A 226,415-nucleotide genomic window follows, 5' to 3' on the forward strand; every position below is an offset into this window, starting at 1 on the left:
GGGCACGCCACGGAGCGCGGCAGCGTGATCTCGCCGGCCACCCGCAGGGCGGCCGGCGTGCGTCAGTAACGCTGGCGGAGGAGCTGGGCGGCCTCGACGGCCCAGTAGGTGAGGATGATCTGCGCGCCGGCCCGCCGGATCGACGTGAGCGTCTCCAGGATCACCCGCTCCCGGTCGATCCAGCCGTTCGCGGCGGCCGCCTCGACCATCGCGTACTCGCCGGAGACCTGGTAGGCGGCGACCGGGACGTCGACCGCGGCCCGGACCGCCGACACCACGTCGAGGTAGGGCAGGGCCGGCTTGACCATCACCATGTCGGCGCCCTCGGCCACGTCCAGCTCGACCTCGCGCAGCGACTCCCGCAGGTTCGCCGGGTCTGCTGGTAGCTGCGCCGGTCGCCCTCCAGGCACGACTCCACCGCGTCCGGAACGGCCGAAGAACGCGGAGGCGTACTTCACGGCGTACGCCAGCACGGCGACGTCCTGGTGGCCCGCGGCGTCCAGGCCGGCGGACCACGCCCACCTGACGTCCATCATCCGGACGGCCCGACCACGTGGACCCGGCGTTGGCCTGGGCCACGCCATCTCGGCGTACGCGGTCAGCGTGGCGTCGTTGTCACCTCGCCGCCGGGGTGAGCACCCGCAGTGCCCGTGCGAGGTGAACTCGTCCAGGCAGAGGTCGCTCATCACGACGGTGGCGTCACCCACCTCGGCGACGACGTCGCGGATGCGACGTTGAGGATGCCCGCGGGTCGATCCCGCCGAGCGGTCTCGTCCCGGACTCCGGCACGCCGAAGAGCATGATCCCGCGACCCGGCCTGGACCGCCTCCGCGGCGGCCTTGCGCAGGGAGTCCGGGAGTGCTGGAGCACCCCGGGAGCGACGCGATCTGCCGTGGCTCGGTCAGCCCTCTTGACGAACATCGGCACGACCAGCTCGGCCGGGTCGACGCGGGTCTCGGCGACCAGCCGCCGCACGCCGCGTTGCGACGCAGCCGGCGGGGCCGGATCTCGGGGTACGGCATGACAGGCTCCGGCAACGATCAGCGAACCACGATCAGCGGAAGCGGAGGGCGGTCGGCCCTGCACCTTCGAACCACGGCGCTGCTTGGCGGCATGGCGGCAGCTTCTCGCGCAGCTGACGGCGTAGGCGGCGAGCGCCTCCACCAGGTCGGGCACGAGGCGTGCTGAGGCTGGACGTCGACCCGCAGGCCGAACTCCGTCGCGGTCTCCGCCGTCTTGGCCCGATGACTGCAACAACGGTGCGGGCGTGCGGCTTCCCGGCGATGCCGACCAGGTTCCGGACCGTGGAGGACGAGGTGAAGAGCACGGCGTCGAACCCGCCCGACTTGATCGCGTCGCGGATCTCGGCGGCGCGGGGCGCCCGGACGGTCCGGTACGCGGTCACGTCGTCGACCTCCCAGCCGCGCTCGGTGAGCCCGGCGGCCAGGGTCTCGGTGGCGATGTCGGCGCGCGGCAGCAGCACCCGGCCCACCGGGTCGAGGATCTCGTCGTGCGGCGAGAACTCGGCCAGCAGGCCCTCGGAGACTGCTCGCCCGCCGGCACCAGCTCCGGCTGGATGCCGAAGGCGCGCACCGCGTCGGCGGTGGCCTCGCCGATGCAGGCGATCTTGACGCCGCCGAAGTGCCGGGCGTCGAGGCCGTGCTCGGCGAACTTCTCCCAGACCGCGCGGACCGCGTTCACCGAGGTGAAGATCACCAGGCGTACCGGCCGTCGACCAGGCCCTTGACCGCCCGCTCCATCTGGCGGGGTACGCGGCGGCTCCACCGCGATGGTCGGCACCTCGCACGGGATCGCCCCGTACGCGCGCAGCCGCGCGCTCATCGCCCGGCCTGCTCCTTGGTGCGGGCACCAGCACCTTCCAGCCGTACAGCGGGCGGTTCTCCACCAGCTCAGCTTGTCCCGCTCGCCGACGCCCGCGCCGACGGTGAGCACCACCGGCCGGTGAAGCCGAGCGCCGCCGCGACGAAGGAGTCCACGGTCGACGTGGTGGTGTACTGCGTCTCGCCGGTGCCGTCGCCGGTCACCCCGACGCCCGTGCCGCCGTCGACCCCGGCGGCCAGCAGGCCGTCCGGACCGCGGCCAGGTCACCGGCGTCGATGGCCAGCGCCAGCGAGCCCCGGCCGACCGCGGCGGCGAGCGCGTCGAAGTCGAGCGTGCTGACGTCCTCGACGTCGGCGGCGGTGCGTACGCCGGCAGCGGGACACCCGCGTAGGTGGCCACCCTCGGCCTGCCCGACACCGGCACCACCTCGAAGTGCGCGGCGGTACGCGCGACCGCCTGCACCTCCTTGACCACCGAGTCGTGGCCGAACGGGTCACCGGCGACCAGGTGCACCGCGTTCAGGCCGGACCGGGCGGCGGAGATGAGCACCTTCGCCACGTCACCGGGCGCCCTCGGCCGGCGTGAACTGGGCGTCCTCGCGGGCCTCGGCGCGTACGGCGTCGAGCAGCGTCTCCGGTACCCCCCGGTCGTAGACCACCTGGTCGGCGTCGACCAGGGCGTCGTGCGCCCGGCGGGTCAGCAGGCCCGGGTCGCCGGGGCCGGCCCGACGAACGCGATGCGGCCTACGGGCTTACGGGTGCGGGTCATTCTGTGCTCCCAAATTGCTGGGTCCCCGGGCCGGCGTGTCCTTCTTGGCCGAGGATCGAGTCGGCGCCGAGTTCGAGGAGTTCGGCGGCGAGTGCCTTGCCGATCTCCGCCGCGTCGGCGGGCGTACCGGTGCGGGACAGCCGGAGGTCTCGGGTGCCGTCCGGGCTGATCACCGCCCGCGCAGGTAGATCTCTTCGACAACGTCGCCTTCGGCGGCCGAGCTGGCTGGCTCGCCTTCGGCGATGATGGCGTAGGCGGCGACGGGCGCGGAGCACCCGGCCTCCAGGGTGGCCAGCAGCGCCCGTTCCGCGACGACCGCGGCCCGGGACGGTGCATGGTCGAGCACCGCGAGCAGTTCGACCAGGTCGTGGTCGTCGCTGCGACATTCCACCGCCAGCGCGCCCTGGGCGGGCGCGGGCAGCATGAGCATCGGGTCGAGCGTCTCGGTGATCACGTCGGCCGACCGATCCGGACCAGACCGGCCCGGGCCAGGACGACCGCGTCCAGGTCGGCGTCCGGGCCGACGACCCGCCGAGGCGGGTGTCGATGTTGCCCCGGATCGGCGTCACCTCCAGTTGGAGGCCGAGGGCGTGCAGCTGGGCGATGCGGCGCAGCGCGCCGGTGCCGATCCGCGAGCCGGGGGCAGCTCGGCCAGCGTTCGGCCGTCGCGGGCGATCAGCGCGTCCCGCGGGTCCTGCCGGGGCGGCACCGCGGCGATGTGCAGGCCGGGCGCGTCCGCCGTGGGCAGGTCCTTGTAGGAGTGCACCGCGAGGTCGATGGTGCCGGCGGTCAGCGCGTCACGCAGGGCCGACACGAAGACGCCGACGCCGAGCCGGTGCACCGGGGCCGAGGAACGGTCCCCGGCGGTCACCACCTCGACCAGCTCGACGGGACGCCCGGTGGCGGCGGTCAGCGCGTCGGCGACCTGACCGGACTGGGCCATCGCCAGGGTGCTGCCCCGGGTGCCCAGGCGCAGGGGGTGCTCATCGCTCACCTCCGGTGGACGGGACGACGGTGCCGCTGACCGGCGTGGCGGCCGGGACCTCGGCCACCGGAAAGGACGGCCGGCCGGTGGCCTCGGACCCGGCGACACCCTCGGCCTCGACGACGTCGGGGACGGTGTCGACCGGGGAGGTCTGCGGAACCTGAAGGTCGAACAGCTCGCGCAGCAGCGCGGCGTACTGGTCGCCGCCGGGCTCGGCGGCGAGCTGGCGGACCCGCACGGTGGGCTGGTGCAGCAGCCGCTGCACCACCCGGTGGACCGTGCGGGCGACGTCGGCGCGCTGCTCGTCGGTGAAGTCGGGGCGGCGCTGGGCGAGCCGGCGCAGCTCGGCGGTGACCACGTCGTCGGCGCGTCCGCGCAGGGCGGCCACGGTGGGGGCCACGTCGGCGCCGCGCAGCCAGGACAGGAACGCCTCGACCTCGGCCGTGACGATCCGGGTGACCTCGGCGGCGTCGGCGGCGGCCGGCCCGCCGGCGAGGACGGTGGCCATCCGGTCGATGTCGATCACCTCGACGCCGGGCAGTTCGGCCACACCCTCCTCGACGTCGCGCGGCACGGCCAGGTCGAGCAGGACCAGCGGGCCCCGGTCGGCGGCGCGCCGGGCCAGCGCCCGGGTCACCACGTCGAGGCTGAGGACCGGTTCGGTGGCCGCGGTGGCGGCCACTACGATGTCCACTGTGGCGAGTGCGTCGACGAGTTCGGCCATCGGCACGGCGTTCGCACCGTACGACTCGGCGAGGCGTACCGCCCGATCGGCGCCACGGTTGGTGACGGTGAGCGGCCCGGCGCCGAGCCGGGAGAGCGTCGCCACACCGAGGGAGCCCATCGCGCCGGCACCGACGACCATGGCCGGGCGGCCGGCGAGGTCGCCGTCGAGGTGCCCCGCGGCCAGGTCGAGCGCGGCGCTGACCACGCTCTGGCCGGCGCGGTCGATGTTGGTCTCGGCGTGTGCCCGCTTGCCGACCCGCAGGGCCTGCTGCATCAGCTCGTGGACCAGCCGGCCGGCCGAGTCGGCCCCGGCGGCCCAGTGGTACGCGTCGCGCAGCTGGCCGAGGATCTGCGCCTCGCCGACCACCATCGAGTCCAGGCCGGCGGCGACCCGGAAGACGTGGTCGACCGCGGCGGCGTCGTAGTGCACGTAGAGGTGGTTGGCCAGGGCGGCGGGCGGGGCGCCGGCCTGCTCGGCGAGGACGGCGCAGATGTCGCCGAGGCCGCCGTGGAAGCCGGAGACGGCGGCGTAGACCTCCACCCGGTTGCAGGTGGAGACGAGCACGGCCTCGGCGACGTACGGCTGGGCGACCAGGCGGTCCAGGGTGCGGGTGAGTTCGGCGGGGGCCACCGCCAGCCGCTCCAGGGTGGCGACCGGGGCGGTGCGGTAGGACGCGCCGACGACGAGCAGTTTCACGTGCCGATCGCCTCCTGGGTGTCGGTGGCCGCGAGCCGACCGGGCAGGGCGGTCAGGCCGGACCCGCCGGCGGCGGGCAGCGCGGTCAGCGACGCCTTGCGGTGCTCGTGGAAGGACAGGATCTGCAACTCGATGGCGAGGTCGACCTTGCGCACGTCGACCCCTTCCGGAACCGAGAGTACGCACGGCGCGAAGTTGAGGATGCTCGTCACACCGACGGCGACGAGCTGGTCGGCGACGCCCTGGGCGGCGGCGGCCGGGGTGGCGATCACGCCGATCGCGATCGACTCCTCGGCGGCGACCCGGGGCAGTTCGTCGACATGGCGTACGACCAGCCCGTTGATGATCTCGCCGATCCGGGATCGGTCGGCGTCGAGCAGCGCGGCGATCCGGAAGCCACGGCTGGCGAAGCCGTCGTAGCCGGCCAGGGCGTGACCGAGATTACCCACGCCGACGAGGGCCACGGCGCGGCGCTGGGTCAGGCCGAGGACGTACTCGATCTGCTCGATCAGCAGCGTGACGTCGTAGCCGACGCCCCGGGTGCCGTACGAGCCGAGCTGGGAGAGGTCCTTGCGGAGCTTGGCGGAGTTCACCCCGGCGGCACCGGCCAGCCCTTCGCTGGAGACCGTCTCGTGCCCGGCCTCGGCGAGGTTGTGCAGGGCTCGGAGGTATTCCGGGAGCCGCGCGACGGTCGCCTCCGGCAGGTCCGGAAGCGCCGGTACGGCACCGGCGCGGCCGGGCGCGCCAGGGTGACGGTGCTGACTCATGAGACTCCGTGCGGTGCGATCCTCGGCCAGCTCCGGTGCCCGGCCGTTTCGGGACCCCCGCTCGCGACCGAGGTTGTCGGTCGTGCTAGCGGGGCGCGTCGGAACTACAGAGTAGGCGCTTGTGAAGACGTGCACAAATCGCGATCTTGCTGATCCGCGACGCCCCTCCACCAGCTCCTCCATTCCACAAGATCGATCCGGCGGCCTCCGCCGGCGCCGCTCGGCGATTATTGCTCAATTACGACTTCTCTGACCAATCGCGCGCGCGCCGTCGCGCAGAGTGACCGGAGCCCGGAAGCCGACCGACCACCGACGCCGACGAGGCAGGTAGGGACAACCCCACCCCCGATACACCGGCCCACAGGATGGGCCGAAACGGACAACCCTCCTAGCCTGAGCACATGACCGCCGTACCCCTGTCCGCTCCGACGCCGCTGCGCGGCACCGCCCGCCAACTCCTCCGGGACTCCGGGTACGTGCTGCTCGGCCTGCCGCTCGCGATCGCTGGCTTCGCCGCCGCCGTGGTGGGAATCTCACTCAGCGCCGGCCTTCTGGTCACCACGCTAGGCCTGCCCGTCCTCGCCGGCACCCTCTACGTTGCGCGTGCGCTGGCCGACGTCGAACGCTTCCGGCTCCCCGCCGTGCTGCGCCAGCCCCGGGTACGCCCCGACTACCTGGCCCCACCGGCCGGGGGCGGCTACTGGCGCCGCGTCTTCATCCCGATGCGCGACGCGCAGTCCTGGCTCGATCTCGCCCACGGGCTGTTCAAGCTGCCCGTGGCGCTGCTCACCCTCGTACCCCTGGTGGTCTGGTGGGCGCTCGCGCTCACCGGCACGCTCTACTGGGCGTACGACTGGGCCATCCCCCGGGGCCCCGACGACCAGGACCTCAGTCAGCTGCTCGGGATGGGCGACGGCGCCACCGCGCGTATCGCGCTGAACACCGCGATCGGGCTGTTCGCCCTGCTCACCCTGCCGCTGATGGCCCGCGGCTGCGCGCTGCTCCAGGCATCCTTCGCCCGGGCCCTGCTCACCGGCGTGGCCGAGGTACGCAACCGGATCAGCACCCTGGAGGAGCAGAAGCGGGCCGCCGCCTCCGCCGAGGCGACCGCCCTGCGCCGGCTGGAACGCGACATCCACGACGGCCCGCAGCAGCGGCTGGTCCGCCTCGCCATGGACCTGAGCCGGGCCCGGCACCAGCTCGCCGCCGACCCGGAGGCGGCCGGCCGCACCCTCGACGAGGCCGTCACCCAGGCCCGGGAGACCCTCGACGAGCTGCGCGCCCTGTCCCGGGGCATCGCCCCGCCGATCCTCGTCGACCGCGGCCTGCCCAGCGCACTGGCCGCCCTGGCCGGCCGCTCCCTGGCCCCGGTGGAGCTGGCCGTCGACCCGGAACTCTGCACGCCCACCGGGCGGCTCGACCCGGCGGTGGAGAACACCGCCTACTTCGTGGTCGCCGAGGCGCTCACCAACGTCGCCAAGCACAGCGGGGCGACCACCAGCCGGGTCACCGTCACCCGTCGGTTGGGCCGGCTGGAGGTCGAGGTCACCGACGACGGGATGGGCGGCGCGCACCTGGCCAAGGGGCACGGCCTGGCCGGGCTCGCCGACCGGGTCCGGGCGGTCGGGGGCACGCTCGACCTGACCAGCCCGGCCGGAGGCCCGACCGCGCTGCACGTCGAACTGCCCCGGTGAGCGGGCTCCGGCCGGCCGGCCCCCGGGCGCGGCGGCGCCGGCCCGACCCGGGCTGCGGCGGGCCCGGCGGCGCGAGGTGGTAGACACCGTGGGCATGCGGGTGGTGATCGCGGACGACGCCGTACTGCTCCGGGAGGGGCTGGTCCGGCTGCTGACCGAGTTCGGGCACCAGGTGGTGGCCGCGGTCGGCGACGGTGACGCCCTGGTGGCGGCGGTGGTGGAACACCGGCCGGACGTGTCGCTGGTGGACGTCCGGATGCCCCCCACGCACACCGACGAGGGGCTGCGGGCGGCGGTCACGGCCCGCCGGCTGGTCCCGCGTACGCCGGTCCTGGTGCTCTCCCAGTACGTCGAGGTGTCGTACGCCGACGACCTGCTGGCCACCACCGGCGGCGCCGGCGGCGGCGGGATCGGCTACCTGCTCAAGGACCGGGTGGCCGCGATAGACGAGTTCCTGGACGCGCTGGCCCGGGTGGCCGCCGGCGGCACCGTGCTGGACCCGGAGGTGGTCGCCCAGCTGCTGGTCCGCCGCCGCCGCGACGACCCGCTGGCCGCGCTGACCCCCCGCGAGCGCGAGGTGCTGGCCCTGATGGCCGAGGGCCGCTCGAACACCAGCATCGCGCGGACCCTGGTCGTCAGCGACGGTGCGGTGGAGAAGCACGTCCGCAACATCTTCACCAAGCTCGGCCTCTCCCCCGACCCCACCACCCACCACCGCCGCGTCCAGGCCGTCCTCACCTACCTCCACCCCTGACCCACCCGGCACCGCGGGCTGCCGAGGGGGTCAGGGGAGGGTTCGGGCGAGGGTCACCGCCTGGGTGAGGGTGTCGGCGACGGGGTGGGGGGTGGTGCGGAGGGTTTCCGGGTGGGTCAGGCCGCCGGTGTAGAGAACGCAGCGGGCGCCGACCGAGAGCGCCGCGTCGGCGTCGTCGACCGAGTCCCCGATCAGCACCACCTCGCTGCCGGACAGGCCCAGCTCGGCGAGGTGCTTCGCCAGCCACTCCGCCTTCGGGCCACCGCCGACCGCCGAGCGCAGCCCGTCGACCCGGGCGAAGTGCGGAGTCAGCCCGTACGTGTGCACGGTCGGCACCAGCTCGTCGTGGAACCACATGGACAGCAGCGACTGGCTGCCCGGCCAGGCAGCGATCGCCGCCGTCGCGTCGTCGGCCAGCGCGCAACTGGTCAGCCCCGCCCGGTACGCGTCGTGGAAGATCCGGTCCAGCGTGCCGAACGCCTCGGCGTCGACCGCCCGACCGAGCATCTCGGCGTAGTAGTCGGCGATCGGCCGGCGGAACCGGATCCGGTGCTCGTCGGCGGTCACGGCCGGGCCGCCGGCGCTGGCGAACGCCGTGTTGGTCGCCCGGACCACCAGGTCCAGGTCGTTGAGCAGGGTGCCGTTCCAGTCCCACACCAGGTGGTGGCGCGCAGGGGTCATCCGTGCACGGTAACCGGCCGGTCAGAGCTGCGGGGTGGTGAGGTCACGCAGCAGCCGGTCCTCCTCCACCCGCCAGTAGCCGTGCTCCTTGCCGTCGAGCAGCACCACGGGCAGCCGGTCGCCGTACTCGCGTTCCAGCTCGACGTCGTCGGTGACGTCCTTCTCCACCCACCGGTCACCGGTGACCGCCACCACCCGGTCCATCGCCGCGCGGGCGTCCTCGCAGAGGTGGCAGCCGGGCCGGGTGATCAGGGCGAGCCGGGCGTCAGTGGACATCGGGTACCTCCGTGGAGCGGTCGGCCTCAGCCGGCGGGCGGGCGCCGGCCGGGGCCGGACGCAGCTGGGTCTTGCGTACCTTGCCGATCGCGGAGTACGGCAGCGTGTCGACGAACTCGACGCCGGTCGGGCACTTGAAGCGGGCCAGGTTGCGGGCGCAGTGGGCGAGCAGCTCCGCCTCGGTCACCGGCCGGTCCGCCGCCGCCACCACGTACGCCCGCACAGTCTCGCCGGTCCGCGGGTGCGGCACGCCCAGGACGGCCGACTCGGCCACCGCCGGATGCGCCTGGAGCACCAGCTCCACCTCGTGCGGATAGACGTTGAAGCCGTTGACCAGGATCAGCTCGCCGAGCCGGTCGACCAGGAACAGGTCGCCGTCGGAGTCGGCGTAGGCCACGTCCCGGGTGGCCCACCAGCCGTCGGCGTCCGGGCCACCCCGACCGTCCGGCCAGTAGCCGGAGAAGAGGTTCGCCCCGCGTACCACGATCTCGCCCGGGTCGGTGCCCGGCGAGTCGTCGGTCAGGTCCAGCTCGTCGGCGTCCTCGTCCGGCTCCGGCACGCCGTCCCGCCACAGGTCCGCCCCGTCCGGGCCGACCAGGCGCAGCTCCACCCCCGGCAGCGGCCGGCCGATCGAACCGGGCTTCGGCTCGCCGTCGACCAGGGTGGAGGTGAGCACCGGCGCGGTCTCGGTGAGGCCGTACCCGACGTGCACCGGATGGCCGGTGGCCTCGGTGAACCGGGCCGCGACCGCCGGGTCCAGCGGCGCCGCGCCGCAGACCGCGACCCGCACCGACCGCATCGCCGCGTCGAGCGCGCCGGCGTCCGCGGTGGACCAGGCCAGGAACATCGGCGGTACGCCGACCAGCACGCTGACCGGGTGCCGGGCGAGCAGGTCCAGCGCCCCGGCCGCACCCGGCTCGTCGACGAGCACCCCGGTCGCCCCGTGGTGCAGCACCGCCCCGAGCCCCGAGTTCAACCCGTACGCGTGGAACAGCGGCAGGGCAAGCAGCACGGTGTCGTCCGGCCCGACCACCGGCGGGTCGATCCGGGCGATCTGCCCGTGGTTGGCGGTCAGCGCCCGGTGCGACAGCATCGCGCCCTTGGGATGACCCTCGGTGCCGGAGGTGTAGAGCAGCACCGCCAGGTCTTCGCCGCCCCGGACGGGGAGGCGCAGCGGACCGGCGGGCGCGGCGGTCGGCGGCGCGGTGTGCACGGCGGTCAGCGCCGGCAGTCCGGCGGCGATCCCGGCGACCCGGTCCCGCACCGCCGGCGTGCAGATCAGGGTGGCCGCGCCGGAGTCGGCCAGTACGTGCCGCAGCTCGGGGGCGGTGAGCCCCGGGTTGACCGGCACCGCCACCAGCCCGGCCCGCAGCGCGCCGAGGTGGCCGAGGACGAAGTCGATCGAGTTGGGCAGCGCGATGGCGACCCGGTCCGGCGTGTCGGTGGGGCCGGTGGGGGCCAGCGCGGCGGCCACGGCGTCCACCGCCGCGTCCAGTTCGGACCAGGTGAGGGTGCGCTCACGTCCGATCAGGGCGGGATGGTCGCCGCGCTCGGCGGCCACCCGGCGGAGCCGGTCGGCGAGGTTCGGCGCGGAGCCGTCTGCTGCGTCCTGCACGGTGGCTGAGTCTGGCACAGCGGACGGCGGCCGGGCCACGCCCCGCGTACGACGATCCCCCGCCCAACCCGTCCCACCAGGAGTTTCCTTCACGAACCGGTCCGGTTCGGAAAGTCAACCGCACACGACGGACAACCGGTCCGCCATGTGTGCGTCGCCGGGGGAAATACTTCCGCTCTGTGTAACGGACTTGCCACGCGTGGGTGACGTTGGCCCTATCATCACTCGGGTCGGCTCACCCCATTTGCCGTGAGTCGACACCCCTCAGCCCGAGGAGGCCCCCGTGCCCGTGAGCGCATTGGACCAGCACCTCAAGGGGATCTGCCGCCCGCCGGCACGTCCCGGACCGGCGCTGCCCCACGGCAGCCCCGCTCCCGCCCCGGCGGTGCCGTGGCGCGCGGTGCGACCGACAGCCCACCGCAGCGGGGAGGCACGGTGACCACCTTCGGTTACGCCGACAAGCCGGCTGGCCTGACCGGCCCGGCACCCCGGACGCCGGTGAACGAGCGGTTGACCTCCACCGAGGACAGGTGGGGCCTGGCCGTGCAGGGCGACGGCGCGGCCCGCCGGCCCCGCAGCCGGCCGCACCCGAACGAGGCGCCGACCCGCCCGGCGGTGCCCGGGGGCAACGCCCGGCCGGCCGGCGGGGTGGCCGTACCGGCCCGGCCGACGATGCCGTCGCAGGGGCGGCGGTCCGCCGAGGCCCCGGCGCCCGACCCGGCGGCCGCCGAGACGGCGGTGATCCCGGCGGTACGCCCGGAGGCGCCGGCCACCACGGCCACCGGTTACCCGAGCCGCCCCGACCCGTCCGACCCGGCGACCGAGGTGTGGACGCTCGTCGAGCGGGCCCAGGCCGGCGAGGCCGAGGCGTTCGGCCTGATCTACGACCGGTACGTCGACACCGTCTTCCGCTTCGTCTACTTCCGGGTCGGCAACCGGCAGCTCGCCGAGGACCTCACCTCCGACACCTTCCTGCGGGCGCTCAAGCGGATCGGCAGCTTCACCTGGCAGGGCCGCGACCTCGGCGCCTGGCTGGTGACGATCGCCCGGAACCTGGTCGCCGACCACTTCAAGTCCGGCCGCTACCGGCTGGAGGTGACCACCGGCGACGTGCTCGACGCCGACCGGGAGGACCGGGGGCCGGAGGGCAGCCCGGAGGCGGCGGTGGTCGAGCACATCACCAACGTCGCCCTGCTCACCGCGGTCACCCAGCTGAACCCGGAGCAGCAGGAGTGCATCGTGCTGCGGTTCCTCCAGGGCTTCTCGGTGGCCGAGACGGCCCGCGCGATGGGCAAGAACGAGGGCGCCATCAAGGCTCTGCAGTACCGGGCGGTGCGTGCGCTGGCCCGGCTGCTCCCGGACGGCTTCCAGCCCTGACCAGGTCCCGCCGCCCGACCCGCCCCGACTCCGGGCTCCGCGGGTCGGGCCCCCGCCGACCCGCCACCCGCCGCCCGCGTACCGGCCGGCCCGGGCCGCGCGGCCCCGGCCACCGCCGCCCCGGCCCCCGGCCGCCGTCCCGGCCGGCCCCGGGCGCCGGCCGCACGCCGCCCCGGCGGTGACCACCGTCCGGCCGCACCCGCCCGACCGGCATCCGGGGTACGACCGGCAGCCCGCACGTGCCGGCCGGTCAGGCCCGCCGGGGACCGGGCCGTCCGGACCAGCGTCGGGCATCCGACCGGCCGCCGTGGCCGCCGGTGACGGCGATCACTCTTCGTGATTTCGGCCCTGAACGCCCCGTAACTTGTGCCCGGCGCGGTCCGTTTCTCCGGGTGCGACCGGTGGTTGCCCGGCGTCCCCCGGCCCACCCGGTCCGGAAACGCGGTCGAGGCGGCCCAGGCCGTCGGCGTCCCGCCTCGCCGGTCGCTGGTGATCGACACGGCTCCTGCCGTGCCCAGCGAGAGGAGGTGCCTGCGGTGGACAGCGACCTCTTCTCCCGTCGGCGCGCCGAGCGCTTCGCGCAGCTTCTCGACGAAGCCGACGGAGGCCGGCGACACCACGTCCGGTCCCGGGCGGACGACCGGCTCGCCGCGCTCGTCGCGGTCGGCCAGCAGCTCCGGACGAGTCGCCCGGCCGCGCCGGTCGACCCGGAGTTCCGGACCGGCCTGCGCGCGATGCTCGTGGCGACCGCCGAGCGGGAGGGCATCGGCACCGCGCCGACCGAACGCCCGGCGACGACGACCGGCCGCACCCCGGCCGCCACCGCGGGGCGTACCTTCCTCCCGGCGGTGACCGCGCGGCGGGCAAGGGCCCGGGGCGCCATCCTGGTCGGCGTCGCGGCCGGCGCGATCGCCGTCTCCGGCATCTCCGCCGCCAGCGAGAACGCGGTGCCCGGTGACGCCCTGTACGGGATGAAGCGCTCCACCGAACGCGCCCAGCTCGCCCTGGCCAGCTCCGACATCAGCCGCGGGCAGCTCTTCCTGGACTTCGCCCGGACCCGCCTCGACGAGGCCGGCACCCTTGGTGGCGACCGGGCCGGGTTCACCGCCGTCCTGGACGACATGGACGCCGACACCCGCCAGGGCGTACGCCTGCTCACCACGACCGCCGCGCGGCGGGCCGAGCCGGCCGGCCTGGACGCCGTCAACGCCTTCCTCACCGGGCAGCGACGGGAGGTCGCCGCCCTGCTCGGCACGGTGACCCGGGCCGAACGGGACCGGACCCGCCGCTCGCTGGCGCTGTTGGACGCGATCCGTAAGCGGTCCGACGGCCTGCGCGCGGCGATCGCCTGCGACCTCGCCACACCCTCCACGACCGACGCCCTCGGCCCGGTGCCGGGCAGCTGCCCCGGGGACCGCTGAGGCCGGTGACGGCCGGCGCGACAGAGTAGCCAGGCACGCCACACTTGCCCGTTGGACCCGTCCGACGCCCCCTTCGTCCGGCTACGCTCGGCGGGAGGAAGGCGTCACGGTCGACGAGCGGAGGAGGTCGCGTGGCCCGCACCAGGAAGGTCACGGTCGCCACCGACCGTCAGGGCCACACCACCGGCTGGGCGGAGACCGAGCAGGCGCCACCGGCGCCGGTCGTGACCGACCCGACGGCGGCGGCCTTCTTCGACGTCGACAACACGATGATGCAGGGCGCCTCCATCTACTGGTTCGCCCGCGGGCTGGCCGCCCGCAAGTACTTCACCACCGGTGACCTGGCCCGGTTCGCCTGGCAGCAGGCGCGGTTCCGGCTGCTGGCCACCGAGCACGCCGGCGACATGTCGCAGGCCAGGGAGGCCGCGCTGGCCTTCGTCGAGGGCTGGCGGGTGGACGAGGTGGAGCGGCTCGCCGAGGAGATCTTCGACGAGCTGATGGCACCACGGATCTGGGCCGGCACCCGCCGGCTGGCGCAGCGCCACCTGGACGCCGGTGAACGGGTCTGGCTGGTCAGCGCCGCGCCGGTGGAGATCGGCCGGGTGATCGCCGACCGGCTCGGGCTGACCGGTGCGATCGGCACGGTGGCCGAGGTGGTCGACGGGGCGTACACCGGCCGGCTGGTCGGCGAGCTGATGCACGGGCCGGCCAAGGCGGACGCGGTCACCCAGCTGGCGGCGGTCGAGGGCCTGGACCTGAGCCGGTGCGTGGCCTACAGCGACTCGGCCAACGACCTGCCGATGCTCTCCACGGTCGGTCGGGCGGTGGCGATCAATCCGGACGGCGCGCTGCTGCGCCAGGCCCGGGAACGGGGCTGGGAGGTCCGCGACTTCCGGACCGGAAGGCGGGCGTTCAAGATCGCCGTACCGTCGACCGCCGCGGCCGGGCTGCTGGCCGGAGCGGTCACCGCCGGCCTGGCGATGCAGCGCCGCCGCCGCACCACCTGACCGCCCGGGCGGGTCAGGGGCCGAACGGGTCGGGGCGGCGTTCGAGCAGCTCGTGCAGGGTGTGCTGGATGGTCTCCCGGACCTGGTCGGCCAGGTTGAACACGACCAGCGGGTCGTCGGCCGAGTCGGTGAGGTGGGCCGTCGGGATCGGCGGGCAGAACTGGATCAGCCACTTGCTCGGCAGCGGCACCATGCCCAGCGGCCCGAGCCAGGGGAAGGTCGGCGTGACCGGGAAATACGGGAGCTTGAGCAGCCGGGCGAGCGGCTTGATGTCGGCGAGCATCGGATAGATCTCCTCGCCGCCGACGATGGCGACCGGGACGATCGGGGTGCCGGTACGCAGCGCCGCCGAGACGAAGCCGCCCCGGCCGAACCGCTGGAGTTTGTACCGGTCCGAGTAGAGCTTGCCGACGCCCTTGAAGCCCTCGGGGAAGACGCCGACCAGCTCACCGGAGCTGAGCAGGCGTTCGGCGTCCGGGTTGCAGGCCACCGTCCCGCCGGTCTTGCGGGCGATCTCGGAGACCACCGGCATCCGGAAGACCAGGTCCGCGCCGAGCAGCCGCAGGTAGCGGCGGGCCGGGTGCTGGTCGTGCAGGGCGGTGGAGAGGACTAGCGCGTCCAGCGCCACCGTGCCGGAGTGGTTGCCCACCACCAGGCCGGCGCCGTCGGCGGGCACGTGTTCCAGCCCGGCCACCTCGGTGCGGAACCAGTCCCGGTAGAGCAGCCGCAGCAGCGGGTGGAAGACCGCCCCGGTCAGCTCCGGGTCGAAGCCGAACTCGTCGACCTCGTAGTCGCCGGAGAGCCGCCGCCGCAGGAACGCCAGTCCGGAGGCGACCCGCCGGTCCCAGACGTCACCGGGCCGGTCGGCCACCGCCGGCCCGCCCGGGGCCCCGGCCCGACCGCCGTTCACCGCCGGGCCGCCGTTCGCCGCCGGCTCGTCGGCCGGCACCGGCACGTCGGTCGCCTCGCGCTCCGGCCCGTCGGCCAGCACCGGCGCGTCGGCGACGCCCTCGGCCGGCAACACCGGCTCGTCGGTGGCCGAGGTGTCCGGCTCGTCGGCCGGCACCGGATCCGGGGCGACGGCCGGTTGGGCGGACCGTCGGTGCCCGTTTCGCCGGGCCGGCTCCGCGCCCGGCCCGGCCACGTCCAGGGGTACGTCGTACCGGCCGGCGTCCCGCCGCTCGTTCGAGTCGCTCACTGCCGTTCCTCCACGGCCGAGCGCACCTGTCGGATGCCCTCCAGCACCAACTGCTCGGCGGCGGCCAGCTGGCCCCGGGTCACCAGCGATCCACCGTGGTGGGCGCGGATGAAGTCGTCGAACGCGGCGGCGGTCGAGCGGGGCGTGAAGCCGTACTCGCGCTCCAGCCGGCCGGTGTCGACGACCCGGCCGTGCACGAAGAGGTCGACCTGGTCCAGGCCGTAGCGGCCGAAGCCCAGGTTGCGGGCCAGCGCGGCGGCCCCGGAGAGCCCCGGTTCGAGCACCGGCACGGCGACCCGGCCGGCCCGGCGGATCGCCTGGGACAGCGAGAGCACCCCGGGACCGGCCACGTTGTACGTCCCCGGGTGGTCCTCGACGATCGACCGGTGCAGCACCTCCAGGGCGTCGTCGAAGTGCACGAACTGCAACCGGGGGTCGCGGCCGAAGACGGTGGGCACCAGTGGCTGGGAGAAGTAGCGGGTCAGGGTGGTGTCGGCGGTGGAGCCGATGAACGGGGCGAACCGCAGCACGGTGGCGGTGACGTCGGGTCGGCGGCGGCGGAAGCCGCGGACGTACCCCTCGATGTCGAGGATGTCGCGGCCGAAACCGCCGCGCGGCACCTCGCGCGGCTCGGTCTCCTCGGTGAACACGGCCGGGTCGCGGAACGACGCGCCGTACGCCGCGGTGGAGGAGCGGACGACGAGCTTGCGCAGCCGGGGCGCCCGCTGGCAGGCGGCGAGGAGCTGCATGGTGCCGATGACGTTCTGGTCCTTCATCGCCGACCGGCCGCCGTGCTGCGGGTCGGGGGCGCTGACCAGCGCCAGGTGCACCACGGCGTCGACCTCGAGGTCGGCGAGGAGGCCGCCGAGCGAGTCCAGGTCGAGGCGGACGCGTTCCACCCGGTCGAGCAGGTCGGTGACCTCGGGCCCCGGGGTGGTCGGGTCGACGCCGATCACCCGCTCGATCCGGGGATCCGTGGCGAGCCGGGCCGCCACGTGGGCGCCCAGGTAGCGGCCGACGCCGGTGACGACGACGACCCCCGGAGCACCGGGGGTGCCACCGGGGGTCATGTCGCGCTCCCACCTCGGCAGGCGGGATCGAGCCGGATCGAACACGGCCTGATCACCTGAGCCTCCGAGGGTCGACAGTTGGCAGGTGCCGGGGTGCCGGGCCAGGCCCGGCCCCGGTCACTTGCCGAGACGGCGACGCTGGACGCGGGTCTTGCGCAGCAGCTTGCGGTGCTTCTTCTTAGCCATGCGCTTGCGGCGCTTCTTGACCACCGAGCCCATACGAAAGCCTTTCGATGCAACGTTCGGGGCGGACCGTGACGACACCACCGGGGGTGGCGCGCGCGGGCGCTTCGGACAACGGACCGGACCGGCCTGTGGGCGTCGGGGCGCACCACTGCACGGTCACGGTCGGGTCCAGGGTAGCCGGAGTGCGTCAGCAGGACCAACGCGGCCCCGTCGATGCCCGTTACGTCGCACTCGACGGTGGGTGCGGCGGGGCCTCAGGCGGTTTCCTGGAAGGCGCCGCGCAGGTATTCGTGCACCGCGTGCTCGGGCACCCGGAACGACCGCCCGACCCGTACGGCGGTGAGTTCACCGCTGTGCACCAGGCGGTAGACCGTCATCTTGGACACCCGCATCACCGCCGCCACCTCGGCGACGGTGAGGAACCTGACATCCGACAGCCGACCGTCGGACTGCGACCCGGCCATGGCTCACCGACCCATCCCATGCCCGGCGCGTGCCACCGGGGGCGGATCTCCCGCTCCGACGGGCAACGCGCGTGTTACCAGTACGGTAGCGGGACGGCTGTGACCGGCGCGATCCCTTCGCGCGATTGATCATGCGAAGCGGCCGGTTCACCCGACCGTGAGCTGCGGGTTTCGCCCCGTTCGGGTCCGGTGTCCCGTTGCCGGGACCGAGAATCACTCGGCCCGCAGCGCCACCACCGGGTCGAGCCGCCCGGCCCGCTGCGCGGGGACCACCCCGAAGACGATGCCGACCGCCGCCGAGACGCCGAAGGCCAGCGCCAGCGACCACCAGGTGATCGCGGCGGGCACCGGGGAGAGCGCGTCGGCGGCCAGCGCCGCCCCCACTCCGAGGGCCATCCCGGTCAGCCCGCCGATCGAGGTGAGCAGCACCGCCTCCAGCAGGAACTGCAGGCCGATGTCGCGGGGCCGCGCCCCGACCGCCTTGCGCAGGCCGATCTCCCGGGTCCGCTCGCGGACCGAGACCAGCATGATGTTGGAGACCCCCACCCCGCCGACCAGCAACGAGATGCCGGCGATGGCGGCGAGCACCCCGGTGAGTACGCCGAGGATGTCCCCGAGCACGCCGAGGATCTGCTGCTGGGTGACCGCGCTGAACTCGGTGTCCGGGTGGCGCCGGGTCAGCTCGGCGACGATCCGGGCGCCCAGGTCGTCGATCCGCTCCCGGTCCGGCGCCTTGACCGCGATCCCGTCGATCCGCTGCGTGCCGTAGAGCCGGTGCGCCGCGGTCACCGGAATGTGCACCTCGTCGTCCCGGTCCACGCCGAGGCTCTGCCCGAGCGGGGCGAAGACGCCGATCACCCGGAATCGCACCCCGGCGATGCTGACCTGCTGGCCGATCGGGTCCCGGTCGGGGAAGAGCGCGCCGGCCACCGCCGCCCCGAGGACCGCCACCCGCCGGCTGGTGTCCACGTCGGAGGCGGTCAGGTAGCTGCCCCGGCCGAGCCGTCGGGTGAAGACCGCCGGGGTGGTCTCCAGCACGCCCTGCACGGTGGTGAAGTCCGAGCGCCGGCCGGCGCGTACCGTCTCGCCGGAGGCCACGGTCACCGCCACCCGCGACGGGTCGCCGACCACCCGCGACACCGCGTCCACGTCGGCCAGGTCGAGCCGGGACACCGCCGGGGCGGAACCGATGTCGATCCGGCCGGGGACCACCACCAGCAGGTTCGAGCCGAGCCCCTCGACCTGCCGTTCGACCTCGCGCTTCGCGCCCGTGCCGATGGCCACCAGGACCACCACCGAGGCCACCCCGATGATCACCCCGAGCATGGTGAGGGCGCTGCGCATCCGGTTGGCGCGCAGCGCCTCCAGCGCCACCCGCCACGCCTCGGCGAACCTCACCGGGCCGGCTCCGACCGCTCTACGCCGTCGCCGGCCGGCGGCTGGTCGGCCGCGCTGTCGGCGACCACCACACCGTCGCGCATGGTGATCCGGCGGCGGGCCCGGGCGGCCACCTCGTTGTCGTGGGTGACCATCACCAGCGCCACCCCGGACTCGGTGTTCAGCTCCTCCAGCAGCGCCAGCACCGCCTGGCCGTTGGTGGTGTCCAGGTTGCCGGTCGGCTCGTCGGCGAGCAGCACCGTCGGGTCGGTGACCAGCGCCCGGGCGATCGCCACCCGCTGCTGCTCGCCACCGGAGAGCTGGTTGGGCCGGTGGTGCAGCCGGTGCCCGAGCCCGACCCGGCCCAGCATCGCCGCCGCCCGCTCCCGGCGCTGCCGCGCGCCGATCCCCCGGTAGACCAGGGGCAACGCCACGTTGTCCACCGCCGAGGTGCGGGGCAGCAGGTGGAACGCCTGGAAGACGAAGCCGATCGTCTCGTTGCGCAGGGTCGCCAGTTCGGGCGGGGTGAGCGAGCCGACCTCCCGGCCGCCGAGCACCAGCCGCCCACCGGTCGGCCGGTCCAGCCCACCGAGCAGGTGCATCAGCGTGGACTTGCCGGAGCCGGACGGCCCGATCACCGCGACGTAGTCCCCGGCCGCCACGGTCAGCGTCACCCCGCGCAGCGCCGGCACGGACACCCCGTCGAGCTGGTACGTCCGGGACACGTCGACCGCCTCAATCGCCGGCGTCGCCATCGGGCTACCGGACTTCCTGGCCGTCGCTGACCTGGTCGGTGCCGCGTACCACCACCCGGTCGCCGGGCTGCACCCCGCTCACGATCTGCACCAGGTCCTGCCCCTGCACCCCGACGGTGACGGCGGCCCGGTCGGCGCGGCCGTCGCGGACCACCCAGACCGAATCGCGGCCGTCGGCGGAGAAGACCGCCGAGGCGGGCACGGTGACCGCGTCGGCGGCCTCGCGTACCCGGAGGTGGACCAGGGCGTTCATGCCGGGTCGGGGCGCCGGCGCGGGCTGGCCCTCGCCCTGCTGGCCGCGCTCCAGCGACAGCCGCACCCGGTAGGTCACCCCGCCCCGGGCCGAGGTGGTCGGCAGGACGTCGACCGAGCCGACCAGCGCCCGGTACGTCGCGCCGGGCACCGCGTCCAGTTCCGCCGTGGCGGTCACGCCGGCCCGGACCAGCAGCACGTCGGTCTCGTCGACCTCGGCGAGCAGGCCCAGCTCAGCGACGTCCACCACGGTCAGCACCGGCGTACCGGCGGTGACCCGGCCACCGACCGGGATCGCGCCGTCCACGCCGGCCGGCGGGCCGGGCTGGGCGGGGGCGAGCGCCGACGGGTCGATCCCGGCCGCCGCGCTGCCCCCGGCCGCGCCGAGCAGCCCGGCGAGGTCGGCGGCGGAGGCGCCACCCGCGGCGGTGCCGCCGGGCTGGACGACCCCGCCGATCGGCGCCCGCAGGGTCAGCGCGTCGACGGTCGCCTTCGCCAGCTCGTACGCCTGGCGGGCCTGGAGCTGCTGCGCGCTGGCCAGCGCGTCGACGGCCGAGTTGAGGTTGCGTACGCCCCGCTGCACCGCCCGGACCGCCTCGTCGGCGGTACGCGCGGCCGACTCGTACTGCTGCTGCGCGGAACGCACCTGGAGCAGTAGCGCGTCGCGCAGTTGCGGGTCACTGATCTTGCTGGCGGCGGTGCGCGCGGCCTCGTACGCCTGGGCGGCGGCCTTGTCGGTGCCTCGGCGCCGGCTGGTGAGCCCGCCGCCACCGGCGCCGCCGGCCTGGTTCGCGGCGTCCAGCGCCTCGGTGGCCTGGCGCAGCCGCTCCTGGGCCGACGGGGAGCCGACCACGGCGAGCACCTGACCCTTGCGGACCCGCTGTCCGGGTTGGACGCGGAGGCTGGCCAGGGTGCCGTCGGCGGGGGCGGTGAGGGTGGCGGCGGCCCGGGCGGTGACGGTCGCCGGGGCGTCGATCACCTCGGCGACCGGGGCCCGGGCCACCTGGGCCAGGGCGAGCGGGGACTTCTCGTCGCCGCAGGAGGCGGCGGTGGTGCCGGTGACGGCGACGACGGCGAGCAGGGCGGTGAGCAGGCGGGGCCGCGTGGCTGCGCGCAGCCGCGGCGAGAGGGTGCGGCGCACCACTCCAATCTAGCCACTCTCGAATGTGCCGGCCTTCGCGAACCTGCCCGAGCGCGGACCACGCGATTGCCCGGTTAGAGCGAACGGTCGCATTCAGCGGCGACACGCCAGCAGCCGGCGGCCTTCCGGTACTCCAAGGCGGGAGACACCAAAGATTGACCACCGCCACCATGCCAGCCGGCGTCACGAACCGCGTCGGCAACGGCTTCACACCCTTGACTGACGGCCCCGCGTCACCTGCGGCGGACCCGCCATGCCCGGCTCGCCACCGCCGGTGCACCCGTCAAAGACTCTGTGAACAGTGCCGACGCCGCGACGACCGCTACCACACGTCTGGACCGAGTCCACAACCATGGACCCCGTACTCGGCCATCAGAACCCTCATCATTGCGGACAAAACAAAAGGCACGCAGAGTGACAGAACACGCGCCCTGTGACGGGAAAGACCTCTCATGTCGACGGGGATCCAAGGTAACGAGCAGGTAACGATCGACCGTAACGGATTTAACCGTTCACTCCATACCGGTCCACAACGGGCAGCGGCGGGACTCAAGCGATGTTCCACGATGACTGCTCCGACTGATTCACTGTGGTCGCTCGTCGAACACATCCCTGTGTTCAACGCACATCGACGGGGGAGTTCCATCCATGCTGCCCGAAAACAGAAGATCACCGAGAGCAAGGCGACTGACCGCCTCGGCCGCGGCGGTCGGACTGTTCCTCACCGCCGCCTCGGCAACCCTCCCAGCCACGTCCGCCACCGCGACGGCCGCCGCGCCCGCCGCCCGAACGGTCACCGGGCCGTTGACCGTCGACGAGGCGGTGACCGAGGCGAAACGTTCGCGGAAGCCGGTCGAGGCGACCGCCGCCGGCACGTCCACCTCGACGCTGACCGCGCAACCCGACGGCACGCTCGAGCTGACCCAGTCGGCCGTGCCCACCCGCACCCGGGTCGACGGTCAGTGGAAGACCCTCGACCCGACCCTGGTCCGGCAGGCGGACGGCAGCATCACCGCGAAGGTCACCACCAACCAGGTACGGCTCTCCCCCGGGGGAACCGGCCCTCTGGCGGAGATGACTAGCGGCGACCGCGCCCTGTCGCTGTCGGTGCCACTGACCCTTCCCGCGCCGACTCTCTCCGGCCCGACCGCCACCTATCCGGAGATCCTGCCGGGGATCGATCTGAGCGTCCGGATCACCCCAGAGGGCGGCTTCTCCCACGTCTTCGTGGTGAAGGATCGAACCGGCGCGGCCAGCCCGAAGCTGGCCGCGCTCGACCTCGCGACCACGACCAAGGGCGTGACCCTCGCCGCCGACGCGGCCGGCAACATCACCGGCCGTGACCGCGCGGGTCGTGCCGTGATCACCGCCCACGCCCCTCGGATGTGGGACTCCGCTGCTGCGGTACCCGCCGCCCGGGGTGCCTTCTCGTCCACGGTGGCCCCCGGGCGCACCGCCCGCAGCGCCCCCATCGGCGTTCAGGCCGGCAAGAACCGGCTACGCCTGATCCCGGACCGGAGGTTGCTCACCGACCCGACCACCACCTTCCCCGTCTACATCGACCCGACCTTCACCTGGACGCCGGTCGGGGAATCCATGTCAGGCTGGGCGACGATCTCCTACCAGGACCAGTCGACGAACTACTGGAAGGACACCCCCGACCCCATCGGGCGGATGCAGGTCGGTAACGCCGGCAGCCAGCGGTCGAACACCCTGATCAACTTCTCGGTCCCCCACAGCACCCTCGCTGGGGCCGAGATCTACGACGCCCTGTTCAAGATCATGAACACGCGGTCATGGTCCTGCACCGCCAAGACCGTCTACGTCTACGGGCCGTCGGCGACCCTGTCGTCGTCGAACGCCACCTGGAACTACTGGGAGGGCGTCAGCAAGGGCACCGCCATCGACTCGAAGTCGTTCGCCTACGGCTACTCAGGGTGCAACACCAATGCCGTCTCGTTCGACGTCACCAGCCAGATCCGCACCGACGTCACCAACAAGCGCGGCACCCGGACGCTCTGGATGGTCGCGGCCAACGAGGCCACCGACACCGAGAGCTGGAAAGAGTTCCTCGAGACCAGCCCGACGCTGACCATCCGTTACAACCACAAGCCCAACAAGCCCACCGGGCTCACCACTTCCCCCAAGACCGCCTGTGCCGGTGGCTCGATCGTCGGGGACGCCGGCGTGTCGCTCTACGCTCCGGTCTCCGACCGTAACGGCGGCACCCTGGGCGTCAGCTTCAAGCTCTGGAAGAGCAGCGACACCACCCAAACCGCCGTTGCCTCCTCCGACCCGAACCTGCTCACCGTCAGCTCCGGCAGCACCGCCGTGCTCGTCGTACCGGTCGACAAGCTCCGCACCGCCGCCGCGGGAAAGCAGACCGGCTTCTCGTGGAAGGCGCAGGCCACCGACTTCCGGACGCCCAGCGACTGGTCGACCACCTGCACCTTCACCTTCGACCCCACCCGACCGGGTCAGCCGACGGTGACCGTACCGGCCGGAGGCACCACGATCGGGCAGCCCGCGACCTTCACCGTCAGTCCCGCGCCCAACACCACGGCTCCCACCTCGTACCTCTATCAGCTGAACGCCGGACCGCCGACCGAGGTGGCGGCCGTCAGCGGCAAGGCCACCATCACCCTGGCCCCTACCCGGTTCACCAACACCCTTACGGTCACCGGCCTGTCCGCCGGCGGCAACGTCGGCGAGAGCGCGAACGCGACCTTCAACTCGAGGCCGGCCGCCCTGGCGGCCGACGGCGACATGACGGGTGACGACACCCCCGACCTGGTCACGGTCGGCGCCATCAACGGTATTCCGGCCGGAGTCTGGCTCGCGCCCGGCGGCACCGGTGACTCCGCCGTGTCGGCCACCAACATCGGCGCCCGCGGCAACGGGGTCACCGAAAACAACTCCTCCGCCGACTTCAACGGGGGGCAGGTGATCACCGGCCGCTTCTTCGGTGAGAGCCTCCAGGACGTGCTGGTCTACTACCCGTCCGGCACCAACCCCGGAGGCGCCGGGATCCTGCGGGCCAACGGCGAGGGATCCGCCATCCGGGCCCAGGAGTCCGGCAACCAGCAGAGCATCTTCCGGGAACAGCTGCTCGACCCCGACGGCAACCAGCCCCTGCAACTCGCCAATGCCGGCGACAGCCGGCGGACCAGCTCTACCATTCCCGACTTGATCGGCACCAGCGGGAATGCCACCGCTGGCTATCACCTGACCTACTACCCCGGCTTCGGCATTCCCGGCGGCTACTGGGGTGCCTTCCATACGACGGCACTGACCCCTGCGGGCGACAGCAACTGGAACAACTGGACCATCGCCACCGCCCAGCTTAGCGGCGGCACCGCGATGTTCCTGTGGAACCGGTCCACCGGCGCGTTGCACCTCTGGGCCGACCTCACCGTCAACCCCGACACGGGCCAGCTCACCTACCACCCGTACGCGCTCGCCACGAACTGGAATGTCGGCGCCGCGCTGACGCTGCGCGCGGCCGACATCAACCTGGACGGCACCGCAGACCTCTGGACGGTCGGTGCGTCCGCGACGAACACCACCTGGCTCGTGACGAACCTGTCCAACGGCACCGGCACGGTCAGCGCCGGAGCCACCCGGACCATCGTCACTCCCGTGCATTCCTGGCTGCTCAACGACGCCGAGGCGGGCCCCATCAGCACGGCCAGGGACAGCGCCGGCACGCTGACCGCCACCGGCACCAGCGGGGCGACCTGGAGCGACGGTGACCTCTTCGGCAGCAACGCCGCGCTGAACGGCAGCGGCGGCACCCTCACCACGGTGTCACCCGCCGTCAACACTGCCGGCGAGTTCACCGTCTCCGCCTGGGTCAAGCCCGACTCTCTCGGTGGCACTGTCCTCTCCCAGGACGGGAGCAACGCCCCCGGTTTCAGGCTCTGGACAGAGGCATCCGACAAGTCGTGGCGCTTCGCCATGGCGCGGACCGACACGGCCACCCCAACAACCGACGTGGTCAGCGGTGGGGCGGGCAGTGCTCGGGCAGGCATCTGGGTCAACATCGCCGCCACCTACAAGAAGAGCAGCGGCGACATGACCCTCTACCTCAACGGCACCTCACTCGGTGTCACGAGCCACACAAGCACGTGGAACTCCAACGGCAGGTTCCGGATCGGCAGCCACCGGATGTCCGCCACCACGTACGGTGGCTGGTTCGCCGGAGACCTGGCGTACGTACAGACCTGGAACAAGGCCGACGAGATCTGGGTTCCGCTCGGCACGCCGGTCTACGGCGTCGGGAACTCCGGACTGCCCTACAACGGGGGCTTCCATGTCATGGCGAGGGGGACGGACAACTCCCTGCTGCACCACATCTACGACCCGGCCACCGGGTGGCGTCCGGTGCGCACCGCCGGCGGCTCGCTCGCGTCGTCACCAACCCTGATCGTGCACAAGGGATCGGTCGGTATCTTCGCCCGGGGCAGCGACAACGAACTGAAGTACCGCTTCCTCTCCAGCGTCACCGGCTGGGATGATGACTGGCGTACCGTCCCGGGCCAGATCGAGGGCCGGCCCGCCCTGGCCCGGACGGAGGATGCGACCTTCGTCCTTGCCCGGAGCCAGGGCCAGATCAGCTACCGATACCTGGGCAACAGCGGCTGGAACTCGGACGGCACCTGGCGGACACTGGGCAGCCCGAACGGTGTGAGCGTCGCCTCTGATCCGGTGACTGCCGTCTTCAACGGGCATCTTTACGTGATCGTCCGTGGCTCGGACAGCCAGGTGTGGCTGCGCACCTTCTACCCGTCCTTCGACCCCGCGGGCAGCAGTTGGACGGCACTGCCCGGTCTGGTCACCGACACGCCCACGGCGGCGGTGCGGAACGGTCGCCTGTTCATCCTGGCGCGAGGGTCGACCGGTGAGGTGCGTTACTCCTACCAGGACGCCGGAGCTGGCACCTGGAGCGCGAATCACACCCTGTACGGCGACATCACCGGCAGCCCGACCGCCATCACGTCGAGCGACAACTCGCTGCACGTGTACGCCCGAACCGCTCAGGGCGACTTCGTCTACCGGTATCTGAACGACGACGGGTGGAACGACCCCACCGACCCGACGCGGTGGAGAAGCATCAGCCGACCGTCGGGCGTGACACTCACCTCGTCCCCGACCACCATCAATTACGGCACGACGCTGTTCATCGCCGGTCGGGGGTCGGACGCGAACCTGTACGCCCGATCCCTCGGCTCGGGAGGCTGGGGTAGCTGGAGTCAACTTGCGGGCAGCCACGCCTCGATCGGCTGACCCGCACGTCGCAATCGTCCCCCGCGCGCCCTCTAGGCCGTAGGGCAAGGGGCGGGTCGGAGCCTGTGGTCAGGGCTCGGACCCGCCCCGTACGTGCGGGAGCGGCGCCGTGACACGTGGAAACCATCGGGACCGAACCCGGCACCGGGCCAGGACCTACCGGGGCCAGTCGACCGACTGCGGGAAGGCCCCGACGGGGCGCCGGCAGGCGTCCGGGACCCGGCCGGGCTCAACCGGTCACGGCGCGGACATAGCCGACGCACTCGTCGTGCACCACCGATCACCGCTCCCCGAACACCCGGTCGGTGGCCTCGTCCATCGACCGGCACTCGTGCAGCACTGCCCGGACCACCCCGCCGATCGGCGCCCGCAGGGTCAGCGCGTCGACGGTCGCCTTCGCCAGCTCGTACGCCTGCCGGGCCTGGATCTGCTGCGCGCTGGCCAGCGCGTCGACGGCCGAGTTGAGGTTGCGCACACCGCGCTGCACCGCGCGTACCGCCTTGTCGGCGGTGCGTGCGGCCTCGTACGCCTGGGCGGCGGCCCTGTCGGTGCCCCGGGCGCCGGCTGGTGAGCCCGCCGCCACCGGCGCCGCCGGCCTGGTTCGCGGCGTCCAGCGCCTCGGTGGCCTGGCGCAGCCGCTCCTGGGCCGACGGGGAACCGACCACGGCGAGCAGCTGGCCCTTGCGGACCCGCTGTCCGGGCTGGACGCGCAGGCTGACCAGGGTGCCGTCGGCCGGGGCGGTGGGCGTGGCGGCGGCCCGGGCGGTGACGGTCGCCGGGGCGTCGATCACCTCGGCGACCGGGGCCCGGGTGACCTCGGCCAGGGCCGAGCGGGGACTTCTCGTCGCCGCAGGAGGCGGCGGTGGAGCCGGTGACGGCGACGACGGCGAGCAGGTTCAACGAGCGGGGGTTCGACGCGCTGGACCCAAAATGGAGCGGGGGCGCACCGAGACGGATCGATGAGCAGACCCGCGACTGGATCTGCGTCATCGCCCGGTGCGACCCCCCGATTCCTCGGCAAACCGTTCTCCTGCTGGTCCTTGGCCAAGCTGCGCGACTACCTGATCGAGGCTGGCTACGTCACGACGATCAGCGTCGAGACCGTCCGGCGGATCCTGCACGAGCGCGAGGTGTCGTGGCAGGCCACCAAGACCTGGAAGGCCAGCACGGACCCTGACTTCACGTCGAAGATGCGCCGGATCCTGGAACTCTACGACCACCCGCCCGCGAACGGCCGGGTCATCTGCGCCGACGAGTTCGGGCCGCTGAACCTGCAACCCCGCCCCGGCCGGGCCTGGCGTCCGCAGGGCCAACCAGTTCGTCTGCGGGCCACCTACACCCGCGACCCGGGCGTCCGGCACATGATCGCCGCCCTCGACCTGGCCACCGGGAAGCTGCATTACCGCATCCGTGACCGCAAACGCTGGCGGGAGTTCTTGGCCTTCCTCAAGAGCCTGCGCCGCCGCTGGCCCGATCAGCGCCTCTACCTGATCCTGGACAACTTCTCCCCGCACAAGCACCCCGAGGTCCGCGCCCTGGTGCGCCGCCAACGAGGTGGAGCTGGTGTTCCTACCGACCTAAGCATCCTAGGCTGAACTGGATCGAGGCGGAGTTCGCTGCCCTGCGCTACTTCACCCTCAACGGCACCGACCACCGCAGCCACACCGAGCAGGACGCCGCCATCGGCAACTACATCCGCTGGCGCAACCAGCGCGCCAAACCCAAAACCCGATTCGCCGCCGGCTCCAAGATCCGCCACCCGGATTATCCGTTCGAGGCTGCATGACAAGGCACTAGCCACTCTCGAATGTGCCGGCCCTCCCCCGCCGGCTACATCGCCAGCCCGCTCACCTCCTCGACGGCCGACTCAGCAACCAGTGATCTTTCGATACTCGATGTACTCGTCTTCGGTGTCCGTGGCAGCGCGGAGACTGAGCTTCCCATTCAGACTCCTTCGGGTCCGCACCTCCAGGCTCGTGCGGTCCTCACGGAAGCGCAGCATCAGCACCCCTTCGAGCGAAGCACCCTGCGCGAACTCCCAGCCGCCGCTGCCCGATCTCGCCGAGTCACCGAACGGAACGTCTCTGGCGTCGAAGGTACCGCTGGACTGGATATTTATATTGCTGCCGGCCGAAGCCTTCCAGGTGCCACACAACGAGCTGGAACTGACAGGAGGGAAGAGGAAGTGCCCCACGCCCGCCCAACCACAACACAGGACGACCATGAGACAGCAGGCGCCAATCACGTAGGGCAACTTCCTCGACACCAGGTTGACCTCTCCTAGCTAACGGGCTCGACGGTCAGCATCCACCGTTGCCCGAAATGGCATTCCTGCAGATCGGGCCCGGATGCGGCAGTGAGCCGATCTTGATTCTGACGTTCAGGGTAACGGTCTGCGACTGGGTGGGGAACCTGCCCTCGAACCTGCGCTGGACTGGCTCACCCACAAGGCGGTCGTATCCCGGAAGGTAGCCCGCCCCAGGAATACGAGTTCCGGACTTCACCGTCGTCTTGTTCTTCAGGACAAGCTTCACGGCCACGGTGCCGTCATTCGAGTCATCGGTCACCTCCCAGTTGACCGAGTAGGAGCCCATGAAAGTGACCTCCAGATTGTCTGCAGGCTCCCGATTGAGGTAGGCCCACACGTTCTTCGGGTCATGCTTCGCCGCGTACCAGAACTCGTCCCAGGCGCCCAGGCTCTTTCGCATCTGGCCATCGCGCTGACCGAGCACCACCTCGTTGGCAATCTGATATTCAGCCTTACGCAGGTACGGATCCTTCCGCATCTGCTCGGCGAAGTAGTCGCCGTCCTGGAACTTGTAGCTGCCGCCAGTCCCACCGAGGAACAAGTCAGCCAACTGGGTTGCGTTGGTGCGGTTCACGCTACGCAGCTTGTGCTTGTGGGTCTGTCGACGAGAGGCAGTTGACGAACGGTGATGCTTCCGCCCCCAGTCCTTGTTTTTCTTGGTGCCGCAGCCGCCGGGGCAGCCGCCGGCGCCTCGGCCGTCGCCCTTCTTCAGGGGTCGCGGATCGTAGCCGTAGCAGTCGAAGTGGCGGCAGTCCTCGGGGATCAGGCCGGTGGGATCGCTGCTAGTGACCGGGGTGTTGTTGGCGTACGCATAGGCGCTCCACTGTTGTGGGTCGCCGGCGTCGATCACTGGATCCACCGAAGCGAACTTGCCGATGGCCGGGTCGTAGGCGCGGGCGCCGACGACGGTCAGGCCGGTGGGGCTGGTCGGTTTGTTGAGGAAGCCGCGGTTGTCGGGTGGGGTGATGGTGGCGCCGCGTGGTCCTCCGTAGGGGGTGTATTGCCGCCAGGTGGGGTTCTGGGCGGTGTTGTCGAGGTAGAGCGTTGGGGTGCCCTGGTTGTCGGCGAGGGCGAAGGTGTAGGCGGTGCCGGTGCCGGAGCGGATGCAGGTGCCGCCGCCGGGCAGGTCGTAGTAGCGGTCACCGTCGATGACGGTGGTGGTGGTGTTGAGGGTGAGTTGTTGTCCGGGAAGGTAGAGGGTGTTCTTACCCGGTTCCTTCTGGAGGAACAGGTTGCCGTCGGCGTCGTAGATGAAGGTGTTGGTGCCGCTGGTGCCGCCGGTGACGTCGGTGAGTTTCCCGGCGTCGTCCCAGGTCAGGGTCTGGTTGCCCTGGGCGGCGTTACGGCCGGAGGTGTTGCCGGCGGCGTCGTAGGTGTAGGCGCCGGTGGCGGTGGTGGTGGTGCCGACCTTGGTGGTGGTGGAGGTCAGGGTGTGGGGCTTGGCCTGGCCGTTGCCGTTGTAGGTGTAGTCGGTGATCTTGTTCGCGGCGGCGCCGAGGCCGTGGTCGGTCTGCTGGGTGCGGTTGCCGATGACGTCGATGGACCAGCTGGTCCAGTAGGCGCTACCGGCGCCGATGCTGTTGCCGACCATGCTCTTGTTGGCGTCGGTGGGGGTGGTGGTGCAGTTGTCGGTGGCCGTCCACGCCTCGGTGAGGCGGGCGAGACCGTCGTAGCCGTAGCACTGGGTCTCCGCCGGTGTGGTGGCCCCGTACCGCTTGCTGATCTTCCGGGTGACGTTCCCGGCCAGGTCGTACTGGTACTGCTGCTCGTCGACCATGGTCGGGGTCGTGGTGGAGCGGGTGATCAGCTGATTGGTCAACCGGCCGTTGTGGATGTCGTAGGTGTTGGTGACGTACGCGGCGCTGCTGACGCTACCGATGGTCTGCTGGTTCACCCGGCCCCACGCGTCGTAGGTGACACCACTGCTGTAGGCGTTCGCCCCCGCCAGGGTGGTCGGCAGGTCCAGCACCCCGGAGTAGCCGTGCAACACCGTCTCCGACGCCAGGCTGCCCTTGGCCGGATACGTGTCGGTCAACGGCAACCCCAACACCGAGGTGTAGGTGTGCCCGAACACATACGACCCACCCAGACTCCCCTCGGTCGCCGGAATCGTCACCGTCACACCCAGCGAGTTACCGAAGACATCGAACGCCTTCTGCTGCGTCGTGAACGCCTGACCACCCCGGTACGCGACCGTCGTGGTCAGCTCACCCACGGGGTTCGTCACCCCGGCCACCGCGTTGCTGTTGTCATACACCCACGCCGCCCGCTGATTCGCCGCCGACTGACCAGCCACCGTCGAGGCGAACTCCCCGATCTTGCGGTCCAACGCGTCATACGTGTAGGACAGGGTCCTGCCCCGACCATCGGTGGTCTGCACCAGGTTGCCATTGGCGTCGTACACCATCGAACTGCTGCCAGCGTCCGGGTCCGACTTACCCACCACCTGACCCAACAGGTTGTACGTCGACGTCCACACATTGTTCTTGCCATCAGTCAGGGTCGCCTGGTTGCCGTGGGCGTCGTACCCGTACTTACTCACCACAGCGGTACCACCGGAGACCGTGAACGTTCCGGTAAAGGTGTCCGCCGGCGTGGTCACCGTCGGTCGCACCGAGTACTCCTGCAGCTCGATGTCCTGATCGAGCACATCGAGCACCTTCGTGGTGACGATGCCACCGGCAGGCGGAACGACGGTGCTCCGGTCGCCGCCGTACACCGTGGTGGTCTTGGAGACGGTCACGCCGTTCTTCGCCGCCTCCACGATCACCGCACGGCCGAGACCGTCATAGGTGGTGAACGTCTGGTTCGGGACCTGCTTACCCAGATCAGTCGCCGACACTGGAGTGGAAACCGTCGGCGTCGTCGCATCGTCCCACCACCCGTTGTACGACGCCCGCGTCCAACCGCGCGTGTCATAGAACGTGTCGGTGATCAGTCGGCCGCCCTGCGGGGTGACCGACTGCGTTTGCCGGCTACGCAGCAACGCATCGTACAGCGTGACAGACGTCTGGTAGCCGTTGGAGTTGTTCAGCTTCTCCGTGGTGACCGCGCTGACCCCGGTCTTCGAGATGGTGTACGTGAACTTCTGGTTCGCCGGACTGGTGGTGGCTCGGTTGTTCATCCAGACAGCAGTGCTGCGGCCCAGAGCGTCGTACTGCTCCCGCTTGACGACCGAGTTGGCGTCGGTCGTGACGAGCGGCATACCACGCCTAGGATTTAGCGCTACCGTCACTACCTGAGACAGCGCATTCGTGGTGGCGGTCCCTGTCACGAGGTTAACGCCGTTCGAGGTGTAGGCCATCTTGGTCAGGCCGCCCCGGCCGTCGTAGGAATCAGTGACCCGACCGACGGAGTCGTAGAGAGACCTCTTGTCGGTCTGCCAGACATATCCCGAGCTGTAGTCCTTAGCGGTCTGCTCCATAGTGACGTCGCCCTTGGTGGGGGCGGCGGCCTGCGGGAACGTGGTGGCGAAGGTGGTGTCGTCGTAGAAGTTCCGCTCGGCCTTGACGACCTGCGCGGGCCGGTTCACGGTTGCCGGCGCGGTCAGGGTGTTGAGGCTGCCCGGCACGGAGGCCGGGGTGCCCTGAGTGAAGCCGCCGCAGGCCACCGACACCGTTTCGGTCTGGCTGACCAGACCGACGAGGTTCTTACCGGCGTTGACCGGCGCGTACGTATTGGTGGCGCATTCCGCATAGGCAGGGTCGAGTGGGACGGTGTAATTGTAGGTGTTCTTGAGCAGGCCGAAGGTGGCGCTGGTGGTGGTGGCGTCGTAGCTGTTCTCCGTCGCCGTGTACCGCCAGGTCGTGGTACCGCTGCTGGTGACCGCCTGCCGCGTGTACGTCTTGACCGGCGCCACCCACTGCGACGTCAACGCCGACAATCCGCTCCGTGCGCGGGTCGCCGTCGCGGCCGAAATCCAGTACGAGGTGATCGTGGAGGAATCGACCCGCCCTCCCTCGCCGAGGTAGTCGGTGGTCTCCAGTTCCTGCCCGGCCAACTCGTCGGCGTCCTCGTGGGTGCCGCCGGCGGAGTCGGTCAGGTTGACCACGGTGGTGTTGTTGTTCTTCGACATGCCCCGGTAGTAGGCGACCTCGGACTGCGTACGGCGATCGTTGACGCCGTCACCGGTGAAGGTCTGGACCTTGGCGTAGCCGCGGAACTGCCCGTAGGTGCGGTACTTGGCCTTGACCACCTCGTTGTCGTCGTAGTGCCACGCCGCGCCGCCGAGGTACTTGTAGCTGGTCGACAATGCCGCCGCCCCGCCGGTCGGGTCGGTGGAGGTCACCCGGGTGACCGCCCACTTGTTGAACCAGTCCTTCGTCGGGTTCACATAGCCGTCCGGGGTCCAGAACACCGGGTAACACGACTTCGTGTTCGTCGCCGGATCCGTGGTCACCGGCGCCGCACACGGCACCGGCAGCTCGTAGCTGGGCGAGATCACCGACCCGGTCTCCGTGGTGATCGTCGCGATCCGCTGCCGGTAGAAGTTCGGCAGACCACCGGTGACATCCACCCGGTTGGCCAACTTCACCCCGGTGAACGACACCGACGGCAACGTGATCGCCGACGTCGACCCACCCGCGCTCGTGTCGTGCCCGGTGCGCGTCACCGACGACAACCACAACGTCGGCGACGTCCCATCCCCCGTGGCCGGCATCGTATGGGCCAGGGCGTACGAATCGACCTTCTCGTACGCCGAGGTGGCCGTGTTGTACTGCTGCGCCTCGATACCGGTCAGCCGCACCGTGGAGAAGAACGACGGACTGAAGTCGTCACAGTTCACCCCCGACGCGCAGACCAGGTCGAACGGCACATCCGGCCAGTTCGCCTTGTTCGCCGCGTTCAACGGCTGACACGTCCCCGACAGACACCGGTCCCCGGTGGTGAACACCACCCGGTTCGGCGGCGTCCCATACGCGTTACCATCGGTGAACCCGTAATCGATCCGCGACAGATAACTGTCGCGCACGTACGACACATCCGTGGCACCCATGTTGCGGCCGTAGAAGTTCGTGTCCTGCTTGTAGTAGTACGACATCGCGTTACCGTGCGTGTCATACACGTAGTCCAGGTTCCACCGATACGCCATCGTGCACACCGACGACGAGAACCCCGCCGAGTTGTAACACGGATCCCCCGCATGCGGCGAGTACACCGGCACCGAGTCCACCGACTTCGTCTCCGCCTTGCCCGACACCCAACCCGGCAACCGGTTACGCCCGAACTCATACGTCGTGCCATCCCGAAGGACGACCCGCCAGTAGTCGGTGTTGTAGGTCCCCGAACCGTTACCCGAGTTCGTCACCCGCGTGACAACCTCACCGTTGTCCGACTCCGGCTCCCACACCTTCTTCGTCGCGTCCCAGACGAGAGAAGTCGAGGAGCCGTTGAGAGACAACGTCAGGATCGGGCCGTCGTAACAGTTGTCGTAGGACTTCACCGGTGACGGACTGCCACCCGGGTCGTCCCGGCAGGAGGCGAAACTCTGCTCGACGTACGAGCGCGGCGTGGACCAGCCGTCGCCGATCCAGGAGGACTGGGCGTTCGTCGAAGCCGTCTGGCCATCGACACTGCCCGAGTCGTAGGAGAGCGCCACCGTCGGCACCAGGTCCGACGCCGCCGGCGGCACCGTCACCGGATACGAATACGTGAACGAACCCGTGCTCTCCCCACCGGTCCACGAACCGGACGGCTTCAGATCCGTCGCCCCGTAGGTACCACCCGGGGCACCGCCCTCGGCGGCGGTCGCCGTGACCGCCAGCACAGTCATCGCGCTCGCCGCGAGCGTGCCACCTGCCTGCGAGGAGGCCATCGGCACCTCGGCCGACACCGTCCGCGCCGCCGGATCGTTCGTCGACGCCAACGGCGTCACGGTGCGGCAGGCGGCCAGCGACGGCGTGCTCACCGCACAGGCCGGCAGCTTCACCAACCGCAACCGCGACCCGTAGTTACCGCCGTACGCCTCGGCGAACGACTCGTAGTCCACCCCTACCCGTACCGTGCCCGACGCCACGTCGGGTGTCACCGACAGCAGCACACCGTCGACCCCGGCCGCCTCCGCCGCGCGCCGGTCCGCGACAGCAACGGCCAGCCTGCCCGGTCCGGCCGTCCGGCCCTTCGCGGCCGCGACCGGCTGCGCCCAGACCGGCGAACCCGTCGCCCGCGCCCTGCCCGCCGTCGACGGCCGCGCGTTTGCGACGGTCACCAGGTTGAGCTGGGTCGATGCAGCCTTCGGCCACGCGGTGCGCGTGGGCCGGAAGGTCGACTTCGCGTCATCCGGTGGCGTGATGAACCTCGTCGGCAGGGGCTTCACGCCCTTGACCGAACGTCCCGGCGACACCGCCGGCGCCTTGGCCAACCTGTCACCGCTCGGCTTCGCCGACGCCGGTGTGCCCGGCAACAGCCCCGCTACCAGTGACGCCGCCGCGATCATCGCGGCGGTTCGTCTGGGACGGCTCAGCTTTCGCGAGCCCCCGTGTCCGTCCATCGAACCTCACCTCTGCAGGAGTGACTGAAGCCACGCAGGGTGACAGGTCGCGCACCCCCGTGGCGCGATCAATCTTTCACGTCCGTCCACATTGAAGGTCACGGACTGGTAACGATCACCCGTCGAGGGATTGCGTGTTCTGAGGACACAGCGTGCGAAAGGGACGACCGTCGGTCACCGGCGCTATTCCCCAGGGCGTCCACGGCTGATCTACTGTGGCCGCCCACCGGGCGCACAGGGCGTCCATCGGACGCGTACACGGGGGAGAGCCTCTTCATGCCCAAAAACCAGTCGTCGAGAACGAGAGGGGGAAGACTCGTCGCGGCAAGTGCCGTGACCAGCCTCTTCCTCGCCGGGGCGACCACAGCCCTGCCCACCGCGCAGGCTCTCGCCGCACCGGCCAAGCCGGTGCCGACCACCGCCGCCCCGCTCACCGTCGACCAGGCCCTGAGCCAGGCGCACAAGAGCGGCAAGCCGGTCGAGGCAGTTGCCGCGCGTACCTCAACCTCGACGTTCACCGCCCAGCCGGACGGCACCGTCGAGCTGACCCAGTCGGCCGTACCGACCCGCACCCGGGTCGACGGCCAGTGGAAGAACCTCGACCCGACCCTGGTACGGCACGCCGATGGCAGCATCACCGCGGCGGTCACCACCAACCCGGTCGAGGTCTCCCCGGGCGGCACCGGACCGCTGGCCGAGATGACGAGCGGTGACCGGGCCCTGGCCGTCACCGCCCCGCTGACCCTGCCCGCGCCGACGCTCTCCGGGCCCACCGCCACCTACGCCGAGGTGCTGCCCGGTGTCGACCTCACCGTGCGGGTCAGCGCCGAGGGCGCCTTCTCGCACGTCTTCGTGGTCAAGAACCGCACCGCGGCCGCCGATCCCAGACTCGCCTCTCTCGACCTCACCACCAGCACCAGAGGCATCACGCTCGGCACCGACGCCGCCGGCAACATCGCCGGGCGGGACCGCTTCGGGCGCACCGCCATCGCCGCCCCCGCGCCGGCGATGTGGGACTCCACCGCGCCGGCCGGTGACGGGACCGAGCTCTCGCAGCGTGCGGCCGTGTCCAGCCCCTCCGCGCCGGGCCGTGGCGCGCGGACCGCTCGGATCGGCGTGAGCGTCACCAAGGGCAAGCTGCGGTTGGCCCCGGACCGGAAGATGCTCGGGGATCAGCGGACGGCGTACCCGGTCTACATCGACCCGACTTTCACCTGGACCCCGGTCGGTTCGAGCATGGGCGGCTGGGCCACCCTCTCCTACCAGCACCCGAGCACGAACTACTGGCGGGACACCCCGGACCTGATCGGGCGGATGCAGGTCGGCAACTCCGGTGACCAGCGCTCCAACACTTTGATCAACTTCGCGGTTCCGGTGAGCACCCTGAAGGGCGCGGAGATCTACGACGCGATCTTCAAGATCACGAACACCAGGTCGTGGAGCTGCACCGCGAAGACGGTGAACGTCTATGCACCCGGCTCCACGCTGAGCCAGACCAACGCGTTCTGGAACGCCTGGGCGGGTGTCGCGAAGGGCACCGCAGCCGCCTCGGCGAGCTTCGCCTACGGCTACAGCGGCTGCCCCGCCGCAGGCGCCTCCTTCGACATCACCGGTCAGATCCGGGCCGATGTCGGTGCCAATCGCAGCACCCGCACGCTGTGGATGGTCGCCGCCAACGAGGCCAGCGACACTCAGAGCTGGAAGGAGTTCCTGGAGACCAGCCCCACCCTGACCATCCGCTACAACCACCCGCCGGCCGCGCCCACCGGCTTGAAGACGAGCCCGGCGACGTCCTGCACCGCGGTCACCCCGACGATCGTCGGTGACACCGCCGTCTCCCTGTACGCCCCGGTCTCCGACCCGAACCGGGGCACCCTCGGTGTCACCTTCAAGGTGTGGAAGGCCAGCGACGCCACCCAGACGGCGATCGCATCCACGAACCCGAGCCTGTTGACGTACTCGTCGGGGTCCACCGCGGTGTACATCGTGCCGCAGGCGACCCTCGCCGCGGCCGCCGGCGTCACCAGCACCAGCAACGGGGTCCCGACCACCTTCGCCTGGAAGGTGCAGTCGACGGACTTCCGCGCCACCAGCGCCTGGTCGGTCACCTGCAAGTTCACCTTCGACGCCACCCGCGCCGGACCGCCGAAGATCGCTCCGGTCACCGGCCCGGCCACCATCGGCACGCCGGTGACCATCTCGGTCGCGCCGCCGGCCACGGGGACCAAGCCGGCCAACTACGTGTACCAGCTGAACGCGGCACCGCCGGTGGGCGTGACCGCGGACGTGAACGGGAACGCCAGTTTCCAGGTGACCCCCACCCGCTTCACCAACACGCTGTCGGTCACCAGTGTCACCGCGGCGGGCAAGAACTTCGGCGAGACCGACGTGCTCGAGTTCAACGCCATTCCCCCTGCCGTGCCGGCCGCCGACGGTGACCTCACCGGCGACGGAAAGGCCGACCTGCTGACCGTCGGCTCGACCAACAACCTGAAGGCCGGACTGTGGCTGGCCGAGAACACCGGCGAGGCCAGCGTCAACCCCGGCATCACCAACATGGGAAGCCGGGGCAACGGCGTCACCGGCCAGAACAGCCCGGCCGACTTCGACGGCGGACAGGTGCTCACCGGGCGCTTCACCGGCGGCAGCTTCCAGGACGTACTGGTCTACTACCCCGCAGGTGCCAACGCGGGCGGCGCGGGCGTACTCGCCGGCAACGGCGACGGATCGGTGCTGATGGCCGACCGCAGCGGAGTGCAGTACAGCATCGAGCCGAGCTTCCTGCTCGACGAGTTCGGCCGGCCACCGATCCAGCTCGCCAGCGCCGGGGACGGCCGGCATCTCGGCTCGTCCGCCTACCCCGACCTGATCGGCACCAGCGGCGACGCCACCAACGGCTACCAGCTCACCTACTACCCGAGCTGGGGGGTGCCGGGACAGTTCTTCGGCGCCGTGTCGACCGGGGCGACGACGCCGACCGGCGGCACCGACTGGAACAACTGGACCGTCGCCACCGCGCAGACGAGCACGGGTACGGCGATGTTCCTGTGGAACCGGAACACCGGAGCGTTGCACCTCTGGTCCGATCTCTTCTACAACCAGGACACCGGCCAACTGGCGTACGCTTCCGCGCGGGTCCTCGCCGCCTCGGGTTGGAACACGGGCGCGTCGCTGTCGCTGCGTGCCGGCGACATCGACGGCGACGGTACGCCGGACCTCTGGACCGTCGGCGCCGGCGCGGTCACCACGGCCTGGCTGGTCGGGAACCTCCAGCCCACCACCGCCACCATCACCGCCCAGCCCCGGCAGACGCTGATCACCTCGGACCACACCTGGCAGCTGGACGACCAGGCGGACGGCCCGGTGATCACCGCCAAGGACCTCTCCGGCGGGAAGTCGCTCTCGGTCGAGGGTGGGAACGTGAGCTGGCGGGGTGGCGACCTCTTCGACCCCGTAGTGATCATGAATACCGACGACACCGGCACCGTGGTGGACGTCTCGAAGAAGGGCGCCCTGTCGGTCGGTGAGCGGTTGATCGACACCACCAAGTCGTTCACGATCTCGGTCTGGGCCAAGCCGACCGCCGCCGGCGGGGTCATCGCCAGCGAGGACGGCGCCGACGCGTCGCGCTTCCTGCTCTGGAACAACGCGAGCGACAACACCTGGCGCTTCGGCCTGGGCAACACCGACAGCGGTTGGTCGTACACCCAGGTCGTGACGCCGGCCGGCACGGCGCTGGGCGTGTGGACGCACCTGGTGGCGACCTACAACGCCGAGACCCGGACGATCTCGCTCTACGTCAACGGCACCCTCAAGGGCAGCACCCAGTACACCGCCACGCCCACCTGGCCGACCACCGGCAAGTTCGTGGTGGGCCGGTACCTCTACCAGAAGGCGCCGACCGCCCACTACGCCGGCATGCTCAGCAACCTGCAGGTGTGGAAGCGGGCGCTGACGCCGACCCAGATCGGTGCGAGCAACAGCAGGACCGGGAGCCTGACCCCGGTCGCTGCCACCACCTGGACGCCCCCGGGCACCGGCACCGCGCAGACCGACATCTACACCACCGACAGCAGCGGCAACCTGTGGAAGCAGCGCAAGCGCATCTTCCGGCCGGGGGACATCATCCCGCCGGACAACCAGCTGTGGGCGCCGCGCTTGGTCTCCACCGGCTGGAACCAGTTCACGCCGTTCGGGGCCGCGGACATGAACCACGACGGCTACCAGGACCTGGTCGTCCTCGACAACACCTCCTGCGACCTGCAGGTCTTCCCCGGCACCGCGGACGACCTGAGTCCGACGCCCACGATGCTGGGTGTCGGGTGGTGCGGTTACCGCCCCTTCGGGGTGGCCGACTGGAACCGGGACGGCTTCCAGGACATCATCACCGCGAACGCGGCCGGTGAGATGTGGAACTACCCGGGCGACCTCGCGGGCGGCAAGGGCACGAGGGTCAAGCTCGGCACCGGCTGGTCCACCGACTTCACCACCTTCGGCATCGCCAACGTGGTCGGTGACACCACGCCGGACGTGTACACGAAGATGGCGAGCACCGGAGTCCTGAGGCTGTACGACTTCCCCGCGGGCGCACCGAACGGCATCTCCCAGGTCGGCGCCGGTTGGGGTGGCTACACCTCGTTCGGCCTGACCGACTTCAACCGGGACGGCAAGCCGGACATCATCACCCGGGAGAACTCGACCGGCAAGCTCTGGATGTATCCGGGCGCGACGGGCGGCACCCTGGGGGTGCGTACGCAGATCTCCTACGGCTGGTGAGTGGAAGCCGGGGTCGGGCCCTCGGGCCCGGCCCCGGTGCCGTCACGTCGAATGCCTTCCACTTTGCCCGCCCGCCCGCTGATGGGATCGACCCCCATGCACATCCGCCATCATGGCTTCGGGCAACGGAAGAATAACAATCTGACGCTTCACCCCATGCCATACCGGGGGCACTGAACGCGAAACGGACAAGCCGGTACGGAGACAGGCCTGCCACCGGAGTCCTGCGGCTGGTTCACTGTGGCCGCTCAGCGGGCGCGGTTCAGCGCCCGACGGATACCACGGGGGAGTGGCTGAATGCTGTCCGCAAGTCCATCCTTAACACGCAGACAAATGGCCGCCTCGATGGCCGCCGCCGGCCTGTTCCTCGGCACCGCCGCAGTGACCTTGTCAACCGCGCCAGTCGACGCGGCGCCGACGGATCGGACGCACAAGCAGGCAAGCGGACCCATGACCGTGGACCGGGCGGTCACCGAGGCGAGGCGGACCGGTAAGCCGGTGGAGGCTACCGCCGCCGGAACGTCGACCTCCATGCTGACGGCCCGGCCGGACGGCACCATCGAGTTGACCCAGTCGGCGGTGCCGACCCGGACGCTGGTCGACGGCCGGTGGAAGGAACTCGACCCGAGCCTGGTCCGCCAGGCCGACGGCACGGTGACCGCGCAGGTCACCACCAACCCGATCCGGCTCTCCGCCGGAGGCACCGGTCCGCTGGCGCAGATGACCAGCGGTGACCGGGCCATGTCGCTCTCGCTGCCCGTCGCGTTGCCCGCGCCGGTGCTGTCCGGTGAGACGGCCACCTATCCGGAGGTGCTGCCCGGGGTCGACCTGACCGTCCGGGTCACCGCCGAGGGTGGCTTCTCCCACGTCTTCGTGGTGAAGAACCGCACTGCCGCGGCGAACCCGAAGCTGGCCGCCCTGGACCTCACCACCAGCACCGAGGGCGTCACGCTGGCCGCCGACGCGGCCGGCAACATCACCGGCCGGGACCGCACCGGGCAGCCGGCGATCACTGCGGCGGCCCCGCGGATGTGGGACTCCAGCGCCGCGACGGCGCCTGCCGCGCGAGGCGCGCTCTCCACCGCGGTGGCACCGGGCCGGACCGCCCGCAGCGCCCCCATCGGCGTGAACGTCACCAAGGGCAGGCTGCGGCTGACCCCGGACCGGAAACTACTCACCGATGCGGCCACCACCTTCCCCGTCTACATCGACCCGACCTTCAACTGGAGCTCCTCGGGGCAGAAGATGTCCGGCTGGGCCAGCATCTCCTACCAGCACCAGTCGACCAACTACTGGAAGGACACCCCCGACCCGATCGGACGGATGCAGGTCGGCAACGCCGGCAGCCAACGCTCCAACACACTGATCAACTTCACCGTCCCCTACGGCACCCTCACCGGCGCCGAGATCTACGACGCCATCTTCAAAATCACCAACACCCGGTCCTGGTCCTGCACCGCCAAGACCGTCAACATCTACGGCCCCTCGACGACCCTGACGTCGTCGAACGCCACCTGGAACCACTGGGAGGGCGTCAGCAAGGGCACCGCGATCTCCTCGAAGAGCTTCGCCTACGGCTACAGCGGCTGCGACGCCGACGCGGTGTCCTTCGACATCACCAACCAGATCAAGACCGACGTCACCAACCAACGCGGCACCCGCACCCTGTGGATGGTCGCCGCCAACGAAGCCACCGACACCCAGAGCTGGAAAGAATTCCTCGAAACCAGCCCCACCCTCACCATCCGCTACAACCACAAACCCAACAAACCCACCGGCCTGACCACCTCCCCCAAGACCGCCTGCACCGGCGGCTCCACCGTCGGCGACGGCAACGTCTCCCTCTACGCCCCCGTCTCCGACCGCAACGGCGGCACCCTGGGCGTCCGCTTCAAGCTCTGGAAGAGCAACGACGCCACCCAGACCGCCATCGCCTCCTCCGACCCGAACCTGCTCACCTACTCCTCCGGCAGCACCGCCGTGCTGGTGGTGCCCGTCGACAAGCTCCGCTCCGCCGCGGGCGGCGCTCTGATCGACTTCTCCTGGATGGTCCAGACCACCGACTTCCGCACACCCAGCGACTGGTCCGCCCCGTGCCGCTTCAGCTTCGACCCCACCAGACCCGGAGCGCCTCAGGTCCCGCCGATCGCTGACGGCACGACCACCATCGGACAACCGATGACATTGACGATCAGCAGGAACAACGACCCCACCAACGCCAACACGACGATCCCGAGCGGGTACGTCTACCAGCTCAACGCGGGACCGCCGGTCGACGTCAGCGCGGACAGCGCGGGGGTCGCCACGGTGGCGGTGTCACCGACCCGGTTCACCAACACGCTCACCGTCACCAGCGTCTCGGCGGGCGGCAACTTCGGCGACACCGCCAGCGTCACCTTCAACTCGAACCCGGCGACGACCGCGGCGGACGCCGACCTGACCGGCGATGACGCCGCCGACCTGCTCACGGTGGGTGCGACGAACGGGCTACCGTCCGGTCTCTGGCTGGGTGCCGGCAACACCGACGGAACGGCGCTGGCGGGCACGAACATCGGGGCCCGGGGCAACGGTGTCACCGGCCAGAATCTTCCGGCCGACTTCAACAACGCCCAGGCCGTGACCGGTCACTTCACCGGCACCGGCCTGCAGGACGTCCTCGTCTACTACACCGGCGGCGCCAACGCCGGTGGCGGCGGAGTGCTGCGCGCCAACGGCGACGGCAGCGTCATCCAGGCCCAGCTCAGCGGCAACCAGTTCAGCCTGATGAGCGATCTGCTCCTCGACGAGTACTCCAACTCGCCGTTGCAGCTGGCCAACGCCGGTGACAGTCGCGGCGTCAACGCCGGCAACCCGAACCCGATTCCCGACCTGATCGGCACCAGCGGCGACGCCACCCACGGCTACCGCCTCACCTACTACCAGAACGTCGGCGCACCGACCCTCTACCTCAATCCGGTCCGTCTGACCACCACCACCCCGGCCGGTGACCTGGCCTGGGACCAGTGGACCGTCGCCACCGCTCAGCTCGCCGGCGGCACCGCCATGTTCCTCTGGAACAGGACCACCGGGGCCTTGCACCTCTGGACCAGCCTCAGCCTTCCCGACCCGACGAACGGTCAGCTGCTCTTCAGCGCGTACAACCTCGGCGCCTGGAACCCGGGCGCCAACCTCACGCTGCGGGCCGCCGACATCAACAGCGACGGCACGGCGGACCTGTGGACCGTCGGAGCCGGAGGACTCGTCACGCCGTACCTGGTCAGCAACCTGGCCAGCGGCACCGGAACGATCACCGCCCAGAGCACCCAGAGCCTCATCACATCCGACAACGCCTGGCAGCTCAACGACGCGGAGACGGGCTCCGTCACCACGGCCCGGGACAGCGCCGGTTCGGTCAACGCCACCGGCAGCGGTGGAGTCAGCTGGAGCACCGGCGACCAGTTCGACCCCGACGCCGTCTTCAACGGCAGCACCGGCACGCTGACCACCGCGACGTCGGTGGTGGACACCAGCGGTGACTTCACGGTCTCGGCCTGGATCAAGCCGACCACGCTCGGCGGCACTGTCCTCGCACAGAGCGGCGCGAACACCGCCGGCTTCAAGCTCTACACCGATGCCAGCGACAAGTCGTGGCGTTTCGCCATGCCGCGCAGCGACGTGGCCGCGCCGACGTACGACACCGCGACGGCCGGTGCCAACAGCGCCCGGGTGGGCGTGTGGACGCAGGTCATGGCGAACTACCAGAAATCGTCGAACCTCATCACCATCTACGTGAACGGGGTGAACGCCGGACGGGCGGCGCACAGCACCGGCTGGAACGCCACGGCCGGGCTGCGGATCGGCAGCCACAAGACCGGCTCCTCGGCGTACGGTGGTTGGTTCGCCGGTGAACTGGCCTCCGTGCAGACCTGGAAGCGGTCGTGGAACGTCGCCCCGGCACCCAAGGTCCGACCGGCGAACCTCGTCGCCACCAAGACCGACGGCACGCTCTGGAACTACCAGAACTCGGGCCTCTGGTCGCAGCCCTACAGCTACGGCAACAAGATCGGTAGCGGCTGGAACGCCTTCGACCGGGTGTCGACCGCCGACGTGAGCGGGGACACCTACCCCGACATCGTCGCTACGAAGCCCGACGGCACCCTCTGGCTCTACACCAACGCCGGGGCGACCAACCAGACCAAGCCGTACGGCTACGGACGCCAGGTGGGTGCCGGCTGGGATCAGCTGCCGAAGACCACGGCCGGAGACATCAACGGCGACGGGTACGCGGACATCATCAGCATGCGTACTGACGGCACGCTGGTCTATTACCCCAACCGATGGACGACCAACTCCGACGCCCCGTTCTACGGCTCCGGCGTCAGCATCGGCACGAGCTGGACCGTCTTCAACCGGATCATGGCAGGTGACGTCAACGGCGACGGCTACGTCGACATGATCGCCACGAAGTCGGACGGGTCGCTCTACTACTACCCGAACAACTACGTGAACAGTCCGAGCTGGCCTTTCGGCAACCCGGTCCTGATCGGTTCGGGCTGGGGGACGTACACCAGGGTCGTGCCTGCAGACGTCAGTGGTGACGGTTACGTGGACCTGGTGGCGATGAAGCCGGACGGCACGCTCTACGTCTACGGCAACAACATCAACGTCAGTGCCAACGGCAAACCGTACAGCTGGGGTCGGCTGATCGGCACCGGCTGGACGGCGTACAACCGGATCTTCTGAGCCGGGCAGAGGAAGGGGGCTGGTCGCGCACGCGCGGCCAGCCCCCTTCCATCGGTCAGGCCGGGTGGCCGCCGTGGCTGAGCACCGCCCGGTCGACGGCCCAGACCACGACGAGCAGGCCGGCGAGCACCGGGTGCCCGGCCAGCGCCAGCAGCAGCCCAGCCACCAGGAAGCACGCCGCCTGCACCGCGAGCTTCGCGGGCGCCGGCAGCCGGACAGTCGCCCGGGGCGAGCAGAACACCGCCCAGACCACAGCGATCAGCAGCGGCGCACCGATCCCGGCGAGCAGCCGCACCGCCAGCCCCGCGTCCAGGGTGAAGCCCCACCAGCCGGCGGCGACGAGCATCGCCAGCTCGGCCAGGAAGGCGACGGTGAGCAGCAGACCCTTCATCGGGTCACCTCCGGCCAGTTGCGAAGGGCGGTGTCCAGGATGGCGACCATCTGGTCGAAGGTGCGGTCGAGGCCGCGCGGCAGGCCGAAGCCGCCGGCCACCGCCAGGGTGACGAAGCCGTGCAGGGCGCTGCGCAGGATCCGGGCCGCGTCGACGGCGTCGTCGCCGGTGAGGCCGTAGCCGCGCAGGATGGCGTAGATCGAGGCGAGCGCCCGCTCCCCCGCCGCCACGTGCTCGGGGTCGGCCGGGTCGGGCACCCGCTGGGCGGCCTGGTAGCGGCCCGGGTGCCGCTGGGCGTACGCCCGCCACGCCCCGGCCACGGCCCGCAGCGCATCCACGCCGGCCCGGCCGGCCACCGCCGTGGTCATCGCGTCGGCCAGTTCGCCGACGGCGAGCGCGGCGAGCTTCTGGTCGAGGGCGTCCGCGCCCTTGACGTGCTTGTAGAGGCTGGGCAGCGCGACGCCGAGCCGGCCGGCCAGCGCGGCCAGGGTGAGCTTGTCGTACCCGACCTCGTCGGCGAGCTCGGCGGCGGACCGGACCACGGCCTGCGGGGTCAGGCCGGCCCTAGGCACGGGCGGTCACCGCCAGGAACTCGACCAGGTCGGCGGCGGTGGCGTCGGGCTGGTCGGCGTACGGGTAGTGCCCGGCGTCGGCGATCATGCGCGCCTCGGCGACGGGGAACTGCCGCCGGGCGGCCCGCGCCTCGGCGCCCGGGTCCTTGAAGTCGGGGTCCTTGGCGCCCATCAGCACCAGGACCGGCCGCCGCACCTCGCGGGAGCGATCGGTCCAGTGCGGCTCGACCGGCTTGACCACGCCGCGCACGGCGTCCATCCGGCCGCGCAGCCGGGCGACCAGCTCCTTGCGGTACGCCGCGTCGTCGGCGGGCCGGACGTCGGCGAAGCGGGTGCGGTGGAACATCCCGAACAGCCGGGGGCTGCGCAGCACCAGATCCTGCACCGCCACCAGGAATCCGTTCGGCTTGGCGACGAACGGGCCGATCTGCACGATGCCGTTGACCAGCTCGGGCGCCTCGACGGCGGCGAAGACCACGGCCGCGCCGCTGGACGAGCTGCCGACCAGGGTGGCCGGTCCGCCGTCGAGGTCGCGGACCACGGCGAGAAGGTCGGCGCCCACCTCCGCCGGGGCGTACGAGGGCCAGTGCGGGCTGGAGTCGCCGTGTCCGCGCACGTCGACGGCGGCCACCCGGTAGCCCGCGGCCACCAGCCGGGGCGTCAGGTGCCGGAAGGCGGCCCGCCACTCCCCCATGGCGTGCGCGAGGACCACCAGCGGCCCCTCGCCCTGCACCTCGTATGCGATCGTTCCGCCGTCCCGCACCACCTGGCTAATTGTCATAGCCATAAAGCTAATGCCATTAGCCTTCGCCGTCAAGACCCGGGAAAGCGACCGGCCCGCGCACCGCCGAGGGCGGTGAGCGGGCCGGTGGAGGCCGACGGGGGACTACTTCTTGGAGATCAGCGCCCGGCCGAAGAAGGCCAGGTTCGCGGGGCGCTCGGCGAGCCGGCGCATCAGGTAGCCGTACCACTGGTCGCCGTAGGGGACGTAGGTCCGCACGGTGTAGCCCTCGCCCACCAGGCGCTGCTGCTCCTCGGGGCGGATGCCGTACAGCATCTGGAACTCGAACCGGTCCGGGCCGCGGTCGAACCAGCGGGCCCGGTCCTCGCCGATCGCGATCAGCCGGGGGTCGTGGGTGGCCAGCATCGGGTAGCCGTCGCCGGACATCAGCACGTTCAGGCAGCGCACGTACGACTTGTCCACCTCGCGGGCGGACTGGTAGGCCACCGACTCCGGCTCCTTGTACGCGCCCTTGCAGAGCCGCACCCGCGAACCCGCCGCGGCCAGCTCCCGGCAGTCCGACTCGGTCCGCCGCAGGTACGCCTGGAGCACCGCCCCGGTCGACGGGAAGTCCTTGCGCAGCCGGGCCAGGATGTCCAGCGTCGAGTCGGTGGTGGTGTGGTCCTCCATGTCCAGGGTGACCGTGGTGCCCGCCGCGTCGGCCGCCACGCAGATCGCCCGGGCGTTGTCGTACGCGAGTTGCTCGTCGAACATCTGCCCCAGCGCGGAGAGCTTGACGCTCACCTCGGCGGCGGGAGTGAGGCTGGCCGCGCCGAGCAGCCGCAGCAGCTTCAGGTACTCGTCCCGGGTGGCGTTGGCCTGCTCGGGGGTGACGGTGTCCTCGCCGAGGTGGTCGAGGGTGACCGCTTGGCCGTCGGCGACGAGTTCGCGGGTCGCGCGCAACGCGTCGTCGGTGCCGGCGCCGGCGACGAACCGGCGGACGACGTCCCGGGTGAACGGGGCCGTCGCGACGAGCCGCTCGACCTGGGATGACCGGGAGGCGGCGAGGATGACGGAACGGAGCATGAGCCGAGCGTAACGCCCGCCCCGGACCCCCCGCCCGGCGGCGGCGACCAACGTCACGCACGGTGCGTCGAGGCGCACGGGCACCGGACGAACGGCCCCTCCCCGCCCCCCGTTCCTGGCGCGGATCGGCTACAACGATCACGTGGAACGACACCCCCGACGCCGGCTCCGGTCGGCCACCGTGCAGCTCGGCGCGCTGACCGCCCTGGCGCTGGCCCTCTCCGGCTGCAACCTGACCGACGACGACGATGACGACTGCGCGCTCGGTCCGGCCGGGGGCGGCGCCGACACCGTGGCGCTGGCGCTGCGGGTCCCCGCGCCGTCGGCCGCCCGGGACACCCCCGCCCCGGCCGCCGCGGCGCTGCCCGAGCGCGGCGGGTTCGGCACCCACCTCGCCTCCTGCGGCGGCTGAGATGCGCCGCGAGGCGGTCACCCCCCGCCCGGACTGGGACGCCACCATCCGCTCCCAGGGCCTGGTGTACGTCGACACCGAACTCCCCGACGGCGAGATCATGTCGTACTGGGACGAGACCGCGGCGTACGCGTTCGACCTCGACGAGGTGCTCCGGCTGGAGGAGGCGACCGAGGAGCTGCACCGGATGTGCGTGGCCGCCGCCGAGCACGTGGTGGCCCGCGGCCGGTACGCCGAGTTCGGCATCCCGGCCTGGGCCGCCGAGGCGGTCGCCCGCTCGCTGCGGGAGGGCCCGCCCAGCCTGTACGGCCGCTTCGACCTGCGCTACGACGGCTCCTGGCCGCCCAAGCTGCTGGAGTACAACGCCGACACCCCCACCTCGCTGGTCGAGGCGGCCATCGTGCAGTGGTTCTGGCTGGAGGACACCCGCCCGGAGGCGGACCAGTGGAACAGCCTGCACGAGCGGCTGGTCGGCGCGTGGGCGAAGATCGGCGCCGGCCTGCACGACCGGCGGGTGCACGTGGTCTGGTCGAACGAGGAGGAGTCCGGCGAGGACCAGATGACCGCCGGCTACCTGGCCGAGACCGCCCGCCAGGCGGGGCTGGCCGCCGAGCTGCTGCCGATCCAGGAGATCGGCTGGGACGGGCGGCGCTTCGTCGACGCCGCCGACGCGCCGGTCACCACCTGCTTCAAGCTCTATCCGTGGGAGTGGATGCTGGCCGAGCCGTACGGCCCGCCGGCGCTCGACCCGGGCACCCCGACCACCTGGATCGAACCGGCCTGGAAGCTGCTGCTGTCGAACAAGGCGCTGCTCGCCGTCCTCTGGGAGCTGTATCCGGGGCACGAGTACCTGCTGCCGGCGTACCTGGACTCGCCCCGCGGCATGACCGGGTACGTGGCGAAGCCGCTGCTGGGCCGGGAGGGCGGCTCGGTCCGGATCGTCACCGGCGGTGAGGAGATCACCAATCCGGGGATCTACGGCGACGAGGGCTACTGCTATCAGGAGTTCCGGGCGCTGCCCGAGTTCGCCGGGAACCGTACGGTGCTGGGCAGCTGGATCGTCGACGGCGAGGCGGCCGGGCTCGGGGTACGGGAGAGCGAGAGCCTGATCACCGACGGCTACGCCCGGTTCCTGCCGCACTACATCGACGCGCCGCGTGTCCCGTGAGTCGTCTACCGTTGGTGGCGTGAACTTCGACGCGTACGCCCGGACCGGGGTCGACCTCGTCAACGCCAGGCTGGACGACCTCGACGCCCTGCGGGCCCTCTTCCCCGACGAGAACGCGTGGATGCGCGACGAGGTCGCCGAGCGCGACCTGGCGACGTTCCGGCGGGCGCAGAAGCGCCTCCGCGACATCTTCGAGTACGGCACCTCCGGGCGCGACGCCGAGGCGGTGGCGGAGCTGAACGCCCTGCTGGAGGCGTACCCGGTGCAGCCGCGCATCTCCGGCCACGACTCCAGCGACTGGCACATGCACGTGACCAGCCGGGGTTCGTCGGTGAGCGCGGAATACCTGGCCGGCGCGGCCTGGGGGCTGTCGGTGTGGCTGTGTGAATACGGCAGCGCCCGGTTCGGGGTCTGCGCCGACGAGCGCTGCGGCAACGTCTACCTGGACACGTCCTCGAACTGCTGCCGCCGCTTCTGCTCCGAGCGCTGCGCCACCCGCTCCCACGTCGCCGCCCACCGCGCCCGCAAACGCGCCGCCACCCTCACCCCCGCCTAACCCCCCACCCCAACCCACCCCACCGCCCGCCGCCCCGTTGATCATGAAGTTGTCACCACGACACGCCGGGCGGGGTCAAGGGGTGAGTGCAATCGTTAGGCGGTGATGAGGTGAGCCAGACGCTGGGCTGGGGTGTTCCAGTCCAGCGTCTGTCGGGGGCGGGTGTTGAGTTCGTGGGCGACCTCGTCCAAGCCGTTCTGGTCGATGGTGCGGAAGTCGTAGCTGCTCTTGGGGAAGTACTGGCGTAGCAGCCCGTTGGTGTTTTCGTTGGTGCCGCGTTGCCAGGGGCTGTGGGGGTCGCAGAAGTAGACCGGGCAGCCGGTGGCGACGGTGAACACGGGGTGGGTGGCCATTTCCACGCCTTGGTCCCAGGTCAGCGACCGGCGCAGGTGCGTGGGCATGCGGGTGGCCAGGTTGGTGAGCACACCGATGACGGCTTCGCTGTCGCGGCCGTGGGGTAGGGCGCCGAGCATCACGTAACGGGTGGCTCGTTCCACCAGGGTCACGATCGCTGAGGCGCCGGCCTTGCCGATGACCAGGTCACCTTCCCAGTGCCCGGGCACCGCCCGGTCGGTGACCTCCGCGGGCCGGGTGCTGATGTGCAGGTCTGCGATCCAGGGCCGCCGACGGCGAGCGGCGCCCGCGGCACGTGACTGCGGACGCCGCTGGGTGCGTCCCGACCGTAGCGCTACCTGCCGGGTCAACTCGGCCCTCAGATTGCCTCGCGACTGCACGTAGATCGCCTGGTAGATCGTCTCGTGGGACACCTGCAACTCCGGCCGGTCGGCGAACGTGGTCCGCAACCACGCGGCGATCTGCTTCGGAGACCACCTACGGGCCAGTTTCCCCGCCACCACCTGCCGCAGCCGCGTACCGACCGCCAGCTTCGCCCTCGCCGGCCGCCGCCTGGCCGCGTCAGCCCGCCGCTGCGCCCACTGCGCCTGATAACCCCACCGATACGGGCGGCGCCCCCGCCCATGCGGCAGTGACCGCCCCAGCGGGTTCTTCGTCCCGTGCCGCGCACTGTTGTTCCGCGCCACCTCCCGCGACACCGTGCACACCGGCACCCCGAGAACCCCCGCGATCTGCGAGATCGTCCGACCAACCCCCCACAGATGCTCCAACACCTGCCGATGCCCGAACGTCAACACACCCGGCCTCGCCACCAGCACCTCCAGCCCAACCAAGATCAGTTGCACTGAAGCCTAGAAACCGCCCCGATGCCGCCGACAACAACTTCATGATCAACGCGGCCAGGCGCCGCGGGGGGCCGGGGCCGGGGGGTTAGGCGTTTAGGGGGGAGGGGGTGGTGAGGTTGGTTCTGGCGAACTCCAGGGACTCGCGCAGGTCGGCTTCGCGGACGGCGCGACTCTTGGCGCCTCTCGTGGTGACCTCCACGGCGACCGAGCCGGTGAAGCCGCGGCCGGCCAGCGAGCGGAGCAGCTCGGCGCAGGGCTGGCCGCCGCGGCCCGGGACCAGGTGTTCGTCGCGGCCCTCGCCGGTGCCGTCACCCAGGTGGACGTGCGCCAGCGCGTCGCCCATCCGGTCGGCCATCGCCAGCGCGTCGGTGTGCGAGGCGGCGCAGTGCGACAGGTCCAGCGTGTAGGAGGAGTAGCCGGTCTCGGTCGGGTCCCAGCCCGGCACGTACGGGACGAACTGCCGGCCGGCCATCCGCACCGGGTACATGTTCTCCACGGCGAAGCGCAGCCCGCTGAACCGCTCCTCGATCTCGGCCAACCCCTCGGCGAAGCCGCGGGCGTAGTCGCGCTGCCAGGTGAACGGCGGGTGCACCACCACGGTCGGCGCGCCCAGCGTCTCGGCCAGCTCCGCCGAGCGGCGCAGCCGCTCCCACGGGTCGGGGCTCCACACCCGCTGGGTGACCAGCAGGCAGGGGGCGTGCACCGAGAGCACCGGCATTCCGTAGTGCTCGGAGAGGCCGCGCAGCGCCCCGGCGTCCTGGCTCACCGCGTCGGTCCAGACCATCACCTCGATGCCGTCGTAGCCGACCGCGGCGGCCAGCTGGAAGGCCGCCGCGGTCCGCTCGGGGAAGACCGAGGACGTGGAGAGGAGCACCGGGACGTGGGAAGTCACATCCATCAGGGTAACCGGGGCCGCGAACGGACACCGTGACGAGTCACCGCAAAGCGCCCGTACCCGCCGGCCATGTCACTTCGGTTCGAGCTGGTCAAGCCGGCGCAGGATGACCCCCTCGCGCAGCGCCCACGGGCAGATGTCCAGCGCCTCGACGTCCAGCCGGCGCAGCACCGCCTCGGCGACCACGGCGCCGGCCAGCAACTGGTGGGCCCGGCCCGCGCTCACCCCCTCCAGCTCCGGCAGCTGGGCCGGCGGGATGTGCCGGATGAAACCCATCACCTGCCGCAGCCCGGTCCGGGTCAGGCTGCGCCGGGCCCACAGGCCCGCGCCGGAGGGCGCCGCGCCGGCCAGCCGGGCCAGTGTCCGGAACGTCTTCGAGGTGGCCACCGGCCGCTCCCAGCCCACTGCGGCGAGCTTCTCCACCACCGGGTCGAGCAGCTCGTCGACGTACTCCCGAAGCTCCTGCACCGCATCGGCGGACGGCGGCACCAGGCCGGACGGGTCGACCCGCAGCCGCTCCCGGCTGAGCCGGCCGGCGCCCAACGGCAGCGACTCGGCCACCTCCGGTTCCTCGTCGATCCCCGCCGCCAGCTCCAGCGAGCCACCGCCGATGTCGAGCACCAGCAGCCGGCCGGCGGACCAACCGAACCACCGCCGGACCGCCAGGAACGTCATCCGCGCCTCGTCCGCACCGGGCAGCACCTCCAGGCGTACGCCGGTGGCGTCCCGGACCCGGGCCAGCACCTCGGCCGCGTTGGTGGCGTCCCGGACCGCGGACGTCGCGAAGGCGATCAGGTCCTCCGCGCCGTGTCCGGTGGCGGCGGCCCGGGCCATCCCGACCGCCTCGACCAGGCTGTCCGCGCCGGCCTCGGTCAGCGCCCCGTCCGGGCCGATCTGTTCGGCCAGGCGCAGCACCACCTTCTCCGAGTGGGCCGGCCAGGGGTGGGCGCCGTGGTGGGCGTCGACCACCAGCAGGTGGACGGTGTTGGAACCGACGTCGAGGACTCCCAGTCGCATGTGACCGACCCTAGGGCCAATGTGTTTCGTCGGCTCGCCGGCCGACCGGGGTCACCCCGCGTACGCTGGTCCGGGTGACGAGCCAGGTGGAGCTGCGGGTGCTGGTGGACGACCCCGACGACCCGCGCAGTCGGGAGGTCGGGCTGGACTTCCCCCGGGAGTGGATCGAGTTCGTCGACCCGGCCGACGAGCGGCACGTGGTCCGCGCCGACCTGACCTGGCTGCTGTCCCGCTGGACGTGCGTCTTCGGCAAGGGCTGCCACGGCATCGTCGCCGGCCGCGCCGCCGACGGCTGCTGCTCGCACGGCGCGTTCTTCACCGACGCCGACGACGAGAAGCGGGTCCGGGCGGCGGTCAAGCGGCTCACCCCGCAGACCTGGCAGCACTTCCGCAAGGGGTTCAAGAACTGGACCGAGGAGGACACGGTCGACGGCAAGACCCCGGCCCGGCGGACCGCCACCCGCAGCGAGGACGCGCCGTGCGTCTTCCTCAACGACGCCGACTTCCCTGCCGGCGGCGGCTGCGCCCTGCACGCGCAGGCGCTGCGCGACGGGGTGCACCCGCTGGAATACAAGCCGGACGTCTGCTGGCAGCTGCCGGTCCGCCGGGACCAGGAGTGGCACACCCGGCCGGACAACACCAAGGTGCTGATCTCGACGCTGGCCGAGTTCGACCGGCGCGGCTGGGGCGCCGGCGGGCACGACCTGGACTGGTGGTGCACCTCCTCGACCGACGCGCACGTCGGCGCCGAGCCGATGTACGTCTCGTACTCACCGGAGCTGACCGCGCTGGTCGGCGCGCCCGCGTACGCGAAGCTGGCCGAGCTGTGCGCGGCCCGGCTGCGCCAGGGCCAGATCGCCCCCCACCCGGCCAGCCGGTAGGCGTTCAGTCCGGGCGGTGCAGGCGGGTGGCGGCGACCGCCGCCCCGGCCAGCCCCGTCGCCGTGCCGCTCCACCTGGCTCGCCTGAGGTGCAAGGAAGCGACCCCTCGCAACGCTTTCGGCACAGCCGGGGCCCTTCTTGACCACCCGGGTCAGCCGATCGCGGCGTCCACCAGGGCGCGGGCGCTCCGCTTCGCCGCCTCGGCGACGGCCGGGTCGCCGTCGAGCACCCCGGCGGCCAGGCCACCGTCGAGCAGCAGGGTGAGCTGACGGGCCAGCAGCTCGGGCTCGGCCGCGCCGGCCCGCCGGGCCAGGTCGGTCACCCACGCCCGGACCACGTTCTTGTGCTCGACCGTACGGGCGTGCACCTCGCTGCCGGCCGGCGACTCGGCGGCGGTGTTGATGAACGCGCAGCCGTGGTAACCCTCCCGGCGGCAGGCGCCGGCGAGCGCGTCGTACATGCCCAGGAGCTGGTCGCGGGGTGCTTCACCCGCGGCTCGGGCGGCGGCCCACAGCGCCCCGAACCACGCCTGGTCGACCCTGTCCAGGTACGCCAGCACGAGGTCGTCCTTGCGCGGGAAGTGCTTGTAGAGCGTGGCCTTGGCCACCCCCGACTCGGCGATCACCGTGTCGACGCCGACGCCCCGGGGCCCGTACGCGTAGAAGAGCCGGAAGGCGGTCTCCAGGATGCGCTCCCGGGCGGAGCCGGCGGGGGTGCGCGGCGTGGCCATGGATCCTCCCTCGGTCAGTCCGGCCAAGTATACAGACCGGCCTGTCTTTACTAGTTGTCAAAAACATTCTCCGCACCCTGGCAAGTAGACAGACCTGTCTGTTAGTTTGGCTCCATCGAGCGCTGCCCACCGGGTGTGGCGCGATCAGCGACAGGATGGAACGACATGCGCATCGGGGTTCTGGGCACCGGCATGGTGGGCCGGGCGATCGCCGCCCGCGCGGCGGAGCTGGGGCACGAGGTCACCGTCGGCACCCGCGACGTGGCGACCACGCGGGCCGGCGACTGGGCCGACTGGGCCGCCGCCCGGCCGGCCGTCACCCTGGCCACCCACGCGGAGGCCGCCGCCGACGCCGAGCTGGTGGTCAACGCGACCAGCGGCGACGGCTCCCTGCCGGCGCTGGACGCGGCCGGCGAGGAGAACCTGGCCGGCAAGGTGCTGCTCGACATCGCCAACCCGCTCGACCACAGCAAGGGCTTCCCGCCCACGCTGTCGGTGCTCAACGACGACTCGCTGGGCGAGCGGATCCAGCGGGCGTTCCCGCGGACCCGGGTGGTGAAGGCGCTCAACACCCTCACCGCCGACCTGATGACCCACCCCAGGCAGCTCGCCGACGGCGGGCACACGGTCTTCGTCTCCGGCGACGACGCCGACGCCAAGAAGGAGGTCACCGAGCTGCTGACCAGCTTCGGCCACACCGACGTGATCGACCTGGGCGACATCACCACCGCCCGCGGCACCGAGATGCTGCTGCCGCTCTGGCTGCGCCTCTACGGAAGACTCGGCACCGGGATCTTCAACATCAAGGTCGTCCGCTGACCGTGCCGGCGGTGGCCCCCGGGCGTTCCGGGTGCCACCGCACGGATCACGGCTCGAACTTGTAGCCCAGGCCGCGCACGGTGACGATGAAGCGGGGCGCGGACGGCTCCGGCTCCACCTTCGAACGCAGCCGCTTGACGTGCACGTCCAGCGTCTTGGTGTCGCCGACGTAGTCGGCCCCCCAGACCCGGTCGATCAGCTGCCCCCGGGTGAGCACCCGCCCGGCGTTGCGCAGCAGCAGCTCCAGCAGCTCGAACTCCTTCAGCGGCAGCTGGACCGGGGCGCCCTCGACGGTCACCACGTGCCGCTCGATGTCCATCCGGACCGGGCCGGCGGCCAGCGTGGGCGCGCCCGACTCGGCGGCCTCGGCGGTCTGCCGGCGCAGCACCGCCCGGATCCGTGCCACCAGTTCCCGCGGCGAGTACGGCTTGGTCACGTAGTCGTCGGCGCCGATCTCCAGCCCGACCACCTTGTCGATCTCGCTGTCCCGGGCGGTGACCATGATGATCGGCACGTGCGAGCGCTGCCGCAGCTGCCGGCAGACCTCGGTGCCGGACATCTCCGGCAGCATCAGGTCCAGCAGCACGATGTCCGCGCCGGTCCGGTCGAACTCGGTGAGGGCGTCGGTGCCGGTCGCCGCGACGGAGACCTCGAATCCCTCCTTGCGGAGCATGTACGACAGGGCGTCGGAGAACGACTCCTCGTCCTCGACCACCAGAACGCGGCTCAACGGGACTTCCTTTCCATCACGGTCGGTCCTGCCGGGGCTCGGCCGGGCCGGCCTCGATCCCAGCCGACGCCAGTGTCGCCTCCAGGTCGTCCGGGGGACTGGCGGGCAGCCGGAGGGTGAACGTCGACCCACCACCAAGAGTGCTCGACACGTCGACCCGACCGCCATGGTTGCTCGCGATGTGCTTCACGATGGCCAGGCCGAGCCCGGTGCCCCCGGTCGACCGGGACCGGGCCTGGTCGGCCCGGTAGAACCGCTCGAAGATCCGGTCGACCTCGTTCGGGGCGATCCCGATCCCCTGGTCGGCGACGGAGATCTCGACGTGGTCGTCGGTGGGCCGGGTGGTGATCCGGACGGTGGTGTCCTCGCCTGAGTAGTTGATGGCGTTCTCCACCAGGTTCGCCACCGCCGTGGCGAGCTGGCTGTCGCTGCCGTACACGGTGAGGCCCTTGTCGCCCTCGACGGCGAGCTGCACGCGGCGGGCGGTGGCCGCGGTCCGGGTCCGGTCGATCACCTCGGCGACCACCCAGTCGACCGCGACGGGCTCCGGCGGAGGCTGCTCCTCGGCGCCCTGCAACCGGGTCAGCTCCAGCAGCTCCTGCACCAGCCGGCCCAGCCGGGTCGACTCGTGCTGGATCCGCTCGGCGAAGCGGCGGGCGGCCACCAGGTCCTCGGGCAGGTCGGTGGGCGCCCCGCCGGGCGGCTCGGTGGCGTCCAGCAGCGCCTCGGCGAGCAGCTGCAATGCGCCGATCGGCGTCTTCAGCTCGTGGCTGACGTTCGCCACGAAGTCCCGGCGGACCCGGGCCAGCCGGTGCGACTCGGTCACGTCGGCCGCCTCGACGGCGATGTAGCCGCCGCCGATCCCCATCGCCCGCAGGTGCACGCCGAGCGGGTTCACCCCGGCGCTGTCGCGGCCCCGTGGCAGGTCCAGCTCGATCTCGCGCCGCACGCCGGTGCGGCGCACCTGCCCGGCGAGGGTACGGATCAACGGGTGGGCGGCGATGGATCCGGGAGCGGCGCCGGTGCGCAGCAGCCCCATCGCCCGGGCGGCCGGGTTGACCAGCACCGGCGCGTCGTCCGGGCCGAGCACCACCACGCCGGCGCGCAGCGAGTCGATCGTCTTGCGGCCGACTCCGGAGAGCCCGGCCTGCGGGTCGTCGGCGATGGTGGCCCTCCCTGACTCCAACCGGGAGGCACCGCCTCCCGTGGACGCCCTCCGGCGCCACCACGTGCCCACGGGTCGGGCCAGCAGGCCCCCGACGACCAGGCCGGTCACCAGGGCAACCGCCACCACGACCGCCACCGCCCATTCCACCCGGCGATCGTAGGGTCATCGTTAACCTGGGGATCGCCCAGAACGGGACGAACCACTCTCACTTCCGGGAAAGTTCACCTCCGGGTCCCGCGTCGTTCACCGGCGTTCACCTTCGGTCCGCTCCCCCGGCCTACCGTTGGGCCGCACCTGCTCAACCCCCGTGCGCCGGGACCCGCACCCGTCGGGCCGGCAGCCACCGACGTACAGGACGTGATGATGCGCGACGAGTTCCGAGCCGACCTCCAGATCGTCAGCCAGCTGCTGGTCGACATGGCCGAGGGGGTGCGCACCGCCATGGGGCACGCCACCCGGGCCCTGCTCACCGCCGACCGGCAGGCGGCCGAGACGGTGATCGCGCAGGACGCCGAGATCGACGGGCTCTACCGGCACGTCGAGGAGCGGGTCTGCGACCTGCTGGCCCGGCAGGCCCCGGTCGCCTCCGACCTGCGCGCCATGATCACCGCGCTGCACGTCGCCGCCGACATCGAGCGGATGGGCGACCTGGCCGAGCACGTCGCCAAGACGGCGCTGCGCCGCCACCCGTCCCCGGCGGTTCCGGCCGAGCTGCGCAGCGTCTTCACCGACATGGCCGGGATCGCCGACCGGATGGCCGAGAAGATCGGCAAGGTGCTGGCCAAGCCCGACGCCGACCTCGCCGCCGAGCTGGACCACGACGACGACGCCATGGACGACCTGCACAAGAGCCTCTTCGGGGTGCTGCTCAGCGACGACTGGCCGTACGGGGTGGAGACGGCGATCGACGCCACCCTGCTGGGGCGCTTCTACGAGCGCTTCGCCGACCACGCGGTCAACGCCGGCGAGCACGTCGTATACCTGATCACCGGCCAGGCCGCCTGAGCCGACGAAGGGGCCCCTCGTCCACGCGACGAGGGGCCCCATCCCGGCTTCGGGTCAGCGGCCCTGGTTGGCCACCGCGGCGGCGGCCGCCTTGGCGGCCTCCGGGTCCAGGTAGGTCCCGCCGAGGACCTGCGGCCGCAGGTGCGGGTCCAGGTCGTAGCGCAGCGGGATCCCGGTCGGGATGTTCAGCTTGGCGATCGCCTCGTCGGAGATCTGGTCGAGGTGCTTGACCAGGGCGCGCAGCGAGTTGCCGTGCGCGGCCACCAGCACCGTCCGGCCGGCCAGGATGTCCGGCACGATCGAGTCGTACCAGTAGGGCAGCATCCGCTCGACGACGTCCTTGAGGCACTCGGTACGCGGCATCAGCTCGGTCGGCAGCAGCGCGTACCGGGGGTCGCCGACCTGGGAGAACTCGTCGTCGTCGGCGATCGGCGGCGGCGGCGTGTCGTACGACCGGCGCCAGAGCATGAACTGCTCCTCGCCGTACTCGTCGAGGGTCTGCTTCTTGTTCTTGCCCTGGAGGGCGCCGTAGTGCCGCTCGTTGAGCCGCCACGACCGGCGCACCGCGATCCAGTGCCGGTCGGCGGCGTTGAGCGCCAGTTCGGCGGTGCGGATCGCCCGGCGCATCACGCTGGTGTGCACGACGTCCGGCAGCAGGCCGTGCTCGCGGAGCAGCTCGCCGCCGCGCCGGGCCTCCGCCTCCCCCTTGGCGGTCAGGTCGACGTCGACCCAGCCGGTGAAGAGGTTCTTCGCGTTCCAGTCGCTCTCGCCGTGCCGCAGCAGGACCAGCGTCCCGATGGTGGGCCCTTCGCTCGCAGTCATACGGATCATCCTGCCGCACGCGGCCTGCGGACACGCGGGCAGTGGTCGTGACGACCACCACGTGGAAAACCCCATGACCGGCCGGCGGCCCCGGCACTAAGTTGTAAGGCGCTCGAACCTGAGCGGTCATTACGGGGAGCGGGGGCACGGCGTGCGGACGATGCGGGGATGGTTCCGGGACACCACGGGCGGACTGCCGAGGACCTTCTGGTACCTGTGGACCGGCACCCTGATCAACCGGCTCGGCTCGTTCGTCCTGGTCTTCCTGGCCATCTACCTCACCCAGGCGCGGCACTTCTCCGCCGCCCAGGCCGGCCTGGTGATCGGACTGTGGGGCGTCGGCGGGGCGGTCGGCACCACCCTCGGCGGCACCCTCACCGACCGCTGGGGGCGGCGGCCCACCCTGCTCACCGCCCACCTCGGCGCGGCCACCATGATGCTGGCCCTCGGCCTGGCCCGACCGCTCTGGGCGGTCGCCGTGGGCGCGCTGCTGCTCGGCATGTTCGCCGAGGCGGCCCGCCCGGCGTTCGGCGCGATGATGATCGACGTGGTGCCGGAGAAGGACCGGCTGCGCGCCTTCTCGCTCAACTACTGGGCGATCAACCTCGGGTTCGCCTGCGCGGCTGTCCTCGCCGGGCTCGCCGCCGAGGCCGGCTACCTGCTGCTCTTCGTGGTCGACGCGGCCACCACCCTGGTCACCGCTCTGATCATCTTCTTCCGGGTGGGCGAGACCCGGACCATCCGGGTCGGCACCCCCGCCGCCGCCCCGGTCCGCGGAGGCGCGCTGCGCGTGATCGCCACCGACCGGGTCTTCCTCGGCTTCGTGGCGCTCAACCTCTTCGGCGCGCTGGTCTTCCTCCAGCACATCTCGATGCTGCCGATCGCGATGAGCGACGCCGGCCTCTCCCCGGCGACGTACGGCTCGGTGATCGCCCTCAACGGCCTGCTGATCGTGGCCGGGCAGCTCTTCGTGCCCCGGCTGATCCGCGGCCGCAGCCGCTCCCACGTGCTCGCCCTGGCGGCCGTGGTGATGGGCGTCGGCTTCGGGCTGACCGCGCTCGCGGACAGCGTCTGGTTCTACGGCCTGACCGTGCTGATCTGGACCCTCGGCGAGATGCTCAACTCGCCCTCCAACGCCACGCTGATCGCCGAACTCTCCCCCGCCGAGCTGCGCGGCCGCTACCAGGGCGCCTTCTCCCTCTCCTGGCAGGTGGCCGGGGCCGCCGCCCCGGTCCTCGGCGGCCTGGTCCGCGAGCAGGCCGGCGACCGCGCGCTCTGGCTGAGCTGCCTGGTGATCGGCCTGCTGATGGCGGCCGGCCACCTGATCTCCGGCCCGGCCCGGGAGCGCCGGGCCGCCCAGCTCCGCACCCCCGCCGCGCCGGTCGAGCCGGTCACCGCCCGCCGGGCGCCGGTCCCGGAGGTGGCCGAGGCCGCCGCCATCGCACCCGCCGAGCCCATCCCGGCCGGCACCACCACCTGAGTACGCCCACCCGCCCTGGGAACGGCGGGCGTCCGCCCTCCGGGCCGCGCAGTGCCAGCCGCCAAGATCACGCTGTATCCAGGATGTAGTGCCTGCTCTCGTCCATGAGGCCACTACATCCTGGATCGAGCACGATCATGGTGGCGTCAGCACGGTGGGGCGGTGGTGGTTCGGGGTGGGCGCGCTGAGGGCGGAAGAAGCCGGCGGAACCCGCCGGAACGGGCCGAGCGCCCACCTCGACCCCCGTCGTGGTGGGCGCTCGCCCGAACACCCGGCGGCGGCGGGCGACACTCACCCCCGTAAGCGTCGCCCGCTCGCGCCGCCGGTACCACGGGTGGCACCGTCCCCCAACGGTGTGCTCCACCCGTTCCTTGCGCCTCGCCTGGTGCACGGATCTGATCGATCCGCCGCTCCCCCGAACGTTTCCAAGCGTGGCGCGGTGCAATAAAGTTAGTTCGCCCCGGATTCCGGATTCAACCTGGATCGCTGTCTCGCCGGTCACAACACCGGCGTCCGGATCGCGCTCCCGTCATCTCGGGGTCCTCGTCGGGCAACACGCGTCTACCCGTCGGGCATTCCCGCAAACACTCAGGCGTCGGCCCGATCGGGTGACTCCGTACGGAAGAAGTTGCTCTGCCGGCCGTCCCGCAGCTGCTCCTGGTAGATCAGGTTCAGCCGGCGCGCGTCGAACGTCCGGAACCAGTCGTCCCAGCTGATCTCCCGGATCCGGCCGCTCTCCCGGTAGCCCGGGATGTTGAAGGTCAGCACGCCCGGCCGACCCTCGCGTTCGGTGCCCGCGATGGTCGCCGGCCTGGCGTTGCGGGCCCGCGCCCAGCGCTGGATCACCTCGTGGTTCGCCGTCACCAGGCTCCGGCCCGGCCGCTCCGGCCGGTCCGCGACCGAGGTGATCTGCTGCGAGGAGCGCACCGACCGGGCCGTCGCCGAGCCGGTCCGGACGGCGGCGCGGGCCGGCCCAGCCGTACCCCCGGCCGCCCGCTTCGCCGGCGCCGTCCTGGCCCGCGACGGCGCGGCCTTCGCGCGGGACGGCGCGGCCTTCGCGCGCGACGGCGCGGCCTTCGCGCGCGACGGCGCGGCCTTCGCGCGCGACGGCGCGGCCTTCGCGCGCGACGGCGCGGCCTTCGCGCGCGACGGCGCGGCCTTCGCGCGCGACGGCGCGGCCTTCGCGCGCGACGGCGCGGCCTTCGCGCGCGACGGCGCGGCCTTCGCGCGCGACGGCGCGGCCTTCGCCGAGGCCCTCGCCGGCGCCGCCTTCGCCTTGGCCGGCGCCGCCTTCGACCGGGATGGGGCGGGCCTGGTCCGCGCCGCCGGAGCGGCCTTCGCCCGCGCGGGCGACGCCTTCGCCCGGCTGGTCGTCGCCCGGGCCCGGGTGGCGGCCGGCGCCGCCTTCTTCCGCGCCGCGGTCGTACGCTTCGCCGCGCCCGTCGTCTTCCTGGCTCCCGGCGCACGTCCCGCCGGGCCGGTGGCCTTGCGCGCCGCCCCGCCCTGGCGTCCCTCCGAACGCAGCGTCCGCGCCAGCGTCTTCACCAGCTCGGGCTTGCGCAGCGCCGAGATGCCGGGGACCCCCCGGCGACGCAGCTGCCCGCGGATGTCGTCCACCCGCATCCGGGAGATCTCCGACTCGGAGACGCCCGGAGTGTTCGGGGTCTGGTTGCCCGCCTGCCGCCTGGTGCTGGTCGCAGTCCCGCCGCGACCTGAGCTGTTCCGCTGAGCCATGTCACGCTCCTCGACAGTCCGTCCTCGGCGCGCGATCGGTCCCACTGCCGCACCGCGCGGTGCGGCATACCCGTCAGGACGGGTCCGAACCACCGGAGGCGGCGGGCGCCGGATCGGCCTGCGGGCCCGCACCGGAGGGCTCGAAGAGGTGCGCGAAGGCGGCGAGGTTGGCGGTGGACTCCCCGCGCTTGACCCGCCACTCCCACTCGCGCCGGATCGCCGTGCCGAAGCCGATCTCCAGCATCGTGTCGAAGGACTCGTCGGCGTACGTCAGCACGGCCCCGAGCAGCCGGTCCAGCTCGTCGGCGTCCACCCCGGCCAGGTTCACCCGACCGGTCAGGTAGACGTCGCCGACGGAGTCGATCGAGAACGACACCCCGTACATCCGGGCGTTGCGCTGGAGCAGCCAGGCCCAGAGCTCCTCGCGGCGCTCGTCCGGCTGGCGCATCACGAACGCCTCGACCCGCAGCGCGTGCTCACCCACGATCAGGTTGCAGACCGTCTTCAGCTTGTGGGTGCCGGGCAGGGTGACCGCGTACGACCCCTCGCCGGTGGCCTCCCACTCCAGCTCCCGTTCGGCGCAGACCGACTCGATCAGGGTGGCCACTTCGCTCTTCGCGCTCATCCGGACCACTCTACGGTCGCCGCCGGCCGGCCGCCCGACGCCGGCTCACCAGGAGCAGGAGAGGGCGGCGTCGCCGCACAGTTGGGTGGCGAACCGGCTCCGGTGCTCGGCGATCGCCTCGCCGTAGACCGCGAGCAGTCCCGAGACGGTGCGCTGCCAGGAGAAGTTGCGGGCGTGCCGCTCGGCGCCCCGGGACAGCTCGACCCGGCGGCCCCGGTCCGGCAGCAGCCGGGACAGCGTACGGGCCCAGTCGTCCGGGTCGTGGCTGTCCACGAGCACCCCGCTGACCCCGTCCCGGACGGCGGTGACCAGGCCGCCGCGGGCCGCGGCGAGCACCGGGGTGCCGCAGGCCTGCGCCTCCAGCGCCACCAGCCCGAACGACTCGTTGTGCGAGGGCACCGCCACCACGTCGGCGGCCCGGTACAGCGCCGGCAGGTCGTCGCCGGTGCGCGGCGGCAGGAAGCACACCCGGTCGGTGACGCCCAGCGAGGCGGCCAGCTCGATCAGGGCGGTCGGCCGGTCCAGCCCGCTACCGCTGGGCCCGCCGCAGATCACCACGGTCACCTGGTCGGCGAGCCGGGGGTCGCGCCGCCGCAGCGCGGCGACCGCCCGGATCAGCACGTCGGGGGCCTTGAGCGGCTGGATCCGGCCGACGAAGGCCACCACGTACCCGTCGGTGGGCAGGCCCAGCCGGCGGCGGGCGGCGAGCGCCGCGGCCTGCCGGTCCCCGGCGGGCGGGCGGAACCGGTCCAGGTCGACGCCCGGCTCCACCACGGCGACCCGGTCCGGGTCGGCGTCGTAGCGGTCGAGCAGGTCGCGGGCCTCGACCCGGGTGTTGGCGACCAGCCGGTCGGCCTCGGCGACCACCTGCTCCTCGCCGATCACCCGCGCCTTCGGCTCGGGCCGGTCGCCGGCGGCGAGCTGGCTGTTCTTCACCTTGGCCAGGGTGTGCGCGGTGTGCACCAGCGGCACGCCCCAGCGCTCCTTGGCCAGCCAGCCGACCTGGCCGGAGAGCCAGTAGTGCGAGTGGATCAGGTCGTAGTGGCCGGGCGGCCGGGCCGCCTCGGCGCGCAGCACGCCGGCGGTGAACGCGCAGAGCTGGCCGGGCAGCTCCTCCTTGGTCAGCCCCTCCAGCGGCCCGGAGGTGATGTGCCGGACGTGCACGCCGGGCGCCATCTCGACCACCGGGGGCAGGTCACCGGAGGTGGCCCGGGTGAAGATCTCCACCTCGACGTTGGCCTCGGCCATCCGGCGGGCCACCTCGAGGATGTAGACGTTCATCCCGCCCGCGTCGCCGGTGCCCGGCTGGTGCAGCGGCGAGGTGTGCACCGAGAGAGTGGCGATGCGCCGGGGCCGGGGCCACGGCAGGGCACCTCGCTGACGACCCACACCGGCGTGCTGTTCCGCCACGTCCGCTCCTCTTGTCACGGTTGATGCCGTCCCGCACGACCGGCGCTTCTCGGTCAACCTCTACGCCGGATGTCATCTTCCCCATCGGGCTTCGGAAATGCGTACGGGCGGGGCACCGGTCGTGACGGACCTCATCCCGGCCGGGCCCCGACCGGCCGCGCGGGACCGGCCGCGCGGGACCGTCGGGGCGGGGGCGAGAATGGTCCGATGACCTCTGTCGCGATCGTCACCGGTGCGTCCAGCGGGATCGGGGCGGCCACCGCCCGCCGGCTCGCCGCCGAGGGCTTCCACCTGCTCGCCGCCGCGCGGCGTACCGACCGGCTGGCCGGCCTGGTCGCCGAGATCGAGGCGGCCGGCGGCACCGCCACCGCCGTCGGCTGCGACGTCACGTCGGACGAGTCGGTGGCCGAACTGGCCGCCGCGGCCGCCGCCGCGCCCGGACCGGTCACCCTGCTGGTCAACAACGCCGGCGGCGCGCGCGGGCTGGACCCGGTCGAGTCCGGCGCGATCGGCGACTGGCAGTGGATGTACGACGTCAACGTGCTCGGCACGCTCCGGGTCACCCAGACACTGCTGCCGGCGCTGGAGGCGTCCGGCGCCGGGACCATCGTGATCGTCAGCTCCACGGCGGGTTTCACGCCGTACGAGGGCGGCGGCGGCTACGTCGCGGCCAAGCACGCGCAGACCGCCATCGCCGGCACGCTGCGGCTGGAGCTGTCCGGCCGCCCGGTGCGGGTGATCGAGATCGACCCCGGGATGGTGAAGACCGACGAGTTCGGCCTGGTCCGCTTCGGTGGCGACGCGGAGAAGGCCGCGGCCGTCTACGCCGGGGTGGCCGAGCCGCTGGTCGCCGACGACGTGGCGGACTGCATCGCCTGGTGCGCCACCCGTCCGCACCACGTCAACGTGGACCGGCTGGTCGTCCGCCCGCTGGCCCAGGCCGCCCAGCACAAGGTGCACCGGGTCCACCAGTGAGGTGCGCGGAGTGGGCCCGGCGGTGAGACCGCAGGGGGTCGTCACCCGGGGTACGACCAACCCGAACCGCCTGCGGCGGGTGGACAACTGGATCGTCCGTACCTGTGGCGAACTGCTCCGGGACGCGGCCGACCCGCTCGTGGTCGACCTGGGCTACGGCGCCACCCCGGTCACCGCGGTCGAGCTGCGGGCCCGGCTGGCCGCCCGGGTACGCCCCGACGTCCGGCTGGTCGGCCTGGAGATCGACCCGGCGCGGGTGGCCGCCGCCGCGCCGGTCGCCGATCCGCCCGGGCTCACCTTCGCCCGGGGCGGTTTCGAGCTGGCCGGGCTGCGTCCCGCCCTGGTCCGCGCGTTCAACGTGCTCCGCCAGTACGACGAGAGCGAGGTCCCGGCCGCCTGGGCCACCGTCACCGACCGGCTGGCCCCCGGGGGCGTGCTGGTCGAGGGGACCTGCGACGAGCTGGGCCGGCTCGGCAGCTGGGTGCTGCTGGACGCCACCGGCCCGCGTACGCTCACCCTGGCCGCGAAGCTGACCACCCTGACCAGCCCCGCCGAGCTGGCCGAACGCCTGCCCAAGGCGCTGATCCACCGCAACGTCCCCGGCGAGCGGATCCACGACCTGATCCGCGCCCTCGACGACGCCTGGCACGCCGCCGCCGGCTACGCCCCCTTCGGCCCCCGGGACCGCTGGACCCGCACGGTGACCGCGGTCAAGGAATCCGGCTGGCCCATCCAGGGCCGCCCCCACCACTGGCGCCACGGCACCCTGACCCTCCCCTGGCCCGCCGTAACCCCCACCCCCTGAACGCCCCACCCACCCCACCCCGGACCCCCACCCCGACGCGCGTTGATCATGAAGTTAGCGGCAGTTTCGGAGGGCGGGGTCAAGGGGTGAGTGCAATCGTTAGGCGGTGATGAGGTGAGCCAGACGCTGGGCTGGGGTGTTCCAGTCCAGCGTCTGTCGGGGGCGGGTGTTGAGTTCGTGGGCGACCTCGTCCAAGCCGTTCTGGTCGATGGTGCGGAAGTCGTAGCTGCTCTTGGGGAAGTACTGGCGTAGCAGCCCGTTGGTGTTTTCGTTGGTGCCGCGTTGCCAGGGGCTGTGGGGGTCGCAGAAGTAGACCGGGCAGCCGGTGGCGACGGTGAACACGGGGTGGGTGGCCATTTCCACGCCTTGGTCCCAGGTCAGCGACCGGCGCAGGTGCGTGGGCATGCGGGTGGCCAGGTTGGTGAGCACACCGATGACGGCTTCGCTGTCGCGGCCGTGGGGTAGGGCGCCGAGCATCACGTAACGGGTGGCTCGTTCCACCAGGGTCACGATCGCTGAGGCGCCGGCCTTGCCGATGACCAGGTCACCTTCCCAGTGCCCGGGCACCGCCCGGTCGGTGACCTCCGCGGGCCGGGTGCTGATGTGCAGGTCTGCGATCCAGGGCCGCCGACGGCGAGCGGCGCCCGCGGCACGTGACTGCGGACGCCGCTGGGTGCGTCCCGACCGTAGCGCTACCTGCCGGGTCAACTCGGCCCTCAGATTGCCTCGCGACTGCACGTAGATCGCCTGGTAGATCGTCTCGTGGGACACCTGCAACTCCGGCCGGTCGGCGAACGTGGCCCGCAACCACGCGGCGATCTGCTTCGGAGACCACCTACGGGCCAGTTTCCCCGCCACCACCTGCCGCAGCCGCGTACCGACCGCCAGCTTCGCCCTCGCCGGCCGCCGCCTGGCCGCGTCAGCCCGCCGCTGCGCCCACTGCGCCTGATAACCCCACCGATACGGGCGGCGCCCCCGCCCATGCGGCAGTGACCGCCCCAGCGGGTTCTTCGTCCCGTGCCGCGCACTGTTGTTCCGCGCCACCTCCCGCGACACCGTGCACACCGGCACCCCGAGAACCCCCGCGATCTGCGAGATCGTCCGACCAACCCCCCACAAATGCTCCAACACCTGCCGATGCCCGAACGTCAACACACCCGGCCTCGCCACCAGCACCTCCAGCCCAACCAAGATCAGTTGCACTGAAGCCTAGAAACCGCCAGATCCACATCGCCGCCAACTTCATGATCAACGGGGTTCAGGTGGGGGCGGTGGGATCCCCGAGGGGTCAGATGGTGCAGTTGATGAGGACGGGTTCGGGGTGGAGGGTTACGCCGAAGCGGGCGTGGACGCCGTCTCTGATCTCTCTGGCCAGGGCCACCAGGGCGGCGGTGCTGGTGCCGCCGGCGCGGTTGGTCAGGGCGAGGGTGTGTTTGGTGGAGATGGCGGTGCCCTCGGGGCCGGGGTGGCCCTTGGTGAAGCCGGCCTTGTCGATCAGCCAGGCGGCGCTGACCTTGACCAGGTCGCCGGGACAGGGCCAGGAGGGCGGCTCGGCGATGTCGGCGGCCCGCTCGCGGAGCAGCTGGTACGCCTCCCGGTCGAGCACCGGGTTGGTGAAGAACGAGCCGACCGACCAGGTGTCCGGGTCGGCCGCGTCCAGCACCATGCCCTTGCCGGCGCGCAGCCGCAGCACGGTGGCCCGGGCGTCGGCCAGCGGCACCCGGTCACCCACCTCGACGCCGAGCGAACGGGCCAGCTCGGCGTAGCGGACCGGGCCGGAGAGCGGGGAGCGGGCCAGCCGGAAGTCGACCGAGAGCACCACCCACCGGTCGCTGTACTTGAAGATGCTGGACCGGTACGCGAAGCCGCAGTCCGCCGCGTCGATCCGGCCGACGGTGCCGTCGGTGCGGTCGTACACCTGGACGCCGACGATGGTCTCGGCGACCTCCTGGCCGTACGCGCCGACGTTCTGGATCGGGGTGGCGCCGGCCGAGCCGGGGATGCCGGAGAGGCACTCCACGCCGGACCAGCCGTTGGCGACGGTGGCGGCGACCAGGTCGTCCCACGGCTCGCCGGCCTCGACGCGTACGGTGACGGTCTCGGCGTCCTCGGCGACCACCCGCAGGCCCCGGGAGCGGACCAGCACCACCGTGCCAGGGAAGCCCTGGTCCCCGATCACCACGTTGCTGCCACCCGCGAGGATGAGGACGGGTTCGTCCCGCTGCTGCGCCTCCTGCACCTTGTGTACGATTTCGTCGGCGCTGGCGGCGGTGACCAGCCGGCCCGCCGGGCCACCCAGGCGCAGGGTGGTGTACCGGGCCAGCGGGTCACCGTTCGGGCGGGCGTCGGCTGTCGGATGGGCGTAGACGTCTGACACGCCTTTCACCCTAGGCTGAGGGGAAGCCGCGGCACCCACTGGTGGCCGGGTCACCCCCGGGAGGAATGGCGATGAGCAGACTGCAGGGCAGTAAGGACTTCTGGATCGGCGCGCTGCGGGTGGAGGGCCCGGCGTTCGCCGCCGCCGTGGCAGAGGCCCCGCCGGAGACCCCGGTGCTCTCCTGTCCCGGCTGGACGGTCACCGACCTCACCCTGCACATCACCCGGGCTTACACCTGGGCGCAGACCGCGGTGAACGCGGGCACCGCCACCAGGCCGGAACGGCACGACCCGGAGCTGCCAGCCGGGCTGACCCCGGTGCAGTGGTACCGCCAGGAGTACGACCGGCTGATGGCGCTCTTCGACGGGCTGGACCCGGAGGCGCCGGCGTGGAACTTCGCGCCGCAGCCGAAGCGGGCCGGCTTCTGGCCCCGCCGGATGGCCCTGGAGACCGCCGTGCACCGCTGGGACGCGCAGCTGGCCATCGCGGCGGGCGAGCCGATCGAGGCGAAGCTCGCCGCCGACGGGGTGAGCGAGGTGCTGGACACCTGGCTGCCGGCCGGTCGCCGGGTGAAGCCGGGGCAGTGGCACGGGGTGGTGCAGCTGACCGCGACGGACGCCGCGCAGGACTGGTTCCTCCGGCTGCGGGGCGAGGGCGTGGCGCTGCTGGACACCGCCACCATCCTCGACCACGACGACCACCACGCCCGGGTGCAGGTCACCGGCACCGCGAGCGACCTGCTGCTGGCCCTGATGGGCCGGGTGGGCTTCGACGCCGTCGGGGTGACCGGGGACCGGGGTCTGCTGGACGGCCTGCGGGTGGGCTGACCACAGGCGTACCCCCTCGATGCCACCGCCGGGGTGGCCCGCCGTCCGGCGGGCCACCCCGAGCCGTTCGGTGGGTCTTCGGTAACGGTCTGAGAGCGCTCTCTTGACAGGAGCCTGAGCAGGCACCACCCTTTCGTGAGAGCGCTCTCTCAGCTACTCGCACCACCTCCACCACCCACAGACTCAGAGGGGTCAGATAAGAGATGGCAACCTTCTCGCGCCGTCGCCTCGCGGCGGTCGCCCTCGTCGCCGCCACCGCGCTGCTCTCCACCACCGCATGCGGCGGTGGCGACGACGACGATGCCAGCGCCGGCGGTCCGGTCACCCTGACCGTCGACGTGTTCGGCCAGTTCGGCTACGACGAGCTCTACAAGGAATACATGGCCAGCCACCCCAACGTGAAGATCGTTGAGCGGGGCACCGGCAGCAACCTCGACGAGTACTCCCCGAAGCTGACCCAGTGGCTGGCCGCCGGGAAGGGCGCCGGTGACATCGTCGCGATCGAGGAGGGTCTGCTGGTCGAGTACAAGGCCAACCCGCAGAACTTCGTCAACCTGCTCGACCACGGCGCCGCCGACCTCAAGGGCAACTTCCTCGACTGGAAGTGGAACCAGGGCCTGACCGCCGACGGCAAGCAGCTGATCGGCCTCGGCACCGACGTCGGCGGCATGGCGATGTGCTACCGCAAGGACCTCTTCGCCAAGGCCGGCCTGCCCACCGAGCGGGACCAGGTCTCCAAGCTCTGGCCGACGTGGCAGGACTACATCAAGGTCGGCGAGCAGTTCAAGGCGAAGAACACCGGCGCGTCGTTCCTGGACGCCGCGACCAACACGTTCAACACCATCCTGCTCCAGACCGCCGGCAACACCTCCGGCTACAGCTACTACGACACCAGCAACAACCTGGTCGTCGACAGCAACCCGGCGGTCAAGCAGGCGTACGACACCACCATGGACATCATCGACTCGGGGCTCTCCGGCAAGTACGGCTCCTGGTCGGAGGAGTGGGTCTCCGCCTTCAAGCAGTCCAAGTTCGCCACCATCGCCTGCCCGGCGTGGCTGACCGGTGTCATCGAGGGCAACGCCGGCCCGGCGGCCAAGGGCAAGTGGGACGTCGCCGACGTGCCCGGTGACGGCGGCAACTGGGGCGGCTCCTTCCTCGCCGTGCCCAAGCAGAGCAAGCACCAGGCCGAGGCGATCGAGCTGGCCAAGTTCCTGACCAGCGCCAAGGGTCAGATCGGCGCGTTCAAGGCCAAGGGCCCGCTGCCCTCGTCGCCGCAGGCCCTGGAGGACCCGGCGATCGTCGACTCGAAGAACCCGTACTTCTCCGACGCCCCGGTCGGCAAGATCTTCGCCGCCGGTGCCAAGGACCTGAAGCCGGTGTACATGGGTCCGAAGAACCAGGCCGTGCGTACCGAGGTGGAGAACGCCGTCCGCACCGTCGAGTTGGGGCAGCGCAGCCCCGAACAGGGTTGGACCGACGCGGTGACCAACGCCAAGAAGGCCGCCGCCAAGTAGCGGAGAAGCCAGACGTGCGGGCGGGCCCCGGCAACGGGGTACCGCCCGCACGGCGGAAAGGAGTCCCGGGCCATGGCCGTCCAACTCGACGCCCGCCCGCCGGTCGTACCGGCGCACCGCACGCCCCGCCAATCTCGGCAGCACCGGCTCAGCCGGTTCGACACGAAGTACTCGCCCTACCTCTACATCGCGCCGTTCTTCCTGCTCTTCGGCGTGTTCGGGCTGTACCCCCTGATCTACACCTTCTGGGTCTCGCTGCACGACTGGGACCTGCTCGGCACCAACCCCGCCTTCATCGGGCTGGACAACTACACCGCCCTGATGGGTGACCCCGACTTCTGGCACGCGGTGGTCAACACCCTCGGCATCTTCGTCATCTCGACCGTCCCACAGCTGCTCCTGGCGCTCTGGCTGGCGAACCTGCTCAACCGCCAGCTGCGCGCCCGGACCACCTGGCGGATGGCGGTGCTGATCCCGAACGTCACCTCGACGGCCGCCGTGGCGATCGTGTTCGCGGTGCTCTTCGGCCGCGAGTTCGGCATGATCAACTGGCTGCTCGACCACGTCGGCATCGAAGCGATCAGCTGGAAGGCCAACCGGTTCGCCTCCTGGGTCGCCATCTCCACCATGGTCGACTGGCGGTGGACCGGCTACAACGCGCTGATCTTCCTGGCCGCCATGCAGGCCATCCCCCGCGACCTGTACGAATCCGCCTCGATCGACGGTGCGAGTCGATCGCGGCAGTTCTGGTCGATCACCGTGCCGCTGCTCAAGCCGACCATCGTCTTCGCGGTCATCATCTCCACCATCGGCGGCCTCCAGCTCTTCACCGAGCCCCGCCTCTTCAACTCCGGCACCAACGCCATCCGCGGCGGGCCGCTGCGCGAGTCGCAGACGGTGACCATGTACATGTTCGAGAACGCCTTCGCCCCGAACTACAACTTCGGTTACGGCTCGGCGGTCGCCTGGCTGCTCTTCGCGCTGATCGCGGTGGTCGCCGCCATCAACGTGCTGCTGCTGCGCCGGCTCGGCGGCGGCGCCCTGAAGGAGGACGCCTGATGTCCCGGATCTGGTCGGCCGGCCGGCTCACCTACCTGGCACTGGCCATAACAGCGCTCATGTCGATCTTCCCGATCTACTGGATGTTCGTGGTGGCCAGCCGGACCAGCGACGCGATGGGCCAGGTGCCGCCCCCGGTCACCCCCGGCGGCAACCTCGGCGCGAACATCGCCCGGCTGTTCGAGAACACCGACGCGTACTTCCTCACCGGCCTGATCAACTCGGCGATCGTGGCCACCTCGGTCACCGTGTCGGTGGTCTTCTTCTCCACCCTGGCCGGATTCGCCTTCGCCAAGCTGCGCTTCCGGGGTCGCAACGCCCTGCTGCTGGTGATCGTGGCGACGATGATGGTGCCAACCCAGCTCGGCGTCATCCCGCTGTACATGCTGATGACCAAGCTGAACTGGAACGACCGGCTGCCGGCGGTGATCGTGCCCGCCCTGGTCACCGGGTTCGGCGTGTTCATGATGCGCCAGTACGCCGGCCAGGCGGTCAGCACCGAGCTGATCGAGGCCGCCCGGATGGACGGCTGCAACAGCGCGCGGATCTACTGGAACGTGGTGCTGCCCGCGCTGCGCCCCGCCGCCGCGGTGCTCGGCCTGCTCACCTTCATGACCACCTGGAACGACTTCCTGTGGCCGTACGCGGTGCTCAACGACCCGGAGAACCCGACCGTGCAGCTGTCGCTGCGGGCCCTGTCGGACGGCTACTACCAGGACATGTCGCAGGTGTTCACCGGCACGGCCATCGCCACCCTGCCCCTGCTGCTGGTGTTCATCGTGTTCGGCCGCCAGATCATCGGCGGCATCATGGAAGGCGCGGTCAAGGCATGACTGAGTTCCGATTCCCCGAGGGCTTCGTCTGGGGGGCGGCCACCGCGGCCTACCAGATCGAGGGCGCCGCCACCGAGGACGGTCGCGGCCCGTCGATCTGGGACACCTTCAGCCGTACGCCCGGGAAGGTCTTCCAGGGGCACACCGGCGACGTCGCCTGCGACCACTACCACCGGTACGCCGCCGACGTGGCGATGATGGCGGACCTGGGGTTGAAGGCGTACCGGTTCTCGGTGGCCTGGCCGCGGATCCGCCCGGACGGCACCGGCCCGGTCAACCCCCGCGGGCTGGACTTCTACGACCGGCTGACCGACTGCCTGTTGCAGCACGGCATCGACCCGATCGTCACGCTCTACCACTGGGACCTGCCGCAGACGCTCCAGGACACCGGGGGCTGGACCGACCGGGAGACCGCCGAGCACTTCGCCGACTACGCGGTCGCGGTGCACGGCCGGCTCGGCGACCGGATCCGCACCTGGACCACGCTCAACGAGCCGTGGTGCTCGGCGTACCTCGGCTACGGCAACGGTGTGCACGCGCCCGGGGAGCAGGACGCGGGGGCGGCCTTCCGGGCCGTACACCATCTGCTGCTCGGCCACGGCCTGGCCGCCCGCGCGCTGCGCGCGGCCGGCGCGGAGGTCGTCGGGATCACCCTGAACCCGGCGGACGTCCGCCCGGCGGACCCGGACAGCGCGGCGGACGCCGACGCGGTCCGGCTGGTCGACGGCCTGCACAACCGGATCTTCCTCGACCCGCTGACCGGCGCCGGCTACCCGGAGGACGTGCTGGAGCATGTCTCCCGGCTGGTCGAGCCGGACTTCATCCGGGACGGGGACGAGAAGGTCATCGCCGCTCCGATCGACCTGCTGGGGATCAACTTCTACTCGCCCACCTACGTCGCCGGACGCCCCGGCGGCGCGGGGGCGAGCGCCTACCCGGGCACCGAGGGGTCGGTGGAGTTCCTGCCGCCGACGGGTCCGCTCACCGACATGGGTTGGATGATCGAACCGGCGGCGCTGACCCGGCTGCTGGAGCGGATCGGCCGGGACTACCCCGGCCTGCCGTTGATCATCACCGAGAACGGCGGGGCGTTCCCCGACAAGACGGCCACCGAGGGGCCGGACGACACCGGCTGGGTGGCCGACACCGATCGGGTGGCGTACCTCGACGGACACCTGCGCGCGGCACACGAGGCGATCGCCCGGGGGGTCGATCTGCGCGGGTATCTCGTATGGTCGTTGCTGGACAACTTCGAATGGGCCGAGGGTTACCGCAAGCGGTTCGGGATCGTCCACGTCGACTACCTGACCCAGCGACGCACACCGAAGGAGAGCGCCCGCTGGTACCAGGAGGTGATCGCCCGGAACGGGCTCTAGCAAGGTGGTGGTAACGGGGATGACGACCGCGCAGCGGCCGACGCTGGAGGCGGTGGCCCGACGGGCCGGGGTCTCCCGGGCCACGGTGTCCCGGGTGGTGAACGGGTCCACCACCGTCGCCGAGCCGATCCGCGAGGCGGTCCGCCGGGCGGTCGACGAACTGGGGTACGTGCCGAACCTCGCCGCCCGCAGCCTGGTCACCCAGCGGACCGACTCGGTGGCCCTGGTCATGCCGGAGGAGGCCACCCGGGTCTTCTCCGACGACCAGGTCTTCCCGGGCATCATCCGTGGGGTCAGCCAGGAGCTGGAGGCCGCCGACAAGCAGCTGGTGCTGATGCTGGCCGGGTCGGCGGCCGGGCACGAACGGGTCGAGCGGTACACCACCGGGCGGCACGTCGACGGGGTGCTCTTCGCCTCGCTGCACGGTGAGGACCCGCTGCCCGGCACGCTGTCCCGGCTGGGCATCCCGGTGGTCTGCGCGGGTCGGCCGCTCGACGGCGCGCAGGTGCCGTACGTCGACGTCGACAACGTCGGCGGGGTGACCCGGGCGGTACGCCACCTGATCGCCGACGGCCGCCGGCGGATCGCCACCATCGCCGGTCCGCAGGACATGGTCGCCGGCATCGAGCGGCTCACCGGTTACCGGCAGGCGGTGGCCGCGGCCGGGCTCGGCGAGCTGGTCGCGTACGGGGACTTCACCCGGGAGTCGGGCGCGGCGGCGATGCGCGAACTGCTCGCCGCCGACCCGGAGCTGGACGCGGTCTTCGCCGCGTCGGACCTGATGGCGCACGCCGCCCTGCGGACGCTCCGCGAGGCGGGGCGGCGGGTGCCGGAGGACGTCGCGATGATCGGCTTCGACGACATCGAGACGGCCGCCTACACCGATCCGCCGCTGACCACGGTGCGCTGGGAGATCGTGGAGCTGGGTCGGGCGATGACCCGCCAGCTCCTGCGGATGACGGCCGGCGAGCCGATCGACGAGGCGGAGATCCTCCCCACCGAACTGGTGGTCCGCGCCTCGGCCCGAGCGGGAGGCGTCCGATGATCGGACGCCTCCCGTCGGCCGAACCAGCCTGCACACCGCAACGAGCGATCACTTGTTGTGATTAGGACTCGACCCCCAACCCATGCCTGCCCAGCCTTTGCTCTGCTGCCACCCACGCAACAGTCACCCTTTGTGTTCGCTCGCGAATGCCGGGCGATTCCGCCCCCGAACGAAATCCCCTGACCAATGCCGGTGTTGCGTGGGCGGCAGCAGAGCAAAGCGTCGAGAGAGTTGGCTACAGGGCGGCCAGGAAGCCACACTGCGTAACCACGCCGTCCGATCACCCATCGTGAGGTTCGCCGGAAACCTTTCGCCGTTTTCGGCGCGGTCCATCTAGTTTCTCCACATGCTGATCCGCACCGCTCATCCGCAGGACGCCGCCGAGGTGGTCGCGCTGCGCGCCCTGGTCCACCCGTACCTGCTGCGCGGGGTCGAGTCGACCCGGAACATGATCGCCCACCCGCCGCCCGGGGAGGAGTGGACCGCCTGGGTGGCCGAGGCCGACGGTCGGGTCGTCGGCTGGGCGTCGGCGTACCGGAACGTCGAGACCTCCGAGTCGGGCGTCGGGGAGATCTCCACCCTGCACGTCCACCCGGAACACCGGCGACGCGGCCTGGGCACCGGACTGCTGGACGCGGCACTGGGCCACCTGCGGGCCATCGGCGCGCGGCGGGCCCTCACCTCGTGCCGACCGGAGTCGCTGCCGTTCGCCCGCCGGCACGGGTTCACCGCCAGCCGGGAGCTGCGCTACTCGGCGCTGGGCCTGCGGCCCACCCCACCGATGCCGGCGGCCCCGCCCGGCGTACGCCTGCTCTCCGCCGCCGAGGTGGACCCGCACCTGCTCCACGAGGTGGACGCCGCGGCAGCGTCGGACGAGCCGGGCGACGTCCCAACGGTCGGGATGGACTTCGACCTCTGGCGCTTCGAGGTGTGGGAGGACCCGGGGCTGGACCAGCACGCCACCACCCTCGCCGAGGTCGACGGGGAGCCGGCCGCGGTCACGCTGGTCAAGCGGGACGGGGAACGGATGTGGTCGGCGTTCACCGGAACCGTGCCGCGCCACCGGGGTCGGGGCCTGGCCACGCTGACGAAGCGGGCCGCCCTGCACCGGGCCGCCATCGGTGGAATCACCGTGGCGTACACCTCGAACGACGAGAAGAACGCGCCGATGCTGGCGGTGAACGTCGGGCTCGGCTACCGGCCGGTGGCCGCCCACTGGACCGTCCTGCGGGACCGCCTCTGACCGCCGCTCAACCGGCGTCGAGCACGCGGCGCGCGGTGGCGTACGTGTCGGCGCCGAAGAGCACCAGCCTGGCCTCGGTGACGCTGGTCGGGGTGGCCGCGCGCAGCACGGTCAGCGCCTGGCGCACCGCGTCGTCGAGCGGCCAGCCGTACACGCCGGCCGAGACCAGTGGGAACGCCACCGTGGCCGCGCCCAGTTCGTCGGCCACGGCCAGGCTGTTGGCGTAGCAGTCCCGCAGCAGCGCCGACCGGTCCTCGGTGGCCGAGAAGACCGGGCCGACGGTGTGCACCACCCAGCGGGCCGGCAGGTCACCGGCGGTGGTGGCGACCGCCTGCCCGGTCGGCAAGCCGCGCCTGTACCGGGACGCGCGCAGCGCCCGGCACTCCGCCAGGATGGCCGGGCCGCCCCGGCGGTGGATCGCGCCGTCGACTCCCCCGCCGCCGAGCAGGGAGGAGTTGGCGGCGTTCACCACCACGTCGACCGCCTGGGCGGTGATGTCCCCCTCGACCATCCTGATCTCCATGTCAGTCCTCCTCGGTGTGCTGGCCGAGCGAACGGCGGGTGAGCAGGGTGGCGCCGGCGACGGCGGCCGGCATGACCAGGATCGCGCCGAGCGGGATCAGGAAGCAGACGAAGACCGCCACCCCGAAGCCGAGGGCGGTGGGCCGGTCGGCCTTCAGTGTGGCCCGCCGGTCGGGCAGCCGCAGGCCACGCCGGGAGAACGGCGCCCCGACCAGTTCCACGGCGAGCAGCCAGCCGCCGACCGCGCCGCCGATCACCGGCACCACGGTCTGCCCGACCACTGGGATGAACCCGGCCGCGAAGAGCGGGATGCCGACCAGTACGGAGAACCCGACCAGCCGCAGCGAGTCGGCCACGCTGCGACGCAGCGACGCCCAGAACGGGACCTCCACCGCGCCCGGGGTGCCACCGAGGCGGTCCTCCACCCGCTCGGAGATCTTCTCGTAGAACGGGTCGCCGATGGCCAGGGTGAGCGCGGTGAAGGTCACCACGCCGAGCAGCCCACCGACACCGACGAAGGCCAGTCCGGCGATCACCCGGACCAGGCCGCGCGCGGTGCTCGACCAGCCGTCGGCGAACGGCGTCGCCCAGGCGGCGAGATCGTCGGCGAAGTACACCAGGGCGCCGAGCGCGGTGAGGAACAGCGCGCCGGAGATGAGCGCCGGGATGACGCCGAGCAGCATCAGGCCGGGGCTGCGGACGTACAGGCCGAGGCCGCGCAGGAGCAGTCCGGCCCCGCCGAGAAAGCGGCGCGCGGCGCCGGCCACCGGCGCGATGGTGCGGGGTGCGTTCACGATCGCCGAGCCTAGCGGCCGCCCGCACCCCCGTCCTTGCACAATGGGCGGGTGCGGGCCGCCCGGTTGATCTCGTTGCTGCTGTTGTTGCAGTCGCGGGAGACGATGACGGCGGCGGAGCTGGCCCGGGAGCTGGAGGTCTCGGAGCGGACGGTCTACCGGGACGTGCTGGCGCTGCACGCCGCCGGCATCCCGGTCTACGCCGACCGGGGCCGGGCCGGCGGCTACCGGCTGGTCGGCGGCTACCGGACCCGGCTGACCGGGTTGACCCGGGACGAGGCGGAGGCGCTCTTCCTGTCCGGCCTGCCCGGCCCGGCCGGGGAGATGGGGCTGGCCGACGCGGTGGCGTCCGCCGAGCTGAAGGTGCTCGCCGCGCTGCCGCCGAGCCTGCGGGACGCGCCCGCCCGGGCCGGGCAACGCTTCCACCTGGACGTGCCGGGCTGGTTCCGGGAGTCGACGCCGCCGCCGTGGCTGGCGGAACTGGCCCGGGCGGTGTGGCGGGACCGGGTGGTGGAGCTGCGCTACCGGCGCGGCGAGCGGGAGGTCGAGCGCCGGGTCGAGCCGTACGGGCTGGTGCTCAAGAACGCGGTCTGGTACCTGGTCGGCCGGGTCGGCGACGGGATGCGGACGTACCGGGTGGACCGGGTGGTCGGCGTGGATCCGGTGGACGACGGGACCTTCGACCGGGACGAGGGTTTCGACCTGGCCGGCTACTGGCGGGAGCAGGCCGAGCTCTTCCTCCGGGGCATGCTCCGCGAGCGGGTCACCGTCCGGCTCAGCCCCGCCGGCCTGCGCGCGCTGCGCTGGACCGCCGAGGCGCCCTTCGCGTACGACGAGGCGGTGGTCGCCGCCGGCGAACCCGACGGGCAGGGCTGGGTGGTCACCCGGTTGCCCGTCGAGTCCGTGCCGGTGGCGTACCACGTGCTGCTGGCGCTGGGCCCCGAGGTGGAGGTGCTGGAGCCACCGGAGCTGCGGGCGCGGTTCGCCGAGGCGGCCCGCCGGTCGGCGGCGCTGTACGCCGGGCCGGCCGCGGCCGCCCCGAGTCGGCCGCGGCCCGGCCCGGGTCAGCGGTAGCCGGTCACGTCCGCCGGCCGGCCGGCGTTGACCACCTCCACGATGTAGCGGAAACCCTGCGGCCGGCTGCCGTCGAGGTCGGTGAAGCCGTACTCCGTGGCGAGCTCGCCCGAGTCGGTGGACCGGCCGTTCCAGCGCGCCCGGTCCGGGTCGGCGGCCAGGGCGGCGATCGCCCGCCCGACGTACGCCGGGGTCTCCGAGATGGCGAAGTGCGGGTCCTTGGCGGTGCCGTCGCGCCAGTTGGCCTCGGTGACCCCGAAGTGCTCCAGCATCAACTCGGAGCGGATCCAGCCGGGGCTGATCGCGACGGCGGTGCAGCCGTGCGGCTCCAACTCGTGCGCCTGGGTGAAGGCCAGCCGGTTCACCGACACCTTGGCCAGGTCGTAGAAGACGGAGAGCCGGTAGTTGGTGTCGTTGTACGCCTTGGTGCCGTCACCGATCTCCACCACCAGGCCACCGGGGTTGCGGATCAGCAGCGGCAGCGCGAAGTGGCTGGTGATGATGTGGGTGTCGACGGCCAGCCGGAGGGTACGGAAACCGGCGTCCAGGGGCTGTTCCCAGACCGGCTTCTCCCAGGTGATCAGGTGGTCGCTGCCCCACACGTCGTTGACCAGCACGTCGAGTCGGCCCTGTTCGGCGTCGATCCGGGCGACCAGGTCGCGGACCTGCTCGGGGACGAGGTGGTCGACCTGGACCGCGATGCCGGTGCCGCCGGCCGCGGTGACCAGCTCGGCGGTCTCCTCGATGGTCTCCGGCCGGTCCATCTCCGAGCGGTTGGCGCGGGTGCTGCGGCCGGTGGCGTAGACGGTGGCCCCGGCCGCGCCGAGCTGGATCGCGATCTGCCGGCCGGCGCCCCGGGTCGCCCCGGCCACCAGCGCGACCTTCCCCGTGAGTGGTGTCGTCGTCGTCATGGCACCAGCCTGACCGGGGTACCTGACAGTCCGCGTCAGCTTTTCCCGACGGATTTCGCCACGGGGTCAGCCGTTGAGGAAGCCGGAGATCCGTTCCCGCAGGTCGGCGCGTTCCGACCAGAGCACGCCGGGCCGGTCGTACACGTGCAGGGTGGCGTCCGGGAGCGCGGCGGCGAGCTCCTCGGCGACCGCCGCCGGGTGCAGGTCGTCCCCGGCGCAACCGATGACCAGCGCCGGGGCGGTGACCTTCGCCAGCACGGCGGTGTCGGTCAACGGCACCTGCTCGGCCAGCCCGGCCAGGCCGGGGGCGAGCCCGTCGCGGAGCAGCTGGTCGAGCCGCTGCCGCAGGTACGCCCAGCCGGCCGGGGTGTTGCGTACGGCGGGCGGCAGCTCGACCGAGACCACGTCGGCGAGCAGGGAGGCGTCCCCGCTTCCGACGGCGTCCAGCAGGTCGGTGATCCGCCGCCGGGCGACCTCGGTACGCGGTGCGGCGAGCGCGGCCGGCAGGAAGAACACCAGCTTGTCGAAGCGATCCGGGCTCTCGGCGAGCAGCCGGCACAGCGCGCCGGCGCCGAGGCTGGCGCCGAACGCCCGGGTGGCGCCGCCGAGGTCGGCGACGGTCCGCAGGTCCCGGGCCAGGTCCAGATAGCTCCACGGACCGGGCGGCGAGTCGGAGCGGCCGTGCCCACGGAACTGGAAGAAGACCTTGCGGCCGGCGACACCGCTGCCGAACGGGCGGGTGGTGGCGATGCCGTTGCCCAACCCGTGCGCGAACACCGTCACCGGGTCACCGGTGCCGGTGACCAGCCGCTCCAGTCGTACGCCGTGCGGGGTGGCGACCAGCTCGGTCTCCGGCTCGGGCAGTGCCGGCCGGCCGGTCCGCGGCCCACCCGGGCCCGGGCCCCAGGTGCGGGGCCCGCCGTCCGGCGGTGGGGGCCAGCGGAAACTCCTCACCAGAACCCTTTGCCGTCGTGCAGGTCGCGCAGCCCGACCCGGACGTCCAGCAGGTAGATCAGGCCGGCGGCGATGCCGACCAGCCCGAAGAGGCTGATCGGGCCGAAGCCGAGCAGGGTGAGCACCATGCAGACCGCGAGGATGGCGATCCAGCCACCCTTGGGCAGGGTGCCGATCGCCGGGAAGGCGTCGGACCGCTGGGTGATGGCATGCACCAGCGCGACGCCCTGGATGATCAGCGCGAACACGAGCAAGATCAGCTCGATCACGTAGCGGACGTCGAGGAAGAAGATCGGCGCGGCGTAGGCCATGCCGGCAATGGTATGCCGACGCCCCCGGAAACGTCCGACAGGACGCATCCGGGGGCGTCGGCGGTTGGTTCGGGTTACTCGGCGGCCGGGCGGGTCCGCTTGGTGGCCTTCGGCAGCTTCGCCGACGGGGTGGCCTTCGCCGCGGTCGACCGGGGCGCCCGCGGGCGGGTCGCCTTCGGCTTGGCCTCGACGATCTCGGCCACCTCGGTCGGGCTCGGCGCCTCGACGCTCGGGGCGGTGGCGGTCGCCGCCGGGGTCACGGCGGCGGGGGCCTCGGTCGCCTCGATGTCGGCGTTCACCGTGTCGGCGGCCTCCAGCACGCCGGCGCCGACGACCCGCTCGCCCCGGGCGACCAGCTCGGCGTACGCGGCCAGCGCCCGCTCCTGGGCGGCCTGCGCGCCGGCCAGGACGACGGCGGCGTTGCGGGTGGCGACGACGCGGAGCTTGTCCAGGTCGGTGGCCTCGCGGAGCTTGTCCAGGTCGGCGGCCGGGACGGCCTTCTCGCGCAGGCCGGTCGCGGTCTGGTTGGCGGTGCGCAGCGTCTCGGTGGCCTTCTGGCGCAGCTCGACGCCGGTCACGACGGCCTTGCCGCCGAGGTCGGCGACGACCTTGCCACCGAGGTCGGTGACCACGGCGGGGAGCTTGCGCAGCTGCTGCAGGGCGAGTTCGCCGGCGCCGGCGGCGGCGTAGAGCGGGGCCGGGATGCGGTTGGTCTTCGGCTGGGTCATGACTGCTTCTCCTCCTCGGCCGCCGCGGCGGCCCTGGTGTCGGGGGTGCTGGTGGTGGGGGCCGGTGCCGGGCCCGCCTCGGTGACGGCGACCGACTCGAGTACGGCCTCGGTCGGTGTGCCGTCGGACGTGGTCGGACCGGTGGCGGCCGGGGTGACGGTGGCCGCCGCGGTGCTCGGCTCCGCCGGCGCGCTCGGCGCCGGCGTGCCGTCGGTGGTGGTGGCGCCGGTGGCCTGGTCCGCCGCGGCGGTCGCCTCGGCGAGGCGCGCGTTCTCCCGGCGGAAGGTCTCGTAGATCTGGGTGAGCGACTGCTTCTGCGCCATCGTCAGGTCGGGGTCGACGGCGATCGCCGCGAGCACCCCCTGGCCCTCCTTGTCGTCCAGCAGTCCGGCGCGCAGGTACATCGCCGGGGTGGAGACCCGCAGGGCGCTGGCCAGCTGCTGGAGCACCTCGGCGCTCGGCTTGCGCAGGCCGCGCTCGATCTGGCTCAGGTAGGGGTTGCTGACACCTGCCTGCTCGGCGAGCTGGCGCAGCGAGATCTTCGCGTTGCGCCGCAGGTCACGAATGAACCCGCCGACGTCGGGAAGGTCCTTGGGAGTGGCCATACCCCGACGCTAACTCCCTCTGCTAGCTCCTGCAAGCAGATCGCTAGCCGGAGTTAGCAAGGTCTCAGATCACCGTTGCGTACCTGCCGTCCCGTCCGTACCGTCGCGCCGTGACCATGATCGAGGTGAACGGCGCCCAGCTCGCGTACGACGAGGCCGGCAGTGGCAACCCGGTGGTGCTGGTGCACGCCGGCATCGCCGACCGCCGGATGTGGCGGGGCCAGGTGGACGCGCTGGCCGCCCGGCACCGGGTGATCGCGGTGGACCTGCGCGGGTACGGCGACTCCGAACTTCCCCCCGCCCCGTTCGCCCACCACGACGACCTGGTCGGCCTGCTGGACGCGCTGGGCATCGACCGCGCCGCCCTGGTCGGCTGCTCGTTCGGCGGCCGGGTGGCGGTGGACACCGCGCTGGCCTACCCGGAGCGGGTCTCCGCTCTGGCCCTGTTCGGGGCGCCGGTCTCCGGCAACGAGTGGTCCGAGGAGACCGAGCAGCTCTGGGAGGAACTGGTCGGCGACGTCGACCCGGAGGACTTCGCCGCCACCGCCGCCGGCGAGGTGCGGTTCTGGGTGGTCGGCCCCACCCGGAAGCCGGCCGACGTCGACCCGGAGCTGATCCGCTTCGCCGAGGAGATGGACCGCCGGGCCCTCGCCGCCGAGCAGGCGCTCAGCGCCGTCGAGGTCGGCGAACTCGACCCGCCGGCCGTCGACCGGCTCGCCGAGCTGGCGATGCCGGTGCTGGTCGGTGCCGGCGCCGACGACCTGGCCGACATCCGCCGGCTGGCCGACCGGATCGCCGCCGAGGCCCCGCGGGGCGTACGGCTGCCGGACGTCCCGGACGCCGGGCACCTGCTCCCCCTGGAACGCCCCGAACCGGTGAACGCCGCCCTGCTCGACTTCCTGCCCTGACGGTCACCAGAGGGAGCGGACGGCTCCCACCGGAACACCGCCGCCGAGCAGCGGGATCTCGGCGTACTCGGTGAGCACCGGGGCGTCGACGCCGAGCCGGCGCAGCGCCGCGACCAGCACGGGCATCCGGGCGCGGGACGCGCCGTCGTCGATCTTGAGCGCGACCGCCCCGACGCCCGGCAGGGCCACCGCGATCACACCCTCCGCGCCGACCTTCGCCAGCAGGCCGGGCACGCCGCGCATCACCCGGGTGTCCTCGGCCTGGGTGCCCCCGACGATCTCCGGGTACGCCCGCATGGCGTCGGCCACGGTCCGCCCCTCGGTGCCCGGCTCGGCGGAGACCAGCCGCAGGAACGCCCGGGCCAGGCCGGTCAGCGACACGGCGAGCACCGGCGCGCCGCAGCCGTCCACCCCGACCGCCGCGGCCCGCTCGCCGGTGAACTCCTCGACCGCGGCGGTCAGCCGCTGCTGCAGCGGGTGCCCGGGCCGCCAGTAGCCGTCCAGCGGCCAGCCGTTCGCCAGGCAGGTGAGCAGCATCCCGGTGTGCTTGCCGGAGCAGTTCATCTGGATCCGGGTCGGGCCGCCGCCGGCCCGCAGCACCGCCTCCCGGGCCAGCTCCCCCACCGGCAGCTCGGGCGGGCAGTGCAGCGCCGACGGGTCCAGGCCGGCGGAGCGCAGCAGGGCGGCGACCCGTTCCAGATGGAACTCCTCGCCGGCGTGGCTGGCCGAGATCAGCGCGACGTCGGCCGGTTCGGTCAGCGACAGGCCGGCACGGAGCATCCCCACGGCCTGCATCGGCTTGTTGGACGAGCGCGGGAAGACCGGGGACGCGACGTCACCGGCGGTGGCCACCGGTGCGCCACCGGCGTCCAACACCACCACCGAGCCGCGGTGGAAGCCTTCCACGAAGCCGGACCGGACCACCTCGGCGAGCGGCACGCCGCCCTCGTACGTCTTTCCCACGAGGTGGAAGGTACCGAGGACGCCGACGGGCCCGGCACCGGGGTGACCAGCGGCGGGGGCCGGCACCGTACAGGGGCGCCGGCCGGGGGTGCGGCTTACAGGCCGAGCAGCGTACGGGCCTCGGCGGTGGTCAGCGGCGGACGCTGGGCGAGCTGGGCGAAGCCGACCGCGCGGGCGACCAGCTGCATGTTGGACTCCACCGGCCGGCCCTTGGCGTAGGTGACCGTGTCCTCCATGCCGACCCGCAGGTGACCGCCGGCCGACAGCGACGCCAGCATCACCGGGATGGTGCTGCGGCCGATGCCGGTGGCCGAGAAGGTGGTGCCCTCGGGCAGGTCGCGCAGCATCTGCTCGGCGGCGACCAGGGTCGCCGTGGTGCCCGGCATGCCGCCCGGCACGCCCATCACGAAGTCCACGTGCACGTGCCCGCCGTGCGGCAGGCCGTACTTGCCGAGCAGGCGCTGGAGCGCGGTGAGGTGGCCGAGTTCGAAGATCTCGTACTCGGGGACGACGCCTTTCTCCTGCATCCGGGTGTGCAGGTCGACGATGAACTCCCAGCGGTTGAGGAAGACGTCGTCGCCGAAGTTGACGGTGCCCATGGTGCAGGACGCCATGTCGGGGCCGGCGTCGAGCACCGCCAGCCGGGCGGACTCCGGGTCGGTGACCGCGCCACCGGAGGAGAGCTGGACGATCAGGTCGGTGCTCTCCCGCAGGGCGGTCACGGTCTCCCGCAGGCGCCCCTGGTCGAGGGTCGGCTTCGCCTCGTCGTCGCGGATGTGCACGTGGATCACGGCGGCGCCGAGCGCCTCGCACTCCTTGGCGGTGAGCACCAGCTCGTCGAGGGTGACCGGCAGCGCCGGAACCTCGGCCTTGGCCGACTCCGCACCGGTGGGGGCAACCGTGATCAACGTCCCTGTCGTCATGTCGGGATCCTAGCCGTCCGACCCACCGCAGGTCGACGGCCGACGGCGGGCCAGACGGGAAGAATCACGCGCCAGTCGCCGCGCGGACGGAAGAATTCCGGTAGCGGCGGCACCCGCACGGCACCCTTACTCCGGGTCGATGGCCGCGGCGCTCTCGCCCACCAGCAGGTGGGCGTCGTCGGCCACGTTGCGCTTCACCACCGCCAGCGCGATCTGGCCCAGCTCGTGATGGTGCACGGCCGACCCCACGAAACCCACCGCCCGGCCGTCGAGGGTCACCGGCGTGCCGGCGGCCGGCGGCTGGTCGGTGGTCACCCCGTCCAGGTGCAGGAGTACGAGCCGACGGGGCGGCCGGCCCATGTTGTGCACCCGGGCCACCGTCTCCTGGCCCCGGTAGCAGCCCTTGTCCAGGTGCACGGCCGGGGCGATCAGGTCCACCTCGGCGGGGATGGTCCGGTGGTCGGTGTCCACCCCGACCCGGGCCCGGCGGGCGGCCACCCGCACCGCCTCGTACGCCCACAGCCCGGCCACCGGCACCCCGGCGCCCCGCAGCCGCTCCACCACCTCGGCCATCGTCTCCCGGGGGACCAGCAGGTCCACCCCGAGCCCTACCCGGCGGGCCCAGCCACCGGCGGGCAACTGCCGGACGTCGTAAAGGACGGTGGGACGGGCCGGCAGCTCGCCGGCGCGGAACTTCGGACCCGGCACGGCGACCACGTCCGGGGCGGCCAGGTCGGCGACGCCGAGCGTCCCGGCGGCGGCCGCCGCCTCCGGCCCGACCAGCGACAGCAGCGCGTGCTCGGCGGTGGCGTCGCGCGGCTCCACCTTGCTGAAGAACCGCATCCGCTCCAGGTACGCCAGCAGCCCGGCGGTCGCCTGCGGCTCGGTGTCCAGCCAGGTGGTCGTGCCGTCCTCGGCGACCATGGCGTGCTGCTCGACGTGCCCGTGCGGGGAGAGCACCAGCAGTTCGGTGCCCTGGCCGGCGTGCAGCGTGGCGAGGTGCTGGCTGGTCAGGGTGTGCAGCCAGCCGATCCGCTCCTCGCCGGGGACGGCGATGACACCCCGGTGCGAGCGGTCGACCAGGCCGACGCCGGTGCTCAGGGTGCGCTGTTCCCGCATCGGGTCGCCGTAGTGGGCGGCCACCGACCGCACCCCGGCGGCGCGGTGCGCCGGCTCGGGCTGGTCCCGGGTCTGGTCGTCGACGGCCTCGGTGGCCACCGCGCCCGCGATGTCGATCATTTGGCTTCCCCGTCCTCGCACTTGCCGCAGACGCCGAAGAGCGCCACGTGCCCGATGTCCACCCGGAACCCGCGCTGGGCCGCCAACTGGTCGGCGAGCGGACCGAGCAGCTCCCGGTCGATCTCGTCGATCGCGCCGCACTCCCGGCAGACCAGGTGCACGTGCTGGTGATCACCGGCCGCGTGGTAGGTCGGCGACCCGTGCGACAGGTGGGTGTGGGTCACCAGGCCGAGCCGTTCCAGCAGCTCCAGGGTCCGGTAGATGGTGGTGATGTTCACCCCGGCGGCGACCTCACGGACCGCCGTGTGGACCTGCTCCGGGGTGGCGTGCCCGAGGTCCAGCACCGCCTGGAGGATCAGCTGACGCTGCGCCGTCAGCCGCAGCCCACGGGCGCGGAGCATTTCCGCGAGGGAGGATTCGGACACCGTCCGATCATAGTTCGGCCGCCCGCCGGACCTGAGGGTCGCGCCGCCCGCCGCTACGCTCGGCGGTCATGACGGCATCGAGAATCGCCGTGCTCGGGCAGGGCGTCGTTCCGGCCGGCACGACGGTGCTGCGCGGCGACGACCTGGGCGTGCTGCGCGGCGACGGGCTCTTCGAGACCATGCACCTGCGCGGGGGGCGGCCCTGGCTGCGCGACGAGCACCTGGCCCGGCTGCGCCGGGGCGCGGCGGCGGTGGAGTTGCCGCTGCCCGCCGACGAGGCACTGGTGGAGCTGCTGGAGACCGTCGCCGACGGGTGGCCGGCGGAGGTGGAGGGCGCGCTGCGGCTGGTCTGCACCCGGGGGCCGGAGGGCGGCGGCCTGCCCACCGTGTACGCGACCCTCAACGAGGTGGCGTCGTCGTCCCGCCGGGCCCGCCGCGACGGGGTGACCGTGGCCACCCTCCCGCTGGGGGTGCCCGCCGCCACCCGGCCGGAGCTGGACTGGCTCCCCGCCGGGATCAAGTCCACCTCGTACGGGGCGAGCACGGCGGCCCGCCGCTGGGCGACCCGGCACGGGGTGGACGACGTGCTCTGGGTCTCCAGCGACGGGTACGTGCTGGAGGGGCCGAGCGCCAACGTGGTGTGGCTGGCCGGCGACACCCTCTGCGGCGTGCCGGCCGCCACCACCGGCATCCTGCCCGGCACCACCGCCGCCTGGCTGCTGACCCACGCCGCCGCCGAGGCCGGCTGGGCGGCGGCCGAACGGCTCGCCACCCCGGCGGAGCTGCTCGCCGCGGACGGGCTCTGGTTCACCTCGTCCGTCCGCGGCCTGACCGAGTTCCGCTCCCTGGACGGCAATCCGGTCCCCCGGTCACCGCACACGGCCACCCTCCAGGCCCTGCTCGGCTTCCCCCTCCCCTGACCGGGCACGGGTCGGCCACGCCGGCCCGGAGGCTGACCGGGCACGGGTCAGCCGCCGACGCGGACCAGCCGGGCGGAGAGGTGCGGGCTCAGGGCGTGGCCCATGGCGGCCATCTCCTGGGCGTAGAGCAGCGCGCCCTCGACGATGCCGAAGAGCCGGGCACCGGCGGTGACCTCCTTGGCCGTCGCCGTCCGGACCACCGCGTCGGTGGAGAACTCGATCTGGGTGCCCTTGCGCTTGCCGATGTGCAGCTCCATGACCCCGGTCGGCACCGTCATCAGCGCCTCGATCTCGTCGGTGGCCCGGTCGCCGTTCATCACCGGCCGCCACCAGCCGACCTCCCGGCCGGCGGGGCGCACCGGCCGGGACTGCTCGTCGAGGATCCAGGCCCGCGACTCGTAGAACAGGAACGGCCGGCCGTCGTGGCTGATCCGGATCTCCTGGGCGAAGTCGAAGTCCTCGATGTCGGGGAAGCCGCCCCGCCCGCGGCCCCGCCACTGCCCGACGTACGGCAGCAGGCCGTCCAGCGCCGGGTGCAGCTTCGGGCCGACCCGCAGGTCGTGGCTCTCCTCGTACGGGTACGGGTCGACCGGCGGCGCGTTCAGCCACGGCGGCTGAAGCGGATTCTCGCCCGAAGGGTTGGAGCTCACTCCGTCACCTTCGTTCGCAACTGCGGGGCTCGCAAAACCGGCTCACTCCTCGTGCTCACCATTTTCCTCTCGAGATGCGAACTGCGAGGTACACCAGGCCGCCGGCGAGCGCGCCGAGGCCGGCGACCAGCAGGCTGACGAACCCGATCTCGGTAACCATCCCGGCCATCCTATGCTGGGCCCCATGGCCCGCTCCCTCGTCGTCAAGGTCACCGCGGGGGCGGACGCCCCCGAGCGGTGCGCCCAGGCCTTCACCGTCGCCGCCACCGCGGCCGCCGCCGGGGTGGACGTCTCGCTCTGGCTGACCGGTGAGTCCACCTGGTTCGCCCTGCCCGGCCGGGCGCAGCAGTTCGAGCTGCCGCACTCCGCGCCGCTGGCGGAACTGCTGCACGTCGTGCTGACCACCGGCCGGGTCACCGCCTGCACCCAGTGCGCCGCCCGCCGGGACATCGGCCCGGACGACGTGCTGCCGGGCGTACGCATCGCCGGTGCGGCGGTCTTCGTCGAGGAGGCCATGGCCGACGACGCGAAGGCATTGGTCTACTAGCGCCACGACGCCGGGCGGCTGTGTCGATACCGGCCCGCGTACCTCGGCCGCTGCCTACGATTCGGATGTGACTGAAGCGACCGAGCGGTTCTTCGCGTCGCTGGCCACCCGTGCACCGGCCGCCCTGCGCAACTCCGAACTGCTGCGCCCCGTGCTGACGGGCACCCTCCAGATCGACCTGGTCGAGGGGCCGGTCACCGACCACTGGCGGGTGGCCATGTCGCCCGGCCGCGCGGAGGTCACCCGGGCCGACGGCGAGGCCGACGCCAAGTGGACCAGCAGCCCGGGCCTGTTCGACCGGCTGGTCAAGGGCGAGACCCAGGCCATCGCGGCGGTCATCCGCAACGAGGCCACGTTCAGCGGCAACGTCCTGCTGTGGCTGATGTTCCGCCGCTTCTTCCCCGACCCGCCCGGCGCCCGAGACCCTCGTCGGGCAGCCCGGGAACGGACCGGACGGTCCCGGTGAAGCAGCTCGTCAGCATCCTGGACGGCAACACCTTCCTGGTCAGCGATCGGCGGGGGGACATCGAGCCGTCGCACGACCGGCCCACCGGCCTGTTCTCGTTCGACACCCGGTTCCTGTCGACCTGGCTGCTGACCGTCGACGGGCAACGGCTGCACGCCCTGTCCGTGGACGACGCGAAGTCGTACCAGACGAGGTTCTTCCTGGTCCCCGGCGAGCCGACGCACTACCTGGACGCCCGGGTGTCGGTGCTACGGACCCGGACCATCGGCGGCAGCTTCGACGAGAACATCACCGTGCTCAACCACACCCGCGAGGAGGCCGACTTCACCGTACGGGTGGAGATGGGCGCCGACTTCGCGGACATCTTCGAGGTCAAGGACGTGCTGCGGAAGAAGGGCCGGACCGAGGCGACCGTGGAACCGGACACCCTGCGGTTGACCTACCGGCGGGAACAGTTCCGCCGGCAGACGGCGATCAGCAGCAGCGCCCCGGCCGAGGTCGACGAGCACGGGATGACCTTCCGGGTCCGGGTGCCACCGCACGGCGAGTGGACCACCCACCTGCACGTCACCACGCTGATCTACGGCGCGCGCGACGAGGACATCCGGGCCACCACCCCGCTGGGCGGCCAGCGGTCGGTGGGCTCCATCCGCGCCGAGCAGGACGAGCTGATCTCCCGGGCGCCGAAGCTCGGCTGTGACTGCGAGCCGCTGGCGACCGCGTACACGCGCAGTCTGCGCGACCTGGCGCTGCTGCGGTACGAGTCGATCACCTTCGGCAACCGGCTGCTCGCCGCCGGCCTGCCGTGGTTCATGACGCTGTTCGGGCGGGACAGCATCTTCACCTCGTTGCAGGTGCTGCCCTTCCTCCCCGACCTGGTGCGGCCGACGATCACCCTGCTCGCCGGCCTGCAGGGCACCCGGCTGGACGACTTCCGCGACGAGGAGCCCGGCAAGATCCTGCACGAGCTGCGCTACGGCGAGACGGCCGGCTTCGAGGAGCAGCCGCACAGCCCCTACTACGGCTCGGCCGACGCCACGCCGCTCTTCGTCATCCTGGTCGACGAGTACGAACGCTGGACCGGGGACGGCCAACTGGTCCTCGGCCTGGAGGACCACATCCGCAAGGCGCTGGACTGGATCGACACGTACGGTGACCTGCTGGGGACCGGCTACATCTGGTACGAGACCCGCAACCCGGACACCGGCCTGCCGAACCAGTGCTGGAAGGACTCGCTGGACTCGATCTCGTTCCGCGACGGCACCCTCCCCGCGTTCCCGCGCGCCACCTGTGAGATGCAGGGTTACGCGTACGACGCGAAGCTGCGCGCCGCTCGGATGGCCCGGCGGTTCTGGAACGACCCGGCGTACGCCGAGCGGCTGGAACGGGAGGCCGCCGAGCTCAAGGAGCGCTTCAACCGGGACTTCTGGCTGCCCGAGCGGGAGTACTACGCGCTGGCCCTGGACCCGGAGGGTCGGCCGGTCGACGCGCTCGCCTCGAACATCGGCCACCTGCTCTGGAGCGGCATCGTCGACCCGGAGCGCGCCGGCAAGATCGCCGGGCACCTGCTCGGCCCGGACCTCTTCTCCGGTTGGGGGGTACGCACCCTGGCCCAGGGGCAGGGCCGCTACAACCCGATCGGCTACCACGTGGGCACGGTCTGGCCGTTCGACAACTCGATCATCGCCTGGGGCCTGTGGCGGTACGGGCTGCGCGACGAGGCGGGCCAGATCTGCCGGGCGATGATCGAGGCGGCCAAGTACTTCGGCGGGCGGCTGCCCGAGGCGTTCGCCGGGTACGCGCGGTCGTTGACCGACTATCCGGTGGAGTACCCCACCGCGTGCAGCCCGCAGGCCTGGTCGGCGGGGACCCCGCTGCTGATGCTGCGGGTCCTGCTCGGCCTCCAGCCGGAGGGCGAGCACCTGATCATCGATCCGCTGGTGCCGCCGGGCATGGGCCGGATCGAGCTGCTGGACATCCCCGGCCGGTGGGGGCGGGTCGATGCCCTGGGCCGCAGCCGCGACGAGACCGGCTGACCGCCGGGCCCTCATGCTGCCGGACCCCGCGCACCGCCGGGCTCCGCACACCGGCGGGCTCCGGGCGCGCGCAGTTTCCTGGTTGTAGTGGCCTCACGGCCCCTGCAAGGCCACCACAACCAGGATCTTGTGCGATCTCGCGGGTTGTCCGCCCGGCCGGTCAGGCGGGGCAGCCGGTCGAGGCGGCGAGGCGTACCTCGTCGCCGGCCCGCTCGACGACGACGCTGACCGCGCCGCTGCGCCAGGCGTACACCTCGGGGGTATCCCGCACCGTCGAGTCGCCGGCGAGCGGCGCGAGCGCGGCCAGGGTGGCCGGGGCGGGCCCGGTGGCCCGGACGGTGCGGGTGTTCGTCCCCTCGCCGGCGGGGCAGGGGGCGGCGGTCAGCTCCGGTCGCGGCGCGGCCGGCAGGCCCAGGGCGCGCAGGGCGTCGGCCAGCGCGGCACCCTCCGGCCCGGCGGAGGCGGTCGGCGGCCGGTAACCGGCGCCGACCGGGCGGCAGCCGGTGTCGGCGGTGAGCAGCACCCGGCCGGGGCCGGCCGGACGCCCCCGCACGGCGACGAACCCGCCCGCGTCGCCCCACAGCCGGGCTCCTTCGCCGGTGACCCGGACCCCGGCCCGCCAGTCGCCCGGCAGCCGGGCCGCGACCCGTTCCAGCAGCCCGCGTACGTCGTCCCCGGCGAACTCGACGGCGACCGCGCGTTCCAGCGCGGCGCCGTCCTCCATCGGGGTGATCCGACAGCCGGGGGTGACCCGGGCCGGGGCCAGCGCCACCGCGCCCGCGTCACCCACCGCGGCCAGCAGCTCGCCGACCGCCCGGTCGACCACCGGGCCGGCCTGGGCCAGGTCCCGCTGCTCGCGGACGGTGGGCGGGTCGTCCCGCACCGACACCCAGACGAGCACGCCCAGCAGCACGGCCCAGACGACGGTCAACGCCGGCAGCCAGCGCGCCCACCCCCGGGTCGGCCCCGGCGGCTCGCCCGGACCACTCGGCGGGGCCCACCCCGTGGAGACAGCACCGCTCACCCGCTCATCGTGTCACGCGCCCGCCGGGCAAACGGTCGGGGCCGGTCACCCCCGTCCAGGGGTGACCGGCCCCGGGCCGATCAGGGTGTCGGTCAGGCCGCGACGGTCACGGCGACCTGGTTGATGCCGCGCTCGGCGGTCACCGCGGTGTCGCCGTTGCCGAGCCGGGACAGCGCCCGCAGCGTCCAGGCGCCGGGGGCGGCGAAGAAGCGGAACTGGCCGGCCGGGGAGGTCACCACCTCCGCGGTGAACTCACCGGTCGAGTCGAGCAGCCGGACGTACGCGCCGGGCACGGCCTCGCCGGAGGCGGCCTGCACGACACCGGTGATGACGGTTTCCTTCTCCAGGTCCAGGCTGGCCGGCAGCGGGGCGGCCTGGTCGGGTGCGGCGCACCCGGCAGCGGTCGGAGCAGTCATGATCAGGCCTCCCCGGGCTCGTCGCCGAGCGCCACCGGCACGCCGACCAGCGAGCCGTACTCGGTCCAGGATCCGTCGTAGTTCTTCACGTTGCGGTGCCCGAGCAGCTCCTGGAGCACGAACCAGGTGTGCGAGGAGCGCTCGCCGATCCGGCAGTACGCGATGGTCTCCTTGCCGTCGTCCAGGCCGGCCGCCGCGTAGATCTTGCGCAGCTCGTCGTCGGACTTGAAGGTGCCGTCCTCGTTGGCCGCCTTGGACCACGGGACGCTGATCGCGGTCGGCACGTGGCCGGCCCGCTGCGCCTGCTCCTGCGGCAGGTGGGCGGGGGCGAGCAGGCGGCCCGCGTACTCGTCGGGGCTGCGCACGTCGACCAGGTTCCTGGTGCCGATGGCGTCCACCACCTCGTCGCGGAACGCCCGGATCGAGGTGTCCGGCTCCTGCGCGACGTACTGCGTGCGCGGGCGCTCCACCTTGTCGGTGACCAGCGGGCGGGCGTCCAGCTCCCACTTCTTGCGACCGCCGTCGAGCAGCTTGACGTCGCGGTGGCCGTAGAGCTTGAAGTACCAGTACGCGTACGCGGCGAACCAGTTGTTGTTGCCGCCGTAGAGGATCACGGCGTCGTCGTTGGCGATGCCCCGCTCGGACAGCAGCGCCTCGAACTGGGCCTTGTTCACGAAGTCCCGGCGGATCGGGTCCTGGAGGTCGGTCTTCCAGTCGAGCTTGATCGCACCGGCGATGTGGCCGGTGTCGTACGCCGAGGTGTCCTCGTCGACCTCGACGAAGACGACGCCCGGGGCGTCGAGGTTCTTCTCGGCCCATTCGGCCGAGACGAGTGCGGTGTCGCGACTCATCTGATCACTCCCTGGTGAGGATGGACGGTGAGTCGGCGCGTGCGGTTCGAGATGGTGATGTCGCACCACGCGCGCGACCCAATGGAGGTTGGGATCACGGGTTTGTGCGACGGCGCCGCTGCCGGGCGTTTCGGAGGGATAGCTCCGGGAGGGTGAGGACCCCTGGTGCCGGATGGCCGCTGTGCGGCCGGAGACAGCCCCGCCGTCAGATGACGGAGCGACACAGGCAGGCGGCCACGCGGCACAGGTCGACCGCGCGCCGTTTGGTGAGGTACGTCCCCATGGCCAGGGAGACTACCAGCCGTACCGGCCGCTGCCATCCCACCGACCAGCATCCGGGACGCGGACGCGCCCGCGACCAGGGGTCGCGGGCGCGGGCGGCGTCGGGGTCAGCTGATCGAGTTGATCGGCACGTTCGTCGCGTCGGCGGTCACCGCGAGCCCGTCCGGCGTCGGCCGGACCTCCCGCACCGCCAGCTGGAACGGCAGCTCGGGCAGGGGCACGTCGACGGAGATGCCCTTGGCGTAGTTGCTGAGCAGCGTCCGGGCCAGCGGCAACGCCGGCAGCCCCTCGGCGTCCAGGTCGTTGAACTTCAACGCCACCTTGCCCTCCTCGCTGACCGTCACGTCGGCGGTGCCGTTGACGGTCAGCTGCGCGCCGAGGATGTCCACCGGCGCGGTCACGGCGAGCCGCCCGTTCTGCTCGCCGAGCTTGAGCCCCGGCCGGTCGAGCAGCTTGGCCAGGCTGTCGTAGCTGATCGTGCCGCTGCCGTGGACCCGGTCGGCGACCACGTCGCCCCGGCCGGAGCGGATGGTGTCCAGCGAGGCGCGGACGTCCCGGGCGTCCACGTCGAGCTTCGGCAGGCTGACCGCGTCACCCTGCACGGAGCCCTGCACGTCGCGCAGCGCGATGGAGATGTGCTCGTACTTCCCCTCGGCCACCTGGGTGAGGAAGGGGAAGCCGGCGACGTCGACCTTCGGGGTCGACGACCGGGCGTTCTGCTTTGCCAGCTCGTCGCTGACCTGCTTGGCGATCGCCCGCTCGGCCACCCCGACGCCGATCCGGTCGGCGGCGACCAGCAGGCCGGCCACCACCAGGAGCAGGACGAAGAGCGAGACGAGCACCTTGCGACCGCGGCGCCGGGGCCGCTCCTCGTACGCCGGTTGGGCCTCCGCCACGCCGCCTCCTGACTCCGGGCGCCGCGTCGCGACGCTCCACCATCCGATACCCGCCCCGGCGGGCGCCGGCCGCGTCGGCCGGGGCCGTGGACGCGGCGGTGCCCCTCGATTACCCGGTGCGAAATGAACTCAACCGTTGCGTCAGAGGAAGAGCGTGCACATCGCGTACGCGGCCGGCGCGGCCAGGGCGAAACCGCCGAGCGGGCCCTGCAGGTGCCGGGCGATCCACATGGTGGGCGGCTCACCGGCCATCAGCCGGCCGGCCTCGGCGTATCCGACGGCCAGGTCGGCGAGGACCGCGGTGCCCGCGGTGACCAGGCCGATCAGCGCGCCGCTGGTCGGGGTGAAGCCGACCAGGTAGCTGCCGAGCACCGCGCTGACCAGGGTGCCCAGCATCGCGCCGACCACCACGCCGGCCGCTCCGCGGGGCACCTGGGGGGCGAGTCGCGGCCGGGGCACCACGGCGTCGGTGAGCCGGGCGACGGTGAGGGCGACCCCGGTGGCGGTGAGGCAGACGGTGATCGCCTGCGTACCGGCGGGGATCCGGCTCAGCACGATCAGGGTGGCGAAGGCCACCACGCCGACCACGATCAGCAGGGTGGCGCCGAGCGACTCGGTGACCCGGGCCCGGTCCACCCGGCGGACCAGTTGGCCGAGTACGCCGAGCAGGAGGCCACCGGCGGCGACGTAGCCGAGCGGGGCCAGGGCGGCGATCTCCGATCGTACGGCGGCGGCGTCGGCGGCGACCGCGACGCCCGCGCTGACCAGCGCGACCATCGCCAGCGCGGGGGGCCGCATGGCCATCGTCCAGGCGAGCACGTAGAGCAGCTGGACGCCGAGGATGATGCCGGCGAAGGGCAGCCGGTGCCCCGGTCCGGCGGTCTGCGCGCCGAGCACCAGGCCGACGCCGAGCAGCGCGGCGAAGCCGGCGACGGTCAGCGCGAGCGGCCGGTGGACCGGCACCGGCGGGACGATCTCCTCCTCCGGCTCGACGGTCTCGTCGTCGGGGCGCCGGGCCGGCTCCCCTCCGCGCCGGGCCCGGCGTGGGCCGCGCTTGCGCTGCTCGCCGGTCTCCTCGACCGCCGGCCCGGTGCGCGGACCCGGCGGGTAGCCAGCGGGCGGACCGGCCGGCGCCGGTCGGGGACCGTCGGCCCACGGGTCGCGGCCGGTCTCGGGCGAGGTGGAGGGATACACGACCCGATCGTGCCAGACCGGGCGGCGTCGGCGGAGGTCACGGTTTCGGCAACGTTAAAACCTGGGCCGCCATGAAGGGCATCTCGGGCAAAGGGTAAAGACCGTCGAGGGGCCGTCCGGGGGATCAGTTAGGCTCAACGCGTTACATCGCCCGTCAGCGACGCCGGGGCCCACGAAAGTTCTCAGCGGGCGCCCTTCGGGTGCCGCTGGTCGCGCGCGGCCCAGGGCCGCCGGGACGGAGGTGATCGTGTGGAGCTCCTGCTGCTGGTGACCGCACGCGCAGGCGAACCATCCGCGGTGCTGCCGGCACTGGACCTGCTGCCGCACCCGGTTCGTACCGCGCCCCGTGACGTCCGCACCCTGGTCTCCGGTCCGAGCCCGGACGCCGTCCTGGTGGACGCCCGTTCCGAGCTGAGCGAGGCCCGCGCCACCTGCCGGATGCTGCACGCCACCGGGCTCGGGGTGCCCCTGGTCGCGGTGGTCACCGAGGCCGGGCTGATCGCGCTCAACGCGGACTGGGGCGTCGACGACGTCATCCTGGCCGGGGCGGGTCCCGCCGAGGTGGAGGCCCGACTGCGGCTGGCGGTGGGCCGGCTCAGCAACGCCACGGCCGGGGCCGGCGGCTCCGTCCGGGCCGGCGAGCTGATGATCGACCCCGACACGTACGCGGCGAAGCTGAAGGGCCGGCCGCTCGACCTGACGTACAAGGAGTTCGAGCTGCTGAAGTTCCTGGCCCAGCACCCGGGCCGGGTCTTCACCCGGGACCAGTTGCTCCGCGAGGTGTGGGGCTACGACTACTTCGGCGGCACCCGGACGGTAGACGTGCACGTGCGGCGGCTGCGGGCGAAGCTCGGCTCGGAGTACGAGTCGATGATCGGCACCGTGCGGCAGGTGGGGTACAAGTTCGTCGTACCGCCGTCGCGGTCGCTGCCGGACGCGGAGCCGGCACCCATCCCGGTCTGACCGATCTGCCAGTCATTTCCCATAAGACCGTTTTGCTAGTTCCGTTCGTCTTATTCTGACTGCCGGGTTCGGCGGTGAGGGGGCGGACGGTGCGCGCGGTGACCACGGGGACGACGGCGGGGGCGCTCCGCCCACCCACGGGACGGGCGCGCTGATGCCGGCGCCGACGACGGGCCGCGTGGTGGCGGTGGTCACCCTGGTCGCCGTGGCGCTGCTCGGCTCGGCCTACGCGCTCGGCCGCAGCCTGGTGCCCGATCCACCCCGCCGGGACAGCGGGGTGGCCACCGCCGTCGACGGGTCCCATTACGCCGATCAGCCGCCGGAGCCGAGCGCCGACGACCGCTGGAAGCGGACCTCGGACGGCCCCGGCCTGCCGCAGGCCACCCAGGACGAGGCGCCGACCGCGGAGCCACCGGCCGCCGACGGCGACGGCCCGTTCGGCAGCCGGATCGGCACCGGCTCCACCCAGGTGGCGCTCACCTTCGACGACGGCCCGGACCCACAGTGGACCCCGCAGGTGCTGGAACTGCTGCGGGCGTACCACGTCCGGGCGACGTTCTGCCTGGTCGGGCAGAACGCGCAGGACCACCCCGACCTGGTGCAGCAGATCGTCGCCGACGGGCACACCCTGTGCAACCACAGCTGGAGCCACGACGTCCAGCTCGGCAGGCGGTCGGCGGACCGGATCCGGGACGACCTCCAACGCACCAGCGACGCCATCCATGCGGCGGTGCCCGACGCCCGGATCGCCTACTTCCGCCAACCCGGCGGCAACTGGACCTACCCCGTGGTGTCCGTCTGCCAGGAGCTGGGCCTGACCCCGCTGCACTGGTCGGTCGACCCCTCGGACTGGCAGGCCCCGGGCAGCATGAAGATCATCAACTCGGTGCTGACCGGGACCGGTCCCGGCTCGATCGTGCTCATGCACGACGCCGGGGGTGACCGCCGGGGCACCGTCGAGGCGCTCTACACCCTGCTGCCCGAGCTGATGAACCGATACGGACTGGAACCCCTGCCCACCGGGACGACATGAGGCGCCGACGTCGGCCGGGGCGACTACGGTGACGGGGTGAGCAACGCCGAGCCGACCGCGGACGAGGTGACCCGGGCCGACCGACTGGCCCCCGACGAGGTGACCGAGGTGCTCGCCCTGGCGCGCGCCGCCGGCGACACCGACGGCGCCGACCCGTTCGACGAGCACACCCTGCTGCGACTGCGCGACCCACGGGCCGCGGCGGTGCACCTCGCCGCCCGGGCCGCCGACGGCACCCTCAGCGGGTACGCGCACCTGGACACCACCGACCCGGGCGGGGTCGGCGTCGAGCTGGCGGTGCACCCGGCGTACCGGCGGCGGGGCACCGGCCGGGCGCTGGCCCGGGGCGTGCTCGCGGCGGCCACCGGGCCGCTGCGCGCCTGGGCCCACGGCGACCACCCGTCCGCCGCCGCACTCGCGGTCGACCTGGGCTTCGGCCGGGCCCGGGTGCTGTGGCAGCTGCGCCGCCCGCTCACCGCGCCGCTCGACGAGCCCCGCCTGCCCGAGGGCGTCACGCTGCGGGCCTTCCGCCCCGGCGCCGACGACGACGCCTGGCTGGCGCTCAACGCCCGGGCCTTCGCCGAGCACCCCGAGCAGGGCCGGTGGACCGCCGAGGACCTGCGGGTCCGGCTGGCCGAGCCGTGGTTCGACCCGGAGGGCTTCCTGCTGGCCGTCGAGTCGGGCTCCGGCCGGCTGGTCGGCTTCCACTGGACCAAGGTGCACGAGCGCGCCGGCTCGGCCCGGATCGGCGAGGTGTACGTGCTGGGCGTGGACCCGGCCACCCACCGCGGCGGGCTGGGTCGAGGGCTGACCACCGCCGGCCTGGCGTACCTGCGGGACCGGCGGGCCCTGGACCGGGTGATGCTCTACGTCGACGAGTCGAACACCGCGGCCGTGGCGCTGTACGAGCGGCTCGGCTTCGCCCGCTGGTCCGCCCACGTCAACTACCACCTGGGCTGAGCCCCACGGCTCATCCGACGCGGTAACGGCGCCGTCACGGCGGGGTGTAGAGCCGATAACGGCCACCCGGACATGTGCGACATAAACGGATAGTGCGGCTGTCGTTCATCCAAACGACAGCCGGTCATCAGCTGACGGCCACCGTCGCTGCCGAGCTTGTTCATTCTCCGTTAACTTCCGGCCGAGGAGCCGTCCACCTGGCCCTCCTACCTTTCCCTTCAGCCGGTCGACGCGCCGGCAACCCGGGCCCCCTCCGGGTGACCTGATCAAAGACGTGAAGGGAAACCCCTCAGGTGAAGCTCCAGCGGCACGGCACCATCGCCTGCCTCGCTCTTGCTGCGGTGCTCGGTCTCAGTGCTTGCGGCTCGGACAACAACGAGCCGGCCAGCCCCTCGGCCTCCGGCTCCGCCGGTGCCACCGGCACGGAAGACTGTGGCACGGGGACCATCAACGCCCAGGGCTCGTCCGCTCAGAAGAACGCGATGAGCGAGTGGATCAAGGCATACCAGCAGAAGTGCTCGGGCCTGACCATCAACTACGAGCCGACCGGCTCCGGCGCGGGCATCGAGGCGTTCATCGCCGGCACCGCCGACTTCGCCGGCTCGGACTCCGCCCTCAAGCCGGAGGAGAAGCCGAAGGCGGACGCCCGCTGCGCCGGGGGCCAGGCCGTCGACCTGCCGATGGTGACCGGCCCGATCGCCGTGGCCTACAACCTCGACGGCGTGGACGGACTGCAGCTCAAGCCGGCCACCATCGCCAAGATCTTCGCCGGGAAGATCACCAAGTGGGACGACCCGGCGATCAAGGCCGACAACGCCGACGCCAAGCTGCCGTCCACCACGATCAGCACGGTGCACCGCAACGACTCCTCGGGCACCACCGACAACTTCACCAACTTCCTCTCCAAGACCGCCGAGGCCGACTGGACCTTCGGCAAGGCCAAGGAGTGGAAGGCCCCGGGCGGCACCGGCCAGAAGGGCTCGGACGGCGTCACCAACTTCGTCAAGAGCACCCCGGGCGCCATCACCTACACCGAGTGGTCCTTCGCCGAGAACGCCGGCGTGGGCATCGCGAAGATCCAGAACGGTGCCGGTGAGTTCGCCGAGCTGACCGCCGAAAACGCCGGCAAGGCCGTCGCGGGCGCCAAGGTCACCGGCCAGGGCACCGACCTCGCGCTGTCGATCGACTACATGACCAAGGAGCCGGGTGCCTACCCGCTGATCCTGGTCACCTACGAGGTCGTCTGCGACAAGGGCCTGGCCGCCGACAAGCTGAAGGCGATCAAGGGCTTCCTGACCTACACCTCCAGCACCGAGGGCCAGCAGGAGTTGACCGAGCTGGGCTACGCCCCGCTGCCGGACTCGGTCCGCACCAAGGTGGCCGACGTCGTCAGCAACATGTCCTGAGTGACTGACCTTTCCTACCCCTTGTAACGGAGCGAGCGAGCAGATGGGCGACATCCCACCCCGCTCGGCCGGCACCGGCACCGGCGGGCCGGGCGTGACGCAGAGTCACGCCCGGCCCGCCGGTTCGGCGCTTCCGGCCGACTTCTCCCCGGCAAACCGCGACCCGGGCAGGCCGATCGGCGGTGGCGGAGCGCTGCCCCGGCGGCGGAAGTTCGGTGCCGAGACCCTCTTCCGTCTGCTGACCATGGCCGCCGGTTCGATGGTGCTGATCATCATCGTGGCCATCGCGGTCTTCCTGGTCAGCAAGGCGGTGCCCGCGCTGCGCGCGAACACCGAGAACTTCTTCACCTACGAGGGTTGGTCCCCCAACGGCGCGGAGCCGAAGTTCGGCATCGGGGCACTGGCCTTCGGCACGGTGCTGTCGTCGGCTATCGCGCTGGTGATCGCCGTGCCGGTGGCACTGGGCATCGCGTTGTTCCTGACCCACTACGCACCACGGCGGCTGGGCACCGCCCTCGGCTTCCTGATCGACCTCCTGGCCGCCGTGCCCAGCGTGGTCTTCGGCCTGTGGGGGCGGGACTACTTCGTCGGCCCGGTCACCGACCTGTCGGTGTGGCTCAACAAGTACTTCGGCTGGATCCCGATCTTCGGCGGGGACGGACCGTTCGGCCGCTCGGTCCTGCTGGGCTCGCTGGTGCTGGCGATCATGGTGCTGCCGATCGTCACCTCGCTCTCCCGCGAGGTCTTCCTGCAGACCCCCACCGCCAACGAGGAGGCCGCACTCGCCCTCGGCTCCACGAAGTGGGAGATGATCCGTACCGCCGTGCTGCCGTACGGCCGCCCCGGCGTCATCGGCGCGGTGATGCTCGGCCTCGGCCGGGCGCTGGGTGAAACGATCGCCCTCGCGCTGACGCTGAGCTTCCTCTACGAGATCTCCTTCAACATCCTGGAGAACGGCGGCAACTCGATCGCCGCGAACATCGCGGTGAAGTTCGGCGAGGCCGATGCCACCGGGCGGGGCGCCCTCATCGCCTCCGGCCTGGTGCTCTTCGTCATCACGCTGATCGTCAACATGACCGCGCGGGCCATCATCTACCGCCGCCGCGAGTTCACGGAGTCCGCCGCATGAGCACCCTCACGTCGCACCGCCCCCGGCCGCCGGCGCAGCCGGTCACGCTGCGCGCCCGCCGGCTTCCCCTGATCGCGCTGCTCGGCATCGCCCTCGGCGCGCTGGCCCTGTCGGCCGCCGTCGTCTACGGCGCCGAGATCGGCGGCGCCTTCCTGGTGATCGTGGTCGGCCTGCTGCTCTACCTCGTCGGCGTCTACATCGCCAGCGCGAGGGTGGAGGGCCCCCGTCAGGCGCGCAACCGGACCTGGAGCTCCCTGATCCACTCGGCGTTCGTGCTCGCCGCGCTGCCGCTGCTGTCGGTGGTCTGGACGCTGCTCAGCAAGGGCACCGAGCGTCTGGACGGCAACTTCTTTCAGACCTCGATGAACAACATCGGGCCGCGCGACGCCGAGGGCGGTGCCTACCACGCCATCGTCGGCACGCTGGAGCAGGTCGGCATCGCGACCCTGATCACCGTGCCGCTGGGCGTCCTCTGCGCCATCTACTTGGTCGAGTACGGCCGCGGCCGGTTCGCCTTCTGGATCCGGTTCTTCGTCGACGTGATGACGGGAATCCCCTCGATCGTCTCCGGCCTGTTCGTGCTCGCCTTCTGGGTGCTGATCGTCTCGCCGTACCTGACCGCCACCGGCCGGCCCGGCTACTCCGGCTTCGCCGCCGCCCTGGCGCTCAGTGTGCTGATGCTGCCGCTGGTGGTCCGCTCGACCGAGGAGATGCTCCGGTTGGTGCCGGCACCGCTGCGCGAAGGCTCGTACGCCCTCGGCGTACCCAAGTGGAAGACGATCCTCCGGGTGGTCATCCCCACCGCGCTGCCCGGCATCGTCACCGGCGTGATGCTCGCCATCGCCCGCGCGGCGGGCGAGACCGCGCCGGTGCTGCTGGTCGCCGGTGGCACCGCCGCCATCAACTTCAACCCCTTCGAGAACAACCAGTCCTCGCTGGCGCTCTTCGTCTACCAGCAGGCCGGTGACGCGTCCAAGTACTCCCCGGCCCGGGCCTGGACCGCCGCGCTCACCCTGGTCGCTCTCGTCCTGATCCTGACGATCGCGGCGAAGCTGCTCGCCCGCCGCAACCGGCTGAGCCGATGATCACCGGAGGTACCACCACCATGGCCAAGCGCGTCGAAGCCTCGAACGTCACCGCGTACTACGGCAACTTCAAGGCGATCGAGGACATCAACCTGACCGTCGAACCGAAGACGGTCACCGCCCTGATCGGCCCGTCGGGATGCGGCAAGTCCACCTTCCTGCGGTCGATCAACCGGATGCACGAGGTGCTGCCCGGCGCCCGGGTCGAGGGCACCCTGACCGTCGACGAGCAGAACATCTACGACCGGGACGTCGACGTCACCGCCGTCCGGCGGATGATCGGCATGGTCTTCCAGCGGCCGAACCCGTTCCCCACCATGAGCATCTTCGACAACGTGGTGGCCGGGCTGAAGCTCAACGGCGTGAAGCGCAAGTCGGTGCTGGAGGAGGCCGCCGAGAAGGCGCTCCGCTCGGCGAACCTCTGGGACGAGGTCAAGGACCGGCTCGGCAAGCCGGGCGCCGGCCTCTCCGGCGGTCAGCAGCAGCGGCTCTGCATCGCCCGGACCATCGCGGTCGAGCCGCAGGTGGTGCTGATGGACGAGCCCTGCTCGGCGCTGGACCCGATCTCCACGCTGGCGATCGAGGACCTGATGTTCCAGCTCAAGGACAAGTTCACGATCATCATCGTGACGCACAACATGCAGCAGGCCGCCCGGGTCTCGGACCGGACCGCCTTCTTCTCGATCGAGAAGACCGGCGACCCGGGCCGTCTGATCGAGTACGACAACACCCAGAAGATCTTCAGCAACCCGAGCGTGAAGAAGACCGAGGACTACATCACCGGCCGCTTCGGCTGAGCTGCCCCCGGCCGGTCACCGGCGCCCCGCCCCTGCCGGCGTGGGCGCCGGTGCCGTCTGCGCCGCCGGCTCAGTCCAGCAGGAAACGCGGGTCGTCGCCGTCCAGGCCGGCCAGGTGCGGGGTGATCGGCGTGGCCGCGTCCCGGGTGGCGGCCGTCCGGGCCACGCCGGGCAGGTCACCGGCGGCGAGCACCTCGGCCAGGTTGATCATCGTGGGCGGGAGCATGGTGATCTCGCCGGCCTCCGCCCGGGCCAGGGCGTCCGCCGGGCGGATCCACATGGTGTGGTCGGCCTCGCCGGAGACGTCCCGGGTCCGCTGCCCCGCCGGCAGCAGGGCCACGAAGAAGTACGTGTCGAAGCGGCGCGGCTCGAACTCCGGCGTGATCCACCGGCTCCACGGCAGCAGCAGGTCGGAGCGGAGCGTCAGCCCACGCGAGGCGAGCAGGTCCGCGAAGCCCACCCGGCGGGCCACCAGGTCCTGTCGGGCCGCCTCCCAGTCGTCCCCGCTGACGTCGCCCACCACCGTGTCCGCGTCCGGCCCGGCCAGCAGCACCCCGGCCTCCTCGAAGACCTCCCGGGCGGCGGCGCAGACCACCGCCTGGGCGGCGTCCGGCGACAGGCCCACCCGGTCACCCCAGGCGGCCGGGGCGGGCCCGGCCCAGTCCAGGTGGGTCTGCGAGTCCGACGGGTCGACACCCCCGCCGGGGAAGGCGTACACGCCGCCGAAGGCCATCGCGGCGACCCGGCGGATGACGTACACCTCGAAGTGGTCGCCGGCCGGGCGGAGCAGCAGCACGGTCGCCGCGACCCGGGGCACGGCCGGTGTCCCGCCCTCGGCGTAGAACCGGCGGGCGTGCTCGACCAGGGCCGGCGGGGGCGGGAAACCGTCGCTGTCGATCGTCATCCCGCGAGCCTAGTTCCCGACCGGTGGATCATCGTGCCGGCCGCCGGGCGGCCCGGGATAGCCTGCCGGCATGACGCGTTGGGGAATCCTGGCCACCGGACACATCGCCGGCCGCTTCGCCGAGGACCTGCGGCTGGTCCCGGACGCCGAACTGGTCGCCGTCGGTTCCCGCAGCCGGGAGACGGCCGAGCGGTTCGCCGCCCGGCACGGCGTCGGCCGGGCGTACGCCTCCTGGGCGGAACTGGCCGCGGACCCGGACCTGGACGTCGTCTACGTGGCCACCCCGCACGCCGCCCACCACGAGGCCACCATGGCCTGCCTGGACGGGGGCAAGGCGGTGCTGGTGGAGAAGCCGATCACCCTGGACCGGGCCGGGGCCGCCGAGCTGGTGGAGACCGCCCGGTCGCGTGGCCTGTTCCTGATGGAGGCCATGTGGATGCGGACCAACCCGGCGATCCTGCGGATGGTCGAACTGATCGGGCAGGGCGCGATCGGCGAGGTCACCGCGGTACGCGCCGACTTCGGCGCGGCCGGGCCGTTCCCGCCCGAGCACCGGATGCGGGCCCGGGCGCTGGGCGGCGGGGCCCTGCTCGACCTGGGCGTCTATCCGGTGAGCCTGGCCCACCTGCTGCTCGGGGTGCCGCAGCACCTGCGGGCCTGGGCGAAGCTCGGCCCGGAGGGGGTGGACGAGAACACCGGGATGATCCTCGGCTACGACTCGGGCGCGGTGGCCACGCTGAGCTGCGGGATGCTCGGGGCCACCCCGCTGGTCGCCTCGGTCACCGGCACCACCGGCCGGATCGACCTGGCCGACCCGTTCTTCCGGCCCGGCGCGTTGACCGTGCACCGGGGCGACGCCGCGCCGGAGACGATCGAGGTGGAGCTGGTCGGCGGGGGCTACCAGTACGAGGCGACCGAGGTGCAGCGCTGCCTGGCTGCCGGCCTGCCGGAGAGCCCGCTGGTGCCGCACGCCGCCACCCTGGAGGTGATGGGCCTGCTGGACGAGGTCCGGGCGCTGATCGGCGTCGACTACGCGTGACGGCAGGGGCCCCGCGGTGGGGACCCCTGCCGTCAGGCGACGCTGGTCAGAAGAGCGGGCGGACCAGCAGGTAGGTCAGGCAGGCGATCAGCGCGGAGGCCGGGAACGTGATGATCCAGGCGATCACGATGTTGCCGGCCACGTTCCAGCGCACGGCGGAGAGCCGCTTGGTCGCGCCGACACCCATGATCGCCGAGGTGATCGTGTGGGTGGTGGAGATCGGGGCCTTCAGCACCAGGGCGTTGAAGTAGAGCACGGCGCTGGCCACGGTCTCCGCGGCGAAGCCCTCCGGCGGACCCAGGTCGATGATCTTCCGGCCCAGGGTCCGGATGATCCGCCAGCCACCGGCGTACGTGCCCAGGGCGAGCATGGTGGCCGAGGTCCAGAAGACCCAGCCGGGGATGTGCGTCTTGCTGTCCTGGAAGCCACCGGTGTAGAGCGCGAGGACCACGATGCCCATGGTCTTGGCCGCGTCCTGCATGCCGTGACCGACGGACATGGCGGCGGCGGAAACGGTCTGCGCGTGGCGGAAGCCCCGGTTCAGCCTGCCCGGCTGCCCCTTCCGGAACGCCCAGAGGATGGCCAGCATCAACAGGTAGCCCAGCACCAGACCGACGATCGGCGACAGGACCATCGGGATGATGACCTTCTGACCGATGTTGCCCCACTGCACGATGCCGCCGGTGGAGAGCAGGGTCGCCCCGACCAGGCCGCCGAACAGCGCGTGCGAGGAGGACGACGGCAGACCGAAGTACCAGGTGATCAGGTTCCAGGCGATGGCGCCGAGCACCCCGGCGAAGACCACCCCGAGGCTGGACACGCCGGTGGGCAGGGTCACCAGGCCGTCACCGACGGTCTTGGCGACCCCGGCGCCGAAGTGCGCGCCGACGAAGTTGCCGACCGCGGCGAGCAGCAGGGCGATCCGAGGTGTCAGCGCCCGGGTCGAGACGCTGGTCGCGATCGCGTTGGCGGCGTCGTGGAAGCCGTTGGTGTAGTCGAACGCCAGGGCCACCGCGATCACCGCCAGCACGGCGATGAGTTCGGGAGTCACAGGATCAGGACTCCTTGACCGCGATGGTCTCGACGGTGTTCGCCACGTGCTCAAAGGCGTCGCAGGCGGCCTCCAGCTCGTCGGCGACCTCCTTCATCTTGAGCACCGTCAGCGCGTCGTACTCGCCGGAGAAGAGCCGGACCAGCAGCATCCGGTACGCCTGGTCGCCGTCGTTCTCCAGCCGGTTGCACTCGATCCAGTAGTCCTCGAGATCCTTCATCGACTTCAGCCGGGGCATCGCCTCGGCGGTCAGCTTGGCCTGCTGGTCGAGGACGTTCACCAGCTCGTGCATCTCCCGGGGCAGCGACGGCAGCTTGGTCAGCCCGTAGAGGTAGAGCAGGTTGCCGACCGCCTCCAGGTGGTCCATCACGTCGTCGAGCAGCGAGCCCAGCCGGTAGATGTCCTCCCGGTCGAACGGGGTGATGAAGGTAGAGTTGATCTTCTTGTACAGCTCGTGGGTGATCTGGTCGCTGTCGTGCTCGACCTCGGTGAGCCGCTCGCTGACCGACTGCACGTCCGAGTCGGGCAATCCCAGCTCGTTGAGCAGCTCGGTGCCCTTGACCAGGTTGTGCGCGGCCCTGGTGAAGAGCTCGTAGAAGGCGCCCTCGGTGGGGCGGAAGGAAAACTTCACAGCACGGACCTCGTGGTGTCGGTGGAGGGTGGCGCGGTGCCACCGGGGGTGCCTGCCATGGGAATGCTAGGTAACGGCCGAGCCGGGAATTCCCCGGCCCACCCCTGGTCAGGCCCGATTCATGCGTCGTTAACCTGCCGTTCACCTTCCCCCGCGTGGACCTCCCGCAGCCGGGCCCGCTCGGTCGCCACGTCGAAGTCCGCGGGCGGATACCCCAGATCCAGCCCGTCGAACGTCTCCCGCAGCAGGTGGGCCACCGCCCAGTCCCGGTACCACTTGCGGTCCGCCGGCACCACGAACCACGGCGCGGCGTCCGAGCCGCACCGGGCCAGCGCCTCGGCGTACGCGGCCCGGTAGTCGTCCCACCGGGCCCGGGCGTCGATGTCACCCGGGTTGTACTTCCAGTACTTGCGCGGGTCGGTCAGCCGCTCCGACAGCCGCTCGCCCTGCTCCTCCCGGGAGATGTGCAACATCACCTTGACCAGGGTCACCCCGCCGGAGGTCAGCTCCCGCTCGAAGTCGTTGATCTCCTCGTACCGGGCCCGCCAGGTGGCCTCGGGCACCAACCCGTCCACCCGGGCGACCAGCACGTCCTCGTAGTGCGACCGGTTGAAGATCCCGACGTACCCGGGCGGGGGCAGGGAACGTCGGATCCGCCACAGGAAGTCGTGCCGCAACTCCTCCCGGGTCGGCGGGCCGAACGACCGGATGTGCAGCCCGAGCGGGTTCATCGCACCGGCCACCCGCTTGATCGTGCCGTCCTTGCCACCGCAGTCCATCGCCTGCAGCACCAGCAGCACCCGGCCGGGCCGGCCGGCGCCCAACTTCGGGCCGCCCGTGGTCGGCGCCGAAGCAGGCGCGTGCGAGTCCGCCGCCGCCTTCGCCGTGGCGAAGAGCATCTCCTGCTGTCGCCCCAGCTCACCGCCCATCGCCTCGACCTGCCCGCGGGCCCACGCCTTGCGCGCGCCGCCGGACCCCGCGGCCGCGGGCAGCCCGGGGGTGGACCGGGGACCGATCGCGTCCAGGTCGACCGGGGTGCCGTCCGACGGGACCCGCAGCAGGTCCCGCATCGCGCCACCCTCGGGCGCCACGATCTCCGTCACGTCATCAGAGCCCATCCCCCGATCCTCACCCACCCGGCCACCATCCGCCTCCCGAGCGTGCCGGCCACGCCGAGGCGTCCCGCCGTGTCACGTTCCGGGCCGCCGGGACGTCCATGGGACGGGCAGAATCTGTGCGGGGAGGCCGGGATATGACGGTGGAGACGACGACGGCGGAGTTCGAGGCCGAACGCGGGCGGCTGACCGCGGTGGCGTACCGGATGCTCGGCAGCCGCGGCGAGGCCGAGGACGCCGTCCAGGAGACCTGGCTGCGGTACGCCGCGGCGCTCGGCGACCCCGCCGCCCGCGCCGAGGTCCGCCACCTGCGCGCCTGGCTCACCACCACCTGCGCCCGGATCTGCCTCGACGTGCTCCGCTCGGCCCGGGTACGCCGGGAGACGTACCCGGGGCAGTGGCTGCCGGAGCCGCTGGTGGCCCCGCTCCCGCCGGCGGCGGACGGGTTCGCCCCCGACCCGGCCGAGCGGGCGCTGCGCCGCGACCAGCTCGGCACCGCCCTCCAGGTGGTGCTCGAACGGCTGGGCCCGGAACAGCGGGTCGCGTTCGTCCTGCACGACGTCTTCGCCGTACCGTTCGCCCGGATCGCCGAGGCGCTGGACACCACCCCCGAGGCGGCCCGGCAGCTCGCCTCCCGGGCCCGGCGGGCGGTGACCGCCCCGGACGTACCCCGGCACACCGCCGACCCGGCCGAGCAGCGGCGGGTGCTGGCCGCCTTCCTGGCCGCCACCGAGTCCGGCGACCTCACCGCCCTGGTCCGGGTGCTCGCCCCCGACGTGGTGCTGATCGGCGACAGCGGCGGTCGCTTCCCGGCGGCCCGCCGCCCGGTCACCGGCCCGGACGCGGTCGGCCGGTTCACCCTCGGCCTGTTCGCCCAGGCCGAGCGGCGCGGCCAGCGGGTCCGGTCCGGGGTGGTGCTGGTGGACGGGTCACTCGGGTTGCAGTTCGAGGGCGTGCACACCGACGGCCGGCCGATGCGGCTGGTCGTCGCGTTCGCCATGGCCGACGGCCGGATCACCGGCATCTTCAACCAGCTCAACCCGGACAAGGTGGCCGACCTGCCCGCCCTGCCCGAGTCCGCCGGCTGGCCGCCGCGCTGGTGACCCGACCCGGTCAGACCACCAGGGCCAGCCACTTCCGGTACGACGTGGCGAACGGCTCGGTGCCGTCGCCCAGCGCGCCGAACAGCCACCGGGCCGCCGCCTCCGCCTCGACGACCACGTCGTCGGGGTAGCCGAAGCGCTCCCGGTGCTCGGCGAACTCGTCCTCGTCGCGCAGCTCGACCAGCCCGGTGCCGCGCCGGCGCACCACGTCCAGGTCGAGGTCGACCAGGTGGACGGTGTCCCCGCCGTCCCAGCGGGCCGGGGTGGCGATGTCGCAGTAGACCTCGCTGGTCCGCGGCGGCGGGTTGAACATCCCCGTCCACCAGCCGTGGTGCGGCACCAGCAGCACGAACGGGATCTGCTCCACCGAGGGCCGACCGTGGTAGACCGACTCGGTGCCGGTCGACACGCCGAGCCAGACACCGAGGTCGTCCTCGGCGAGGCGGCGGGCCGGGTAGTCGCGGTGGGCGCTGCCGTCGTACTTGCGGTAGATCACACGGACCACGTCGCTCGGCATGAGTCGCACCCTAACCGATACCACCCATTCGACGCTGCGACGGAGGTAACCGGAAACGGGGGACGTGGTTCCGTACGGTGACCGGGTCGCCGGCGGGGTCGACCATCGCTGTCACCCTCGGCGGGTACCGTCGCACGGTGACCCCGCCCCGCACCGCCACCGGCCCCGCCCTGTCCCGTGGGAAGCGCCGCGGCGCCCGGCCCGCCGCGACCGAGCTGCTCAGCGCCGCGGTCGGTGCGGTCCCCGGCGGCGCCACCCGCCCCGGCCAGCAGCAGATGACCGAGGCGATCGAGCGGAGCGTCACCTCCCGGGAGCACCTGCTGGTGCAGGCCGGCACCGGCACCGGCAAGTCCTTGGCATACCTGGCCCCGGCGCTCACCGTGGACGGTCCGGTGGTGGTCTCCACCGCCACCCTGGCGTTGCAGTCCCAGCTGGTCGACCACGACCTGCCCCGGCTCGCCGACGCCGTCGAGCCGCTGCTCGGCCGGCGGCCCACCTTCGCCGTGCTCAAGGGCCGGCACCACTACCTGTGCCTGGCCCGGCTGGACAACTCGACCGAGGACGAGCCGGAGGACACCCTCTTCGACGCCCCGCCCGCCCGCGCCGCCGGCGGGACGAAGTGGCTCGGCGAGGCCGGCCGGCTCGGCAAGCAGATCCAGCGGCTGCGGGACTGGGCCGAGAAGACCGACACCGGCGACCGCGACGAGCTGGACCCGGGCGTCGACGACCAGGCCTGGCGGCTGGTCTCCATGCCGGCCCGGGAGTGCGTCGGGGCCAGCCGCTGCCCGTTCGGGCAGGAGTGCTTCGCCGAGGCGTCCCGGGCCCGCGCCCGGGAGGCGGACATCGTGGTGACCAACCACAGCCTGCTCGCCGTGGACATGCTCGCCGGCCGGCACATCGTGCCCCCGCACAAGCTGCTCATCGTCGACGAGGCGCACGAGCTGGCCGACCGGGTCTCGTCGGCGGCCCAGGCCGAGCTGGTCCCCGAGCTGATCGACCGGGCCGCCCGCCGGGCCCGGCCGCTACTGCGGCCGGACGTCGCCGACCGGATCACCGAGGCCGGCGACGCGCTCGCCGTGGGCCTGGCCGAGGCGCCCGCCGGCCGGATCACCGCCGGCCTCCCGGCACCGCTGCGGGAGGCGTGCACGCTGCTCGACGCGGCCACCCGGTCCGCCCTGGAGGCGATCGGCGACGTCAAGGCCGACGACCCCGACCCGGTCCGCAAGCAGCAGGCCAAGTCCGTGCTGGACGAGCTCTCCACCACCGCCCAGCGGCTGCTGGAGGAGGGCGACCACGACGTCGCCTGGGTGGAGAGACCCGACAACGGCTCCCGCCGGGCCCTGGTGGTCGCGCCGCTCTCCGTCGCCGGCACCCTCGCCACCCACCTGTACGACGAGCGCACCGTCGTCGCCACCTCGGCCACCCTGGCGCTGGGCGGTCGCTTCGACACCGTCGCCCGGGCGCTCGGGCTGGACGCGCCGCCGCCCGCCCCGCCGTCGCCGGCCGCCGCCGCACTGGCCGCCAGCACCGTACGCGGCGACGCGACCGTCCCCGCCCCGGTGGCCGCCGCGCCGGGCAGCCGGGCGGCGACCGGCACCGTACCGGCCACCGAGGGTCCCGGGTGGCGCTCGCTGGACGTCGGCTCGCCGTTCGACTACGCCCGGCAGGGCATCCTGTACGTCGCCGCGCACCTGCCCCGCCCCAGCGTCTCCGGGCTGCCCGAGGCGGCCGGCGAGGAGCTGCTCGGGCTGGTCGGCGCGCTCGGTGGGCGTACCCTCGGGCTCTTCTCCTCGCGACGGGCCGCGCAGCAGGCGGCGGAGCTGCTCCGCGCGCGGACCGACCTGCCGGTGCTGCTCCAGGGCGAGGAGGCGCTGCCGCTGCTGGTCCGCAAGTTCCGCGAGCAGCGGGAGAGCTGCCTGTTCGGCGTCATGTCGCTCTGGCAGGGGGTGGACGTGCCGGGCGACGCCTGCCAGCTGGTGGTGATCGACCGGCTGCCCTTCCCGCGCCCCGACGAGCCGCTGGCCGCGGCCCGGGCGGCGGCCGTCGACGCGGGCGGCGGCTCCGGCTTCGCCGCGGTCAGCGTGCCGATCGCCGCCGTGCGCCTCGCCCAGGGGGTGGGCCGGCTGATCCGGGCCACCGGCGACCGGGGCGTGGTGGCGGTGCTGGACTCCCGGCTGGAGACGGCCCGCGGCTACGGCCCGTTCCTGCGCCGCTCGCTGCCCCCGTTCTGGTACACCACCCGGCCGGAGGTGGCCCGCGGCGCCCTGGAACGCCTCGCCAAGTCCTAGTCCTCACCGACGCGAGCCCGCCCCCGCAGGTGCGGGGACGGACTCGGGTGCGGGTCGGGTCAGGGGGCCTGGGAGGCCACCACCACGGCGTCCGGCGGGGTCTCCGGCACCGTGCGGGCGGCCAGCCGGCGGACCGCCGTGTTCAGCACGGCGATCAGCGGAACGGCGACCACGGCGCCGGTGATGCCGGCCAGCACCACGCCGGCCGCGATCCCGATGATCACCGCGAGCGGGTGGATGGCCACCGCCCGACCCATGATCAGCGGCTGGAGCACGTGCCCCTCCAGCTGCTGCACGCCGATCACCACGGCGAGGATGGCCAGCGCGATGGCCGGGCCGCTGTCCACCAGTGCGATCAGCACCGCGACCACGCCGGAGAGCGTGGCGCCGACGATCGGGATGAACGCGCCGAGGAAGACGAGCGCGGCCAGCGGGAAGGCGAACGGGATGTCGAAGGCGACCAGGCCGATGCCGATGCCGACCGCGTCGATGAACGCCACCAGCACGGTGGCCCGGACGTAGGCGCCGAGCGTCGCCCACGACGCCCGCCCGGCGTCGTCGACCTTCCACCGGGCCGCCACCGGCAGCAGCCCGACCAGGAACCGCCAGATCCGGTTGCCGTCCCGCAGGAAGAAGAACGTCGCGAAGAGCACCAGGATGGTGCCGGTGAGCAGCTCCGCGAGGGTCGCGGCGGTGCTCAGCGCGCCGCTGGTGAACCTCTCGGTGTTGCCGTTGATCCAGCCCTGCGCCTCGTTGATGTAGCGGTCGAGCTGGCTGTCCGACAGGTGCAGCGGGCCGGTCTTCAACCAGTCCTGGATCTGCCGTACGCCCTGCGACGACTTCTCGCTCAGCTCGGGCACACCCTGGATGAACTCGTTCACCACCAGGGTCATCGTGCCGATCACCGCCGCCAGGCCGCCCACCAGCACCACCGCGGTCGCCGCCGAACGCGGGAAGCGCGCCCTGAGCAGCCAGCCCACCGCCGGCGCGAGCAGCGCGGAGAGCAGCAGCGCGACCGCCAGCGGGATGATCACGACGCTGATCGTCCCGACGATCCGCAGCAGCGCCCAGGTGACCACGCCGATCACGATCAGCCGCCACGACCAGGCCGAGGCGATCCGCAGCGCGTGCGGCACGTCGGCGTCGTCCCGGCTGGAGGTGGAGTTGTGCAGCGCGGCGGGCTGTTCCACGCCCACCACGGTGGCGGACGGCGCGGCCACCGGCCCCGGGGCGGCCGGCGACGCCACCCGGGCCTCCTCCGGCAGGTCGGCCGGATGGCTCCGCGCCTCGCGTACCGACTCGCGTCCGTTCTCGTACGCACGGCGCAGCCGTCCGCGTACCCGCTCGAAGCGGCTCAAGCGCACCTCCTGGCGATGACGGCGGCCCCGCACGGCGACGGGTCCGCACAGGGTACGTCCGACACCGCCACCGTAGGGCAGATCCGCCACACATTGCCCAGCCGCACCCACGCGTAACCGCCCCCGTACGCCGGCGGTACCGTCTGCGGCGTGACCAGCGATCAGAACCTCGACTCCGGCCTGCCGATCCGCCTGCTGCACGACCGGGTGCTGGTGAAGGTGGACGGGAGCGAGGGGGAGCGCCGCTCCACCGCCGGAATCGTCATCCCGGCGACCGCCGCGGTCGGCAAGCGGCTCGCCTGGGCCACCGCGGTCGGCGTCGGACCGAACGTCCGCTCGATCGTCTCCGGCGACCGGGTGCTCTTCGACCCGGACGACCGCTCCGAGGTCGAACTGCACGGTCGCGGGTACGTGCTGCTGCGGGAACGGGACGTGCACGCGGTCGCCGCCGAGCGGGTCGAGCCGGACGCCACCGGCCTCTACCTCTGAGGCCGACCCGGGTCCGGCGGTCGGGGGCGGGTCAGCTCATCAGGCCGGTGAGGAAGTCGCCGAGGCCCTGGGCCATCGCCATCAGCGCCGCCCCGATCCCCCTGAACAGCTGCGCCGCCCCGTCCGGCCGGAACGCCATGAAGTAGATCAGGAAGGCGACGCTGCCCCAGAGGAGCAGCTTCTTCACGAAAACCGGCATCGTCCCTCCCCAGGGCCCCGCGGACGTGCCTGGCTTCCCGCCGCCGCGCGACGCAAACGACACGTCCGGCACCCCGGACGCGTCGGGTCAGCCGCGCCCGCTGCCGGAATCGGCCGACCTCACAAGATCCTGGTTGTTGTTGCCTCATGAGCCTGGTGAGGCCACTACAACCAGGATCTTGTGGTCGTGGCGGGCGGCGGTCTCCGCGACGGCGCAGCAGGCGGCAGGTGGGGGCGAGGGAGGAGGGCCCGGTCAGGGGCGGCCGGCGGGCCAGGGGGCGGCCGGGCCGGGGCCGTACCAACCGGGCGGGCCGTAGCCGGCCGGGTGAGCGGGCGGCGGGGGCGGGGCGAGCACCACCGGGATCGGCACCACCGGCTCGTCCGGGGCCTCCACGGCCCGCCGGGAACCGTCCGGGAACCGCAGGTGGTAGCGGTGGCCGTCCCAGACGCCGACCGGCGCCTGCGGGTCCCGGCCGACGAAGAACGACCGGTACGCGCTGATCGCGTCCAGCAGCTCGCGTTCCTCCCGGGCGGCCCGTTCCCGGTCGGCGGGGCGGCTGTCCAGGCCCCGGCGCATCCCGTCCCGCAGCAACGCCAGCCGGGTGGCGGTGAACTGGTAACCGCGCATCGCCTTGAGCCCGCCGTCCCCGGCCACCCGCCGGGCCCAGGTACGCGCGGCGTGCCGCCGGCCCAGGCTGCCCAGGGCGGCCACCTCCGGCGGGGTGAGCCAGCCGGCGTGCACGTAGTCCGGCAGGGTGCGTTCGGTGAGCCGCCCCTCCCAGGCCCGCAGCCAGACCGCCAGGCCGACCATGCCGAAGAAGATCGGCACCATCACGCCCAGGTAGCCGTAGAGCGCGATCAGACCCTCACCGGTGGCGGCGACCAGGGAGGGGAGCAGGTTCCACGTGCCGTGCAGCATCATCGCCAGCAGCAGGCCGGCGGCCGGGGCGAGGAAGCGTACCCGCCGGTCGGCGGTGCGGGCGGCGATGCCCAGCCCGACGCCGGTCATCGAGGTGAACAGCGGGTGGGCGAAGCCGAAGAGCAGGATCCGGACGATGAAGATGGCGATCACCTGCCGGACGCCGGTGGCCGGGCCGTACTCCTCGACACCGACCCGGTAGCCGTACCCGCCGAGGTAGAGGATGTTCTCCACCATGGCGAAGCCGATCGCGGAGAGCCCGCAGTAGACCAGCCCGTCGGTGATCCCGGAGAACTCCCGGCGGCGGAAGATCAGCAGCAGGATCGGGCCGAGCGCCTTGGTCAGCTCCTCGATGAACGGGGCGACCAGCACGGCGGTCAGCGCCTGCGGCAGCCCCCAGTCCTTGAACAGCCCGGCCGCGGTCTCGTTGACGGTGAGCGAGGCGGCGGTGGCGACCGACGCTCCCCAGGCGAAGCAGAAGGCCAGGTAGAGCAGCGGCTCCGGCTCGTACCGGTCGAGCCAGAGGAAGCAGGCCACCAGGACCGGCACCGGCAGGAGGGCGGCGACCACGCCGACCAGCAACGCCTCCGGCCCGAGGTTCGACCCGAGCTGGATCAGCATGAACACCGCGCAGGCGGCGATCAGCAGCACCACCGCCGCCAGCACGACCAGCCGGCGCCAGCCCAGCCGGCGCAGCGGCATCCGCGGTGCTGCTCCGCCGGGCGCCGGCACCGACTCCGGAGAGGAGGGCGGCGGGACGGGCGCGGGCGGCGACGGCGGCGTACCGCCCGGCGGGGTGTCGGCCATGCGGCCAGCGTAGTCATCCCGGACCGCCCCGGCCGGCCGCATCGGCACTCAGGCCGGCCGGGCCGGGGTACGCCGGCTCAGCCGACCGGGGGTGCGGTGGGCGGTTTCGGGGCGCTGCCCTGCTCGGTGGGGCCGGTGGCCTTCTCCGGCTCGCCGCCGAAGGACCGCCGGACCAGCCGGTTGGCCTCCTCCTGGTCGATGCCGGAGGCCACCATCAGGTCGCTGGCCGTGGTACGCACCTGGGCGATCACCACACTGCCGGAGAAGCCCACCCCCTCGGCGTACGCCCGGCCGGCCTCGCTGACCGCGCGCAGTGACCGTTCCCGCGCCTGTTCCGGCTCGGCGCCGACGGCGAACTCGTGCCGCAGCAGCCGGACCGCCTCCGCCAGGTGGGCGACCGCGTCCGGCATCGGCCCGGGGATGCTCTCCTCGTCCTCGATCATGGTGACCGAGCGGCGGATCAGGGTGCCGCTGTTGCGCATCGCCCGGTCGATCGGGTCGGCCGCCTCGGCGTAGTGGGTCAGCTCGCTGCGCCGGTGCCAGCGCGCCGGGGAGAGGGTGCTGGTCTCCTTGGCGCCCTCGATCGCCTCGGTGAAGGTGGCCAGTTCCTCCTTGTTCTCGCGGAGCCGTTCCAGGGCCCGCTGGGCGCTGGCCCGGTCCCGGTTGCGCAGCGCCTCGGCGGTGATGTCGAGCTGGCCGGCGAGCAAATCCAGGGCTGGGCGGGCGGCCCGGTTGATCACCCGCAGCGGGTTGAGCGGCAGCAGGATGGCGGTCACCAGCAGCGCGATGCCGCCGCCGACGAAGGCGTCCACGAAGCGGGGGAACTCCAGGTTCTGGGTGGACGGACTGAGGGTGACGATCAGGACGGCGGTGGCCGCCGCCTGGATGACGATGGCCACGCTGGCGCCGAAGAAGATGGTCAGCAGGATCGCGGCGGTCACCACCAGCCCGAGCTGCCAGCCGCCGGTGCCGAGGAAGTAGATCAGCACGTCGCCGAGGAACACGCCGACCGCCACCCCGACGATCAGCTCGACGGTGCGTCGCAGCCGCTGGCCGACCGAGGCGGCGAGCGTGCCGACCGCGGAGATCGGCGCGAAGACCGGCTGCGGGTTGCCGAGGAGCTGGTGCGACACCACCCAGGCGAGCGCGGCGGCGAGGCCGGCCTGGACGGCCAGGCCCAGCGTCATCCGTACCCGGTGCAGCCGGTCCTGGAGGGTGGCCCGGCTCCGGTTGCGCAGTTCGGCCACCGCGTCGGCGATCCGGGCGGAGTCCACGTCGGGCCGGCCGTCGCGCAGCCCGGCACGCCGCAACAGCGACGGTCGTCGGTCCCTTGCCACGGCCATGGCGGGGACTACCCGCCCCGGGCGGGGTCAATCCTCGCGCCGCTGCACCGGGCGGCGTCCGCCGGGACCCTCCCCCGCACCCGGTTGATGATCAGCGGGGGACGACCTAACGTTCCCCGCATGGCCGGATCCCCCCTCCTCGACGACCTGCGCGCCGCCCTGGGCGACGCCGCCGTGCTCACCGACCCGGACCTGCTGCGGATGCACAGCCGGGACGAGGCCGACCTCTGCGCGGCGGGTACGCCGCTGGTGGTGACCCGCCCCCGCAGCACCGAGGAGGTGGTGGCGGTGGTCCGCGCCGCCGCCCGGCACGGCGTACCGGTGGTGCCGCAGGGCGCCCGGACCGGACTGGCCGGCGCCGCCAACGCGGTCGACGGCGCGGTGGTGCTGAGCACCGTGGCGATGGACGCGATCCGGGAGATCGACCCGGTCGGCCGGATCGCGGTGGTCCAGCCGGGCGTGGTCAACGCCCAGCTGGCCGGGGCGGTGGCGAAGCAGGGTCTCTACTATCCGCCGGACCCGGGGTCCTGGGAGTCCTCGACCATCGGCGGCAACGTCTCCACCAACGCCGGCGGGATGTGCTGCGTCAAGTACGGCGTGACCACCGAGTACGTGCTCGGGCTGGAGGTGGTGCTCGCCTCCGGCGAGGTGCTGCGGACCGGCCGGCGGACCGCCAAGGGCGTCGCCGGGTACGACCTGACCCGGCTCTTCGTCGGCTCGGAGGGCACCCTCGGAGTGATCACCGAGATCACCGTCTCGCTGCGGCCGGCGCCCGAGGAGTCGCTGACCATGGTGGCGGTCTTCGACTCCACGGCGGCGGCCGGCGCGGCGGTGGCGGACATCGCGGCGAAGGGGTTGACGCCGAGCCTGCTGGAACTGCTGGACCGTACCCACCTGGTGGCGATCGAGGCGTACCGGCCGATGGGCCTGCGGACCGACGCGCAGGCCCTGCTGCTGGCCGCCGCGGACACCGGCGCCCGGGCCGGCGAGGACCTGGCCCGGCTGGCCGAGGTCTGCACCGCGGCCGGCGCCGGCGAGGTGTACGCGGCCACCGACGCGGTCGAGGCGGCGGCGTTGTTGCAGGCCCGCCGGCTCGCCCACCCGGCGATGGAGAAGTTCGCGGCGGACGCCTTCCCGGCCGGCAACGGCGGCCTGGTGATCGACGACGTGGCGGTGCCGAGGGGTTCGCTGGCCGCCCTGCTCGACGGGGTGGCCCGGATCGCGGCGGAGTGCGACGTGCCGATCGGCGTGGTGGGTCACGCCGGGGACGGCAACATGCACCCGAACATCGTGGTGGACCGGGCCGATCCGGCGAGCGTGGAACGCGGCCGGCGGGCCTTCGACGAGATCATGCGGCTCGGCCTGGAGCTGGGTGGCACCTGCACCGGCGAGCACGGGGTGGGGCTGCTGAAGCGGGACTGGCTGGCCCGGGAGATCGGTCCGGTCGGGGTGCGGGTGCACCAGGCGATCAAGGCGGCCCTGGACCCGACGGGCCTGTTCAACCCGGGCAAGGTGCTCTGACCGCAGCGCCGGGACACCACCGGCGCCCCGGCAGGCCCGGCCCGGCGCCCCGGTGGCCGGTCACCGTCGGGGCGCCGTCACCGTCCTGCGCGGCACGGTGTTCGTCGACCAGGTCACCCGGTAGCGGGCGGCGGCGGCCTTCTCGCCGTAGAGCCGCGCCGCGTCCGGGGTCACCGAGAGCCGCCAGTCGAGTTCCTTGTTGGTCTCGAACCAGATCACGCCGATCACGTCGGGATGCCGGGGAAGCTGGCTGAACATCTCCCGGATCCAGGCCGCTCGGCGGCCCTCGGCGTCACTGGCCCCGGTCTCGGTGATGACGATGGGCTTGCGGGTGAACCGGCGGACCTGGTCGAGGGTGTCGTCGAAGATCCGGTCGAAGGACCGGTACCGCTCCACCCCGGCGGTGCCGTAGTAGCCGGACAGGCCGACCCAGTCGACGTACCGGTCACCGGGGTAGAGGCCCGTCAGCGGTTCGGCGCCCGGGTAGGTGACGTTGGCGCTCCACACCCAGATCACGTTCGTCACCCCGACCTGGCGGAAGATGTCGTGCACGTGGCGGTAGGCCCGTACGTAGTCCCCCTCGCGGTTGCCGTTGGACTGCTCGCACCACGGGTACCAGAACCCGTTCATCTCGTGCGCGAAGCGCATCCCCACCGGGTAGCCGAGGCTCTTGAGCCCCTGCGCCCACGAGCGGATGTACTCGTCGAAGTCGCCGCCGGCGATCCGGGACAGCCGGTACGCGGGCTGCTCGCCGTGGCTGCGGGCCCGCCCGGTCGCGAGGTAGTCCCACGGCTCCCACGCCACGATCGGCAGCATGTTCCGTTCGGCGACCCGGTCGAACACCGCCCGGTCGAACGGGTTGTGCGCCCAGCCCTGGGCGAACTGGAACGCGGCCGGCCGGTGGCCCGTCGCCTCCGTGTACGCCGAGAGCGGCGTGAAGTCGTACGGGCCGTGCTCGGTCTGGATGCCGAGGAACACCTTGCCCTTCGGCGGGAAGGGCGTCGGCGGGTTCGGCGAGCGGGTCGCGTCGACCGAGGCGCCGGGCTCGACGCCTGCGTCGACGGCCCCGGACTGACCGGTCCGCCCGCGCAGCACCAGGAAGGCCGCGCCGGCCACGACGGCCAGCACCAGGACCAGGAGCGTGATCTGCCACGTCACCGGTCTCCGCACGTCTCCTCCGCCCTGTGCCTCGGCCCGCGGGACCGGAGCCGATCGATCGGGGTCAGGAACTCGGTCTCCGCGTCCGGGCCGGCGGACCGCCGCGCGGGTGGGAGGAACTCGGTCGGTCCGTCGACCGGGCGACGGACGGGCGGCTGGGCCTCGGTCGGTCCGTCGACCGGGCGACGGACGGGCGGCTGGGCCTCGGTCGGCCCGTCGACCGGGCCACGGACACGTGGCAGGACGTCGGTGGGCGCGTCCGGGTCGACCCGGCGCAGCACCTCGGTCCGTTGGTCGGCCCGGTTCACCTGCCGAGGCACCCGGTTGCGCGGATTGGCCGGCCAGCGCGGGCCGGCGACGGGCGCGGACCGTTCCGGCCGGCGCCGATGACCGTCCGCCGGCACCGTGTACCCGTCCTGCCACACCATCGACTCCCGGCCGTGCCACTCGTGGTGCCCGGCGTCGTCGTAGTAGACCTGCCAGTCCGCCGCGAGCGGTCCGGTCAGCGCGCGGGCCGTGCCGCGAACCGTGGCGGCGGCGGGCCGCGCCTCGGCCCGGGCCGTGAGCGCCGAGGTCAGCGCGATGATCGGCGGCGCGATCCCGGTGAACAGGGTGAGCACCGACCAGAACCGCAGGGCCGTGTAGTCGTGGTCGAAGACGAAGCTGACGGCGAGCAGGGCGGCGGCCAGAGCGGCCCAGACCAGGTGCAGCCGGAAGGTGCCCAGGGACTCCGCCGTACGCAGCTTGCCCTTGGCGGTCACCGCGTAGGTCAACGGCCGGCGGAGCAGGGCGGCGATGCCGGCGGCCACGTAGACCGGGCCGGCGAACAGGGCCAGCGCCATCCCCGGCATGCCCACCTCGACCCGCTCGTGCTCGGCCAGGTTGAACCGGCGCAGCCAGAACCACATGAGGAACCAGCTGCCCAGGCTCGCCCCCCACAGGGTCAGCCAGGTGCCGCCGTCGAGTTCGATCGAGGCGACCCCGAACAGCAGGTAGAACGCGGTGGCCAGGTTGCCCAGCAGCAGGCCGGTCGCCACGCTCGGGTAGTAGAACTGGACGCAGCCGTAGAGCAGCCGCTGCCGGAACGTGAGCCCGGCGCGGACCTGACGCTTGCCGGTCAGCAGGATCTCCCAGATCCCGTACGCCCACCGCTTCTGCTGGTTGAAGTAGTCGGCCCAGGACGTCGGCCCCTCGCCGACGGCCAGCACGTCCGGGGTGTAGACGCCCTTCCACCGGTTCCCGGTGGCCTCGTTGGTCGAGGACTGCACCACCATGCTGGTCAGGTGGTCCTCGATGATCGAGTCCTGGTAGCCGCCGATCTGCCGCCAGGCGGCCGGCCGGTAGAGGTGGTTCGTGCCGATCAGCAGCGGCGCGTCCAGCCCGTTGCCGCCGCGTTCGACGACCCCGCTGAACAGGTACTGCTGCACCGAGGCGCCGTGGGCCACCCAGTTCTCGTACATGTTGCCGTACACCTGCGGCGCGACCACGAACGCGACGTCGGGGTCGCGGAAGAAGCCGATGGTGCGTTCCAGGAAGCAGGGCAGCGGGACGTGGTCGGGGTCCATCTGGGCGACCACGTCGTACCTGTGCTCGTGCTCGGCCCGCCAGGAGTTGTGGTTGCCCGCCTTGGACCTGGCCCGGAACTCCCCCTCGGGCTGGTTGTACTCCGGGCGGCCCTTACGGCTGAAGTGGTGCACGCCCAGCCGGGCCGCCATCGCCTTGACGGCGGGGTCGTCCCCCTCGTCGAGGATCCACACGTCGACCGACCCGCAGTAGACGATCTGCTGCATCTTGCGCAGGGTCCGCTCGACGATCTCGATGGGTTCCTTGCTCGGCACGATCGTGGTCAACAACGCCACCCGCAGGCCGACCGGCGGATCCATCGGCACCGGGTCCTTGGCGTTCATGGCGAACACCCAGACGGCGACGTTCTGGCCGAGCCGGATCAGCTCGACCACGATCACCAGGCCGAAGCCGAACCGGGCGAGCCAGAGCGCCGGGCCGTCGAGCCCTCCGTTCCAACCCGGGATGTGCTCCGGGCGGAGCAGCCACAGGATGAAGACCGCGGCGGTGGCCGCGTTCAGCAGGATCAACAGGGTGAGCACCGCGTGCTCCCAGCGGGCCGCCACCCGGCGGAACCGCACCGGCTGGTCGGGCCGGTCGGGAGCGACCAGCGGGCCGGCGGTGGTGGCGCAGCCGACGTAGGCCCGCCGCGCGGTCAGGTTGGAACGTCCGACGTCGGACTTCATCGGTGGTCTCCTCGAATCGGCGTCGAACGGTCGGCCCGGGACGGGCCAGGAGTACGCAGGCGCACGCTGGTCACCGGTTCCGGACCATCAGCGCCAGGGTCAGTCCCGTCGGCCGCCACACCTGCTCGGTCCGGTAACCGGAGCGGAGCACCTTCTCCTTCTCCGCGCCGAGCCCCTGCACGGGGTCGTCCAGCTCCCGCAGCCGCACCACCCACACCCGGCCCGGCTTACCGAGGCAGCGGGACACCTCGGCACACTCCCCGGCGAGCAGCACGCCGTCGGTGCGGGGTGGCCGGGCGAGCAGCGGGTCGGTGGGGCGCCGGTCGGCCGGCACATAGTGCTCGACCAGGTCACGGGTGGTCCAGCCGCCGTCCGGTTCGGCGGCGGCGTAGACGGCGGCGTCGCCGGGCGTGACCCGCTCGGTCAGGATGTCCGCCACCACCCGGGTCGCCTCGTCATGTCCGTCGACCTGGCGGAGGCCGACGTGCGCGGTCGCGCCGAGCGCCAGCACGCCGGCGAGGGCCGTCACGGCCAGCGCCGGCCGTACCCGGGACAGGGCGACGCCGGCCAGCAGGGCCCAGGCGGGCAGGGTGAAGATCAGGTAGCGGGGCAGGAACAGTGGCAGCCAGATGGAGGCCGCCGCGAGGGCGAACGGCGGCAGCACGGCCCAGGCGGTGTAGACCGCCGCCGGGTGGCGTAGCGGCAGGCTGAACAGCGACAGCGCAATCACCAGCAGGCCGACGGCCAGCGTGCCGAAGAGCACCGTGCCGTACGACCCGAAGGTGGCGTCGCTCAGGCCGGGGATGTACGCGACCTGACTGCGCTGGGCCGAACCGAACCAGATCAGCGGGACTGCCGGCAGCGCGCCCAGCGCGGCGCCCAGGAGCCAGTGCCACAGCGCCTCCCGCCGCCAGGCGAGCACGCTCCAGCCGTGCGCCACCAGCAGCAGCAACCCGATCAGGTGCAGCATGCCGAGCAGGGCCAGCGCGAGGGCGTACGCCAGCGTCCGGGGCAGGGTCGGCCGGTCCACGAGCCGTACCAGCAGCAGGGTCGCCAGCACGGCGGCGAAGACGGTCAGCGCGTACGGCCGGGCCTCCTGGGCGAACCGGGTGGCGGACGGGAACGCGACCAGCAGCAGGCCGGCGAGCAGGCCGGTGCGGGGCCCGACCAGGCGGGAGCCGAGCCGGCCGGTGAGGGCGGCGGCCCCGACCATCGCGGCCAGGGACGGCAGCCGCAGCGCCAGGTCCGACGTTCCGGCCACTTCCGCCCAGGCGCGCATGAGGACGTAGTAGGGGGCGAGGACCGCGTCGACGTACCGCAGCACCGGCCACATGTCGGCCCACGACGTCGTGGTCATGCCCCAGGTGGCGAGCTCGTCGGTCCAGAGCGCCGGGCGGGTCAGGAAGACCCCGCCGACCAGCGCCATGGCCAGCGCCGGGACCAGCCAGGCCACGGTCCGGGCGGCGCGCGGCTCCTCGCGGGCGGCGAGTGCGGATCGGGAGAGCCGTTCGCCCCACGGGTCGGTGAGATCCATCCGGCTCACCGCCCGGATCATCATCGTCGTCGACTCGAGGCGGCCAGGCCCGGTCCGTTGTCCCGGGATGGTCGGTTGGTCCTTGTCCGGCTCCCCGGATCTACGCCTCGGCGCCGATGTATACCCCACGCGTCACAAGCGTGCCTGATCAACTTGCCCGCACCATGGTTCGGGCGAGTGACCTTCGCCTCCCCTTTCCGCAGGTCAGGGGGCTAGGCGGTGGGTTCGGCGGGGGTGGCCTGGGTGAGCAGCAGCAGGATCTCGTTGGCGACCGGCGGCCGTTCCTCCCCCGGGCAGTCCTGCGAGGTGATCAACCCGGCGGCGGTGACCAGGCTGGAGGTCAGGGCGTCGATGCAACTGGCCCGGTACTGCCGCGACTGGTCGGTCTCCCCGGCCAGCCGCGGGTCGGCGAGCAGCCGGTGCAGCCGCTGCACCTGGTCCGGGTCGAGGGCGCCGGTCGAGGACACCCCGTCGCCGGCGCAGTCGTCGCACTCCCAGCGGCCGTCGGCGGCGACGTTGAGGGTGCGCAGCGGGCCGTCGGAGCCCAGCTTTTGCACCAGGCTGACCCGGTCGGTCGCGGAACCCGCTCCGGTGCCGCTCACCGCGGGCGCGGCGACCGCCCCGCCCCGTCGGGCGGGGCCGAGCGAGCAGGCGGTGAGTGTCGTGGCGGCCAGCAGGACGGCGGCGGAGAGCGGGACGACGCGCGACCGGAAGGGGTGAGCCACTCGCCGGAAATTACCGTACGACGGGAATTGCGCATAGCGGCCGACCGGTTCGGACCCTCCGTCGGCCAGTCGGGTGGGATCGGTCAGCGGGACGAGGACGGCAGTTCGACGCTGTCGCCGTCGCCACCCCGGTCGGCGGCGAAACCCCGGACGTCCGGAGCGCCGAGCCGCGCCGCGTCCGCCGCGGCGTCGTCCACCATGGACTGCGACTGCCGCTCCGCGGCCACCCGCGCCCGGTAGTGGGACACCTCACGCTCCCGGGTGGACTCGTCCCAGCCCAGCACGGCGCCCATCAGCTCCGCGGTGTGCCCCGCCGACTCCAGGCCGCGGTGGCTGGTCTCGAAGGAGATCCGGGTACGCCGGGTGAGCACGTCCTCCAGGTGCAGCGCCCCCTCCGCGCGGGTCGCGTACGTCACCTCGGCCGCCAGGTATTCCGGCGCCCCGGCCAGCGGCGCGGCGAGCAGCGGCTCGGCGTCGATCAGGGCCAGCAGCTCCAGGGTGAGCGTGCCGTACCGCTCCAGCAGGTGCTCCACCACGCCGACCGGCACCCCGTGCCGGCGGGCCAGGTCGGCCCGGTCCCGCCACATCGCCGCGTACCCGTCGGCGCCCAGCAGCGGCAGGTCCGCGGTCCGCGACGGGCGGGCGCCGCCCAGCCGGCGGACCGCCCGGTCCACCACGTCGGAGGCCATCACCCGGTACGTCGTGTACTTGCCGCCAGCCACCAGCAGCAGCCCGAGCATCGGCTCGAAGACGGCGTGCTCCCGGGACAGCTTGGAGGTGGAGTCCGCCTCGCCGGCCAGCAGCGGACGCAGCCCGGCGTAGACGCCCTCGATGTCGTCGGTGGTGAGCGGCTTGTCCAGCACCGTGTTGACCTGGTCGAGCAGATACTGGATGTCGCGGGCGGTGGCCGACGGATGGGACCGGTCCAGCTGCCAGTCGGTGTCCGTGGTGCCGATGATCCAGTGCCCGCCCCAGGGGATCACGAAGAGCACGCTGGTGGCGGTCCGCAGGATCAGCCCGGTCTCGCCGGTGATCGCCGAGCGGGGCACCACCAGGTGCACCCCCTTGGAGGCCCGGACCCGGATGCCGGGGCGCAGCCCGACGTCGTTGAGCATCCGCGACATGTCGTCGCTCCACACGCCGGTGGCGCCGATGACCGTGCGGGCGCGTACCTCGAACTCGGCGTCCGGGGAGCCGGCGGGCGCCTCCAGGTCGCGGACCCGGACCCCGGTCACCTCGCGGGCCTGGCGGACCAGGCCGACCGCCCGGGCGCTGGTCACCACGGTGGCGCCCAGGCTGGCCGCGGTGCGGGCCAGGGTGACCACCAGCCGGGCGTCGTCGACCTGGCCGTCGTAGTAGCGGATCGCCCCGGCCAGGGTGTCCCCGCGCAGGCTGGGGAAGGCCCGGCGGGCCCCCTCCCGGGTCAGGTGCCGGTGCAGCGGCATGCCCCGCCCGCCGCCGAAGATCCCGGCGAAGGCGTCGTAGACGGCGACCCCGGCGCCGTAGTAGGAGCGGCGGAACAGCCGGGCCGGCAGGTCGCGCAGCCGCTCCCCGGCGGGGAGCGGGACCAGGAACGGGATCGGCCGGACCAGGTGCGGGGCGAGCCGGGTGGCCAGCAGCCCCCGCTCGGTCAACGCCTCGTGGACCAGGTGGAACTCCAACTGCTCCAGGTAGCGCAGGCCGCCGTGGATCAGCTTGCTGGACCGGCTGGAGGTGCCGGCGGCGAAGTCGCGGGCCTCGACCAGGGCCACCTTGAGCCCTCGGGAGGCGGCGTCCAGGGCGGCCCCCGCCCCGGTCACCCCACCCCCGATGACCAGCACGTCGAACTGCTCGGTGCGGAGTCTGCGCAGGTCAGCCTCGCGGCGCTGCGGCGAGAGCTGGCCGGCGGCGGATCGGGTCACGTTGGGGTCGCGCACCCGTCCACGGTAACCGTCCGGGCCCGACGGCGACACGCCCCGCCAGCCAACCGATCACCCGTCGCCGTCGCGTGGGCTCCGGCCGGTCGGCTGGAGGGCCGGTCCGGCGATGAAGTGCGCGCTTCGCCCGCTACCCTCGCCTCGGAGTAGCAGGCCAGCTCGTTCGAGCCGCTCCAGTTGGCCGCGCGCTCCGGTGTAGGTCAGCCCCGTGAGGGCTGAGTGGTCTCCTGACGAGTACCGGTCGTGGCTGGCCAACCACCGCCGTGCCACGTCCTCGGCACCGGCCAGGTCCGGCCGGACGTAGGACAGCACGCCACGACGCCGCAGGACCTCGTTCCCCGCACTCTCGTCGACCACCGACACCGCTTCGTCGGTCAGCACCCACACGTCCTTGTACCGCTTGATCAGCGAGGCCTCGCCCACCACGCAGTCCGCCGCGACCTCCAGCGCCTCGGCCGCCTCGGCCTCGCCGCGTTGCAGGATCCGGGTGAGATGCAGCGCCGTGGTGAAGGGTTCGTGCAGGAGGGTGTGAACGATCAGGGCCACCTTCACGTCCCGCTGGCGGACCTCGGGCCGGATGCCGGCCATCAGGTTCATCACCGGAACCACGGGCGAGCCACCGACCAGCCGCACCCGCACCCGTGGGCCCGCCTCCTCCCGCAGCAGGGGCGGTCGGTGGCCGAGCACGACCATGTCGCGGTACATCCGATCGACGCCCAACCCCTGCTTCTCCACCAGCCGCAGCGCGCGGAAGAGGTCGGCGAGCGCCGGATACCGCGCATAGCGCTGGGTCAGGGCGGTGTCGGAGGTGATCCCGCCGGCGAATCCCCCGGGGCTGACCACCTCGATGGCGGAATCCTCCTCGATCCAGGTGACGGCCACCGGGTCGGACTGCATCCAGTCCCGGTGGACCACCCCGTTCAGCACCGCCTCACGAACCGCCCCTGGCGGCAGCTGACGGACGTAGTTCTGGGCGAAGCCCGGACCGGCGGTGAGCCGCACCGCCTTGTTCAGGGTGTCCAGCCGCTCGTCCACCAGGGCGATCTGTTCCAGCAGGCTGAGGCCGACCATCTGCCGGGGAGCACTCAACAGTTCACCGCCTTCGACGTCCCAGACGGACAGGCTGATGTGGGTCCGATCGGCCGGGCAGAAGGTCAGGGCCCCGGCGGCGGTGAGCCGACCGTCCGGCCGAAGGACGCCGAGGGACCGCAGGAGGTCGCCCGTGGTGCCACCGATCTCCGCGGCGGCATCCGCGTCACCCGCGGCGAGGTAGCGGCGGGCGACGGCGACCGCCCCGGGGGAGACGTCGGCCTCCGTCCGCTGGGTCACCTGAGCCATCGGATCGTGCCCGGCGCTCAGCTGTCGGTGCAGCCACCACTCGGCACGGTCCACCCCGACGCAGTGTCCCCCTGTCCGCCACCGGATGCGTCCGTTGAGGTCCTCCACCGGCTCGCGCGCCTCGGCCACGTAGAGCACGAGCAGTCGTACGCCCTCGACGCGCCGTTCCTCGACGGCGGAAGCGACGCCGACGTGTTCGTAGACGCGGTGCCGCAACCATTCAGCGTCCAGCCCTGCGCCGAGCAGCTGGCCGGTGCGATCCTCGACGCCGACCAGCAGGGCGCCCCCGCCGGGGGTGTTCGCCATGCAGGTCACCTCGTTGGCCAGCTGGCGGGCCGCCTCCTGATTGTGCGGCTCGCCGACCAGGAGGCTGCCGCCGCGACCCCGCCGGCCGGCCTCTTCCTTGCAGTCGACCTTCTCCCGCTCGGCGAGGGTCGGCAGCACACCGGCGCGCAACTTGGCGAGCACCCCGTCGACCAGCACGCGCAGGTGCTCGCGGGCTTCCACCAGGTCCGAACCGGGACTGAATGACGACATGTCCCCACGGTACACGTCCTACTTACAATTTGGCGGCACCCTAAATTGCAACTTGACCCGCCGAACTCACCGAGACCTTTCCTTTACGGCCCACCGTCGTACGGTTTCGGGGTGTACGCCATGCCGCCACCCCCGCCCGCCGTCGAGAACCGCCCGTCCGGGCCGTGGCCCGTGGTGGCCGCCGTGCTGGCCGGCCTCTGGACCGTCCCGGTGGTGGTGCTCCCGCAGGTCGCCGGCTGGCTGGTCGAGCAGATCGTGGCGAACCAGGGCGGCGGCCGCCCGCTCTGGCTCTGGCCGGTGGTCGCCCTGGTCACCGTGCTGCTGGTCGGCCTGCCGGCCCTGCTGCTGGCGCTGCTGCCCCGGTCGGTGGCGGTCCGGGCCACCGGCCGGGTGTGGCTGGGCGCCGTCCTGACCTCGGGTGCCCTCGCGGTGTGGCGGCTGCTGCCGCTCGTGCACCACGAGGCGTACCTGGCGGCGCTGGCCGGCACCGCCGCGCTGGGCGCGCTGGTGCTGACCCGGCTGGCCCGCCGGCGTACCCCGGGAGTGGCCCCGGCGGGCGGCCGGCGGCCGGGCCCGGTGACCCTGCTCGCCGTGGCGGCCGGCCTGGCCCTGCTGCTCCCCTGGCTCGGGCTCGGAGCGTTGGGCGGCCTGCTGGAGACGGTGCTCGCCGGGCTGGCCGCCGCCGCGGTCGGCGCGCTCGCCGCGGCGCTGCTCGACGCCGGCTTCTGGGCGGCGTTCACGGTCGGCGAGCCACCGCGGCCGGCCCGGCTGGTGCTGATCGGCGGCCTGGTCGCCGGGGTGGCGCTGTTGCTCGTCGCCGCCGGCACCGGACAGTCCGGGGTGCAGCTGCCGGCCCTGCTCACCGTGCCGCCGGCCGGTTTCCTGGCGGCCGCGCTGCACGTCGCGTCCCGCCGCGCCGGCGACCGGGGCGGACGCGCCGCGGTCGGCTGGCCGGTCGGGCTGGCCGTGCTCGGGCCGCTGGCCTTCACCGACCCCGAGGAGATCTCGCTGCCGCTGCTCACCGGGCGGGACGTGCCGTGGTGGACGGCAGTGGCGACCGCGGCCGGGCTGGGCGCCGCGCTGCTGCTCGCCGTCGGGTACGGCGTGCTGCTCGCCCGTCGCCGGGCCGGCGTGCCGTCCCGGCGGGTGGCCGCGACGGCCGCGCTGGTGCTGCTCGCCGCCGCCGTCCTGGTCGACGTCGTGCCGGGCCACCCCGGGCTGTACGGCGAGCGGCTGCTGGTGGTGCTGCGCGCCCAGGCCGACCTGAGCGGTGTGCCGGCCGGGGCGCCCGGGCGGGCCGGCCGGGACGCCCGGGCCGCCGAGGTCTACCGGCGGCTGGTGGAGACCGCCGACCGCAGCCAGGCGGACCTGCGCCGGCAGCTCACCCGGCTGCACCTCAACCCGACGCCGTACTACCTGGTCAACGCGATCGAGGTGGACGGCGGCCCGGGGGTACGCGCCTGGCTGTCGAGCCGTCCCGAGGTGTCCCGGGTGCTGGTCAGCCAGCGGCTCCGCCCGCTGCCGGCTCCCGCGCCGCCGGCCCGCGGCGACCGGCCCGCCCCACCGGCCCGGAGTGGAACATCCGGCTGATCGGCGCCGACCGGGTCTGGACCGAGCTGGGGGTGACCGGCGCCGGGGTGGTGGTGGGCAGCTCCGACTCGGGGGTCGACGGCACGCACCCGGCGCTGGCCGCCGGTTTCCGGGGCGGCGACGACTCCTGGTACGACCCGTGGGAGCACACCCGCCGCCCCACCGATCGGCAGGGGCACGGCACCCACACGGCGGGCAGCGCGGTCGGGCGCGACGGCATCGGGGTGGCGCCGGGCGCCCGTTGGGTGGGCTGCGTCAACCTGGACCGCAACCTCGGCAACCCGGGCTACTACCTCGACTGCCTCCAGTTCATGCTGGCGCCCTTCCCGCCCGGCGGCGACCCGTTCACCGACGGCCGGCCCGGCCGGGCACCGGACGTCCTCACCAACTCGTGGGGCTGCCCGCCGGTCGAGGGTTGCGACGCCGCGGCGCTGCGGCCGGCCACCGCCGCGCTGGAGTCCGCCGGGATCATGGTGGTCGCCGCCGCCGGCAACTCCGGGCCGGGCTGCGGCACCGTCGCCGACCCGCCGGCGCCCTACCCGGACGTGCTGACCGTGGGGGCGGTGGACCGGGAACGCCGGGTCACCGACTTCTCCAGCCGGGGTCCGACCGCGGGTGGCGCCGGCAAACCGGACCTGGTCGCCCCGGGCGCGGCGGTGCTCTCCGCGATGCCCGGCGGCGGGTACGCGACCCTGGACGGCACCTCGATGGCGACGCCGCAGGTGGCCGGGGTGGTGGCGCTGATGTGGTCGGCGAACCCGGCGCTGGTCGGTGACCTGACCCGGACCCGGGCGATCCTGCGGGACACCGCCGCCCCGGTGCCGGCGACGACCGAGGGCCGGTGCGGTGGCACCGCCGACGTCTCCGGCGCCGGCCTGGTCGACGCGTACGCGGCGGTGCGGGCGGCGCGGACGGTCCGCTGACCGAGGGATGTCGCCCGCCCGCCCGGATGCCCTAGGGTCGGCGGCCATGGACACGGAGATCACCGTCGGCGAGCTGACCGCCGAGCAGACGCCGGCCGTGGTCGCCCTCTGCGAACGGGCGCTGGACCTGCCCGAGGACGCCACCGAGGCGGCAGCCGTCGTGGACACCGTCTGGACCCGGGCCGCCGCCGCCCGCCCGGTGGTCGGGCTCGGGGCGTACGCGGGGACGGAGCTGGTCGGGGTGCTGGTCGGCTCGATCTCGGGCGAGGACCCGCGGCTCGGGCACGTGGACCTGGTCGCGGTGGCCCCGGACCGGCGCCGCCGGGGCGTCGGGCGGGCCCTGCTGGCGGCGGCGGAACGCCTGCTGGCCGAGCGGGGCGCGACGGAGCTGCTGCTGGCCGGCAACCCGCCGTACTACGCCTGGCCCGGCATCGACGTCCGGTACACCCCGGCGGTCTGCCTGGCGCTGGCGCTCGGCCACCGGCAGGACCGTACGGCGTGGAACATGACCGCCGACCTGACCGACGGCTCCCCCGCGCTGCGCCCGACCGACGACGCCGAGCGGCGGCTGGCCGAACGGGGCGTGGCCGTACGCCGGGCCGAGCCGGCGGACCTGCCGGCGCTGACCGCGTTCGCCCGGTCGGTCTTCGGCGGGGCGTGGGACGGCGAGCTGGCCGGCTCGGTGGGCCGCCCCGGCGCGGGCGCGCACCTGGCCGAGCGGAACGGCGCGATCCTCGGCTTCGCCGCGTACGGGTCGGCCCGGCCGAGCTGGTTCGGGCCGATGGGCACCGCCCCGGAGGCGGCCGGTTCCGGCATCGGCGGGGTGCTGCTGCGGCGCTGCCTGCGCGACCAGCGGGCCGCCGGCCTGTCGTCGGCGCAGATCGGCTGGGTGGGGCCGGTGCCGTTCTACTCGGGCAGCGCGGGCGCCCGGATCGAGCGGGTCTTCCTGCTGTACCGCCGCACGATCGGATAACTCCGGTTTCGCCGCTGCCGGGCGTCGGCACCCCCTACCGTTTCGGTAGGAGGAGGCGGCGATGGCCACGGACGACGAACAGCTCGACGAGGGGCGGCGCGGCACCTGGCCGGAGGTCGGCGGCGGGCCCGCGAAGCTGCCGTTCGACCAGCGCGACTACGGCGACGCCGAGCAGCTGGCCGAGCTGACCGGCGCCGACGAGCCGGCCGGCGACGAACCGCTGGCGGTCGACGAGCCGGTCCGGATTCCACCGCCGGACTGAGTCGACCCGCACGAGCCGGACACACGGAAGGGGGCGGACCGCTGACGCGGCCCGCCCCCTTCCGGCGTACTGGATGGAGCTGGACTCAGAAGTCCATGTCCCCGCCACCCGGGCCAGCCGGGGCGGCCGGGGTCTTCTCCGGCTTGTCCGCGACGACGGCCTCGGTGGTGAGGAACAGCGCGGCGATCGACGACGCGTTCTGCAGCGCCGAACGGGTCACCTTGGCCGGGTCGATGATGCCCGCGGCCAGCAGGTCCACGTACTCACCGGAGGCGGCGTTGAGGCCGTGCCCGGCGTCGAGGTTGCGAACCCGCTCGACGACGACGCCACCCTCGAGGCCGGCGTTGACGGCGATCTGCCGCAGCGGGGCGTCCAGCGCGACCTTGACGATGTTCGCGCCGGTCGCCTCGTCACCGGTCAGGTCCAGCTTGTCGAAGGCGGTCTTGCCGGCCTGCACCAGCGCCACGCCACCACCCGGGACGATGCCCTCCTCGACGGCGGCCTTCGCGTTGCGAACGGCGTCCTCGATGCGGTGCTTGCGCTCCTTGAGCTCGACCTCGGTGGCCGCGCCGACCTTGATCACCGCAACACCGCCGGCCAGCTTGGCCAGGCGCTCCTGCAGCTTCTCCCGGTCGTAGTCGGAGTCCGACTTGTCGATCTCGGCCCGGATCTGGTTGACCCGGCCCTGGATCTGCTCGGCGTCACCGGCACCGTCGACGATGGTGGTCTCGTCCTTGGTCACCACGACCTTGCGGGCGCGGCCCAGCATGTCGAGGCCGACGGCGTCCAGCTTGAGGCCGACCTCCTCGCTGATGACCTGGCCACCGGTGAGGATGGCGATGTCGGCGAGCATGGCCTTGCGGCGGTCACCGAAGCCCGGCGCCTTGACGGCGACCGACTTGAAGGTGCCCCGGACCTTGTTGACGACCAGGGTCGCCAGGGCCTCGCCCTCGAGGTCCTCGGCGATGATCAGCAGCGGCTTGCCCGACTGCATGACCTTCTCCAGGATCGGGAGCAGGTCCTTCACCGAGGAGATCTTGCTGTTGACGATGAGCAGGTAGGGGTCGTCGAAGACGGCCTCCATGCGCTCCGGGTCGGTCATGAAGTACGCGGAGATGTAGCCCTTGTCGAAGCGCATACCCTCGGTGAGCTCGAGCTCCAGGCCGAAGGTGTTGCTCTCCTCGACGGTGATGACGCCTTCCTTGCCGACCTTGTCCATCGCCTCGGCGATGATCTCACCGACGGTGTTGTCACCGGCGGAGATGGAGGCGGTGGAGGCGATCTGCTCCTTGGTCTCCACGTCCTTGGCGAGCTTGAGCAGCTCCTCCGAGACGCTGGCCACGGCGGCCTCGATGCCCCGCTTCAGGGCCATCGGGTTGGCGCCGGCGGCCACGTTGCGCAGGCCCTCACGGACCAGGGCCTGGGCCAGGACGGTCGCCGTCGTCGTGCCGTCACCGGCAACGTCGTCGGTCTTCTTGGCGACCTCCTTGACCAGCTCGGCGCCGATCTTCTCGTACGGGTCCTCGAGCTCGATCTCCTTGGCGATGCTCACACCATCGTTGGTGATGGTGGGGGCACCCCACTTCTTCTCGAGCACAACGTTGCGGCCCTTGGGGCCGAGGGTCACCTTCACGGCGTCGGCGAGCTGGTTCATGCCCCGCTCGAGGCCGCGGCGCGCCTCTTCGTCGAACGCGATCATCTTGGCCATACGGCGTTGTCCTCCTGGACACTCACGGGCCACCCGAGTGTGTGTCCCGGATGGGCCGCCTGGTGTACGCACCTTGGGACGTCGCCACCTGGCGACGACGACGTCCTTCGGCCGGGCCGGATAGCCCGCGACGACCGGCCGTGTGCCGAACCGACGTCTCCAACGCCGGCGCGACCATGGCCCCACCGTCCCGACCATTGGCACTCACCGTACGGGAGTGCCAATGACTTGTTTAGCACTCTCCCCTGCCGAGTGCAAGCACGAACGCCTCCGGTCAGCCGAGTTCCCCGGCCAGCCGGGCGGTGTTCACCGGCCCCTCCTGTCCGCGCTGTTCGGCGTACGTCACCACCAGGCCGACCTGCTGCACCAGGTAGGCCGGCACGGAGAGCAGGGCGGCGACGACCAGCGCCACGAACAGCCCGGCCGCCGTGGCGGGCGAGGCGAACGGGTCCGGGCCGGCCGCCGACGTGGCGATGTTCTCCACCACCGAGGTGACGACGCTGAAGAGGATCACCACCACACCCACCAGGCTGATCCGGCCGAGCACCATGCCCAGCCGGTCGTGGAACATCCGGAACGACCGGCCGATCGGATTCTCCCGCTCGTAGAGGTAGATCGGGGTGACCAGGCTCAGCGCGAAGGCGAGGTAGATGCCGGGCAGGAAGCAGAAGCAGAAGCCGACCGCCATCAGCAGGCCGGCCAGCAGGGTCCAACCCCAGAGGCCGAGCGCCCGCCGGAAGCCGTAGCGCAGCGCGCCGCCGACGGTCACCGCCTCACCCAGCGCCTGCCGGGTCACCGCCCAGCTGCCGGCGGCCCAGCCGGCCGCCTGCAACAGGCCGAAGAGCAGGCTGCCCAGGCCGATGACCGCCCCGAAGAGGGCGAGGTCGGTGAAGAAGCCGTCCGGCAGCGGGACCTGGCCGTCGGCGGACGGCGCCGTCGCCGTCGCCAGCCCGTCGGTCGGGAGCAGCACCAGCGAGAGTACGGAGATCGCCAGCGCCGGCACGCCCTGGGTCACCAGCAGCACCAGCGTCAGCACGCGCCAACTGCGCCGCAGCGCGGCGAGGCCCCGGTTCCACCAGCCCTCCAGGCCCCCGTTTGGCGGGTTGACCAGCGGGTCCTGCGGGTCCCAGGCGGCGCCGCCCGGCCAACCGGGCCCGTACGGCGGCACGGCCCCGCGCAGCGGGTCGCCGTACGGCTGGCCCGGCGGGTAGGCGCCATACGGCTGGCCACCGTAGGGCTGGCCCGATGGGTAGGCGCCATACGGCTGGCCGCCGTGCGGCTGGCCGCCATACGGCTGGCCCCCGTGCGGCTGGCCGCCGTGCGGCTGGTCCGGCGGGTAGACGCCGTAGGGCTGGCCCGGCGGGTAGACGCCGTAGGGCTGGCCCGGCGGCTGGCCCTGGTAGGGCGGGTAGCCGGGCGGGAATCCGCTGGGCGCCGACGGGTTCCCCGGCAGCACGCCGGTCGGCGGGAACACGGTCGGCTGCGGCGCGGTGGGCTGCGGCGCGGTCGGCTGCGGCGCGGTCGGGTCGACGGGCAGGGGCGCGGTCGGATCCGCCGGCAGGGGCGCGGTCGGATCGGGCCGTCCCGCCACCCCGTCAGTCGGCCGAGCGGCGTCGTCCGGCTCGCCGGGTACGGCTCCGGGTGGGGGCTGGTCGGACATGGAGCCTCCTCAGCGGCATGGGCTGGAACGGCTCATGATCTTCCCTGGTGCGGCCCCGCCGCGCAGCCCCCGTTCTCCGGCGGCCACGGCGGCGAACCGCCACATCGGCCCGGTGCACCCCCTGCGGGCGCCGGCCCCGGTCAGGCGATGACGCGGACCCGCTCGGCCTGCGGCCCCTTCTGACCCTGGGCGATCTCGAACTCGACCCGCTGGCCGTCGTCGAGTGCCTTGTAGCCGTCCATCTCGATCGCGGAGAAGTGGACGAACACGTCCTGCCCGCCGTCGACGGCGATGAAGCCGTAGCCCTTTTCGGAGTTGAACCACTTCACGGTGCCCTGTGCCACGGTGCACTTCCTCACTCTGCGCGGCGTTCCACAACCCACGGGACACCGGCCGGGCCGGCGCACCGGGAGCCACCATTTCGGCGATCGACGACGGCCGCTGATTCGGTGACCGAAATCGCACGCTACACGAGGAGTGACGACGGCGCACGACCACAAAACTGGGCATACAGGACGGGCTCCGCCCCTCGACGTATCGTCGACCATCGCTGCGGTATGCATGCGGCATGACCCGTACCCCGGCCGTTCCCGGCCCGGACCGGCCTGCACGCGCAGCCGGCGATCCCGGCGCCCGGCCGGCCACCGTCCGCCGGGTGCGGCCGGCGGACGGCGCGCGGATGCGGGCGCTGCGCCTGGAGATGCTGGCTGACTCCCCGCTGGCCTTCCTGGAGACGATCGCGGACGCCGCCGCCCGGCCGCACGCCGACTACTGCGCCCGGATCGCCGCGGTCTCGGCGGGCTGCCACACCGCGCAGTTCGTCGCGGACCCGGGCGGCCGGCTCGTCGGGCACGCCGGCGGCGTCGCCGTGCCGCAGGAGCCCGGCCTGACCGTCGTGTACGCCGTCTACGTCACCCCGGCCCGCCGGGGCGCCGGCCTGCTCGGTGACCTGGTCGAGGCGGTGGCCGCCTGGTCCCGGTCCTGCGGGCGGCCGGAGCTGATGCTGGAGGTGGTGGTCGGCAACGACCGCGCCTACCGGGCGTACCAGAAGCTCGGCTTCACCGACACCGGCGTCCGCGTCCCCCACCCCACCGTCCCCGCTCTGCAGGAACTCCAGATGCGCCGCCCCGCCTAGGGCGTTCAGGTGCGTCCGTCGTCGCTCCGGCGACGACAGACCCACCCCCGACGGCACGAGTGGAACGCCATGGACGTCAACCGGTCCCGGTGACCGCCATGACGTTCCACCGAAGCGTCAGGCAGAGCGCCGCTCCGGAAGGGCCGGCCAGATCCACCCGCTCCCGGGGACCCGACGCGAGGCAGCACCTCGGAAGCCCCACCCCACCCCCGACCCGGTCACCTTCACGACCAGCCGGACCGGAACGGGTTTCCGGGGCAGGCCGCCCCGCGGAAGGATCAAGCCTGACCGCCTGGAGCGGGGTGGGCTCCCCCGGAAACCCCAACCGCAACCTCAGACGTGCCGACGGCTCTGCACGATCCGGAACCGGTTGGAAACGTAAGCCCCATCGGTCAGCGCCGAGTTCGCCGCGGCGTTGGCCCCGGACCCGTGGAAGTCGGAAAACGCCGCCGACTGGTTGACGAACACCCCGCCGGTCAGGTTCGCCGACAGGTGCACGCCCGCGTCGATCGCCGCCTTCTCCGCCTCGTCCAGCACCGCCTCGTCGGTGGAGTAGACGCCCGCGGTCAGCGCGCCCTTCTCCCCCACCGTCTCGCGGAGGATCCGCAGGCTGTGCTCGGTGGAGTCGGTGGCGATGGCGAACGAGATCGGCCCGAACCACTCCCGCGAGTAGGTCGCCGTGTCGCCGGCGTCCAGCTTGACCACGGTCGGCGTACGCACCACCGCGCCGGGGAAGGCCGGGTGCTCGACGGTCCGCGACTCCAGCACCGGCTCGCCGACCTTGGTGACCTCGTCGAGCCGTTCCAGCACCCCGTCGTTGACGATCGCGCCGGTCAGCTCGACGCCCCGGGCCGGGTCGGCGGTGAGCTTGCCGACCGCCGCGGCGATGCCGCCGGCCACCTCGTCGAAGCTCTTGTGCCCCTGGTCGGTGGCGATGCCGTCCCGGGGGATCAGGATGTTCTGCGAGGTGGTGCACATCTGGCCGCTGTAGAGGGTCAGGGTGAAGCCCAGGTTGCGGCACATCCCGGCGAAGTCGTCGGTGGAGTCGATCACGACCGTGTTCAGGCCGGCCTTCTCGGTGTAGACGACGGCCTGCCGGGCGTTGGCCTCCAGCCAGTCGCCGTACTCGGTGGAGCCGGTGAAGTCGACGATCTTGACGGCCGGGTGCAGGGCCAGCGTGGTGGCGAGCTTCTCGCCCGGCGCCTCGGGGGCGAGCTGCACCAGGTTCGGGTCGAAGCCGGCCTCGGCGAGCACCTGGCGGGCGTACCTCACCGTGATGGCGAGCGGCAGCACGGCGCGCGGGTGCGGCTTGACCACCACCGGGTTGCCGGTGACCAGGGACGCGAAGAGCCCCGGGTACGAGTTCCAGGTGGGGAAGGTGTTGCAGCCGATCACCAGGGCCACGCCGCGGGGCACCACGTGGAACGTCTTGGTCATCCGCAGCGGGTCGCCCTTGCCGGCGGCCTTCTCCCAGCCGGCCGTCCCCGGGTGGCGGGTCATCTCCGCGTACGCGTAGGCGATGGCCTCCAGGGCGCGGTCCAGCGCGTGCGCGCCGCCGGCCTGGAAGGCCATCACGAAGGCCTGGCCGCTGGTGAACTGGACCGCGTTGGCCAGCTCGAAGATGTTCTTGTGCAGCCGGTCGAGGATCTCCAGGCAGACCCCGGTGCGGGCCTGCGGGCCGGCGTCCCGCCAGGCCGGCAGGGCGGCGGTCGCGGCGGCCACCAGCTGATCGGCGTCGGCGTGCGGATAGCGGACGTTCAGCTCCAGCCCGAACGGGCTGGCCTCGGTGGCGACCGTGCCGCCGTCCGTCGGCTGGTCCAGGACGAAATCGCCGTTCAGGTACGCCTCGAAGGCGGCCCTGCCGTCGGCGGCTGCGGTCTCGCCGTAGACCCTGGGGCTGGGGGACTCCGGGTAGGCGGACCAGTACCCGCGCTCCGTGATCGCGGTCAGCGCACGGTTGAGGGTGTCGGCGTGCCTGTCGTAGAGGGGGTGCGGGGTCTCCGTCATGCCCGCCATCATGCAACAGAAGGGGTCAGGATCAGTAGAGCCCTGTCACAGGTCGGATCGACGGCAGCCCGGGAAACGACGAAGGGGCCGGCGGATTTCCGCCGGCCCCTTCGGAGGTTGGTCGGGAGGGACGATCGCACAACGCCTCCGGCGTTGGGTCGTAAGAACTTCAAAAGTCTCCGGCGAAACGCCCTCCCGCACGGAGCATCTTGCGCCGCCCGAATCCTGCCGTCAAGTCCTTGTCGGCGACTTTTTCGGCACTGACAGCAAATCCCCGGTTACCCACCGGTTCTCCCCCATCCCCCGCCCGGGCGATCCGCCCCTCCCCCGCCCAGCCGAGTCGACCAAGGAGTTCGCGTCAGGAAACGACCCTCCCGGCGACGCAAACTCCTTGATCGACGAAGGGACAGCGGTCAGGAGAGGAGGCCGGCGTCGCGGGCGGCGCGCAGCGACGGCTTGATGCGGTGGGTGGGGCCGACCTGGGTCGCCACCGCGTCGAGGGTCTTCAGGCCCTCGCCGGTGTTGAAGACGACCGTCTCCTTCGCGGGGTCGAGGCGGCCGGACTCGACGAGCTTGCGCAGCACGGCCACGGTGACGCCGCCGGCGGTCTCGGCGAAGACGCCGGTGGTACGGGCCAGCAGGCGGATGCCCGCCCGGATCTCCTCGTCGTCGGCGTACTCCATCCAGCCGCCGGTGCGGCGGACCGCCTCCAGGGCGTAGAGGCCGGCGGCCGGGTCGCCGATGTTCAGCGACTTGGCGATGCCGGTCGGCTTGACCGGGGTGATGCTGTCGGTGTCGGCGTGCAGGGCGGCGGCGATCGGGTTGCAGCCGGCCGACTGGGCGCCGAACACCGTCCAGCCGTCGGCCGGGGCCTCGACCAGGCCGATCTCGACCAGCTCGGAGAACGCCTTGTCGATCTTGGTGAGCAGCTCGCCGCTGGCCATCGGGATCACCACCTGGGCGGGGATCCGCCAGCCGAGCTGCTCGGCCACCTCGTACCCGAGGGTCTTGGAACCCTCGGCGTAGTAGGGCCGGACGTTGACGTTGACGAAAGCGGTGTCCTCGAACTCGTCGGTCTCCACCAGCTCCCCGCAGAGCCGGTTCACGTCGTCGTACGAGCCGTCGACGGCGACCAGCTCGCCGCCGTAGACGGCGGTGGTGACCACCTTGCCCTGCTCCAGGTCGGAGGGGATGAACACCACCGAGGGCACCCCGGCCCGGGCGCCGTGCGCGGCCACCGAGTTGGCCAGGTTGCCGGTGGAGGCGCAGGCGAAGCGGGTGAAGCCGAGCGCCCGGGCGGCGGTCAGCGCGACCGAGACGACCCGGTCCTTGAAGGAGTGGGTGGGGTTGGCGCTGTCGTCCTTGACCCAGAGCGGCGCGGTGAGGCCCAGCTCGGCGGCGAGGTGCGGGGCGGCCACCAGCGGGGTGAGCCCCGGGTCCAGGGTGACCCGGGTGGCCGGGTCCTGACCGGCGGGGAGCAGGGCCGCGTACCGCCAGATGTTGGCCGGGCCGGCCTCGATCTGCTCCCGGGTGACGGTGGCCAGCGCGGCGGTGTCGTAGTCGACCTCGAGCGGCCCGAAACACTCGTAGCAGGCGTGCTGCGCGGCGAGCGGGTAGCGGGCGGAGCAGGCGCGGCAGACCAGGGCGCGGGCGGGGCTGGCCGTGGTGTCGATGCCGGTGGCGGGAAGGGTCGACGTCATGTCGAGGGTCCTCTCATCTTTCCCCGCGTCGCACCCTGCGGCGGGGACGGAATTGGCACCTGCCCCGTCGCGCTCTGCGTCGAGTCGCACGGGGTGGTTGCCGGGGCGTCGTCGGGCCGTATCCCTCAGCCCCTCTGGATGAGGTATGCAGTTGTGCCGCCGAGTCTAGGCAGGCCCGCGCCGTACGCCCACCCGCCGTCCCACGGTGTGAACCGCCGCCGGGTCAGCGGGCGACCACGGCCACCGGGTCGGTGACGGCGGTCCGGTCGGTCACCGCCGTACCGGCCGGTGCGGCGTGGCTGCGGGTCGCCACGGGTACGACCGCCGGGCGGGTACGGGTGACCAGGTTCGCGGCGACCAGCGCGGCGATGGTGAGCCCCGCGCCGGCCAGCTCCACCACGCCGGGCCGGTAGCCGCGGGCGATCTGCACGGCGAAGGTGACCACCGGGACCAGGTTCATGAACAGGGCGGCGTTGGCGGCGCCGAGCCGGCGTACCCCGGTGTTCCAGGCCAGCACCGCGATCACCGAGCCGGCCAGCACGGCGTACGCCAGCTGCGGGGCGACCGCGACGAGGTCGGCGGCGGCCGGCGCGTGCTGCCAACCGACCAGGTCGGCGGCGACGCTGACGGCGAGCATGGCGGCGGTGCCGGTGAGCGCGGTCAGCGTGGTGTAGCGCAGCGGCGACCACTGCGCGAACCGGCCGGCGCCGTGTGTGTAGACCGCCCACCCGATCACGCCGAGGAGCATCATCAGCCCGCCGACGCCGAACTGGCCGAGCCCGTCGAGCCGGCCACGGGTGATCACCAGGCCCACCCCGACCAGGGCGACCAGGGAGAGCGCGAGCAGCGCCGGCCGGGGGCGTACCCCGTCGCGGGCCCACCGGACCAGCTGGGTGAGCAGCGGACTGGTCGCCACGAAGAGCGCGACCTGCTGCGGGGCGGCGTAGCCGAGGGCCAGGTTGGCCAGCACGTTGAACCCGGCGAAGCCGACGATGCCCAGCGTGACGACCTCCCCGAGCCGACCGTCGGCACGCAGCCCGGCGCGCCCCTCGCGGAGCAGCAGCAGGACGACGAAGACGGCGGTGGCGGGGGCGTAGCGGGCCACGCTCAGGTTGAGCGCGTCGACCCGGGACAGCGCGCTGGCCAGTACGGGGAAGGTGGCCCCCCAGCCGAGCACGGCGATCAGCGGGAAGATGGCGGCGGGACGGGATCGCATCGCGGCTCCTATGTTCGAGTTTCATCGAACCAACCGCACCGACCCTAGGAGCTTGTTCGACGGATGTCGAACATCGGTTACCATGCTCACATGGAGCTGCACGAGCCCGAACTGAGAGACGTGCCGGTGACCGCCGTGCTCGCCGCCCTCGCCGACGACGTCCGGCTCCGGATCGTGCGGACCCTCGCCGAGGACGGCGAACGGGTCTGCGGCACCTTCGAACTGGGCGTCTCCAAGGCCACCCGCAGCCACCACTTCAAGGTGCTGCGCGAGGCGGGGCTGACCCGCACCCGGGTCGCGGGCACCAGCCGGCACGTCCGGCTGCGCCGCGACGAGATCGACCGCCACTACCCCGGCCTGCTCGACGCCGTCCTCCCCGACCGCGAGCCCACCAATCGGGCGGGCTGAGAACGCCTGCGCCCCGCTCCTCTCCCGTTAGCCCTGGAACGCCTTGCTCCGGACTCTCGAAGGGCCGAACTGACAACATGGCGCGCCTCGGCGACCCGACCAGTGCTGAGACCTTCGCGTGGTCGACACAGATGTCGGAAGGAGGGGCACCTGCCCTATTCGCCGATGTCAGGTCAACGACTCGCCGCGCACACGAGGCAGCACCATGACGACAGTCTCCGATAGTGTCCGGTCGGACACAGAACGAGGCGGCCTCACGTCGCCATCTGGGAGGCGAGAAGGGGCGCGGTTATGAGTCGGCAGGTGTCCCACTTGATGACGACGGCCAATCTTGGCACCCTCCTGTCGCCCCTCGCGGGGGCGGTAACCGTAGGTGGCATCACCTGGACCACCAAGAACCGGATCGTCAGAGAAGGTGCCCTTCAGGTCAACACGGCCCTCCGGGTACTCGCTCCGTGTCGACTTCGCATGATGGTCAATGAGCTCAAACCGAGCGAGCCGACGCTTCAGTATCTCGCGGGAGACGGTCGCTTCGGCTTCTCTGCTCGAAGACTGTGCATCAACAGCCCCCACCGCCCTTTCCCAGGCACGCACAAGCATCGGAGCGAGCCTGGCGGGGGCGACGAGGGCGCCTACGAGCCGGACGACATACCTGCCGTTCCGCTTCAACCGAGGGTCGCACCTGGGACGTATCGTGCGATCCTGGAAGCGTTCGCTGCGGAGTGCTTCATCGCGATCGGCGACGACTTCGTCTGGCGCGAGCCATGAGGAGGGGGATGGTCGTGGACGCCTCAACTGTCATCGGCGCTGTCCTCCGGGCCGTCAACGACAACACGGTGGTGTACCCGTACGGCGACGGCCTGCTTGTCGACCTGCCATTGACCTACGGCGACGGCGACGGCGTACGGGTGCTGGTTGAGCCGATGGGATCCGGTTACCGGGTGACCGATCGTGCTGCGGCCGCATCTCTCTTGACCATGGCCGGTGTGAACTTGTCCGCTGGTCGCGCCGCTGAGGCGTTCGCTGAGATCATGGCCAGCGGCGGCCTGAACGGAGTCAATGCTGCAGCCGGTGAGATCACCACGTTCGGCATCACCGATGATCTGGGCAAGCTCGTGTTGGATGTCGCCCAGGCGTCGCTACGAGTAGACCAGCTCAGATGGCTTGCCCCCCGCCAAGCAGGCATAAAGTTCGTCGACCGAGTCACAGATCGGGTGACCGCTTGGGCTGGGCGCAGCCGAAAGCTTCAGCGAGACGCCCCGATTCCCTTGGAGTCAGGGCGGAGCCGCTCCGTCACGCTTCGGGTTGCCAACGACGGCAAGGCGGCATACGTTCAGGCCGTCAGCCTACGCGACCCGGATCAAGCAGCTGAGCATTGCTACCACGTGTTCGGCCTGTCCAAGATTGCCAGAGAGAGCCGAGTCGCCGCGCTAGATGGCTCCGCGCATGATTGGCCACCGGCGATCGTCGCCGAACTCCGTACCGTCAGCGACGTCGAGTTCTTCGACGACCCGCTCAGCCTTGAGCGGCAGCTTGACAAGGTAGTGCCTCCCTCGCAGCCAGCGCTTCGGGCATAGCGGGATCACTCGCCAAACATCCTCTTGCTAGCGAGGGTGGCATCTCCTTGCTTGCTGCTGCTGTCCATCAGCCTTGGCCCAGCAGCCCTGGCGCCCCTCAACCAGGCCCTCGACGCACAGCGTCAGCCAGGGCAGCCGCAGTACCGCATCCCGATGCGAGGCCCACTGGCCGTCAACCGCTCCACCCGCCCGTCCGCGTATGCAGGACCCTGCGGTCGGTCATGCTCTGGCACACGGATCGAGGTGACCGTAGGAACCTTTAACTCTGAGTTAGTCGTTCGAATCCGGAACGCATCGCGACGGCCGACGCCGCTACGAGGTGACGTCCTTGCGGGTGAAGCGCCAGAACGCCAGCCCCCAGAAGAGCGTCGCGTAGCTGACCGCCGAGATCGTCCCCCGCACCACGTCGTCGGTCTGCATCGGCGTCGACAGCAGCCCCAGCCAGGCGCTGCTGTAGTGGGTCGGCAGGAAGTCCCGCAGCACCCCCAGCGCGGTGATCTGGTCCAGGATGCTGGACAGGATCCAGAGCAGCACCGCGCCGCCGACCGCGCCGAGCGCCGCGTCCGTCGTCACCGACAGCAGGAACGCCAGGCCGGCCACCACCAGGAGTACGACCGCCAGATAGCCGAGCACCGCCAGCAGCCGCAGCAGGCCCTGCCCCGGCGCCAGCTCGGCGGCGACCTGGCTGCGCAGCGGCGACCAGCCGTAGCGCAGCGAGCCGGCGAGCAGGGCGGTGCCGGCGAGCAGCAGCAGGGCCAGCAGCGAGTACGCCAGCGCCACCACCAGCTTCACCGTGAGCAGCCGGGCCCGGGGCACCGGAACCGCCAGCAGGTAGCGCAGGCTGCCCCAGCTCGCCTCGCTGGCCACGGTGTCACCGCAGAACAGCGCCACCACCACTACCAGCAGGAACGACGCCGACACCAGCAGCGAGAAGAGGGTGAAGTTCAGCCCGCCCGAGGTGGCCAGCTCGGCCAGGCTGGCGAACTCGTTGCGCCCGTTGTCGTCGTCGCCGGAGTCGAACTGGAACGCGATCAGGATGATGATCGGCAGCAGCACCATGAACCCCAGCGCCAACTGGGTACGCCGCCGCGACGCCTGCCGCCGGAACTCCGCGACGAACGGCATCGTCGCCGACGGCCGGTAACCGGGGGCCGCCCCGGCCGGGCCGAGACGCGTGTCGACATCAGAGCCCGCCATCACCGGTCACCGCTTCCCCGAGAGTTCTCGCCCACCAGGGCGAGGAACGCGTCCTCCAGCCGCCTTCGCGGCACCACCCGGTCCACCCCGATGCCGGCCCGGACCAGCTCGGCCACCACCTCGCTGCGGGCGGTGCCGTTGGTGTCCACCACCAGCCCGCCGTCGGCGTCGGGCAGCACCCGTACGCCGTCCAACCGGTCCAGCACGGCCCGCGCCGCGTCCGGGTCGGTGACGTCGAAGAGCACGCTGGGCGACTCGCCGACGATCTCCGCGACCGGCCCGGAGGCCACGATCCGACCCTTGTTGACCACCACCGCGTGGGTGCAGGTCTGCTCCACCTCCGCCAGCAGGTGGCTGGAGACCAGCACCGCCCGGCCGTCGGTGGCGTAGCGCTGGAGCACCCGGCGCATCTCGGCGATCTGCGGCGGGTCCAGCCCGTCCGTCGGCTCGTCCAGCACCAGCAGCTCCGGCAGGCCCAGCATGGCCTGCGCGATGGCCAGCCGCTGCCGCATGCCGTGGCTGTACTTGCGGGTCTTGCGGTGCACCGAGTCGCCCAGCCCGGCGATCTCCAGCGCCTGCTCGAAGTGCGCGTCGGCCTCCGGCCGCCCGGTCGCCCGCCAGTACGCCTTCAGGTTCTCCAAACCGGAGAGGTGCGGCAGGAAACCGGGCCCCTCGACCAGCGCGCCGATCCGGGACAGCACCGGCGAGCCGGGGACCAGCCGGTGCCCGAAGACGTAGATCTCGCCGGCCGTCGGCTGGGTCAGCCCCATCAGCACCCGCAGGGTGGTGGTCTTGCCGGCGCCGTTCGGGCCGAGCAGGCCCACCACCTGGCCAGGGTGCACCTCGAAGTCGACGTGGGAGACGGCGACGAAGCCGTCCGCGTACTCCTTGCGCAGGTCGCGGACCGCGAGCGGGACGCCCGCGTACTCCGGGTGGATCGAGCTGTCCTGGCGGCGGTGCCGGCGGCGGGCGAGCAGGACGACCACGACGAGCCCGACCGCGATGGCGGCCAGCAGGCCGACCAGCACCCAGCGCCAGACCGCGGCGCTGGTCGGGATCGGCTCCCCGGTCACCGTCGGCAGGACCAGCGGGGCGTCGCCGGCCGCGACCGTGTAGACGGTCGGCTGGGCCGGCGTCGTGTACGCCTGGTCGGAGGTGGCCACGACCACGCGCAGCCGGTGCCCGGCCTCGATCCGCCGGACGATCGCCGGCAGCGTGACGGTGACCGGCGTGGCCGCCTCCACCGTCTCCGGCAGGCCGGTCAGCCGGACCGGCGCGACCAGCCCGTCGGGGAGCGTGGCGGCGCCGTTCGGGTCGACGTCGTAGAGCTTGACGAAGAGCACCGCCTCGCCGGTCGGCGACGCGGCCCGCACCTGGACGGTCGGCGCGCCGACCACGTCCACCGCCCGGTCCAGCGGCGCCGACTCGAAGCGGGCGTGCTGGCCGGGGATGTCACCGGCCACCCCGTCGAGCAGCGAGCCGAGCGCACCGGCGAACGGCACCGAGGAGATCGCCGCCGGGTTGCCGTTCGGCGGGTTGGCGACCGGCTGCGCCGGACCGCTCACCGGGATCTCGCGCCGCCCGGTGCCGGCCACCCCGGGATAGTCGGTGGTCCGGTAGCCGGTCGCCACCAGGCCCCGGTCCAGGGCGTCGAAGCCGGCGATCCGGGAGAAGGTGAAGTCGTCACCGGGGGCCGGACCCTCGCCCTTGACGTAGTGGTCCAGCCACTGCGCGGTCAGGAACTTCACCCGGTCCGAGTCGCTCGTCGGGCCCTCGCCGCCGTCGTGGCCGCCGGTGAACCAGGCCACCCGCACCGGCGTGCCGTTCGCGGCGATGCCGCGCGCGTTCGCGTCCGCCTCGGTGAGCGGGAAGAGGGTGTCCGCCTCGCCCTGCACCAGCAGGGTGGGCGACTTGATCCGGTCCAGCACGCCGGCCGGGCTGGACCGGCGCAGCAGGTCCACCGCCGCCTGGTCGGCCCGGCCGGTGGTGGCGATCCGCAGGTACGCGGCGCAGACGTCGGCGGCGAACCGGCCGCAGGACGGGTCCGCCGGTCCGGCCGGCCCACGACCCGGACCGCTGCCCGGACCGGCGCCGGGTTGCGGGCTGGGCGCACCGGCCGCCGTGGGCGCCTGCTCGGGCTGGGCGGCGCCGGTGGAGCCGGACAGCCCGGCCGGACCGGAGCCCGCGTTCCCGCCGCCGCCGAAGAAGATCCCGGCCCAGCCCTTCTTGAACACGCCCTCGGTGGCCGGCTTGCCGGTGCTCTCCGGCAGGAAGGCCCGGGACAGGTCGTTCCAGGTGATCATCGGGACGATGGCGTCGACCCGCGGGTCCTGCGCGGCGAGCAGCAGCGCCAGGCCGCCGCCGTACGAGCCGCCGACCACGCCCACCCGGGGGTCACCGGCGGAGTCGGTACGGATCTCGGGGCGGGCGGCCAGCCAGTCCAGCAGCCGCTGCCCGTCGCGGATCTCGTAGTCCGGGTTGTCCAGGTGGATCTGGCCGCCGCTGCGGCCGAACCCGCGGGCGGTCCAGGTGAGCACCGCGTACCCGCGGGCGACCAGGTCCTCGGCGTCGGAGCGGACCGAGTCCTTCGTGCCGCCGAAGCCGTGCGCCAGCAGCACCGCGGGCACCTTCGCGCCGGCCGAGGCCCCGTCGGGCAGGTAGAAGGTGGTGTCCAGGGTGATCGGTTCGTCGCCGGCCGGCCCGGAGCGGACGGTGACCGGCGCCGACTCGGTGCGGAACCCCGCCCCCTCGGGCCGGGCCAGCCAGACCAGCAGCGCCGCCAGCAGCACGACCACGACCGACGCGGCGACGACCCGCCGCCGGTTGGACAGGACACGTCGGACCGCGGCGCCCGACAGCGGTGACCTCATTCCGAGAACGGTACGGCCCGGAAGCTGAGTGTTGCCTGGGATCCTCCGTACGTCCGTCCGGTCGGGCCGATCGGTGCGCGGGTGTCATCGACCGCGCGGCGTCCAGCGCGTCCCAGCGAACTGAATTCGGATCCCGTGAATTCCGATCTTCGGTGGAAATCGCCGCGCATCCCGTCATCCCGCCCGCTCTCCGACACCCTCCGTGCCCACAAGGTCATCTCCGGGTGACATCGCTCCAAGTGACGTGAAACTGACCCAGCGAGTCCGGTCCCCGGTGCGCCAGGCTGGGTTAGCTTTCCGGTCCGGTGAGCGGGACTGCCTGAACGTGTCCCGGCACCGCACCCGTCCCGCGCGTGAGCCGGAGGAGACCCACCATGACCGTCCCCGCGCAGCGGGCCCGCCGGCGGCCCTCCGTACCGGGCCGGATGCTCCCGCTGCTGCTCGTCACCGCGCTGCTGGCACCGGTGGCGTTCCTCTTCGTCCAGGCGTCCCGGCTCACCGACGACGACCGGGACCTGGCCACCCGGGAACGGCTCGGCGTGCAGTACCTGCGCGCCCTCGGCCCGGTCACCGAGGCCCTGATCGACGCGCAGTCCGCGGCGGTCAACGGCCAGCCGCTCTCCCGCGACTCGCTGACCACGGCGGTGGAGGGCGCGGCCTCGGTGGACGCCCGGGTCGGCGACGAGCTGCGCAGCCACGAACGCTGGGCCGGTCTGCGGGCCAAGCTGGAGGCGCTGCCCGACCGCAGCCTCACCGACCCGGAGGCGGCCTACCTCGCGTACGGGGAGGTCACCGACCTGCTCCTCGCCCTGCACCGCAAGGTACGCGAGAGCTCCGGCCTGATCCGCGACCCGCGCTCCGACTCGTTCTTCCTCCAGGACGGCATCGCCGGCGACCTGCCGGAGGCGATGGTGGCCGCCGGCCGCCTCGCCGACCTGGCCACCCTCGCCGCCCGCCGGCCGGCCGCCGAGCGGGTCCGCAGCCTCACCGAACTGGCCGCCGTCCGGGTCGCCGCCCTCGGACCCGCCACCGACCTGGTCGCCGACCTGCGGGCCGCCGTGGACAGCTCGGAGAGCACCGACCTCGGCCCCAGCGTGCTCACCCCGCTCGACACCTACCAACGCGCCGTCGAGACGCTCGCCGCGCTCTCCGCGCCCGCCGACCGGACCGGCGCCACCTCGGCCGAGCCGGGCCAGCTCGGCGCGGCCCGGCGCAACGCGCAGGCCGCCGCCAAACAGCTCCAGTCGGTCATCCTCGACGAACTCGACACCCTGCTCGGCGAGCGGATCGACGGGCTGGACCGGGACCGCTGGCAGGCCGTGGCCGCCACCGCGACCGCGGTCGTCCTGCTGGTGCTCCTGGCCGCCGTGCTGATCGCCGCGTTCCGCCGGGCCCGCCGCCGGGCCACCGAGGAGGTTCGGGCCGAGGAGGGTCCGCAGATCCTGCCCGAGCCCGACCGGTGGCAGCCGCCGCTGCAACGGCGCACCCCGCAGCACACCGCCGAGGCGCGCTCGCTCCAACCGGCCGCCGCCACCCGCGGCGGCGAGACCGAGCCGTGGGGGCCGTTCGATGCTCGCTAGGCTGCGGATCCGGGGCAAGCTCGCCCTCCTGGTGATCATTCCGCTGCTCAGCATGGCCGGACTCGCCGTGCCGGTGGTGGTCGACCGGATCGACACCGCCCGGCAGGCGGGCGCGATCGCCGACACCGTCCGCGTCGCCAGCCGGGTCGGCAGCCTGGTGCAGGACCTCCAGCAGGAACGGCTGCTCTCGGTGGGGCTGCTGCTCGGCCGGGTCAGCCGGACCGAGCTGATCCAGAAGGCGGCCATGGTCGACGACCGGGTCACCGACCTGCGCGCCGAACTCGGCGACGAGCTGCCCGGCCCGGTCGCCACCGCCCTGGACGGCGTACGCCGGCTGGCCGACCTGCGGACCGCCGTGCTGGCCGGCGCGGCCACCCCCGGGCAGATCATGGAGACCTACGGCCCGGTGGACACCGCGCTGATCGACTCGCTGCGGCTGGTGTACGACGTGGACACCCGTACCTCCGCCGGCAAGCAGGTGCTGGCGCTGGACCACCTGCTCCGCGCCGACGAGGGGCTGAGCGCCTGTGCCACGCTGATCGTGCTGGTCAAGGCCACCAAGGATCCCAAGGTGGTGGCCGGCTTCATCGCCTGCATCTCCGCGTTGCAGGTCGACAACACCAAGTTCCGCAGCCTGATCACCCGCGAGCAGTTCAAGCTGGCCCAGCTGGACGACGCGGCCACCGCGGCGCGGACCAGCCCCACCTTCCTCACCGACAGCGTGCGCGACCCGGTGGGCGCGATCGACCCGGTGCCGCTGGACGCGCTCTTTCCGTCCGTCCGCTCCATGATCACCCTCGGCCAGTTCGTCGAGAAGAAGATCGTCGCGGACGTCATCGCCGAGGTCACCGTCGAGCAGCGGCGGGCGCTCACCACCGCCTGGCTGCTCGGGGGTGTCGCCGTGGCGATCCTGCTGCTGGTGGTCGGCCTCAGCATGGCGGTGGCCCGGACGGTCGCCCGCCCGCTGACCCGGCTCACCCGCTCCGCCGACCGGGTCGCCCGGGTCGCCGAGGAGGAGCTGGTCCGGGTCGCCGACGACGAGACCGAGAGCGCCCCACCGGTCCGCCTCGACCCGGTCGACGTCCGCGCCCAGGACGAGATCGGCGACCTGGCCCGCGCCTTCGAGCGGGTGCAGAGCACCGCCGCCCGGCTGGTGGAGCGGCAGGTCGCCGGCCGACGCAACGTGGCCCAGATGTTCGGGCACGTCGGCCGCCGTACGCAGAACCTGGTCGGCCGGCAGATCGCGCTGATCGACCAGCTGGAACGGCAGGAGACCGACCCGGGGCGGCTGGAGCAGCTCTACCGGCTCGACCACGTCTCCAGCCGGCTGCGCCGCAACGCGGGCAGCCTCGTGGTGCTCTCCGGCGCGGCCGGCGCGGACGGCCCGGTGGCCCCGGTGCCACTGGCCGACGTGGTCCGGCTGGCGCTCGGCGAGATCGAGGACTACACCCGGGTGGACGTGCAGGTTCCGCCGGGCGTCTCGGCGGCGCCGGCGGTCGCCGGTGACCTGGTGCTGGTGCTCGCCGAGCTGATGGAGAACGCCACCGTCTTCTCGCCGCCGCACACCCGGGTGGTGGTCGGCGGGGAACTCACCGAGACCGGGGCCCGGCTGTCCGTGGTGGACCGGGGCATCGGCATGACCGAGGAGCGGCTGGCCGAGGAGAACGCCCGGCTGACCCGGCGGGAACGGCTCGACCTGGCCCCGACCGAGGTGCTGGGACTCTTCGTGGTCGGCCGGCTGGCCCGCCGGCACGGCCTGGCCGTGGAGCTGGTGACGACCGGCGGGGGCGGCGTCACCGCCCGGCTGGAGATCCCGGCGGCGCTGCTGGTCATCCGACAGGCCGATCGGGAGGGCGCCACGGTCGCCCGGGCCACCGTGCCGGCCCGGGACCGGCGGTCACCGATCGCGCTGGACGCGGCCCGCCCGGGCCGGGCGCTCACCTCGGCCCCCGAGCGCCGCTCCCCGGCCGAGGTCGCACTGCCGGCCGGCTTCGACCCGGACCTGCTCGACCGGGCCACCCGGAGCATGGCCGACGGCCGGCCGTGGGACGCCTTCGGCTCCGGTGGCCGACCCGACCCCGCCCCCGCCGGTCCCGCCGCCGCGCCGCTCGAACCGCTCCTGCCGTCCGCTGCCGGGACCGCCGAGCCACCGATGGACCCCTATCGGCTCGCGCCGGCCAACCCCGTCGCCGCGCCGGTGGACCCGTACCGGCCGGCGCCGGTCGGGGTCACCGAACCGCTGCCCCGGCGCACCGCGACGGCACCGGCGGGCGACACCGTGCCGCTGACCCTCACCCCGGCCACCACCGCGTTCCTGGAGCTCGGCACGCCGGCCACCCCGGCGGCCCCCGCCGGTCCGGCCTCGGCGTTCCGGCAGCGGGTACCCGGCGCCAGCCTGCCACCGGCCGGCCCGGCCGCCCGGCCGGTGGGTGGGACCGCCGCCGACCCGGCCGCCGCCCGCGCGCTCGTCGAGGAGTTCCAGTCCGGGGTACGCCGGGCGGAGCAGCGCCATCCCGGCAGCTGGCCGCCCGCGCCCGCCGCCGCGCCGCCACCCGTCGCGACCCCACTGGTCACCGCGCCCGTCGTCGCCTCACCCACCGCCACGACGCCGCTGGTCACCGCGCCCGCCGCCGCTCCGACCCGGCCACGGCTGAGCCGCCGGGTGCCCGGAGCGAACCTGGCCGTCAGCCCGCACGCGGCCCCGCCGCCGGTCAGCTCCGGCCCCGGCGACCCGGCCCAGGTGCGGGACCTCATCACCGAGTTCGAGGCGGGCGTCGCCCGTGCTCTCCGCGAAGTCAGTCCAGGCCCCCGGAACGAAGAGGGATCATCACGGTGACCAGTCCCTACCTGCACGACAACGTCGACCACCAGAACGGCGCCCCGGAACTCAGTCCGGAGGCGCGCACCTTCAACTGGCTGCTCGACTCGTTCACCTCCAGCACCGCGGGGGTGATGGAGGCGATCGCCGTCTCGTCCGACGGGCTGCTGATGGCCATGTCGGCCATCAAGGACCGGTCCAACGCGGAGCGGCTGGCCGCCGTGGTCTCCGGCATGACCAGCCTGGCCGGCGGCGCCGCCAGCTGGTACGCGCTGGGCGGCCTCAACCGGGTCATCGTCGACATGGCCGAGGGATACCTGCTGATCAGCGCGATCAGCAGCGGGTCGGTGCTGGGCGTCGTCGCGGACCGCTCGGCCAACCTGGGCACCGTCGCGTACGAGATGACGCTGTTCGCCGGCCGGGCCGGCGGCGCGCTGACCCCCCGCCTGATCGCCGAGCTGAAGAACGCCGTCCAGCAATGACCCCCGACGTCGCCGGCGAGGGCCCGGACCCGGAGCCAGCCGTCCGGATCCGGCCCTACCTGCGGACGTCCCCGACCGGCGCGGGCGACCCGACGCCCGTGCCGCCCACGCCGTCCGCCCCCGGGGGGCCGAGCGGTCCGCGTCCGTTCGTGCTCACCGCCGGCCGGGTGGCCGGCGCCGACCCGGCGATCGGGTTGGAGACCCAGGTGACCACCCGCTCCGAGGCGGCCCGGTCGGCCCCGCTGGCGCCCGAGTTGCAGGCCATCGTCGCGCTGTGCGGCGAGCCGATCTCGGTCGCCGAGATCTCCGCCCGGACCAGGCTGCACTTCGGCGTGACCCGGGTCCTGGTCGGCGACCTGCGCGCCGCCGGCCACCTCGACGTGCACGTCGACGACCGCCCCGACGCCCTTGACCCCGACCTCATCCTGCGAGTGATCGATGGACTCCGTGCGATCTCCTGACCGGCCGCCGATCCCTCCGGGCGGGCTCTCGGCCAACAGCGCCGCCGCCCGCTACGGCCAGCCGGCCGGCCCCGGCCCGGCGACGGGCCACGGGCTGCCGCCGGTGGCCGCCGTGCCGGCGTACCGGCCGCCGGTGGTGCCGCCGCCGGCCGCCACGGTGCCCCGGGTCCGGCCCACACCCCCGGCCAGCCCGCCGATCCCGGTGAAGATCCTCGTCGCCGGTGGCTTCGGGGTCGGCAAGACCACCACGGTCGGCGCCATCTCCGAGATCGCCCCGCTGACCACCGAGGCGGAGATGACCAGCGCCGGGATCGGCGTCGACGACCCGGGCGTACGCTCCGCGAAGACCACCACCACGGTGGCGATGGACTTCGGGTGCGTGACCATCGACCGCAGCCTCAAGCTCTATCTGTTCGGCACCCCCGGCCAGGCCCGCTTCGGCTTCATGTGGGACGACCTGGCCCGGGGTGCGCTCGGCGCGCTGGTCGTGGTGGACAGCGCCCGGCTCGACGACTGCTATCCCGCGATCGACTTCTTCGAACGGGCCGGCCTGCCGTTCGTGGTGGGGGTGAACGCCTTCGACGGCCGGCTGGCGCACGACCTGGGGGCGATCCGCTGGGCGCTGGCCATCGGCGAGCACGTGCCGCTGGTGCGGTTCGACGCCCGGGAGCGACTGTCGGTCCGCGACGCCCTGCTGGTCGTCCTGGACCGGGCGCTGGACCGGGCGACGAGGGACCGGGGGGCCTGAGCCGACCGACGGCTCGGCACCGGCAGGGGGAAGAGGGGGTACGACATGCGAGGCGGACTGGACGAGACGCTGGCCCGGCTGGCCCGACGGCAGGAGGCGCTGCGGCGGCGCGGCGATCCCGACGACGCCGTACGGCCGGACGACGAGCCGACGGAGGTGCTCCGGCCGGCGGTCGCCCGACCGAACGCGGGACCGCGCGACGGGCAGTTGCGGGTGGTCGGTGGGACGGTGGCCGAGGCTGGGTCCCGCCCGGGCCGCCACGAGGCCGGGCCGGATCCGGTCGAGGAGGTCGCCGAGGCGGTACGCCGGGTGCTGGCCGCGTACCCGGACGTCACGGTGACCCTCCGGGTGGAGTACGACGGGCGGACGTACCCGCTGCGGATCGCGCCGTCCGACGGTGACGTGTCGGTGCGGGCGGACCCGCCGGCCCCGCCGCCGGTGTGGCCGCTGGCCGGGCGCCCGACGCCGGGCTGGGAGAGCCACCGGGAGGCGGCCGACCCGGCCGCCCGGCTCGCCGACCTGATCCGCCGCGACCCGTCCCTGCTGGACGGCACCGCCCCCGACCACTGACCGGGGCACCTGACCCGGGCAGCGAAGATCCACTCAACTTCCCGGGAAGTGCTGCCTCGCCACGCCTGGAGGCAGCATCTTCCGGGAAGCTGCCCGCGGCGGCGCCGGCCCGGCGGCGCGTCGACGGCAGGGGCGGGACGGGCGCCGGCCCGCTAGGGTCGGGCGGTGGCGGAACCCCACCTGACCCTGACCGCGCTGCTGCGGCCCGCGGCGCTGGACGCCCGACGGGGCGTGGTCCGGCTGCACCCGGAGGTGCTCACCGCGCTGGCGTTGCGCCCGGGCGACCCGGTCCGGCTCGCCGGTCGCCGGACGACCGCCGGGATCGTCGCGCCGGCCGGCCCGGAGGCCGGGCCCACCCTGCTGCACGCCGACGACCTGATGCTCGGCAACCTGGGCGTCCGCTCCGGCAGCCAGGTGACGGTCGCGCCGCTGCCGGTCACCCCGGCCCGCCGGGTGCGGCTCACCGGCCCGGTGGGGATCGTCGCGGCGGTCTCCCCGGAGATGCTGCGGCTCGCGCTGCTCGGCAAGGTGGTGACGGCCGGGGACGACGTCTCGCTGCTGCCGCAGGACGTCCTGCCGGACGCGTCGGTCCGCGCCCTGGTCGAGGCCGCGCGCCGCAGCCTCTCCAACACCGTCGGGTACGCCTGGACCAGCACCCTGCTCACCGTGACGGTGGCCGAGCCCGAGGTCGGCGCGCTGGTCACCATGGAGACCGAGGTCGGCTGGGAACACGGTCCGGTGACCCACGGCTCGGCCGGTGGCTCCGGCACGCCGGCGGGTTCCGCCGGCACGGGTGCCTGGCCGGGCGGGACCACCGGCGACGAGGCCCCGCCGGGCCGGACGACCGGCAACGGGGTCTGGCCGGACGGGGCCACCGGCAACGGCGCCCGGTCCGGCGGGACGGCAACCGCCGACCGGCCCGACGGCCGAGGGCGCGGCCAGTTCGGCGACCATGGCCCGGCAGGGTCCGGCGAGCGGGTTCCGGGCTTCTCCACCGGCACGGGAACCGCCGGTGGCGCGGGAACCGCCGGTGGCGCGGGAACCGCCGGTGGCGCGGGAACCGCTCGTGGGACGGGAACCGCCGGTGGCGCGGGAACCGCCCGGGAGGCGGCGGAACCGGCGCCGAGCGTCGACGAGCTGCCCGGGCTCCGGGCCCAGGCCGAGCAGCTCACCGAGCTGCTGGACCTCGGCTTCCACCACCGGGAGGTGCTGGACCGGCTCGGCACCGGGGTGTCGCTCGGGGTGCTGCTCAGCGGCCCGGCCGGTTCCGGCAAGGCGGCGCTGGTCCGGGCCGTCGCGGCAGCGCTGGGCCTGCGGGTGCACCCGGTCTGGGCGCCGGAGCTGGCCGCGCTGAGCAACGACGCGGCGGCCCGCCGGCTGCGCGAGGCCGCCGCGGCGGTCCGTGCCGCCGGTCCGGCCGTGCTGCTGGTCAGCGACGTCGAGGCGCTCGCCCCGGCCACCGAGCCCGGCCCGCTGGCCACCGTCTTCGGTCAACTGGTCGGTGAGCTGGTCCGTTCCGGCGCGGCGGTGGTCTGCACCACCGGCCGGCCCGAGGAGGTCCAGGCCAGCCTGACCGGCCCGGACCTGCTGCCGGTGCGGATCACCGTGCCGCTGCCCGACGCCGCGCTGCGCCGGGAACAGCTGACCGTGCTCACCCGGCAGGTCCCGCTGGCCGAGGACGTCCGGCTCGACGAGGTGGCGGGGCGTACCCCCGGGTTCGTCCTCGCCGACCTGGCCGCGCTGGTCCGCGAGGCCGGGGTCCGCGCGGCGCTGCGGCAGCGAGCGGCGGAGAGGCCCACCGTGGCGATGGCCGACTTCTCGGCCGCGCTGGAGGTGGTCCGACCGACCACGATGGCCGGTTCCAGCCTGGAACTGGCGGCGGTGACCCTCGACGACGTCGGTGGCCTGGGCGAGGTCAAGGAGAGCCTGACCGAGTCGGTGCTCTGGCCGCTGACCTATCCGGACACCTTCGCCCGGCTGGGCGTGCAGCCGCCGCGCGGGGTGCTGCTCTACGGCCCACCCGGCTGTGGCAAGACCTACCTGGTGACCGCGCTGGCCGGGTCCGGCCGGGCGAACGTGCTCTCGGTGAAGGGTGCGGAGCTGCTCTCCAAGTGGGTCGGGGAGAGCGAGCGGGCCGTCCGGGAGCTGTTCCGCCGGGCCCGCGAGGCCGCGCCCACGCTGGTGTTCCTGGACGAGGTGGACGCCCTGGCGCCGGTCCGCGGCCAGGCCAGCGACGGGGGTACGACCGACCGGGTGGTCGCCGCCCTGCTGACCGAGCTGGACGGGGTGGAGACGCTGCGCAACGTGGTGGTGGTCGGCGCGACCAACCGGCCCGACCTGGTCGACCCGGCGCTGCTGCGCCCCGGCCGGCTGGAACGGCTGGTCTACGTGCCCCCGCCGGACGGGCCGGCCCGGGCGGACATCCTGCGCGCCGCCGCGCGCAACGTGCCGCTCGCCGAGGACGTGGACCTGGCCGGGCTGGGCGAGGAACTCGACGGTTTCTCCGCGGCGGACTGCGCGGCGCTGGTGCGGGAGGCGGCGCTCGCCGCGATGCGGGAGTCGCTGACCGCGGCCACGGTCACCGCCGCGCACGTGGCGACCGCCCGTCGGCGGGTCCGCCCGTCCCTCGACCCGGACCAGGTGGCCTGGCTGGCCGCGTACGCCGAGAAGCGGGCCGGCTGACCGGTCAGTCGGTGGGCAGCAGCGGGCCGAGGGGGCCGAGGTCGAGGTTCAGGTCCTCCGGGGAGAGGCCGAAGTGCTCGCGGAGCAGGGTCATCTGCTCCTCCAGCGCCATCAGGGTGGCGCCCATCCGTTCGATCTGCTCGTCGGTGAGGTCGCCGACCTCGACCCGGCGCAGCGCCTGCCGTTCCATGAGTTGCCGGAGCAGCTCGATGATGGTGAGCACGAGGCTGCCCAGTCCCCGCTCGACGGAGTCCCGGTCGACGGCGACCCGGCGGTCCAGCGGGCGGACCCGGGGCGGCTGCCAGGACGGTACGCCCAGCGCGGCGGCCAGCTCGGCCGCCTCGTCCCGCCGTACCGGCCGCGGGTCGGTCATCCCGGGCTCCCGGGCGGCAGGGCGGGGCGCAGCTCGGGTGGGGTGAGCGAGCCGACCGAGGAGACCAGCGCCCGCAGCGAGACGTACACCAGGTCGATGTCGGCGATGGCGATGGTGATCTCGCCGCTGATCACCACGCCGGTGGCGAGCACCCGGTCCAGCAGGTCCACCAGGGCCACCGGCCGGTACGCCAGCGGGTCGTCGGCGCTGCTCGGCGCCAGGGTCTGGGTCACCATGACGCGGGGTCCCGGACGGTGTGCGGCTGTTCGGCCGGCCCCTCGCCCACGAACGAGTACGGCGGCCACGGGCCGGTCAGCTCCAGCCTGACCTGCGGGTGCCGGCCGGCGAGCGCCCGGACCAGCTCGGTGAAGCCGTCGAGAGCGGCGGTGTCCACCAGGTACGCCCCGTTGAGCACCATCGCCGTCGCCGCGCCGGAGAGCCGGCGGTCCTGCAGGGCGTGCCGGCGGTCGGCGACCGCGTACTGGGCGAGCGCCTCGTGCACGGTGGCGGCGGTGTCCGCGGCGATCCGCTGCCCCTGCTCCCGCGCGGTCAGCTGGGCCCGCCGCCGCCGCAGGTACGCCGCTCCCGCGCCGCCCCCGCCGGCCGGTTCGTCGTCCTCCTCGGCCGGCGGCGCGCCGGGCACCACGTACCCCTTGACGCCCCACTCGGTGCGGCCGGTCAGCCGGTCCAGGGCGGCGGTCAGCTCCGCGTGCCGCTCGGCGAGGACCGCGGCGACCCGGTCGGCGTCCCGGTGCACGGTGGCCAGCCGGGCCGGCACCACCGCACCGGTCGCGGACAGCGCCGCCACCACCCCGTGGTGGGTCCGGGCGGCGGACTCCAGCCAGGTCAGGTCCTCCAGCTTGCGGCGCAGCGGCTCCTCGCCGTACTCGGTCAGGGGGGCGGCGCTGACCACGGCGACCAGGCCGCCGCCGTGCACCGCGCGGACCTTCCCGCCGTCCATCCCCACCATCTCGGCGAGCGTGTCCGGCGGAACGTCCCGGACCACCCCGTGCAGCCAGGCTCCGGTCTCCGGCCGGGTCGTGGCGACCGGGCCGACGTCAGCGGTCGTACTCATCGAAGTCCCTCCTCGCCGTGGCCCGCTCCACCCGGGGGCGGCGCTCGGCCTCGACCTCCTCGGGGTCGCGCGGGCCCGGCTCGATCGGCGGGCGGGCCCGGGAGCTGAGCCACGGGTCGTGTTCCCACCAGTCGATGCCGATCTGCCGCGCGGTGTCGACCGAGGCGATCACCAGCCGCAGCTTCAGCGTCAGCAGCTCGATGTCGAGCAGGCTGACCCGAATGTCTCCGGCGATCACGATGCCCCGGTCCAGCACCCGTTCCAGGATGTCCCCCAGGTTCGCCGGCTCGTGCCCGGCGCCCATCACCTGGCCGGAGTTCTGCACCACCGGTGGTCGCGGACCGGTCATCTCACCCTCCGTCGCCCTTGCCGCGCTGGTAGCGCCGCGTCCGTCGATAGCCCAGCAGGCCACCGTCGAGGTCCAGCTCCACGTCGTAGAGGCCGAGCAGGTCGGTGGAGGCGGGGATCCGGTGGTCCTCCACCACCTCGACGCCGACCAGCCAGCCGTCGTCGGTGGGCTGGATGGAGGTGACGCCGAGCGGGTCCCGGCCGGTCAGCGCGACCACCTGGCGCAGCCCCTCGCGCGCCGCCTCGGCGGCCGAGATCGGTTCCAGGTCCTCGTCGTCGTCCTCGTACCGGCCCGCCGGTTCACCCCGGCCACCCCGGCTGCCGTCACCGCGGATCAGTCCTGCCGACACCGCGTCCACCTCCCTCGCCCGCTCGTCGTCGCGGCGGCCCACCCCGGGCGCGCCGCCGTTCCCCGGTGGCGGCCCGCCGCGCCCCGGCACCACCGGCGCGGGCGGCCGGACCACCCGGCCGGGCGCCCCCGGCACCGGCCGACCGGCCACTGCCGGTCGCCGGGCCCGTCGCCCGACCGCCGGCCGGGGCGCCGGAGGAGCCGGCCGTGCCGGTCAGCCGGTCCAGCACCTGCTGCTGTCCGGCGTCCCGCTCCGCGGTGGTGATGTCACCCGCCGCCGCGGCCCGGTCCAGCTCCTCCAGCTCCCGGCGGACGTTCGCCGGGTCGTGCTGCTTGGCCTCCGCCTCCCGGGCGATCACCTTCAGCACCGAGGTCAGACCGCGCACCGGGGCGTACGGGAAGGTCAGCAGCCCCCACAGGATGTCCACCGGTCACTCCGCCAGCTGATGGGCGCCGACGAAGTCGTACGGGGCCAGCGGGCCGAGCAGCCGCATCCGGATCAGGTCCCGGCGCTGTTCGGCGAAGTCCTCCACCGCCGCCAGGAACTCCTCCTCGTGGTCCGCCCCGATCAGGAAGGCCACGTTCACCGCGTCCAGCTCGCTGCTCGGTGGCCGGACCGCGGTACGTACGGCGTACCGGCCCATCTCGTTGACGAGCCGCCCGTTCTCGGCCTCGCGGCTCAGCTCGACGGCCTGGCTGATCATCTCGCCGAGCCGGATCCGCGCCTCCCGGGTCTCCGTCTCGGGCCGGCCGCGTACCTGCTCGGCCAGCCGCGCGGCGTCCGCGTTACCGGCGAGGATCTCGCTGATCAGCGCGCTGTCGTCGTACCGGCCGTGCACCGTGTACTGCAACCGGTCCTCGAGCTGGTCGAGGGTCTCGGCGAACTCGTCATGGTGCGCGGAGAGCAGATCCTCCACCGCGTCCGGGCCGGTGACCACGGTGCCGAACCGCACCGGCAGCACCGGTGCGACGGCCGCGGTCCCGTCCAGCAGCGTCTGGTACGCGGTCAGGTCGGCGGGCCGGCCCATAGGCTGCTCCAGCCCCACCTCGCTGACCAGGGCCGCGAGCTCCCCGTGCCGTACCGCGGTGATCTCTCCCGGCGGGTCGCCGACCCCGGCGGCATCCGGGGTCGGCTCCACGTCGGACGGCACGATGCCGTAGATGAACAGTCCGGTCTCGTCCGCCATGTCAGCGCTCCCCGTCCCGGCGGCGGCGGGGCCGGTCACGGACCGCCCCGGTGGTGTCGGCGGCCGTGTCGCCGACCGTCCGGCCGAGCTCACCGGCGGTCCGGCTGGCCTCCCGGGTGACCCCGCCGGCAACGCCGCCCACCTCCCGGGCCACCCCGCCGACCTCGCCCACCGTGTCGCCGAGCCCCGAGGTGACCTCGCGGGCCGCACCGGTCACGTCGCCCAGCAGCCCGGAGAGTGGGCCACCCTCCTTGGGTTGGATGTCCAGCCGGTCGGTCATCTCGGCGAACTTCAGGTACGTCTCGATGCTCGCCACCACCACCCGCGCGTTGATCTCCAACAGCGGGATGCCGACCACTCCGATGGTGACCTGGGCGTCGATCACGACCCCCTTGTCGAGGACGGTCTCCACGACGTCGGCGAGCCCGCCGGCACCGCCCTTCTCCAAAGCGCCACCGGCCTGGCCACCGCCCGACGTCACGACGCTCATTCGTCACGCTCCTCGCGGCGACGGCGGACCACCGGCCGGCGGGGCGCCTCGGGGGCGCGTCGGGCCGTCGGGCGGGGCCGCTGCGGCTCCTCCCGCTGCTCGCGGGACTCCCGCTCGGGGCGGGGCTGGGCGCGGCGGGCGCGCTCCGGCTGCCGGCGGCGCGGCGCGGGCTGCTCCTCGTCGTACCCCTCGTCGTAGTCCTCGCCCTCGTCGTAGGCGTCGTACTCCTCTTCCTCCTCGGTCGGGCGGCGGCGCTGCGGCGGCCGGCGGCGGCCCCGCTCGGCGGGCCGGCGCTCCTCCTCCTGCTCGGGCTGCTCCTCGCCCTCCTCGGGCTCCTCCGCCTCGCCCTGCTCGGCCTGCTCGCGGGCCTCCTGCTCCTCCTGGAGGGCGGTCTCGTGGTCCTTGACCACCTCGGAGTCCTGGATCTCGCCGCGCCAGCCCTCGACCGAGTCGGGGTCGAGCACGGTGACCGTCATGACGTGCCGGACGAAGTGCTTCAGCTCCAGCCGGACCCGACGACCCTGGGCCCGCCACAGGTTGCCGGTGTGCTCGAACAGGCCCTTCGGGTGGTATTCCAGGACGACCAGGATCCGGGTCAGCTCGGGGCCGACCTCGTGGAAGCTGACCGTGCCGTCCACCGAGCCCTTCTCGCCCTTGGACCGCCAGTGGATCAGCCGGTCCGGGATCTGCCGGACGATGGTCGACTCCCAGCTGCGGTGCGACCAGAAGATCTGGGCCTTCCAGTTCATCTTCTCGTCTTCGGCGTTCTCCGCGAGCTCGACCTTCTTCATGAAGCTCGGGAAGTCGCCGAAGGTCGTCCACTGGTTGTAGGCCACCCGGACCGGGACGCCGACCTCGATGGTCTCGACGATGTTGGTGACCTTCAGCTTCTTGCCACCGCTCTTGCCGCCCTTGCCGCCACCGAAGGCCGCCATCAACTTCTCCTTACCGCCGGCCAGGCCGGCATGGAACATGGCCTTGACCGGGGAGTTGCCCTCGGCGAGCTTCTGCGCGCCGGTGGCCGCGGCGATCAGGCCCGGACCGCCGCCCTGCTTCGCGTACTCACTGAGCCGACCGGTGGCGCCGGTGAGCCGCTCGGTCACCACGGTCACCGCCCGTTCACCGATCGCGCTGGCCAGGTTGCGCAGCTCGCCGCCGAGCTGGTCGCGGGCCCGGTCGGTGAGGTTCTGGGTCGCTGCCATCCTCATCGCCCCCGACCGCGGGTCACCGGCCGCCGGTCGTCCGCCGCCGGCTGCTCGTCGAGCTCCTGCTCCTCGTCCGGGGCCGAGCCCTGCTCGTCGTCGTACTGGTCCTCGTCGTACTGGTCGTCCTGCCGGTCGGCGCCCTGGTCCGGCTGCCCCCCGCCGGAGCGGCGGCGCAGCGCGTCCGCGCCGCCGCGCAGCTTGCCGCTGAGCGCGTCGATGCCGCTGCCCGCGGCGGCCGAGGCGGCGGCCTTGCCGGCGGTGGCCAGCGGGGCGCCCAGCTTGCTCAGGTTGCCCAGTTGGGGGGTGTTGTTCAGCAGGTCGGTGCCGACCTTCATCAGCCCGCCCGGCCGCTGGCTGGCCCGGCCGGCGGCGACGGCCGCGGCGAGGGTGAGGGCGGTACGCATCTTCTTGCGCCGGCCCAGGACGTAGCCGGCGGCGATCGCGAGCGCGACTCGTGCTCCGCTCTTCATCTCGTGCTCCTTCACTCCCCGGGGAAATCGGACACCCGATTCGTTCGCGGCCGGAAAAACAGCTACCGGGGAACAGCGCGAGAAAGGCCTGCGATCGGGGTCCCGTATCAGCGGACCCGGCGGGCAGTACCCGAGGCAGCAACCACAAAACATTGCCGCACTGCGCTTAGGCGCGGCTGAGAAGAGCTATCGGGACTGCCGGACAGCCTCGGTCGCAAACTGCACAAATCGGATTTCAGGGCAGCCCTGAGCAGGGCGGGGGACAAATGCTTGCCCGACGACAAGCAGCCCGTTCAGTGGGTCGGAAGTACGGAGTCCAGACACATTTCCGCGCGCAGTTTCCCGCCGCCGGAACGCAATTTCGCACCGCATTTCCGCAATACCGAGACGGCACCCGCGTTGTCCGGTGCCGTCTCCGCCACAACGGTACGCATACCGGCTGCGGCGGCCCGGTTCAGCAATTCGCGCAGCGCCGCGGCGCCCAGCCCCTGCCCCCGGGCCGAGCGGCCCAGCCACATCCCGGCCTCCACCACCCCCGGCGCGTCGCAGCGGGTCATCCGGACCATGCCGACCACCTCGCCGCCGGCCACCACAGCGAACATCAGGGTCCGGGTGGGGCCGTCCAGACCGCCGAAGCTGGCCCGGTGGAAGTCCCGGAACGCGTCCCGGCGGGCCTGGGACCAGCCGGCCGGCGCCTCGACCGGGGGCATCACGTCGGCCGGCTCGGCCTCGGCGACCGCTACGGAGAGCAACGGCTCCAGGTTCTGCTCGTCCACCGGCTCCAGCCGTACCGATCCCGTCACAGTGCCGCAGTCTGCCGCCCGGGACCGGCTCAGTCCAGCCCTTTGCCCCGGTACTGCCGGTCCGTCGGGAGGTCTCGGCCGGTCGTGCCACCGAGGTGTTCCGCATCACGCTCCGTGGTCCTGTCGACGGGACTGCGCGGGCTGCAGACCGCTCAGCCGAACTGGCAGAGCACCACCGACGCGTCGTCGGCCCGCTTGAACCGGCGCAGCCGGTCGGCGTGGTCCCGCTCGGCCGCCCGGACCCGGCCGATCAGCGCCTCCGGCCCCTCGGTCGTCACCAGGTCGAGCAGACCCGGCCAGCCGAAGAGGCCGAACTGCTCCACCGCGCAGGAGGCGCCGTCGCTGAGCAGCACGGCCCGGCGCAGCGCGCCCACCCCGCGCAACGGCAGCGTCCCGGTCACCGCGTGGTACGCCGCGTCCGGGTCGGACGCCGCCACCCAGTAGCCGTGGGTCCGGTTCATCCGCTCCCGCTGGGCGGTGACCACCAGCCGGAACCGGGTGGCCCGGTCGGCCGCGTCCGCCGGTAGGTCGGCCATCATCCGGCGCAGCTCGGCGGCGGTCGCGTCCAGCCGGTCGTCGGTGACCACCCGCACCTCCGCATCGGTCTCCAGCACCAGCGGGGAGTCGCAGAGCACCAGGTAGTCCACCTGGTCGCCGCCCTCCCGGAGCAGGCAGACCGTCGACGACGGGGTACCGGGATGGTCCAGGTCGCACCGGCCGTCGTGGTCGGCGCGCACGGCGAGGATCGCCGCCGCCAGGTTGCTCATCAGCGTCGCCGCCGGCCGGGACGCCTGCGCCAGCCCGATCCGGGCCGCCAGGTGCCGGACGTACCAGGACGGGCCGTGCACGCAGCCCGTGTCGAAGCCCTCCGGCACCGTCGCCCCGTCGAGCACGCCGACCAGCGGCCCGAACCGGAACACCAGGTCCTCGTTCTCCGGCCGGCCCGGAGCCGCCGCCGAGGCGGAACTCACCCGCATCGTCGGCGCCGCCCCCGCCGGCCACGCCGGCCGGCTCCCGATCGCGTACCGCCGGTCCGGTGCCCCCATCCGCGTACTCCCTCCGTCGCCGCCCACCTACCCGGCCGTACCCGGGACATGCCGGCCATCCGGCCAACTCGCCGTCGCCGCACGGACGCCGACGGTAGCGTCGGCAGTGGTGGGCTCGCCGGCCCGGCACGGCGCCGGCGGAGCGGTACTACGGCGACAGGGGGATCGCATGTTGGCACGGTTGCACGAGTCGGGACTGAAGTCGGAACACATGTACTTTGCCGGGTTCGCCAGCATCGGCCTCTCGTTCACCAGCTGGTTCCTCTCCAAGCACCTGGAGCGGGCCGGCGTGGCCCGGGCGGACCGCTGGGGCATCTTCATCGGCGAGTGGGCGCCGACGTTCTTCGCCATCGGCAACGGCCTGCAGATGTACGAGAAGCGCTGAGCGGTCAGCGCCGCCGGTTGCGCGCCCGCGACGAGCGCAACCGGCGCAGCCGGGCGATCAGCACCGGCTCGGCGGCCAGCGCGGCTGGATTGTCCAACAGGCCGTTGAGCAGCTGGTAGTAGCGGGTGGCGGAGAGGCCGAAGGTCTCCCGGACGGCCTGCTCCTTGGCGCCGGCGTGCCGCCACCACTGCTGCTCGAAGTCGAGGATCCGCCGTTCCCGCTCGGTGAGCCCGGCGGGACCGACGGCGGGTGTCCCGGTCGGGGTGCCCTCCGGCTCGACCTCGGGGGTCGACTCCGCCTCGGGTGCGGGGCGCGGGGGCGGAATGACCGGCGCACCGTCGCGTCCCGGCGTGCCGGCCGCCGGGGACGGCTCGGGCCGGCCGGTGGCGGCCGCGGAGGCGTCGGCGGACATGGCGCTCTCCTCGCAGGCGGGTGGGACCGGGGACCCACAGCCTAACCAGGGCCGACCAGGAACGCAGCGGACGCCACGGGCGGCCCCGGAACGTCCCGGGGCCGCCCGTGACGACTCAGGCGACGTCGCGCCGGCGCATCGTCCAGAGCGCCGCGCCGAGCGCGAGCACCAGCCCGACGACGATCAGCACCGACGACTGCTGCCAGTCGATGGTCAGCTTGTCCGGCAGGCAGTTCCCCGACGGGCTGGCGTTGCACGCGTCGTAGTCCTCCAGCGTGACCTCCTTGCGCATCCAGGCCAGCCCGTAGGTGGGCAGCAGCCAGGCGTCCGGGAAGGCGACCCCGGCCAGCCGCAGCACGATGCCCAGCCCGAACTGGGCCACCACGAAGAAGGCCATCGCCCCGCCGAGCGCGAAGGCGGTGTGCCGCCCGAGCGAGGCCACCGCGAAGCCGACCGCCGTGACCGCCAGCACCAGCGCCACCGCGCGCAGCTCGGTCAGCCCGAACGACCGCCACACTCCCGCGGCCATCTCGGTGGTCGTCCCTCGGAAGTGCCCGATCAACCAGAACGCCACGGTCCAGAGGGCGACCGCCAGCACGGTGGTCACGGCAGTCGCGCTGAGCAGCGCCGCCAGCTTGGTCAGCAGCACGGTGAGCCGCTTCGGCCGCCACAGCAGCAGGTTCATCATGCCGCCGGTGTTCCACTCGGCCCCGACGTACGAGGCGCCAACCACGAAGCCGACCACCGCCAGCAGCGCCGCGAAGGTCTCCAGGGTCTGCGCGAAGTCGTCGTGGAACCGGAACGTCGGCGGCAGCGACCACTTCGGGTCGAACGCCTCCGGCGGCGGCGGGCTGATCTGGGAGCAGTCGTCCGGGAAGCCCCGCTCGCCGGGCGCCTCGCCGGCCGCCTTGGCCTTCTCGCACTCGGCGCGGAACCGGTCGGTGTCCCGCACCGCCTCCTGGTAGTGGGCCTGGGTGGCCCGTTCGGCGGCGGCGACCTGCTCGGCGCCGATCTTCTGGTTGGTGACGAAGGCGCTGGCGACGATGGCTCCCAGCACCAGCAGGCCGAGCAGGGCCATGTACCGGGTGAAACGCCGCTTGCCGAGCCGGCGCAGCTCGGTCCGATAGAGGCTCACGCGCCCCACCCTCCCCTGGCGGCCTCCGGGTCGCCGACCTTCGTGGACTGGTCGACCTGCCGGTGCTGGCCGGGCACCGGCGCGGTGGCGGTCAGTTCGAGGAAGACGCTCTCCAGGTCGACGGCGACCGGCGCGAGTTCGCTGACGTACAGGCCCTGGTCGGCGAGGAGCCGGCTGACCACGGCCGGCTTGTCGACGCCGGTGAGCATCAGGTGGTCCGGCTGGGCGGTGACCCGGATACCGCCACGGTCCAGCAGGTCGGCGGCGGTGGGCAGGTCGGTGACCGCCTCCAGCCGGACCCGGACCACACCGTGGGAGTGCTGGGCGAGCACCTCGTCCACCGGGCCGAAGGCGACCCGGCGGCCCAGCGAGATGATGGTGACCGCGTCGCAGATGAGCTGGATCTCGCCGAGGATGTGGCTGGAGAGCAGCACGGTCATCCCGTTGGCGGCCAGGTCGCGGACCAGGGTGCGCATCTCCCGGATGCCGCCCGGGTCGAGGCCGTTGGCGGGCTCGTCCAGGATGAGCAGCTTCGGGTCCTTGAGCAGCGCCGACGCGACCGCGAGGCGCTGCTTCATGCCCAACGAGTACGTCTTGACCCGCTCGCCGGCCCGGTCCCGCAGACCGACCAGCTCCAGCACCTCGTCGACCCGGTGGCGAGGCACCTCGCCCGCCCCGGCCAGCAGCTCCAGGGTGTCCCGGGCGGTGAAGTGCGGGAAGAACTGCGGGCTCTCCACGATGGCGCCGATCTGGCCGGCGACCTGCGGCAGGGCGGCCGGCACCTGGTGGCCGAGCACGCTCATCCGGCCGCCGTCGGGTCGGATGAGGCCGAGCAGCGTACGCAGGGTGGTGGTCTTGCCGGAGCCGTTCGGCCCCAGGAAGCCGTGCACCTGGCCGGCCTCCACCCGCATGTCGAATCCGTCGAGCGCGTTGCGGGTGCCGCGCCGACGGCTCTTGTAGGTCTTGCGCAGACCTTCGATCTCCAGGACAGCCGACAAGCTGCGCCTCCCCCGATGGTGTGGATGACGCCCGCCACCATACTGGGTATGCAGTGCCCCGCAATACCCGGTATGCATCAGCGGTTCGGCTGTTTTTTTCGCCCCCAGGCGTCAGGCGCAGACGACCTGCACACCGGCGGCGCGGAAGGCCGCGACCACCTCGGGCGCGGCACCGGAGTCGGTCACCAGGGTCTGCACCCGGTCCACCGGGCAGATCCGGGCGAAGGCGTGGCCGCCCAGCTTGGACGAGTCCGCGATGATCACCACCCGCTTGGCCCGGGCCACCATCAGGTTGTTCATCGCCGCCTCCCCCTCGTGGTGGGCGGCGGCGCCGAGCTGCGGGTCTATCGCGTCCACACCGAGCAGGGCGACGTCCAGGGTGACCTCGCGCAGCAGCGCGCCGCCGAGCGGGCCGACCAGCTCGAAGGACTTCGGGCGCACCACCCCGCCGGCCACGACCACCTTCATCCGGGACCGGACCAGCAGCTCGTTGGCGATGTTGAGCGCGTTGGTGACCACGGTCAGCTGGGCGCCCTCGGCGCTGGTGTTCAGGTCGGGGCGGACGGCCAGGGCGCGGGCCACCTCCGTGCTGGTGGTGCCGCCGTTGAGGCCCACCACCGTCCCCGGCGTGACCAGGGCGGCGGCGGCCGCGCCGATCCGCTGCTTCTCGGCCGAGTGCTTGGCCGTCTTGTAGCGCAGCGGAAGGTCGTACGAGACGCCGTTGGCGACCGCGCCACCCCGGGTACGCGTGATCATCTGCTGCTGGGCGAGCTGGTCGAAGTCGCGCCGGATGGTCGCCTGGGAGACGTCCAGTCGCTCCGCGGCCTCCTCGACGGTGACCCGTCCGCTGTCGGTGAGCATCTCGAGCAGGGCGTTCCATCTGGCGTACCGGTCCACCGGGAACCTCCACTGACTCTGCACGAACGGTGATTGATTGCGTGCACAGTAGTGCGCGAAACTCGGAGGGCGCAAAACCCTGTTCTGCGCGATCGAGGGGGTTGTTGCCAGAGTCACCCTGGTTCACGCAGAATAACGCGCGAAAGACGGCTCAAACGAGCCGTAATGCGCAGAACACCCGCCGGCGAGGAGTTCCCATGGCCCACGTGCACGCGGAGATCGCGAGCCAACCCGACTGCTGGCGCGAGGCGGCGAAGCTCGTCGGCTCGGTCGCCGACCGCCTCCCGGCCCGCGGCGAGCGGGTAGCCGTGGTCGGTTGCGGCACGTCGTGGTTCATGGCCATGGCGTACGCGGGACTGCGCGAAGAGGCCGGGCACGGCGAGACCGACGCCTTCCAGGCCAGCGAGTTCCCCACCGGCCGCCGCTACGACCGGCTGGTGGCGATCACCCGCTCCGGCACCACCACCGAGGTGCTGGACCTGATCACCGCGCTGCGCGGCCAGGTGCCCACCACAGTCATCGTCGGTGACCCCGACTCCCCCGCCGTCGCGCTCGCCGACGCCGCCGTCACCCTGCCCTTCGCCGACGAGCGGGCCGTGGTCCAGACCCGCTTCGCCACCACCGCGCTGGCCCTGCTCCGTGCCCAACTCGGGCAGAACGTCGAGGCGCTGGCCGCCGACGCGGAGGTGGCCGTCCGCGCCCCGCTGCCGATCGACCCCACCCGGATCGAGCAGGCCACCTTCCTCGGCCGGGGCTGGACGGTCGGGCTGGCCCAGGAGGCCGCGCTGAAGTGCCGGGAGGCGGCCACCTTCTGGGCCGAGGCGTACCCGGCGATGGACTACCGGCACGGTCCGATCTCGATCGGCGCCCCGGGCCGGCTGGTCTGGGCGTTCGGGCCGCTGCCCGAGGGGCTGCCCGAGGACGTGGCGGCGACCGGGGCGGCGTTCGTGCACAGCCGTACCCACGGCTGCCGCACCGTGCTGACCAGTTGGGCGGCCGGGCGTACCCCGGTCGACCCGATGGCCGACCTGATCCTCGCCCAGCGCTTCGCGGTCGCCCTGGCCACCAGCCGCGGCCTGGACCCGGACGCGCCCCGGCACCTCAGCCGTTCCGTGGTGCTGGCGTGACCGGTGCGGTGACGGCGGCCGACGTCGTCGTCGCGCTGGACGTCGGCGGGACCGGGATGAAATGCGCCCTGGTCCGCCCGGACGGCACCGTGGCGCACACCGAACGGCACCCCACCGGCGCCGGGCGCGGCGCGGCCGCCGTGGTCGAGACGGTGCTGACCGTCGCCGAAGGGCTGACCGAACGGGCCCGCCGCGCCGGGCTCACCCCGGTGGCCTGCGGCGTCGTGGTGCCCGGGGTGGTGGACCCGGCCGCCGGGGTGGCGGTCTGGTCGTCGAACGTCGGCTTCCGGGACGTACCGCTGCGGGACCTGGTCCGGACGCGGACCGGCCTGCCCACGGTGCTCGGCCACGACGTGCGGGCCGGTGGCCTGGCGGAGGCCCGGCTCGGCGCCGGGCGCGGCGCCGGCCACGTCCTCTTCGTGGCGATCGGCACCGGCATCGCCGCCACCCACGTGGTCGACGGCGTCGCGGCCACCGGCGCGCACGGCGCCGCCGGGGAGATCGGCCACATCCTGGTACGCCCCGACGGCCCGCGCTGCGGCTGCGGCCGCCCCGGCTGCCTGGAGGCGGTCGCCTCGGCCTCGGCGATCGCCCGCCGCTACGCCGAACTCGCCGGCCCGGTCGCCGTCGACCCCACCGATGCCGGGAGCGCCGCAGTCGAGCCGACCGGCACTCCGGTGACGGCGGCCGGGGTGGCCGAGCGGGCGGCGGCCGGCGAGCCGCTGGCCGGCCAGGTCTGGCAGGAGGCGGTCGAGGCGCTCGCCGACGGCCTGGCCACCGGGCAGGCGCTCTTCGACGTGACCACGATGGTGCTCGGCGGCGGGCTGGCGCAGGCCGGCCCGCAGCTGTTCGACCCGCTGCGGGTGGCGCTGAAGGAGCGACTCACCTTCCACCGGGAGCCACGGCTCGTGTCGGCGGCCCTCGGCGACGAGGCGGGTTGCCTGGGCGCCGCCCTGCTCGCCCTCGACGCCCGGCCGACCCTCGACACCGCGCCGACCCGCGACGCTGTGCCGGCCCTCGACCACCTGTCGGCCCTCGACGCCGGGCCGGCCCCGAACGACCTGGAGACGGAATGACCCTGCGGGTGAACGGCAAGGTGGTGACCCCGACCGGAGTGATCCGGCAGGGTTGCGTGGAGCTGACCGGCGACCGGATCACCGCCGTCGCCGAGTACCCGTCGGTGCGCGACGGGCACTGGATCGTGCCGGGCTTCGTGGACATGCACACCCACGGCGGTGGCGGCCACACCTTCACCACCGGTGACGCCGAGTCCGCGCGCCGAGCCGCCGCGTTCCACCTCGGGCACGGCACCACCAGCCTGCTGGCCAGCCTGGTCAGCTCCCCGTTCGAGCTGATGCGCCAGGCCACCTCGGCGTTCGCGCCGCTGGTCCGCGAGGGGGTGCTGGCCGGCGTCCACTTCGAAGGGCCGTACCTGTCGGCGGCGCGCTGCGGCGCGCAGAACCCGGAGTTCCTGCGCGACCCGTCCACCGAGGAGCTGGGCGAGCTGGTCGAGCTGGGCGGCGGCGCGGTACGCATGGTCACCCTCGCCCCCGAGCGGGACGGCGCGGAGGAGGCGATCAAGCTGCTCACCGCGCACCGGGTGGTCGCCGCCGTCGGCCACACCGACGCCACGTACGACCAGACCCGCGCCGCGGTGGCGGCCGGCGCGAGCGTCGCCACCCACCTGTTCAACGGCATGCGCCCGCTGCACCACCGCGAGCCCGGCCCGGTGGTGGCGCTGCTGGAGGCGCCGAACGTGGTCTGCGAGCTGGTCGCCGACGGGGTGCACCTGCACGACGGGATGCTGACCTTCGCCACCACCACGGCCGGTCCGGAGCGGGCCGCCCTGATCACCGACGCGATGGCCGCCGCCGGCATGCCCGACGGCGAGTACGAGCTGGGTGGCCAGGCCGTCACCGTGACCGACGGAGTGGCCCGGCTGGCCCGCGACGGCGCGATCGCCGGCAGCACCCTCACCATGGACGCCGCCCTGCGGCACGCCGTCACGGCGGGCATCCCGATCGCTGACGCCGTCCGGATGGTGGCCACCACCCCGGCCCGGGCGATCGGCCTCGGCGACCGGGTCGGTGCGCTCCAGGTGGGTCTCCGCGCCGACCTGGTGGTCCTCGACGACGACCTGAACGTGGTCCGGGTGATGCGCGGCGGCGCCTGGGTGGAGTGACCCGACCCCGTCCCGGCCTGGCCCGGCGTGGCCCGACCCTGGCCTGGCCCCGACCGCGTACGTGACGGCCCGACCCTCTCCCAGCGCGCTACAGACTTGAGAGCACCAACGACTCAGGCTTTGGCACGGCGTCCGGCACCCGACGGCGCGACGGACAGGCCGTGGCGGTCTGAGTCGCCTGCGCTCTCAAGTCTGTAGGGCGGCGAAGCCACTCCCCGGAGGCGAGCCGCCGCGGAAGCGCGCGGGTGAGCAACCAGCGAAGCGACCAGTGGGCAGCCCGCGAGAGGGAAGCCGTCAGCCGACGGTGGGGACCTCGACGCCGAGGACGGCCTGCTCGTCGGGGCGGTGCACCAGCACCTCGGAGAGGAACGACTGCACGGCGGGGCCCATCCCCAGATCCCGGCCGGCCCGCTCGGAGAGCAGCCACTTGTGCTCGATGATCTGCGCGAAGAGCTCCTGCGGCTCCAGCTTGCGGCGCAGGTGCGCCGGCACCGCCCGGACCACCGGCTCGAACACCTCGGTCAGCCAGCGGTGCGCCGCCTGCTGCTCGTCGGTCAGGTCGCTCTCCACCCGGTACGCGTCCAGGTCGTTGAGGAGCCGGCGGGCCTGGTTCTCCTCGGCGTCCAGGCCGGTCAGCCGGAGCAGCCGCCGGGTGTGGTAGCCGGCGTCGACCACCTTGGGACGGATCAGGTAACGCCCGTTGTCGACCGTCGACATGGCCACCTCGGCCACGTCGAAGCCCAGGTCGTTGAGGCGGCGGATCCGGCCCTCGACGTCGTGCCGGGCCTCCCGCTCGATCTGCTGCTCGTAGGTGATCTCGTGCCAGAGCCGCTCGTAGCGCTGCACGACCTCCTCGCAGACCACCTCCGGGTCGATCGACTCGTGCAGCAGCCCGGCGGCCTGGAGGTCCAGCGCCTCGCCGAAGATGTTCACCCGGGCGATCTCCAGGTCCTCGCCGCGCTGCCCGTTGGAGAGGGAGTTGTACAACGCTCCCGTCTCGGCGTCCACCAGATAGGCGGCGAACGCCCCGGCGTCCCGCCGGAACAGGGTGTTGGACAGCGAGCAGTCACCCCAGAAGAAGCCGGTCAGGTGCATCCGCACCAGCAGCGCGGCCAGCGCGTCGAGCAGCCGGCCCATGGTCTCCGGGCGCAGCGTGTGCGAGAAGAGCGCCCGGTAGGGCAGCGAGAACTGGAGGTGCCGGGTGATGAGCACCGACTCCAGCGGCTCCCCGTCGTCGGTCTGCCGGTCGGCGACGATCGCCACCCCCTCCACCGAGGGGAAGTCGATCCGCTCCAGCGCCCGCAGCAGGTCGTACTCCCGCTCGGCGATCCGCTCCCGGGTCTCCTTGAACGCGTACACGAAGTCGCCGAGCCGGACGAACCGGACGATGTGCCGGGAGATGCCCTGGGGCAGGGCCACCAAATGCTGGGCAGGCCACTCCTCCAGCGGGGTCGACCACGGAAGGTCGAGCAGCGCCGGGTCCACGAGGGCAGAGGTGATCCGCACGGGGACAAGTGTGACGGCTGTCCCCGCCGAACGCTTCCCTTCGTGGTTCGGCACACAGCCACCGAAGCCGTGCCGTCGCCGCCGGCCGGTAGCGTGGTCCGGGTGCGGGAGCCCACGACGGTACGACGGAACGTCCGACTCCGGGCGGTCCGCCCGCCCGGTTGGTGGCCCGACGCGCTGCTGATCGTCGTCCTCGTCGCGCTCACCGTCGCGCTCGCCGCCCACCAGCTCTTCGGGATCGACCGGGCGGTCGCCGACTGGGCGGACGCGCACCGGCCCACGGCCGCCCGGTGGACCGCGATGACCCTGAACTACCTGGGCCAGGGCACCCCGCTGACGCTGATCGCCGCGGGCCTCGGCGTGCTGCTGGCCGTCCGGCTGCGCTCGGTGCGCCCGCTACTGCCCCCGGTCACCGCGTTCGTGCTCACCTACCTCACCATCGGCCCGCTCAAGGTGTGGACCGCCCGGCCGGCGCCCAGCGCCAGCAGCAAGGAACCCTTCCTGCCGCCGGAGCGGACGCTGCCGCTGTTCCAGCACGACCTGCCGGTCAGCTACGCCCAGTCGTACCCGTCGGGGCACGTCGCCAACGCCATCGTCTGGTACGGCGTGATCGCCCTGCTGCTGGCGCCCCTGCTGGCCACCTACGGCCGCCGGATGCCACCGGGGGTGGTCACCGGAATCCGGGTGGTGCCGCCGCTGGTGGTCTTCTGCACCACCATATACCTCGGCTGGCACTGGTTGACCGACTCGGTGGCCGGCCTGGCCCTCGGCTTCCTGCTCGACCGGTTGCTGCGCCGAATGCCCTGGGACGACCTGCCGTTGCCCGGCCGGCTGCGCGAACACGACCGGCCGTTCATGTCGTACCCCTAGGGTTGCCCTGTGGATCGACTCGCGCGCCGGTTGGGCCTGGCCGACGCGGTGGTCATCGGGCTCGGTTCCATGCTCGGCGCGGGGGTCTTCGTGGTCTTCGCCCCGGCCGCGGCGGCGGCCGGTGGCGGCGGGCTGCTGCTCGCGGTGGCCGTGGCCGGCTTCGTCGCCTTCTGCAACGCGACCAGCTCCGCGCGGCTGGCCGCCCGCTACCCCGAGTCCGGCGGCACCTACGTGTACGGCCGGGAAAGACTCAGCCCGTTCGCCGGTTTCCTCGCCGGTTGGGGCTTCGTGGTCGGCAAGACGGCGAGCTGCGCGGCGATGGCGCTGACCATCGGCGCGTACGCCTGGCCGGGGCGGGCCCGGGAGGTGGCGGCGGCGGCCGTGGTGGCGGTGACCGCGGTGAACGTGCGCGGCATCGGAAGGACCGCGCTCGCCACCCGCGTCTTGGTGACGGTGACGCTCACCGTGCTGGCCGTCGTCGCGGTGACCGGCGCGCCGCACGTCGCCGTGGACCAGCTGGACGGGCTCGCCCGGACCGGCGACCGGGGGGTGCTCACCGCCGCCGGGCTGCTCTTCTTCGCCTTCGCCGGGTACGCCCGGATCGCCACCCTGGGCGAGGAGGTACGCGAGCCGGAGCGGACCATCCCCCGGGCGGTGCCGCTGGCGCTGGGCATCGTGCTGGCGATCTATCTGACCCTGGCCGTGGTCGCCCTCGGGGTGCTCGGCGAGCAGCGGCTGGCCGCCGCCAGCGCCCCGCTGGCCGAGGTGGTCACCGCCGCCGGGCTGCCCGGCCTGGCCTGGCTGGTCCGGGCCGGCGCCACCGTGGCCGTGGTCGGGGTGCTGCTCTCCCTGCTGGCCGGGGTGGGCCGGACCACCCTGGCGATGGCCCGCCGCCGCGACCTGCCCGGGGCGCTGGCCGCCGTGCACCCCCGGTACCAGGTGCCGCACCGGGCGGAGCTGGCGGTGGCCGCCGTGGTGATCGTGGTGGTGGCGCTCGGCGACGTACGCGGCGCGATCGGCTTCTCCAGCTGCACGGTGCTGGTCTACTACGCGATCGCCAACGCCTCGGCGCTCACTTTGGGCCGGGAGCCGGGCCGGAAGCTGCCGGTGCAGCTGCTCGCGGCGCTGGGGCTGGTCGGTTGCGTGGCGCTGGCGGTCAGCCTGCCGGTGAGCAGCACGCTCGCCGGGTTCGCCGTGCTCGCCCTCGGCACGGCCGGGTACGCCCTGCGCCACCGCCTGCGCCCCACCACCCGCTGACCCTCACTCGGGCGCCTCCCGAGGCGCCGGCGGGACGGGCGGCGGCAGCGGAGTGGTCTCCCGGAGCAGGGCGCTCAGCCCGGCCCGGCGGGCCACCACGGTCAGCCGGTCCCCCGCCTGGATCACCACCCGCGGATCGGTGGACCAGTCGGCCTTGCGGCCGGGGCGGCTGTGGGCGAGCAGGCGTACCTCCCCGGGGCGGGCGACCGCGGCGAGCGGGCGGCCGTCCAGCGGTGAGCCGGCCACCACCGGCACCTCGGTGACCAGCAACGCGTGCCGGCCGACCGGGATGGTGGCGACCACCGCGCGGTCCAGCAGCGCCACCGCGAAGGCCGGCGCGGCCAGGTACGACACGCTGCGGGAGATGCCGATGCCGAAGGCCTTCTGGATCCGTTCGGCGAAGTCGCCGTCGAAGAGCCGCAGCACCACCGGCAGGTCGGCGTCGATGGCGCGGGCGTTCAGCGCGGCGCGCAGGTTGGTGCCGTCGTCGGTGGAGACCACCACCAGCGCCTGGCAGGTGGCCACGGAGGCCGCGCGCAGCGTCTCCTCCAACCCGGCGTCGCCGACGATCAACGGAACGCCGAGCCGGTGGGCCAGCGCCGCGCCCCGGGCGTCCGGGTCGCGGTCGATGGCCACCACCTCGACGCCGAAGTCGTGCAGCTGGGCCATCACCCGGGTGCCGATGTTGCCCAGGCCGACCACCACCACGTGGCCGGTCCGGTCCGGTTGGATCCGGCCGGAGTGCAGCGCCAGCCGGGCGTTGACGATGCCGTCGACCACCGCGGCGGTGATCAGTGGGATCAGCGCCAGTCCGGCCAGGTTGAGCACCACCTGCATCACCTGGGCGGCGACCGGCTTGGCCAGGTCCGGGTCCTGGCCGCTGAGCGTGGTGACCAGGGTGAGATAGAGCGCGTCGGCCCAGTCGACGTGCGCGGCCCGGGCGTTGAGCCAGCCCAGGGTGGCGATCACCCCGAGCAGCAGCAGCACGGCGATGCCGATCTTGCGGGTGGCGAAACTGCGTACCGCCCGGACCAGCACGGCGAACGGCCGCCGGCGGCGCCGGGCCCGGACCAGGCGGCGGGCCGCCAGCTCGGTGCCGGCCGGCTGGCCGGTCGCCTCGGCGAGCACCACGTCGGCGGACTCCTCGTCCGCCGGCAGGACCCGGATCAGGTCGGGGTCCGTGGTGACGGCCAGGCCGCAGACGACGTCGTCGGGGCGTACGTCGGCGCGCCGGGCCACGTAGAGGGTGCGGCCGGCGTGCCGGAAGTGGGTGGGGGCGACCTCACCGAGGGCGGCGGCCACGAAGGCCGGCGCGGCCATCGAGGCGTCGGAGAGGACCGCCGAGTCGGGGAAGAGCTGCCGCAGGCCGTTGGCGAGGCTGGTGTTGAACATGCGTACCACCAGGCGCAGCCGGGGTTCGACCTCCTGGGCGCAGAGCGTGGCGTGCATGTTGCCCACGTCGTCCTGGCGCAGCAGGGCCAGGCCGTCCGCCCCGGCCAGCCCGGCCCGGCGGAAGGTGGACTCGTCGAGCCGGTCGGCCCGGACCACCTCGATGCCCTGGAGGTCCCGCCCGTCCGGCCCCTCCGAGCGGCGGCGCTCCGGCACCACCAGGGTGACCCGGATCCGGCCGGCGGACGAACCGCTGCCGAGCAGCGCCCGGACCACCCAGTAGGCCAGCGGGTCGGAACCGCAGACCACGTAGTGCGGGCGGGGGTCGCCGTTGCCACGCAGCCGCCAGCCGGTCGCGCGGCGGGCCCGGTCGCGCAGGGGTTCGGCCATGCCCGGATGGTAGTCAGCCGCTCGCGGTACGCGCAGCCCCCGCGATCATGACGCATGTCCCCCGGCACGGCGGGTAGATCACCGCCATGCAGACGTTCCTCCCGTACCCGGACTTCCTGGCCAGCGCCCGGACGCTGGACCAGAAGCGGCTGGGCAAGCAACGGGTGGAGACCATCCAGGTGCTGCGCGGGTTGACCCGGCCGGACTACGGCTGGCGCAACCATCCGGCGGTGAAGATGTGGGCCGGCTACGAGGAGGCGCTGGTCCGGTACGGGTTGGACGTCTGCGCGGTCTGGTCCGAGCCGGGCCGGGCGGACACCTGCGCCGCCACCATGACCACCGACCTGGCCACCGCCTGCGGCCTGACCCGGATCCGCGGCCAGGCCGAGCTGGCCGAGGCCGGTGAGCTGCCGCCCTGGCTGGGTCGCGAGGACCTGCACCTGAGCCACCGGTCGTCGCTGGTCCGCAAGGCGCCCGAGCACTACCGGCCGCTGTTCGGTGACGTCCCGCCCGACGTGGAGTACGTCTGGCCCGCCTCCGACCGCCCCCGCCGCTGCCTGCCCTGAGGTGCGGCAGACTGGTGGCTCGGTCGGGTGGAAGGGTGCACATGACGCTGTCCCAGGTGGTCGGTCGGCTCATCGGCGTACGGGAGCGGGTGGTGGACCCGGGCGGTGGTGGCGCCCCCCGGGTGCCGCACCCGGTGGAGGCGGTGGTGGTCGGCGGTGGCATCGCCGGCATGTCGGCGGCGGTGGTGCTGGTCGAGCGGGGCGTCCGGGTGACGGTGCTGGAGGCGGCGCCCACCCTCGGCGGTCGGCTCGGCGCGTGGCCGGCGGCGCTGCCCGACGGCGACCAGATGAACGAGCACGGCTTCCACGCGTTCTTCCGGCAGTACTACAACTGGCGCTCCATTCTGCGCCGGGTCGACCCGAAGCTGGGCTTCCTCAAGCCGATCCCCGGCTATCCGATCCTGTCCGGGCAGTGGCCGACCGAGGAGTTCGGCAAGCTGCCGCCGGCGCCGCCGTTCAACCTGCTGGCGCTGCTGCTGCGCAGTCCCAGCCTGCGCCTGGCCGACCTGCGGTCGATGGACCGGGACGCCGCGCTGCCGCTGCTCACCTACCACCCCGAACGCACGTACGCCGAGTTCGACGACACCACCGCGGACGAGCTGCTCACCTCGCTGCGGCTGCCGGACCGGGCGCGGGCGATGCTCTTCGAGGTCTTCTCCCACTCGTTCTTCAACCACGAGGCGGAGATGTCGGCGGCGGAGATGATCGCCCAGTTCCACTTCTATCTGCTGGGCAACCCGGAGGGGCTGGCCTTCGACTGCCCGGACGAGGACTACGCCACGGCGATCTGGGGGCCGCTGCGCCGGCACGTCGAGGCGCACGGCGGCCGGGTGCTGACCGGCGCCCCGGCCACCCGGCTGGACCGCACCCCCGGCGGCTGGCAGGTGACCACCGGCGACGGCACGTCGTACCCGGCCGGGCACGTGGTGCTCGCCGTCGACCCGCCCGCGCTGGCCCGGCTGGTCGGCGCCTCGCCGGTGCTCGCCGGGGCCACGCCGCAGCTGGTGGAGCGGATGTCCGCGTTCGGCACGGCCGGTCCGCCGTACGCGGTGGCCCGGTACTGGATGGACGGGGACGTCCGCTCCGACCGGGCGGTGTTCAGCGGGGTGTCCCGGCAGGCCACCCTCGACTCGGTGACCCTCTACCACCGGCTGGAGAACGAGTCCCGCCGCTGGGCCGAGCGCACCGGTGGCTCGGTGGTGGAGCTGCACGCGTACGCCTGCGAGCCGGACGTGCCGGCCGAGGAGCTGGCCGAACGGATGCGGGCCGAGCTGGTCGGGCTCTGGCCGGAGGTGGCGGAGCTGCGGGTCCGCGAGCTGCGCGCCCGGGTGGAGGCGCAGGCGCCGGCGTTCACGCCGGGCAGCGACGGCTGGCGACCGGGGGTACGCACCGAGGCCGACGGGCTCTATCTGGCCGGCGACGGCATCCGCACGGAGTTCCCGAGCGCGCTGATGGAACGCTCGGCGGCCACCGGGATCGTGGCGGCCAACCACATCCTGCGCGCCGAGGGCGGCGCCGCGGAGCCGGTCCGCTCCATCCGTCCCCGGGGCCTGCTCGCCCGCCGCTGAGCCCGCCCGCCCGGTCGGGCCTCGCACCAGTCGGCGGCGCATCACTCTTTCGAGCGCGATACCTCAGAGTCATTTTGATACCTCTGAGGTATCGCGCTCGTTCCCTCGTTGCCCCTCGACCATATACCGGTTTGGTTACAATTATCCGGATCGGTGTGATGGTGCCCGCCCGGACAGAGCGGGCGGCCGGTCAGGTGAGGGAGGTCCGTGCAGCCAGCCGATCAGCTGCGGTGGGAGGCCCCGTCCGACGACGACCGGGGCGGCCACGAGCGACCCGCCGTGGTGACCGCGCTGCACCTGGGCTGGTGGCTGGCCGACGCCTTCCACACCGTGCTGCACCCGTACGCCTGGTCGCCCGAGGGCGGGGACGGCTCGCCGCCGGAGCCGCCCCGCAAGCTGGCGAACTTCACCGAGATGCCGGTGGCCGGCCGGCTGCGGATGTATCTCGACGGCGTGGACGTCGCACTGGCCCGGATCGCCGCGTCGACCGCCGACGGTCGGCCGCAGCCGAGCACGTCGGCGGCGCGGTCCCGGCTCGACCGGGCCGGACCGCCGTGGGCCGAGGACGCCGCGGAACTGCTGTCGGCGCTCGACGAGCTGAACATGGACGTGCTGCGCTGGACGATGGCGACCGACCACCGGGTGGGGCTGGCGTACCGGCTGGGCCGGTCGCTGGCCGACACCGTCCGCAACTGCGAGCTGGAGCCGCTGACGCCACGCTTCAACGGGCGGCAGGCGCAGCTCTCCCGCTGGCTGCGGACGCTGGCCAGCGCGCTGCCGCCGTTCTCCGCCGAGGTGGTCCGCGGCTCCCTGGCCGCCTGGACGACGGCCGTCGACGCCGCAACCTCCGCCGGGCCGCCCGGCACGCCGACCGTCCGGGAGCTGGCCACCGCCGTACGCGATCAGGGCGAGCTGTGGCGCGGCGTACTCACCGGTGAGCTGGACCCCCGCGACCTGCTCGACGAGGACGACTACGCCGTGGTGGCACGGCGCCTGGTCATCCGGGACCGGCGGCTGGTCACGGAGGCGGTCCGCGGCATCTTCCGGCCGGTGCTGGTCCCGCTGCTGGCCGCCCTGCTCGCCGTGGTCGGGGTGAGCGCCCTGGCGGCCAGCGGCTCGCCCACCACCCGGGCCGCGATCGCGCTGGTCGGCCTGGGCGGCGGCCTCGCCGCGATCTGGCGGTCGGTCTCCCGACCCGCGCTCGCCGTCGCCGGCCAGGTCAACCGCCCGCTGCTGGACGCCGAACTGATCGTCCAGATGGTCGACCGGGTGACCGAACCGCTGTGGCGGGCCGGGGCGCGACGGTAGCCCGGACCACGACGAACCGGGCCGGCCGCGATCGCATCGAAATGCGTTGCCGCCCCTCCCGGCCACGCCTACCGTGATCACGCAGGCCAGCCGACGTGTCGAGCCGCCCGGACCAGCGCGTCCCCGGGCGGCTCGTTGCTACCCGGGACCGGCCCGCCCGTCCCGCCGCCGACCGGCGCCGGGGCGCCACCGCCAGCGAAGGGAGAGCCCGGTGGACGCCGTCCTCGTCATCAACGCCGACCTCGGCCCGCTGCACCGGGTCACCGTCCAACACGCCATCCGGATGATCTGCCGTCGGGTCGCCGAGATCCACGAGGCGGAGCCGGACCGGGTGATCGGCGTCTACCCGATGCCCCGGGTGGTCCGCCTGGTCCGGTACGTGGTCACCCGCTGGCGGTTCAGCGCCGGACCGGGCTGGTCGCGGGCCGGGGTGCTGCGCCGCGACGGCCACCGTTGCGCCTACTGCGGGGCCCTCGCCACCACCGTGGACCACGTGCTCCCCCGCTCCCGGGGCGGGCGCAACACCTGGAAGAACACCACGGCCGCCTGTTACGGCTGCAACCAGCGCAAGGGTGACCGGACCCCGGCCGAGGCGGGCATGCCGCTGCGCCGGGAGCCGGCGACGCCGAGCTGGGTGGCGCTGGTCGGGCGCTGACCGGGACCGGCCGGCGGGCACAGGGGGCCGCGTCGGAGGTACGCCTCCGGCGCGGCGCCCGCCGGCCCTCTTACTCAGTCCACGGAGTCCGCCGGGTGCGCCGCCAGGAACGCCTCGGCCCGGCGGGCGTCCCGGAGGACCGAGATCGCGGCGACGACGAAGATCGCCGCCATCGCCAGCGTCAACGCCAGCCAGAACCAGGAGTACCTGGACAGCGCCTGCCCGCCGAAGACCAGCATCAGGCAGACGAACACCCAGATCAGCCAGCGGTTGGCGGCCATCTGCCCGGCGACGTTCCGCAGCACCGCCGGGTCCTCCCCGGCCGCGGGCTCGTTGCGGCGGATCTTCCGGGCCAGCTCCCGGCGGCGCGACCAGCTCAACGCCCAGAGCCGGGACTCCCGGTTGGCCTTGAGCCGGCCGCTGCGGTGGCCGTACACCAGCAGGCCGACGTCACCGAGCAGCCCGAGCGCCACCATGCCCAGACCCAGGTTCTCCGCCCAGCCGGGCGGGTCTCCCCGCCAGCCCGGCAGCTCGTCCCCGCCGGTGACCGCCCCGATGACGAACCCGAGGATCGCCGCCACCAGTCCCGCGCCGATCAGCAGCAACCGGAACCGCCGCCGCCCGCGGGTTATCCGCCCCTGTTCACTGTCGTCCATGATGGACCCCCGTTCGTCGACGGCGGACGTACCCATCGACGGGGGTCGGGCAAACGGCGGTCAGTGCCGGCCGGGCGGCGCCCAGCCGAAGCGCGGCGGCCGGCGCTCGTTGGCCGCCGCCACCCCCTCGCGGGCCTCGCCGCTGGCCCGGACCTGCCCGTGCCACCAGGCGATCCGGGCGTCGTCGGCCCGGTCGTCGACGATCTCCTTCGCGGCGGCCACGGTGAGCTGCGAGCGGACCGCGACGGCGGCGGTGATCCCGTCGACCCGCTCGGCGAGGCGGTCCGGCGGCAGCAGCTCGTCGACCAGGCCGGTCCGCAGCGCCCGGTCCGCGTCGATCAGCTCGCCGGTGAAGAGCAGGTACTTGGCGGTGGCCGGGCCGACCAGCCGGGCCAGCCGCCGGGTGGTCGGCGCCGGATAGACCAGCCCCAGCCGGGCCGGCGGTACGCCAAACCGGGCCCCCTCGGCTGCGATCCGCAGGTCGCAGGCGACGGCGAGCTGGCAGCCGCCGCCCACGCAGGCCCCCTCGATCGCGGCGACGGTGGGCTTGGCGAAGCCGGCCAGCCGCTCCTCGGCGGTCACCGCGATGCTCGCGTCACCGGCGTCCAGCAGCTCGTCCAGGTCACCGAGGTCGGCGCCGGCGCAGAAGGTGCCGCCCGCGCCGGTGAGCACCAGGGCCCGGACCGCCGGGTCGGCCTCCAGGCCGTCCAGCAGGACCGGCAGCTGCCGCCACATCGCGGCGGTCATCGCGTTGCGCCGGGCCGGGTTGTGGATGGTCACCGTCGCCACCGGCCCGGTCACCGTGACGGTCAGTTCCGCGTCCGACATGCGCTCTCCCTGGTTGGTCCCGGGCCCGACCATAACGGCGCGGGCCCGACGACCACCCGGGTGGGTGGCCGCCGGGCCCGCCGGCACCGGGTCAGGTCAGGAGACGTTGACCGCGGTGTCGTCGACCACGAAGGACGTCTGCAGCGAGGCGTCCTCGGTGCCGGTGAACTTCAGGGTGACGGTCTGGCCGGCGTACGAGGCCAGCGAGAACGACCGCAGGGTGTACCCGGTGGCCTTGTTCAGGTTCGAGTAGGTCGCCAGGGTCGCCAGCACCGTGCCGGACGAGTTGAGCACCTGCACCTTCAGCGTGTCGTACGCGACGCTGGAGGTCGTCTCGGCCGTGTCGATGTGCAGGTAGAAGGAGAAGTTGTACGAGCTGCAACCGGACGGCAGGCTCACCGCCTGGGACAGCGTGTCGGTGTGGGTGCTGCCGTACCCGTCCAGCCAGCCCTTGTACGAGCCGGTGCGGGCCGGCTGGCTGGCCGAGCTGGTGATGACGCCCGAGGTGGCCGACCAGACCGTGTTGCCGGACTCGAAGCCGGGGTTGCCCAGCTTCTGGCCGGCGCCGGTGCAGCCACCGCCGGTGCCGTTGACGGTCAGCGTGTAGGTGGCCGTGTGGGTCACCGCGCCGGTGCCGGTGACGGTCACCGAGTAGGTGCCGGCCGGGGTGGCCGACGAGGTGGTGATGGTGAGGGTGGACGAGCCGCCCGAGGTCACCGAGGTCGGGTTGAACGACGCGCTCGCGCCGCTCGGCAGGCCGGACGCGGAGAGCGACACGGTCTGCGCGGTGCCCGCGGTGGTCGCGGTCGACACGGTGCTGGAGACGGAACCGCCCGCGGTCACCGAGCCGGAGGTCGGGGAGAGCGAGACGGAGAAGTCGTTGCCGGTCGACGAGCAGGGCGCGTCGGAGCCGGAGACCGCGACGGCGGTCCAGGCGGCCTGGACCGCCTTGTACTCGGCGGAGCAGTTGCCGTAGAGGTCGGTCGCCGCCCGCAGGGAGTACGCCCGGGCGGTGTTCGACGGGGTGGTGTTGTTGACGTACGACGTGTTGGAGGTGAAGTACACGTCGAGCGCCCGGAACCAGATCTTCTCGGCCTTGGCGCGGCCGATGCCGGTCACCGCCGGGGCGGAGCCGCAGACCGGCGAGGTGCCGTACGAGGTGGCGCCGGTGCCCTCGGCCAGGTTGAAGAAGAAGTGGTTGGCCGGGCCGGACGAGTAGTGCACGTCCTTGTTCTTGGTGCTGGTGGTCCAGCAGCTGTCGGACGAGCCGTCCAGCGAGGGGTTGTACATGTAGCGCAGCGGCGTGCCGTTGCCGTTGATGTTGATCTTCTCGCCGACCTGGTAGTCGCCCGGGTCGCTCGGCGCGTTGGCGTAGAACTCCACCATGTTGCCGAAGATGTCGCTGGTGGCCTCGTTGAGGCCGCCGGACTCACCGGAGTAGGTGAGGCCGCCGGGGACCACGTTCTCGGTGACGCCGTGGCTCATCTCGTGACCGGCCACGTCGAGCGAGACCAGCGGCTTGGCGTTGCTGGAGCCGTCGCCGTAGGTCATCTGGGAGCCGTCCCAGAAGGCGTTGACGTAGTTGCTGCCGTAGTGCACCCGGCTGGGGACGCCGGTGCCGTTGCCGAAGATGCCGTTGCGGCCGTGGACGTTCTTGTAGTAGTCGAACGTCTTGGCGGCGCCGAAGTGCGCGTCCACCGCGGCGGACTGCCGGTTGGAGTTGCTGCCGGTGCCCCAGGTGTTGTCCGCGTCGGTGAAGGTGGTGCAGGTGCCCGAGGTGGTGTTGTTCATGTCGCAGGTGCGGCCGTTGCCGTGCGACGGGTCCACCATCGAGTAGGTGCTGCCCGACAGCGTGGTGTCGATGCTGACCGTGCCGGTGTAGATGCCGTTGCCGGTGCCGGCGACCGACTCGATCTCGTCGTACGAGCCGACCACCTTGCCGGTGACGGCGTCGGTGATCACGTGCAGCTTCGACGGGGTCTGCTTGTCGGCCTTGAAGCCCGTGGCGACGGTCTCCCAGGCCAGCCGGCCCTTGCCGGAGCTGGCGTCGACGAAGAGCTCCGGGGCGCCCACGGCGGCGAGCGAACCCTTGAAGGTCTTCCGGGCGGTCTCCTTGGCGGCGGCCGAGGTGACCTTGGCGGCGGTGGCGAGGGTCAGCGGGGCGGCCAGACCGACCGAGGTGCCGGCGTACGCGCCGTTGGGGGCGGTGTGGATGACGAAGTCACCGCCGTAGACGCGCAGGCCGTGGTAGGTCCGGGTGTAGCGGGTGTGCGCCGCACCGTTCGCGTCCACCTTCGTCCGGTACGCCTGGTAGGCCTCACCGCTGGTGCCCTGGACGGCACCGGGGTTGCTGGCGAGGAGGCTCTCAGCGCGTGCTGCGGCGGACGGGGCGGGAGCGGGGGTGCTCGGGGTTGCCGCTTGCGCCGCGGGGGTGGCGACGCAGGTCAGCACGCCACTGGTGAGCAGCGCTGCACTGACGGCGGCGAGGGGTCTTTTCACGTGCCCTCCTGAAGGGGGGAAGGTGTGACGGGGGTAGTCACGCATGTAGATATACTGATACACCGACGAAAAGAGAAGAGGGGGGAGCACTTCTGGTCGGCGACAGTGGCCGTTCGTACGAGGCGGCCCAGGTTGGCGGGAACCGAGGGGCGTCGCCACACGTCCGACGAGGCATGACACCAGCCCCGAGGACAGTTGTCAAGATCGCTGTGATGGTGATGATTCTGAGCGGTTGCTCAGCCAACGGACCGGCCGGACCAGCGGCGACATCTCCCTCCACCACGGTCACGAGCAGCCCCGAAGCGAGCCCGACGACCACGCCCGGCAGCGCCACCCCGACACCGGAGGCCACCACCGGACCGACGCGGACCACCCCGGCCCCGGCCGGTGGCACCCCGGCGAGCGCCCAGCGGGTGGTGCTGGTCCGCTCCGGCGGCTTCGCCGGTCGCGAGGAGACGGTGACCGTGGAGCCGGACGGCAGCTGGACCGTCGAGGGGGCCGGCTCGCGGCGTACCGGGCGGATCGCCGGCGCCGACCTCGACCGGTTGCGGCAACTGCTCGCCGACCCCCGGCTGTCCACCGAGGCCGACGCCCCCGCCACCCCGACCAACTGCGCGGACGCGTTCGAGTACCGGCTCACCGTCGGGCAGCGGACGACCGGCTACGTCGACTGCCCCGGCGAGGACGGCTCGGCCCGGGTCACGGCCGCCGTGGTGGAGCTGCTGGTCCGGGTCACCGGCTCCTGAGGACCCCTCCGGCCGGCGGCGCACCCCGCGCCGCCGGCCGGGTCAGTCGGGGGCGGCGGCCAGCAGGGCCCGACGGACCGCCTGCACCTCGCGCCGCCCCGCCGCGACCGGCCGGGCGGCGAGGAAGAGCGTGTTCAGCGGCGGCACCGGCGGGGTGAGCAGCTCGTGGACGGTCCCGGCAGCGAGGTCGTCCCGGCACAGGTAGCGGGGCAGCACGCTCACCCCCGCCCCGGCCACCACGGCCGCGAGCACCGCCCGCAGGTCGGCCACCACGAGGCTGGGCGTCCGGGTCAGCCGGGCGTCGAAGACCGTCCGCCACCAGCGGCGCAGGATCGGCGCCTCCTCCGCGTACGCCAGCAGCGGCACGTCGCGCAGCGCCGCCGGGGTCACCGGGCCGGCCAGCCGGTCCGCCCAGACCGGGGCTCCCACCAACACGAACTCCTCGTCGTAGAGCGGCTCGGCGGTGAGCCCTCGACGCCGGGGCCGGACGCTGGTCACCGCGAGGTCGAGCCGCCCGGCGGCCAGGTCGTCGAGGAGCGCGTCCGGCAGCCCGGCGGTGACCCGCAGCTCCAGCCCCTCGGCGACCAGCCCGGCGACGGCGGGGAGCGCCCGGACCGCCAGGAACTCGGCCGGCCCGCCCAGGAAGACCGTCCGGGGGTACGCCTCGTCCCGGTCGTCGGCGAGCACGGTGTCCAGCCGGTCCAGGGGGTCGGCGACCCGGCGGGCCAGCTCGTCCCCGGCGGGCGTGGGCCGGACGCCACGGGGCAACCGGTCGAACAGCGGCCGGCCGACCGCCTCCTCCAGCGCGCGCAGCTGGGCGGTCACCGTCGGCTGGGCCAGGCCGAGCAGCTCGGCGGCGGCCGTGATCGAGCCGGACCGGTGGACCGCGAGGAAACTGCGCAGCAGGTCGAGCGAGACCTTCACATCAGTAAACCTATCGCGGCTGTGGCATTCGCCTATTGGTCGGCTATGGGTTTCCGCGCCAGCATGGATGGCATGACTCGTGCACTCATCGCTCTGACCAGCCACCGCCAGCTCGGCAACACCGGCAAGGAGACCGGCTTCTACGTCGGCGAGGCCGCCGAGCCGTGGGAGACCTTCCGCGCAGCCGGCTGGGACGTGGACCTGGTCTCGGTCGAAGGCGGCCAGCCGCCGCTGGACGGCCGGGACGAGAACGACAAGACCCAGAACGACTTCCTCGCCACCGCGGGCGTCGAGAACACCCCGAAGGCCGCGGACGTCGACCCGACCGGGTACGACGTGATCGTCTTCGCGGGCGGTCACGGGACGATGTGGGACTTCCCCGGCAACCCGGAGCTGACCCGGATCGCCGCGTCGATCTACGAGCGCGGAGGCGTCGTCTCGGCGGTCTGCCACGGCCCGGCCGCCCTGGTCGACCTGAAGCTCACCGACGGCTCGCAGCTGGTCGCCGGCAAGCGGGTCGCCGGCTTCACCAACGACGAGGAGGACGCCGTCGGCCTCAGCGCCGAGGTGCCGTTCCTGCTCGCCGACAAGCTGACCGAGGCCGGCGCCACGCACGTGCCCGCGCCGAACTTCACCGAGCACGTGGTGGTCGACGGCCGGCTGGTGACGGGCCAGAACCCGCAGTCGGCCCGCGCCCTGGCCGAGGCCGTCGTCAAGGCCGTCCAGTCCGCCTGACCCCACCCGCCCCACCCGCCACCGCCGGCCCACCCGGCAAGATCGCGCTCGATCCAGGAAGTAGTGGCCTCACCAACGCGGGGAGGCCACTACTTCCGCATTCGAGCGTGATCTTGCGGGGTGCGCGGCGCCGCGGCGGCCGGCCGGGGGCCCGGGGGCCGGCCGCCGCGGATGCACCGTGCGGTAGCTCACAAAGCAACGCACCGTTGCGTTGCGCTACCGTTGGTGGCATGACCGTCACCGCCGCCCCCGTCCAGGGCAACCCCGCCGTCCCGGGCACGCCCCCCGCGCTGCCGGACACCGCGACCGCCCTCGTCGGGCAGGTACGCGGCACCGGACCCGCGTTCACCGCCACCTCTCCGCTGACCGGCGAGCGGACCGTGGACGTACCGTCGAGCACGGCGGCCGACCTCGACGCCGCCTTCGCCGACGCGCGGACCGCCCAGCGCGCCTGGGCCGCGCTGCCCGCCGCCCGGCGCACCCGGTTCCTGCTCCGCCTGCACGACCTGGTCCTCGACCGGCAGGCCGAAGGGCTGGATTTGATCCAGCTGGAGGCCGGCAAGGCCCGGCGGCACGCCGTCGAGGAGATCCTCGACGTGGCGATCAACGCCCGCTACTACGCCCGCCGCACCGCCAGGCTGCTCCGCCCGCGCCGCCGGGCCGGCGCGCTGCCGGTGCTGACCCGCACCCACGAGCTGCGCTTTCCGGTCGGCGTGGTGGGGGTGATCTCGCCGTGGAACTACCCGCTGTCACTGGCCGTCGCCGAGGTGCTGCCCGCCCTGGCCGCCGGCAACGCGGTGGTGCACCGGCCCGACCCGGCCACCATGCTCACCGCGCTCTGGGTCCGCGACCTCGCGGTCACCGCCGGCCTGCCGCCCGCCCTCTGGCAGGTCGTCGCCGGGGAGGGCGCCGACGTCGGCCCGCTGGTCACCGACCGCGCCGACCTGGTCTGCTTCACCGGCTCAACCCGGGTCGGCCGGGAGGTCGCCGCCCAGGCCGCGCATCGGCTCGTCCCGACCTCGCTGGAACTCGGCGGCAAGAACCCGCTGCTGGTGCTCGACGACGCCGACCTCGACCGGGCGGTCGAGGGCGCGATCCGGGCCTGCTTCGCCAGCGCCGGCCAGCTCTGCGTCTCGATCGAGCGGGTGTACGTCGCCGACAAGCTGCACGACGAGTTCCTGCGCCGGTTCGTCGCCCGCACCGGGCGGCTGCGGCTCGGCGTCGGCGGGGACTTCGGTGCCGACCTGGGCTCCCTCGCCTCGGTCCGGCAGCTCGACACGGTCACCGCGCACGTCACCGACGCCGTCGACCGGGGCGCCACCCTGCACACCGGTGGCCGGCACCGACCCGACATCGGCCCGTACGTCTTCGAACCCACCGTGCTCACCGGCGTCACCCCGCAGATGCGGATGTTCGCCGGGGAGACCTTCGGGCCGGTGGTCGCGGTGTACCGGTTCGGCACCGACGACGAGGCCATCGCGCTCGCCAACGACACCGCGTACGGGCTGAACGCGGCCGTGTTCAGCGGCTCCGGCCGGCGGGGCGAGGCCGTCGCCGCCCGGATCGACGCGGGCGGTGTCAACGTCGACGACGGCTACTCGGCCGTCTGGGGCAGCATCGACGCGCCGATGGGCGGCTGGAAGGACTCCGGCCTCGGTGGCCGGCACGGCGCCGACGGGCTGCTCCGGTTCACCCGGGTCAAGACCGTCGCCCGGCACCGCGGGCCGGCCCTGGCCCCCGCGTACCACCGGCCGGCGGCCGAGACCGCGGCCTGGACCCGCCGGATGACCGCGGCGCTGCGGCTGCTGCGCCGCACCGGCCGATGACCGGGGTACGCCCCGCCTCCCGCGGCCCCCGCGGCGCCGAGGCGATCCACGCCGCCGTGCTGGCCCTGCTCGCCGAGGACGGCTACGTCGGCCTGACCGTGGAGGGGGTGGCCCGCCGCTCCGGGGTCAACAAGACCACCCTCTACCGCTGGTGGCCGTCGAAGCCGTCGCTGGTGGCGGCGACCTTCCGGCACGCCATCGCCCGGAGCCTGCCGGTGCCCGACACCGGTACGCTCCGCGCCGACCTGGTCGCCCTGGTCCGCTCGAAGGCCGCGTTCTTCGCCGACGGCCCGGGCCGGCTCGCCGCCGACGTGCTCGCCCACACCGGCGCGGACACCGAACTCGCCCGCCTCGCCGACGAACTGCTCGGCGAGCACTGCGCCCACGTGGCCGAGGTGACCGGGCGGGCCCGGGCGCGCGGCGAGCTGACCGGCCCGGTCGACGACCTGCTCCTGGCCGACCTGCTGCTCGGGCCGGTCTGGCTGCGGGCGGTGGTCACCCGCCGGCCGCTGTCGGGCGCCGACGCCGAGGCGCTGGTCGACACCCTCCTCGCCGGCCTGCCCCGCGCCTGACCCGGCGGCCCCGACGATGCGGGCTCAGATCCGGTAGTCGGGCGGGAGGCCGGTGGCGCGCAGCTCAGGCGGCAGGTGGGCGACGTCGTTGTGGGCGATCAGGTTCGGCGGCCCGCCGGAGCCGAACCTGATCACGGTCAGCCCGGCGTTGTGGTGGTTGAGCCCGAGCCAGCGGGCCGGCGGGGCGTCCAGGGCGTGCCGCACGAACCAGGCGACCAGGAAGCTGTGCGTGATCACCAACTCGAGCACGTCCTCGTCACCCTCCGGCGGGGCGGCGAACCGGTCCACCGCCGCCGCGGTCACCCGCGGCCCGTCGACCCGCTCGGCCGCGGAGTAGCCGGCCAGCAGCTTCGCGTACGCCGACGGCAGGCCGGCCGGGTCGGTGTCGTGCGGCAGGTGGTCGCCGGCCAGCTCGGTGGCGTACACCGGGATGCCCGGCAGGGACCGGGCGACCAGCTCGGCGGTCTGCGCGGCCCGGACCAGCGGGCCGTGGTGGACGGCCGCGAACGGTACGCCGCGCAGCCGCTCACCGAGCAGCGTGGCCTGGCGGCGTCCCCGCTCGGAGAGCCCGACAGCCGGGGTTTCCTGGTCGCCGTCCTGCTCGGCGTGCCGGGCCAGGTAGAGCAGTCGAGCCGCCAACGGTCCCTCCTCGCACCTCGGGAGACGCGATGCTAGCCCGCGTCCCCCGACCATGGTGTCCCGTCAGGAGCGGGGGAACATCTGGCCGATGCGGATCCTGTTGCCGAACGGGTCCCGGATGCCGAAGTCGATGCCGTAGGGCCGTTCGGTCGGCTCGTCGGTGATGTCGACGCCCTTGGCGACCAGGTCCTCGTAGGTCTTGTGGGCGTCGTCGGTGGTGATGCTCAGCCAACCGCCCAGCGCCCCCTTGGTGAGCAGCTCACGGACCTGCCCGGCGGTGGCCGGGTCGAGCGCCGGCGGGCCGGGCTTCTCCAGCAGGATCTCCCGGTCCGGCTGACCGGGCAGGTTGACCGTCAGCCAGCGCATGAAGCCGAGGTCCTGGTCGGTGTTCACCTCGAAGCCGAGCTTGCCGACGTAGAAGTCGAGCGCCTCGTCCTGGTCGAGCACGTAGATCTGGGAGCGGGTGACCGCGTTCATCGTCATGCCGCACACGCTATGACCCGGCCGTGAGCTGGTGCTTATCCAAAACTGACAGGTCGGGTCCAGGCCTTGGCGAAGCAGCTCGGCACGTTCGACGGCACGGCCGGCCGGCGCCGCCGGAATTCGCTCGGGGACTCGCCGACGACGGCACGGAAGGTCCGACTGAACGTGCCGAGGCTGCCGAACCCGACCGCGTAGCAGATGTCCGTGACGTCCCGGTCGGTCTCCACCAGCAGCGCCATCGCCCGCTCGATCCGGCGGCGTTGCAGGTAGCGGTGTGGGGTCTCGCCGAAGGTGGCGCGGAACGTCCGGCTGAAGTGTGCCGGGGAGACGTGCGCGATCCGGGCCAGCGCGGGGACGTCCAGCGGAGCGGCGTACGCCCGGTCCATGGCGTCCCGGGCGCGCAGCAGCGCCCGGTTCGACTCCTCGGTCGCCCGACTCACTCGGGAGCCGTGACCAGGTCGAGGCCGTCGAGCTGGGCCGGGTCGGCCACCACCTCGATTCCGATGATCCGGTCGGTGACCGTGAAGCTGAGCGCCAGTCGGACCTGACCGTCTCCGACGACCACCGCGCCGGGCATGGCGTCGACGAAGGCGGGCACGGCGCCCTGCGCCCGGCCGTTGAAGAAGGCGGCCACCGTCTCGGCGCCCCGCGCCTGCGCCCGGCCGCCCATCCGGACCGCGGTGGCGTCGGAGCGCAGCACGACGTACGGGTCGAGCAGGTTCACCAGATCCTCGAAGCGGCCCTCCCGCGAGGCGGCGAGGAACGCCTCGACGACCCGGCGCTGCCGCCCAGGGTCGGTGAGCGGATCGGTGGAGCGGCCCTGCACCCGCCGACGTGCCCGACAGGCGATCTGCCGGACCGCGGCGGCGCTGCGGTCCACCACCGGTGCGATCTCCTCGAACGAGACGGCGAACATGTCGTGCAGCACGAAGACCAGGCGTTCGGTCGGGCCGAGGGTGGTCAGCACCACCTCGAGCGCCCGGCCCACCGACTCGGCGTGCACCGCCTCCCGCTCAGGGTCGGCCACCCCGGCCGGCTCGTCGGCCAGCTCGTCCACCGGGTTCTCGTGCCGAGCGCTGCCGGAGCGGAGCCGGTCGAGGCAGACCCGGCCGACGGTGGTGGTCAGCCAACCGGGCAGGTTCTCGATGGCGTCGGAGTCGGCGCGGCTGAGCCGCAGCCAGGTGTCCTGGACGGCGTCGTCGGCCTCGACCGGGGAGCCGAGCATCCGGTGGGCGACCGCGCGCAGGTGGGGGCGGTGCTCCTCGAAGCGCCGGGCCAGCAGGTCGGTGTCGGGCATCCCCTCGCCACCCTTCGCGAGTGACCGCCGTCACATCTGTCACGCCGCCCGGCGTCGGCTCGACAACCAGGTGAAGGGCGGCGCAAGGGGCGCCGGCCAGCCTAACAGGACGGAACGTCATGACTCTCGAGCCACGGATCCCGAACCCGGCGGCGCTGCTCCCCGACGCCGTCAAGGCGATCAACCTGCTCTACAAGGCCGCCCACTCGGCCGGCGTACCCGGCACCACCCTCGAACTGGCCCACCTGCGGGCGAGCCAGATCAACGGGTGCAGCGCCTGCGTCGACTCCGGGGCGCGCGGGGCCCGCAAGGCCGGCGAGACCGAGGAGCGGCTCTTCGCCGTCGCCGCCTGGCGGGAGACCCCGTACTTCACCGAGGCGGAACGGGCGGCACTCGCGCTGGCCGAGGCCGCCACCCGGCTCGCCGACCGCAGCGACCCGGTGCCCGACGCGGTGTGGGACGAGGCGGCCCGGCACTTCGGCGAGAAGGAGCTGGCGGCGCTGGTCCTCTGGATCGCCACCACCAACTTCTTCAACCGGATCAACGCCACCACCCGCCAGCCGGCCCCACAGAACTGGGGCTGACCCGACCCGGGCGGCGCGGCCGGCCTTTCTGCCCACCGCTAAGCGGTGTCGCCGGCCGCCCCGCCCGCGGCGAGACTCGGCGGATGGGAGAGGACGAGTTCTTCAGCCAGCTCTACGCCGCCTTCAACCGGCGGGACCTGCCGACGTTGCTGGCGGCGCTGGCGCCGAACGTGACCTGGCCCAACGGCTGGGAGGGCGGCACCGTACGCGGCCACCGCGAGGTCGCCGACTACTGGACGCGCCAGTGGGCCGAGATCGACCCGACGGTGCGGCCGGTGGCCGTCGACGTCGAGCCCGACGGCCGCGTCACCGTCACCGTGCACCAGCTGGTGCGGGACCGGGCCGGCGCGGTCATCGCCGACGGGACGGTCCGACACGCCTACCGGCTGGTCGACGGCCTGGTGGTCGACATGGAGATCCGGAACTGAACGGAGGCCGTCCGGTCAGGACGCCGGCGGGCACCAGGCGGCGGCCGGCAGTCCGGACAGCACCGGGAAGCCCACGGCCAGGAACACCAGCGCGGCGACCAGCCACGGCCACCAGCGCCCACCCCGGTGGAGACGGACGAGGGCGAACAAGAAGCAGAGCAGCGCGGCGACGGTCGTCGAGGCCGCCACCGACCAGACCAGCGCACCGTTGTCGGCTCCCCCGCCGGCCTGCCCGGGACACCGGCCGCCGCCGGTGACCTCCGGGCTGAACAAGGCGAGCACCCAGCCGTAGAGGAGCAGCACCGGGCCCACCACCAGCGACGCCACCAGCGTGGCCAGGACCCGCAGGGCGCGGGGTGGGCCGGTGGTGGCGACGTGGCCGGCCGGGAGGTTGGTCATGACGGCACTGTGGCAGCCCGGCCGGCGGCCCGCCATCGCCTGTTCCGTCCCAACGGGCGGAGGCTCCGGGCGCGAGACGTGACATCGGTCGGCAGTGCTGGGGGCCTCGCCCTTCACATACCATTTTCGATGGTCACACGCGCTGCCACGTGCCGCAGGCCTGCCCATTCGAACGGAGGGGCGCTCATGGAGACCACCAACCGGCCCGGTTGGCTCCTGGATTACCACCAGCACTACGAATGGGGCAGAACGGAGTCGGTCGGGCTCACCCTGGAGGATGGCCTCGTCGTACTGAGCGGCGCCGTCCACGACCCGACCGCCAACGTCAGCGAGGGCACCAACGAGTACAACTGGGCCTGGGTGAAGGTTGACCCGTTCAAGCTCGTAGAGGGCCTCGCCCTGGTCCAGGAGGGCCGGCAGTGGTCGTTCGAGCAGGCGACCATCGGGGCCGACTTCATCGACGTCGGACAGGACGACAGCCACTCGCCAGGGGCAGCACGAGCCACCCTGTCCACCCGCCGCCGCGACCTGCTCCTGCTGGATGCCTACGAGGTGGCCTTTTCCGCGGAGTGGCAGGCGCGGACGGGCACGATCATGCCCGCCGGCGAGCTGGACCGTGCGTTCATCGGCACCCTACGACGACAGCCGGAGCGGCTGGCGGCCCTCGAGAAGGTCGGGTTCCAGCGAACCGTCCTGGCGCTCCTGAACGAGGCGAATGCCACCGCCGTAAAGCTCGACCAGCTGGGGGATGACGGCGGCCTCTGGCTGGTACGACCGGCGGGAGGCGAGGCGGCAGCGATGCTGCTGTCGATCGACCCGCACGCCGACGGGTCGGTGGGTATCGAGGTGGTCGACCGGATCAACGGCATCCGAGACAGATCGCTCGTCTCGAAGGCCGCGATCGTCACCCGCTCAACGTTCCGCAGCGACGTCCACAGGGCCTACGGCGCCCTGACCCGACGGATGGAGCTGGTCGACTACGACCGCCTCGCCGGGATGCTCGCCGACGCCGGCTGGGTTTGCCGTACACCGGGTTACCTCGTCTGCCCGACCCGGCAGAGGCCGGATCACCGCGTCTTCATCTCCTACAGCTGGGAGCAGTGCGAATTCGCGGTATGGCTCTACAACCAGCTGCACGGCTGGCAGTACGACTGCTTCCTGGACAGGGTCGACCTGAGCCCGGGTGACGTCATCCTGTCGGCAGTCAAGCAGGCGCTGGACGGCGTCGATGCGGTGATCCTCTGCTGCTCCGAAGCGGCCCTGTCGAGCCGCTGGGTGCAGGCAGAGATCGACTACTGCCTGGAACGAGAGCGCCGAACCGGTCGGCGGCTGCTGATCCCCGCCCTGTTACCCGGCACCGAGATGAGGGACGTCCAGCGGGCGCTGGGGGAAGACCGGCTGGTTGCCGACTTCCGTGGTTGGCGTCCCGCGGTACGGGAGCACGGACCGCTGGAGCAGTTGCGCGAGGCGGTCGAACGGCTGTGGGCCCCGGGGCGGCCGGAAGGCTGAACGGGGACCACCACGCGGGGCGTAACGTACCCGCCATCATGCTGCCGGCATCGATGGAGGGGATCATGAACGGCACCCCCAGGCAGACCTTCAAGACGTCGGTGTTCCTGAGCTATCCGAAGCCGTGTAGGGAACAGCAGCAGGGTTTCATCGACCGGTTGTGTGGCTACCTGGACGAGCGTGGATTCGCGGCCCGCACCCTCGGAGTGACCGATTACGACATGGACGCCCCGCTCAAGGCGATCCGCAGACTGATGCGTGAGTCGAACGGGCTGATCACGGTCGCGTTCCGCCGGACGTACGTCGACCACGCGGTCGCAAACTATCTGACGGACGTGACCGGCCGACGGAGTTACGACCTGAGCGACGTCTGGCTGACGAGCCCATGGGCGCACATCGAGCCGGCGATGGCGTACCAGCTGGGGCTGCCGATCCTGATCCTCAGGGAAAGCAAGGTCGTTGCCGATGGCCTGCTGGAGCGTGGCGTCGTCGGGACGTACATGCCCGAGTTCGATGTCGAGGACCCGACCGAGGAGTATCTGGCGTCGCCCGAGTGGCGGCAGCTCATCGGGCAGTGGGAAGCCCAGGTTCGCACGGTGGTCGACCGCAAGGGCGACCCTCCGCAGCTCTACTGATCCGGCTGTCCCCTCCGATGGGAGCGGCCGCCGCGAAATGCCTGATGGAATTGGAGCCCCCGGCCGGGATCGAACCGGCGACATCTCGCTTACAAGGCGAGTGCTCTGGCCAGCTGAGCTACAGGGGCGCATGTGTCGACGTCAGCATAGCGACCGCGGCCCGAAAATCACGCTCGGCAGGCCCCCGGAGCACCGCAAACGTCGATTCCTCGCGACGAGTGGCGCGCGGCGGGAGGGATTGATGCCCGCCCGTGCCCGACTGACCGGTATGCGTATGCCGCCCGTCCCATCCCTTGTCTCTCGTCTTGGCAGTACGGGTGAACCGCACTACCGTGCAGTGACACGGACGACACCGCGGCCTGCCCGAGGAGCCGTCCGTGGGCTGGCACCTTCGGTGCCGGCCGCTCCTTCACTCGGATCGTCCGGCACGTTCCTGCCGGTGAAAGGAAGCACCGTCATGGCTTCGGTCACCTACGCGAAGGCGTCCCGCATCTACGCGGGCACCGAGCGGCCCGCCGTCAACCAGCTCGACCTGGAGATCGGCGACGGCGAGTTCCTCGTCCTGGTCGGCCCGTCCGGCTGCGGTAAGTCCACCAGCCTGCGCATGCTCGCCGGCCTGGAGGACGTCGACGAGGGCGCGATCTACATCGACGACCGCGACGTCACCCACCTGCCCCCGAAGGCCCGCGACATCGCGATGGTCTTCCAGAACTACGCCCTCTACCCGCACATGACGGTGTACGAGAACATGGCGTTCGCGCTCAAGCTGCGCAAGACCTCGAAGTCGGAGATCGACCGGCGGGTCAAGGAGGCGGCGGGGCTGCTCCAGCTGGAGGAGTTCCTCAACCGCAAGCCGAAGGCGCTCTCCGGTGGTCAGCGTCAGCGGGTCGCGATGGGCCGCGCCATCGTCCGGGAGCCGCAGGTCTTCCTCATGGACGAGCCGCTGTCGAACCTCGACGCCAAGCTCCGCGTGCAGACCCGTACCCAGATCGCGTCGCTGCAGGCGAAGCTGGGCATCACCACGGTCTACGTCACCCACGACCAGGTCGAGGCCATGACCATGGGTCACCGGGTGGCGGTCATGCTCGACGGTGTGCTCCAGCAGGTGGACACGCCGCGGGCGCTCTACGACACCCCGGCCAACGTCTTCGTCGCCGGCTTCATCGGCTCCCCGGCCATGAACATCAAGACGGTGCCGCTGACCGAGCAGGGTGCCGCCTTCGCCGACATGCACATCCCGCTCACCCGGGAGCAGGTCGCCGCGGCCCAGGCCGAGGGTGGCAACGGCAAGGTGACCGTGGGCTTCCGCCCGGAGGACTGCGACATGGTCAGCCCGACCGAGGGCGGCATGCCGGTCGTGGTCGAGCTGGTCGAGGACCTCGGCTCGGACGCGAACGTCTACGGTCACGCCGCGCTGGAGGGCCACAACGAGCGGTTCGTGGTCCGCACCGACCGCCGCAGCATGCCGAAGCTGGGAGAAACCGTCTTCGTCAAGCCGCGCACCGGCCAGAGCCACGCCTTCAACGCCGCCACCGGCGCCCGGATCTGACGTAGCAACACCTGAAAGGGGCGGTCCGCTTCGGCGGGCCGCCCCTTTCCGTCGTACCCGGGTATGACGCCGGAGCCGGCTTTCCGGGGTGATGCCGCGCAGCCCGTCGTCGTCCTACCGTTCCGGCACGCCACGTCGAGACCGGGGAGCCACGATGACGACGGATGCCACCCGTACCCCTTTCGGAACCGACGGCGCCCGGGCGGCGCGGACCCGGCGGGTGGTCGCGACCGCAGGTCGGAACCTCGGGTACGCCGCGACCCTGCTGCCCGTCGCGCTCACCGCGCTCGCCGGCCGGCACCACGGTGCCGCCACGCGGTGGTGGCGGTTGCGCGCGTGGCTCACCCGGGACACGGAGTCGGCACGACGCGAGCCGGGCCGTTGGGCCGTCACCGGGCACGCCCTGGCCAGTCTGCTGCTCGGCGCGGCGGCCCTGGTCCCGCTCGGGGTGGTGCTGCTCATGCTGCTGCGCGGCGTGCTCTACGGGGTGGTCGATCCCGGTCACGGTAGCGATCGCGCTGGCCGGGCGCTGCTCGTGGTCGCCTGGACCCGGCAGATCTGACGCGCGACGGGCCGCCCCCATGCTGGGGACGGCCCGTCGGCGACGTGCGGTGCGGAGGTCAGGCCTCCACGGAGCGGCGGCGGGCCACCTCGGCCAGGGTGACCGCGGCGGCGACGCTGGCGTTGAGCGACTCGACGTCGGAGATCATCGGGATGCTCACGGTCAGGTCGCAGGTCTCGCCGACCAGGCGGGACAGGCCTCGGCCCTCCGAGCCGACCACCACGACCAGCGGACCGACGGCGGCCTCCAGGTCGTACAGGTCGGTGTCGCCGTCGGCGTCCAGGCCGACCACCACGAAGCCGGCGTCCTTGCAGGCCTTCAGCGACCGGGTCAGGTTGGTGACCTGGGCGACCGGCACCCGCGCGGCCGCGCCGGCGCTGGTCCGCCAGGCGGTCGCGGTGATCCCCGCCGCCCGCCGCTCGGGTACGAAGACACCCTGCGCGCCGAAGGCGGCGGCCGACCGGATGACCGCGCCGAGGTTGCGCGGGTCGGTGACCCCGTCCAGCGCCACCAGCAGCGGAGCGGCCTGCTCCAGCGCGGAGGCGACCAGGTCGTCGAACGGCTCGTACGCGAACGGCGGCACCTGGAGGCCGACGCCCTGGTGCAGCACCCCGCCGGTCATCCGGTCCAGCTCGGCCCGGCTGATCTCCAGGTTGGCGATGCCCCGGTCGGCGGCGGTCCGGATGATCTCCTTGACCCGGTCGTCCATGTCGATGCCCTGCGCCGTGTAGAGCGCGGTGGCCGGCACCTGGGCGCGCAGCGACTCCAGTACCGGGTTGCGGCCGACCAGCAGCTCCGGGCTGTCCTTCGACGGGTTGGACTTGCGGCCCGGGGCGACCCGGGGCCCGCCCCGGCCGGTCGGCTTGCCGCCCCGGCCGCCCGTGGCGCCGCGGGCCGGGCCGACGCCCTTGGTGCCCCTGCCCCAGGTGGTGTCCTTGGTGCCCGGCTGGCCGATCTTCGGGGCGCGCCCCTCCTCGGCCGCCGCCCGGCGCTCCTTGTCCTGCTTCCAGGCGGTGCGCTGGGGCAGCTTCTCGGTGCCCGAGTACGCCTTGTGCCAGGGGCGCTCGTCGGCGGGGAGGGTCTTGCCCCGGCCGGCGAGGGAGTCCTTGTTCTTGCCTCCGGAGCCCTTCGGGGCGCCTGCCTTCGACGTCAGTCGCCGGCCACGGCGCTGCGAGTTGCCGGCCATCAGTCCTGCTCTCCAATAGTCCAACGGGGGCCCTGGGGGGTGTCCTCGACGACCACGCCGGCCTGCTTGAGCTGGTCGCGGACGGCGTCGGCGGCGGCCCAGTCCTTGCGGCCGCGGGCCTGGGCGCGCTGCTCCAGGGCCAGCGCGACCAGTGAGTCCACCACGCCGCGCAGGTCGTCCGCGCGGCCCCCGCCGGTCCAGGCGGGGTCGAGGGGGTCGACGCCGAGGATATCCAGCATCGCCCGGGTGGCGGCCAGGGTGGTGCGGACGGTCACATCGTCGCCGGCGGCCAGCGCGGTGTTGCCGTCCCGGACCGCCTCGTGCAGCACGGCGAGGGCGGCGGAGGTGTTCAGGTCGTCGTCCATCGCGGCGACGAAGCCGGCCGGCAGCTCGCCGAGCTGCCCGGCACCGACCCGCTCGACGGCCCGCTGCACGAAGCCCTCGATCCGCCGGTACGCCACCGCCGCCTCGCGGAGCGCGTCCTCCGAGTAGTCGATCCGGGAACGGTAGTGCGCGGCGGCGTAGTAGTAGCGCAGCTCCACCGGCCGGACGCCCAGCTCGGCGACGTACGCCAGGTCGAGCGCGTTCCCCGCCGACTTGCCCATCTTGGCGCCGGCGATGCTCAACAGCCCGTGGTGCACCCAGTAACGGGCGAACGGCAGGCCCGCCGCCTGGGACTGGGCGATCTCGTTCTCGTGGTGCGGGAAGGTCAGGTCCAGCCCACCGCCGTGGATGTCGAACTCGGGGCCCAGGTAACGCCAGCACATCGCCGAGCACTCGATGTGCCAGCCCGGCCGGCCCCGCCCCCACGGCGACGGCCAGTACGCGTCGGCCGGCTCGTCGGGCTTCGCGCCCTTCCACAGGGCGAAGTCGCGCGGGTCCCGCTTGCCGCGGTCGGGGGTGTCCCCGGCGGGCAGCATGTCCTCGGGCACCTGCCCGGACAGCGAGCCGTACGCCGGCCAGGAGGCCACGTCGAAGTAGACGTCGCCGGACCCGTCGGTCGCCGGATAGGCGTGCCCGGTCTCGATCAGCGTGGCGATCAGCTCGTGCATCTCCGGGACGTGCCCGGTGGCGCGTGGCTCGTACGTCGGCGGCAGCACGTTCAGCGCGCGGTACGACTGCGCCAGGATCAGCTCGTTGGCGTACGCGATCGACCAGAACGGGCGGCCCTGCTCCTGCGCCTTGACCAGGATCTTGTCGTCGATGTCGGTGAGGTTGCGGATGAACCGCACCTCGAAGCCGTTGGCGAGCAGCCAGCGCCGCAGGACGTCGTAGTTGACGCCCGAACGAAGGTGACCGATGTGCGGCGGTGCCTGCAGGGTGAGACCACACAGGTAGACCCCCACCTTGCTGGCTTCCCGCGGGACGAAGTCCCGCACCGATCGGGTGGCGGTGTCGTACAGGCGTAGCGTCACCTCACAAGGGTAGCCGTCCGTAGTTTTCCCGGTCTCCCGGAGCCGGGTCGTACGCTGCGTGCTGTGGACATGTCGGCACGTACGGGTGAGCAGGTCCCCGGGGCGCGGCAACCGGTGGCCCGCGGCGGGGAGACGTCGCAGACCCTGGACCGCGGGCTGCGGCTGCTGCACCTCGTCGCGGACGCGCCCGGTGGGCTCACCGTCACCGAGGCCGCCAACCGGCTCGGCATCGGCCGGGCGGCCGTCTACCGGCTGGTCGGCGCGCTGGCCGGGCACGGGATGCTGCGCCGCGACTCCGACGGTCGGCTGCGGCTGGGCGCCGGCGTGCTGCACCTGGCCCGGCGGGCCCAACCGCTGCTCGCCGAGGGGGCCCTGCCGGCGCTGCGTGACCTCGCCGAGGTGGCCGGCGCCACCGCCCACCTGACCGTGGTCGAGGGCGGCGAGGGGGTGGCCCTGGCCGTGGTGGAGCCGAGCTGGACGTCGTTCCACGTGGCGTACCGGACCGGTGCCCGGCACCCGCTGGGGCGGGGGGCCGCCGGGCGGGCCATCCTCGCCGGGCGGGCGGGGGCCGCCGGCCCGGTCGCCACCAGCGGCGAGCTCCAGTCCGGGGCGTACGGGGTGGCCGCGCCGGTGCTCGGGGTGCCGGGGCTGGAGGCGAGCGTGGGGGTGGTGGCGCTGGCCCCGCTCGACGTCGGGACGGTGGGTGCCCAGGTGCTGGCCGCCGCGACCGCCATCGCCGAGGCCCTCGGCTAGCACAGATATCGACGCGAGGGGAGGTTTTCCACAGCGCCGCGGCACCGGCGCCGGCCCGGTTGTCCACAGGGGTTACCGGGGCGCCCCGGCAGCGGTGAGGCTGGCCCCATGCCTCCTGTCGCACACCGACCAGCCGACCTGAAGGGACAGGTCTTCCGGGGATCCGACGTGGTCCGCCGGGGCCTGCTCACCGTCCACCAGCTCCGCAGTTCCGCCTGGGCCCGTCTCCACCACGACGTGTACGCCGACGCCCGGCTGGAACGCGACCACGGGCTCGCCTGCCGTGCCGTCGCGCTACGGCTCCCACCGGGAGTCCCGATCGCCGGCCCGTCGGCCGCCTTCCTGCACGGCGTCGAGCACGCCGCCGGCTTCGACGACGACGTGCACGTCAGCGCGGCGTACGGCAGTCCGCTCCGCAGCCGACGCGGCCTGCGCGTGCACACCTCGCTGCGCCAGCCCTCACCCGCCCTCGCCGGCGCCACCCGGGTTTCCGTGGCAGGCGCGTCGCCGTCCACCGACCAGGTGCTGCCGGCCCGGCCTCCGGAACTGTCCGCACCCGCACGGTCCGCTCCGGCGCTGGCCGCGTGGGAGACGGCGGCGTGGTTGGAACCGGTCCGGGCCGTCAGCATCGTGGACGCCCTGTTGGCTCGGGGACTGACCAGCCGCGACGGGCTCGCGGACGCGGCGGAGCAGAACATCGACCGGCCCGGCGCCTCCCGTGCCCGGTGGGTGTTCGACCTGGCCGATCCGGGCGCCCGGTCCCCTGCCGAGTCGCAGCTGCGGGTGCGGTTGGTGCTCGCCGGGCTGCCCCGCCCCGTCGCCCGGCATCCGGTCCGGTTGCCCGCCGGTGCCGTCCTGCACCCCGACCTGGCCTGGCCGGAGCTGCGGGTCGCCGTCGAGTACGACGGGCACCGGCACAGCGACCCGGACCAACCGCACCGGGACCGACGACGGCTCGACCCGCTGGTGGGAGCCGGCTGGCTCGTGCTGCACGTGACCAGCCGTCGGCTGCGCCAGGACTTCCCGGCGGTCGTCCAGGAGGTGCGTGCCGCACTGCTCTCCCGAGGCTGGCGGCCATGACCGGGGCAGGCGTCCATGACCAGGGACCGGCCGCCATGACCGGGGGCAGGCGTCCATGACCGCGTTCCCGGTCGCCGATCCAGCGGGCCGGCCCATGATCCTCGCCCCTACACACGGCCGGAGGAGGCGACTGCCCGGGCCGGCAGTCGCCCCCTCCGGGGCATGGGTGCCATGTGACCCTTCGTAGCCAGACAACTCCGGGGAACTCGCGAGCGCCAGGGACTTTCGTCATCACACCGCTGCTGAGCTGGAGAAATTCCATAACCCCCGAAGCGGACAGGACAGCCGTGCGAATCACGCTCCGCGAGAATCGCAACCTCAGGAAGCCTGGGCGCCAGACGGAGCGCCGGGCCGCCGGAGCCGCCGTCGGCAATCGGGTCAGGTCAGGGCGGGCTGGTCGGCGCGCTCCTCCGCCGACTCCACGGGCGGCGTACGCAGCTCGTCGACGCGGACCAGCGCGACCCCGGCGACGATCAGCACGCCACCGAGCAGTTGCACCACTGTGGGCAGCTCGCCGAGGAACACCCAGGCGATCAGCACCGCGAACATCACCTCGGTCAGCCCCACGAAGGAGGCGAGTCGCGAACCCAGCACCCGGGTCGCCGCGATCCCCGCCAGGTACGCGACCACCGCGGCGATCAGCGACAGGCCGGCGATGGGCAGCAGCCAGCTGGTGCGCTGCCCGGCGAAGGTCACCTCGCCGAAGGTGGCCCGCAGCGGCAGCACGCCCACCAGGCCGAGCAGGGCCAGCACGGCCGCGCCGACGGCCATCCCGCCGCTGGCCATGGTCACCGACGGCAGCCGGTCGTCGACCCGGCCGGCGAGCACGAAGTAGCCGGCCAGGCCGACCGCCGCGCCCAGCCCCCACAGCACGCCCACCGGGTCCACCCGGCCCGCGCCGGTCAGGTCGAGCACGAACACCAGCCCGGCCAGCGCGGTCACCGATCCAGCCACGGTGAGCCGGCGCGGCCGGTGGCCGTGGACCAGCCACATCCAGCCCACCACGAGGATGATGCCGAGGTATTCCAGCAGCAGGGCCACGCCGACCGGCAGATAGCGGACGGCGTTGAAGAAGCACGCCTGGGCCAGCGCCACCCCGAGCAGGCCGAACACGACGACCGGGCCCAGGTTGCGGCGCAGCACCCGCCAACGGCCGCGCAGCGCCAGGACGGCGGGTCCGAGCAGCACCAGCGCGGCGATGCCGACCCGGGCGACGACCACCGCCTCGGCGGACCAGCCGGCCTCGATGAGGGAGCGGGCGAAGGTGCCCGAGGTGGCGAAGGTGACGGCCGAGAGCAGCGCCAGCAGGAGGCCGGTACCGGCGGCGGGACGGGGACGCATCGGCGCTCCTTGGCGGCAAGTCATGACCGAACTACGCTTACGCTCATGACGCTAGAGGCCGGCCGCGACAGGAGTCAAGTTGCTCTTTGCTCATGACACCGAATGCGGGCTACTCGCCGCCGCCGCGTTGGTCAACACCGACGGCGGCGACGCCGAAGGACTGCCCGACGTCGCCGCGCTGGACGAGTTCTTCGCCGCCCACAACTGGAGCGGCCGGCACGAGCACACCGAGGCCGAACTGCGGTCGGTCCGCGCCCTGCGGCCCCGGCTGCGCCGCATCTGGCACGCGGAGGAGGACGAGGTCGTGGAGATCATCAACGCCCTGCTCCGCGATGCGTCCGCCCTGCCCCAGCTGATCCGGCACGACGAGCATCCGTACCACCTGCACGCGGTGCCGCGCGACGCCCCGCTGGCCACCCGGATGGCGGTCGAGGCGGCGATGGCCCTCGCCGACCTGGTACGCGCCGGCGAGCTGAGCCGGCTACGCCGCTGCGCCCACCCCGACTGCGACAACGTACTGGTCGACCTCTCCAAGAACCGCTCCCGACGGTTCTGCGAGGCGGGCTGCGGCAACCGGGCCGCGGTCAGCGCGTACCGGGCGCGGAGGGCGGCCACCCGCTCCTGAGCAGCTCGTACTCCACCTCGCCGTGCTCCGTCCCCGGGATCGGGTCGTCGAAGTGGAGGTGGAAGGTGCGGACGTGTCGCAGACCCGCCTTCGCCAGCACCGAACGGGACCGCGAGTTCACCGCCATCGTCTGCGCCCACACCCGCCGTACCCCGACCGTGACGAACGCGTACCGCACCAGCGCCCGGGACCCCTCGGTGGCCAGGCCACGGCCCCACGCCGCCCGGCGCAGCCGGTAGCCCAGCTCCGCCTCCGTACCGTCGTCGGACGGGTCCAGCGCGAACCAGCCGAGGAACTCCCCGCCCGCCCGGTCGAGCGCGGCCCACCGCCCGAGACCGGGATGACGGTCGTAGCCGGCGACGATCCGCGGCAGCTGCTCGTCCCGGACCACCGCCGCCGGGGTCGGCGCCCCACCGGTGAGGAAGGCCGTCACCTCCGGGTCACCGTCCAGGTCGACCAGCAGGTCCACGTCGTCGGCGGTGAACCGGCGCAACCGCAGCCGCGCGGTCTCCAGCAGCACGTCCCCGGTCATGCCCGCGATCATGCCGGGCGGCGGCCCGCCGGGCGACCGGTTAACCAGCGGCGCCCTGCGGCATGGCATGAGGCCCGGCCGACGTGGTCGACCGGGCCTCGGAGGTGCCTGTGTTACGGCCGGACGTTCGGCTTGAGCGGGGTGGCCACTGCGGCGTACGCGTCGACGATCCCGTACCCGTAGAAGCCGTTGAAGTTCAGCGAGCCGGCGCAGTAGGCGTCGAACTCGGCGCTGCGGCCCTCGTTCGTGTAGCTCTGCAGGCGCGGCTCCGGACAGGCGTGCTCGGCGGCCGTCCGGTAGAGGTGCTGCTCCACCAGGTCCGGATTCATGCCGAAGCCGGCGCGGCCCTGCTGCTTGCCGTAGCGGCTGACGATCAGGGCAGCCACGCCGGCGGCGTGCGGGGACGCCATCGAGGTGCCCTGCAGGTAGGTGTAGTACCCGCATTCGCCCTTCTTGGTGCACTCCTTGAAGACCAGGTCCTCGAAGCCGGCGACGACATTGCCGTCCTCGTCCACCGTGCCCTCCTCCTGCAGCACCTTCTTCGGGTACGTGGAGAGGATCTCGTTGGCGTACGTCCGGTAGGTGTCGGTGCCGAAGCCGTCGCGGAACCAGCCACCCGGGGCGGCGACCGAGATCTGCTCGGTGCCGTAGTTCGAGAAGTCGGACTTCTTGCCCGACGGGCCGACCGCCGACACGCCGATCACGTGCGGGCCCTCGGTGGGCAGGTCCCAGCAGCTGTCGTTGTCGATCGGCCGCGGGTACGGGTCGGAACCGTAGTCCGGGCTGGAGAAGTCGGTCCGGGGGGCCCCGAGGTCCTCGTGGTTGTTGCCGAGCGCGCCGACCAGCGTGACGCCCTTGCGGTGGGCGAACTCGAGGGCCCGCTTCATCGCCTTGATGATGGCCCGCTGCTCGGCCTGCGCCTGCGGAGAGTCGGCCGGGTTGGCGGTGCAGTTGTAGAGCCACGGGTCGACGTAGAAGGACATGTTCACCACGTCCAGACCCGACTTGCCCGCGTACACCAGGGCGTTGACCACCGGGTCGAGGAAGAAGTAGCCGCTGTCCTGGCCACCCTTCAGCTCGACCAGGGAGACCTTCGGGGCCACGCCGGACAGGCCGAAGCCGTTGGCGGCGGCGCCGATGGTGCCCGCCACGTGCGTGCCGTGGCCACCGTCGTCGGTGCCGACCGGGTCGAGGCAGCTCGCCACCTCGCACGGGCCGTCGATGTCGACGATGTCCGGCGCGAAGTTGCGCGACAGCGCCCAGTCGAAGTTCGGTGCCAGGTCGGGCTGGCTGGCGTCGACGCCGGTGTCCAGGACGCCGACGGTCACCCGGTGGTCACCCGGCTCGATCTTGCGAGCCCGGTCGGCCCGGATCATGTCCAGGCCCCAGAGCTTGTCGTCGAGCGGGTCCAGCTTCCTGGCGTTGCCCTTGGCGGCCCTGCCCCCGGCCCGGGCGGCGGCCATCAGGTGCTCCTGCTCGACCCGGTCCAGCTTCGGCTTGCGGCCGATGGCCTTCTGCTCGGTGGCGCCGAGCACGGCGTCGGCGGCGGTCGCCCGGGCGGCGAAGTCCACCCGGTCGCTGCGGACCTGGAAGACACCGATCTCGTCGGTACGGGACACCACGGTGCCGCCCGCAGCCCGGATGGCGGCGATCGTCGCGTCGGCCGACACCCCGTCCTGCGAAACCACGGTGAACGTCCGGGTGCTGGCCGGCTCGGCGTTGGCCGGTGCCACCAGTCCGGTCACCGTGAGTGCCAGAGTCGCCGCGGTCGCGACAACCCCGACGGTGAAGCGCTTGCTCACCACATCGAATCCTCTCGTTGAGGGACGTGGCAGCCATCACACAGCACGGATCACCGATCCGCCAGATGGGCGTCCGAATTACTTACCTTTGCCGGCCATTCTGCCGCCGGGTCAGTGCCCATCGGACGGATGGTCAGCCGCGCCCGCGCGGCAAGACCGTCCCGAGGAGCCGCATGTGGCCCGGCCCGACCGGGGACCGCCTGGCTCAGGGGTGGGTCATGCGGAGCAGGTCGAGGGCCTCGTCGAGCTGGGTCTCGGTCAGCTTGCCCGAGTCGACGTGCCCCCGGGAGATCACCACCTCGCGGATCGACACCTGCTTCGCCAGCGCCTCCTTGGCGATCGACGCCGCCTCGTCGTACCCGAGGTGGCGGTTGAGCGGGGTGACGATGGACGGTGAGCCCTCCGCGTACGCCAGGCAGACCTCGGCGTCCGCGACCAGGCCGACCACCAGACGGTCCGCGAAGAGCCGGCTCGACGCGGCCAGCAGCTTGATCGACTCCAGCAGGTTGCGGCCCATCACCGGCAGCATGACGTTCAGCTCGAAGTCGCCCTGGGTGCCGGCGAAGGCGACCGCCGCGTCGTTGCCGATCACCTGGGCGCAGACCTGCCGCATCGCCTCGGCGACCACCGGGTTCACCTTGCCCGGCATGATCGACGAGCCGGGCTGGAGGTCGGGGATGCGCAACTCCCGCAGGCCGGCGCGGGGGCCGGAGCCCATCCAGCGGATGTCGTTGGCCATCTTGTAGAGCCCCACCGCGATGGTGCGCAGCTGACCCGACGTCTCCACCAGCGCGTCCCGGGCGCCCTGCGCCTCGAAGTGGTTGCGGGCCTCGGTCAGCGGCAGCCCGGTGGACTCCCGCAGCCGCTCGACCACCTTCCCGGCGAAGCCGAGCGGGGTGTTGATGCCGGTGCCCACGGCGGTGCCGCCCAGCGGCAGCTCGGCCAGCCGGGGCAGCGCCGACTCCACCCGCTCGACCCCGTAGCGGACCTGGGCGGCGTACCCGCCGAACTCCTGGCCCAGGGTGACCGGGGTGGCGTCCATCAGGTGGGTACGCCCCGCCTTCACCACCGTCTCGAACTCGGCGGCCTTCTCCTCCAGCGCGCCCGCCAGGTGCGCAAGCGACGGGATCAGGTCCTCCACCACGAACTGGGTGGCGGCCAGGTGGATCGAGGACGGGAAGACGTCGTTGCTGGACTGCGAGGCGTTGACGTCGTCGTTCGGGTGCACGTCGCGGCCCAGCTCCCGGCCGGCCAGGGTGGCGATCACCTCGTTGGTGTTCATGTTGGACGAGGTGCCCGAGCCGGTCTGGAACACGTCGATCGGGAACTGGTCGTCGTACCCGCCGTCGGCCACGTGCGCGGCGGCGGTGGCGATCGCGGCGGCCACGTCCGCGCCGATCACTCCCAGCTCGCCGTTGACCTGCGCCGCCGCCCCCTTGATCTGGGCCAGCGCCTTGATCTGGGCCGGTTCGATGCCCCGCCCGGAGATCGGGAAGTTCTGCACCGCGCGCTGCGTCTGGGCCCGCCACAGCGCCTCGGCGGGCACCTCCACCTCGCCCATCGAGTCGCGTTCGATCCGGTAACCGGTCGCCTCTGGAGTCGTCACGCGTACCATCCTGCCGCGCCTCCGGCCGGCCCGCAGATGATCGCTCAGTCCACCTCGGCCAGCAGCCGTTCCACCTCGTGCCCGTCCGGGGACTCGACCTGACGGAACAGCGTCAGCGCCCGCTTCCAGTGCGAGCGGGCCGCCGCGGGGTCGGTCGGCAGCAGGCAGCGGGCGATGCCGTCCAGGGCCCGGGCCTGCTCGTACCGGGCGCCCAGCCGGGTGGCGTCGGCGAGCACCCGGCGGTGCAGGTCCAGCGCGCTGGTGACGTCTCCCCCGTCCAGGATCGCCCGGGCCAGCAGGTTGCGGGAGGCGCACTGGCCGACCCGGTCGCCCACCTCCACCATCGCCGCCAGCGCCTTCCGGTGCAGGGCGGCGGCCCGCTCCGGACGACCACCCTGGCGGTCCATCAGGCCGATCTCGTTGAGCGCCTCCGCCTCGCCGTAACGGTTGCCGGACCGCCCCTTGAGGGTGACGGCCAGCCGCAGCAGCCGACGCGCCGGGCCCACGTCACCCATCCGGTGCCGGATCATCCCGAGGTGCCCGAGCGCGTGGCCCACCTGGCGGATGTCCTGGGTCTGCCGGGCCAGTTGCAGGTGCCGCCGGCTCATCCGCAGCGCCTCGTCGTACCGCCCGGCGCAGAACAGGGCGAAGGAGAGGTTGTTGAGCAGGTTGGTGAGCGGACCCAGCTCACCCGGACGGCGGAAGAGTTCCGCCGAGGCGTCGTAGTATTCCTTGCCGCGCCGGATGTCGCCGTTGGCCGCGTACGCGTTCCCGAGATTGCCCAGGGTGTTGCGCACCTCCCGGTCCAGGCCCAACCGGCGCCAGAGCACCAGGGCGGTCTCCATCAGCCGGATCGCCTCGGAGAAGCGGGCCAGCCGGTAGTACGCCGACGCGAGGTAGTTGAGCATGGTGGCGACGGCCTCCTCGTCGCCCGCTCCCTCGGCCGCCCGCCGGCCGACCGTGTGCATCTCGATCAGGTCCTCCAGGTGACCCCCGTCGAACTGGCCGCGCCAGCAGACCCGGGCCAGCTGCCAGCAGTAGCGGGGAAAGTCCTCCTCCTCCGCCAGCCGGGCCAGGGCGATCAGGGTCGCCCGGTTCTCGTCGAACCAGCCACGCCCCTGTGCCGCGCAGGCGGCGACCAGGTCCGGCCGCGCCGGCTCGGGCAGTCGCAGCACCAACTGGTTGCTGGCCCCCTGGGTCCGCCGCTCCAGCTCCGCCGCACCCTGCAGGTGGTATTCCAACAGCCGGTCCAGTGCGGTCCGGCGCTCGGCCGCGTGCCCGGCCTCGGTCAGCAGCAGGCGGGCGTACTCCCGGATCAGGTCGTGCAGCCGGTAGCGGCCCGGCTCGGCCTCCTCCGCCAGGTGCGCGTCGACCAGCTCGTCGAGCAGGTCCTGGGTGTCGGGCAGGGTACGCTCGGCCAGCGCGGCGGCGACCCGGTTGTCGAACCGTACCCCCGGGTGCAGGCCCAACAGCCGGAACATCCGCTGCGCGTCCGGCGACACCTGGGCGTACGACAGGGCGAACGCCTGGCCGACCGAGCGCTGGCCGGCGACGAGCTCGGCCAGCGGTCCCGCCCCGGCGGCCAGCCGCTCGGCCAGGTCGGCGACCCGCCAGCGGGGCCGGTGGGCCAGCCGGGCGCCGGCCAGCCGGATGGCGAGCGGCAGGTAACCGCAGCGCCGGGCCACCTCCGCGGCGGCCCCCGGCTCCGCGGTCACGCGTTCCTCGCCCGCCACCCGACCGAGCAGCTCGACGGCCTCCTCTGGGTCCAGCACCGGCAGCGACGACGGTCGCCCCTCGTCCAGGCCGACCAGCCGGCGGCGGCTGGTGATCAGCACCAGGCAGTCCGGCCCGTTCGGCAGCATCGGCGCCACCTGGTCGGCGCTGGCGGCGTTGTCGAGCACCACCACGGCCCGCCGGCCGGCCAGCTCGCTGCGCCACAGGGCGAGCCGCTCGTCCAGCTCCAACGGCATCCGCTCCGCCGGCACCCCGAGCTGGCGCAGCAGCGTGGCCACCGCCGCGCCGGTCGGCAACGGGCTGCGCTCGCTGTGCCCGTGCAGGTCGATGAAGAGGTGCGCGTCCGGATAGCGGTCGGCCAGCGCGGTCGCCACGTGCACCGCGAGGGTCGTCTTGCCGCTGCCCGCCATGCCGTCGATCAGCTGGATCCGGGCGGCGTCCTCCTCGATCTCCTTGACCAGCCGGGCCATGGTCTGCTGCCGCCCGGTGAAGTCGCTGATCGCCCGCGGCAGCGCGCGCACGGGCCCCGCCGTACCGCTCTGGACGCCGCCGGAGGCCAGGTCACCGGCCAGTATCCGCTGGTGCAGCTCCTGCAACGCCGCGCCCGGCTCGATGCCCAGCTCCTCGGCGTAGAGGCGCCGGCCCTCCCGGTAGACGGCGAGGGCGTCGGCCTGCCGGCCGAGCGCCGACAGGGCCAGCATCAACTGCCCGCGGAGCCGTTCCCGCAGCGGGTGCCGCTCGACGCTCTCGGTCAGCTCGTCGACCAGTTCGGCGGCCCGCCGGAGCCGCAGTTCGACGTCGACGCACTCCTCCAGCGCGGTCAGCCGCTGTTCTTCGAGGGCCTGCGCCCGCCGTTGGATGCTCCGGCTGGCGATCCCGGCGAACGCCGGGCCGCGCCACAGGGCGAGCGCCTCGCGGTAGTGCCGACGGGCCTCGGCGGGCTGCCCGGCGGCGGCGGCGGTGCGGGCCGCCTCGACCCGCCGGGTGAAGACCTCGAAGTCCAGGTCGGTCGGCTCGGTCCGTACGCCGTAGCCCACCGGGTCGGTGACGATGGTCTCCGGGGGCAGGCCGAGCACGATGAGGCGTTGTCGCAAACGCGACACACAACTCTGGAGCTGGGCGCGGGCGGTGGCCGGGGGCCGGTCCTCCCAGACCGCGTCGATCAGCTCCTCGACGGGGACGACGCGACCGGCCCGGGACAGCAGCATGGCCAGGACGACACGGTCCCGACCTGCGGTGATGGTCGCCTCGCCCCCACCGACCCGCAGCGGTCCCAGTATCCCGAATCGCATCTGCTCCCCGTGTCCCCCGTGTCCCCCGTTGTACGTACCCCCCGCAGGGTAGACCGGACCGTCCCGGCGGACCCGCTCAGGCGATAGCGATCCGATAGCGGAACGGGGGCAGCGGGTCGGACACTCGATCCGGTTGTCGGTCACGGCATCCGACGGGGGCGGTGCGCCCCTCCGGGTCACTCCGGGGCGGGCGCACCGATGTCGATGCGCGACATGACGAAGAGGCGCCGGGCCGCAGCCCGACGCCTCTTGTCGCGTACGTCGAAGCTCAGCGCCGCCCGACGGTCAGCACCGGCTTGGTGACCTCGGCGAAGAAGTCGTTGCCCTTGTCGTCGACCACGATGAAGGCGGGGAAGTCCTCCACCTCGATCTTCCAGACCGCTTCCATGCCCAGCTCGGGGTATTCGAGCACCTCGACGTGCTTGATGCAGTCCTGGGCCAGCCGGGCGGCCGGGCCGCCGATCGAGCCGAGGTAGAAGCCGCCGTGCTGGTGGCAGGAGCGGGTGACCTGGCCGGACCGGTTCCCCTTGGCCAGCATCACCATCGAGCCGCCGGCCGCCTGGAACTTCTCCACGTAGGCGTCCATCCGGCCGGCGGTGGTCGGGCCGAACGAGCCGGAGGCGTACCCCTCAGGGGTCTTGGCCGGGCCGGCGTAGTAGACGGCGTGGTCGCGCAGGTACTGCGGCATCGGCTCACCCGCGTCCAGCCGCTCGGCGATCTTGGCGTGCGCGATGTCCCGCGCCACCACCAGCGGACCGGTCAGCGACAGCCGGGTCTTCACCGGGTACTTCGACAGCTCGGCCCGGATCTCGTCCATCGGCCGGTTCAGGTCGACCCGGACGACCTGCTCGGTGTCCAGCGTCTCGTCGGTGACGTCCGGCAGGTAACGCGCCGGGTCGGTCTCGAGGCGCTCCAGCCACACGCCCGACGGGGTGATCTTGGCGACCGCCTGCCGGTCCGCCGAGCAGGAGACGGCGATCGCCACCGGGCAGGAGGCGCCGTGCCGGGGCAGCCGGACCACCCGCACGTCGTGGCAGAAGTACCGGCCGCCGAACTGCGCGCCGATGCCGAAGTTGCGGGTCAGCTCCAGCACCTGCGCCTCCAGCTCCAGGTCGCGGAAGCCGTGCGCGGTCATCGAACCCTCCGTCGGGAGGGCGTCCAGGTACTTCGCGGAGGCGTACTTGGCGGTCTTGAGGGCGTACTCGGCGGAGGTGCCACCGACGACGATCGCCAGGTGGTACGGCGGGCAGGCCGCGGTGCCGATCAGCCGGAGCTTCTCCTCCAGGAACTGCATCATCCGCGTCGGGTTCAGCAGCGCCTTGGTCTCCTGGTAGAGGTACGACTTGTTCGCCGAGCCGCCACCCTTGGCCATGAAGAGGAACTTGTACGCGTCCGGGTGCCCGTCCGGGTCCTCGGCGTAGATCTCCACCTGGGCCGGCAGGTTGCTGCCGGTGTTCCGCTCGTCCCACATGGTCAACGGGGCGAGCTGGGAGTAGCGCAGGTTCAACCGGGTGTACGCCTGGTAGACGCCACGGGAGATCGCCTCGGCGTCGGCACCGTCGGTCAGCACGTGCCGGCCCCGCTTGCCCATCACGATCGCGGTGCCGGTGTCCTGGCACATCGGCAGCACGCCACCGGCGGCGATGTTGGCGTTGCGCAGCAGGTCGAGCGCGACGAACCGGTCGTTCGGCGAGGCCGCCGGGTCGTCGATGATCGACCGCAGCTGGGCCAGGTGCGCGGGGCGCAGGAAGTGCGCGATGTCGTGCATCGCCTCGGCGGTCAGCGCGGTCAGCGCGGCCGGCTCGACGGTGAGGAACCGACGGCCCCCGGGGCCGTTGACGACATCCACGCCCTCGTCGGTGACCAGGCGGTACTCGGTCTGGTCCGGACCCGTCGGCAGCAGGGGAGCGTAGGAGAACGAGGCGGCACTGCTCATGAGCGGAAAGCCTAGGGCAGACCGGTCGATCGGTGACACCCGCCGGGTGGGTCGTGGGACGCCGCTCTCACCGGTCCTTGTCGTCCGGCTCGGAGCAGAGCTCCCGCTTCGGGCCGCAGTCCTGGCCGGAGCCGGGCCCGCCGTCGGTGCCGCCCGGCCCGGGTCCACCGCCGCCGTCGGTGCCCGGTGGGAGCGGACCGGGGTCGCCGGGCGCGCCGGCGCCGAAGCGGACGTAGCCGATCTCCCGCCCCTCGCCGATGATCATGCCGGTCGGCCCGACCGCCAGCGCGTTCGCCGAGCTGCGCAGCTCCGCCAGCTCCCGCCCGGTACGCGGGTGGAGCGCCACCAGCCGGGACGGCTTCTCGGTGACCAGCACGGCCGCGTACGGGGTCAGCGCGGCACCCGCCTTGCCGGGCACCGGGCGGCTCCACAGGCCCCGGCCGGTGGCCAGCTCCCGGCCCGCCACCGACTCCTTGTCGGCGGAACGGACCAGCGCGTACCGGTCGTCGACGGCGAGCAGCTTCTCGCCCTCGGCGTCGACCAGGAGCAGCCGGCCGTCGTACCCGTCGAGGACCGCCTCCCGGCCGTCCGGGCCGACCCCGACCAGCACGTTGCGGGCGCCCAACGGGTCCTGCCGCTGGGCGCAGCCGCCGTCGTCGGAGGTGCGCGGGTTGACCCCGGTCCGCCGCCACACCTCCTGCCCGGTGGCCGGGTCGCGGGCGGAGAGGACGAAGTAGCAGGCGCCGTCCCGGGCGGTGGCGGTGATCCGCAGCAGCCGGCCGCCGATCACGGCGAGCCGCTCGTCCCGGCCCGGCTGGACGTTCTGCACGACCCGGCCGGTGGCGGTGTCCACCACATGCACCCGGCCGTCGACGGGGAAGCCGAGCAGCGGTGGGGCCGCCTCGGGGCCGGCGACCCCGTCGTCGATCCGGTTCGCCGTGAACCGGCGGCTGTCCAGCAGGTTGGGGTTGTCGGCGAGCAGCCCGGTGCTCACGCCGGGCAGGAACGCCGTCCACAACGGCCGGGTCCCGCGCGGATCCCAGGCGCGCAGCGTGCAGTCGGTGGCGGCCACGCAGCGCGCGTCCAGCAGCAGGTTCCGGTACGTCCAGACCGCCACCGCGTCGTCGTCGTGGCGGCGGACCACGCCGGTCGCCGGGTCGATCAGGTCGTACCCCTTGACCAGCAGCTTGCCCACCGCGACGACCGCGTTCCGGTCGCCGCCGGCGACCGCCGCCCAGTCGGCCTTGCGCTCCCAGAGCTGTGCGCCGGTGGCCAGGCTGCGGGCCTCCACCCGGGTGCGCTGCTCGACGACCACGGTGCCGCCGGCGAAGGTGACGCTGCGCGGGGTGCCGCCGACCCGCTGCTGCCAGACCACGTCCGGCTCGGAGATCGGCTCGCTGCGGTCGACCCAGTCCCAGAGTCGCGGGAACGGGTTCCACACGCCGGTGGCGGCGAGCACGATCACGGTGACGAGCCCGAGCAGCAACCAGCCGCGTACGCCTAGGCCCCTCACACGGACACGGTAGCGACGATCACCGCTCCGTCCGGTCCCCCACGCCGCCGTGTCGCCACGCTTTCTCGGCCGGTGGCCGTGTTAATGGGACCGGGTCGCGTCAGCCGGACGCCCGGGCCGCGGAGCGGACCAGCGGCAACACCCGGTACGGGATCTGCTCGGCGAGCGCGATGATGGTCGACGCCCGCCGGATCCCCTCCGAGGAGACGATCTGGTCGATCACCCGTTGCAGGTCGGTGTTGGAGCGGGCCACGATCCGGCAGAGCAGGTCGCTGGAGCCGGTGATGGTGTGCGCCTCCAGCACCTCGGGGATGGCAGCCAGGTGCGCGGTGACCGGGTCGTGCCCGTGCCGCTGGCTGATCTCCAGGGTGACGAAGCTGGTCACCCCGAAGCCGATGGCGGCCGGCGAGACCTCCGGCCCGAAGCCGTTGATCACTCCCCGGTCGACCAGCTTGTCCAACCGGGCCTGCACGGTCCCCCGGGCGACCCCGAGCCGGCGGGAGCACTCCAGCACCCCGATCCGGGGTTCCTCGGCGAGCAGTTCGATCAACCGGGCGTCGAGGTCATCGAGCTGTACATCCTGACCAGTGTTCATGCTGTGGGACAGTACCGAATGCGCAACCTGACCAGGAATATCGCCAACTATTGCCCAGCACCGGCCGGGCCGGAGATCCTCGCCGGAGGAACAGGACCACGGCGGCCCACGAGGCCGGCCGGTACGCGAGGGAGGCCACCATGACCCAGGCGATCGACCGACCCCAGTCGACCGAGGAGGTCGACGTCGACGCGCTCGTCGGCGCCGTCGACCACGACATCACCCGCGACCCGTTCCCGGTCAAGGGGCTGGACCACGTCCACTTCCTGGTGGGCAACGCCAAGCAGGCCGCCCACTACTACTCCACCGCCTTCGGGATGACCTGTGTGGCGTACCGGGGGCCGGAGCAGGGCTACCGCGACCACGCCCAGTACGTGCTGACCAGCGGCTCCGCCCGGTTCGTGCTGACCGGCGCGGTCCGCCCGGACGCCGACGGCGCCGAGCACGTGGCGAAGCACAGCGACGGCGTCTCCGACATCGCGCTGGAGGTGCCCGACGTCGACGCCGCGTACGCCCACGCCATCGCGCAGGGCGCGACCGGCCTGATCGAGCCGCACGACGTCAGCGACGAGCACGGCACCGTCCGGATGGCCGCCATCGCCGCGTACGGCGACACCCGGCACACCCTGGTCGACCGGTCCCGCTACACCGGGCCGTTCCTGCCGGGCTTCGTGGCCCGCAAGCCGATCGTGGACCGGCAGCCGATGATCGACGCCGGCCTCCAGCCGAAGCGCTTCTTCCAGGCCGTCGACCACGTGGTCGGCAACGTGGAGCTGGGCCGGATGGACGAGTGGGTCGAGTTCTACAAGCGGGTCATGGGCTTCAGCAACATGGCCGAGTTCATCGGCGACGACATCGCCACCGACTACTCGGCGCTGATGAGCAAGGTCGTCGCCAGCGGCACCCGGAAGGTGAAGTTCCCGCTCAACGAGCCGGCGGTCGCCCGCAAGAAGTCGCAGATCGACGAGTACCTCGAGTTCTACCAGGGCCCAGGCGCCCAGCACATCGCCGTGGCCACCAACGACATCCTGGCCAGCGTCGACGCCATGCGCGCGGCCGGCGTCGAGTTCCTGGACACCCCGGACTCGTACTACGAGGACCCGGAGCTGCGCGCCCGGATCGGCAACGTCCGGGTGCCGATCGAGGAGCTGAAGTCCCGCAAGATCCTGGTCGACCGGGACGAGGACGGCTACCTGCTCCAGATCTTCACCAAGCCGGTGCAGGACCGCCCGACGGTCTTCTTCGAGCTGATCGAGCGGCACGGCTCGCTCGGCTTCGGCAAGGGCAACTTCAAGGCCCTGTTCGAGGCCATCGAGCGCGAGCAGGAGAAGCGCGGCAACCTCTGATCCGCGTGCCGGGACCGACGTACCCGAACGCCGCCGGTGGCGGGCCCCACGCCCGCCGCCGGCGGCGTCACGCCGCTGTGGGTGCGACCGGAGCCGGAGGTCCCCCGTGTGCCAGGTTCCCCGCAGGTGCCGTCGTTAAGGTGTCCGGGTGAGCGTGCAACCAGGGTGGTACATCGACCCCGCCGACCGGGACACCCGGCGGTACTGGGACGGCGAGGGCTGGGTCGGTGCGCCGATCCCCGCCGACGCCACCCCGCCGGCCGGTCCCCCGCCGCCCGAGCCGACCCCGCCGCCCGCGTCCGCCCCGCCGGCCGGCGTCACCGCCGCGCCGGGCTCGCCGGCCGCTCCCGGCCGCCCCGGCCAGCCGTCCCACCCTCGGGGGTACGCCCCACAGCCCGGCCCCGGCCCACAGCCGGGCCCCGGCCCGCACGGCCCCGGCCCGCACGGTCCCGGGCCGCAGGGGTGGGGTCCGCCACCGCAGGGATGGGGTCCGCCGCTGCCCGGCCAGCCCTACCCGCCGTGGGCGGGACGCCCGCCGGAGCCCCGCCCGCACGGCCTGCCGCTGGCCTCCTTCGGCGCCCGGCTGGTCGCCCGGCTGATCGACTTCGGCATCGTCTTCCTGCTCAACGCCGTGGTCAACGGCTGGTTCGTCTGGCAGTACGTCCAGGAGATCTCGCCGCTGCTGCGGGAGGCGGTCCGCCGGGCCGAGGCCGGTGACCGCAGCACCGAGCCGCTGCCCCAGCCCGGCCAGCGCACCGACGGGCTGCTGGTGGTGATCCTGCTGATCGCCGTGGCGCTCTGGATCGCGTACGAGGTGCCGTCGATGGCCGCCCGCGGGCAGAGCTTCGGCAAGCGGGTGATGCGGGTCCGGGCGGTGCCGATCGAGGCCGACCAGCCGCTCGGCGTGGGCCGGGCGCTGCGCCGGTGGAGCACCCTCGGCCTGCCGACGCTGCTCTGGTTCTGTTGCGGCTTCGGGCTGCTGCTCCAGCTCGTCGACGCCCTCTCCCCGCTCTTCGACCACCCGCTGCGGCAGGCGCTGCACGACAAGCGCGCCCAGACCGTGGTGGTCCAGGCGCCCCGCGGCACCACCCCCCAGCCCACCCCGCAGGACCGTACCGACCCCCCGGGAGACACCCCATGACCGACACCGGACGCCAGCAGCCGTCGCTGCGGCTGACCCGCGCCGACCTCGACGCGCTGCCCAACTACGTGCCCGGGCGCAGCCCCGCCGACCTGGCCCGTGAGCTGGGCCTGCCGGAGGCGATCAAGCTGGCCAGCAACGAGGTGCCGTACGGCCCGCTGCCCGGCGTGGTGGAGGCCGTCGCCGAGGCGGTCGCCGGATCGCACCGCTACCCGGACATGGGCGTGGTGGCGCTGCGCCAGGCCCTCGCCGAGCGCTACGGCGTGGACACCGACCGGATCGCCACCGGCTGCGGGTCGGTGGCGCTGGCCGAGCACCTGGTCCGGGCCACCTGCCTGCCCGGCGACGAGCTGCTCTACTCGTGGCGGTCGTTCGAGGCGTACCCGATCATCGCGGCGACCAGCGGCGCGACCAGCGTACGGGTGCCCAACGACGCCGGGCACGGGCACGACCTCGCGGCGATGGCCGCGGCGGTGACCGACCGGACCCGGATGATCCTGGTCTGCAACCCGAACAACCCGACCGGCACCGCGGTCCGCAAGGCCGAGCTGGACCGGTTCCTCGACGCGGTGCCGGACGACGTGCTGGTGGTCATCGACGAGGCGTACCGCGAGTTCGTCACCGACCCGGACGTGCCCGACGGGCTGACCTACCTGGACCGGCCGAACGTGGCCGTGCTGCGCACCCTGTCCAAGGCGTGGGGCCTGGCCGGGCTGCGGATCGGCTGGCTGGTCGCCGCGCCGGAGGTGGCCGGGGCGGTCCGCAAGGTGGTCACCCCCTTCTCCACCAGCATGGCGGCGCAGGCCGGCGCGCTGGCGGCGCTGGCCCAGGCCGACGAGGTCGAGCGGCGCTGCGCGCTGGTCGTCGCCGAGCGGGAGCGGGTCGCCGACGCGCTGCGCAAGCTGGTCCCCGACGTGCCGGAGAGCCAGGCCAACTTCGTCTGGCTGCCGCTGGGTGACCGGGCGGTGGAGTTCGGCAAGGCGTGCGAGGCGCGCGGCGTGATCGTCCGGCCGTTCCCGGGCGACGGCGTCCGGGTCACCATCGGCACCCCGGAGGAGAACGACGCCTTCCTGGCCGCCGCGGAGGCCGCGCTGGCCTGACCGGCCCGGTGGGCCGGGTCCGGGCTGGTTGCCGGGCCCGGCCCCGCGCCGCTCAGTGCCGCTGTCGGGACAGCGTGTACTCCGGGGTGGCGAACTCGCCGCCCTGCGGGCCGCGCATCGTGCTCCCGGCGTCGGGGATGCCCGCGGCGAACTCCTCCGCGTCGTCCCGCGGCACGAACCCCAACGCCGCCCCCGGCTCCAGCGACCACCAGCCGCGGGTGTTGGCGGAGACCGCGTAGAAGCACGCGTAGCCGACGTCCGGGGCCGACATGGCGGCCCGGAACGCCCGCAGGCAGTCGGCCGGGCTGAGCCAGGTGCTGAGGTGACGCAGGTTCGCCGGACGCTCCTCGTAGCTGCCGATCCGCACCGCCACCGTCGCCAGCCCGAACTTGTCGGCGTAGAGCTGGCACAGCGCCTCCGCGGCGACCTTCATCGCGCCGTACACGCCGTCGGGGCGCGGCGGCATCGACGGATGCACCGGCACGTCGCACGGATAGCAGCCGGTCGACCGGTTGCTGCTGGCGAACACGACCCGGCGGACGCCGGCCCGGCGGGCCCCCTCCAGCACGTGGTACGTGCCGACCACGTTGACCTCGGCCAGGTCGTGCAGGTCGGCCTCGTCGGCGATGCCACCCAGGTGCACCACCCCGTGCGCCCCGGCCAGCACCGCCGCCACCGCGTCCTGGTCGCGCAGGTCGGCGGCCACCGACTCGACCCCGTCCGGCACCCTCGGTGCGTCCAGGTCGGTCGCGACGAGGCGGCCGACCCGCCCGGCCAGGTCCGCCACCAGCGGCGTACCGACCGCGCCCGCCGCGCCGGTCACCACCCAGGTCTGCTCGCGCAGGTCTCCCATGCTCCGGTCGTTCATCAGCTTCTCCCCGTCGGCCGGTGGACGCGACGCCGGTGCGACGCGCCGGTGCCGACATCCTCGTACAACGGGGCCGGTGCCGGGGGCACCGGTGACCGCCCGTCAGGTCGCGGCCAGCAGCACCGGCTCGGCCTGGAGGAACCAGCCCTGGTCGTCGTCGTCCGGGGTGGCGTCCTCGCGGAGCCGCTCCACCGCCAGGTAGCCACCCACCGCGTACGCCATGCCAGTCTCGAAGGCGAGCCCGTCCCGGCCCAGGGTGAGCGGGAAGCGGGATCGCTGGGCGCCGGTCACCGGGTCCAGGGTGACCACGTCCCGGCGCTCGGTCAGCACGTGCAGCCGGCCCGGCTCGACGGCGAGGATCCGCACCGGCCCCAGGTCGCCCCGGCGCCAGCGTTCCTTGCCGGTACGCGGCTCCCAGCCGGTCAGCACCGGCCCCTTGGGCCCGACCGCCAACTCCCCGGCGAGGACGGTGCCCGCGGCGTCCAGCGCGGGCGCGGGGACCGGCTCACCGGCACCGACCAGCCAACCCCGGCCGGGCGCGTCGCCGGGGCCGGTGAGGCGCAATCCCCGGCACCGCGAGCGGGGGCTCAGGCAGCCGAGCGGGGTGACGGTGATCCCGACCGAGGCGCCCGGCGGCCGCCAGCGCAGGGCCACCGCCCCGGTGCCCGCGTCGCGGAACTCGACCACGGGCGAGCCGGCGCAGACGTCCATCGAGATCACCCGGCTCGTCGTCGTGCCGAGGTCGGTGCGGCAGCCCCGGTCACCGTCGACCCGCCAGAGGCGGCGGCCGTCGCCCAGCGCGTACCCGTGCAGCCGGCCCTCGCCGGAGACGGCCAGCACCGCCCGGCCGTCGGCGTCGCGGGTCACCCAGATGCCCTGCGGGTCCCAGACGGTGGCCGCCCCGGTCCGCCGGGCGGCGTGGCCCGCGCGGGGCTCCGGCCCGTCGGCGCGCCAGGCCACCCGCCCGGTACGGGCGTCCAGCGCCACCAGCTTCCCGTCCGACCAGCGGCTGACCACCGTGGTCCCCTCGGCCAGCACCGCGTCGAGCCGGGCCGGCCAGCGGCGGTACGACCAGAACGGGCTGACCCGGCTCGGCGCGTCGGCGGGCTGGTCGGCGTAGACCTGCCGGTCCGCGGCGTAGACCCGGACCCGGCCCTCGACCACGAGCGGGGCGACCGGGAGCCGGCCGAGCACCCCGACCGGGGGCGTGGCCGGCGCCGGCCACGCGGTCCGGGCCACGGTGACCACCTCGGCGGGGGCGAGCACCCGGTAGAGGACGGCCGCGGAAGCGACGACAGCGAGCAGCGCCACCACGGTGACGACCACCCGTCGACGTCCTCCGAGCACGCTCATCCCCCACCTCCGCCCGGCACCCTACCCAGCCGGCCCGGTCCGGCCCCGGCCAACCCGCGGACCGGGTCGCGCCGGTGGCGGGCCGGTCAGGCGGCGGCGGGCGCTCCGGTGGAGGGCAGCGCCCGGGCGAGGTCGGCCAGGTCACGGCGCAGGGCGCTCTCCACCGCGCGGGCGGCGAGCCCACCGAGCAGGAAGGTGACCAGCCGGCCGTACGCGGCGGTCACCTCGGCCTCCTGCTCGACGGTGACGGCGGTGCGGGCCCGCCGTCGGCGTTCCACCGAGCGCAGCGTCCAGGTGATCCGGTAGTCCACCCCGACGCCGGCCGAGCTGAGCACCAGCCGGTGCGGGGGAACGGCCTCGACCACCAGGAACTCCTCGACGAGCAGCTCACCGTCGGGGCGTTCGCGGCACTCCCGCCAGCTGGTGCCGGGACCGAACGGGCCGGGGGTGAGGGCCTCCACCTGGTCGGCGGTGGAGAGCCAGCCGGGCCGGGCCGCCAGGTCGGTCAGGAGTCGCCACACGTCGGCAGTCGACGCGTCGATGAACTCCGTGACCGCCACCGTGGACATGACACCTCCCGTGTCGTCCACCGTACGGCGGGTGAGCGCGGAATGGGGGGCCCACGGCGGGAATTCCACCGCGGGCACCGGCGGATCAGGGTCGGAGCCGGCCGGCCCGGAGCGCGCGCACGAAGGCCGTCCAGCCCGGCGGGCTCACCACGAGCGCCGGCCCGGCGGGGTCCTTGGAGTCGCGTACGCCGACCACGCCGACCAGGTTGTCCGCCACCTCCACACAGAGCCCCTGGTCGTTGGAGCGGCTGCTGGTACGCCACACGGCGCCCACGAGATCTGTCATTGCCCGTCACCTCCGGGTCGGAGAAGGAATTCCGGGACGACCAACGCGGCAACGTGGATCTTTGATCGCACCGGCTGTGCGACCGGCCCCGTCCGCGCTCGGGCGGGCGGGGCCGGGGCGGCCGGGGATCAGCGGACGACGCCGGGGCGGCGAGGGCTCAGCGGGCGGGGCGGACGGTGCCGGTGACCTCGCCGAGGGCGATGGTGGTGCCGTCCGGGCCGGGGGCGGTGGCCGAGATGGTGACCGTGTCGCCGTCCTCCAGGAACGTGCGCTCCGCGCCGCCGACCTTGACCGGCTCGGTGCCGCCCCAGGTCAGTTCCAGGAACGAGCCGACCTGACCGCGTTCCGCCCCGGAGACGGTGCCGGAGGCGTAGAGGTCGCCGGTGCGCAGCGAGGCGCCGTTGACGGTGAGGTGGGCGAGCTGCTGGGCGGGCGTCCAGTACATCCCGGCGAACGGCGGCTCGGCCACCCGCTCGCCGTTCCACTCCACGGCCAGCCGCAGGTCCAGCCCGAGGTGCGGGGTGTCGTGCAGGTATTCCTGGACCGGTGGGTCCTGGTCCGGCGCCGGCACGAACGCGTCGGCCAGCGCGTCCAGCGGGGTCACCCAGGCCGAGACCGAGGTGGCGAAGGACTTGCCGAGGAACGGCCCGAGGGGCTGGTATTCCCAGGCCTGGATATCCCGTGCGGACCAGTCGTTGACCAGCACCACCCCGAAGACGTGGTCGGCGAAGTCGTCGACGGCGACCCGGTCACCGATGGCGCTGGGCACGCCGACCACGAAGCCGACCTCCGCCTCGATGTCGAGGCGTACCGACGGGCCGGTGGTCGGACCCTGGGGGGTGGCCCGCTGCCCGGTGGGACGGGTCACCGGGGTGCCGGAGACCACCACCGTGCCGGCCCGGCCGTGGTAGCCGATCGGCACGTGCTTCCAGTTCGGCAGCAGCGCCGGCTGGCCGGGCCGGAAGATCTGCCCGACGTTGGAGGCGTGCTGCTCCGAGGAGTAGAAGTCGACGTAGTCGGCGACCTCGAACGGGAGCAGCAGCTCCACCTCGTGCAGCGGCACCAGCAGCGGCTCCACCGCCGACCGGTGCGCCTCGTCGCTCAGCAGCTCGATGATCCGCTGCCGTACCGACGTCCACTGCGGACGGCCGAGCGCCATGAAGTCGTTGAGGGTGGGCCGGCCCAGCGCGCCGGCGGCCAGCACCAGGTCGGCCGCCTCGGCGCCGGCCAGGTCGAGCACGAAGTCCCCGACGCGTACGCCGATCCGCGCCGCGTCCGTACCGCGCCGGAAGACGCCGTAGGGCAGGTTGGTCACGCCGTACGGCGACCCGTTGGCACCGTCAACCCAGGTCATTGGTCGTATCCCCCGTTCACCAGCCCCAGCCGGATCAGATCGGTCAGTGGTTCCACGATGCTGCACGAGCCGTACCCGATCCAGAGCGGGCGGGGCCCGTCCAGGCGCTCCCGGGCCCGCTCGGCCAGGCCGACCGGGTCCATGGCGGCGAGCAGGACGGCGACCTCCGGCACCTCGGCGCCGTCGGCGGCGGCCAGGGTGGCGGCCAGCACGTTGCCGAAGCCGTGGTGGGTGAAGCCGGTCTCCGGGTCGAGGTGCCGGACGGCGTGGTGCAGCCCGGCGGTCAGCTTGAACGGCAGGTCCCGGTCCCGGCAGGCGCAGATCACGGCGGCCAGCTCGCCCGGGGTGGGGAACAGCTCGGCGGCCAGCCCGCCGGTACGGAACTTCGCGGCGATCTCCAGGCCGGCGGCCCGCGCCTCGGCGAGGGTGTCCAGGGCGGCCATCAGGCCGAGGGTCAACGGGATCTCGGCGTACACCTTGACGTCGCCGAGCCGCTCGGCGAGCTTGATCAGCTCGGTCAGGCCGGGCTGCGGGTCCTCGCCGCGCTTGGCGACGGGCACCTCGATCTGGCGCGCGGTGACACCGTCCGGGGCGAGGAACGACAGCGCGAACGGCAGCCGTTCGATGCCGGTGTCGCCGATCAGCCCGACGACGTAGCCCTCGGCGGGGTCGACCAGGCCGCTCAACGCACCGGTGGAGACCGAGGAGGCGGGCACCAGGAGCGGGCCGACCAGGTCGGCGTACCAGGCGGTGCGGTGGTCGCGGTGCGCGGCGACCGCCTCGGGCAGCGGTGCGCTGCCGGGCGGGAAGACCGCGGCGTCGTCGACGAGGCCGGCGAGGAGTCGGGGCACCTGCGTTGACACGGGACAAGAATCTACGGGACGCTACAAGGAACGGACAACAGCGTCCGATTATCGGACGCCATCGGCCGGAGAACGGGACGAAACGGGAGGCGAGATGCCCTACTACCGCCGCGTCGGTGAGGTGCCCCGCAAGCGGCACACCCAGTTCCGCCAGCCGGACGGCACGCTCTACGCCGAGGAGCTGATGGGCCAGGAGGGCTTCTCCTCCGACTCGTCCCTGCTCTACCACCGGTACGCGCCGACCGCGATCGTCGCCGCCGAGGAGTACGCGCCGCCGACGTACACCCGGGTGCCGAACCTGCCGCTCAAGCCGCGCCACCTGCGTACCCACAAGCTGGACGGCGCCGGGGCCGACCCGGTCCTGGGCCGGCGCCACCTGCTCGCCAACGACGACGTCCGGATCTCCTACGTGCTGGCCGACCGGCCCTCCCCGCTCTACCGCAACGCCACCGGCGACGAGTGTCTGTACGTCGAGGCCGGCGGGCTGCGGGTGGAGTCCCCCTTCGGCGTGCTCGACGCGGTGGCCGGTGACTACGTGATCATCCCGACCTCGACCATCCACCGGCTGGTGCCGACCGGCGACGAACCGACCCGGCTGCTCACCGTCGAGGCCAACGGCCACATCGGACCGCCCAAGCGCTACCTCTCGGTCCGCGGCCAGTTCCTGGAGCACTCGCCCTACTGCGAGCGGGACGTCCGGGGACCGGACGAGCCGCTGCTGGTCGACGGCGAGGACGTCGAGGTGCTGGTCCGGCACCGGCGCGGCTGGACGAGGTACGTCTACGCCAACCACCCGTTCGACGTCGTCGGCTGGGACGGGCACCTATACCCGTGGGCGTTCTCCATCCACGACTTCGAACCGATCACCGGGCGGATCCACCAGCCGCCGCCGGTGCACCAGACCTTCCAGGGCCCGAACTTCGTCATCTGCTCGTTCGTGCCGCGCAAGGTGGACTACCACCCGGACGCCATCCCGGTGCCGTACAACCACCACAACGTCGACTCCGACGAGATGCTCTTCTACACCGGCGGCAACTACGAGGCCCGGCGCGGCTCCGGCATCGAGCAGGGCTCGATCTCGCTGCACCCGTCCGGTTTCACCCACGGCCCCCAGCCGGGCGCCGCCGAGCGGTCGATCGGGGCGGACTTCTTCGACGAGCTGGCCGTCATGGTCGACACGTTCCGCCCGCTGGACCTCTGCGAGGCCGCCGGCGAGTGCGAGGACGACGGGTACGCCTGGACCTGGGCCCGCAAGGGCTGAGCGCGCGAAAGGCCGCGTCCCCACGACGGGGACGCGGCCTTTCGCTGTGCCCGGATCAGAACGTCGAGGCGTCGATCACGAATCGGTAGCGCACGTCCGAGGCGAGCACCCGCTCGTACGCCTCGTTGATCTTCTCGGCTCCGATGACCTCGATCTCCGCGCCGATCCCCTTCTCGGCGCAGAAGTCCAGCATCTCCTGGGTCTCGGCGATGCCGCCGATCATCGAACCGGCGAACGACCGGCGGGCCGGGATCAGCGAGAACGCCGCCACCGACAGCGGCTCCTCCGGCGCGCCCACGTTGACCAGCGTCCCGTCCACGGCCAGCAGCCGCAGGTACGCGTCCAGATCGATCTTGGCGCTGACCGTGTTGACGATCAGGTCGAACGACCCGGCCAGCTTGGTGAAGGTCTCCTCGTCGGAGGTCGCGAAGTAGTGGTCGGCGCCGAGCCGCAGCCCGTCCTCCTGCTTCTTCAGCGACTGGGACAGCACGGTGACCTCGGCGCCCATGGCGTGGGCCAGCTTGACGGCCATGTGGCCCAACCCACCCATGCCGATCACCGCGACCCGCTTGCCGGGACCGGCGTTCCAGTGCCGCAGCGGCGAGTACGTGGTGATGCCGGCGCAGAGCAGCGGCGCGGCGGCGTCCAGCTCGATGCCGTCCGGGATGCGCAGCACGAAGTCGTCGACCACCACGATGGCCTGCGAGTAGCCGCCCTGGGTCGGCTGCCCGTCCCGCCCGACCGCCCCGTACGTGCCGATGTTGCCCTTCAGGCAGTACTGCTCCAGCCCCTTGCGGCAGTTGTCGCACTCCCGGCAGGAGTCGACCATGCAGCCGACGCCCACCCGGTCGCCGACGGCGAACTTAGTCACCTCGGGGCCGACCTCGCGGACCACGCCGGCGATCTCGTGGCCGACCACGATCGGGTAGGTGGTCGGACCCCACTCGCTGCGCGCGGTGTGGATGTCGGAGTGGCAGATGCCGGAGAACTTGATGTCGATGAGGACGTCGTGCGGGCCCAGGTCGCGTCGCTCGATGGTGGTCGGGACGAGCGGTTCGGTCGCGGACGGGGCCGCGTAGGCGTTGACGGTGAGCACGATATCTCCGCTTCCTGCAGACGTTTCGTTGCAACGTCAACTACTACCCGCCCCCCACCCCGTCCGACACGTAGCGATTCTCACGCCGCCGCGCCCCGCGTCGGGCTGGTCACGTCGGGCCGGGTCGGCAACCGCCCGTCAGGCGGGGGTGCGGGTGAGGACGGCCAGCTCGGCCAGGGCGGCCACCGCGATGGCGAGCACGAGCGGCCACGGGGTGCCGACCAGCGCGTACAGCAGGATCATCAGCGGCGCGGCGGCCACCGCGTAGACCGCCAGGGCGAGGGTCCGGTCCGAGCGGACCAGCCCGGGCAGGACGGTCCGGGCCAGGTCGGGCAGCTTGGCGGCGTACCGCCAGACCAGCAGCCCACCGCCGAGGGCCGCGAACGCCGCCGCGAACCGGGACAGGCCCGGGTTGCCGGCGGCCAGGCACGCGATCAGCACGGCGGTCAGCAGCGACCAGCCGGCGCCGTAGAG

203 protein-coding genes, 1 tRNA gene, 5 pseudogenes and 1 riboswitch (1 of these 210 running past the window's edge) are annotated in these 226,415 nt (G+C 73.0%); of the genes and pseudogenes, 84 read left to right on the forward strand and 125 right to left on the reverse strand.

What is annotated here, in order from left to right:
- Positions 1-62: 62 nt before the first annotated feature.
- The 8 genes and pseudogenes from GA0074704_RS00005 to GA0074704_RS00025 all read right to left on the reverse strand — a co-directional run bounded on the left by GA0074704_RS00005 (position 63) and on the right by GA0074704_RS00025 (position 5,785).
- Positions 63-1,022 carry a porphobilinogen synthase gene (locus GA0074704_RS00005; RefSeq protein WP_269458909.1) on the reverse strand — a complete coding sequence of 320 codons (960 nt, stop codon included), beginning with the start codon at positions 1,020-1,022 and terminating at the stop codon, positions 63-65.
- Between the two features lie 32 nt (positions 1,023-1,054).
- Positions 1,055-1,492, reverse strand: coding sequence for a uroporphyrinogen-III synthase (locus tag GA0074704_RS29805; protein ID WP_408632002.1), 438 nt, complete (start codon positions 1,490-1,492; stop codon positions 1,055-1,057).
- The gene (locus tag GA0074704_RS29810; RefSeq protein WP_408632003.1) at positions 1,402-1,842 is read right to left on the reverse strand and encodes a uroporphyrinogen-III synthase; all 441 of its coding nucleotides are present in this window, start codon (positions 1,840-1,842) and stop codon (positions 1,402-1,404) included. The genes GA0074704_RS29805 and GA0074704_RS29810 overlap by 91 nt, the downstream gene beginning before the upstream one ends.
- 68 nt (positions 1,843-1,910) lie before the next feature.
- Positions 1,911-2,045, reverse strand: coding sequence for a hypothetical protein (locus tag GA0074704_RS29815; RefSeq protein WP_408632004.1), 135 nt, complete (start codon positions 2,043-2,045; stop codon positions 1,911-1,913).
- 229 nt (positions 2,046-2,274) lie between these two features.
- Positions 2,275-2,545, reverse strand: a pseudogene (locus GA0074704_RS29820) (SAM-dependent methyltransferase); the annotation flags it as partial.
- A gap of 61 nt (positions 2,546-2,606) precedes the next feature.
- Positions 2,607-3,553 (reverse strand): annotated as a pseudogene (hemC, locus tag GA0074704_RS00015) (hydroxymethylbilane synthase).
- 40 nt (positions 3,554-3,593) lie between these two features.
- A complete protein-coding gene (locus tag GA0074704_RS00020) occupies positions 3,594-5,018 on the reverse strand; it encodes a glutamyl-tRNA reductase (protein WP_088968581.1) in 1,425 nt (474 codons plus the stop codon).
- Entirely contained in the window at positions 5,015-5,785 is a 771-nt protein-coding gene (locus GA0074704_RS00025; protein ID WP_088968582.1) for a redox-sensing transcriptional repressor Rex, read from the reverse strand. Before GA0074704_RS00025 ends, GA0074704_RS00020 begins: the two co-directional genes overlap by 4 nt.
- Positions 5,786-6,186: 401 nt before the next feature.
- On the opposite strand from GA0074704_RS00025, the gene GA0074704_RS00030 reads away from it, so the two are divergent.
- The gene (locus GA0074704_RS00030; protein WP_088968583.1) at positions 6,187-7,479 is read left to right on the forward strand and encodes a sensor histidine kinase; all 1,293 of its coding nucleotides are present in this window, start codon (positions 6,187-6,189) and stop codon (positions 7,477-7,479) included.
- 94 nt (positions 7,480-7,573) lie between these two features.
- Positions 7,574-8,233 carry a LuxR C-terminal-related transcriptional regulator gene (locus GA0074704_RS00035; RefSeq protein ID WP_088968584.1) on the forward strand — a complete coding sequence of 220 codons (660 nt, stop codon included), beginning with the start codon at positions 7,574-7,576 and terminating at the stop codon, positions 8,231-8,233.
- 30 nt (positions 8,234-8,263) lie between these two features.
- Here the strand turns inward: GA0074704_RS00035 and GA0074704_RS00040 are convergent, their stop codons facing one another.
- The 3 genes from GA0074704_RS00040 to GA0074704_RS00050 are packed head-to-tail and all read right to left on the reverse strand — an operon-like array spanning position 8,264 to position 10,805.
- Positions 8,264-8,914, reverse strand: coding sequence for an HAD family hydrolase (locus GA0074704_RS00040; protein ID WP_088968585.1), 651 nt, complete (start codon positions 8,912-8,914; stop codon positions 8,264-8,266).
- Positions 8,915-8,935: 21 nt separating this feature from the next.
- A complete protein-coding gene (locus tag GA0074704_RS00045; protein WP_088968586.1) occupies positions 8,936-9,190 on the reverse strand; it encodes a glutaredoxin family protein in 255 nt (84 codons plus the stop codon).
- Positions 9,180-10,805 (reverse strand): AMP-binding protein, encoded by a 1,626-nt coding sequence (locus GA0074704_RS00050; protein WP_088968587.1) that lies wholly within the window; start codon positions 10,803-10,805, stop codon positions 9,180-9,182. The genes GA0074704_RS00045 and GA0074704_RS00050 overlap by 11 nt, the downstream gene beginning before the upstream one ends.
- 435 nt (positions 10,806-11,240) lie before the next feature.
- Between GA0074704_RS00050 and GA0074704_RS00055 the strand changes: the two genes are divergently transcribed.
- The 3 genes from GA0074704_RS00055 (at position 11,241) to GA0074704_RS00065 (ending at position 14,610) form a co-directional block, all read left to right on the forward strand.
- Complete coding sequence (locus GA0074704_RS00055) at positions 11,241-12,182, forward strand: ECF subfamily RNA polymerase sigma factor, BldN family (protein WP_088968588.1); 942 nt, start codon at positions 11,241-11,243, stop codon at positions 12,180-12,182.
- 536 nt (positions 12,183-12,718) lie between these two features.
- Complete coding sequence (locus GA0074704_RS00060) at positions 12,719-13,603, forward strand: DUF5667 domain-containing protein (RefSeq protein WP_088973342.1); 885 nt, start codon at positions 12,719-12,721, stop codon at positions 13,601-13,603.
- A 131-nt stretch (positions 13,604-13,734) separates the two neighbouring features.
- Positions 13,735-14,610 (forward strand): HAD family hydrolase, encoded by an 876-nt coding sequence (locus GA0074704_RS00065; protein WP_088968589.1) that lies wholly within the window; start codon positions 13,735-13,737, stop codon positions 14,608-14,610.
- Positions 14,611-14,623: 13 nt separating this feature from the next.
- On the opposite strand, the gene GA0074704_RS00070 is transcribed toward GA0074704_RS00065, so the two are convergent.
- From GA0074704_RS00070 to GA0074704_RS00100, 7 genes are all read right to left on the reverse strand, one after another.
- The gene (locus GA0074704_RS00070) at positions 14,624-15,520 is read right to left on the reverse strand and encodes a lysophospholipid acyltransferase family protein (protein ID WP_088973343.1); all 897 of its coding nucleotides are present in this window, start codon (positions 15,518-15,520) and stop codon (positions 14,624-14,626) included.
- A gap of 284 nt (positions 15,521-15,804) precedes the next feature.
- The gene (locus GA0074704_RS00075) at positions 15,805-16,878 is read right to left on the reverse strand and encodes an NAD-dependent epimerase/dehydratase family protein (protein WP_088968590.1); all 1,074 of its coding nucleotides are present in this window, start codon (positions 16,876-16,878) and stop codon (positions 15,805-15,807) included.
- Positions 16,879-16,995: 117 nt separating this feature from the next.
- Positions 16,996-17,097: a 30S ribosomal protein bS22 gene (locus GA0074704_RS00080; RefSeq protein WP_007465623.1), complete on the reverse strand. Its 102-nt coding sequence runs from the start codon at positions 17,095-17,097 to the stop codon at positions 16,996-16,998.
- A 221-nt stretch (positions 17,098-17,318) separates the two neighbouring features.
- A complete protein-coding gene (locus tag GA0074704_RS00085) occupies positions 17,319-17,528 on the reverse strand; it encodes a helix-turn-helix domain-containing protein (protein ID WP_088968591.1) in 210 nt (69 codons plus the stop codon).
- 213 nt (positions 17,529-17,741) lie between these two features.
- Positions 17,742-18,926, reverse strand: coding sequence for an ABC transporter permease (locus GA0074704_RS00090; protein WP_088968592.1), 1,185 nt, complete (start codon positions 18,924-18,926; stop codon positions 17,742-17,744).
- Positions 18,923-19,660 carry an ABC transporter ATP-binding protein gene (locus GA0074704_RS00095; RefSeq protein WP_088968593.1) on the reverse strand — a complete coding sequence of 246 codons (738 nt, stop codon included), beginning with the start codon at positions 19,658-19,660 and terminating at the stop codon, positions 18,923-18,925. Before GA0074704_RS00095 ends, GA0074704_RS00090 begins: the two co-directional genes overlap by 4 nt.
- 4 nt (positions 19,661-19,664) lie before the next feature.
- The gene (locus tag GA0074704_RS00100; protein ID WP_088968594.1) at positions 19,665-21,062 is read right to left on the reverse strand and encodes an efflux RND transporter periplasmic adaptor subunit; all 1,398 of its coding nucleotides are present in this window, start codon (positions 21,060-21,062) and stop codon (positions 19,665-19,667) included.
- Positions 21,063-21,701: 639 nt separating this feature from the next.
- On the opposite strand from GA0074704_RS00100, the gene GA0074704_RS00110 reads away from it, so the two are divergent.
- Entirely contained in the window at positions 21,702-26,339 is a 4,638-nt protein-coding gene (locus tag GA0074704_RS00110) for a LamG-like jellyroll fold domain-containing protein (RefSeq protein WP_157743559.1), read from the forward strand.
- Positions 26,340-26,682: 343 nt separating this feature from the next.
- Here GA0074704_RS00110 and GA0074704_RS29725 read toward each other — a convergent pair.
- Positions 26,683-27,329: pseudogene (locus tag GA0074704_RS29725) on the reverse strand (efflux transporter periplasmic adaptor subunit); the annotation flags it as partial.
- Between the two features lie 50 nt (positions 27,330-27,379).
- Between GA0074704_RS29725 and GA0074704_RS00120 the strand changes: the two are divergent.
- On the forward strand, positions 27,380-27,934 hold the full coding sequence (locus tag GA0074704_RS00120) for an IS630 family transposase (RefSeq protein WP_231926710.1): 555 nt from the start codon (positions 27,380-27,382) through the stop codon (positions 27,932-27,934).
- A 272-nt stretch (positions 27,935-28,206) separates the two neighbouring features.
- Here GA0074704_RS00120 and GA0074704_RS00125 read toward each other — a convergent pair whose 3' ends face one another.
- Together GA0074704_RS00125 and GA0074704_RS29605 are read right to left on the reverse strand one after the other, a co-directional pair.
- The gene (locus GA0074704_RS00125; RefSeq protein WP_088968597.1) at positions 28,207-28,605 is read right to left on the reverse strand and encodes a hypothetical protein; all 399 of its coding nucleotides are present in this window, start codon (positions 28,603-28,605) and stop codon (positions 28,207-28,209) included.
- A 34-nt stretch (positions 28,606-28,639) separates the two neighbouring features.
- Complete coding sequence (locus GA0074704_RS29605) at positions 28,640-35,137, reverse strand: RHS repeat-associated core domain-containing protein (RefSeq protein WP_088968598.1); 6,498 nt, start codon at positions 35,135-35,137, stop codon at positions 28,640-28,642.
- Between the two features lie 333 nt (positions 35,138-35,470).
- On the opposite strand from GA0074704_RS29605, the gene GA0074704_RS00135 reads away from it, so the two are divergent.
- Together GA0074704_RS00135 and GA0074704_RS00140 are read left to right on the forward strand one after the other, a co-directional pair.
- A complete protein-coding gene (locus GA0074704_RS00135) occupies positions 35,471-39,913 on the forward strand; it encodes a LamG-like jellyroll fold domain-containing protein (protein WP_088968599.1) in 4,443 nt (1,480 codons plus the stop codon).
- Positions 39,914-40,363: 450 nt separating this feature from the next.
- Complete coding sequence (locus GA0074704_RS00140; protein WP_088968600.1) at positions 40,364-44,635, forward strand: LamG-like jellyroll fold domain-containing protein; 4,272 nt, start codon at positions 40,364-40,366, stop codon at positions 44,633-44,635.
- Between the two features lie 55 nt (positions 44,636-44,690).
- On the opposite strand, the gene GA0074704_RS00145 is transcribed toward GA0074704_RS00140, so the two are convergent.
- The 4 genes from GA0074704_RS00145 to GA0074704_RS00160 all read right to left on the reverse strand — a co-directional run bounded on the left by GA0074704_RS00145 (position 44,691) and on the right by GA0074704_RS00160 (position 47,405).
- Complete coding sequence (locus GA0074704_RS00145) at positions 44,691-45,026, reverse strand: YrdB family protein (protein WP_088968601.1); 336 nt, start codon at positions 45,024-45,026, stop codon at positions 44,691-44,693.
- Positions 45,023-45,598, reverse strand: a complete 576-nt coding sequence (locus GA0074704_RS00150; protein ID WP_088968602.1) for a TetR/AcrR family transcriptional regulator — start codon at positions 45,596-45,598, stop codon at positions 45,023-45,025. The genes GA0074704_RS00145 and GA0074704_RS00150 overlap by 4 nt, the downstream gene beginning before the upstream one ends.
- Positions 45,591-46,379: an alpha/beta fold hydrolase gene (locus GA0074704_RS00155; RefSeq protein ID WP_088968603.1), complete on the reverse strand. Its 789-nt coding sequence runs from the start codon at positions 46,377-46,379 to the stop codon at positions 45,591-45,593. The genes GA0074704_RS00150 and GA0074704_RS00155 overlap by 8 nt, the downstream gene beginning before the upstream one ends.
- A 105-nt stretch (positions 46,380-46,484) precedes the next feature.
- The gene (locus GA0074704_RS00160) at positions 46,485-47,405 is read right to left on the reverse strand and encodes a proline dehydrogenase family protein (RefSeq protein WP_088973344.1); all 921 of its coding nucleotides are present in this window, start codon (positions 47,403-47,405) and stop codon (positions 46,485-46,487) included.
- 142 nt (positions 47,406-47,547) lie between these two features.
- On the opposite strand from GA0074704_RS00160, the gene GA0074704_RS00165 reads away from it, so the two are divergent.
- Genes GA0074704_RS00165 through GA0074704_RS00175 form a run of 3 tightly spaced genes read left to right on the forward strand, consistent with a single transcriptional unit; the run spans position 47,548 to position 49,541 of the window.
- Positions 47,548-47,817, forward strand: a complete 270-nt coding sequence (locus tag GA0074704_RS00165) for a hypothetical protein (RefSeq protein ID WP_231926711.1) — start codon at positions 47,548-47,550, stop codon at positions 47,815-47,817.
- Position 47,818: 1 nt separating this feature from the next.
- Positions 47,819-48,985: a glutathionylspermidine synthase family protein gene (locus GA0074704_RS00170; protein WP_088968604.1), complete on the forward strand. Its 1,167-nt coding sequence runs from the start codon at positions 47,819-47,821 to the stop codon at positions 48,983-48,985.
- 19 nt (positions 48,986-49,004) lie between these two features.
- Positions 49,005-49,541, forward strand: coding sequence for a CGNR zinc finger domain-containing protein (locus GA0074704_RS00175; RefSeq protein WP_088968605.1), 537 nt, complete (start codon positions 49,005-49,007; stop codon positions 49,539-49,541).
- A gap of 95 nt (positions 49,542-49,636) precedes the next feature.
- Here the strand turns inward: GA0074704_RS00175 and GA0074704_RS00180 are convergent, their stop codons facing one another.
- The 3 genes from GA0074704_RS00180 to GA0074704_RS00190 all read right to left on the reverse strand — a co-directional run bounded on the left by GA0074704_RS00180 (position 49,637) and on the right by GA0074704_RS00190 (position 52,652).
- Positions 49,637-50,740: an IS30 family transposase gene (locus GA0074704_RS00180; RefSeq protein WP_088968606.1), complete on the reverse strand. Its 1,104-nt coding sequence runs from the start codon at positions 50,738-50,740 to the stop codon at positions 49,637-49,639.
- An 85-nt stretch (positions 50,741-50,825) separates the two neighbouring features.
- A complete protein-coding gene (locus GA0074704_RS00185; protein WP_172880285.1) occupies positions 50,826-51,632 on the reverse strand; it encodes a sugar phosphate isomerase/epimerase family protein in 807 nt (268 codons plus the stop codon).
- Between the two features lie 75 nt (positions 51,633-51,707).
- Complete coding sequence (locus GA0074704_RS00190) at positions 51,708-52,652, reverse strand: Ppx/GppA phosphatase family protein (protein WP_088968608.1); 945 nt, start codon at positions 52,650-52,652, stop codon at positions 51,708-51,710.
- 74 nt (positions 52,653-52,726) lie between these two features.
- Here GA0074704_RS00190 and GA0074704_RS00195 point away from each other — a divergent pair, with 74 nt between their 5' ends.
- Positions 52,727-53,533 (forward strand): hypothetical protein, encoded by an 807-nt coding sequence (locus tag GA0074704_RS00195; protein WP_088968609.1) that lies wholly within the window; start codon positions 52,727-52,729, stop codon positions 53,531-53,533.
- A gap of 151 nt (positions 53,534-53,684) precedes the next feature.
- Here GA0074704_RS00195 and GA0074704_RS00200 read toward each other — a convergent pair whose 3' ends face one another.
- Positions 53,685-54,263 carry a TetR/AcrR family transcriptional regulator gene (locus GA0074704_RS00200; RefSeq protein WP_088968610.1) on the reverse strand — a complete coding sequence of 193 codons (579 nt, stop codon included), beginning with the start codon at positions 54,261-54,263 and terminating at the stop codon, positions 53,685-53,687.
- A 165-nt stretch (positions 54,264-54,428) separates the two neighbouring features.
- Between GA0074704_RS00200 and GA0074704_RS00205 the strand changes: the two genes are divergently transcribed.
- The gene (locus GA0074704_RS00205; protein ID WP_088968611.1) at positions 54,429-55,082 is read left to right on the forward strand and encodes an NADPH-dependent F420 reductase; all 654 of its coding nucleotides are present in this window, start codon (positions 54,429-54,431) and stop codon (positions 55,080-55,082) included.
- A 46-nt stretch (positions 55,083-55,128) separates the two neighbouring features.
- Here the strand turns inward: GA0074704_RS00205 and GA0074704_RS00210 are convergent, their stop codons facing one another.
- Together GA0074704_RS00210 and GA0074704_RS00215 are read right to left on the reverse strand one after the other, a co-directional pair.
- Positions 55,129-55,812, reverse strand: a complete 684-nt coding sequence (locus GA0074704_RS00210) for a response regulator transcription factor (RefSeq protein ID WP_088968612.1) — start codon at positions 55,810-55,812, stop codon at positions 55,129-55,131.
- A 16-nt stretch (positions 55,813-55,828) separates the two neighbouring features.
- Positions 55,829-57,049 carry a sensor histidine kinase gene (locus tag GA0074704_RS00215; protein WP_377471912.1) on the reverse strand — a complete coding sequence of 407 codons (1,221 nt, stop codon included), beginning with the start codon at positions 57,047-57,049 and terminating at the stop codon, positions 55,829-55,831.
- Positions 57,050-57,343: 294 nt separating this feature from the next.
- Here GA0074704_RS00215 and phoU point away from each other — a divergent pair, with 294 nt between their 5' ends.
- A complete protein-coding gene (gene phoU, locus GA0074704_RS00220; RefSeq protein ID WP_088973347.1) occupies positions 57,344-57,985 on the forward strand; it encodes a phosphate signaling complex protein PhoU in 642 nt (213 codons plus the stop codon).
- Between the two features lie 54 nt (positions 57,986-58,039).
- On the opposite strand, the gene GA0074704_RS00225 is transcribed toward phoU, so the two are convergent.
- Positions 58,040-58,807 carry a phosphoglyceromutase gene (locus GA0074704_RS00225; protein WP_088968613.1) on the reverse strand — a complete coding sequence of 256 codons (768 nt, stop codon included), beginning with the start codon at positions 58,805-58,807 and terminating at the stop codon, positions 58,040-58,042.
- A gap of 151 nt (positions 58,808-58,958) precedes the next feature.
- Here GA0074704_RS00225 and GA0074704_RS00230 point away from each other — a divergent pair, with 151 nt between their 5' ends.
- Positions 58,959-60,287, forward strand: a complete 1,329-nt coding sequence (locus GA0074704_RS00230) for an MDR family MFS transporter (RefSeq protein WP_088968614.1) — start codon at positions 58,959-58,961, stop codon at positions 60,285-60,287.
- A 588-nt stretch (positions 60,288-60,875) separates the two neighbouring features.
- Here the strand turns inward: GA0074704_RS00230 and GA0074704_RS29910 are convergent.
- The 3 genes from GA0074704_RS29910 to mshA form a co-directional block, all read right to left on the reverse strand.
- Complete coding sequence (locus GA0074704_RS29910) at positions 60,876-61,910, reverse strand: hypothetical protein (protein WP_331716661.1); 1,035 nt, start codon at positions 61,908-61,910, stop codon at positions 60,876-60,878.
- Between the two features lie 184 nt (positions 61,911-62,094).
- Positions 62,095-62,646 (reverse strand): type III secretion system chaperone family protein, encoded by a 552-nt coding sequence (locus GA0074704_RS00240; RefSeq protein WP_088968616.1) that lies wholly within the window; start codon positions 62,644-62,646, stop codon positions 62,095-62,097.
- Positions 62,647-62,691: 45 nt separating this feature from the next.
- Positions 62,692-64,056 carry a D-inositol-3-phosphate glycosyltransferase gene (gene mshA, locus GA0074704_RS00245; protein ID WP_088968617.1) on the reverse strand — a complete coding sequence of 455 codons (1,365 nt, stop codon included), beginning with the start codon at positions 64,054-64,056 and terminating at the stop codon, positions 62,692-62,694.
- Between the two features lie 207 nt (positions 64,057-64,263).
- Between mshA and GA0074704_RS00250 the strand changes: the two genes are divergently transcribed.
- Positions 64,264-65,031 carry an SDR family NAD(P)-dependent oxidoreductase gene (locus GA0074704_RS00250; RefSeq protein ID WP_088968618.1) on the forward strand — a complete coding sequence of 256 codons (768 nt, stop codon included), beginning with the start codon at positions 64,264-64,266 and terminating at the stop codon, positions 65,029-65,031.
- A 22-nt stretch (positions 65,032-65,053) separates the two neighbouring features.
- On the forward strand, positions 65,054-65,836 hold the full coding sequence (locus GA0074704_RS00255) for a class I SAM-dependent methyltransferase (RefSeq protein ID WP_231926714.1): 783 nt from the start codon (positions 65,054-65,056) through the stop codon (positions 65,834-65,836).
- A gap of 99 nt (positions 65,837-65,935) precedes the next feature.
- Here GA0074704_RS00255 and GA0074704_RS00260 read toward each other — a convergent pair whose 3' ends face one another.
- Positions 65,936-67,039: an IS30 family transposase gene (locus GA0074704_RS00260; protein ID WP_088968620.1), complete on the reverse strand. Its 1,104-nt coding sequence runs from the start codon at positions 67,037-67,039 to the stop codon at positions 65,936-65,938.
- An 85-nt stretch (positions 67,040-67,124) separates the two neighbouring features.
- Positions 67,125-68,159, reverse strand: a complete 1,035-nt coding sequence (locus tag GA0074704_RS00265) for a UDP-N-acetylmuramate dehydrogenase (RefSeq protein WP_377472371.1) — start codon at positions 68,157-68,159, stop codon at positions 67,125-67,127.
- A gap of 125 nt (positions 68,160-68,284) precedes the next feature.
- On the opposite strand from GA0074704_RS00265, the gene GA0074704_RS00270 reads away from it, so the two are divergent.
- The 7 genes from GA0074704_RS00270 to GA0074704_RS00300 all read left to right on the forward strand — a co-directional run bounded on the left by GA0074704_RS00270 (position 68,285) and on the right by GA0074704_RS00300 (position 76,113).
- On the forward strand, positions 68,285-69,040 hold the full coding sequence (locus tag GA0074704_RS00270; RefSeq protein ID WP_088973348.1) for a maleylpyruvate isomerase N-terminal domain-containing protein: 756 nt from the start codon (positions 68,285-68,287) through the stop codon (positions 69,038-69,040).
- Between the two features lie 203 nt (positions 69,041-69,243).
- A complete protein-coding gene (locus tag GA0074704_RS00275; RefSeq protein WP_088968622.1) occupies positions 69,244-70,557 on the forward strand; it encodes an ABC transporter substrate-binding protein in 1,314 nt (437 codons plus the stop codon).
- Positions 70,558-70,629: 72 nt separating this feature from the next.
- Positions 70,630-71,616 carry a carbohydrate ABC transporter permease gene (locus tag GA0074704_RS00280; protein WP_088968623.1) on the forward strand — a complete coding sequence of 329 codons (987 nt, stop codon included), beginning with the start codon at positions 70,630-70,632 and terminating at the stop codon, positions 71,614-71,616.
- Complete coding sequence (locus GA0074704_RS00285) at positions 71,616-72,449, forward strand: carbohydrate ABC transporter permease (protein WP_088968624.1); 834 nt, start codon at positions 71,616-71,618, stop codon at positions 72,447-72,449. The genes GA0074704_RS00280 and GA0074704_RS00285 overlap by 1 nt, the downstream gene beginning before the upstream one ends.
- Positions 72,446-73,825 carry a GH1 family beta-glucosidase gene (locus GA0074704_RS00290; protein ID WP_088968625.1) on the forward strand — a complete coding sequence of 460 codons (1,380 nt, stop codon included), beginning with the start codon at positions 72,446-72,448 and terminating at the stop codon, positions 73,823-73,825. Before GA0074704_RS00285 ends, GA0074704_RS00290 begins: the two co-directional genes overlap by 4 nt.
- Before the next feature lie 19 nt (positions 73,826-73,844).
- Complete coding sequence (locus tag GA0074704_RS00295; RefSeq protein WP_088968626.1) at positions 73,845-74,870, forward strand: LacI family DNA-binding transcriptional regulator; 1,026 nt, start codon at positions 73,845-73,847, stop codon at positions 74,868-74,870.
- 346 nt (positions 74,871-75,216) lie between these two features.
- Positions 75,217-76,113 carry a GNAT family N-acetyltransferase gene (locus GA0074704_RS00300; protein WP_088968627.1) on the forward strand — a complete coding sequence of 299 codons (897 nt, stop codon included), beginning with the start codon at positions 75,217-75,219 and terminating at the stop codon, positions 76,111-76,113.
- A 7-nt stretch (positions 76,114-76,120) separates the two neighbouring features.
- On the opposite strand, the gene GA0074704_RS00305 is transcribed toward GA0074704_RS00300, so the two are convergent.
- Positions 76,121-76,636 carry an O-acetyl-ADP-ribose deacetylase gene (locus GA0074704_RS00305; RefSeq protein WP_088968628.1) on the reverse strand — a complete coding sequence of 172 codons (516 nt, stop codon included), beginning with the start codon at positions 76,634-76,636 and terminating at the stop codon, positions 76,121-76,123.
- 1 nt (position 76,637) lies between these two features.
- Positions 76,638-77,429, reverse strand: a complete 792-nt coding sequence (locus GA0074704_RS00310; protein WP_088968629.1) for an EI24 domain-containing protein — start codon at positions 77,427-77,429, stop codon at positions 76,638-76,640.
- Positions 77,430-77,480: 51 nt separating this feature from the next.
- Here GA0074704_RS00310 and GA0074704_RS00315 point away from each other — a divergent pair, with 51 nt between their 5' ends.
- Positions 77,481-78,503, forward strand: coding sequence for a helix-turn-helix transcriptional regulator (locus GA0074704_RS00315; protein WP_088968630.1), 1,023 nt, complete (start codon positions 77,481-77,483; stop codon positions 78,501-78,503).
- Here the strand turns inward: GA0074704_RS00315 and GA0074704_RS00320 are convergent.
- From GA0074704_RS00320 to GA0074704_RS00340, 5 genes are all read right to left on the reverse strand, one after another.
- A complete protein-coding gene (locus GA0074704_RS00320) occupies positions 78,494-79,414 on the reverse strand; it encodes an SDR family oxidoreductase (RefSeq protein WP_088968631.1) in 921 nt (306 codons plus the stop codon). The genes GA0074704_RS00315 and GA0074704_RS00320 overlap by 10 nt on opposite strands.
- A gap of 66 nt (positions 79,415-79,480) precedes the next feature.
- Complete coding sequence (locus GA0074704_RS00325; RefSeq protein WP_088968632.1) at positions 79,481-80,368, reverse strand: alpha/beta fold hydrolase; 888 nt, start codon at positions 80,366-80,368, stop codon at positions 79,481-79,483.
- Positions 80,365-80,679, reverse strand: coding sequence for a DUF2516 family protein (locus GA0074704_RS00330; RefSeq protein WP_088968633.1), 315 nt, complete (start codon positions 80,677-80,679; stop codon positions 80,365-80,367). Before GA0074704_RS00330 ends, GA0074704_RS00325 begins: the two co-directional genes overlap by 4 nt.
- Before the next feature lie 74 nt (positions 80,680-80,753).
- Positions 80,754-81,407 carry a hypothetical protein gene (locus GA0074704_RS00335; RefSeq protein WP_088968634.1) on the reverse strand — a complete coding sequence of 218 codons (654 nt, stop codon included), beginning with the start codon at positions 81,405-81,407 and terminating at the stop codon, positions 80,754-80,756.
- Complete coding sequence (locus GA0074704_RS00340; RefSeq protein ID WP_088968635.1) at positions 81,404-82,012, reverse strand: helix-turn-helix domain-containing protein; 609 nt, start codon at positions 82,010-82,012, stop codon at positions 81,404-81,406. Before GA0074704_RS00340 ends, GA0074704_RS00335 begins: the two co-directional genes overlap by 4 nt.
- Before the next feature lie 116 nt (positions 82,013-82,128).
- Here GA0074704_RS00340 and GA0074704_RS00345 point away from each other — a divergent pair, with 116 nt between their 5' ends.
- Positions 82,129-82,920: an alpha/beta fold hydrolase gene (locus GA0074704_RS00345; protein WP_088973349.1), complete on the forward strand. Its 792-nt coding sequence runs from the start codon at positions 82,129-82,131 to the stop codon at positions 82,918-82,920.
- 3 nt (positions 82,921-82,923) lie between these two features.
- Here the strand turns inward: GA0074704_RS00345 and GA0074704_RS00350 are convergent, their stop codons facing one another.
- From GA0074704_RS00350 to GA0074704_RS00365, 4 genes are all read right to left on the reverse strand, one after another.
- Positions 82,924-83,883, reverse strand: coding sequence for an asparaginase (locus tag GA0074704_RS00350; RefSeq protein WP_088973350.1), 960 nt, complete (start codon positions 83,881-83,883; stop codon positions 82,924-82,926).
- A gap of 95 nt (positions 83,884-83,978) precedes the next feature.
- Positions 83,979-84,806 carry a BKACE family enzyme gene (locus tag GA0074704_RS00355; protein WP_088968636.1) on the reverse strand — a complete coding sequence of 276 codons (828 nt, stop codon included), beginning with the start codon at positions 84,804-84,806 and terminating at the stop codon, positions 83,979-83,981.
- A 126-nt stretch (positions 84,807-84,932) separates the two neighbouring features.
- Positions 84,933-86,045 carry a CAF17-like 4Fe-4S cluster assembly/insertion protein YgfZ gene (gene ygfZ / locus GA0074704_RS00360; RefSeq protein ID WP_088968637.1) on the reverse strand — a complete coding sequence of 371 codons (1,113 nt, stop codon included), beginning with the start codon at positions 86,043-86,045 and terminating at the stop codon, positions 84,933-84,935.
- Complete coding sequence (locus GA0074704_RS00365; RefSeq protein WP_088968638.1) at positions 86,042-86,446, reverse strand: Fur family transcriptional regulator; 405 nt, start codon at positions 86,444-86,446, stop codon at positions 86,042-86,044. The genes ygfZ and GA0074704_RS00365 overlap by 4 nt, the downstream gene beginning before the upstream one ends.
- A gap of 92 nt (positions 86,447-86,538) precedes the next feature.
- Between GA0074704_RS00365 and GA0074704_RS00370 the strand changes: the two genes are divergently transcribed.
- A complete protein-coding gene (locus GA0074704_RS00370) occupies positions 86,539-87,390 on the forward strand; it encodes an aminotransferase class IV (protein ID WP_088968639.1) in 852 nt (283 codons plus the stop codon).
- Positions 87,391-87,437: 47 nt separating this feature from the next.
- Here the strand turns inward: GA0074704_RS00370 and GA0074704_RS00375 are convergent, their stop codons facing one another.
- Positions 87,438-88,040: an FABP family protein gene (locus tag GA0074704_RS00375; RefSeq protein WP_088968640.1), complete on the reverse strand. Its 603-nt coding sequence runs from the start codon at positions 88,038-88,040 to the stop codon at positions 87,438-87,440.
- A 55-nt stretch (positions 88,041-88,095) separates the two neighbouring features.
- On the reverse strand, positions 88,096-88,200 hold the full coding sequence (gene mtfM, locus GA0074704_RS29610) for a small membrane protein MtfM (protein WP_046570768.1): 105 nt from the start codon (positions 88,198-88,200) through the stop codon (positions 88,096-88,098).
- A gap of 12 nt (positions 88,201-88,212) precedes the next feature.
- On the opposite strand from mtfM, the gene GA0074704_RS00380 reads away from it, so the two are divergent.
- The 3 genes from GA0074704_RS00380 (at position 88,213) to GA0074704_RS00390 (ending at position 91,089) form a co-directional block, all read left to right on the forward strand.
- On the forward strand, positions 88,213-88,587 hold the full coding sequence (locus tag GA0074704_RS00380) for a DsrE family protein (RefSeq protein WP_088968641.1): 375 nt from the start codon (positions 88,213-88,215) through the stop codon (positions 88,585-88,587).
- A 67-nt stretch (positions 88,588-88,654) separates the two neighbouring features.
- Positions 88,655-89,053 carry an SCP2 sterol-binding domain-containing protein gene (locus tag GA0074704_RS00385; protein ID WP_088968642.1) on the forward strand — a complete coding sequence of 133 codons (399 nt, stop codon included), beginning with the start codon at positions 88,655-88,657 and terminating at the stop codon, positions 89,051-89,053.
- Positions 89,050-91,089, forward strand: coding sequence for an amylo-alpha-1,6-glucosidase (locus GA0074704_RS00390; protein WP_088968643.1), 2,040 nt, complete (start codon positions 89,050-89,052; stop codon positions 91,087-91,089). Before GA0074704_RS00385 ends, GA0074704_RS00390 begins: the two co-directional genes overlap by 4 nt.
- Positions 91,090-91,249: 160 nt before the next feature.
- On the opposite strand, the gene GA0074704_RS00395 is transcribed toward GA0074704_RS00390, so the two are convergent.
- The 6 genes from GA0074704_RS00395 to GA0074704_RS00415 all read right to left on the reverse strand — a co-directional run bounded on the left by GA0074704_RS00395 (position 91,250) and on the right by GA0074704_RS00415 (position 95,752).
- Positions 91,250-92,113, reverse strand: coding sequence for a hypothetical protein (locus tag GA0074704_RS00395; RefSeq protein ID WP_088968644.1), 864 nt, complete (start codon positions 92,111-92,113; stop codon positions 91,250-91,252).
- Positions 92,114-92,205: 92 nt separating this feature from the next.
- Positions 92,206-92,529: a DUF1416 domain-containing protein gene (locus GA0074704_RS00400; RefSeq protein ID WP_088968645.1), complete on the reverse strand. Its 324-nt coding sequence runs from the start codon at positions 92,527-92,529 to the stop codon at positions 92,206-92,208.
- Between the two features lie 2 nt (positions 92,530-92,531).
- Positions 92,532-93,380, reverse strand: a complete 849-nt coding sequence (locus GA0074704_RS00405; RefSeq protein WP_088968646.1) for a sulfurtransferase — start codon at positions 93,378-93,380, stop codon at positions 92,532-92,534.
- Between the two features lie 205 nt (positions 93,381-93,585).
- Positions 93,586-93,663 carry an Ms5788A family Cys-rich leader peptide gene (locus GA0074704_RS29735; protein ID WP_331716662.1) on the reverse strand — a complete coding sequence of 26 codons (78 nt, stop codon included), beginning with the start codon at positions 93,661-93,663 and terminating at the stop codon, positions 93,586-93,588.
- Between the two features lie 106 nt (positions 93,664-93,769).
- Positions 93,770-94,558: an LmeA family phospholipid-binding protein gene (locus tag GA0074704_RS00410; protein WP_088968647.1), complete on the reverse strand. Its 789-nt coding sequence runs from the start codon at positions 94,556-94,558 to the stop codon at positions 93,770-93,772.
- A gap of 141 nt (positions 94,559-94,699) precedes the next feature.
- A complete protein-coding gene (locus GA0074704_RS00415) occupies positions 94,700-95,752 on the reverse strand; it encodes a hypothetical protein (RefSeq protein ID WP_088968648.1) in 1,053 nt (350 codons plus the stop codon).
- A gap of 249 nt (positions 95,753-96,001) precedes the next feature.
- Between GA0074704_RS00415 and GA0074704_RS00420 the strand changes: the two genes are divergently transcribed.
- The 7 genes from GA0074704_RS00420 to pstB all read left to right on the forward strand — a co-directional run bounded on the left by GA0074704_RS00420 (position 96,002) and on the right by pstB (position 103,125).
- On the forward strand, positions 96,002-96,715 hold the full coding sequence (locus GA0074704_RS00420) for a winged helix-turn-helix transcriptional regulator (protein ID WP_088968649.1): 714 nt from the start codon (positions 96,002-96,004) through the stop codon (positions 96,713-96,715).
- Positions 96,716-96,869: 154 nt separating this feature from the next.
- Positions 96,870-97,748: a polysaccharide deacetylase family protein gene (locus GA0074704_RS00425; protein ID WP_088968650.1), complete on the forward strand. Its 879-nt coding sequence runs from the start codon at positions 96,870-96,872 to the stop codon at positions 97,746-97,748.
- A gap of 36 nt (positions 97,749-97,784) precedes the next feature.
- The gene (gene mshD / locus GA0074704_RS00430; RefSeq protein WP_088968651.1) at positions 97,785-98,708 is read left to right on the forward strand and encodes a mycothiol synthase; all 924 of its coding nucleotides are present in this window, start codon (positions 97,785-97,787) and stop codon (positions 98,706-98,708) included.
- 293 nt (positions 98,709-99,001) lie between these two features.
- Positions 99,002-100,114 carry a phosphate ABC transporter substrate-binding protein PstS gene (gene pstS / locus GA0074704_RS00435; RefSeq protein ID WP_088968652.1) on the forward strand — a complete coding sequence of 371 codons (1,113 nt, stop codon included), beginning with the start codon at positions 99,002-99,004 and terminating at the stop codon, positions 100,112-100,114.
- Positions 100,115-100,157: 43 nt separating this feature from the next.
- Positions 100,158-101,243, forward strand: coding sequence for a phosphate ABC transporter permease subunit PstC (gene pstC, locus GA0074704_RS00440; RefSeq protein ID WP_088968653.1), 1,086 nt, complete (start codon positions 100,158-100,160; stop codon positions 101,241-101,243).
- Positions 101,240-102,328 (forward strand): phosphate ABC transporter permease PstA, encoded by a 1,089-nt coding sequence (gene pstA / locus GA0074704_RS00445; RefSeq protein ID WP_088968654.1) that lies wholly within the window; start codon positions 101,240-101,242, stop codon positions 102,326-102,328. Before pstC ends, pstA begins: the two co-directional genes overlap by 4 nt.
- A 20-nt stretch (positions 102,329-102,348) precedes the next feature.
- On the forward strand, positions 102,349-103,125 hold the full coding sequence (gene pstB / locus GA0074704_RS00450) for a phosphate ABC transporter ATP-binding protein PstB (protein WP_088973351.1): 777 nt from the start codon (positions 102,349-102,351) through the stop codon (positions 103,123-103,125).
- A 70-nt stretch (positions 103,126-103,195) separates the two neighbouring features.
- Here the strand turns inward: pstB and GA0074704_RS00455 are convergent, their stop codons facing one another.
- A complete protein-coding gene (locus GA0074704_RS00455) occupies positions 103,196-104,029 on the reverse strand; it encodes an NUDIX hydrolase (RefSeq protein WP_088968655.1) in 834 nt (277 codons plus the stop codon).
- Positions 104,030-104,099: 70 nt separating this feature from the next.
- On the opposite strand from GA0074704_RS00455, the gene GA0074704_RS00460 reads away from it, so the two are divergent.
- Positions 104,100-105,068, forward strand: a complete 969-nt coding sequence (locus GA0074704_RS00460) for a Gfo/Idh/MocA family protein (protein ID WP_088968656.1) — start codon at positions 104,100-104,102, stop codon at positions 105,066-105,068.
- Between the two features lie 46 nt (positions 105,069-105,114).
- Here the strand turns inward: GA0074704_RS00460 and GA0074704_RS00465 are convergent, their stop codons facing one another.
- The 3 genes from GA0074704_RS00465 to GA0074704_RS00475 form a co-directional block, all read right to left on the reverse strand.
- Positions 105,115-106,119, reverse strand: coding sequence for an inorganic phosphate transporter (locus GA0074704_RS00465; RefSeq protein WP_088968657.1), 1,005 nt, complete (start codon positions 106,117-106,119; stop codon positions 105,115-105,117).
- Positions 106,120-106,123: 4 nt separating this feature from the next.
- The gene (locus GA0074704_RS00470) at positions 106,124-106,750 is read right to left on the reverse strand and encodes a DUF47 domain-containing protein (RefSeq protein ID WP_088968658.1); all 627 of its coding nucleotides are present in this window, start codon (positions 106,748-106,750) and stop codon (positions 106,124-106,126) included.
- A gap of 119 nt (positions 106,751-106,869) precedes the next feature.
- Positions 106,870-107,868 (reverse strand): PPK2 family polyphosphate kinase, encoded by a 999-nt coding sequence (locus GA0074704_RS00475; RefSeq protein WP_231926715.1) that lies wholly within the window; start codon positions 107,866-107,868, stop codon positions 106,870-106,872.
- 140 nt (positions 107,869-108,008) lie between these two features.
- Between GA0074704_RS00475 and sigJ the strand changes: the two genes are divergently transcribed.
- Positions 108,009-108,968 carry an RNA polymerase sigma factor SigJ gene (gene sigJ / locus GA0074704_RS00480; RefSeq protein ID WP_231926716.1) on the forward strand — a complete coding sequence of 320 codons (960 nt, stop codon included), beginning with the start codon at positions 108,009-108,011 and terminating at the stop codon, positions 108,966-108,968.
- 10 nt (positions 108,969-108,978) lie between these two features.
- Here sigJ and GA0074704_RS00485 read toward each other — a convergent pair whose 3' ends face one another.
- The gene (locus tag GA0074704_RS00485) at positions 108,979-109,485 is read right to left on the reverse strand and encodes a DUF402 domain-containing protein (protein WP_088968661.1); all 507 of its coding nucleotides are present in this window, start codon (positions 109,483-109,485) and stop codon (positions 108,979-108,981) included.
- A 110-nt stretch (positions 109,486-109,595) separates the two neighbouring features.
- Between GA0074704_RS00485 and GA0074704_RS00490 the strand changes: the two are divergent.
- Positions 109,596-111,773: pseudogene (locus GA0074704_RS00490) on the forward strand (ATP-dependent DNA helicase); the annotation flags it as partial.
- 59 nt (positions 111,774-111,832) lie between these two features.
- On the opposite strand, the gene GA0074704_RS00495 reads toward GA0074704_RS00490, so the two are convergent.
- Positions 111,833-113,131 carry an AI-2E family transporter gene (locus tag GA0074704_RS00495; RefSeq protein ID WP_231926717.1) on the reverse strand — a complete coding sequence of 433 codons (1,299 nt, stop codon included), beginning with the start codon at positions 113,129-113,131 and terminating at the stop codon, positions 111,833-111,835.
- 150 nt (positions 113,132-113,281) lie between these two features.
- Here GA0074704_RS00495 and GA0074704_RS00500 point away from each other — a divergent pair, with 150 nt between their 5' ends.
- A complete protein-coding gene (locus tag GA0074704_RS00500) occupies positions 113,282-113,620 on the forward strand; it encodes a GroES family chaperonin (RefSeq protein WP_088968663.1) in 339 nt (112 codons plus the stop codon).
- Positions 113,621-113,651: 31 nt separating this feature from the next.
- Here GA0074704_RS00500 and GA0074704_RS28975 read toward each other — a convergent pair whose 3' ends face one another.
- The 3 genes from GA0074704_RS28975 to GA0074704_RS00510 all read right to left on the reverse strand — a co-directional run bounded on the left by GA0074704_RS28975 (position 113,652) and on the right by GA0074704_RS00510 (position 116,881).
- On the reverse strand, positions 113,652-113,819 hold the full coding sequence (locus GA0074704_RS28975) for a hypothetical protein (RefSeq protein WP_172880295.1): 168 nt from the start codon (positions 113,817-113,819) through the stop codon (positions 113,652-113,654).
- Positions 113,820-114,071: 252 nt separating this feature from the next.
- Complete coding sequence (locus GA0074704_RS00505) at positions 114,072-115,586, reverse strand: PrsW family intramembrane metalloprotease (protein WP_088973353.1); 1,515 nt, start codon at positions 115,584-115,586, stop codon at positions 114,072-114,074.
- Between the two features lie 35 nt (positions 115,587-115,621).
- Positions 115,622-116,881 (reverse strand): FUSC family protein, encoded by a 1,260-nt coding sequence (locus tag GA0074704_RS00510; RefSeq protein ID WP_231926967.1) that lies wholly within the window; start codon positions 116,879-116,881, stop codon positions 115,622-115,624.
- Positions 116,882-117,007: 126 nt separating this feature from the next.
- On the opposite strand from GA0074704_RS00510, the gene GA0074704_RS00515 reads away from it, so the two are divergent.
- Positions 117,008-118,408, forward strand: coding sequence for an FAD-binding oxidoreductase (locus GA0074704_RS00515; protein WP_088968665.1), 1,401 nt, complete (start codon positions 117,008-117,010; stop codon positions 118,406-118,408).
- 60 nt (positions 118,409-118,468) lie between these two features.
- Here GA0074704_RS00515 and GA0074704_RS00520 read toward each other — a convergent pair whose 3' ends face one another.
- From GA0074704_RS00520 to GA0074704_RS00545, 6 genes are all read right to left on the reverse strand, one after another.
- On the reverse strand, positions 118,469-119,566 hold the full coding sequence (locus tag GA0074704_RS00520) for a glycoside hydrolase family 26 protein (RefSeq protein WP_231926718.1): 1,098 nt from the start codon (positions 119,564-119,566) through the stop codon (positions 118,469-118,471).
- A complete protein-coding gene (locus GA0074704_RS00525; RefSeq protein WP_088968667.1) occupies positions 119,563-121,815 on the reverse strand; it encodes a glycosyltransferase family 2 protein in 2,253 nt (750 codons plus the stop codon). Before GA0074704_RS00525 ends, GA0074704_RS00520 begins: the two co-directional genes overlap by 4 nt.
- Positions 121,816-121,885: 70 nt before the next feature.
- Positions 121,886-123,358 (reverse strand): glycosyltransferase family 39 protein, encoded by a 1,473-nt coding sequence (locus GA0074704_RS00530; RefSeq protein WP_172880296.1) that lies wholly within the window; start codon positions 123,356-123,358, stop codon positions 121,886-121,888.
- 203 nt (positions 123,359-123,561) lie between these two features.
- Positions 123,562-124,074 carry a hypothetical protein gene (locus GA0074704_RS00535; RefSeq protein WP_088968669.1) on the reverse strand — a complete coding sequence of 171 codons (513 nt, stop codon included), beginning with the start codon at positions 124,072-124,074 and terminating at the stop codon, positions 123,562-123,564.
- An 83-nt stretch (positions 124,075-124,157) separates the two neighbouring features.
- Complete coding sequence (locus GA0074704_RS00540) at positions 124,158-125,990, reverse strand: glycerol-3-phosphate dehydrogenase/oxidase (protein WP_088973354.1); 1,833 nt, start codon at positions 125,988-125,990, stop codon at positions 124,158-124,160.
- Between the two features lie 54 nt (positions 125,991-126,044).
- A complete protein-coding gene (locus GA0074704_RS00545) occupies positions 126,045-127,865 on the reverse strand; it encodes a DUF5635 domain-containing protein (RefSeq protein ID WP_088968670.1) in 1,821 nt (606 codons plus the stop codon).
- Between the two features lie 120 nt (positions 127,866-127,985).
- Here GA0074704_RS00545 and GA0074704_RS00550 point away from each other — a divergent pair.
- From GA0074704_RS00550 to GA0074704_RS00560, 3 genes and pseudogenes are all read left to right on the forward strand, one after another.
- Positions 127,986-130,378 (forward strand): annotated as a pseudogene (locus GA0074704_RS00550) (S8 family serine peptidase).
- A gap of 46 nt (positions 130,379-130,424) precedes the next feature.
- Positions 130,425-131,351 carry a GNAT family N-acetyltransferase gene (locus GA0074704_RS00555; protein ID WP_088968671.1) on the forward strand — a complete coding sequence of 309 codons (927 nt, stop codon included), beginning with the start codon at positions 130,425-130,427 and terminating at the stop codon, positions 131,349-131,351.
- 61 nt (positions 131,352-131,412) lie between these two features.
- Positions 131,413-131,613: a hypothetical protein gene (locus GA0074704_RS00560; RefSeq protein ID WP_088968672.1), complete on the forward strand. Its 201-nt coding sequence runs from the start codon at positions 131,413-131,415 to the stop codon at positions 131,611-131,613.
- Positions 131,614-131,698: 85 nt separating this feature from the next.
- Here GA0074704_RS00560 and groL read toward each other — a convergent pair whose 3' ends face one another.
- From groL to GA0074704_RS00575, 3 genes are all read right to left on the reverse strand, one after another.
- On the reverse strand, positions 131,699-133,321 hold the full coding sequence (gene groL / locus GA0074704_RS00565) for a chaperonin GroEL (RefSeq protein ID WP_088968673.1): 1,623 nt from the start codon (positions 133,319-133,321) through the stop codon (positions 131,699-131,701).
- A 274-nt stretch (positions 133,322-133,595) separates the two neighbouring features.
- Entirely contained in the window at positions 133,596-134,981 is a 1,386-nt protein-coding gene (locus tag GA0074704_RS00570; protein ID WP_157743560.1) for a hypothetical protein, read from the reverse strand.
- Between the two features lie 140 nt (positions 134,982-135,121).
- Positions 135,122-135,325, reverse strand: coding sequence for a cold-shock protein (locus tag GA0074704_RS00575; RefSeq protein WP_067305333.1), 204 nt, complete (start codon positions 135,323-135,325; stop codon positions 135,122-135,124).
- Between the two features lie 224 nt (positions 135,326-135,549).
- Between GA0074704_RS00575 and GA0074704_RS00580 the strand changes: the two genes are divergently transcribed.
- Complete coding sequence (locus tag GA0074704_RS00580) at positions 135,550-136,116, forward strand: GNAT family N-acetyltransferase (RefSeq protein WP_088968675.1); 567 nt, start codon at positions 135,550-135,552, stop codon at positions 136,114-136,116.
- Positions 136,117-136,449: 333 nt separating this feature from the next.
- On the opposite strand, the gene paaN is transcribed toward GA0074704_RS00580, so the two are convergent.
- The 3 genes from paaN to GA0074704_RS00595 form a co-directional block, all read right to left on the reverse strand.
- Positions 136,450-138,123 carry a phenylacetic acid degradation protein PaaN gene (gene paaN / locus GA0074704_RS00585; protein ID WP_172880299.1) on the reverse strand — a complete coding sequence of 558 codons (1,674 nt, stop codon included), beginning with the start codon at positions 138,121-138,123 and terminating at the stop codon, positions 136,450-136,452.
- 413 nt (positions 138,124-138,536) lie between these two features.
- Positions 138,537-139,823 carry a threonine synthase gene (gene thrC / locus GA0074704_RS00590; protein WP_088968677.1) on the reverse strand — a complete coding sequence of 429 codons (1,287 nt, stop codon included), beginning with the start codon at positions 139,821-139,823 and terminating at the stop codon, positions 138,537-138,539.
- A gap of 10 nt (positions 139,824-139,833) precedes the next feature.
- Positions 139,834-139,968: riboswitch (SAM riboswitch) on the reverse strand.
- 78 nt (positions 139,969-140,046) lie between these two features.
- Complete coding sequence (locus tag GA0074704_RS00595; RefSeq protein ID WP_088968678.1) at positions 140,047-141,039, reverse strand: DMT family transporter; 993 nt, start codon at positions 141,037-141,039, stop codon at positions 140,047-140,049.
- Positions 141,040-141,129: 90 nt separating this feature from the next.
- Here GA0074704_RS00595 and GA0074704_RS00600 point away from each other — a divergent pair, with 90 nt between their 5' ends.
- From GA0074704_RS00600 to GA0074704_RS00610, 3 genes are all read left to right on the forward strand, one after another.
- Positions 141,130-141,447: an ArsR/SmtB family transcription factor gene (locus tag GA0074704_RS00600; RefSeq protein WP_088968679.1), complete on the forward strand. Its 318-nt coding sequence runs from the start codon at positions 141,130-141,132 to the stop codon at positions 141,445-141,447.
- A gap of 315 nt (positions 141,448-141,762) precedes the next feature.
- Positions 141,763-142,215: a hypothetical protein gene (locus GA0074704_RS00605; protein ID WP_157743561.1), complete on the forward strand. Its 453-nt coding sequence runs from the start codon at positions 141,763-141,765 to the stop codon at positions 142,213-142,215.
- 8 nt (positions 142,216-142,223) lie between these two features.
- Complete coding sequence (locus GA0074704_RS00610; RefSeq protein ID WP_157743562.1) at positions 142,224-143,024, forward strand: FHA domain-containing protein; 801 nt, start codon at positions 142,224-142,226, stop codon at positions 143,022-143,024.
- Between the two features lie 312 nt (positions 143,025-143,336).
- On the opposite strand, the gene GA0074704_RS00615 is transcribed toward GA0074704_RS00610, so the two are convergent.
- Both GA0074704_RS00615 and GA0074704_RS00620 read right to left on the reverse strand, forming a co-directional pair.
- Entirely contained in the window at positions 143,337-144,221 is an 885-nt protein-coding gene (locus GA0074704_RS00615) for an ABC transporter permease (RefSeq protein ID WP_088968682.1), read from the reverse strand.
- On the reverse strand, positions 144,221-147,091 hold the full coding sequence (locus GA0074704_RS00620; RefSeq protein ID WP_088968683.1) for an alpha/beta fold hydrolase: 2,871 nt from the start codon (positions 147,089-147,091) through the stop codon (positions 144,221-144,223). The genes GA0074704_RS00615 and GA0074704_RS00620 overlap by 1 nt, the downstream gene beginning before the upstream one ends.
- A 374-nt stretch (positions 147,092-147,465) precedes the next feature.
- On the opposite strand from GA0074704_RS00620, the gene GA0074704_RS00625 reads away from it, so the two are divergent.
- The 7 genes from GA0074704_RS00625 (at position 147,466) to GA0074704_RS29280 (ending at position 156,432) form a co-directional block, all read left to right on the forward strand.
- Positions 147,466-148,671: a hypothetical protein gene (locus tag GA0074704_RS00625; protein WP_088968684.1), complete on the forward strand. Its 1,206-nt coding sequence runs from the start codon at positions 147,466-147,468 to the stop codon at positions 148,669-148,671.
- A complete protein-coding gene (locus GA0074704_RS00630) occupies positions 148,661-151,507 on the forward strand; it encodes a sensor histidine kinase (protein WP_088968685.1) in 2,847 nt (948 codons plus the stop codon). Before GA0074704_RS00625 ends, GA0074704_RS00630 begins: the two co-directional genes overlap by 11 nt.
- Entirely contained in the window at positions 151,504-151,971 is a 468-nt protein-coding gene (locus GA0074704_RS00635; RefSeq protein WP_088968686.1) for a roadblock/LC7 domain-containing protein, read from the forward strand. Before GA0074704_RS00630 ends, GA0074704_RS00635 begins: the two co-directional genes overlap by 4 nt.
- The gene (locus tag GA0074704_RS00640; protein WP_088968687.1) at positions 151,968-152,432 is read left to right on the forward strand and encodes a DUF742 domain-containing protein; all 465 of its coding nucleotides are present in this window, start codon (positions 151,968-151,970) and stop codon (positions 152,430-152,432) included. The genes GA0074704_RS00635 and GA0074704_RS00640 overlap by 4 nt, the downstream gene beginning before the upstream one ends.
- Positions 152,410-153,180, forward strand: a complete 771-nt coding sequence (locus GA0074704_RS00645) for a GTP-binding protein (protein ID WP_197697578.1) — start codon at positions 152,410-152,412, stop codon at positions 153,178-153,180. Before GA0074704_RS00640 ends, GA0074704_RS00645 begins: the two co-directional genes overlap by 23 nt.
- Positions 153,181-153,225: 45 nt before the next feature.
- Positions 153,226-153,750 (forward strand): hypothetical protein, encoded by a 525-nt coding sequence (locus GA0074704_RS00650; protein ID WP_088968689.1) that lies wholly within the window; start codon positions 153,226-153,228, stop codon positions 153,748-153,750.
- 165 nt (positions 153,751-153,915) lie between these two features.
- Positions 153,916-156,432 (forward strand): AAA family ATPase, encoded by a 2,517-nt coding sequence (locus GA0074704_RS29280; protein WP_231926719.1) that lies wholly within the window; start codon positions 153,916-153,918, stop codon positions 156,430-156,432.
- A 4-nt stretch (positions 156,433-156,436) separates the two neighbouring features.
- Here GA0074704_RS29280 and GA0074704_RS00665 read toward each other — a convergent pair whose 3' ends face one another.
- From GA0074704_RS00665 to GA0074704_RS00720, 12 genes are all read right to left on the reverse strand, one after another.
- Entirely contained in the window at positions 156,437-156,805 is a 369-nt protein-coding gene (locus tag GA0074704_RS00665; protein ID WP_088968690.1) for a gas vesicle protein K, read from the reverse strand.
- The gene (locus GA0074704_RS00670) at positions 156,802-157,041 is read right to left on the reverse strand and encodes a gas vesicle protein (protein ID WP_088968691.1); all 240 of its coding nucleotides are present in this window, start codon (positions 157,039-157,041) and stop codon (positions 156,802-156,804) included. Before GA0074704_RS00670 ends, GA0074704_RS00665 begins: the two co-directional genes overlap by 4 nt.
- Entirely contained in the window at positions 157,035-157,880 is an 846-nt protein-coding gene (locus GA0074704_RS00675; RefSeq protein ID WP_088968692.1) for a GvpL/GvpF family gas vesicle protein, read from the reverse strand. Before GA0074704_RS00675 ends, GA0074704_RS00670 begins: the two co-directional genes overlap by 7 nt.
- The gene (locus tag GA0074704_RS29915) at positions 157,864-158,229 is read right to left on the reverse strand and encodes a gas vesicle protein (protein ID WP_088968693.1); all 366 of its coding nucleotides are present in this window, start codon (positions 158,227-158,229) and stop codon (positions 157,864-157,866) included. The genes GA0074704_RS00675 and GA0074704_RS29915 overlap by 17 nt, the downstream gene beginning before the upstream one ends.
- 1 nt (position 158,230) lies before the next feature.
- Positions 158,231-158,578 (reverse strand): gas vesicle protein GvpO, encoded by a 348-nt coding sequence (locus GA0074704_RS00685; protein ID WP_197697579.1) that lies wholly within the window; start codon positions 158,576-158,578, stop codon positions 158,231-158,233.
- Positions 158,553-159,005: a gas vesicle protein GvpG gene (locus tag GA0074704_RS28640; protein WP_197697580.1), complete on the reverse strand. Its 453-nt coding sequence runs from the start codon at positions 159,003-159,005 to the stop codon at positions 158,553-158,555. The genes GA0074704_RS00685 and GA0074704_RS28640 overlap by 26 nt, the downstream gene beginning before the upstream one ends.
- Positions 159,006-159,008: 3 nt before the next feature.
- Positions 159,009-159,764, reverse strand: coding sequence for a GvpL/GvpF family gas vesicle protein (locus GA0074704_RS00695; protein WP_157743563.1), 756 nt, complete (start codon positions 159,762-159,764; stop codon positions 159,009-159,011).
- A 1-nt stretch (position 159,765) separates the two neighbouring features.
- A complete protein-coding gene (gene gvpJ / locus GA0074704_RS29920; RefSeq protein WP_088968695.1) occupies positions 159,766-160,254 on the reverse strand; it encodes a gas vesicle protein GvpJ in 489 nt (162 codons plus the stop codon).
- Positions 160,251-161,456, reverse strand: coding sequence for an SRPBCC family protein (locus GA0074704_RS00705; protein WP_088968696.1), 1,206 nt, complete (start codon positions 161,454-161,456; stop codon positions 160,251-160,253). Before GA0074704_RS00705 ends, gvpJ begins: the two co-directional genes overlap by 4 nt.
- 2 nt (positions 161,457-161,458) lie before the next feature.
- Positions 161,459-161,929: a hypothetical protein gene (locus GA0074704_RS00710; RefSeq protein ID WP_088973356.1), complete on the reverse strand. Its 471-nt coding sequence runs from the start codon at positions 161,927-161,929 to the stop codon at positions 161,459-161,461.
- Positions 161,930-162,222: 293 nt separating this feature from the next.
- The gene (locus GA0074704_RS00715; protein ID WP_088968697.1) at positions 162,223-162,732 is read right to left on the reverse strand and encodes a GNAT family N-acetyltransferase; all 510 of its coding nucleotides are present in this window, start codon (positions 162,730-162,732) and stop codon (positions 162,223-162,225) included.
- Positions 162,733-162,884: 152 nt separating this feature from the next.
- Complete coding sequence (locus GA0074704_RS00720; protein WP_088968698.1) at positions 162,885-163,778, reverse strand: hypothetical protein; 894 nt, start codon at positions 163,776-163,778, stop codon at positions 162,885-162,887.
- A gap of 169 nt (positions 163,779-163,947) precedes the next feature.
- Between GA0074704_RS00720 and GA0074704_RS00725 the strand changes: the two genes are divergently transcribed.
- Positions 163,948-164,163, forward strand: coding sequence for a hypothetical protein (locus GA0074704_RS00725; protein ID WP_088968699.1), 216 nt, complete (start codon positions 163,948-163,950; stop codon positions 164,161-164,163).
- Positions 164,164-164,167: 4 nt separating this feature from the next.
- Here GA0074704_RS00725 and GA0074704_RS00730 read toward each other — a convergent pair whose 3' ends face one another.
- The 4 genes from GA0074704_RS00730 to GA0074704_RS00745 form a co-directional block, all read right to left on the reverse strand.
- Positions 164,168-164,575, reverse strand: coding sequence for a DUF3263 domain-containing protein (locus GA0074704_RS00730; protein WP_088968700.1), 408 nt, complete (start codon positions 164,573-164,575; stop codon positions 164,168-164,170).
- Positions 164,576-164,690: 115 nt separating this feature from the next.
- A complete protein-coding gene (locus tag GA0074704_RS00735) occupies positions 164,691-165,710 on the reverse strand; it encodes an ABC transporter permease subunit (RefSeq protein ID WP_088973357.1) in 1,020 nt (339 codons plus the stop codon).
- Complete coding sequence (locus tag GA0074704_RS00740; RefSeq protein WP_269458922.1) at positions 165,707-166,681, reverse strand: ABC transporter ATP-binding protein; 975 nt, start codon at positions 166,679-166,681, stop codon at positions 165,707-165,709. The genes GA0074704_RS00735 and GA0074704_RS00740 overlap by 4 nt, the downstream gene beginning before the upstream one ends.
- A gap of 138 nt (positions 166,682-166,819) precedes the next feature.
- Positions 166,820-167,605, reverse strand: a complete 786-nt coding sequence (locus tag GA0074704_RS00745) for a DeoR/GlpR family DNA-binding transcription regulator (RefSeq protein ID WP_088968702.1) — start codon at positions 167,603-167,605, stop codon at positions 166,820-166,822.
- A 197-nt stretch (positions 167,606-167,802) separates the two neighbouring features.
- On the opposite strand from GA0074704_RS00745, the gene GA0074704_RS00750 reads away from it, so the two are divergent.
- The 3 genes from GA0074704_RS00750 to nagA are packed head-to-tail and all read left to right on the forward strand — an operon-like array spanning position 167,803 to position 170,914.
- On the forward strand, positions 167,803-168,732 hold the full coding sequence (locus GA0074704_RS00750; RefSeq protein WP_088968703.1) for an SIS domain-containing protein: 930 nt from the start codon (positions 167,803-167,805) through the stop codon (positions 168,730-168,732).
- Positions 168,733-168,740: 8 nt separating this feature from the next.
- Positions 168,741-169,808: an ROK family protein gene (locus tag GA0074704_RS00755; protein WP_088973358.1), complete on the forward strand. Its 1,068-nt coding sequence runs from the start codon at positions 168,741-168,743 to the stop codon at positions 169,806-169,808.
- Entirely contained in the window at positions 169,805-170,914 is a 1,110-nt protein-coding gene (gene nagA, locus GA0074704_RS00760; RefSeq protein WP_088968704.1) for an N-acetylglucosamine-6-phosphate deacetylase, read from the forward strand. The genes GA0074704_RS00755 and nagA overlap by 4 nt, the downstream gene beginning before the upstream one ends.
- Positions 170,915-171,208: 294 nt before the next feature.
- Here the strand turns inward: nagA and GA0074704_RS00765 are convergent, their stop codons facing one another.
- Positions 171,209-172,474, reverse strand: coding sequence for a DUF4032 domain-containing protein (locus GA0074704_RS00765; RefSeq protein ID WP_172880302.1), 1,266 nt, complete (start codon positions 172,472-172,474; stop codon positions 171,209-171,211).
- Between GA0074704_RS00765 and GA0074704_RS00770 the strand changes: the two genes are divergently transcribed.
- Positions 172,463-173,290: a phosphatase PAP2 family protein gene (locus GA0074704_RS00770; protein ID WP_172880305.1), complete on the forward strand. Its 828-nt coding sequence runs from the start codon at positions 172,463-172,465 to the stop codon at positions 173,288-173,290. The genes GA0074704_RS00765 and GA0074704_RS00770 overlap by 12 nt on opposite strands.
- Before the next feature lie 9 nt (positions 173,291-173,299).
- Entirely contained in the window at positions 173,300-174,547 is a 1,248-nt protein-coding gene (locus GA0074704_RS00775; protein WP_088968706.1) for an APC family permease, read from the forward strand.
- A 3-nt stretch (positions 174,548-174,550) separates the two neighbouring features.
- Here the strand turns inward: GA0074704_RS00775 and GA0074704_RS00780 are convergent, their stop codons facing one another.
- On the reverse strand, positions 174,551-176,326 hold the full coding sequence (locus GA0074704_RS00780) for a potassium channel protein (protein WP_088968707.1): 1,776 nt from the start codon (positions 176,324-176,326) through the stop codon (positions 174,551-174,553).
- 86 nt (positions 176,327-176,412) lie between these two features.
- Between GA0074704_RS00780 and GA0074704_RS00785 the strand changes: the two genes are divergently transcribed.
- The 4 genes from GA0074704_RS00785 to GA0074704_RS00800 all read left to right on the forward strand — a co-directional run bounded on the left by GA0074704_RS00785 (position 176,413) and on the right by GA0074704_RS00800 (position 180,423).
- Complete coding sequence (locus tag GA0074704_RS00785; RefSeq protein ID WP_088968708.1) at positions 176,413-176,892, forward strand: MSMEG_6728 family protein; 480 nt, start codon at positions 176,413-176,415, stop codon at positions 176,890-176,892.
- 41 nt (positions 176,893-176,933) lie between these two features.
- A complete protein-coding gene (locus tag GA0074704_RS00790; protein ID WP_088968709.1) occupies positions 176,934-178,460 on the forward strand; it encodes a hydroxysqualene dehydroxylase in 1,527 nt (508 codons plus the stop codon).
- A gap of 207 nt (positions 178,461-178,667) precedes the next feature.
- A complete protein-coding gene (locus GA0074704_RS00795; RefSeq protein WP_088968710.1) occupies positions 178,668-179,768 on the forward strand; it encodes a hypothetical protein in 1,101 nt (366 codons plus the stop codon).
- 211 nt (positions 179,769-179,979) lie between these two features.
- Complete coding sequence (locus GA0074704_RS00800; RefSeq protein ID WP_088968711.1) at positions 179,980-180,423, forward strand: HNH endonuclease; 444 nt, start codon at positions 179,980-179,982, stop codon at positions 180,421-180,423.
- A 74-nt stretch (positions 180,424-180,497) separates the two neighbouring features.
- Here GA0074704_RS00800 and GA0074704_RS00805 read toward each other — a convergent pair whose 3' ends face one another.
- From GA0074704_RS00805 to GA0074704_RS00815, 3 genes are all read right to left on the reverse strand, one after another.
- Positions 180,498-181,079 (reverse strand): hypothetical protein, encoded by a 582-nt coding sequence (locus tag GA0074704_RS00805; protein WP_157743564.1) that lies wholly within the window; start codon positions 181,077-181,079, stop codon positions 180,498-180,500.
- A 60-nt stretch (positions 181,080-181,139) separates the two neighbouring features.
- Positions 181,140-181,907 carry an enoyl-CoA hydratase/isomerase family protein gene (locus tag GA0074704_RS00810; protein WP_088968713.1) on the reverse strand — a complete coding sequence of 256 codons (768 nt, stop codon included), beginning with the start codon at positions 181,905-181,907 and terminating at the stop codon, positions 181,140-181,142.
- 96 nt (positions 181,908-182,003) lie between these two features.
- Positions 182,004-184,406, reverse strand: a complete 2,403-nt coding sequence (locus GA0074704_RS00815) for a M4 family metallopeptidase (protein WP_088968714.1) — start codon at positions 184,404-184,406, stop codon at positions 182,004-182,006.
- 212 nt (positions 184,407-184,618) lie between these two features.
- On the opposite strand from GA0074704_RS00815, the gene GA0074704_RS28645 reads away from it, so the two are divergent.
- Positions 184,619-185,152, forward strand: a complete 534-nt coding sequence (locus tag GA0074704_RS28645) for a hypothetical protein (RefSeq protein WP_157743565.1) — start codon at positions 184,619-184,621, stop codon at positions 185,150-185,152.
- Between the two features lie 42 nt (positions 185,153-185,194).
- On the opposite strand, the gene GA0074704_RS00825 is transcribed toward GA0074704_RS28645, so the two are convergent.
- On the reverse strand, positions 185,195-186,076 hold the full coding sequence (locus tag GA0074704_RS00825) for a LysR family transcriptional regulator (RefSeq protein ID WP_088968716.1): 882 nt from the start codon (positions 186,074-186,076) through the stop codon (positions 185,195-185,197).
- Positions 186,077-186,148: 72 nt separating this feature from the next.
- Here GA0074704_RS00825 and GA0074704_RS00830 point away from each other — a divergent pair, with 72 nt between their 5' ends.
- From GA0074704_RS00830 to GA0074704_RS00840, 3 genes are all read left to right on the forward strand, one after another.
- Positions 186,149-186,811 carry a type 1 glutamine amidotransferase domain-containing protein gene (locus tag GA0074704_RS00830; protein ID WP_231926720.1) on the forward strand — a complete coding sequence of 221 codons (663 nt, stop codon included), beginning with the start codon at positions 186,149-186,151 and terminating at the stop codon, positions 186,809-186,811.
- A gap of 230 nt (positions 186,812-187,041) precedes the next feature.
- On the forward strand, positions 187,042-188,637 hold the full coding sequence (locus GA0074704_RS00835) for a succinic semialdehyde dehydrogenase (RefSeq protein ID WP_088968717.1): 1,596 nt from the start codon (positions 187,042-187,044) through the stop codon (positions 188,635-188,637).
- Positions 188,634-189,209, forward strand: a complete 576-nt coding sequence (locus GA0074704_RS00840; RefSeq protein ID WP_088968718.1) for a TetR/AcrR family transcriptional regulator — start codon at positions 188,634-188,636, stop codon at positions 189,207-189,209. Before GA0074704_RS00835 ends, GA0074704_RS00840 begins: the two co-directional genes overlap by 4 nt.
- 24 nt (positions 189,210-189,233) lie before the next feature.
- Here GA0074704_RS00840 and GA0074704_RS00845 read toward each other — a convergent pair whose 3' ends face one another.
- From GA0074704_RS00845 to GA0074704_RS00860, 4 genes are all read right to left on the reverse strand, one after another.
- Positions 189,234-189,848, reverse strand: coding sequence for a histidine phosphatase family protein (locus GA0074704_RS00845; protein ID WP_197697581.1), 615 nt, complete (start codon positions 189,846-189,848; stop codon positions 189,234-189,236).
- A gap of 63 nt (positions 189,849-189,911) precedes the next feature.
- Positions 189,912-190,331: a VOC family protein gene (locus GA0074704_RS00850; RefSeq protein ID WP_088968720.1), complete on the reverse strand. Its 420-nt coding sequence runs from the start codon at positions 190,329-190,331 to the stop codon at positions 189,912-189,914.
- 35 nt (positions 190,332-190,366) lie between these two features.
- On the reverse strand, positions 190,367-190,771 hold the full coding sequence (locus GA0074704_RS00855; protein WP_172880311.1) for a helix-turn-helix domain-containing protein: 405 nt from the start codon (positions 190,769-190,771) through the stop codon (positions 190,367-190,369).
- The gene (locus GA0074704_RS00860) at positions 190,768-191,628 is read right to left on the reverse strand and encodes a sigma-70 family RNA polymerase sigma factor (protein WP_088968721.1); all 861 of its coding nucleotides are present in this window, start codon (positions 191,626-191,628) and stop codon (positions 190,768-190,770) included. Before GA0074704_RS00860 ends, GA0074704_RS00855 begins: the two co-directional genes overlap by 4 nt.
- 119 nt (positions 191,629-191,747) lie before the next feature.
- On the opposite strand from GA0074704_RS00860, the gene GA0074704_RS00865 reads away from it, so the two are divergent.
- Complete coding sequence (locus tag GA0074704_RS00865; protein ID WP_172880313.1) at positions 191,748-192,212, forward strand: carboxymuconolactone decarboxylase family protein; 465 nt, start codon at positions 191,748-191,750, stop codon at positions 192,210-192,212.
- 83 nt (positions 192,213-192,295) lie between these two features.
- Positions 192,296-192,640: a nuclear transport factor 2 family protein gene (locus GA0074704_RS00870; protein ID WP_088968722.1), complete on the forward strand. Its 345-nt coding sequence runs from the start codon at positions 192,296-192,298 to the stop codon at positions 192,638-192,640.
- A 15-nt stretch (positions 192,641-192,655) separates the two neighbouring features.
- Here the strand turns inward: GA0074704_RS00870 and GA0074704_RS00875 are convergent, their stop codons facing one another.
- Positions 192,656-193,039 carry a hypothetical protein gene (locus GA0074704_RS00875; RefSeq protein ID WP_088968723.1) on the reverse strand — a complete coding sequence of 128 codons (384 nt, stop codon included), beginning with the start codon at positions 193,037-193,039 and terminating at the stop codon, positions 192,656-192,658.
- Between the two features lie 186 nt (positions 193,040-193,225).
- Between GA0074704_RS00875 and GA0074704_RS00880 the strand changes: the two genes are divergently transcribed.
- Positions 193,226-194,548: a toll/interleukin-1 receptor domain-containing protein gene (locus GA0074704_RS00880; RefSeq protein ID WP_157743566.1), complete on the forward strand. Its 1,323-nt coding sequence runs from the start codon at positions 193,226-193,228 to the stop codon at positions 194,546-194,548.
- Positions 194,549-194,613: 65 nt separating this feature from the next.
- Positions 194,614-195,183, forward strand: a complete 570-nt coding sequence (locus GA0074704_RS00885) for a hypothetical protein (RefSeq protein ID WP_088973363.1) — start codon at positions 194,614-194,616, stop codon at positions 195,181-195,183.
- Between the two features lie 51 nt (positions 195,184-195,234).
- Here the strand turns inward: GA0074704_RS00885 and GA0074704_RS00890 are convergent.
- A tRNA-Thr gene (locus GA0074704_RS00890) sits at positions 195,235-195,311 on the reverse strand.
- A gap of 329 nt (positions 195,312-195,640) precedes the next feature.
- On the opposite strand from GA0074704_RS00890, the gene GA0074704_RS00895 reads away from it, so the two are divergent.
- Both GA0074704_RS00895 and GA0074704_RS00900 read left to right on the forward strand, forming a co-directional pair.
- Complete coding sequence (locus GA0074704_RS00895) at positions 195,641-196,732, forward strand: ABC transporter ATP-binding protein (protein ID WP_088968725.1); 1,092 nt, start codon at positions 195,641-195,643, stop codon at positions 196,730-196,732.
- Between the two features lie 154 nt (positions 196,733-196,886).
- Positions 196,887-197,294: a hypothetical protein gene (locus GA0074704_RS00900; RefSeq protein WP_157743567.1), complete on the forward strand. Its 408-nt coding sequence runs from the start codon at positions 196,887-196,889 to the stop codon at positions 197,292-197,294.
- Positions 197,295-197,352: 58 nt separating this feature from the next.
- On the opposite strand, the gene rlmB is transcribed toward GA0074704_RS00900, so the two are convergent.
- Together rlmB and cysS are read right to left on the reverse strand one after the other, a co-directional pair.
- Positions 197,353-198,480, reverse strand: coding sequence for a 23S rRNA (guanosine(2251)-2'-O)-methyltransferase RlmB (gene rlmB / locus GA0074704_RS00905; protein ID WP_088968727.1), 1,128 nt, complete (start codon positions 198,478-198,480; stop codon positions 197,353-197,355).
- Entirely contained in the window at positions 198,480-199,895 is a 1,416-nt protein-coding gene (gene cysS / locus GA0074704_RS00910; RefSeq protein ID WP_088968728.1) for a cysteine--tRNA ligase, read from the reverse strand. The genes rlmB and cysS overlap by 1 nt, the downstream gene beginning before the upstream one ends.
- A 69-nt stretch (positions 199,896-199,964) precedes the next feature.
- On the opposite strand from cysS, the gene GA0074704_RS00915 reads away from it, so the two are divergent.
- Both GA0074704_RS00915 and GA0074704_RS00920 read left to right on the forward strand, forming a co-directional pair.
- Positions 199,965-200,648, forward strand: coding sequence for an IclR family transcriptional regulator (locus GA0074704_RS00915; protein ID WP_088968729.1), 684 nt, complete (start codon positions 199,965-199,967; stop codon positions 200,646-200,648).
- A gap of 108 nt (positions 200,649-200,756) precedes the next feature.
- Complete coding sequence (locus GA0074704_RS00920) at positions 200,757-201,728, forward strand: endonuclease domain-containing protein (protein WP_088968730.1); 972 nt, start codon at positions 200,757-200,759, stop codon at positions 201,726-201,728.
- Between the two features lie 378 nt (positions 201,729-202,106).
- Here the strand turns inward: GA0074704_RS00920 and GA0074704_RS00925 are convergent, their stop codons facing one another.
- Positions 202,107-203,069: an EamA family transporter gene (locus GA0074704_RS00925; RefSeq protein ID WP_088968731.1), complete on the reverse strand. Its 963-nt coding sequence runs from the start codon at positions 203,067-203,069 to the stop codon at positions 202,107-202,109.
- A 79-nt stretch (positions 203,070-203,148) separates the two neighbouring features.
- Here GA0074704_RS00925 and GA0074704_RS00930 point away from each other — a divergent pair, with 79 nt between their 5' ends.
- Positions 203,149-203,694, forward strand: a complete 546-nt coding sequence (locus GA0074704_RS00930; RefSeq protein WP_088968732.1) for a CGNR zinc finger domain-containing protein — start codon at positions 203,149-203,151, stop codon at positions 203,692-203,694.
- Here the strand turns inward: GA0074704_RS00930 and GA0074704_RS00935 are convergent.
- From GA0074704_RS00935 to GA0074704_RS00965, 7 genes are all read right to left on the reverse strand, one after another.
- A complete protein-coding gene (locus GA0074704_RS00935; protein WP_088973364.1) occupies positions 203,654-204,226 on the reverse strand; it encodes a GNAT family N-acetyltransferase in 573 nt (190 codons plus the stop codon). The genes GA0074704_RS00930 and GA0074704_RS00935 overlap by 41 nt on opposite strands.
- Positions 204,227-204,339: 113 nt before the next feature.
- Entirely contained in the window at positions 204,340-206,028 is a 1,689-nt protein-coding gene (locus GA0074704_RS00940) for a S8 family serine peptidase (protein ID WP_172880317.1), read from the reverse strand.
- A gap of 205 nt (positions 206,029-206,233) precedes the next feature.
- Positions 206,234-207,643, reverse strand: coding sequence for a class II fumarate hydratase (locus GA0074704_RS00945; RefSeq protein ID WP_172880320.1), 1,410 nt, complete (start codon positions 207,641-207,643; stop codon positions 206,234-206,236).
- A gap of 35 nt (positions 207,644-207,678) precedes the next feature.
- Positions 207,679-210,660, reverse strand: a complete 2,982-nt coding sequence (locus GA0074704_RS00950) for an AfsR/SARP family transcriptional regulator (RefSeq protein ID WP_088968734.1) — start codon at positions 210,658-210,660, stop codon at positions 207,679-207,681.
- Between the two features lie 268 nt (positions 210,661-210,928).
- Positions 210,929-212,596 (reverse strand): fumarate hydratase, encoded by a 1,668-nt coding sequence (locus tag GA0074704_RS00955; RefSeq protein WP_088968735.1) that lies wholly within the window; start codon positions 212,594-212,596, stop codon positions 210,929-210,931.
- Positions 212,597-212,663: 67 nt separating this feature from the next.
- Positions 212,664-214,082 (reverse strand): outer membrane protein assembly factor BamB family protein, encoded by a 1,419-nt coding sequence (locus GA0074704_RS00960; protein ID WP_088968736.1) that lies wholly within the window; start codon positions 214,080-214,082, stop codon positions 212,664-212,666.
- A 127-nt stretch (positions 214,083-214,209) separates the two neighbouring features.
- Positions 214,210-214,704, reverse strand: coding sequence for an Lrp/AsnC family transcriptional regulator (locus GA0074704_RS00965; protein ID WP_088968737.1), 495 nt, complete (start codon positions 214,702-214,704; stop codon positions 214,210-214,212).
- 140 nt (positions 214,705-214,844) lie between these two features.
- Between GA0074704_RS00965 and hppD the strand changes: the two genes are divergently transcribed.
- The 3 genes from hppD to hisC all read left to right on the forward strand — a co-directional run bounded on the left by hppD (position 214,845) and on the right by hisC (position 218,291).
- The gene (gene hppD / locus GA0074704_RS00970; protein ID WP_088968738.1) at positions 214,845-216,050 is read left to right on the forward strand and encodes a 4-hydroxyphenylpyruvate dioxygenase; all 1,206 of its coding nucleotides are present in this window, start codon (positions 214,845-214,847) and stop codon (positions 216,048-216,050) included.
- Between the two features lie 148 nt (positions 216,051-216,198).
- Entirely contained in the window at positions 216,199-217,191 is a 993-nt protein-coding gene (locus GA0074704_RS00975; protein WP_088968739.1) for an RDD family protein, read from the forward strand.
- Positions 217,188-218,291: a histidinol-phosphate transaminase gene (gene hisC / locus GA0074704_RS00980; RefSeq protein WP_088968740.1), complete on the forward strand. Its 1,104-nt coding sequence runs from the start codon at positions 217,188-217,190 to the stop codon at positions 218,289-218,291. The genes GA0074704_RS00975 and hisC overlap by 4 nt, the downstream gene beginning before the upstream one ends.
- Positions 218,292-218,343: 52 nt before the next feature.
- Here hisC and GA0074704_RS00985 read toward each other — a convergent pair whose 3' ends face one another.
- The 6 genes from GA0074704_RS00985 to GA0074704_RS01010 form a co-directional block, all read right to left on the reverse strand.
- Positions 218,344-219,159, reverse strand: coding sequence for an NAD-dependent epimerase/dehydratase family protein (locus GA0074704_RS00985; RefSeq protein ID WP_197697582.1), 816 nt, complete (start codon positions 219,157-219,159; stop codon positions 218,344-218,346).
- Between the two features lie 102 nt (positions 219,160-219,261).
- Positions 219,262-220,512 (reverse strand): outer membrane protein assembly factor BamB family protein, encoded by a 1,251-nt coding sequence (locus GA0074704_RS00990; protein ID WP_088968741.1) that lies wholly within the window; start codon positions 220,510-220,512, stop codon positions 219,262-219,264.
- Positions 220,513-220,598: 86 nt separating this feature from the next.
- Positions 220,599-221,081 (reverse strand): SRPBCC family protein, encoded by a 483-nt coding sequence (locus GA0074704_RS00995; protein WP_088968742.1) that lies wholly within the window; start codon positions 221,079-221,081, stop codon positions 220,599-220,601.
- A gap of 85 nt (positions 221,082-221,166) precedes the next feature.
- Entirely contained in the window at positions 221,167-221,367 is a 201-nt protein-coding gene (locus GA0074704_RS01000) for a DUF397 domain-containing protein (RefSeq protein WP_088968743.1), read from the reverse strand.
- Between the two features lie 157 nt (positions 221,368-221,524).
- Positions 221,525-222,721, reverse strand: coding sequence for a fumarylacetoacetase (fahA, locus tag GA0074704_RS01005; protein ID WP_088968744.1), 1,197 nt, complete (start codon positions 222,719-222,721; stop codon positions 221,525-221,527).
- Complete coding sequence (locus GA0074704_RS01010) at positions 222,718-223,584, reverse strand: hypothetical protein (RefSeq protein ID WP_088968745.1); 867 nt, start codon at positions 223,582-223,584, stop codon at positions 222,718-222,720. The genes fahA and GA0074704_RS01010 overlap by 4 nt, the downstream gene beginning before the upstream one ends.
- Positions 223,585-223,678: 94 nt before the next feature.
- Here GA0074704_RS01010 and GA0074704_RS01015 point away from each other — a divergent pair, with 94 nt between their 5' ends.
- The gene (locus GA0074704_RS01015; RefSeq protein WP_088968746.1) at positions 223,679-224,845 is read left to right on the forward strand and encodes a homogentisate 1,2-dioxygenase; all 1,167 of its coding nucleotides are present in this window, start codon (positions 223,679-223,681) and stop codon (positions 224,843-224,845) included.
- A 55-nt stretch (positions 224,846-224,900) separates the two neighbouring features.
- Here the strand turns inward: GA0074704_RS01015 and GA0074704_RS01020 are convergent, their stop codons facing one another.
- Together GA0074704_RS01020 and GA0074704_RS01025 are read right to left on the reverse strand one after the other, a co-directional pair.
- A complete protein-coding gene (locus GA0074704_RS01020; protein ID WP_088968747.1) occupies positions 224,901-225,941 on the reverse strand; it encodes an NAD(P)-dependent alcohol dehydrogenase in 1,041 nt (346 codons plus the stop codon).
- Between the two features lie 138 nt (positions 225,942-226,079).
- Positions 226,080-226,415, reverse strand: partial view of a tetratricopeptide repeat protein gene (locus tag GA0074704_RS01025; RefSeq protein WP_088968748.1) — the 3' portion only. 690 nt of this gene lie beyond the right edge of the window; 336 of the gene's 1,026 nt are visible here — the last part of the coding sequence; its start codon lies off the right edge, out of view; it ends in the stop codon at positions 226,080-226,082.

Origin of the sequence: Micromonospora siamensis (assembly GCF_900090305.1) — a bacterium.
Lineage (GTDB): Bacteria > Actinomycetota > Actinomycetes > Mycobacteriales > Micromonosporaceae > Micromonospora > Micromonospora siamensis.

Excerpts from the sequence above, each read along its gene's own strand:
- GA0074704_RS00570 (WP_157743560.1), bottom strand. The coding sequence starts at position 134,981 with ATGTCCGACCAGCCCCCACCCGGAGCCGTACCCGGCGAGCCGGACGAC.
- GA0074704_RS00205 (WP_088968611.1), top strand. The coding sequence starts at position 54,429 with ATGCGCATCGGGGTTCTGGGCACCGGCATGGTGGGCCGGGCGATCGCC.
- GA0074704_RS00270 (WP_088973348.1), top strand. The coding sequence starts at position 68,285 with ATGAGCAGACTGCAGGGCAGTAAGGACTTCTGGATCGGCGCGCTGCGG.
- GA0074704_RS00240 (WP_088968616.1), bottom strand. The coding sequence starts at position 62,646 with ATGAGCGCGAAGAGCGAAGTGGCCACCCTGATCGAGTCGGTCTGCGCC.
- GA0074704_RS00555 (WP_088968671.1), top strand. The coding sequence starts at position 130,425 with ATGGACACGGAGATCACCGTCGGCGAGCTGACCGCCGAGCAGACGCCG.
- GA0074704_RS00860 (WP_088968721.1), bottom strand. The coding sequence starts at position 191,628 with ATGCCCGACACCGACCTGCTGGCCCGGCGCTTCGAGGAGCACCGCCCC.
- GA0074704_RS00810 (WP_088968713.1), bottom strand. The coding sequence starts at position 181,907 with ATGTCGGACGCGGAACTGACCGTCACGGTGACCGGGCCGGTGGCGACG.
- GA0074704_RS00850 (WP_088968720.1), bottom strand. The coding sequence starts at position 190,331 with ATGACGATGAACGCGGTCACCCGCTCCCAGATCTACGTGCTCGACCAG.
- GA0074704_RS00695 (WP_157743563.1), bottom strand. The coding sequence starts at position 159,764 with ATGGCGGACGAGACCGGACTGTTCATCTACGGCATCGTGCCGTCCGAC.
- GA0074704_RS00095 (WP_088968593.1), bottom strand. The coding sequence starts at position 19,660 with ATGGCGACGCCGGCGATTGAGGCGGTCGACGTGTCCCGGACGTACCAG.
- GA0074704_RS00280 (WP_088968623.1), top strand. The coding sequence starts at position 70,630 with ATGGCCGTCCAACTCGACGCCCGCCCGCCGGTCGTACCGGCGCACCGC.
- GA0074704_RS00605 (WP_157743561.1), top strand. The coding sequence starts at position 141,763 with ATGACGACGGCCAATCTTGGCACCCTCCTGTCGCCCCTCGCGGGGGCG.
- GA0074704_RS00955 (WP_088968735.1), bottom strand. The coding sequence starts at position 212,596 with ATGAGCAGTGCCGCCTCGTTCTCCTACGCTCCCCTGCTGCCGACGGGT.
- pstC (WP_088968653.1), top strand. The coding sequence starts at position 100,158 with ATGGGCGACATCCCACCCCGCTCGGCCGGCACCGGCACCGGCGGGCCG.
- GA0074704_RS00460 (WP_088968656.1), top strand. The coding sequence starts at position 104,100 with ATGACGCGTTGGGGAATCCTGGCCACCGGACACATCGCCGGCCGCTTC.
- GA0074704_RS00145 (WP_088968601.1), bottom strand. The coding sequence starts at position 45,026 with ATGAAGGGTCTGCTGCTCACCGTCGCCTTCCTGGCCGAGCTGGCGATG.
- GA0074704_RS00875 (WP_088968723.1), bottom strand. The coding sequence starts at position 193,039 with ATGACCAACCTCCCGGCCGGCCACGTCGCCACCACCGGCCCACCCCGC.
- GA0074704_RS00425 (WP_088968650.1), top strand. The coding sequence starts at position 96,870 with ATGCCGGCGCCGACGACGGGCCGCGTGGTGGCGGTGGTCACCCTGGTC.
- GA0074704_RS00400 (WP_088968645.1), bottom strand. The coding sequence starts at position 92,529 with ATGACTGCTCCGACCGCTGCCGGGTGCGCCGCACCCGACCAGGCCGCC.
- GA0074704_RS29910 (WP_331716661.1), bottom strand. The coding sequence starts at position 61,910 with ATGCGGGTGGACGACATCCGCGGGCAGCTGCGTCGCCGGGGGGTCCCC.
- GA0074704_RS00645 (WP_197697578.1), top strand. The coding sequence starts at position 152,410 with ATGGACTCCGTGCGATCTCCTGACCGGCCGCCGATCCCTCCGGGCGGG.
- GA0074704_RS00620 (WP_088968683.1), bottom strand. The coding sequence starts at position 147,091 with ATGAGGTCACCGCTGTCGGGCGCCGCGGTCCGACGTGTCCTGTCCAAC.
- GA0074704_RS00200 (WP_088968610.1), bottom strand. The coding sequence starts at position 54,263 with ATGGCCACGCCGCGCACCCCCGCCGGCTCCGCCCGGGAGCGCATCCTG.
- GA0074704_RS00140 (WP_088968600.1), top strand. The coding sequence starts at position 40,364 with ATGACCGTGGACCGGGCGGTCACCGAGGCGAGGCGGACCGGTAAGCCG.
- GA0074704_RS00780 (WP_088968707.1), bottom strand. The coding sequence starts at position 176,326 with ATGGCCGAACCCCTGCGCGACCGGGCCCGCCGCGCGACCGGCTGGCGG.
- GA0074704_RS00275 (WP_088968622.1), top strand. The coding sequence starts at position 69,244 with ATGGCAACCTTCTCGCGCCGTCGCCTCGCGGCGGTCGCCCTCGTCGCC.
- GA0074704_RS00990 (WP_088968741.1), bottom strand. The coding sequence starts at position 220,512 with ATGAGCGTGCTCGGAGGACGTCGACGGGTGGTCGTCACCGTGGTGGCG.
- GA0074704_RS00725 (WP_088968699.1), top strand. The coding sequence starts at position 163,948 with ATGTTGGCACGGTTGCACGAGTCGGGACTGAAGTCGGAACACATGTAC.
- GA0074704_RS00880 (WP_157743566.1), top strand. The coding sequence starts at position 193,226 with ATGGAGACCACCAACCGGCCCGGTTGGCTCCTGGATTACCACCAGCAC.
- GA0074704_RS00640 (WP_088968687.1), top strand. The coding sequence starts at position 151,968 with ATGACCCCCGACGTCGCCGGCGAGGGCCCGGACCCGGAGCCAGCCGTC.
- GA0074704_RS00380 (WP_088968641.1), top strand. The coding sequence starts at position 88,213 with ATGCTGGGCCCCATGGCCCGCTCCCTCGTCGTCAAGGTCACCGCGGGG.
- GA0074704_RS00730 (WP_088968700.1), bottom strand. The coding sequence starts at position 164,575 with ATGTCCGCCGACGCCTCCGCGGCCGCCACCGGCCGGCCCGAGCCGTCC.
- nagA (WP_088968704.1), top strand. The coding sequence starts at position 169,805 with ATGACCCTGCGGGTGAACGGCAAGGTGGTGACCCCGACCGGAGTGATC.
- GA0074704_RS00675 (WP_088968692.1), bottom strand. The coding sequence starts at position 157,880 with ATGAGTACGACCGCTGACGTCGGCCCGGTCGCCACGACCCGGCCGGAG.
- GA0074704_RS00300 (WP_088968627.1), top strand. The coding sequence starts at position 75,217 with ATGCTGATCCGCACCGCTCATCCGCAGGACGCCGCCGAGGTGGTCGCG.
- GA0074704_RS00515 (WP_088968665.1), top strand. The coding sequence starts at position 117,008 with ATGGCCGGATCCCCCCTCCTCGACGACCTGCGCGCCGCCCTGGGCGAC.
- phoU (WP_088973347.1), top strand. The coding sequence starts at position 57,344 with ATGCGCGACGAGTTCCGAGCCGACCTCCAGATCGTCAGCCAGCTGCTG.
- rlmB (WP_088968727.1), bottom strand. The coding sequence starts at position 198,480 with ATGGCCGGCAACTCGCAGCGCCGTGGCCGGCGACTGACGTCGAAGGCA.
- GA0074704_RS00545 (WP_088968670.1), bottom strand. The coding sequence starts at position 127,865 with ATGTCGTCATTCAGTCCCGGTTCGGACCTGGTGGAAGCCCGCGAGCAC.
- GA0074704_RS00485 (WP_088968661.1), bottom strand. The coding sequence starts at position 109,485 with ATGCCGAGCGACGTGGTCCGTGTGATCTACCGCAAGTACGACGGCAGC.
- GA0074704_RS00035 (WP_088968584.1), top strand. The coding sequence starts at position 7,574 with ATGCGGGTGGTGATCGCGGACGACGCCGTACTGCTCCGGGAGGGGCTG.
- GA0074704_RS00335 (WP_088968634.1), bottom strand. The coding sequence starts at position 81,407 with ATGACCCAGCCGAAGACCAACCGCATCCCGGCCCCGCTCTACGCCGCC.
- GA0074704_RS00250 (WP_088968618.1), top strand. The coding sequence starts at position 64,264 with ATGACCTCTGTCGCGATCGTCACCGGTGCGTCCAGCGGGATCGGGGCG.
- GA0074704_RS00030 (WP_088968583.1), top strand. The coding sequence starts at position 6,187 with ATGACCGCCGTACCCCTGTCCGCTCCGACGCCGCTGCGCGGCACCGCC.
- pstA (WP_088968654.1), top strand. The coding sequence starts at position 101,240 with ATGAGCACCCTCACGTCGCACCGCCCCCGGCCGCCGGCGCAGCCGGTC.
- GA0074704_RS00670 (WP_088968691.1), bottom strand. The coding sequence starts at position 157,041 with ATGGTGACCCAGACCCTGGCGCCGAGCAGCGCCGACGACCCGCTGGCG.
- GA0074704_RS00865 (WP_172880313.1), top strand. The coding sequence starts at position 191,748 with ATGACTCTCGAGCCACGGATCCCGAACCCGGCGGCGCTGCTCCCCGAC.
- GA0074704_RS29915 (WP_088968693.1), bottom strand. The coding sequence starts at position 158,229 with ATGACCGGTCCGCGACCACCGGTGGTGCAGAACTCCGGCCAGGTGATG.
- GA0074704_RS00475 (WP_231926715.1), bottom strand. The coding sequence starts at position 107,868 with ATGGGCTCTGATGACGTGACGGAGATCGTGGCGCCCGAGGGTGGCGCG.
- GA0074704_RS00580 (WP_088968675.1), top strand. The coding sequence starts at position 135,550 with ATGACCCGTACCCCGGCCGTTCCCGGCCCGGACCGGCCTGCACGCGCA.
- gvpJ (WP_088968695.1), bottom strand. The coding sequence starts at position 160,254 with ATGAGCGTCGTGACGTCGGGCGGTGGCCAGGCCGGTGGCGCTTTGGAG.
- GA0074704_RS00830 (WP_231926720.1), top strand. The coding sequence starts at position 186,149 with ATGACTCGTGCACTCATCGCTCTGACCAGCCACCGCCAGCTCGGCAAC.
- GA0074704_RS00595 (WP_088968678.1), bottom strand. The coding sequence starts at position 141,039 with ATGCGATCCCGTCCCGCCGCCATCTTCCCGCTGATCGCCGTGCTCGGC.
- GA0074704_RS00285 (WP_088968624.1), top strand. The coding sequence starts at position 71,616 with ATGTCCCGGATCTGGTCGGCCGGCCGGCTCACCTACCTGGCACTGGCC.
- GA0074704_RS01015 (WP_088968746.1), top strand. The coding sequence starts at position 223,679 with ATGCCCTACTACCGCCGCGTCGGTGAGGTGCCCCGCAAGCGGCACACC.
- GA0074704_RS00170 (WP_088968604.1), top strand. The coding sequence starts at position 47,819 with ATGCGCCGCGAGGCGGTCACCCCCCGCCCGGACTGGGACGCCACCATC.
- GA0074704_RS00340 (WP_088968635.1), bottom strand. The coding sequence starts at position 82,012 with ATGGCCACTCCCAAGGACCTTCCCGACGTCGGCGGGTTCATTCGTGAC.
- ygfZ (WP_088968637.1), bottom strand. The coding sequence starts at position 86,045 with ATGATCGACATCGCGGGCGCGGTGGCCACCGAGGCCGTCGACGACCAG.
- GA0074704_RS00085 (WP_088968591.1), bottom strand. The coding sequence starts at position 17,528 with ATGGCCGGGTCGCAGTCCGACGGTCGGCTGTCGGATGTCAGGTTCCTC.
- paaN (WP_172880299.1), bottom strand. The coding sequence starts at position 138,123 with ATGACGGAGACCCCGCACCCCCTCTACGACAGGCACGCCGACACCCTC.
- hppD (WP_088968738.1), top strand. The coding sequence starts at position 214,845 with ATGACCCAGGCGATCGACCGACCCCAGTCGACCGAGGAGGTCGACGTC.
- GA0074704_RS00525 (WP_088968667.1), bottom strand. The coding sequence starts at position 121,815 with ATGAAGTCCGACGTCGGACGTTCCAACCTGACCGCGCGGCGGGCCTAC.
- GA0074704_RS00885 (WP_088973363.1), top strand. The coding sequence starts at position 194,614 with ATGAACGGCACCCCCAGGCAGACCTTCAAGACGTCGGTGTTCCTGAGC.
- GA0074704_RS00710 (WP_088973356.1), bottom strand. The coding sequence starts at position 161,929 with ATGAAGAGCGGAGCACGAGTCGCGCTCGCGATCGCCGCCGGCTACGTC.
- GA0074704_RS01000 (WP_088968743.1), bottom strand. The coding sequence starts at position 221,367 with ATGACAGATCTCGTGGGCGCCGTGTGGCGTACCAGCAGCCGCTCCAAC.
- GA0074704_RS00045 (WP_088968586.1), bottom strand. The coding sequence starts at position 9,190 with ATGTCCACTGACGCCCGGCTCGCCCTGATCACCCGGCCCGGCTGCCAC.
- GA0074704_RS00950 (WP_088968734.1), bottom strand. The coding sequence starts at position 210,660 with ATGCGATTCGGGATACTGGGACCGCTGCGGGTCGGTGGGGGCGAGGCG.
- GA0074704_RS00355 (WP_088968636.1), bottom strand. The coding sequence starts at position 84,806 with ATGACGACAGGGACGTTGATCACGGTTGCCCCCACCGGTGCGGAGTCG.
- GA0074704_RS00840 (WP_088968718.1), top strand. The coding sequence starts at position 188,634 with ATGACCGGGGTACGCCCCGCCTCCCGCGGCCCCCGCGGCGCCGAGGCG.
- GA0074704_RS00935 (WP_088973364.1), bottom strand. The coding sequence starts at position 204,226 with ATGACCGGGGACGTGCTGCTGGAGACCGCGCGGCTGCGGTTGCGCCGG.
- GA0074704_RS00345 (WP_088973349.1), top strand. The coding sequence starts at position 82,129 with ATGATCGAGGTGAACGGCGCCCAGCTCGCGTACGACGAGGCCGGCAGT.
- pstB (WP_088973351.1), top strand. The coding sequence starts at position 102,349 with ATGGCCAAGCGCGTCGAAGCCTCGAACGTCACCGCGTACTACGGCAAC.
- GA0074704_RS00610 (WP_157743562.1), top strand. The coding sequence starts at position 142,224 with ATGGTCGTGGACGCCTCAACTGTCATCGGCGCTGTCCTCCGGGCCGTC.
- GA0074704_RS28975 (WP_172880295.1), bottom strand. The coding sequence starts at position 113,819 with ATGCCGGTTTTCGTGAAGAAGCTGCTCCTCTGGGGCAGCGTCGCCTTC.
- GA0074704_RS00080 (WP_007465623.1), bottom strand. The coding sequence starts at position 17,097 with ATGGGCTCGGTGGTCAAGAAGCGCCGCAAGCGCATGGCTAAGAAGAAG.
- hisC (WP_088968740.1), top strand. The coding sequence starts at position 217,188 with ATGACCGACACCGGACGCCAGCAGCCGTCGCTGCGGCTGACCCGCGCC.
- GA0074704_RS00370 (WP_088968639.1), top strand. The coding sequence starts at position 86,539 with ATGACGGCATCGAGAATCGCCGTGCTCGGGCAGGGCGTCGTTCCGGCC.
- GA0074704_RS00005 (WP_269458909.1), bottom strand. The coding sequence starts at position 1,022 with ATGCCGTACCCCGAGATCCGGCCCCGCCGGCTGCGTCGCAACGCGGCG.
- GA0074704_RS00505 (WP_088973353.1), bottom strand. The coding sequence starts at position 115,586 with ATGCGGCCGGCCGGGGCGGTCCGGGATGACTACGCTGGCCGCATGGCC.
- GA0074704_RS00075 (WP_088968590.1), bottom strand. The coding sequence starts at position 16,878 with ATGACCCCCGGTGGCACCCCCGGTGCTCCGGGGGTCGTCGTCGTCACC.
- GA0074704_RS00790 (WP_088968709.1), top strand. The coding sequence starts at position 176,934 with ATGACGCTGTCCCAGGTGGTCGGTCGGCTCATCGGCGTACGGGAGCGG.
- GA0074704_RS00965 (WP_088968737.1), bottom strand. The coding sequence starts at position 214,704 with ATGAACACTGGTCAGGATGTACAGCTCGATGACCTCGACGCCCGGTTG.
- GA0074704_RS00290 (WP_088968625.1), top strand. The coding sequence starts at position 72,446 with ATGACTGAGTTCCGATTCCCCGAGGGCTTCGTCTGGGGGGCGGCCACC.
- GA0074704_RS00190 (WP_088968608.1), bottom strand. The coding sequence starts at position 52,652 with ATGCGACTGGGAGTCCTCGACGTCGGTTCCAACACCGTCCACCTGCTG.
- GA0074704_RS00665 (WP_088968690.1), bottom strand. The coding sequence starts at position 156,805 with ATGACCGACCCGCGGCCGGTACGGCGGGACGAGGCGGCCGAGCTGGCC.
- GA0074704_RS00835 (WP_088968717.1), top strand. The coding sequence starts at position 187,042 with ATGACCGTCACCGCCGCCCCCGTCCAGGGCAACCCCGCCGTCCCGGGC.
- GA0074704_RS00625 (WP_088968684.1), top strand. The coding sequence starts at position 147,466 with ATGACCGTCCCCGCGCAGCGGGCCCGCCGGCGGCCCTCCGTACCGGGC.
- GA0074704_RS00870 (WP_088968722.1), top strand. The coding sequence starts at position 192,296 with ATGGGAGAGGACGAGTTCTTCAGCCAGCTCTACGCCGCCTTCAACCGG.
- GA0074704_RS00805 (WP_157743564.1), bottom strand. The coding sequence starts at position 181,079 with ATGGACGACAGTGAACAGGGGCGGATAACCCGCGGGCGGCGGCGGTTC.
- GA0074704_RS29735 (WP_331716662.1), bottom strand. The coding sequence starts at position 93,663 with ATGGGGACGTACCTCACCAAACGGCGCGCGGTCGACCTGTGCCGCGTG.
- thrC (WP_088968677.1), bottom strand. The coding sequence starts at position 139,823 with ATGACGTCGACCCTTCCCGCCACCGGCATCGACACCACGGCCAGCCCC.
- GA0074704_RS00405 (WP_088968646.1), bottom strand. The coding sequence starts at position 93,380 with ATGAGTCGCGACACCGCACTCGTCTCGGCCGAATGGGCCGAGAAGAAC.
- GA0074704_RS00155 (WP_088968603.1), bottom strand. The coding sequence starts at position 46,379 with ATGACAATTAGCCAGGTGGTGCGGGACGGCGGAACGATCGCATACGAG.
- GA0074704_RS00225 (WP_088968613.1), bottom strand. The coding sequence starts at position 58,807 with ATGACTGCGAGCGAAGGGCCCACCATCGGGACGCTGGTCCTGCTGCGG.
- GA0074704_RS29605 (WP_088968598.1), bottom strand. The coding sequence starts at position 35,137 with ATGGACGGACACGGGGGCTCGCGAAAGCTGAGCCGTCCCAGACGAACC.
- GA0074704_RS00040 (WP_088968585.1), bottom strand. The coding sequence starts at position 8,914 with ATGACCCCTGCGCGCCACCACCTGGTGTGGGACTGGAACGGCACCCTG.
- GA0074704_RS00925 (WP_088968731.1), bottom strand. The coding sequence starts at position 203,069 with ATGCGTCCCCGTCCCGCCGCCGGTACCGGCCTCCTGCTGGCGCTGCTC.
- GA0074704_RS00630 (WP_088968685.1), top strand. The coding sequence starts at position 148,661 with ATGCTCGCTAGGCTGCGGATCCGGGGCAAGCTCGCCCTCCTGGTGATC.
- GA0074704_RS00295 (WP_088968626.1), top strand. The coding sequence starts at position 73,845 with ATGACGACCGCGCAGCGGCCGACGCTGGAGGCGGTGGCCCGACGGGCC.
- GA0074704_RS00900 (WP_157743567.1), top strand. The coding sequence starts at position 196,887 with ATGACGACGGATGCCACCCGTACCCCTTTCGGAACCGACGGCGCCCGG.
- GA0074704_RS00560 (WP_088968672.1), top strand. The coding sequence starts at position 131,413 with ATGGCCACGGACGACGAACAGCTCGACGAGGGGCGGCGCGGCACCTGG.
- GA0074704_RS00785 (WP_088968708.1), top strand. The coding sequence starts at position 176,413 with ATGCAGACGTTCCTCCCGTACCCGGACTTCCTGGCCAGCGCCCGGACG.
- GA0074704_RS00305 (WP_088968628.1), bottom strand. The coding sequence starts at position 76,636 with ATGGAGATCAGGATGGTCGAGGGGGACATCACCGCCCAGGCGGTCGAC.
- mtfM (WP_046570768.1), bottom strand. The coding sequence starts at position 88,200 with ATGGTTACCGAGATCGGGTTCGTCAGCCTGCTGGTCGCCGGCCTCGGC.
- GA0074704_RS00705 (WP_088968696.1), bottom strand. The coding sequence starts at position 161,456 with ATGGCAGCGACCCAGAACCTCACCGACCGGGCCCGCGACCAGCTCGGC.
- GA0074704_RS28645 (WP_157743565.1), top strand. The coding sequence starts at position 184,619 with ATGGTGATGATTCTGAGCGGTTGCTCAGCCAACGGACCGGCCGGACCA.
- GA0074704_RS00920 (WP_088968730.1), top strand. The coding sequence starts at position 200,757 with ATGCCTCCTGTCGCACACCGACCAGCCGACCTGAAGGGACAGGTCTTC.
- GA0074704_RS00915 (WP_088968729.1), top strand. The coding sequence starts at position 199,965 with ATGTCGGCACGTACGGGTGAGCAGGTCCCCGGGGCGCGGCAACCGGTG.
- GA0074704_RS29810 (WP_408632003.1), bottom strand. The coding sequence starts at position 1,842 with ATGAGCGCGCGGCTGCGCGCGTACGGGGCGATCCCGTGCGAGGTGCCG.
- GA0074704_RS00945 (WP_172880320.1), bottom strand. The coding sequence starts at position 207,643 with ATGGTACGCGTGACGACTCCAGAGGCGACCGGTTACCGGATCGAACGC.
- GA0074704_RS00455 (WP_088968655.1), bottom strand. The coding sequence starts at position 104,029 with ATGACGATCGACAGCGACGGTTTCCCGCCCCCGCCGGCCCTGGTCGAG.
- GA0074704_RS00160 (WP_088973344.1), bottom strand. The coding sequence starts at position 47,405 with ATGCTCCGTTCCGTCATCCTCGCCGCCTCCCGGTCATCCCAGGTCGAG.
- GA0074704_RS00750 (WP_088968703.1), top strand. The coding sequence starts at position 167,803 with ATGGCCCACGTGCACGCGGAGATCGCGAGCCAACCCGACTGCTGGCGC.
- GA0074704_RS00320 (WP_088968631.1), bottom strand. The coding sequence starts at position 79,414 with ATGACGACGACGACACCACTCACGGGGAAGGTCGCGCTGGTGGCCGGG.
- GA0074704_RS00025 (WP_088968582.1), bottom strand. The coding sequence starts at position 5,785 with ATGAGTCAGCACCGTCACCCTGGCGCGCCCGGCCGCGCCGGTGCCGTA.
- GA0074704_RS00615 (WP_088968682.1), bottom strand. The coding sequence starts at position 144,221 with ATGGCGGGCTCTGATGTCGACACGCGTCTCGGCCCGGCCGGGGCGGCC.
- GA0074704_RS00330 (WP_088968633.1), bottom strand. The coding sequence starts at position 80,679 with ATGGCCTACGCCGCGCCGATCTTCTTCCTCGACGTCCGCTACGTGATC.
- GA0074704_RS00365 (WP_088968638.1), bottom strand. The coding sequence starts at position 86,446 with ATGCTCCGCGCCCGTGGGCTGCGGCTGACGGCGCAGCGTCAGCTGATC.
- GA0074704_RS00720 (WP_088968698.1), bottom strand. The coding sequence starts at position 163,778 with ATGGGGGCACCGGACCGGCGGTACGCGATCGGGAGCCGGCCGGCGTGG.
- fahA (WP_088968744.1), bottom strand. The coding sequence starts at position 222,721 with ATGACCTGGGTTGACGGTGCCAACGGGTCGCCGTACGGCGTGACCAAC.
- GA0074704_RS00985 (WP_197697582.1), bottom strand. The coding sequence starts at position 219,159 with ATGAACGACCGGAGCATGGGAGACCTGCGCGAGCAGACCTGGGTGGTG.
- GA0074704_RS00110 (WP_157743559.1), top strand. The coding sequence starts at position 21,702 with ATGCTGCCCGAAAACAGAAGATCACCGAGAGCAAGGCGACTGACCGCC.
- groL (WP_088968673.1), bottom strand. The coding sequence starts at position 133,321 with ATGGCCAAGATGATCGCGTTCGACGAAGAGGCGCGCCGCGGCCTCGAG.
- GA0074704_RS00995 (WP_088968742.1), bottom strand. The coding sequence starts at position 221,081 with ATGTCCACGGTGGCGGTCACGGAGTTCATCGACGCGTCGACTGCCGAC.
- GA0074704_RS00600 (WP_088968679.1), top strand. The coding sequence starts at position 141,130 with ATGGAGCTGCACGAGCCCGAACTGAGAGACGTGCCGGTGACCGCCGTG.
- GA0074704_RS00895 (WP_088968725.1), top strand. The coding sequence starts at position 195,641 with ATGGCTTCGGTCACCTACGCGAAGGCGTCCCGCATCTACGCGGGCACC.
- GA0074704_RS00650 (WP_088968689.1), top strand. The coding sequence starts at position 153,226 with ATGCGAGGCGGACTGGACGAGACGCTGGCCCGGCTGGCCCGACGGCAG.